Source organism: 'Prunus avium' virescence phytoplasma, from assembly GCF_050916135.1.
GTDB lineage: Bacteria > Bacillota_I > Bacilli_A > Acholeplasmatales > Acholeplasmataceae > Phytoplasma > Phytoplasma ziziphi.
Window position 1 is genome coordinate 403,701 of record NZ_CP069156.1, and the last position, 230,686, is coordinate 634,386.

Sequence of the window (230,686 nt, forward strand, 5' to 3'; positions counted from 1 at the left end):
CATAATTAAGATATAAAGTCTGATTATCTAGATTAAAATTAGTTTTTTGATGGAATAAATAAATCTTAAAATAATTATTTATAATCAAAAAATTAATGATTTCTTTTAAACCATATAAATATTTATTCATTTTTGAAATCTCCTTTTTCAGTTTGACTTATTTCGAAACAAAAAAAATAAGTCAAACTATTTTTTTAATAAATAGTTGACTTATTTTAACTTTCCAACTGGTTCCATTTTAGTGGAGCGGGACAAGAAGCCTTAGATAAAAACGAAGGAAAAATTAAAGAACTAAAAGAACAATTAAAAGATAATACAGGTAATATCGCTATCCTAAAAGGTAAACTTTTACAATTAGAACAAGACAAAGAAGCCAAAGAAAAAGAAATTAAACAAAAACAAGAAGAAGAAAAATTAGCATCCCCCGATGACAAAATAAGATTACAAGCTGAAATATCTAAATTACAAGACGAAGAAATTGAAATAATCAAACAAATTAGACAAGTTAAAATTGAAATCGGCAAATTAGAAGCCGCCCAAAAAAAGTATGAAAATATGCTATCTAACGCTATCAAACTAAAAGAGTCAATACAACGCGATTTTAATGAATTAACATCAGGCGAACAACAACTTTTCACTAAAATCAAAAACGAGGAGGATCGTAGAGCTGAAATTCAAAAAAACATTGATGAAATCGATGTCAAAACAGCAACTATCGAAATAGAAAGAAAACAATTAGAAATTTTACGACAAGGCGCAGACGCATCCAAAATCGCTCTTGATGACTGGGATAAAAAACACGAATTTAGTTTTGGTAACCTTCGAGACGCCCTTTTCCAAGGTGCCGAATTATATATGGATGCTTTTGGTGGGCGCGGTTTCTTAAAAGCAGTAGCAGGCGGAGTTACTAAAAAAGTCGCTGGAACTATTGCCAAAGCGGGTTTAGTGGTCCATGAAACTCATCGAGTAATTAATTTAGCCAAAGATATATTTGTGAATAAAGATGGAACACCTAAAATGATGTCAAAAGAAACTTATGACTCTATTTGTTCTCGTATTGACCGCGAAACAGACAAACTTGATGCCGATTACAAAGACTATAAAAAGAAAAAAGAAGAATATGAAACTCGTCAAGAAACTGTAAATTTAAAGAAAGAAATACAAACAGAGAAAAACCAATTAACTGAATTTAAACAACAAGACGAATCTGTAATCAAAGAATACGAAACCATAACCGAAGATTTAACAAACAAACTAAAAGAAGTTTCGAATCCAGAAGATTTATTTAAAAAACACGTTAATTTAAAACAACAACTAGAACAAAAAAACGAAGAAATCGAAACCGCAAAAGAAGAATTAAAACAAAAAAATCCTAGTTACGCTCGCGCTCAAAAACGCTACGAAGAAAAACAAAAAGAAAAACGATATGCTAAATTTTGTCAACCAATTACTAATTAATAATCATTAAATTTAACCTAATAACTTTTTTATTGGACATTTAATATATAAAATTGTATAATAGTGATATATTCATATTTCAATATTTGATAATAATCACTATTATCGGAAAGGAAATGAAATTTATGAATAATAATTTTTTTAAAAAATGTTTAGTAACTATCGCGATTATTTCACTTCTTGGATTGTTATTATTAATTTGTCTTTACCAAAGAACTAACGATATTAAAAAAGAACGAGAATTAGGAAAATCACCATCATTAAAACATGAATTTAATCAATCAACACCTTCAAGACCCCAACGCGAAACCGAACCTCCAAAACTTAAATTTAAAACAACTCAATCTCATTTCAACCAAGTTGAAGCTTATGTTCTTTCAGAAACTGATGACAAATCTTTATTACCAAATAATCTTTCCCAAGAAGAAAAAATAGAAATTGATAAAATTAGAAAATCTTGGGAACAAATTTTAGGATTTATAAAACAAGATCAAAAAAACATCGATGAATACCAACAAAAATGTGATAATTATAATCACGAAATTAAAGAAATTAAAGATAAATTTCCTTCATTAAAAACTCAACAAACTAATTTACAAAAAAAACACGATGACAAAGTACAAGAAATCAATCAAGTAAAATCACAATTACAAAATAAAAAATCACAACTACAAACTCAAGGAATATCAATTTATAATAATCCTGAAATTGATAAATTACAAGCTGAAATATCTAAATTACAAGACGAAGAAATTGAAATAATCAAACAAATTAGACAAGTTAAAATTGAAATCGGCAAATTAGAAGCCGCCCAAAAAAAGTATGAAAATATGCTATCTAACGCTATCAAACTAAAAGAGTCAATACAACGCGATTATGATAAATCTCAAAAAGATTATCAAAACCAAACAATCACCGACCTTCAAAAACTTTACGACATCACCTCAGACGAGGGATAAAAAAATTAAAGGAGTTATGAATTAATGTTGAAATTAAAAAAACAATTATACTTATTTAAAATAGTTTTATTCGTTTTTTTAGGATTATTTTTAATTGCTAACAATCATCAAGTCATGGCAATGGAAAACAACAAAGGAAAACAAATTTTAAATGATGAACCGAGCGATCAAGAAATTAATAATTTTTTTAAATTAGTAAAAAAAAGTCAAGAAAATATCAAACAACTAAAACAAAAATACCCTCATTTAAAAAATGCTTCCATAAAAGAAATAGAAAATTTCTTATCTTTTAACATAAACCAACAACAAACAAATAATAACAATAAAAAACGAAAATTAGATTTAAATACAATTCCAGAAGAAAACTAAAATTTTAATAGACTCTCATAAAGAGAGTCTTTTGTGTTATCTCAATTCAAACTAAAATATTCAATAAAACACAATTATGATAAATCTCAAAAAGATTATCAAAACCAAACAATCACCGACCTTCAAAAACTTTACGACATCGCCTCAGCTGAGAAATAAAAAAATTAAAGGAGTTATAAATTAATGTTTAAATTAAAAAAACAATTATACTTATTTAAAATAGTTTTATTCGTTTTTTTAGGATTTTTATTTGTTATAAATAACAATAATTATCAAATTATGGCGATGGATGATAATAGTTCTTCATCACAAAATAATAATTACATTTTAAATAATTCTTGTGATTTTTTTTTAGAAACGCAATCAGTTTTTATTAATGAACGAAATTGGCAACTCGCTGGAGAATGGAAAAAAGTAGTTTTAGAGATGCAAAATATGAATAAAAATATCAATCCAGAATTATATCAAAAGTTATTTGCCTTATCGATGAAATTGGGTTCATTAATTCAAATTACAGAACAACAAGGAAAATTAATTTATGAATTAAAAGAAATTAGAAAAAAATTATAACCTCAATAAACATGAGACAAAATCCACAAGATTTATTAAAACAAGAAGAAGAAAAACACGTTAAATTCCATGACTTAGATAAACAATTTTTTTCAATTAAATAAATATTATAAATAATAATTTTGCAAAAAAAAGCAATTAGAAGAATAAATAAATAAGGAGTTATAAGTTAAAATGATGCAAATAAAAAATAAATTACATCTTTTACCATTATTTTTAATGAGTTTTTTAGGATTATTCGCTTTCATCAATATTAATCCAGTTATGGCAACGGATCCAAAACTTCCAGAAACTAGTAGCAGGCAACCTGTTAATCAGAACTTTACTATTGAAGAAAACATAATTAATTTAAAACAGAAAATTTATGATAATGCAACCAAAATAACAAACATAGATAAAGAATTACAAGGAAGTATCACTGATAATCAAAAAGAAAATCTCTTAAAATTAAAAGAAAATTACAAACAATTAATTGATAATCAAAAAGAACAATTAAAAACTTATAAAAACCTTTTAAACAATTTAAATGATGAAAATAACTAAAAATATTATCAACATAAAAATTATCTTTTTTATAAAAAAACCCCTTTCCAAAAGGGGTTTTTTTATTTAACCATACTTACTCATCCAAATAACAAGACTTCTTTAAACAAGAGTCTTTTTTTTATCCCTTTTTACCATTTGTCAGGCAAAAAAAAATTAAAAAAGAATTAGGAGGTTATTAAATAATGTCTAAAGTAATTAAAATTCCCTGTATCTAAAAAATTAATAATTATGTTATTAATTATTAATTTCAATTTTGTCCTTTCCATCAATGCTCATTCTTCTTTTTTTCATAATCAAAACGAAACCAAAATTAAATTAGCGGATTACCAAACCCTCCAACAAGAATGGTTAACCTTCCAACCTAAAATGAAAAGGTATGATATCAGCGTTTTATCCAAAGAAAGTATCCCTGAAATCCTAAAATATTTCAACATTGAATTTGATGAACGTGATTTACCAGAACCTGCCTACAATGATTATGCCGAAGGTTACTTCTGGTGGTTCCTAAAAGATCCTCCTTCAGGACTATTGGGTGTCTATTTTAAACCCCGCTCTAATCCCTTTAATATTAAATATCCTGCTGCAGACAAAAAACACACCTTAGAAGACCTTTTAAAATACGAAATCGCTATCGAAGAAGCTTTCGTATTTTGGGATGCTCAACAAAAAACTCAGGAAGAAAAGTGCAATGTGCAATTAATCAACATCAATCTCTTTGTTGATCAAAGTAAAGAAGAAGCGATTAATAATTACTTAATCCAACAGAAAATCATCCAAAAACCCAAACTAATTAAATTAGGTTGTTATAACCCCACTCCTAACACTGGTTTGGTTGTTCCTTTCCCTTTAGGTGGATTTCTAAGTTTTGAATTTGAGGCTATTTATTTCGATGATGGAATTCGCCTCCTCCCCCAACTAACTTATACCATTGAAGATTTGCTGAAATTATCAAATGGTGCTAAAAATGTTTATCTTTTCACTTTTAGCACCCAAAAAAGAATTAAAAGCATCGAATTACCTGATGCTATTGATCCTTACCAAGCCATTCGAACATGGAAAAGAGATAATAATTTATTTGATTATGAAGGTGAATTTATACGCCAAACTGATAGCATGAAAGTGGTATTGTCAGCATCTCCAAATAGAAAAGAGACTATATCGTGTGAACTTCTCCAACTTAAAAATATTTTTGAAACCGAAAAGGAAAAATTTATTATTTCTTGTAAAGATGAAAAAGTAAAATTGCGTATTTTCAATAATTATAGTTCTGAATATATTAATTGGTTAAGGCAATGTTATATTAAACCTGGCATTTATTATACAGGCGACGAAGTCCGAGATAAATTTGGACGTTTTTGCAAAACCATTTATGATGAAAATGGTAACACCCATTATTATCAATATGTTTCGGGATTTTTCTTTGATAATTGGTATATTGACGGCAATGAATGCGCTCGCACATATTACCATTTTTTAGATACTACACCACCACCCAAAAAACCAGATATCCTCGATTCTTAATTAAAATATCATCCAAAGACCCTTCACAAGGATCTTTTTTATTACCCAATACTTAAAAAAGAAAGGAACCATTAAATATGTTCATTAAAAAAATATTACCATCTTTATCCATTAACATCATTATCTCTATTTTATTAACACCTTTAATTTTTATTAATTATTTAATCAAATTCTATCTTTTTACTTACCAATTAAGCATCCAAAGATTAAAGAAAGGTATCGTAGTTAGATTTTATCAATATCTAACCACTATTAAAACTAATAATCATGTGGAACCGCATTAATACTTGGTTAACAAAATTAAATAATTGGTTTGTTGCTATAAGTAATTGTTTTTTTAATAATCAAAACCAATGGCTTAATTTAGTTTTATTAACCATTATTTTATTATTTTTACCTCATCTCTTATGTTTAATTGATTTTCTTTTTAAATTTTTACATTATATAATTAAATTTATTTATTATTTAGGCCAATATATCATCTCATTATTTAAGAAAGAAAAATAACCATGCAAATCACATTATCCCAACGCACCAAAGAATGGTACCAACATCGAAAAAAATATATTAACGCTTCCGAAATCGGCAGTATCACAGGTAATGATAAATTCCGTTCTTTAGAACAATTAGTCCATGACAAACTCTTTGACACTACTTTCACAAGCAACAAATACACCGAACACGGAAATAAAACCGAACCAATCGCTCGCGCTTTCTTTGAAAAAACAACTCAATTAACTTATCCTGATACCATCTTTACGGATGACAAAGAAAAAATTTTTTCTGCCTCACTTGATGATTATAATGCTAAAACCAACACTCTCTTAGAAATTAAATGTCCTTATGTGGATGAAAACAATAACATCTCCTCCACTTGGAATGGCTTCTTTTTCCACCAAGAAGTCCCTATTAACTACTGGGCCCAAGTCCAATGTCAACTTTATTGTTCCCAAGCAACATTTGCCTACTTTTTAGTTTATTTTAATGATAATGATTATCATGTAGTCAGAATTTACTTAGACAATAATTTTATTACCAAAATGATTCAAGATAGTCAAAAATACTTAACTCTTTTAACCAAAGCCAAAAACGAATTAGAAAAAACCACTTATTTAAAACAATTAAGCAAAATCAAATAATTAATTCATACTTTTAGACCTTCAAATTGAAGGTCTTTTTTTTATACCCAAATTGAAAATTAAAGGAGAAATCAATCATGAAATTAATCGTTTTCGAAGGACTTGACGGGAGTGGAAAAACTTCTCTTATTCACGCCCTTCAACCCCAATTAAAAACCCCTCATCAACTGTATCAAGGTTTAGGGAGTAGTTCACTTGGGAAGGAAATTAGAGATTTATTTTTAAATTTTCAACAAGTAGATTATATCACTCGTTTTTATTTAAGTCTGGCTAATATGTCTCAAATCCAAGCGGAATTAATTGTTCCTCAATTAAAAAATAACCAATTAATTATCTTAGACCGTTGGTTACCATCTACTTATGCTTATCAATTATTTCCCTTTTCTAAGGAAAAGAAACAACTTTTACCTTTAAAAAAGATCTTTAAGATAAATCATGAAACTATCTTAAAAAAACCTGATTTATTAATTTATTTAGACATTGACCCTCTTATCGGAAGAACCAGAAAGAAAAATCAAAAAAACCATCAAAGAGATCTCATTGAAAGACAATCATTAACTTATTTTCAAAATGTTCGCCAAGGATATGATCATTATATCACTCATTATACTAGTGGAGTTAATAAATTAATTTTAAACGGAAGTGATTCTATCAAATCTAATGTCAAACAAATTATTAAACAAATAGGAGTACTATCAAATGGCGATCATAACTAAAAAGACCTGCCAAAATGGCAATACTTACATCTATTTTTCTAATGGAAAAATCAAAACCATTCATAAAGATGGCATCATTACCTGGAAAACAAAAAGAATTTTTAAAACTAAAAAAACCAACAAAAGACCTTAATTTAAAGGTTTTTTTTATTTAAAGAAAGGAATATCAAATGTTAAATAACCAAGATTTTTTTAATATTCAACAATTTAATACTAATATCCAAACTGTGGAAATCTTAAAATGTTTTTTTAAAAAAACTACCTTTAATCTTTCTGTTGACAAGTATATGAAAACCAATTACCAACAATTAAACCATTATTTTAACCAAAATAACATCAACTCTCAAAGTCAAAAAGTCATTTGTGGTAAAATCAATGAATATTTAATTTTATTATACTTAAACAATAAAGGAATCACTAATTTATACCCTCAAGTAAATTTATTTTTTATCCCTGACATTAAATTTGATTTAGTTTTATTTACTAAAAAGAAAAGAATCATCGCTTTTAATTTTAAAACATGTCTTCGTGAACGCTATAAACAAGCCATGATAGAGGCCCAACAACTCAAAAAATTAGATACTCGTTTTGAGTTTTATTTATTAATCAACAACGAACCAGAAACTCAAAGACTAAACAATAAAATCAACCAAGGAAAAATCCAAGGCATTAATCAAGTAATTAACTTATTTTCCAATTCAGCCAACAATTTCTTACAAAACTTAATTACCCGTCAATTCATCCCTTTTTCTAACATCAACATCATTAAAAAAATAAAAAAGGATTTAATATAAAATGTTAACCAACGAACAAAAAGCGTTAAAACAAATCATTTCCTATATGAACCAAAATAAAGCTGAACAATTAAGTTTTTATTTTCAGCTCATTGATCCACAATCTTTTTTAGATAAACAACATACAAAAATCTTTCAGGCCTTAAAATATTTAACTTTAGGAAAAATAACTAATCATCCCTTTGATAAAATAAAGTCTCAAAATGAGATAATCGAAGAATTACTCACCTATCTTCAAACCTATTTCCCCCAAGATAACTTTACTAAAGAATCATTATCTTTTTTAAGTGATGATTTTAGTAAGGAAAATAACCTTAATTTCTTAGATAACTTAAAACATACCTATACCCAAGAAAAACTGTTCCGACAACTCTTAAAATTTATTAGTCCTTCTTTTGAAAATCAAGATCCTTACACTAAAAACTTATATTACCAAGAAATCTTTGATAAATTAAGAAAATTTATGACTTTGATTCCTCACAAATCAGACCAAACCTTATTAACTTTAAATCAAATGTCCTCTTGTCATCCTGAGTTTTTTAAAACCGATCAACAATCCAAACAAAAAATCCAAGAAGAATATTACCGCTTATCAAAAACTTTCCGAGGCTTAAATCAAGCCACAAAAGGATTTAAAAAAAGTCAAATCATCACCATTGGGGGCTATACTGGATTAGGTAAAACCACTTTTGTCTACAATCTTCTTTTAGATATCGCCAAAACCAAACATCAAGAAACTAAACATTATCCCCATATGTTAGTTTTTTCTTATGAAATGACCTTAGAAGAAAATTTAAGTCGATTATTAGCCCACCAAACTCAAATTCCTCTAGATGTTATTTTAGATAAAAATTTGAAAGATTTAAACATCACACTACTCAAATACACGGAAAGGATGAAACAAGCCAAACAATTTTTTGTTAACATTAATTTATCGTTTAGTTATGACAAAAGTAAAAACATTGATTATATCATTGATTTAGTTTATCGCCTTCATTTAGAAAAAAAAGTTGAAATGATTGTCATCGATCATCTTCAAATTACAAAAGCCACAAATCATTTAGAAAATGACCGTCTAGCCATTGACGAAATTATGACTAAACTCAAACAATTAGCCATGGAATTAAACATCGTTATTATCATTCTCTCACAATTTTCGAGAGATACTTATAGCCATTACCAAGGAAAATCCCCTGAAATCACCGCTTTAAAAGGAAGTGGTGGTATCGAAACCAACTCCGACATCGTCTTAATGATGTCTGAATTCCAACCCAAACTATCCAAAGACCAAGAAAAACCTTTGAATATCTATAATCAAAATTGTAATCAATTATATTTAGCATCAAAAAACAATGAATCTCAAAAAATCATTGAATTATCTATTAAAAAGAATCGAAGTGGTACTAAAAAAAACTTAGTTTATCACTTTGAAATGACCACCCAAACCTTTCAAGAAATAGGTTATATCTTACCTTATCTATTAGAAAATTATTAAGGAATTTATCAATGAATTATCAAGAAAAAATAAAACACATCCAAATTCATTTCCCCATGTCAGTTTTATTAAAAAAATTAAATATCATACCACCAAACTTCAACCCCAAATATCGTTTCCCTTGTCCCATTCATCAAGGAAACAATCCTACTTGTTGTCATTTCACTTCTACTAACAAAATTCATTGTTGGAAATGTGGTCGAGATTACGATCTGATTGATGTTTATATGACTATCCGTCAAATTAAATCTTTTTCTAAAGCGATTCAAAGAATAGAAGGATTTATGAATTCTTTCGAATTTAAAACCTTAATCCAACAAGAAAAAGAAACAACGCAAACAACTACTAACCCTTTTCAACAACCATATCATCCAATTAAACCAAAACAACCAGTTGACGAACAGGAAATTAATATCAAAAAGAAACAATTATTTAAAAAAATCTCACCCTTATTCAACCAAATTAGAGATTATTATCATTATTTATTAACCATTAATCGCAACAACGAAAGCCAACCAGGAATAGAATATTTAACTCAAAAAAGAAAACTCACTGTAGAAACTATTAAAGAATTTAAACTAGGCTATGCCCCATTATCTGATAAACCTTTATCTTTTCGGTTAGTAAATTACTGTCAAAAGAAAAATATTAATATCGATAAATTATTAGAATATGGTTTTATCAAAGAAAAAACTAATCAACAAAGAAAAAAATATTATCATGATACTTTCCATGGTTCAATTATTATCCCCATTGAAAATGGTTATCATCAAACTTTTCATTTTTATCAAAACCATTTTCGCGAAGTTTCTTATTTCCAACCTAAATATAAATCCCTCAATAATTTTAGTCAAACACCTACTTTTCATTTCAGTTATCGTTTTTTTGAAGCATTACCTTTTATTAAACAAACGAAAACCATCATTATTCATGAAGGTTTTTTCGATGTCATTAGTTGTTGGCAAAACAATATTAAAAACGTTGTCGGTCTCATTTGTGTCACTCAACTACTTTCTAAATCACAAATAGAAATTCTAAAAAAAGAAAATATCAAAGTAATTATTGCCTTAGATAATGACGAAACAGGCCGAAAACGAAGCGAAGCCTTAGGAGAACAACTAACCTTACAAGAAATCCCTTATGAAATTAGAAGAATTCTACCCCCTTATGATCAAACTTGTAAAGATGTCGATGATTTAATCGGTCAATACGGAAAAGAAGCATATCAAAAATGTTTTTTAGCTCCATATATTACTTATGAAGAGGCCAAAAAGAAAATCATCGTCGATTTAGCGGTTCATTTCTTTGGCGAAGACAAAGTTGAAGTAATTAATTAAATTATTTTTTTACACCAAAATATATAACATCTACACATATAAATATATCAACATACCCCAAAATAAGCGCATATACCCTAAATTTTGCGATTTTATTTTTCGCAAATTCGGGGTTTTTTATTTTTATAACAAACCAAACAAAAGGAGAAAAGAAATGAAAAACGACACTAGTCAAGAAATTAGAATCGGGGGCTGGAACACAAAAACCACCCCTAATGATTTAACCCAAATTAAAAAATTTTTAAAAATATTAAAAGAAGATTTAATTAATCTCACTATTATTGCTCATTCCAAAAAGAAAAATACTTACCAAGAAGCTAATTACCGTCCCAAAAACCAAACTCTCTTCGTCGATCCTCAAATCTTAGAAGAAATGAAACAAACAAAAATCACCTTAATTAATGATAATTTTTCTTCTAGTAATAGCAAACTATTACTTTCTGATTTAACCCCGCTTAAAAGACAAAATAACTCCCTTAAATACCTATTTAATATCTTCCAAATCAATTATAAAAATGAATCTAAAAATATCATCAAAAAATTAATTGGCAAAATCAATCTTCATAAACTAGAAAACTTACAATTATACCAACTAGACCCTCAAAAACTGGATAAATATCATAAACCCATAAAAACAAACTATAAGAAAGGGTTAAACATCATCTATTATCGCCAAGAAGATTTAAAATACATTCAATCTTTTTTAACAAAAGATAAACAAGGTTATCGGGTTAAAAAGCTACATCCCAAATATAAATATATACCTAAACAACAAGAATGACACTTTTATGACACTTCATTGACGCTTTTATGACACTTTATTGACGCTTTTATGACACTTCACTGACACTTTTATGACAATTTGACTTTGAAAATAATCTATATAAAGATTAACTCATTGAAGGAGTGATATTTGATATTTTATATCGATAATGATAATGATACTCGATATTTGATATTATCGCATTATCATTTTTTATATCATTATTATTTATCGATATCATAAAAACCTCTTTTTAGTAATTTTATTTTTTTAATTTATTTCAATCATTAAATCAACTTTAATTTTTAAATTAATTGCCTTCCCAAGTATTGATTATTATCTATGAAACAAAAAGATGCACGCGCTGAAGCGCTTATTTAGAGTTATAATAGTTGATATATTTAAAATAATTTATAAAGATAATTGGTATTAAGATGCAAAAATTAAAACAAAAAATTAAATTATTACAAAAAATGATTGAAAAAATTAAAAAAATTGATAAAAAAATGGTTTTTCATTTAGTTAAGCAATTCAATCAAACCCTGAATTTAACCACCATTTTAAAAACAATTCAAATTAAAAGAAGTACTTATTATTATTGGTTGAAAATAAAAGCTAAACTAAAAGAAAAAGAAGAAAAATACCTGTTACAACAAAAACGGATTAAAGCTTTATGTTTCCATTATCAATATTTTTACGGTCATCGGAAAATCACTGATTTATACCAAAAAATCTTTAACGAATTCATCACCAAGAAAAAAGTTTATCTCATCATGAAAAAAAACGACATTAGTTGTCGTTTAAGAATCAAAAAAAATTTTACTTACCATAATTTAAAAAATAATCTCCAAATAATTCCTAATTTAATCAATCAAGATTTTATGGCCACCAAACCCCTCCAAAAACTCTTTACTGACATCACTTATTTCAAAACGAATCAAGGTTTTCTCTATTTTTCTTGTATTATCGACTCTTTTAACAACCAAATAATTGCTTCACATGTTTCAAACCAACAAAATAAAGATTTAGTTTTAAATACTATTAAAAAACTTCCAAAATTAAAAGAACCTTGTATCATTCACTCCGATCAAGGAAAAGTTTATCAATCGCTCAAAATTCAACAAACTTTAACAAAAAAAGGTTTTTTAATCAGCATGTCAAGAAAAGCTACCCCTCGTGATAACGCCATCATTGAAAACTTTTTCGGCCAAATGAAAACAATTTTACAACATCAAAATCCTTTTTTATTTCAAAAATCTCCTGATAAAATGAAAAAATTAATTAATCATTTTCCTAAATTTTAGAATAATAAGTGGATTTTAAGTAAATTAAACCATTCAACTCCATCTCAATATATTCAAAAACTAAGATAAATTTTTAGTTGAATGAACATAAAATAATATAACCTTGAAAAAGGTTACTTTAGTGCGCTTTTTTTACCTAAAAATAGTAAAATTTAAAAAAAATATCATTTTCTTTCATTTTGTTGACGAGTTTTTAACTTTTTTTACCTAACTATATAGTGAAGGGTTAAAATATTAAAAAAATATCTTTTGAAACTAAAGAATTATCAAAAAAAGTTTAGACACTTTTTAATTCAACAAAATATTTCCTTAGTTTGAAAAGATAGGAAATTATCTATTAATTTTTAGTCTTAAAGAGTCATTTTAAAAATTAAATTTGTTTAAAAAAAGGAAACAGCTCAAACACAACTAAAATACAAATAAACACAGCTAAAACATAACTAAAACACAGTTAAACAACTAAAATAGAACTAAAAAGATAAAAACGCCCATAAAACCAAGATTAAACATATTTTATGTGTTAAAAAAGATAAAACACGCGTAGGAAAATAAAAAATACGCGTTAAAAAAATAAATTAAATAAGAAAGAGGCAAAACATGCAAAATTACATATATAATGCATTAGAAAGTTTTTATTATAACAACCAAGACCGCGAAATAGCATATGGGAACAATTTCAAAGCGTTATTTAATCGGGGTTGTTAAATGTTCATGAACCATTCCAAACAAAAATTTTTATCATCTCTTGAAAATTAGTAATAATCAATAACAATTTTTAAACAAAAATAAAATTAAAAGAAAGACATGAATGAAATCTAAAAACCTAATTAAAAATAAATATATGTGTAGAAACGAGTTTTGAAAATAAAAAAAATAAAACTCAAATTTTATTTTTGAGTTTTATTTTTAGTATTTATTTTGATTATTTCATTTTTTTAAGCTTGATAAGGGATTCGAAAAACAACTCATATATGTTTTTATATATGTTTTTTAAATAATAATTTGATGATGATTCTTATATTTATTTAGTTTCTGCATTTTAAAAAAATTAGCAATAACAGGAAATAAAAACGATAACAAGTGTAGAATCACAAGTTCTTTTTTGAAAAATAAATAGATTTACTTTGTTTAATTTCTAAATATTTTTTTCTTCTAAAATATAAACATCATTTGAAACAACTTTTTTTATTTTTATTTAGCACAATATATAAAAAATATCCTTAATTTAAGTAAAAAAATAGAGTTTAAGTTTCAAAGTTAAACTCTTAAAAATTAAAATTGTTTAAATTACCTATGACATTACGCTACATAATCATCGACTAACAATACAAAAAAACAAGAACAAAATACATTGATAATAATATTTATAATCTTTATTTTTTTCATATTTATAAATTTTATAATGATTTGAATTTTTTCTTTGACATAAGATAAGATTAAAAAAAATTCAAAATTATTATTTAAAAAGCATATATAAATTGTTTTTTTTTTTTTTTTGTTTAAAATTTTTACATGAAATAATAAAATAAAATTTAAAATTATTATTTTAAAAGTTAAAATTTTTTTTAACTTAAATAGAAATTAAGAAAGGTATTAAAATAAAATTTAAAATTATTATTTTAAAAGTTAAAATTTTTTTTAACTTAAATAGAAATTAAGAAAGGTATTAAAACCAAAATATGAAACTTCAAACAAAAAAAATATGTTTTCGGACATTCCACGCGATTATCATTATATTTTTTACATTAGGATATTGTTTTTTTAATAATTTAATAAATATCCAGGCGGATCCAACGCAAGATTCAACGCAAGCGGATCCAACGCAAGATTCAACGCAAGCGGGTCCAACGCAAGATTCAACGCAAGCGGGTCCAACGCAAGATTATATAAACAATATAAAAACAACAGAAGAGGCACGCAAGACATCAGAAACAAGCCAATTAAAAATAAAAGCACCTTATTATGTACCACCTTCACCTACTCAACCAGAATTATCTACTGATTTAAAAAATACAAACTTAGGTGAAATTGTAGATAAAGAAAAATCAACTATTGAAGCTAAAGTTAAACAACAAAATGCTAATTTACAAAACAAAAATATTCAAGCTACATCAATAAAAGATACAAAAGCTAAAATTACATCTGATAGTTATAAAGGTGAAGTAGAAGTTCAATTTACTGTTCAACCAGAATTATCTACTGATTTAAAAAATACAAACTTAGGTGAAATTGTAGATAAAGAAAAATCAACTATTGAAGCTAAAGTTAAACAACAAAATGCTAATTTACAAAACAAAAATATTCAAGCTACATCAATAAAAGATACAAAAGCTAAAATTACATCTGATAGTTATAAAGGTGAAGTAGAAGTTCAATTTACTGTTCAACCAGAATTATCTACTGATTTAAAAAATACAAACTTAGGTGAAATTGTAGATAAAGAAAAATCAACTATTGAAGCTAAAGTTAAACAACAAAATGCTAATTTACAAAACAAAAATATTCAAGCTACATCAATAGAAGATACAAAAGCTAAAATTACATCTGATAGTTATAAAGGTGAAGTAGAAGTTCAATTTACTGTTCAACCAGAATTATCTACTGATTTAAAAAATACAAACTTAGGTGAAATTGTAGATAAAGAAAAATCAACTATTGAAGCTAAAGTTAAACAACAAAATGCTAATTTACAAAACAAAAATATTCAAGCTACATCAATAAAAGATACAAAAGCTAAAATTACATCTGATAGTTATAAAGGTGAAGTAGAAGTTCAATTTACTGTTCAACCAGAATTATCTACTGATTTAAAAAATACAAACTTAGGTGAAATTGTAGATAAAGAAAAATCAACTATTGAAGCTAAAGTTAAACAACAAAATGCTAATTTACAAAACAAAAATATTCAAGCTACATCAATAGAAGATACAAAAGCTAAAATTACATCTGATAGTTATAAAGGTGAAGTAGAAGTTCAATTTACTGTTCGACCAGAATTATCTACTGATTTAAAAAATACAAACTTAGGTGAAATTGTAGATAAAGAAAAATCAACTATTGAAGCTAAAGTTAAACAACAAAATGCTAATTTACAAAACAAAAATATTCAAGCTACATCAATAGAAGATACAAAAGCTAAAATTACATCTGATAGTTATAAAGGTGAAGTAGAAGTTCAATTTACTGTTCGACCAGAATTATCTACTGATTTAAAAAATACAAACTTAGGTGAAATTGTAGATAAAGAAAAATCAACTATTGAAGCTAAAGTTAAACAACAAAATGCTAATTTACAAAACAAAAATATTCAAGCTACATCAATAAAAGATACAAAAGCTAAAATTACATCTGATAGTTATAAAGGTGAAGTAGAAGTTCAATTTACTGTTCAACCAGAATTATCTACTGATTTAAAAAATACAAACTTAGGTGAAATTGTAGATAAAGAAAAATCAACTATTGAAGCTAAAGTTAAACAACAAAATGCTAATTTACAAAACAAAAATATTCAAGCTACATCAATAGAAGATACAAAAGCTAAAATTACATCTGATAGTTATAAAGGTGAAGTAGAAGTTCAATTTACTGTTCAACCAGAATTATCTACTGATTTAAAAAATACAAACTTAGGTGAAATTGTAGATAAAGAAAAATCAACTATTGAAGCTAAAGTTAAACAACAAAATGCTAATTTACAAAACAAAAATATTCAAGCTACATCAATAAAAGATACAAAAGCTAAAATTACATCTGATAGTTATAAAGGTGAAGTAGAAGTTCAATTTACTGTTCGACCAGAATTATCTACTGATTTAAAAAATACAAACTTAGGTGAAATTGTAGATAAAGAAAAATCAACTATTGAAGCTAAAGTTAAACAACAAAATGCTAATTTACAAAACAAAAATATTCAAGCTACATCAATAGAAGATACAAAAGCTAAAATTACATCTGATAGTTATAAAGGTGAAGTAGAAGTTCAATTTACTGTTCGACCAGAATTATCTACTGATTTAAAAAATACAAACTTAGGTGAAATTGTAGATAAAGAAAAATCAACTATTGAAGCTAAAGTTAAACAACAAAATGCTAATTTACAAAACAAAAATATTCAAGCTACATCAATAGAAGATACAAAAGCTAAAATTACATCTGATAGTTATAAAGGTGAAGTAGAAGTTCAATTTACTGTTCGACCAGAATTATCTACTGATTTAAAAAATACAAACTTAGGTGAAATTGTAGATAAAGAAAAATCAACTATTGAAGCTAAAGTTAAACAACAAAATGCTAATTTACAAAACAAAAATATTCAAGCTACATCAATAAAAGATACAAAAGCTAAAATTACATCTGATAGTTATAAAGGTGAAGTAGAAGTTCAATTTACTGTTCGACCAGAATTATCTACTGATTTAAAAAATACAAACTTAGGTGAAATTGTAGATAAAGAAAAATCAACTATTGAAGCTAAAGTTAAACAACAAAATGCTAATTTACAAAACAAAAATATTCAAGCTACATCAATAAAAGATACAAAAGCTAAAATTACATCTGATAGTTATAAAGGTGAAGTAGAAGTTCAATTTACTGTTCAACCAGAATTATCTACTGATTTAAAAAATACAAACTTAGGTGAAATTGTAGATAAAGAAAAATCAACTATTGAAGCTAAAGTTAAACAACAAAATGCTAATTTACAAAACAAAAATATTCAAGCTACATCAATAAAAGATACAAAAGCTAAAATTACATCTGATAGTTATAAAGGTGAAGTAGAAGTTCAATTTACTGTTCAACCAGAATTATCTACTGATTTAAAAAATACAAACTTAGGTGAAATTGTAGATAAAGAAAAATCAACTATTGAAGCTAAAGTTAAACAACAAAATGCTAATTTACAAAACAAAAATATTCAAGCTACATCAATAAAAGATACAAAAGCTAAAATTACATCTGATAGTTATAAAGGTGAAGTAGAAGTTCAATTTACTGTTCAACCAGAATTATCTACTGATTTAAAAAATACAAACTTAGGTGAAATTGTAGATAAAGAAAAATCAACTATTGAAGCTAAAGTTAAACAACAAAATGCTAATTTACAAAACAAAAATATTCAAGCTACATCAATAGAAGATACAAAAGCTAAAATTACATCTGATAGTTATAAAGGTGAAGTAGAAGTTCAATTTACTGTTCGACCAGAATTATCTACTGATTTAAAAAATACAAACTTAGGTGAAATTGTAGATAAAGAAAAATCAACTATTGAAGCTAAAGTTAAACAACAAAATGCTAATTTACAAAACAAAAATATTCAAGCTACATCAATAAAAGATACAAAAGCTAAAATTACATCTGATAGTTATAAAGGTGAAGTAGAAGTTCAATTTACTGTTCAACCAGAATTATCTACTGATTTAAAAAATACAAACTTAGGTGAAATTGTAGATAAAGAAAAATCAACTATTGAAGCTAAAGTTAAACAACAAAATGCTAATTTACAAAACAAAAATATTCAAGCTACATCAATAGAAGATACAAAAGCTAAAATTACATCTGATAGTTATAAAGGTGAAGTAGAAGTTCAATTTACTGTTCAACCAGAATTATCTACTGATTTAAAAAATACAAACTTAGGTGAAATTGTAGATAAAGAAAAATCAACTATTGAAGCTAAAGTTAAACAACAAAATGCTAATTTACAAAACAAAAATATTCAAGCTACATCAATAAAAGATACAAAAGCTAAAATTACATCTGATAGTTATAAAGGTGAAGTAGAAGTTCAATTTACTGTTCGACCAGAATTATCTACTGATTTAAAAAATACAAACTTAGGTGAAATTGTAGATAAAGAAAAATCAACTATTGAAGCTAAAGTTAAACAACAAAATGCTAATTTACAAAACAAAAATATTCAAGCTACATCAATAGAAGATACAAAAGCTAAAATTACATCTGATAGTTATAAAGGTGAAGTAGAAGTTCAATTTACTGTTCGACCAGAATTATCTACTGATTTAAAAAATACAAACTTAGGTGAAATTGTAGATAAAGAAAAATCAACTATTGAAGCTAAAGTTAAACAACAAAATGCTAATTTACAAAACAAAAATATTCAAGCTACATCAATAGAAGATACAAAAGCTAAAATTACATCTGATAGTTATAAAGGTGAAGTAGAAGTTCAATTTACTGTTCGACCAGAATTATCTACTGATTTAAAAAATACAAACTTAGGTGAAATTGTAGATAAAGAAAAATCAACTATTGAAGCTAAAGTTAAACAACAAAATGCTAATTTACAAAACAAAAATATTCAAGCTACATCAATAGAAGATACAAAAGCTAAAATTACATCTGATAGTTATAAAGGTGAAGTAGAAGTTCAATTTACTGTTCAACCAGAATTATCTACTGATTTAAAAAATACAAACTTAGGTGAAATTGTAGATAAAGAAAAATCAACTATTGAAGCTAAAGTTAAACAACAAAATGCTAATTTACAAAACAAAAATATTCAAGCTACATCAATAAAAGATACAAAAGCTAAAATTACATCTGATAGTTATAAAGGTGAAGTAGAAGTTCAATTTACTGTTCAACCAGAATTATCTACTGATTTAAAAAATACAAACTTAGGTGAAATTGTAGATAAAGAAAAATCAACTATTGAAGCTAAAGTTAAACAACAAAATGCTAATTTACAAAACAAAAATATTCAAGCTACATCAATAAAAGATACAAAAGCTAAAATTACATCTGATAGTTATAAAGGTGAAGTAGAAGTTCAATTTACTGTTCGACCAGAATTATCTACTGATTTAAAAAATACAAACTTAGGTGAAATTGTAGATAAAGAAAAATCAACTATTGAAGCTAAAGTTAAACAACAAAATGCTAATTTACAAAACAAAAATATTCAAGCTACATCAATAGAAGATACAAAAGCTAAAATTACATCTGATAGTTATAAAGGTGAAGTAGAAGTTCAATTTACTGTTCAACCAGAATTATCTACTGATTTAAAAAATACAAACTTAGGTGAAATTGTAGATAAAGAAAAATCAACTATTGAAGCTAAAGTTAAACAACAAAATGCTAATTTACAAAACAAAAATATTCAAGCTACATCAATAAAAGATACAAAAGCTAAAATTACATCTGATAGTTATAAAGGTGAAGTAGAAGTTCAATTTACTGTTCGACCAGAATTATCTACTGATTTAAAAAATACAAACTTAGGTGAAATTGTAGATAAAGAAAAATCAACTATTGAAGCTAAAGTTAAACAACAAAATGCTAATTTACAAAACAAAAATATTCAAGCTACATCAATAAAAGATACAAAAGCTAAAATTACATCTGATAGTTATAAAGGTGAAGTAGAAGTTCAATTTACTGTTCAACCAGAATTATCTACTGATTTAAAAAATACAAACTTAGGTGAAATTGTAGATAAAGAAAAATCAACTATTGAAGCTAAAGTTAAACAACAAAATGCTAATTTACAAAACAAAAATATTCAAGCTACATCAATAGAAGATACAAAAGCTAAAATTACATCTGATAGTTATAAAGGTGAAGTAGAAGTTCAATTTACTGTTCAACCAGAATTATCTACTGATTTAAAAAATACAAACTTAGGTGAAATTGTAGATAAAGAAAAATCAACTATTGAAGCTAAAGTTAAACAACAAAATGCTAATTTACAAAACAAAAATATTCAAGCTACATCAATAAAAGATACAAAAGCTAAAATTACATCTGATAGTTATAAAGGTGAAGTAGAAGTTCAATTTACTGTTCAACCAGAATTATCTACTGATTTAAAAAATACAAACTTAGGTGAAATTGTAGATAAAGAAAAATCAACTATTGAAGCTAAAGTTAAACAACAAAATGCTAATTTACAAAACAAAAATATTCAAGCTACATCAATAGAAGATACAAAAGCTAAAATTACATCTGATAGTTATAAAGGTGAAGTAGAAGTTCAATTTACTGTTCGACCAGAATTATCTACTGATTTAAAAAATACAAACTTAGGTGAAATTGTAGATAAAGAAAAATCAACTATTGAAGCTAAAGTTAAACAACAAAATGCTAATTTACAAAACAAAAATATTCAAGCTACATCAATAGAAGATACAAAAGCTAAAATTACATCTGATAGTTATAAAGGTGAAGTAGAAGTTCAATTTACTGTTCAACCAGAATTATCTACTGATTTAAAAAATACAAACTTAGGTGAAATTGTAGATAAAGAAAAATCAACTATTGAAGCTAAAGTTAAACAACAAAATGCTAATTTACAAAACAAAAATATTCAAGCTACATCAATAGAAGATACAAAAGCTAAAATTACATCTGATAGTTATAAAGGTGAAGTAGAAGTTCAATTTACTGTTCAACCAGAATTATCTACTGATTTAAAAAATACAAACTTAGGTGAAATTGTAGATAAAGAAAAATCAACTATTGAAGCTAAAGTTAAACAACAAAATGCTAATTTACAAAACAAAAATATTCAAGCTACATCAATAGAAGATACAAAAGCTAAAATTACATCTGATAGTTATAAAGGTGAAGTAGAAGTTCAATTTACTGTTCAACCACAACCACAAACAAAAGAAGATAAACCAGTTTATAAAGAACCATGGTTCTGGATAACATTAACAATTTCAATAATTGTGATTATATCAGTCATATTTGCCATTCGCAAAAAAAACCAAGCATCTAAATAAAAAAGACTTTTAAGTCTTTTTTATTTTTAAATTTTTAATTTTTAAAAAACATATTATAAATGATAAAATATATCATTAAAAAATAAAAAAACCAAAATTTAAAACCAAATCGTTTATAAAAAATAAACAATTTGGTTTTTTTATTTTATCTCAAAAATATAATCTAATTAAATAAAAAAAATTATCAAAAAAATAAATTTTAAATCTTAATTTTTAACAAAACAAAAATATTAAAAAATGATAAAATACTTATATGTTTGTATTTAAAATTCTTATTTTTAGTTTCTATTTACAATAGTTATAATAAAATAAATAATTTTATTTTAATTTGTAAAAAAAATAGAAAAGAAAGATAAATAAAATTAATTTTATTTAAATTAAAATTTAACTTCAATAATTTGCGTTCATCTTAAGATAATACATTTCCAAAATATCTTTTAAATATGAAAATAAATCTTTTGATTGAATTTAAATAATATGTTATTATAAAAAATATGTAGAATAATACTATATTTAAAATAAATATTTTTGAACTCTAAATATATAATAAAATAAAGAAAGAAGAGATATAAAAAATGAATATAAATTTTTCTTTTTCAAAAGAACCAATTTTAAATGGAGATGTAGCTATTTTATTAAAAACAACTCAAAATAAAAAACCTTTTGGTTTAAAAGAAGTAGACCCACAACAAACTATTTTAAAGGTGATGTCTTTAGAAGGTTTTAAAGGGGAAGAAAATCAAAAAATAGAACTCTTAGTACCTCATGGTTCCTCTTTCGATCGACTTAATATTTTGGGTTTAGGTGATGTATCTTCTCAAAAAAATGATTTTTGGGTTAATACAGGTGGTAAAGTTTTTGATTTAGTAAAAAAAGCTAAAAAAGTAGTTATTTTTTTAGATTTAGAAGAAAAATCTGTTGATCGTGATCAAGTAAAAGATTTTTTAATAGGTTTTATGTTAAAAAATTATACTTTTGATCGTTATTTAACGAAAAAAACAGAAGATAACGAAAAAGTTTTTATTCACATAGTAAATCAAGAAGCGGATAATTACCAAAAAGTTTTACAAGAAGCTAAAGCGGTTGCGGAAGGGGTTCATTTAAGTCGTGATTTAGTCAATGAACCAGCTAATGTTTTAGGAACAGAAGAATTTTTAGATCAAGCTCAAAAATTAAAAGATTTAGGAATTATAGTAGAAGTTTTAGATAAAAAAGCGATGACTGATTTAGGCATGAGATCGCTTTTAGCTGTTTCTCAAGGTTCTTCCAGACCTCCTTTTTTAGTAATCATGCGTTGGGAAGGCGGTCAGAAAGAAGAAACTCCTTTAGCTTTTATAGGAAAAGGAGTAGTTTTTGATACTGGTGGAATTTCTATCAAATCATCTTTAGGAATGGAAGATATGAAAGCTGATATGGGCGGAGCTGCTACAGTAGTTGGTTTAATGCGTCTTTTAGCTACTCGTCAAGCTAAAGTTAATGTTGTCGGAGTGATTGGGTTAGTTGAAAATACCCCTAGTTCTACCGCTCAAAGACCAGGAGACATTGTAGTTTCCATGTCAGGCCAAACTATTGAAGTTATTAACACAGATGCCGAAGGAAGAATGGTTTTAGCCGACGCTTTATGGTATTGCGAAACTATTTTAAAACCTAAATTAATGATTGATTTAGCTACTTTGACAGGAGCTATTTTAGTAGCTTTAGGTCAAGAGCATGCTGGTCTTTTCTCTAATGAAACTAAATTAACTCAACAATTATTAGACGCTGGTAAAAAAACAGGAGAAAAATTGTGGCCAATGCCTTTAAGTAAAGAATATGATTGTTTAATTAATAGTAAAAACGCTGATATGAAAAACTCCGCAGGTCGTTACGCTAGTTCCATTACGGCGGCTCAATTTTTAAAACGTTTTGTACATCATACTCCATGGGCTCATTTAGATATCGCAGGAACTGCTATGGGAACGAAACCTAATTCCATTAATAATTCATGGGGAACAGGTTTTGGAGTACGTTTATTAAATGAATTTATTAAAGCTAATTACGAAAAATAATAATTTTTTTCTAATTTAAATATAAAAAAACCAAACTTAAAAGATTAAGTTTGGTTTTTTTATTATTTTGCAAAATTCAAAAACTTTAAATACTTTTTTTATTTTTTAAAAAAATCTTTAAACTAATATCAAAAAATAATTTTTTTATTTTAACGACACTTTTTTATCTTTTTTTATATATATAATATTTTTGTTTTCACTGAAAAAAATAAATTCGCTTTTGGTTCGGTTTTTTTACCATGTTCCATCGCGGGATTAGAAATAAAGGAACTACCAAATAATTTTTTTTTAATTAAGTCTTCTTTGGTTTCGTAAGGATTGAGACCCATAATGGTTCCTATTTCAGAAGCGTTCACAAAATTTTTACGATGTTGAAACCAGGCCCAACTATTCTGTTTTAAATTAATTTTCATTTTAAAACTCCTTTTTGAGATTGATTTAAATTATTATGAGTCAAATCTAAATTATAAAATTGGCACATTTTTTTGAGTTTATTAATGATACGAAGGGCTTTTAGAATTTGATTATTATCATTAGTAATTTTTAAATGTTCTGACAATTGTGAAGGATTTAAATTACTACTAATAAAAGTAATTAATCCTTTTTCTTGACGAGCGTTTAAAAGAGGATATAAAATATCATCGCGAAAATAAATGCTTAAATTTTCCGCTCCCAAATCATCTAAGAATAAATAAGGAATATTTCTTAAATGATCCATTTTGTTATTTAATTCTTCATCAAACCATCCTGGCTTAAATTGTCTAGGTAAATCTGGAAGGAAAAGAAACAAAAAATCTTTTTTTTCTTTAAGAAAATATTGCATTATTAATTTAAAGAAAAATGTTTTACCAGTATTAAAATCGCCATAAAGATATAAACTAGGTTTTGTTTGTTCACTTTCGAAATAATTCCAATATTTTTTAATAATCTTGTTATTTGTAAAATTGGCTATATTCATCGTTTTTAATTTTTCTAAATTCAAACTTTGATTAAATAAAGAATGGATTTTTTGAAGCTTATTTTGAAAATGATAAAATATAATTTGATCTGTCTCTTTATAAAACATCTGCATATATGATTTCTTTTTTAAAATCAATTGATAACCAAAAGGTGTTTCTTTTTTAGCTTTTAAATATTTTCCGATAGTGATTAAATCTTCTTCATGATAATCTTTACCATAAACCCAACCTTTTAATTCAAGTGAAGTTTTGATTTTATTTTTAATTTCTTCTTGATAAGAAAGAATGATTTGATTATTTTGTGTTTTTGTCATCAGATATCATTATCTCTCCAAAAAGTTTTTTTCGGTTTCTTTCAATTAAATCATCCCAACCATCTTCTTGAGGTGCTTCTCCAAAAACTTGTTGATATAATTTTTCATTTAAAGCGACCATTGTATTTATTTCAGGTTCTTGTTTTAAATATAAAATTTTCTTTTGAAGATCAAAAGTATATTTCTTAGTCATTTGTAAATTCATTTGAATTTTAAAAGGTGGACTTTTTATTTTTTTCAAAATTACCAGTATTTCATAAAGGTCAGCATAATTAAGATATAAAGTTTGGTTATTCACGTTATAATTAGTTTTTTGATTAAATAAACGAATTTTAAAATAATTTTGTTGAATTAAAAAATTAATGATTTCTTTTAAACCATATAAATATTTATTCATTTTTGAAATCTCCTTTTTCAGTTTGACTTATTTCGAAACAAAAAAAATAAGTCAAACTATTTTTTTAATAAATAGTTGACTTATTTTAACTTTCCAACTGGTTCCATTTTAGTGAAGCGGGACAAAGTGACAAAAAAGAAAATCAAGATGAAACAGCAACAAAATCAGATGAAGATTTAAGCGCAAAAATAACAAAATTAATTAAAACAGTAGAAGGCCAAGGCACAACATTAACTAATTTAAATACAACAGTAAACAACCAAGCATCAACAATTAAATACATTAAATGCAACAGCAAACGAACAAGGTTCACAAATCAGTTCATTAACTACAAATATAAATAAACAAAACACAACATTTAATGGCGTTATAGAAAAAAATAAATGAAAATATAGAAACAGAAAATCAAAATATAAACAACCAAATCAAAAAATTAAATGAAATAGAATCAACAGTGCAAGGTCAAACAACAAAATTAACTGATTTAAATACAACAGTAAGCGGCCAAACAGAAAAAATAAAAAAAATAGATGAATTAAAAACAAAAGTAGAAGGCCAAGATACAAAAAGCGATTTATTAAAAGAAGATACAAAATTACAAATCTCAAAATTAGATTATATTATAACAGCCATAAATAACGGTATGGAAGCAGCAGAACAAAAAACAAACAACGCGTTGGAAGCTATAGACGAAGAACAAAAAAAACAAGACACAGCAATAGAAGAACACAACAAACATTTAGGTCAAATTGACATAAAAATTACCGGAATAAAAAGCGAACAAGAAGGCCAAGCTAAAGAAATAAAAGACAACAAAGAAACAGCAGCAACAGAAACAGCAAAACTAGGTGAAGTCGTAAAAGACAACAAAGAAACAGCAGACGCAAACACAGCACAACAAGCTAAACACAATAGAAGATAACAAAAAAGAAACAGACGCAACAGCAGCAAAACAAGCTAAAGACATAAAAGACAACAAAGACAAAGCAGACGCAGACACAGAAGCAGGGAAAAAAATCGCGAATGAAACAAACAACCGACTTGACAACACAATAGACGGAATAAATAAAATTACAGCACGTCAAGAAGACATTAATGTTGGTTTAAGAGACCAAAATAACAACAATAATACACCAGGTGCACCAAGACAATAATTAGTTGATAAAGCTAATAAAAAGAATTAGAATATAGATACATTCAATGTATCTATATTTTTAAAACAAATTAAAAGCTGTTATATAAAAAAAATCCTAATAGGATTTTTTAAGCAATACAAAAAAAATAACAAAATAAAAAAAGCTATATAACAAAAAAACGAGCCCGCACGCTCGTTTTTAAGAACCAAAAATTAAAGATGAATAAAATAATTGATTAATGCAAATACAAAAGTATTTGAAAGTATTATTATTTTATAAAAAGGGATTTAGAAAGATATAAAAAAAACCTTTTTATACTTACATTATATAACAAACAAAATAAAAAACAAAATTAAAAGAATACAATAACAAAATTAAATTTTAATTCAAAAAGACCTTTATTATTTTATATAAAAAAATAAATTATATATACAAATAAAGAAAAACGGAGGTAATATTATTAAAAATTATAATAAAAAAAAGGAGAATATACGTTTTGAATAAAAAAGAACGCAAAGAATTTATAGATAAATTAAAATTAATTATTAAAGAAAAAAACAACTCTTAGGAAATAGTGAAACTTTACAATTTTTCAAAAGATATATTAAACATAAAATAAAAACAATTTACGATTTACAGCCAATATATGATGAGAGTATAAAAATATTAAGGCATCATTGATAAATAAAATAAGGAGTTCCTACTTTAATAAAATAAAACTTTTTAAAATAACTAAATTTTGAAACCAAATTATTTATTAAAAAATACATATTTTGGCTTTTTTTCTTTTATATGTAGAAAGTTAAACAAGAAAAGAGGGTTAAAATATCAAAAGTGATTAAAACAGTATAAACATTAGAAAAAAACAACAGTGAATACCAAAATGAAAAATTTAAAATCGAAAATGATGACGACAAATCACAAGTGGGTATACAAGAAACTATGATATCAGTTAAATTAAATAATAATACAACAAAAATGTTGAAAAAGAACAATGTCTTGTTAACATACATGTCATCTGATTTTAACAACTGCAAATATATTTAAAAATTTGAACCAGTCTTTTAAAATAAGGCCTTTCCTATTTCCTGTTTATTAATTGATTTTTTTTTTTTTTCTCTTTTATTTTTTGAGTTTAGGAAATAAAAAAAATCAAACTCAAATTTTAATTTTTGAGTTTGATTTTTAATGTTAATTTTGTTTTTTTTTTTTTTTGAATTAAAAGTTTTTTTATAAAATAAATTAAAACAAATAAGCTATTATTTGTATAGTTAAATTAAATTTATGTTCAATTTAATTTAACTAAAATAAAAGTATACATAATTGACATTATTTTTATTTAATTATAAAATAATAAAAACATATAGAATAGGTTAAAAAATGAAATTAAATTCATATTTTTTTTTTTTTTATTATAATCATTTTATATTTTTTATTTCATACTAATGTTATAAAATCCAATTTATTTAATAATAAACCTATAGAAACTATATCTAATATCGTAAAATATGATAAATTAGAAGAATTTGAATTTGAATTTGGAAAAATTTACCTTAACAAAAAAATTTTAAAAAATTTAATAAAAAAATTTCCTTATTTATTAGGTGTAAGTTCGCATGAAATAGAACAACAATTGCATAAAAATTATTATATTATATATTCAAATGATCATATTCAATATGATGAAAAAAAACGAAAAATAATGGTCAAAAATATACAAAATTTACTAAATCATCGTATTTTTTTTGCTAAAAATTATATCAAAATTAATCCAGGTTTTTATAAATTTAGAGATATTTATTCAATTAGTTTACGTATTTATTTAAAATTTATAAAAAAAGAAAATAAATACATTATAAAAAAAATAATTAAAATAGTTAATTAAAATATTAAACAATGTATATACAAATATCACCATTACTTTTTGTTTCGTATTTTGGGTTTTTTCTCGGAGGAATTGTGGATATTTTTTCCAAAATATAATCATTTTTGATGGTGAGGAATCGTATCTCTCCGCTTTTTCTTTTAACTTTTCTAATGTCATAATTTCGTCTTTTGTTTCAGGTCTTATTGCCACTTTTACTGCTCGAAAATAAACAGCTATTGGTGCATATTCTTTCTCGTTCTTTTTATCTCTCTTAAATTTAGTTATACAATCCCTGTTACATTCTGAATTATACCCACATGACAAAACTTTTATATTTTCGTCATATCTCTTTTTTAAAATTTTTTCTACTCTTGCTGTTGTACCGTTTTTCTCAAAATATACATCTATTTTTTGCATTTAGAACACCTCTTAATTTTTTTTAAAAATATATTTTTATTTTTGGGTAGTTTTTTGATAATTTAGAACTTTTCAAAGATTAATAAATTTAAAAATTAAAATTATTAATTTTATGCTCTGATTCTAACACAAAAAAAATAAATATCCAATATAAAATAAAAAAAATTTTAAATTTTTAAAAACAAAAAAACAAAGAAAAAAGAACTAAAAAACAAGACTACAAAATTTTATATATAAATTATTGTAGTCTTGTTATATTTTATTTTTTTTATTAACAAATAAAAAAAGGGTTACTTTTGCCGTTGAATTATTTTTATTTATAAAAATCAATAATTTTTTTAAAAATTTTAATTTTTTTTATTTTTTGACATTTATTTTTAGTATTTATTATAGAATATTTAAAACAGTTTTATTTTATAAAAATCGAAAATTATAAAAAACAAATAACTTATATCAATCTAAAAAAATATTATAATTTAAAAATTAAAATAATGATAAAAGTTCTTTTTTGACTCTTTTATAAATAAAGGCAATAATAAAAGATAATATAAACAAAGAAACAAATTTAATAAGTAAATTCCAAAAGACGAATCTCTTGAAACCAAAAACATTTGCTTTCAAATTTAAAGAATAATTTTTATCTAAAAAAACAAATTTGATCCAAGCCATGCTAAGAAGTTGATAAAAAATAAAATGCATAATAAAAATAAAAGTTATAGAAAAATAAATTCTCAATAAAGAATCTTTTTTTTAGTTAAAATAAAACCAGGTAAAATACCCCAAATCAAACCATAAATTAAACTTAAAATAGGATTATATACCCAACGACTAGCACGTGCGCTATACCAAAATGCAATACCCTCTGATAAAAATGCTCCTATAAAAGCGAAATATTTTTTTGAATATAAAGGGATAATAAGCAAAGGAATGAAACATAAAAAATCTACAAAAACAATTGATCCTAATGTTTTTGTGAAAATCTTACCTTTAATGTATTTATTAGAAACAATTTTTATTAGAATAGATAAAGCAGATAATATAGATGCTAGAATGATTTGCCTCAAAATAGATTCATAATGATCGTATTTTTTGTGAATTTTATTTTTCGTAAAAAAATTCTTCATTTACTAATTCGAAGACATAATCACAAATTTTAACTTTATCTTTATCTTTCATACCTTTTTGTTTTAATTCTTTCTCTATCCCTATTTTTTTCAATGAATAAGAAAACTTTTTTAATGATTCGTAATTATTCAAATCTGTTCTATGAAATAATTTTTCTATTTTTGGTCCTTTAACTATAAAATAATTTTGTTCATCTTTATAAATATTAAATTTATCTTCATCTTCTAAGGTAAATAATTTATAACTTTGACGAAGATGTTTATCATCTTGATTTTGGTTATTTTGGTAATCAATCAATAAATCTTTTATTTTGTATATTAAAATTTCTAAATTAAAATGATTCCAAACAGAAGAAGGGATGATTTCTTTATCAATTAAATTATTTTTAAAAGAAGCTAATTTAGCTTCAGCATCTGGTAAATCTATTTTATTGAACAAAATAATTTGTGGTTTTTCTAAAATTTTAGGATTGTATTTTTTTAATTCTTCATTTAATTGACAATATTTTTCGTAAACATCATTATGATCGGCGCTACATATATGTATTAAAACTTTACACCTTTCAATATGTTTTAGAAAATCAATTCCCATACCACGACCTAAATGAGAATCTTTGATTAAACCAGGAATATCAGCTACTGTAAAACTAAAATCTTTTCCACTAACTACCCCTAAAAAAGGTTTTAAAGTTGTAAATGCATAAGAAGCTGCTTTAGATTTGACATTAGAAATAGCAGAAATCAAAGAAGATTTGCCTACATTAGGAAAACCAATTAAACCGACATCAGCTAAAACTTTTAATTCTGTCCTAATAGTTAAGTTTTCTCCTAAATCTCCTTTTTCTGCAAAAGAAGGGATTTTATTTTTAGAATTAGCTAAAGAATAATTTCCTCTTCCGCCCTTACCACCCTTGGCAATAACCAATTGGTATCCATCTTCTAAAATTTCACCAATAAATTCTTGATTTTCGTTATTATAAATTAACGTCCCTAAGGGGACTTTTATAAAAGAATCAAGGGCCTTAGATCCATTCTGGTTTTTGTTTTTACCGTTTTCGCCATTGGAAGCTGTAATTTTTCTTTGATATTGTAATTTAAATAAAGTATTAATTCCTGAATCACCTACAAAAATAACAGAACCGCCATGGCCTCCGTTACCACCTGAAGGTCCTCCGTAAGGAACATATTTTTCTTTTCTAAAAGAAACAATTCCGTTTCCGCCGTTACCAGCTTTCACGAAATTGATTGCTTCATCTATAAAATTCATTTATTATTTTTTTAATTAACTTTTTTTTCGACAAATTGCATAGAAACTTGTTTTTTATTTTTACCTTTAATTTGGTATTTAACTACACCACTAATTAAAGCGAATAAAGTATGATCTTTGCCCATACCTACATTATCACCAGGAAATATTTTAGTTCCTCTTTGGCGGAAAATAATAGCCCCTTTATGTGCATATTGCCCATCAGATAATTTAGCGCCTAACCTTTTAGAATGAGAATCGCGTCCATTACGAGTAGCACCTACACCTTTTTTTGAAGCAAATAATTGAATATTTAATTTTAACATTATATAAAATACCTCTTTAATAAATCAATCTTTAATTTCTTTTAAATATTTAGGATAATTTTTACTTAAATCTTTTAAGTTATATTCTAAATTTAATAATAATTTATTAATTATAGAATCAAATTTTAATAATTGAAGAGAAAAAGAACCTTTTTTTAAAGAATAATTAATATTTGATTGTAATTCGAAAATTTCAATAGCATTTATAGTTATTATGATAGCTGTCGAAACAGAAGCACAAACAATATCATGATTTTCAGGAGCATATAAAGCATGCCCTTTAATGCTTATTTTTTTTATTTTTTCATCTTCTTTAATAAAAAAATATTTGATCATATCGAACTTAAACAATAATTTTAGTAATTAACAATTTAGTATATAACTGTCTATGACCTTGTTTTAAACGATATTTCTTTTTTTTTTTATATTTGAAAACAATAATTTTTTTATTTTTACCCTGTTTAATTACTTTAGCTTCTATTTTAGCCCCATTTATAAATGGAGTTCCTAAAACGCTTTCATTTTTTTCATTATCTTCTATAGCTAAAACTTGATCAAAAACATGTTTTTGATCTACTTCAAGAGGTAATTTTTCAACAAAAATTTCTTGACCTTCACATATTTTTAATTGTTTATTTCCAGCTTTAATAATAGCGAACATAAATAAATACCTATAATTCTTTCTAATTAATAATTTTAGTAATTTTTGTAAATAATGTTTTATTCAGAAAAAATAAATAAAAAAAGACAATAAACAACAAATGATATTGAATTTTTTCTATATAATATATAAATTATTATATAATATAAAATACAAAAAATCCATAGTTATCTTAATAAATTAAATAATATTAATTAATATATTCGTTTAATATTATTGAAAATTAATCTGTTTTATTTAAATTTTCTTTATTTTTCGATAAATAACGATTATTTTTATTTAGACTGCATTCTAAAGAACAACTACCTAAATATTTAATTTCATTTTCTTCACTGCACAAAATTTGTTTATTACAACTAGGATTACCACAATTGATATATCTTTCGCAAGGTTTCTGATCGAAAAAATCTCTTCCTACTATAATATTTTCTTTTTTGTTAACTTTAGTGGCTATTCTTTGATCGAAAACATAAACTTGGCCATCAAATAATTGACCCTGAACTTCTGGTTCTTGGCTATATTTAATAATACCACCTTTTAATTGATAAACTTCATCTAATCCTTTAGAACGTAATAAAAGAGATGCTTTTTCACAACGAACTCCACCAGTACAATAAGTTAAAACTTTTTTATTTTTAAAAAAAGATAAATTTTTGTCAACCCATTCTGGAAAATCACGAAAATTAGAAATGTTAGGGTTAATAGAATTCCTAAAATGACCTAAATTATATTCATAATCGTTTCGAACATCTAAAACAACTACATCTTCTTCTTTTAACGCTTGAAAAAATTTTTTAGGTTCTAAATAACTATCAGAATTACTTTCAGGAAATAAATCTTTATCCAATTTTAAAGCTACTATTTCTTTTCTTACTTTGATAGATAACCTAGGAAATACATGTTTATGATGCGTATCTATTTTAAAATCAATATTTTCGAAACCTTTTATTTTTTTTAAATCTTCCATGTATGTTTCGATGTCTTCTTTTAATCCTGACAAAGTACCATTGATTCCTTCAGAAGAAACAATAATTCTTCCTAAAAGATTTAATTTTTGACAATAATTCCGATGTTCTTCTTTGAATTTTTCAGGGTCTTCGATATGAATATAATTATAATATAAAATAATGAAATAATTTTCTTTTTTATTAGACATTTTAAGATCGCAAATTCCTTATCTTAAAAAAATTTAGATATTATAAAATTTTTTTAAATTTAAAAACATAAATTTATTGTATAAACGCTATATTCATTATAATATAAAAAAGTAATTCTAAAAGAAAAATTTTTATTTAATAAAGGTAATAAATAAAAATATTTAAATTTGATAAAAAAGTAATTTAAAATTTTAAATTTATTTATCAAAAATATCTTTTAATCGATTTTTTAAATAAAAAACACAAAAACCTCCTATAAACAAATTAGTTATGAAAGGAGTTAAATTGAATAATAAAGCTGAAATCAAAATATTTTGTTCTGAAATATGTTTTTTTAATGATTCTCTATAAATAAAAATACTAGATAAAGAAGTAGATAACATTCTTAAAAAATTAATTAATAAAAAAAACAAAAAAAACTCTTTTTGATTATTTTTTTTATAAAAACAGAATCCCGAAAGACTAATAATTAAATTAGGTAATATGTAATCCAAAAAAATAGAAAAATAAATTTGAGTATTATTAAAATTTAAACTTTGGGCTAAAATTGTGAAAGAATAAAAACTTCTTATTAAATGCCAAAGAGTATAAAAAATACAAATAATCAAGCCATTTAAAAAACCTAAAAAATAACCTCCTAAAAAAAGAACAACTAAAGTTAATTTAAAAAATTTTATTTGAAAAATTGAAAAAAAAATATCAATTAGTATTGATATACTAATAAAAAAAGAAGTATCGATTATTTTATATAAAGAAGTTCTTTTCACGAATAAAAACCTCAAGAAGAATATTTTTTAATAATTCTTCTTTTTCTATTAGTTTATTTTTTTAATTTTTGAAAAATATTTTTCCAGAAAAAACAAATTCTAAAAAATAAACAATGGAAGGGATTCCGATCGAAATCCAAATGCCAATACAAGCGCCTACTAAAGTTCCTAAGCTAATTCCGTTAAATCCTTTTTTTAAAACAAATAGAACAACAAAAATAATAATCCCGATAAACATTCCTTTAAAATTAATAAAACTTTGTTCACTTATTTCTGAATTATCTATTTTTTTATCTTGATGTTGTTCAATTTTTTTTGTATTATCTTTAAAAATATCTGAAACATCTTTAAATCCATTATTATCTTTCCAAATTGATCTATTTTCAACATTAAAAGAGACTGTAAAATAAAAAAATATAAAACCTAAAATAATAATTAAAAAACGAAAATATTTATTTTTACGAGAACAATTAGGAACAATTTTATCTTTGAAAAATAAAGTTAATTTCTTACATAAATTCATTATAAATGATATTTTCCTATTTCTATAATTTTTGATATATTATATTTAAATAATATATTAATTCAGAACAACATTTAAATTAAAACCAAAAATTCTATAAATTTCTTTTTTTAAATATTCTTCTGGTAATTCATCTAATAGAATTTCTTTTTTGAAAGAAAGCAAATATTGTTCATGTTCTAAATAATCTAAATTAGATTCATTTAATAAAGTGTTTTTATTTAAACCAAAATCATCAAAAACACCTGCTAAAACTAAATCTTTTAATAAATCATTATTTAAAACCTTTTGGCATCTATTTTTAAAATCAAAAAAATTAACAAATTTTTTCTTAATTCTTTCATTTATGAAAAATGAAGCTATTTCGTTATTTACATTTCTAATCAAAGTCAAAGGTAATACAAGTTTTTCTTTTGATAATTCATAATCTACACCACTAATAAAAATATTAGGAGCAATAATTTTAATTTTATTTGTGTTTTTTATTTTTTTTAATAACATTTCTTTATCATAAGAAATATTTTGATTTTCATTTAAAATAACTGTTAAAAAAGGAACAAGAAAATGAGTTTTCAAATAAGCCATACGATAACTAATTAAAGAATAAGACACACTATGACTTTTATTAAAACTATAATTAGAAAATTTTAAAATATAATCATAAATTTGATTTGCTAATTGTTCAGAATGACCTTTTTGTTGACTGCGTTTGACAAATTCTGATTTAATTAAATTTTTGTCATTATCTGAAATAACTTTTTGAATGATATATTTCATGAAAATTTCTGCTTCGCCAAAATCATAACCAGCAAAGGAAACAGATATTTCCATTATTTGTTCTTGATATAAAATAATTCCATATGTATTTTTTAAAATATGTTCTATATAATTATAAACTGATTTTTCAATTAAAAAATTTTTTTCTGCCTGTTTATTGCGACAATAATCATTAATATAATTGATTTGACCTGGTCTATTCAAAGCTAAAACAGCATTCAAATCTTCAAAATTTTGAGGTTTAATTTTTCTTAAGACCTGTTTGGCCGCTGAAGATTCTAATTGAAAAATATATTCTGTATCTCCTTTTTGTAATAATTGATAAGTTTGGTAATCATTTAAAGGAAATTGTTGCCAAGATATTTTTTCTTCTCTTTGTTTGTTGATTTCTTTTAAAATTTTATCAATTAAAGATAAACTATTCAAACTTAATAAATCTATTTTGGATAAACCTATCTTTTCTAAATAATTAGCATCTAATTGAGTTTGATATTTGAAAGGAGAGTTAGCATGAGGATTTTTTTGAATTGGAATATTTTCTAATAAATTTTTATTACTGATAATAACACCTGCTGGATGTGTTCCTGTAAATTGAGGCATTCCTTTTAATTGAGAAAGAATTCTAATTTGTTTCGGATCAGATTTATTAACTTTTAGATTTTTTTTCAGATAATTAATATAATTAGCATTTCTAACAAAAGATTTAGTAGTTAAAGTGTTAAAAGTGATTATATTAGCCGTATAATTTTCTCCATATTTTTCATAAATATATTTTAAAATAATATTTATTTTATCATCTGGAAAATCTAAATCAATATCTGGTTTTTTATTTCTTTTAGGATTCAAAAACCTTTCGAAAAGCAGATTATAATATAAAGGATCTGCCTCTGTAATGCCTAAACAAAAACAAACTAAAGAACCAGGAGACGACCCTCTTCCAGAACCTAAAAGAATTTTTTTTTCTCTTGTATATCTTACTATATCAAAAACAATTAAAAAATAATCTTCATAATGCATATCTTTGATAATTTTTAATTCTTTTTGTAATCTCTTTAAATAAAGAGGAAATTGAGAAGAAGAAACAGAAATTTTTTGTTTCAAAAAAGAATTTGTTATTTCTTCTAAATATGCAAAAGAATTTTTTGTAGAAGAATCTTTCCATATAGGAAGTCCAATGTCAGAAGGAAAAAGTTTATTATATTGAATTTTATCCATGAAAGAATTTAAATCTAGAAAACATTCTCGATAATCACTATCATTATAATAATAATTATATTTATTTTGAATTTCTTTTAGATTCAAAAATTGAAAAGACATCTTTTCATCTGAAGAATTTTGTGAATATTTCCAAGGATTATTTAATTCCAATAATAATTTATGCCCTTCTTCTTGTTCAGGTTCCAAAAAATTAGTTTTATGAGCTGGAACTACAAAAATTTTTAATTTTTTTATTAAAGGTAAAAAAATATCAACAAACATTTCTAAATTTTGTGATTGTAAAGACAAGCCAACAAAGAAAAAATTTAAATTATTTTTTAATTGAGTTAAAATTGGTTCTATTAATATAGGATAATTTATATTAGAAAGTTCGAAATCTATATTAGATAAAACAAAAAAGAGACCTTCTTGAAATTGTTTTAAAATTTCTAAAGTGATATTTTCTTGTTTGATTTTGATTAAATTAGATATTTTAATTAAATTATTAATTCCTATATCATTTAGAGCATAAATTAAGAAATTAATTCTTTTATCTTGATCAATAATTTCTTTTAAAGATAAAAATATTTTCATTCCTAAGATGGGTTTAATCTTGTGTTTTTGACAAAGTTCAAAAAAATTAACCATTCCATGCAAATTTTCATGATCACTTAAAGCTAAAAATTGATATTGATTTTCTTTTGCTTTTTTAACTAGAGATTCTAATGAAGGAATACTTTCCATAATACTATAAAAACTTTGAAGATAAAAAACACCTATCATTTTGGAACCTCTAATGAAATAATTTTTTTGATAATTGCAAAATAAAAAGAATTTTAAATATCTTTTATTTTTTTGATTTTTGTATTATTAGCGAAATGTGGGAATAAAATCACATCTCTAATATTAGAAGTGTTAGTTAACAACATAACCAAACGATCTATTCCTAAACCTAAGCCTCCTGCGGGTGGCATTCCATATTCTAAAGCTTCGATAAAATCTTGATCTAACTCTTCGGCTTCACTATTTCCTAATTGTCTTTCTGCTAATTGTTCTTGAAAACGTTTTTCTTGTTCTATAGGATCGTTTAACTCACTAAAGGCATTAACTAATTCTTTCCCAGCTATAAATAATTCAAATCTATCCACTAATGCTTCATTTTCAATATTTTTTTGTGCTAAAGGACTTACTTCATAAGGATAATTATAAATAAAAGTTGGCTGAATTAAATTCTTTTCAACAAATTCTTCAAAAAAAGAAACTATAATATGACCTTTAGTATGAAAAGATTTTACTTCAATATTATTTTCTTGAGCTAATTTTTGGCATTGTTCTAAAGTCATTTCTTGACGAAAATCAATACCTGTTTTTGTTTTGATTATATCAATCATATCAAATTTATCAAATTTATTAAAATTAATCGAATGTTCTTGATAATCAAATTCTAAACGTCCTAAAACTTCCATACAAATCTCTTTTAAACAAGATTCGATTAATTCCATAAGATCTTTCATATTTGAATAAGCTAAATATGCTTCTATTGTTGTAAATTCTGGATTATGAGTAGCATCAATTCCTTCATTTCGAAAAACTCTACCTATTTCATAAACAGCATTTATCCCACCGACTATTAATTTTTTTAATGGTATTTCGGTAGCTATTCTTAAATAAAAATTAGATTCTAAAGCATTATGATAAGTGATAAAAGGTTTAGCGGCTGCTCCACCAAAAACAGAATGTAAGATAGGTGTTTCTACTTCTAAAAAACCTTTATTATCGAAAAAATTTCTAATCATTTTTATTATTTTTGTTCTTATAAGAAATTTTTTTCTAGTTTCAGAGTTTATAATAAGATCAATATATCTTTTCTTTCTAATATACTCTTTATCTTTTAAACCTTTATATTTATCTGGCAAAGGCATTAAACTTTTGCTTAAATGAACTAAATTAAAAGCTTTTACACTTAATACTCCCGTTTTAGTTTTGAATAAGCAACCTGTAACTCCTACAATATCACCTAAATCTATTTTTTGATAAATATTAAAAGCTGTTTCAGAAACTAATTTTTTATTTAAATAAATTTGAATAGAATCATCAAAATTTTGTAAAAGAAAAAAACCTGCTTTTCCTTGGCTTCTATTAGTAACGATTCTACCTGCGATATCAACTTTAATCTCCTTTACGGATAATTCATCATGACTACAAGATTCATATTTATTTAATATATCTAAAATATTGTTTTTAACAGCAAAATAATTACGAAAAGGGTCTACATTTAATTTTTTTAATTCTTCTATTTTGTTTCTTCTAATGACATATTGTTCTGTTTTCTTTTTTATAATCATAAACTTTATTAATAACCTTTTTTATTTTTTTAATAAAAATAATGAATTCGAATATATTATGTTATTTATATTTTTTTATTTAATTATTTATTAAATTAAAAAATTCGAAATAATGATAATTTTTATTTATTAAAAAAATAAAGATCATTTTTTTAATAAATAAAATTCAAATATCTATTCATATATAATTATAAATTATAATATATTAATTGTAATTATTTTATATTTAATTCTGAATAAACAAAAAAAGAATCTTTTAAAAAAAGATTCTATTTTAAAAAATAACACGAATAAGCCATGTTCTGTTCTTGTTTTTTTATCAAAAACAAGTGTGATCATTTATCTCTACTTTTATTTCTAAAAATAGTATAAAAACCAATTATAAAAATTTACATTAGGAAAAACTGATTTTTATATGCTCCTACCATAATTTTGGATTGTTAGCTTGAGGGGTTTACCGCGTTTCACTTAATTATTTCTAATTAACTCGTCTCTGTGGCACTTTATTTTTTATTTTCATAGACTTTATTATAAACAATATATAATATGTCTTTAGAATTTAAAAAGCCGTTGCTTGAAAAAAATCAAACACCTTAAGTTATTTTTTCCTTAAGCACAAACACTACATGCTTTCCTACGAACATGTGCTAACATGGACTTTCCTAAACTTAATTTTATCACTTGAATAAAATTAAACTTCGATCACCACTTTGTTATCTTTTAACAATAATATTGTAACAAAAATTTATATAAAAAAACTATTTAATTTTTAATTATTGTAATTTTAATTATATATAACAACGAATAAAGATTTTTTTCAAAAAATCTAAATAAAAAAATAATACAATCAATTAAAACTGAACTGCCATTCTATATTATATACGGTATTGTAAAAATAATAATTTTGTTTAATCAATATAAAATACGTACTATTTATCAACAACTATTTTTAATAAATAATACAAAAACGAACGTTAATATTTTTTTCACCTTATTCAATTTATTTTTTGAATATTTTTTGCTTTCTTTTTATAGTTAAACAATATTCGCGACCGTTTAGATTACATTAATATTCCGAATTTAATATTTATAATAAAAAAGTAAAATTAAATATTTTATTTTTATTTTTTTATTAAATTTACATATATAAAATATAATTTGATGTTATAAATTTTTTTATTTTAATCTTTTAAGAATATAATGAATATCCTTAAAAAAATCAAAAAACAGAAATACTTTTTTTTATATAGAAAAAACTTATACTTTTTAACTATTTTTTTAGTTTAAAAAATATTTTATTTGGTTTTTAGGAATAAATAAATTACAAAATTTTAATTTTGTTAGTTTTGTATGAAAAAACATTACTTTTTCATTAATTTTATTTTTTAATTATTGTTAAAATAGAAATTATGAAAAATAAAATAAACAATAAAAAAAATTGAATTATTACAAAAGTTTTCTAACTTATTAATTTTTCTAATAAAATATTATTTATTTTTTCTTTAACTTCATCAACTTGTTTTTTTAATTCATTGAATTTTTTTAGTTCTGGATTTAAATAATTATTATATTGGAATAGTTTTTCTTTAGAAAAAGGAATAACGGCGTTTAAAAAAATTTCTTCATGAACTCGTGTTTGAGCTGTGCCTTTGTCATTTTTACGAAAATATTCAATCAACAAAGGTGTATTTAAAAGGTGAGTTAGTAAATTTAAACTAACCATGAATAATTAGGATTTAATTTAAAACAAACAAAATCTCTAGAATAAACACCTCCGCGTATATCATTATTAATTTTTCCAAAAGCTCCATTACAAGCTCCTAATTTAGAATAACAAAAATTTTCATCCAAAATAATAAATCTGGATTTTTAACCTTTTTTTCCACCTATATCTTTGCCTTTTAAAAATTTATTATTGCCTCTTTTTTTAATTCCGTACCCATTACTTTGAATAGTGATTTGAAAATACTCTTTTTCTGATTCAAGTTTAATAGGAACTCGTGAAATAGTTAAAATATCTCGAAGAAATACGGAATCAAGAGTTTTAATTTCAAATAAAGGTTGAAAAGAAAAATCTTGTTGTGCTATTTTATCATAATTAAAATTTTGGCGATTTAAAGATGTTGGATCTTTAATATTTTATCTAAACTAAATCCAACATTATCAATATAAATAAATTCTAAATTACCTTTTATTCCTTGATATTCTAAATATAAAATACATGTCTTAGCATTAGTATAAGGTTCGAAAACACCTTGAGGTAAGGAAAAGATTTTTACATCATAACTACTGATAATAAATTTCCTTGTATCTTTTAGATTTTTATGAAAAATAAATTGTTCAGGAACAATAATACAAGCTCGAGAACTTAAATTTTTACTTAAAGCGTCTAAACAATGTTGAACACAAATAGAATTACCATTATTACTCGAAATATCGTATAAATTATTTGTATTATTGCCAAATTTCATATTAAAAGGGATATTGGTGATGACGATATCATATTGATTAGTTCTTTTGTGAATTAAAGAACCGCCTTTTTGTTGAACAACATTAGCATGACCATCTCCTACTAAAATCATATTCATTTTAGCTACATAAGCTATTGAATTAATATCAGCACCATAAATAGAATTTTCTTTTAAATTTTGTAAAGCTTTTTTGTCATTTTTGTCTATTTGTTTTTTTATATATTCAAAGACATTGATTAAAATTCCGCCTGAACCACAAAAAGGATCATATATTTTTTCTCCCGGTTTCAGTTCTACTAAATCACACATAAAACGAATAATATTACGAGGAGTAAAATATTGAGCTAAATCATCATTTAAACCACGATAACCTAAAAAAAATTCAAAAGCACTCCCTTTAACGTCAAGTGATGTGTTTATAAAATCAATTTCGCTTAATTTTTCGACAATATATTTTACTTCTTTAGCGTGATGTTTAACATCCAGTTTTAATTCTTCTCCGTATTTATTCATTTGATATTTTTTATTTAATTTTTTTAAATTTCCATTAATGATATGAATAATATCTTCTTGAGAAGCATTAACAATATTTGTCCAAATATTATTAATCTTGTCTTTTTCAGAAATTAAACGCAAAAATAATATTTTACAAAATTCAGTAAATCTTTCGTCTCCTTTTTTTAAACCTGTTGCCCAAAGAACATCTTCTAATTTTTTTAATTCTTGAATAAATTGATTTTCAGATTGAATTTTTTTACCAAAATTAAAATTAATTTTATAGTTATCGACAAATTTTTCTAAATCTTTTTTTTGCACAAAATCAACTAAAGGAGTGTCGCCAAATTGAAGTTCTTCATTAAAGAAAAGATGTTTAGAAAATAAACGATATCCATCATAGCTAAAAATTAATTTAATTCCTAATTTTTTAGCATATTCTTCTGCTTGTTTTTCTGCATTTAACAAATTAGAATTTGGCTTTTTAGTTTCAATAATAGCTAAGGGTTCGTTTTGTCGGGAATAAATAATAAAATCTGGTTTTCTGCCAGCTAATTTTTTTGATTCCTCTTTATATTTAGGTTTTTGTAAATAAACATCTTTATCAGGATTTTGTATATCAGTGATATATCCTAATGATTCTAATTTTTTAATAACTTTATTTTCTACATCACGTTCAGTATTATTTAAGTAAATTGACATATTATTTCATCATCTATCTAATTTTTAGTTTGTTTAATATTAGATGATTCAAGTTTTGTTTTAGGAGATTTAGTTTGTTCTGATATATTTTTTTCTTCGACTGTTTCTTCTGTAGTAGTATTTCTTAAAGTTTGTGGATATTCAAGAGTAGTTGGCTTATTGAAGTTCCGATATACTGATGAAAAAATCGCAATGATAGCTGTATGGGTTCTCCTAATTACATTTTTTTTTGTTTGATATTTCATATTTAGAGTTTTAATACCTTTTCTGAAGTTTATTTAAGTTAAAAAAAATTTTTTAACTTTTAAAAATAATAATTTTAATTTTTTTATTATTTTATATAAGAATTTTAGAAAAAAAAAAAAAAACAACTTATATATATTTTTTGAATAATAAGTTTGAAATATTTCTTAATCTTATCTTATACAAAAGAAAAAAGTCGAATCAGTTATTTTTAAATAAATGATTTGTCTTTTGGCGTTCCCTCTAGCCAAAAATAAACGTTTTTTTTTAAATTGATGAATAATTTTTTATTAAAAGATAATGAATTTTTATACTAATTGATTATAGATTTTTTTATTTTTAAAAAATTTTCGAATAACACTTTTCTTAATATTATCTTTTTTAATATTTTTATAAAATATATGAAAATTATTTTTTTAATAATTAGTTTTGAAGATTTTTAAAAAAAAATATTGAAATTTTTCGAATCCTAAATTTTTTAAAAATCGATGATTTGACTTTTTTTCTTTTACATAAGATAAGATTAAAAAAGATTTCGAAATTATTATTCAAAAAATATATATAAGTTGTTTTTTTTTTTTTTTGTCTAGAATCTTTATGTAAAATAAAAAAATCTTTTTTAATTTACATAAAATCAATAAAAGGTATTAAAACTCTAAATATGAAACCTCAAAAAAAAATATATCTTTGGGCAGTATCTGCGGTTATTGTCGTAATTTTTGCATTAGGATATTGGCACTTCACTAAAACAACGACTCCAAATAATCCTAATACAAAAAAAATAGTTGAAAAGCAAAATAAATTAGAATCACCAAACGCTGAAATACAAAACCCACAAGAACCACAAGAAACACAAAGTCCACAAGATTCAAAAGAAAAACAAAACCCACAAGAAATACAAGAAACACAAAGCCCACAAGATTCAAAAGAAAAACAAAACCCACAAGAACCACAAGAAACACAAAGTCCACAAGATTCAAAAGAAAAACAAAACCCACAAGAAATACAAGAAATACAAAGTCCACAAGATTCAAAAGAAAAACAAAACCCACAAGAAATACAAGAAATACAAAGTCCACAAGATTCAAAAGAAAAACAAAACCCACAAGAAACACAAGAAATACAAGAACCACAAGAAACACAAAGCCCACAAGATTCAAAAGAAAAACAAAACCCACAAGAAATACAAGAAACACAAAGCCCACAAGATTCAAAAGAAAAACAAAACCCACAAGAAATACAAGAAACACAAAGCCCACAAGATTCAAAAGAAAAACAAAACCCACAAGAAATACAAAGTCCACAAGATTCAAAAGAAAAACAAAACCCACAAGAAACACAAAATAAACAACCTAAACATATAAAATCGGGCAAGAGCGGATTCATACGTTCTTTAACAAACTTATTCAAGACACCCAAAAACAACAATACAAACAAGGAGCAGATAGAAACCAAGGAACAAAAGACGACCAACAATTACCAGACAGAAACCAAAAGAAACAAGACCCACAAGAAATAGATAGAAAAATAGTAATTCAATCAACACAAAATAAACAATCTGACTATATAACAAAGGCGACATCATACATTCTTTAAAAAACTAAAGCAAAAGTAAAAAAAATAACGTTGAAATAACAATTGAAAAATCAAACACAAAATATTTAAAGATAGCCCAAAATATTTAAAATTTTTCGACAAAACTAAACCAACAATAACTAAAAATATTTATTTAAAACAGTTAAGTAAATTTAAATAATTAAATATCTTTTAAAGATCTTCAAACGGAAGGTCTTTTTTTATACCTAAATTTATTATCAAAGTAACGTTAAAAAATTAAATTAATCGTTTTCAAAGAAATTAATAGTAGTAAGAAAAAGCACTTTTATTTTTTAATACAATTTTCTATTTTAAAATTGTTCTGAAATGCTTAAAATTAAGTTGGGTTGTGTTCCATCAAAATAGAACCAGTTGGAAAGTTCAAAAATTAAAAAAGTAAACTATTTATTAATTACTATTATCGTAACATAAAAAAAATAAAATGTCAAGTAAAAATTAAAAATTTTATAAATTTATTTTAAAAAATTTAACTAAACAAAGAAAAAAAGAAAAAGAAAGAACCAAAGAAAAAGAAAAAAAGAAAACATATGTTAAAAAAAAAAAAAATAATATATATATATTATTTTTAAAAATCTTGAATCTTGTTTTTTTATTATAACAAAAAATATATATTTTGTCAAATATTTTTTTTAAAAAAATTTAAAAAAAAGCAAGATTTAAAAAAAAAAAAAACAAGATTCAAGATTTTTAAAAATATTTAAAATTTTAAAAAAAACAAGATTCAAGATTTTTAAAAATATTTATTAATCAATTTTTTTTATATAAATTTGATTAAAAAAATTAAATAAATAACAAAATAATTAAAAATGGCGGAATGTTCGGTCTAATTTTAAGATATCATCAAAAATGACAGCTTTAAAGGTGTCTATTCTTTATTAAAAAGTATCTAGTAATAGTATTCTACTTAAAATTAAAAAAAATGTCTTATTTAAGTTATTTTGCCTCTCATAGAGAGAATTTATAGTTTATTTTAACCTCTATTTTATTGTTTCTAAATTTTTTATGAAAATTAAATTAAATTTTTTTGTTTTGGCTGAATATTTTTTTCAATGAGGTATTCAAAAAGAAAACCAACAAGTCAAGCCCTCATTATTATTTGAGAGCGTTTTGTTGGTTTTCTTTTTGATATTTAAAATGGTAAAACCACAAAAAGCCTCTATTCTCTTTTAAATCAAAAATCTTTTTTTATTATAAAGGAATTTTTGATTAAAAGTTGTTTTTTTTCATCTCTCTTTTTGTGGTAAATTGTTTTTATTTTTCTTTGGTATTCATTTTCTCTGTATATAAAGTAATATATTGTTTTTTTGGATTAAAGTGAAGGTAGTAAGTAGCGTTTCTACCTTTTTCCCATCTTTTATTTTGTTGTAAAGGACATCGAACTTCATTGACGTAAAAGTCTTTATCTTCTTCTAATAAATATTTAGGACCTTTGTATTTCATTTGGATAGTGTCGTCGATACTGATAAAAGAATTGTTAAATTTAGAATCTTCCTTACTTAAACTATCTATATCAAACTGTGAACATACAAAATAACTCATTTCACTACCTCCAAGACCTTTATAAGGAGGCATTTTATTTGTATAATACCAATTATTGAAAGGTTCTCTAATAAAAGGCGCTAAATCTTTAGGAATTTTATCTTTGTATTGACATTGATCGAAACCGTTGAAACGACTCAAAATATAAGTTTTTTGAATAGGTGTCTTATCTTTATTTGGTTCTAAATATTTTAAAGTTCCTTGTTTCCATTCTTTATATTGATCTTCGCATTCTTTACGATAAGCTAAGATTTCTCCTTTAGTTTTCTTAATTCCTAAAAGATTATCTAAGGCTTCATCTAAATCAGAAGATAACATGACTTCATGATTTTGATTTTCAAAGGCGAAACGGTCATAATTCGTAGCCGCTTCCGTTACTAATTTAACCCAATCACGATTGGATAAAGTTTTCTCTTTGATTTCTATATTTATTTTATGTTTTTGAGCTTCTTCTTGAGCTTCTTTTTGAGCTTCTTCTTGAGCTTCATTATTAATTTTTTCTAAATGCTTATAAGCTCTTGTCACTAAACTTTCTAAATGATTAACAGCGTGATAACTTAAACGATAATTATTTTTTAACATAAACCATTTTAAAAAACCAGGTGTTTCTTCTTTTTTAAAAGAATCTATTTTAATTTCTTTTTGAAAACGACTTCTTAAAGCGCCGTCAATTTGTTCTAAATGGTTAGTACCACCCATTAAAATAATTTTTTTATCAGTTCTTTTAAAACCATCTAATTTTAATAATAAATTATTAATAATGTTTTTAGAAGTTTGATTAGCGTTTTTATCTTCACGATTCGCTAACCCACTAATTTCATCAATGAAGATAATTGTTTTCTCATGGGATTCAGCTTCGGCCCAAATCTTTTCTAATTCTTCATTACCTTCTCCGACATAGGTTTTATCAAATTGAGAAGGATCGACAGAAATATAATGAGCGTCTACTTCACCGCTTAATGCTTCCATTAAATGACTTTTTCCTGTTCCAGGAGGTCCATATAATAAAATACCCATGGGTTTTAAATTCCGATAACCAATAATATGTTTTTTGGCATTAAAATAATGAATAATATTAGCGAATTGTTCTTTTTCTTCTTCCATACCATAAACATCTTGAAATGTTTTTTTCTTTTTCTTTTCTTCTAGAGGCGTATTTTCTTTGAAAGCTTTCATTTCTCTTTCAATTTTTTTAATTCTTTGATCAAAAGATAATAATTGTTGATCTAAAAATAATTGATATTTTTTTAATTTTTTAATTTCTTCATCATTATTTTCATTTTGAATTAATAAACTTTGAATTTGTTTTTTTTCCGCTTCATTATAATTCATGGCCTCAGTTAAAAGATTAATTTCTTCTTCAAAGTCTTTTAATTGAGTTACTTGAGTGAAAACTTTTTTTTGTTCCTTAATAGTTGTTTCATTTTCAGTTTTCTTTTGATGCAACGCTTTTCTTTCTTCGATTAAAGTCAAAGTTGCTTGATTTAATTGGTCTTTCTTAGTTTGAATGTCGGCATGTTGACTTTTTAAATCTTTCATTTTTTGTTCTAAAATTTTTTTCTCATCAACCGATAATAATTCTTTTTTAAGTTCTTCTTCTTGAGTTTGAATTGCTTTTTGTAAATAACCTAGTTGAACCATATAATCTCTTAATTGACCCATTTTTAAACGGATTTCTTCTGATAAAAGCTTATCTTGAGTATTAATTTGTTCTGCTTCATTTATTTTTTGTTGATTTTCCGCTTCTAAATCTTTTAATCTTTTTTCTAACAAAGATAAAGTTTCTTGATTTTCAACATTATTAAGAGGAGATGTATTCTTGTTAGTAACAACCTTGTTAGTATTTAACCCATAATAAAGACTCAATCCTATAATTAAAAAACTTAAAAAAATTAAAAAACTAAAATAAATTTTTTTCATAAGAGTCATATAAAGCCTCCTTTCTTTTTTGAATTATTCATCGACATCATAATATAAAGTTCGATGTTGTCCTGTTCTTTTCTCATATAAATCAATTTTTTTTAAAGATTTAATATGATTAGTATTCCATAAAACGCCTTCTTGTTCGTAATTATAAAAAGGAAATTTTAATTTAAAATCATAATTAAAGATGACGAAAGGTTCTTTAATTTTTTGATTAATCGGATAAACACCAAAAATCTTATCTTTTTGAATATCTTTAATAACGATTTTATCGATTGCCAAATAACTTGGTCCTCCAAAATTAGTTCCTTTATCATAAATAATTTCTAAATGGTAATTTTCAGGAATAAAAGGTATTGGTTGGGGAGAATAAGGTTTATTCATACTCCAAAAGAAATATAAATGAGAAGCTCCATTACCCATGTTCTTTAAATCTTCTAAAGTATACTTATCATTTTGACCCTCTCTACTTCCTCCTTCAAAATAAGCTAATAAAAATTTTTCAGGAGGAGGTTCTTTAATCCGAAAATTAAAAGATACTTGGTTATCAATATCAGAAGTATTATATAAAGCATAACTAAAATGAGTTTCAAATTTTTTATAAGGAAAAAAATATTTTAACCAACCCAAAACTTCTTTCATCCCTGTATTTTCACCTAAATAAACATCATAAACTTCTAAATGTTCTAAGTGTTCTTTTTTAATAGGTATAACGGATTGATAATAAAAACGATCAATTTCTGAAGAAGCTGGTTGAAAATTATTGTTTAAAAGTATTTCTTTTTCTTTTGAAATCTCAGAAAATACAGTTTTTGGAGATATTATTTTTTCTTGAGGAGATAAATAATAATAAGCAATTCCAATGCCTAAATAAAAACAGAAACATAAACTATAAAGAGACAACCAAAAAGAAAATTTGTTTTTCAATTAATTTAAAGTTTCTAATTGTTGTTGACAAATTTCTTTATGTTTGATAAAAAGTTGTTTTAAAGCTTCATCTTTTTCCATTTCTATGTCCTCTGTTAAAGCTTCAATTTTATTTTTTAATTGCATTTTAGTAATTAAATTATTAATTTCTTGATTGATTTCTATTATACGTTTTTCAATTTCTGTTTGTTTGGTTTCTAAAGGAGTTTTATCGGCAGGAGTTAAATTAGGTTTTTTTAATTTTTCTTTTAAATCTTTTAAAATATCATTTTGTAATTCATCTTTTTCAGTGAATAATTTTTGTTTTTCTTTTAAAGCTAAAAATTCTTTTTCTTTAGTTAATTTTTTTTCCGCCAGCTGATGTTTTTTAGCTAAAGAAGTTTCCTTTTTAACTTCATTTTCTTTTAATTCTTTTTCACATTCTTGAATATCAGTTTCTAAATGATTCATATAAGTTTGAAAAGTAATGAAATTTTTTAAATTTGTTTGTTTTTCTTGTTGTTTTTTCATAATTTGTTCTAAATTATTTTTAGTTTCAGGAGTTAAATTTTCTTTGTTTAATTCTTCTTGGAGAGTTTTCATTTTAATTTCTAAAGAAGTTAAATCCTTATTTTCTTGTTGACAAGGTATTATAAGATATTCGTTTCTATTTGAGGTTTGGTCGTCATGTAAAAATAACTTCCTAAAACGATAATTAAAAGACTACAAACACCTAAAAGGATGAATGAACCTTTTTTAGATATTCTTATTCTTTTTCTTTTCAGAGTATTATTGTTAATGTTTTGGATTGCCATATTTTTTTCTTTTTTTCCTTTACTTTTATTTATTTAATTATTTAATAACTTTTGTTTTCATGATTAATTACAGATAAATGATTATGGGCTTCTTTTTCCAGAATGATATCTTTTTTCAATTTCTCATTTTCTTTCTCTTTTTCATGTGGGTTAATATGAAGGTTTTTAATAGTTAATGATAAATCTTTTAATTGTTTATCTTTTTGATTAATTATTTTTTCAATGTCTTTTAAAAGATTTTTGTTTTTTATTTCAGGATGAGGACGATAGATTTTATTATCTAACCATTTAAGAATAAATAAATTAAAAACGCTGCCAAGAATAAACCCGAATGCAAAAGCTAAACCAATCATAAAAGACCAATTATTCATTCGCTTCTTCCTCCTCTCTTTCTTCCTGAAAAGGAGTTTTCTTGATCCTTATTTTCTTTTCTAATTTGATTATTTTGGCTGCTAATTTTTCTTTCTTTTGTTCTAATAATTGTTTTTTTAATTCCATTTTATCTTGTTTCTTTAATAATTTAGTAATGTTTTCTTGATAATAATGAACTGCTTTTTTTGGTTTGAAGAAACCTATCACAAACATTATTGGAAAAGATAAAATATTTTTTACTAAAAGAAAAAGAGGTTTAAAACCAATTAAAAAACTGGTAACTAAAATATTAGTGGCGATAAAATCTAATCTGCGATTTAAAATTTCCGCTACTGTAAACCCATGAAACCAATCTTTCATAAAAGTAAACATACCAAAAAAAGGAGTTAATAAAAGCCACATCATTAATTGTTTCCTTTGACTTATTTAATTTTTTTTAACAGTGATTGAATTTGTTCTACAATTAAATAATTTGTATTATTCACTTTTGGAGACAATATGTTTTTATTGTTTTTTGTTTTAGCTTTTTTTGGATTAGTTGTTTTTTTGTTTCGAATGTTCTTTGTTTTTGTTTTATGGTTTTTTTTAATAAAAGGCATTTTTTCCTTCTTTCTTTTTAACTTTTCCGCTTTATAAAAGAATATAAAGTCAAAAAGGAGATTTTTTTTAGTTTAAAAAAACCTTATATTCTTTTATAAAGCGGAAAAGTTAAATTATTTTGATTTATTTAAATTAAGTTAATTTAATTTTTTTAACCGCTTGTTTTAAAGTATTTGAAATTTTAAATTTGACAACTGTAGATTCAGGATAATAAATTTTTTTTCCTTTAACATTTGTTAATTTTCCAGCGGGCTGAGTTTTTAAGACAAATCTTCCTAAACCTACTGACAAAATTACTTTTGAATAGTTAGTAATCGCTTTGGTTAATTCTTGTTCGAAGATGTTATAAAAAGCTTCTGTTTCGGTAATGGTAACTCTACCTTCTTTAGCTATTTGTGTAATTAAATCAGCTTTCGTAAAACAAAATTTTTATTCTTTTTTTGGATAATGTTTTTTATTTTTTTTGTTTTTAATAGACATGGTTTAATTCCTTTTTTCTTTTCTTTTTCTTTTTTGTTTAAAATCTAGATTAAAAATTTGTATATAAGTTTGATAATCATATTCTTCGGTTTCCTGTAATATACGTTTATCATTATATTTATATTCGAATACTTTAGTTATTTTATTATTGTTGTATAAAAATTTTTTTAAAAGTAAGCTTTCAAAATAAAAATTCTCTTCTTTTTTAATAGTGTTTTGGTTATCTTCAAAAATAATTTCTAACATTGGCCCTATCATAATTTATTTTCAACTCCTTTTATTTTTATTATTTTCTTATTTATATTTTGTTTTGTGTTTGTCATCTTTAATCTTCTTTTCTGCTTTCATTAATGTTTGATATTGTTGTAAAATTTTTTGATATTCCTGAGCTTTAATTTTCATCTCTTCAATAAAAGAAGATTTTAAAAATACTTCTTGGAGATAATGTTCTTGAGGATTAAAGTACACTAAAAAAAAGGCACTTTTACTTTCGGAACAAAATAACCCACATTGGATTTGAGCCCAATAATAAGAAGGTATAATGTCTTTTTCAAAAAATCTTTCCATGAAGAACTATTTTTATCCAAAGGACATTTTATTTCTAACATCGTCTCACTTTCTGCATGATATCCATCTAACGAAGCGGAAAAAATATCTCTGGTAAATACTGCGGGTTTATAATTTCTTTTTGTTTTCACTGAAAAAAATAAATTCGCTTTTGGTTCGGTTTTTTTACCATGTTCCATCGCGGGATTAGAAATAAAGGAACTACCAAATAATTTTTTTTTAATTAAGTCTTCTTTGGTTTCGTAAGGATTGAGACCCATAATGGTTCCTATTTCAGAAGCGTTCACAAAATTTTTACGATGTTGAAACCAGGCCCAACTATTCTGTTTTAAATTAATTTTCATTTTAAAACTCCTTTTTGAGATTGATTTAAATTATTATGAGTCAAATCTAAATTATAAAATTGGCACATTTTTTTGAGTTTATTAATGATACGAAGGGCTTTTAGAATTTGATTATTATCATTAGTAATTTTTAAATGTTCTGACAATTGTGAAGGATTTAAATTACTACTAATAAAAGTAATTAATCCTTTTTCTTGACGAGCGTTTAAAAGAGGATATAAAATATCATCGCGAAAATAAATGCTTAAATTTTCCGCTCCCAAATCATCTAAGAATAAATAAGGAATATTTCTTAAATGATCCATTTTGTTATTTAATTCTTCATCAAACCATCCTGGCTTAAATTGTCTAGGTAAATCTGGAAGGAAAAGAAACAAAAAATCTTTTTTTTCTTTAAGAAAATATTGCATTATTAATTTAAAGAAAAATGTTTTACCAGTATTAAAATCGCCATAAAGATATAAACTAGGTTTTGTTTGTTCACTTTCGAAATAATTCCAATATTTTTTAATAATCTTGTTATTTGTAAAATTGGCTATATTCATCGTTTTTAATTTTTCTAAATTCAAACTTTGATTAAATAAAGAATGGATTTTTTGAAGCTTATTTTGAAAATGATAAAATATAATTTGATCTGTCTCTTTATAAAACATCTGCATATATGATTTCTTTTTTAAAATCAATTGATAACCAAAAGGTGTTTCTTTTTTAGCTTTTAAATATTTTCCGATAGTGATTAAATCTTCTTCATGATAATCTTTACCATAAACCCAACCTTTTAATTCAAGTGAAGTTTTGATTTTATTTTTAATTTCTTCTTGATAAGAAAGAATGATTTGATTATTTTGTGTTTTTGTCATCAGATATCATTATCTCTCCAAAAAGTTTTTTTCGGTTTCTTTCAATTAAATCATCCCAACCATCTTCTTGAGGTGCTTCTCCAAAAACTTGTTGATATAATTTTTCATTTAAAGCGACCATTGTATTTATTTCAGGTTCTTGTTTTAAATATAAAATTTTCTTTTGAAGATCAAAAGTATATTTCTTAGTCATTTGTAAATTCATTTGAATTTTAAAAGGTGGACTTTTTATTTTTTTCAAAATTACCAGTATTTCATAAAGGTCAGCATAATTAAGATATAAAGTTTGGTTATTCACGTTATAATTAGTTTTTTGATTAAATAAACGAATTTTAAAATAATTTTGTTGAATTAAAAAATTAATGATTTCTTTTAAACCATATAAATATTTATTCATTTTTGAAATCTCCTTTTTCAGTTTGACTTATTTCGAAACAAAAAAAATAAGTCAAACTATTTTTTTAATAAATAGTTGACTTATTTTAACTTTCCAACTGGTTCCATTTTAGTGAAGCGGGACATTGATAATTTCATATCTTTTCAAACTAAGAAAACATTTTTTAATTTAAAAAAATATTTAAACTTTTCGAAATAATTTCTTATTTTTAAAAAATATTTATAAATTTTTTTTACCTCGTAACTTTATATAGGAAATTAAACAGAAATAAACGTTTTTTTTTAAAATTAATGCGTAATTTTTTATTAAAAGATAATGAATTTCTACTAATTAATTATGTTTTTTTTTTTTTTTTAATTTTAAAAAAATTTTCGAATAACTCTTTTCTTAATATTATCTGTTTTAAAGATTTTTATAAAAAATATGAAAATTATTTTTTGAATAATTAGTTTTAAAGATTTTTAAAAAAATATTAAAAGTTTTCAAAACCTAAATTTTTTTTAAAAATAAATGATTTGAATTTTTTCTTTGACATAAGATAAGATTAAAAAAAATTCAAAATTATTATTTAAAAAGCATATATAAATTGTTTTTTTTTTTTTTTGTTTAAAATTTTTACATGAAATAATAAAATAAAATTTAAAATTATTATTTTAAAAGTTAAAATTTTTTTTAACTTAAATAGAAATTAAGAAAGGTATTAAAATAAAATTTAAAATTATTATTTTAAAAGTTAAAATTTTTTTTAACTTAAATAGAAATTAAGAAAGGTATTAAAACCAAAATATGAAACTTCAAACAAAAAAAATATGTTTTCGGACATTCCACGCGATTATCATTATATTTTTTACATTAGGATATTGTTTTTTTAATAATTTAATAAATATCCAGGCGGATCCAACGCAAGATTCAACGCAAGCGGATCCAACGCAAGATTCAACGCAAGCGGGTCCAACGCAAGATTCAACGCAAGCGGGTCCAACGCAAGATTATATAAACAATATAAAAACAACAGAAGAGGCACGCAAGACATCAGAAACAAGCCAATTAAAAATAAAAGCACCTTATTATGTACCACCTTCACCTACTCAACCAGAATTATCTACTGATTTAAAAAATACAAACTTAGGTGAAATTGTAGATAAAGAAAAATCAACTATTGAAGCTAAAGTTAAACAACAAAATGCTAATTTACAAAACAAAAATATTCAAGCTACATCAATAAAAGATACAAAAGCTAAAATTACATCTGATAGTTATAAAGGTGAAGTAGAAGTTCAATTTACTGTTCAACCAGAATTATCTACTGATTTAAAAAATACAAACTTAGGTGAAATTGTAGATAAAGAAAAATCAACTATTGAAGCTAAAGTTAAACAACAAAATGCTAATTTACAAAACAAAAATATTCAAGCTACATCAATAGAAGATACAAAAGCTAAAATTACATCTGATAGTTATAAAGGTGAAGTAGAAGTTCAATTTACTGTTCGACCAGAATTATCTACTGATTTAAAAAATACAAACTTAGGTGAAATTGTAGATAAAGAAAAATCAACTATTGAAGCTAAAGTTAAACAACAAAATGCTAATTTACAAAACAAAAATATTCAAGCTACATCAATAAAAGATACAAAAGCTAAAATTACATCTGATAGTTATAAAGGTGAAGTAGAAGTTCAATTTACTGTTCAACCAGAATTATCTACTGATTTAAAAAATACAAACTTAGGTGAAATTGTAGATAAAGAAAAATCAACTATTGAAGCTAAAGTTAAACAACAAAATGCTAATTTACAAAACAAAAATATTCAAGCTACATCAATAGAAGATACAAAAGCTAAAATTACATCTGATAGTTATAAAGGTGAAGTAGAAGTTCAATTTACTGTTCGACCAGAATTATCTACTGATTTAAAAAATACAAACTTAGGTGAAATTGTAGATAAAGAAAAATCAACTATTGAAGCTAAAGTTAAACAACAAAATGCTAATTTACAAAACAAAAATATTCAAGCTACATCAATAGAAGATACAAAAGCTAAAATTACATCTGATAGTTATAAAGGTGAAGTAGAAGTTCAATTTACTGTTCAACCAGAATTATCTACTGATTTAAAAAATACAAACTTAGGTGAAATTGTAGATAAAGAAAAATCAACTATTGAAGCTAAAGTTAAACAACAAAATGCTAATTTACAAAACAAAAATATTCAAGCTACATCAATAGAAGATACAAAAGCTAAAATTACATCTGATAGTTATAAAGGTGAAGTAGAAGTTCAATTTACTGTTCGACCAGAATTATCTACTGATTTAAAAAATACAAACTTAGGTGAAATTGTAGATAAAGAAAAATCAACTATTGAAGCTAAAGTTAAACAACAAAATGCTAATTTACAAAACAAAAATATTCAAGCTACATCAATAAAAGATACAAAAGCTAAAATTACATCTGATAGTTATAAAGGTGAAGTAGAAGTTCAATTTACTGTTCGACCAGAATTATCTACTGATTTAAAAAATACAAACTTAGGTGAAATTGTAGATAAAGAAAAATCAACTATTGAAGCTAAAGTTAAACAACAAAATGCTAATTTACAAAACAAAAATATTCAAGCTACATCAATAAAAGATACAAAAGCTAAAATTACATCTGATAGTTATAAAGGTGAAGTAGAAGTTCAATTTACTGTTCAACCAGAATTATCTACTGATTTAAAAAATACAAACTTAGGTGAAATTGTAGATAAAGAAAAATCAACTATTGAAGCTAAAGTTAAACAACAAAATGCTAATTTACAAAACAAAAATATTCAAGCTACATCAATAAAAGATACAAAAGCTAAAATTACATCTGATAGTTATAAAGGTGAAGTAGAAGTTCAATTTACTGTTCAACCAGAATTATCTACTGATTTAAAAAATACAAACTTAGGTGAAATTGTAGATAAAGAAAAATCAACTATTGAAGCTAAAGTTAAACAACAAAATGCTAATTTACAAAACAAAAATATTCAAGCTACATCAATAAAAGATACAAAAGCTAAAATTACATCTGATAGTTATAAAGGTGAAGTAGAAGTTCAATTTACTGTTCAACCAGAATTATCTACTGATTTAAAAAATACAAACTTAGGTGAAATTGTAGATAAAGAAAAATCAACTATTGAAGCTAAAGTTAAACAACAAAATGCTAATTTACAAAACAAAAATATTCAAGCTACATCAATAGAAGATACAAAAGCTAAAATTACATCTGATAGTTATAAAGGTGAAGTAGAAGTTCAATTTACTGTTCGACCAGAATTATCTACTGATTTAAAAAATACAAACTTAGGTGAAATTGTAGATAAAGAAAAATCAACTATTGAAGCTAAAGTTAAACAACAAAATGCTAATTTACAAAACAAAAATATTCAAGCTACATCAATAAAAGATACAAAAGCTAAAATTACATCTGATAGTTATAAAGGTGAAGTAGAAGTTCAATTTACTGTTCAACCAGAATTATCTACTGATTTAAAAAATACAAACTTAGGTGAAATTGTAGATAAAGAAAAATCAACTATTGAAGCTAAAGTTAAACAACAAAATGCTAATTTACAAAACAAAAATATTCAAGCTACATCAATAGAAGATACAAAAGCTAAAATTACATCTGATAGTTATAAAGGTGAAGTAGAAGTTCAATTTACTGTTCAACCAGAATTATCTACTGATTTAAAAAATACAAACTTAGGTGAAATTGTAGATAAAGAAAAATCAACTATTGAAGCTAAAGTTAAACAACAAAATGCTAATTTACAAAACAAAAATATTCAAGCTACATCAATAAAAGATACAAAAGCTAAAATTACATCTGATAGTTATAAAGGTGAAGTAGAAGTTCAATTTACTGTTCGACCAGAATTATCTACTGATTTAAAAAATACAAACTTAGGTGAAATTGTAGATAAAGAAAAATCAACTATTGAAGCTAAAGTTAAACAACAAAATGCTAATTTACAAAACAAAAATATTCAAGCTACATCAATAGAAGATACAAAAGCTAAAATTACATCTGATAGTTATAAAGGTGAAGTAGAAGTTCAATTTACTGTTCGACCAGAATTATCTACTGATTTAAAAAATACAAACTTAGGTGAAATTGTAGATAAAGAAAAATCAACTATTGAAGCTAAAGTTAAACAACAAAATGCTAATTTACAAAACAAAAATATTCAAGCTACATCAATAAAAGATACAAAAGCTAAAATTACATCTGATAGTTATAAAGGTGAAGTAGAAGTTCAATTTACTGTTCGACCAGAATTATCTACTGATTTAAAAAATACAAACTTAGGTGAAATTGTAGATAAAGAAAAATCAACTATTGAAGCTAAAGTTAAACAACAAAATGCTAATTTACAAAACAAAAATATTCAAGCTACATCAATAGAAGATACAAAAGCTAAAATTACATCTGATAGTTATAAAGGTGAAGTAGAAGTTCAATTTACTGTTCGACCAGAATTATCTACTGATTTAAAAAATACAAACTTAGGTGAAATTGTAGATAAAGAAAAATCAACTATTGAAGCTAAAGTTAAACAACAAAATGCTAATTTACAAAACAAAAATATTCAAGCTACATCAATAGAAGATACAAAAGCTAAAATTACATCTGATAGTTATAAAGGTGAAGTAGAAGTTCAATTTACTGTTCGACCAGAATTATCTACTGATTTAAAAAATACAAACTTAGGTGAAATTGTAGATAAAGAAAAATCAACTATTGAAGCTAAAGTTAAACAACAAAATGCTAATTTACAAAACAAAAATATTCAAGCTACATCAATAGAAGATACAAAAGCTAAAATTACATCTGATAGTTATAAAGGTGAAGTAGAAGTTCAATTTACTGTTCGACCAGAATTATCTACTGATTTAAAAAATACAAACTTAGGTGAAATTGTAGATAAAGAAAAATCAACTATTGAAGCTAAAGTTAAACAACAAAATGCTAATTTACAAAACAAAAATATTCAAGCTACATCAATAAAAGATACAAAAGCTAAAATTACATCTGATAGTTATAAAGGTGAAGTAGAAGTTCAATTTACTGTTCGACCAGAATTATCTACTGATTTAAAAAATACAAACTTAGGTGAAATTGTAGATAAAGAAAAATCAACTATTGAAGCTAAAGTTAAACAACAAAATGCTAATTTACAAAACAAAAATATTCAAGCTACATCAATAAAAGATACAAAAGCTAAAATTACATCTGATAGTTATAAAGGTGAAGTAGAAGTTCAATTTACTGTTCAACCAGAATTATCTACTGATTTAAAAAATACAAACTTAGGTGAAATTGTAGATAAAGAAAAATCAACTATTGAAGCTAAAGTTAAACAACAAAATGCTAATTTACAAAACAAAAATATTCAAGCTACATCAATAAAAGATACAAAAGCTAAAATTACATCTGATAGTTATAAAGGTGAAGTAGAAGTTCAATTTACTGTTCAACCAGAATTATCTACTGATTTAAAAAATACAAACTTAGGTGAAATTGTAGATAAAGAAAAATCAACTATTGAAGCTAAAGTTAAACAACAAAATGCTAATTTACAAAACAAAAATATTCAAGCTACATCAATAGAAGATACAAAAGCTAAAATTACATCTGATAGTTATAAAGGTGAAGTAGAAGTTCAATTTACTGTTCGACCAGAATTATCTACTGATTTAAAAAATACAAACTTAGGTGAAATTGTAGATAAAGAAAAATCAACTATTGAAGCTAAAGTTAAACAACAAAATGCTAATTTACAAAACAAAAATATTCAAGCTACATCAATAGAAGATACAAAAGCTAAAATTACATCTGATAGTTATAAAGGTGAAGTAGAAGTTCAATTTACTGTTCGACCAGAATTATCTACTGATTTAAAAAATACAAACTTAGGTGAAATTGTAGATAAAGAAAAATCAACTATTGAAGCTAAAGTTAAACAACAAAATGCTAATTTACAAAACAAAAATATTCAAGCTACATCAATAGAAGATACAAAAGCTAAAATTACATCTGATAGTTATAAAGGTGAAGTAGAAGTTCAATTTACTGTTCGACCAGAATTATCTACTGATTTAAAAAATACAAACTTAGGTGAAATTGTAGATAAAGAAAAATCAACTATTGAAGCTAAAGTTAAACAACAAAATGCTAATTTACAAAACAAAAATATTCAAGCTACATCAATAGAAGATACAAAAGCTAAAATTACATCTGATAGTTATAAAGGTGAAGTAGAAGTTCAATTTACTGTTCAACCAGAATTATCTACTGATTTAAAAAATACAAACTTAGGTGAAATTGTAGATAAAGAAAAATCAACTATTGAAGCTAAAGTTAAACAACAAAATGCTAATTTACAAAACAAAAATATTCAAGCTACATCAATAAAAGATACAAAAGCTAAAATTACATCTGATAGTTATAAAGGTGAAGTAGAAGTTCAATTTACTGTTCAACCAGAATTATCTACTGATTTAAAAAATACAAACTTAGGTGAAATTGTAGATAAAGAAAAATCAACTATTGAAGCTAAAGTTAAACAACAAAATGCTAATTTACAAAACAAAAATATTCAAGCTACATCAATAAAAGATACAAAAGCTAAAATTACATCTGATAGTTATAAAGGTGAAGTAGAAGTTCAATTTACTGTTCGACCAGAATTATCTACTGATTTAAAAAATACAAACTTAGGTGAAATTGTAGATAAAGAAAAATCAACTATTGAAGCTAAAGTTAAACAACAAAATGCTAATTTACAAAACAAAAATATTCAAGCTACATCAATAGAAGATACAAAAGCTAAAATTACATCTGATAGTTATAAAGGTGAAGTAGAAGTTCAATTTACTGTTCAACCAGAATTATCTACTGATTTAAAAAATACAAACTTAGGTGAAATTGTAGATAAAGAAAAATCAACTATTGAAGCTAAAGTTAAACAACAAAATGCTAATTTACAAAACAAAAATATTCAAGCTACATCAATAAAAGATACAAAAGCTAAAATTACATCTGATAGTTATAAAGGTGAAGTAGAAGTTCAATTTACTGTTCGACCAGAATTATCTACTGATTTAAAAAATACAAACTTAGGTGAAATTGTAGATAAAGAAAAATCAACTATTGAAGCTAAAGTTAAACAACAAATGCTAATTTACAAAACAAAAATATTCAAGCTACATCAATAGAAGATACAAAAGCTAAAATTACATCTGATAGTTATAAAGGTGAAGTAGAAGTTCAATTTACTGTTCGACCAGAATTATCTACTGATTTAAAAAATACAAACTTAGGTGAAATTGTAGATAAAGAAAAATCAACTATTGAAGCTAAAGTTAAACAACAAAATGCTAATTTACAAAACAAAAATATTCAAGCTACATCAATAGAAGATACAAAAGCTAAAATTACATCTGATAGTTATAAAGGTGAAGTAGAAGTTCAATTTACTGTTCAACCAGAATTATCTACTGATTTAAAAAATACAAACTTAGGTGAAATTGTAGATAAAGAAAAATCAACTATTGAAGCTAAAGTTAAACAACAAAATGCTAATTTACAAAACAAAAATATTCAAGCTACATCAATAAAAGATACAAAAGCTAAAATTACATCTGATAGTTATAAAGGTGAAGTAGAAGTTCAATTTACTGTTCAACCAGAATTATCTACTGATTTAAAAAATACAAACTTAGGTGAAATTGTAGATAAAGAAAAATCAACTATTGAAGCTAAAGTTAAACAACAAAATGCTAATTTACAAAACAAAAATATTCAAGCTACATCAATAAAAGATACAAAAGCTAAAATTACATCTGATAGTTATAAAGGTGAAGTAGAAGTTCAATTTACTGTTCAACCAGAATTATCTACTGATTTAAAAAATACAAACTTAGGTGAAATTGTAGATAAAGAAAAATCAACTATTGAAGCTAAAGTTAAACAACAAAATGCTAATTTACAAAACAAAAATATTCAAGCTACATCAATAAAAGATACAAAAGCTAAAATTACATCTGATAGTTATAAAGGTGAAGTAGAAGTTCAATTTACTGTTCAACCAGAATTATCTACTGATTTAAAAAATACAAACTTAGGTGAAATTGTAGATAAAGAAAAATCAACTATTGAAGCTAAAGTTAAACAACAAAATGCTAATTTACAAAACAAAAATATTCAAGCTACATCAATAGAAGATACAAAAGCTAAAATTACATCTGATAGTTATAAAGGTGAAGTAGAAGTTCAATTTACTGTTCAACCAGAATTATCTACTGATTTAAAAAATACAAACTTAGGTGAAATTGTAGATAAAGAAAAATCAACTATTGAAGCTAAAGTTAAACAACAAAATGCTAATTTACAAAACAAAAATATTCAAGCTACATCAATAGAAGATACAAAAGCTAAAATTACATCTGATAGTTATAAAGGTGAAGTAGAAGTTCAATTTACTGTTCAACCACAACCACAAACAAAAGAAGATAAACCAGTTTATAAAGAACCATGGTTCTGGATAACATTAACAATTTCAATAATTGTGATTATATCAGTCATATTTGCCATTCGCAAAAAAAACCAAGCATCTAAATAAAAAAGACTTTTAAGTCTTTTTTATTTTTAAATTTTTAATTTTTAAAAAACATATTATAAATGATAAAATATATCATTAAAAAAAAAAAAAACCAAAATTTAAAACCAAATCGTTTATAAAAAATAAACAATTTGGTTTTTTTATTTTATCTCAAAAATATAATCTAATTAAATAAAAAAAATTATCAAAAAAATAAATTTTAAATCTTAATTTTTAACAAAACAAAAATATTAAAAAATGATAAAATATTAATATTTTTGTATTTAAAGTGTCTTATTTTTAGCTTCTATTTATAATAGTTATAATAAAATTCCTAGTTTTATTTTAATTTGTCAAAAAAAATTAAAAAAGAAAAGTAATTTTTTTAAATTCAAATTTAACTCCCATAATTTTAATTTATCTTAAAACAATACATTTCAAAAATATCTTTTCAATATGAAAATAAATCTTCGGATTGAATTTAAATATTTAAAAAAAATTCAATTCATAATTTTTCATTTACATATATTTACATTAAAATTATATTTTTTGCTTTAAAATAATAATATAAAGCAAAAATTTTTAATTAATATATTAATATTCGACAATTATATATAGTGAGATTTGTATTAAAATGAAAAAACAAGAAAAAGAAAATAAAATTAGAAGATTCCTCAAAAAAACTAATATTAAAGATTTAAAAATTATTATTTTAAAAAATTGTAGTAAAAAAACACACCTTAAAAGAAATAATAATATTCTTTTTGTAAATGATAAAGTAAATCATTTAGTTCAAAAAGAATTACAAAAATTTAAATTAGAAAAAAAATAAAATTTTATTTATATATCCCAAAAATAAGTTTAATAAGTGTAATTATTAAACTTATTTATTGCATCGACGTTTTATATTATATAATGATAGATAGATGCTGTTTTTTAATTATTTTATGTTCGAAATCGTTTTTTAAGTAACTAATTTTAAATATTTACAATAATTAATGTAAAAATTTATTGATTCTAGGTTTTTTTATTTTATAATATAAAAGATGACCATAATAAATATTTTTTTTAAATATTAAAATTTAATTTCAAATAATATATTATTACTTATTAAAATGAAGTATTTTTCGTTAATTTTTGTTTTTTTGATATAATATATTATCACTCATAAATAATTTATATAAATTTTAAGTAAGGGGTTTTATTTAAAAATGTCTCGTTATACAAATCCAAGTTGGAAAGTTTCACGTCGTCTTGAATATTCTTTATCTGAAACAGGAAAAGAATTAGTAACGAAAAATAATAGTTTAATCAAAAATAGAAAAAAAAAGATAAAGGTAATTTTAGTATTCAATTAAAAGAAAAACAAAAAGTTCGTTTTGTCTATGGTATTTCAGAAAAACAATTCAAAAGATTTTTTTATAATTCTGCTAAATTAAAAGGCGCTCATGGCGAAAATTTTTTAATTTCGTTAGAATCACGTTTAGATAATATTGTTTATCGTTTAAATTTGGCCAACACAAGAGCACAATCAAAACAATTAATTTCACATGGTCATATTTTGGTAGATTCTAAAAAAGTAGATATTTGTTCTTATTGTGTCAAACCTGGACAACAAATTTCTGTGAAAGAAAAATCTAAAAATTTAAAAATTATTAATTTTGCTTTAGAAAACAAATCTAATAAAAAATTCGAATATATTTGTTTAGATGAAAAAAATTTAACTGGTAAATATGTTAGATACCCAAGAAGAAGTGAATTTTTAACAGATATTAATGAACAATTAATTGTCGAATATTATACTAAATAAAAATATTAAATATTTTTTGTATAACTTAAAAAAATTAATAATTTTAATACTTATTTAAAATTATTAATTTTTTAAAAATTTCTATTTTTAATAATCCCTTAATTATTATTAAAAATAGAAATAAATTAATAAAATATATTAAATAATTTATTAAAAAAATAAAATAAACAGAATATTTTGATTTTTTTAATATAATGATTTTTTTATTTCATTCGAAAAATATTTTATTTTAATTTTTAAAGTAATTTTCATTTATTATAATCGCAAATAAATTTTTTTATTATAATGATTTTTTTACATCTATTTATCATTATATATTTATTTAAAAATATCAAAATACGAAACAATTCGGAAAAAGGCATTTAGAAATATGAATTGGATTAAATTTATTATTTTATTCTTTTTATGTTTATTTGTGATTTATATTTCTTTTAGAATTTTTTTTATTGATAAAAATGAATTTTTTAAAATTATTTATTTTTTTATTTTTGGATTTATTTTATTTAGTTTTTTGATCCAATCTAAATTATATAAATTATTGGTAGAATACATAGATTGCGATATCAAAATTCCTTTAATAAATTTTATTTTATTATCTCCTATTATTATCAGAGCTCCTAATTTAAGAATTTTTTTTAATAATTTGCATAAATTACGCAATAAAAATAAAAAATTCATCCTAGTGAATCGTAATACACAAGAACAAATTTTAGAAGCAATTTTAGAAATGTCTCAAAAAAAAATAGGCGCTTTAATTACTATTGAAAAACACAATTCTTTAGAACAATTTGCTAAAAAATCAATTTTAATTGACGCTCATATTTCGAAAGAATTATTAATGAATATTTTTATCCCTAATACTCCGTTACATGACGGAGCAGTTATAATTAGAGGAAATAGGATTTTATCCGCTGGCGCTTATTTTATGTTATCTGAGGGTCAATGTTTTCAAAAAACAACAGGTTCTAGACATCGTGCTGCTTTAGGTATTAGCGAAAACACTGATAGTATGACTATTGTAGTTTCAGAAGAAACTGGTAATATTTCGATCGCTTTAGAAAGTATCATGTTGCAAATGAAAGACGCTAATCAAATAAAAGAATATTTAATTACTTTCATATTTTAATTTTTTTATATTTTTTTGTTATAGCAATGAAGGAGTTTTATACAATATGAGTATAAAAAAAAAGAAAAAAATAGGTTTTGTAATAGATTCTACTATAGGAGATAATATAAATTTACCTTTTTCATCTGATATTTGCATCGTCCCTTTATCTATTATTTTAGATGGCAAAGAATACTCAGGAAAATCAGATAATAGATTTTTTTTAGATTGTTTGAAACAAAAAAGACAAATTACTACAAGTCAACCAAGTCCACAATTATTTGTGCAAGCTTTCGAAAAACAATTAAATGCAGGTTATGAACATGTAGTATGTTTAACAATATCCCAAAAATTAAGCGGGACTTTTAATAGCGCTTATAAAGCTAAAAAAATCGTAAATAATGAAAATATTACAGTTATTGATACAGGTAGTTTAGGGCCAGGATTTGTTTTCACTCTAAATAAAATTTATGAATATGTCTATAATACTAACTTAAGTTACAAAGAAATTTTTGATAAAGTTATCGAAGAACAAAAGTTAGGTAGTTTTTATTTTTCTTTAGATAATCTAAAACAATTAGTTATTAGCAAAAGAATTAGTAAATTTAAATTTCTTTTGGGCAGTTTATTCAAAATAAAACCTATTTTAAGATTTCAACAAGGAATCATCACTATTGAAAAAAATGTTCGAATTTGGAAAAATTGTTTTCTTTATTTAATAAAATGCATCTTGAATTTTAAAAATTTAGTCAATAAACTTGTTGAAGTAAAAATGTTATATGTCGAAGACGATGTTTATATGCAAGAATTAAAAAAAGAAATCGAAAAATTAAATGATCCTAATATAAAAATCTCTATTTATGGGCCTATTTCTCCAATAATTGCTATTCATTTAGGATCTAAAGGTTTCGGATTGTATCTAAATGTTTCAATATAAATAAATATTTAATGTTTTTTAATTTAAGTGAAAAAAAATAAAAAAATTATTTTTGTTCACTTATTTTTTTTTGAATTTCTTTTAAAATTTGTATTTTTTCTTTCTCTAATTCTAATAATTCTGTTGTCGCATATATTTCTTTTTTTTGTAAATTCGATTGTGTACTCGAATCATTTGTTTTTACAATTTTTTGATAAATATAAATTAATATTGTATATATTACAAGAGAAACTAAAAAAAATTCAAATAAATTTTGAAGAAAATTACCATAATTAATTGAAATATTATTATTTAAATTTATTTTCCAATCTCTAATAGAATGTCGGTTTAATAATAAATTTATAGGTGGCATTATGATATCTGTCGACAAAGAACTAATAACTTTAGTAAATAATTGCCCCATAATAAAAGCAACAATTAATTTAATAATATCTCCTTTAATTATAAATTCTTTAAAACCATTTCTAAATTTTTTTATATTTTCAAAATTCATTTTATTCATCCATACTTTTTTTAATTTTTTTTAAAAAATAAATTTTTTTTATTTCAATAAATTTCAACAAATTTATCATAATTTATTTATATGTTATAATTATAATGTATATTATATTTTTTTATAAAATATCATTTTTTATTATCAATAATAAAATTTCAAAAAATAATTGAAAAATATAAACTATTTTTATATTAAATAAATTTCGATTATTTAATATATATAAAAAAGGAGAAGTGTTGATATTGTTTGAAATATTTTCAGAAAAAATTGTGCCTTTTATAACATCACATTGGCTGTTATTTACTATAACATTTGTTCTATTAATTGGTCCTATTTTAATTTTAATAATAAAATTATGCCAAATATTATTTTTTATTATCAAATGTAATTGTAATTTTTTAATAAAAAATTTAAATCCAAAAAAGAATACACAAACTAAAGATAATGATTTTTCTGAACCATCTAACATTTCAATAAGTAATAATCATCCTTCACAAAATGAAAATTTAAGTTTAATTGAATTAAAAATTTTAGAAATGAAACAAAAAGAAAATAATAATCGACATCAAGAAAATAGTTTATTACGTTTGGAAATGAATCAGCAAATATATCAAAATAAATTGGAAGATAAGTTAGAAATACATAAATTAGAGCAAAAAATCTTTTTTTTAGAAAAAGAAATGCAAAGAATACAAAATAACGAAATTATAGACAAAAATAGAAAAGAAAATTTTTCTAAAAATTACGATAATAATTTTTCAGAAAAAGATAATTCTACAGAAGAAAATGATTTTGTTAAAAATCAAATTCCAGAAAGTTTAAATAAAATATTTGAAAAAATTTCAGATTTTGAAAATGTTCAATTATTAATGTTAAATAAAATGATGAATGATAAGTCTTATTATGATTCTGACAAAAATGTTTTATATATAAACCCTCAAGATATAAATTTTGTTAAAAATTTTTTAATAGGTAAACAAAAAAAAGAAAATATAAAATTAACTAATTAATTTTATTTTATTTTTGATCCAAAAAAAAATCAAATATTATAATAATATTTGATTTTTTATTTTTTTAAATTATTTCAATTCTAAATATTCTTTAGGTTTTGTTTCTTCTCTTTTTTTATTAATTTTTAAAATTAATAAACCATTTTCTAAATGACCTTGAATATCTTTAATGTTAAAATTTTCTCCTAAATTAAAACTACGTCTAATTATACCTGTTATTCTTTCTTTTTTAAGGTAATTAAACTCTTTTTTTGTTTCCTCTTTTTTTGAAGGAAAAGCTTCTAAAATTAAATAACCATTTTCTAAAGAAATTTTAATTTCTTCTTTTTTAAAACCCGGAATTTCAGTTATTAAAACATAGTGATCATTATATTCTTTGATATCAGATTTCATCAAAAAATTAGAAGTATTAAAAAAAGAATCATTTTTAAAATCTTCAAATAAATTTTCTAATAAATCTTGATTTCTATTAATTAATTCAACGACAGACATTTTGCTTATCTCCTCTCGATAAATATATTAATTTTTCTTTTTGTATAAATCTTATTCATTAAAAAACTTATTATCGAACGAAATCACTCAAAAAAATTCATTCTCAAATAAGTGCATTTTTATTATAGCATTTTTTTTAAAAATTTCAATAATTATTTTATTATATAAAAGAATTTTTAATTTTAATAATAGCCCAAAATAATGTATAATAATAAATGTTGTATTTTGTTAAAAAAAATGCTATAATTAATTTATAAAATTAAAATATAGTTATATATAATATATAATGTATAGTATATAATTCTATATTTTTAATAGATATAATGGCGGTTGTGGCGAAGTGGTTAACGCCGTGGCTTGTGGCGCCGCTATGCGTGGGTTCGATTCCCATCAACCGCCCCAATTATTTAATTATTAATTTTATATAAATATATTTTATCAATATAAAGGCTCATAGCCAAGTGGTAAGGCAACGGACTTTGACTCCGTCATTCGTTGGTTCGAATCCAGCTGGGCCTGCCAAATTTTATTTTTTTTTTTTTTATAAAGAGCGGGTGTGGCGGAATGGCAGACGCACTAGACTTAGGATCTAGCGCTTTTAGCGTGCAGGTTCAAGTCCTGTCACCCGTACCAATATTATTTTTGAAAAAGGGATATGATGTCAACGGTAGCATAACGGTCTCCAAAACCGCTTGTTCGGGTTCGAATCCTGATATCCCTGCCATTCATTAAATATTTATTAAAATAAGTAAAAAAATAATAAGCAAAAAGAGTTATTATCTAAATAACTCTTTTTTATTTTATAATTAAATATTTAAAATTAATATAATATTTGTATTTAAAAAATAAAAATATTATATGTAAATTGAAAATCTTAAAACAAAACTTAAAAAAATCTAATAATAATTAAATATATTTAAAATTCGTATCAAAATTTCTATTAAGAATAATTCGTCTAAACATATTCTTGATTTTGTTAAATTTAGCTGTTATATAATGATTTTAGTTCTATAAAATTCAACACACAACAATAAAAGATTATTCATATTCTATAGTCTTTTTTTATTATTTTTTTTAAATTAAAATATCCAAAAAAATTTATGAATTTATCTAAAATAATTTAAAAATTAGAAAAATAAAAAAATAAATTTTATTTTAAATTGATTTATTATAATAAAAAATGGTTTTTATCATTTTTTTATTTTTTTAAACTTTATCTTTGTACAATGTTAAATTTGTAGTCACTAAATTAATTTTTGGGTTATCTGTATCAAGAAAATCATTTAATAATAATAATTCTGCATTAGATAATAATTGTACTTGAATATATGTTTTCTCACCCCAAAGACTTCGTTTTTTATTAATTTTTAATTTTAAATTTGGTTTATCTTTAAAATCATATAAATTTTGTTCTGTTCCTGATCCTTCTGATAATGATGTTTCTTTAAATAAATTAATATGAGAATTCGGTTGCAATTCTGTATTTTTTAAAGCGAAAGAAATCGGCTTATCTTTAAGTAAATTTAAAATATCTTTTGTATTCATTTTAAAATCTTCTTCTAATTTGGCATTTAAATTTAAGATTTTATAAAAACATTTTTGCGTTTCGGCATCTAAAATAATTTTTCGAAAAAAATCCGCTTCATTAGTCGCTTTATCGTAAGATTCTTGGATGTTTTGTTGTTTATCGTTTATCTGAGATTTATTATTGTCTGTTTCTGAAGAAATTGAAGTTGTCCCTTTTTCTTCTTTTGTTGACGTTTCTTCTTTGCTTAACATTTGCCAAATAAAAAAACTTAAAAAAAATAATATAATTATTAAACCTATTATTAATAAAACTCTTGATTTTTTTTGAGATGTCGCGTCATTTGCCATAATATATTAAATTACCTACCTATTTTATTTATATTAAAATAAAATTAAATTTAATAAAAAATGAACAAAAAAAACATAACAATTAATTAATAATAAATAGTAATAATTAAAATTACTATTAATAATAATTATATACAAAAAAAAGATAAAAAATGATGTTTTTTTATCTTTTTTTGATGAATTAATAATATAAAATATTAAAAAATTATTTAAAAAAGCTTAAACATTTTTTGAATTAAAATGTTTCCTTAGTTTAAAAAAATATGAAATTATCAACTTAATTTTTAGTCTTAAAGAATAATTTAACAATTAAAAATTGTGTTAAAACGAAAAAATCATAATATCGTAATTATTAATATCGGTGTTCAAATAATAAAAAATTATTTAAAAATTTTTATTATTTGAACACCGATAAAACCTCAAATAAATAAGTTTACACAAAACTTGTTTTTTATTTTTACAAACAAAAATAAAAATAAAGATATTTTTTATTTAATAAAAAGAAGAAAAATTTCGAAAAGTTTGTATTATTATTTAAAATAATACAATAGAAATATTGAAACAAAAAGAATATCGACTTATTAACATTAATTTAAACTATTTTAAAAATATTGAAATTTGAATTATTTTAATTAATCATTTTTGTATTTTTAATAACTTATAATTGAAAATAAAAATTTTAAGACCTTATTTTAGGGAAATTTTTATTAATAAAAAATAAAAAAATACTTAAAACAATTATTCAAAAATTTTTACAATCTTTATTTTTATTAAATTAATTAAAGTATAATATTAATATATTATAAGTATTTCAGTAATTGTAATTAAGTAAAAAAATAATATTTTATTATATGAAGGTATAAAAATGTGTTATCAGAAAAACTAAAAATGTTACCATCAGAACCAGGATGTTATCTCTTTCAAGATCAAAATAAAAGTATAATTTATGTAGGAAAAGCTAAAAATTTAAAAAATAGAATTAAAAGTTATTTTACATGTTCTCACAATAAAAAAACTAATCTTTTAGTATCTGAAACTACAGATATAGATTATATTTTAACAAATAATGAATTAGAAGCGCTCATTTTAGAATCAAATTTAATTAAAAAACACACTCCTAAATATAATTTTAAATTAACAAATGATACCAATTATCCTTATATCGAAATAACCAACGAAAAACATCCTAGACTAATCTTAGCTAGATATAAAATAGTCCCTAAAAATAAAAAAATATTCGGTCCTTATCCTAACAACGAAACTGTTAAAGAAACAATAAGCATATTATATCAAATATACCCCTTAAGAAAATGTCATCCTATAAATAAAAAGGCTTGTATTTATTATCATATTAAACAATGTATCGGACCTTGTAATAACCCTAATGTTGATTATCAAGAAAATATCGAAGCTATAACTAAATTTCTAAAAGGTGATAATAAAGAAATTATCAAAAAAATAAAAAATTACATGCAAGAAGCCAGTGAAAAATTAGAATTTGAACAAGCATTGGAATATAAAAAAATTTTATTTCATTTAAAAAAAATAACAGAAAAACAATTTGTTAGCAATATAATCAAAACTAAAAGTTCTGATATTATCGCTCATTATCATGACCAAAACGAAATTTCTATATATATACTAAGGTTAAATCAAGGTAATATTTTCGATCATCATCAGATAGTTTTTTCTTATGTAGGACTTATCGAAAGCAATATTATTACTTATTTAAATTTATATTACCAAGAACAAATGGTTCCCGAAGAAATTATTTTAGGAGAAGAATTAAAAAAAGAAATAAAAAATATTGAAAAATTACTAAAAACAAAAATTTCTATACCTTTTAAAAAAAACAAAATTTCATTTATATCAATTATCTTTAAAAAATGCTAAAGAAAATCTTATTAAATATAATTTAATCCATAAATCTAAATTTCAACAAATGCAAGAATATATCGAACTCTTATCCGAATTTTTCCAAAAAAAAATCAATCATATTGAAGTTTTTGATAATTCACATTTATTTCAAAAATCTTTTGTATCAGCTATGATTGTTTTTAAAAATTTTCAATTTGATAAAAAATGTTATCGTAAATTTCATATAGACAAAGAATTTCAAGATGAATATCGTTCTTTTGAATATGTTTTACAAAAACGTTATAAAAAACTTGTAGAGATGAAAGCGCCTTTACCTGATTTAATTCTAATTGACGGCGGAAAAGGACAATTTAATACTTGTTACAAAACTTTAAAAAAAATGAATTTAGATATTGTATTAGGGGCGTTAAAAAAAAATAATAAACATCAATTAGAAGCTTTAATTACGAAAAAAGGAATTTTTTATTTCGAAAATAAAGATAAATTATTTCGTTTTTTATTACAATTAAGTACCGAAGTACATCGTTTTACCTTATTATTTCATCAAAAAACACAACAAAAAGAAACAAAAAAAATTTTATCTTATATCCCAAATTAGATTTAATAAAAATATCAAAAACTATTGAAAATTTGAAAAACAAAAAATTTTAAAAATTAAATATAATTTATGATATTTTTGTTAAATTCTTTATTAAACTAATAAAAAAATAAAATTTAAAATATAAGAAAGTACTATATTCAAATGAATAATAATCAAATAATAAAAATTAGAGGTGCTAAAGTTAATAACTTAAAAAATATTAATTTAGATATCCCTAAATTCAAATTTATTGTAGTAACTGGTATTTCAGGTTCTGGAAAATCTTCTTTAGTTTTTGACACTTTATACCAAGAAGGTAAAAGAAAATATATAGAATCTCTTAATTCTTATTCTAGACAATTTTTAGGAAATTTTGAAAAACCAGATGTCGATCAAATTGAAGGTTTATGTCCTGCGATTAATATTAAAAAAAGAATAATATCTTATAATCCGCGTTCTACTGTTGGAACTATGACCGAAATTTATGATTACTTAAGATTGCTTTATACTAATATTTCTGTTCCTCACCATCCCAAAACTAAACAGCCAATTAAAAATCAAAACTTAGAAGAAATTATGGAACAAATTTTAAAATTAAACCTGAATTCTAAAATTTTTATTTTAGCTCCAATTGTAGAAAAAGAAAAAGGAACACATCAAAAACTTTTCAAACAATTTTTAAAAAAAGGTTTCGATCGTTGTATTATTGATCAAAAAAAAATCTCATTAGAAAACGATTTGCCTTCACTAGAAAAAGATCAATATCATGATATTTATATCGTCATAGATCGTATGGAGATAAATAACAATAAAGAAAGATTATATGATTCTTTAAATTTGGCTTTTTCTTTAGTTCCTGATAAGGTTTTTATTTTACAAGATGGAAAAATTCACAAATTTTACCATAATTATTATTTTTCTGAAAAAGAATTTGTTATTCCTAAAAGAGAAATGCGTCTATTTTCTTTTAATAATACTCATGGAATTTGTACAAATTGTCAAGGACTAGGTGTAAAAAATAAATTAGATCCAAATTTGATTATTTGTTTAGATAAATCTATTAATGAAGGAGGTATCGTTCCTTATTTTTACTATCAAAATGTATATTCTCAAATTCATGATTTAAAAACTTTTTGTCAACATAATAATATCGATATGAATACACCTTTAAAAAAATTAAACCCTAAATTATTAAACATTCTTCTTTACAGAAAACAAGAAAACCTCAAAAATAATAATTTCGATTCACTTAATACAGGAGTTATCAATGTTTTAGAACATTTTTATCATCAAAAAAATGATCTTAATAATATCAATTGGTTTATTAATTTTTTTGTTTCAGAACAAAAATGTGACTCATGTTTAGGAGCTCGTTTGAATGAAAAAGCTTTACTTTTTAAAATTCAAAATCATAATATTTATGAATTAAGTAAATTATCTATAAAAGAATTATTAGATTTTTTTCTTAATTTAAAATTGACAGATGAAGAAAAACAAAAATCTGATTTAATTTTACAAGGAATAATAGATAGACTTAATTTTTTAAAAGATATTGGTTTAAATTATTTAACTTTAGAACGTTGTAGTGCAACTTTATCTGGTGGGGAAATACAAAGAATTAGATTAGCTAATCAAATCGGAGCTAAATTATCGGGTATTTTATATACATTAGACGAACCTTCTATTGGATTACATCCTAAAGATAATGAAAAACTAATTAAAGCTTTAAAAACAATTAGAAATTTAGGAAATACTTTATTAGTGATAGAAAATGATCCAAACACAATTTTATCCGCTGATTATTTAATAGAACTCGGACCTCAAGCAGGAGAACAAGGAGGTCAAATAATAGCCTATGGCACTCCTGAAGAAATTATTAAAAATAAAAAAAGTTTAACGGGACAATATTTATCTGGTAAAAAAATAATTAATGTTCCTGAAAAAAGAAATCCTATCAATCCTCAAAAAATAATCCAAATCAGAAATGTTTCCGAAAATAATCTTAAAAATATCGACATTGATTTTCCTTTAGAAATTTTAACAGTCATCACAGGAGTTTCAGGTTCTGGAAAATCAACTTTATTAAATCAAATTTTAAAATCCAATACTCTAGAAAAAATTTCTTATCACAAAAACGAAAATATTTCTAATACATTTTTGAATAAACATAATAGTATCAAAAAAATTATCAAAATTATTCCTTCTCCTATCGGAAAAAAAACTAAAAGTAATCTAATTACTTATACAAAAATTTTTGACTATATTAGAAATTTATTCGCCTCAACAAAAGAAGCTAAATTAAAAGGTTATACCAAAAGTCATTTTTCTTTTAATAACAAAAAAGGACGTTGCGAACATTGTTCTGGAGAAGGAATAACAAAAATTACTATGCATTTTCTTCCTGATGTCTCTATTAAATGTGTAAAATGTAAAGGTCAAAAATTCAATAAAGAAATATTAAAAATCAAATATAAAAATAAAAACATAGCCGAAATTTTAGATATGACCGTAAGCGAAGCTTTAATCTTTTTTAATAATTTTACTTTTATCAAAAATCATTTTCAAATTTTAAAAGAAATAGGTTTAGATTATATACGTTTGGGGCAAAATTTTAAAACTCTTTCGGATGGAGAATTACAAAAAATAAAATTAGCTAATGAATTTGTTAAAACAAATGTTCAAAATACCCTCTATATATTAGACGAACCTACTATAGGATTACACAGCGAAGATGTTCAAAAATTAATCAAAATAATTCATCATATAATTAAACAAAAAGCAACCGTAATTATGGTCGAACATAACTTAGATATAATTAAAAATGCTGATTATATTATCGATTTAGGACCAGAAGGCGGAAATAATGGTGGATATATTATCGCTAAAGGAACCCCTGAAGAAATTATGCAAAAACCGAAAAGTTACACAGGACAATATTTAAAAAAAATTTTAAATCTAAAATAAATAATAAGGTTGAAATTATATGACATTCAAAATTAAAACTGTATATAAACCAAGCGGCGATCAACCTAAAGCTATTGAACAAATATTAACTAATTTTAAAAAAAATATCAAAGAACAAATTATTTTAGGAGCTACAGGAACAGGTAAAACTTTCGCCATAGCTAATGTAATTCAAAAATTAAATCAAAACACTTTAATTATTGCTCATAACAAAACCTTAGCGGGTCAATTATATAATGAATTAAAAGAAATGTTTCCTGATAATAAAATAGAATATTTTATTTCTTATTATGATTATTATCGACCAGAAGCTTATGTCGTTTCTAATGATACTTATATTGAAAAAACTTCTAAAATTAACTCTGAAATAGATCAATTACGCCATAGAACAATTAATTCTTTAATTTACGGTAAAAATATCATCGTTGTTTCGTCTGTTTCTTGTATTTACGGTATCGGAGATATTAACGATTATAAACTTTCTGTTCTTTATTTAGAAAAAAACAAAATATATTCTTTTAAACAAATTTTAAAACAATTAGTTGAAATGCAATATAAAAGAAATGATATAACATTTGATAGAGGTACTTTTAGAGTTAGAGGTGGAACTTTGGACATTATTTTATCTGCTGAAACTCAACAAGGAATTAGAATCGTATTTGATAATGAAGAAATTGAAAAAATACAAATTTTTGATATTCTTGAAGGAAATATTATTGAAAATTTAAAAAATGTAAGTATCTTTCCTGCTTCTCTTTATGTTACTAATAAAAACAAATTAAAAGAAACTATTAAAAGAATTGAAGAAGAATTAGAAGAACGTATTGAATATTTTCAAAAAACAAATCAATTAATTGAAGCACAAAATATCGTAAAAAGAGTAACAAACGATATCGAAATGTTAAAACAAATCGGTTATTGTAATGGGATTGAAAATTATTCCCGTCATTTATCTCTTAAAAAAGAAGGAGAGCCACCCACAACTTTAATTGATTATTTTGGAAAAAATTTTTTGACTATCATTGATGAATCTCATGTTACTGTACCTCAAATAAAAGGAATGCATGCTGGTAATTATTCAAGAAAAAAAAATTTAATAGAGCATGGCTTTCGTTTGCCTAGTACTTTAGATAATAGACCTCTTACGTTTCCTGAATTTGAAAAAAAAATGGATAAAGTTATTTATTTATCAGCTACTCCAGGAAATTATGAAATAGACAAAAAAATTCCTATCATAGAACAAATTATTAGGCCTACTTTTATTTTAGATCCGATAATAGAATTAAGACCTACTAAAAATCAAATTGAAGATTTGTATTCAGAAATAAAAAAAAGAGCAGAAAAAAAAGAAAGAACTTTAGTTACGACAATAACTATAAATATGAGTGAAGAATTAACTAATTATCTTAAAAAAATAGGAATTAAAGTAGCTTATCTCCATAGTGAAATTAAATCTTTAGAAAGAATGATTATTTTAAAAAAACTTAGAACTGGTATTTATGATTGTTTAGTTGGAGTAAATTTATTAAGAGAAGGTCTAGATTTACCTGAAGTATCTTTAGTAGCTATTTTAGACGCCGATAAACCTGGTTTTTTAAGAAGTGAAAAAAGTTTAATCCAAACTATCGGAAGAGCCGCGAGAAATATCTACGGAAAAGTAATTATGTACAGTGATGAAATAACAAATGCAATGGAAACAGCTATTCAAGAAACTTTACGTCGTCGTCAAATCCAAGAAAATTATAATTTAAAAAATAATCTGAAACCAACTATTATTCATAAAAATATCAAACAAACAACAGATATTAACAAAGATAAAAATGAAAATATTGAATCGTTTTTATTTTCTGGAAAACAATCTCCCGAAAATTATAGTTTAAAAAAACTCCGATCTTTAATGAACAAAGCTTCTAAAAAGTTAGATTTCGAAAAGGCGATGTTTTATAGAAATTTAATTATCAAATTAGAAAAAGACAAAAAACAAACACAATAGAATTTTTACAAAAGTATATTCAAAAAATAAAATCATTTATTCATTTTTAGATATTATTGTCATTATTTATTAATATTAAACATATTAACAAAATTTTTTTGTTATAATAACTTGGTATAATAATCATAAAAATGAATATCAAAAAATTTTGATATAAAATTTTAAAATTTAAAGATTTAAAGGTTTCATAAATGAATAAAATAAATAAAAATAATCAAAATATCAAAATAGCTTCGACATCAACTAGTTGCTTAGATTATTCTCCATATAAAAATCATAATATTGATTTAATTAGAATTAAAATTTTTATCAATAATAAAGAATATATCGACGGCGAAACTATAACAGCTAAAGAATTTTATGATATATTAAATGAAAACACTAATGTAGATGTAAAAACTTCTCAACCTTCTATCGGAGAATTAATATGTTATTTCAGAAATTTAGTTAAAAAAGGTTATAAAAAAACTTTTGTCTTAACTATTTCTCAAAAATTAAGTGGGAGTTATAATGTTGTTTGTCAAGCTCAAAGCAATTAAAAGACGAAATTGAAATTATCCCTTATAATACTAATACTGTTTGTTTTTCAGAAGGATATTTCGCTTTAGAAGCAGAACGTCTTTTTTCAGAAGGCGCCTCTGTTGAACAAGTTATAAAACATTTAGATTTTTTAAAAGAAAACAATACTATCTTTTTTATCGTTAATTCTTTAACACAATTAATTAAAAATGGACGTTTAAGCAAAACAAAAGGTTTTTTAGGTAGATTTTTTAGAATTAAGCCTATTTTACAAGTTAACAAAAATGGAGAAATTGTTTTAATTGAAAAAAAAATTTCTATGAAAAAAGCTTTTTTATCTATTAGCGATAAAATCAAAAAATACACACAAAATAAAAAATTTTTAATACATATTTTAAGTACTGGAAATAATCATATCAAAGACGAATTTAAAGTTTTTTTAGAAAAAGAATTACAATTAGAAAAAATTATAGAAGTTCCTTCTACCCCAGCCGTAGGTGCTCATGTAGGTAATGATGTTTTCGGAGTAGGAGTCATAATTTTAAATTCTTGATAAAAAAATATTAAAAAAAGGTGTTTTGATGCAATTTTGTAGCAAAAAAATAATAAAATTGAAAAAGCACAAAAAATAATAAAAGAAATTAAAAAAAAAGGTTTCGAAGCTTTTATTGTTGGCGGAACTGTAAGAGATATAATTTTAAATATACCTATAAATGATGTTGATATAACTACTAATGGTCGTTACGAAGAAATTTCTAAATTCTTAATTTGCCATAAAAAAAATATCAAATATGGTTCTTTTCAAATTATCTTTGAAAAAGAAAAATTTGAAACTACTACTTATAGAAAAGAAGGACCTTATTTAGACCATAGAAATCCTTCTTTTGTCGAATTCATTTCAGATATTAAAGAAGATTTAAAAAGACGTGATTTCACTATTAATGGTTTTTTAATGAATGAAAATGGAGAAATCATTGATTATATTAATGGTTATAATGATTTAATCAAAAAACAAATAAAAACTATTGGAGAACCATACCAAAATTAACAGAAGATGCTTTAAGAATGATGCGTATTTTCACTCTTCAAGCGAAATCTAATTTTGAAATCGAAATCGAAACTAAAAACATTTTAAGAAAAAATATTTTTTTATTAAACAAAATAACACCTCAAGAAATAATTAAAGAATTAAAAAAAATAACAAAACGAAAATTCTTTCTAAAAGCTCTTATATCTTTAAAAGAAACTAATGCTATTTCTTTTTTGACAGAATTTAAAGAAAGTATTCTCTTTATAATTAAAGAAAATTTAACAAAAATGAATCCAGAATTATTTTTAGATTTATCTTTTATTTTAAATCCTAATATAATCAATTCTTTTTCGTTCAGTAAAAAAGAAAAAAAAAGATTTAAAAAATTAATTTCATTATATCAATTCCCAAGGAAATATCCACTGTTAATAAATTAAAAATTTTATATTATTAAAAAGGTAACAAATTATGAATCAAAACTTATTTTTAAAAAATAAAAAAATAGGTGATAAAATTGAATTTATCGGCAAAATAACTAGTATTAATAAAGGAGAGCATTTTTTTAACATTAATCTTTTATTAATAGAAGATTTCGGCGTTAATATCAAAATAGATCCAACATTTCCGACACTCGAAAAAGAAAAAATTTATTTTTTTAAAACAAAATACAAAGAAAAAAATGAAAAAAATATTTTATTATGCGAAGAATATGATATCATTGAAAATATTTTAAATCTAGAACAAGTTTTTAATTATTATAAACACTTTTTTAAATGTTCTCCTCTTTCTTTCGATATAATCGATCAAAAAATAAATAATTTTTTATCTAAGATTGAAAATCCTGTTTTACAAAAAATAACTCATAATTTATACTCTAAACATAAGATAAAATTTTTAATTTCTCCAGCGGCTTGTAAAATGCATCATGATTATTATGGAGGTTTAAGTTATCATACTCTTAATATGTTAAACATGTCTCAACATTATGTCGAAATATACCCTTTTTTAAATCAAGATTTATTAAATTGCGGGATTATTCTTCATGATATGGCGAAAATAATAGAATTTGATTTTTTATCCAAAACTTATACAACAAAAGGAAAATTATTAGGGCATTTAATCTTAGGAGTTAATTATATTCATGAAGAAGCTCTTTTGTTAGGGTTGCAAGATAAAGAAGAAACTTTACTTTTAAAACATTTATTAATTTCACATCATGGTTTATTACAATATGGCGCCGCTAGAGAACCACAAATCGGAGAAGCTCTTTTATTATGGTATTTAGACGATATAGATGCCAAATTAAATACTTTAAATGAAAAAATAAAAGAAACCGAAAAAGGAGAATTTACTGAAAATTTATCTGTCATAAAAGGAAGATCATTTTATAAACCTAATTTATAATATATTTGTATACATTTTTTTATTAAAAAATATGTTTATTGTTTTATTTTCTATATTTTAAAAATTTTATAAAAAAAGAAGGGTTATAAAAATTAAAATGTCCCAAAATCAACCAAATATAGATTTAAAGTCTGTAATCAACCAAAATAAAATAGTTCTTGTCGACTTTTTTGCTCCTTGGTGCGGACCTTGTCAAAAATTAATGCCTGTTTTGAATAATTTTGAACAACAAAACCCTAATATAAAGGTAATCAAAATTAATGGTGATTTTAATAAAATTTTCTTTATGAATATAATGTAAGAAGTTTTCCTACTTTAGTATTATTCAAAAACGGAGAAGAAATCAAAAGACAAACTGGTTATTGCACTCACGAGGATTTAATATCTTTTTGTCAAATAAGCTAAATAAAAATAATTTTTTTTAACTAAAAAAAGAAAGAAAATATAAATATTCTCATGAATGGTTTCTTTTTAATTAACAAAGAAAAAAATATGTCATCTCATGATGCTATTTATTTAATAAAAAAAAAATTAAATCTTAATAAAATAGGACATACAGGGATTTTAGATCCTATGGCAGAAGGTCTTTTAATTGTTTTGATAAATAAAGCTACAAAGTTAGCTTTTTTATTTGAAAATTTAGATAAAACATATCAAGGGAGTATTATTTTTAATAAAAATTTTGATACTTTAGACGTAACAGGGAAAATAATTGACACAAAAACAAATATTTTATCAATAGAAGAAATTGAAAAAAGTTTCCTTTTCTTTAGTAAAAAAAAATATTTACAAGTTCCTCCTATGTATTCGGCTATCAAAATTAAAGGAAAAAAAATGTATAATTTAGCAAGAAAAAATATACAAATTGACATTCCTCCTAGAAAAGTTAATATTAAAAATTTAAAAATAACATCTTCTTTCGAAAATGATTCAATCGATTTCGAAACCAAAGTATCAAAAGGAACGTATATAAGAAGCTTAGCTAGAGATATTGCGTCTCAAATGAATACCTACGGCGCATTAAAAAAATTAACAAGAACTAAAATAGGTTTATATAATTTAAAAAAAGCTCAAAATATTAATTCAGTCGATTTCAAAAATTTAATCGATGTTAAAATATTATTTAAAAAAACACAAAAAATTATTTTAAATGATTATTTAATTAAATTAGTTAAAAATGGCGTTTTATTAGATGAAAGACAAATTTCGACAACAAAATCATTTCTTGTCTTAGATAAAAATCAAAATTGGATTGCTTATTATGAACCAATACAAAAAAATAAATATTATCCCAAATATTTTTTTTGAAAAAATATATAAAAAATATTAAAATTTTATTACAAAAAACATGAATAAACATAAAAATTATTTAATTTATCGCACTGTTATAGAAAATTTAAATAATTTTATTTTTTTTAAGAATTTGACTTTTAAAGTTAAACTCTTTTTTTGCCTAAATTAAGAAGTTGTTGATATATGGATCTAAATATAAATATAACAAAGTTGTTTAAAATGATGTTTATATTTTAGAAGAAAAAAATTTATAAATTAAATAAAAACCTATTTATTTTGGAAAAAGAACTTATGATTATGTACTTGTTATTTTTTAGTTCCTTTTATTACTAATTTTATTTCCGAATGAAGAAACTAAATAAACATAAAAATCATCATCAAATTATTATTTTAAAAGTTGAAAAAAACTTTTTGAACTTAAATAAAATTAAGAAAGATACAAATTTCAAATATAAAACATCAAACCAAAAATATGTCTTTTAGTGGTCTTTGTTAGACATCGTGATTCAATAAATTTAAAAATAATATTAATTATTATTTTTATTTATATAATATAAATTATTAAAGATTATTTTTTAAATTTATTTAAATTTATTTAAATTTATTTAAATTTATTTAAATTTATTTAAATTTTAAAAGTAACTTTTATAAAACAAAACTTTTTAAAAAAGATATGAAAGTGAAAGAGCTATTTAATAATAATTAAATAAAAACCAAATTAAAAGGATTATAAAATGAAAAATAATTTAACAAAAATATTTTATTATGAAGATAATAAAAGAATATACTCTATCTACGAATACAATCCATTTAATGGAAAACCAATCAAAAAAACTTTTTTTCAAATTGACGGAAAAACAATAAATAGTATCAATGAATATGATCCATCTACTGGAAATAAAATCAAAGAAACTGATTTTCAAAACGACGGAAAAATAATAGAATGCATCTCTGAATACAATCTATCTACTGGAAACTTAATCAAAGAAACTTGGTTCCAAGAAGACGGTGCAACAATAATTAACATCAATAAACATGATTCATCTACTGGAAACTTAAAAAGAACTTATTTCCAAGACGACGGCAAAACAATAAGCTATATCATGGAAGATGATCCATGTATTGTATTATTCGAACGCATCAAAACAACTTATTTTCGATCAGACGGGAAAACAATAAACTATATTACCGAATACGTTCCATATGATATTTTTCCATTTAGAGAAAATTATTACAAATCTGATGGTTCAACAATAGATTTTATTGAAGAATTTGATCCAGCTGATTTTTCGCCTATTAAAACAACTTATTACAATCCTGATGGTCTATTTTAAAGGAAACAAATTTTGCAAATAATGAATATAACTATATCAAAGAATTTGATTTATATAACGAAAAATTAATTAAAAAAACTTATTACCTAGATGACGAAAAAACCATAAATAGTATCGGTAAATATGATCCGTCTACTAGAAAAATAATTGAAAAAACTTTTTACAATAACGACGGAAAAACAATAAAAGCTATTTGTAAATATGATCCATCTACTGAAAAAAAATTAAATACACTAGTTTCCGAACTAAAAGTAAAAAAATAAATTACATCAACGAATACAATCCATATACTGGAAAATTAATTAAAAAAACTTATTACCAAAGTGACGGAAAAACAATAGAAAACATCATTGATTACGATCTATGTAGTAGAAAAAAAATTAAAGAAACTCATTTCATATCTGATGGAAAAACAATAAACTATATCGAAGAATTCTTTCCATCTACTGGACATAAAATTAAAGAAACTTATTTCCGAAACGACGGTAAAACAATAAAATATATCAGTGAATATGATACATTTATTGAAAACTTCTTTATTGAAAACTTATTCGAAATCTTAATTAAAAAAACTTGGTTCCAAGATGACGGCCGAAAAATATGTTATATTGAAGAATTTAATCCATTGAAGGGGAATAAAATTAAATTAACTCAATTTCAATTCGATGGAAAAACAATAAGCTACATAACTGAATATGATCCATCTAATGACAACTGAATTTAATCAACTCATCGCAAATCAACAAAAAACTTTATCAATGAACACAATTAATCCAATAACAAATTTATTCGAAAAACTTATTTAAATCCTGCTGATTCCGTCTGAAAAGAAATAAAAAAGGCGAATCCGAAATATAGTATTTTAAATAACAAAATAGTCTAAATAAGAGACTATTTTTAATGTGAGGTAATAATTTTTATTAGAGTGTGGGTAAAATTCATATTAATAATTAGTTTTTTATGCTAAATAAAAACTCATATACGTTTATTTTGATAAATAAAATTTAATTAATTTAACGTTTTTATATTTTTATAATAACGGTTTTATTAAAAACTTTAATCAATACAAACAAAATGCATTTTTTTAATTTTTGTTAATATAATTTAATAATTTTGGTTATAAATCATATATGAAGAATTAAAATATTTTTTTATTTATACTCAATAAATTTAAAAAGTAACTTTTATAAAACAAAACTATTTAAAAAAGCTATAAAAGCGCAAAGATATAAAAATTAGTTTAAAATTTTTTTGTTTATTAATTCGCGCTGTATCCTGAAAATTAAAATAAAAATAAATCATTCAAACAAATAAGATCAACTTAAAGTCGGGATTGTTTGATTTTTTTGTTCAATTTATAAAAATGATAAGGTTTTGTCTTTTTGCGCACTTGCAAAACAAAATTTTATAAAATATTCTTCTTAGGTTTTGATTTTAGAGTGTATCTTTTAATCATTTAATAAAAAATTATTACAAAAAAAGATTAATAATATTATTATTTTTTTTCTTTTTTGTTATTTTTTTGATTTTTTGAATAATATTCATTAAATAAATTAGTAATATTATTAAATTCTTTTTGTAAATCAATAATATATTCTATTAATAATTTATTATTATATTTTTTACTTAAATTATTAAGAGATCCGATAAAGTTTTTGCTATTTTTTTCGATCTCTTTGTATAAATCATCAATATCTTTATCTTTTTTTGCATGATTTACATTATATTCAAGATCATAACAAGCAATATTGATCAACATATCAAAATCTGTTTTAGGGTTTTTTATTTTAATAACAAAAAAATTTTCGTTACATTTAAAATTTTTTATTTTTATTTTTTCTCCTTTATGAACTAATACCCAATTATTAATTTCTTTCAAAATTTTTTTAAATGTGTTAGGTTGTTTACCGTTAACTAATAAAACAATAGAGCCGCAGGAATAACGATAATAAACTCTACTTAATAATTGTTTATAGACAAAGTCTAAATCATGTAAACCGCAAAAATTTTTACATTCGATAATATAATCTTCGTTTTTATTTAAAGAAATTAAAACATCAACTTTGCCATGTCTTTTTAGAGTTTCATTAGTAGCTTTAAATTTATCTAAATTATTAAAAATACTAGCGATATGAGCGCTAATATAATTTTCATCAAAATTAGTAGAAGAATATTTTTTTAAAAATAACAAATTTTGTTCAAAATTTGTCATACATTTATCCAAAATTTTGATAATATACAAATAATTTTCATCATCTAAAATAGAAGATATAGAAGATATTTTTGTTTCTATCAAAAAATTATTCTCACTTTCATTAAATAAAAATTTTTAATTATTTTCTTTTAGAAAAATAATTATACAAAATTTTAGGAGTAATAACGCATTCAGACCAAGATTTATTAGGATCATAAACTGTTTTCCAAGGATCTTCTTCATGAGTTTTTTTACTTAATTCTTTACTATTTAGACCATAAAATTCATCATAAATTTGTTCTAATATTTCTTTTTGTTCTTTAGTTAAATTTTTATTTGTGGCTGATTTATCAAAATTTAAATTAGTATTTGGTTTCATTGTTTCTTGAAATAAAATTTCTGCATAAATAACAGGGATAACAGGTCCATAAATCCAAGCTTCAATTGTTTCATTAAACAAAACTGTATTATATTTGGCTAAAAAATATCCTTGTGAATAATAAAGTAATTTTTGTAATTTAGTTTTATTTATAGAAGAATCTTTATTTAAAAAATATTTTGCTATATCAAAAACATTAATTTCATCATTATTATTTTTTTGTTCCATTTTTGTAATCTCCCTTATTTTTATTCAAAATATTTAAATTATATCTAAATATATTAATTTGATTATTGTTTTTGATATTTTGAGAATATAAACAAAATAAATTCATTATATATTTTCGAAATTTTATTTCTATCCTGGAACAAATAACTTAAATTTAGAATTTAAATTTTTATAAAATTGTTAATTATCTTAATCAAAAATAAATATAAAATCTTCTAAAATTTTTTTATTTTAATTAATTAAAAAATTATGTGGCCGATTGGCAAAAATATAAAAATATTTGTAATTAAGAATAATTTATTTTTTTATTTTCCTGTTATTAAAGAATATAAGTATTTTTTCGATCCAAAATATTAATTATTTTTTTAATTTTTTAATATTTTTATTTAAATAAGAGATTATATATTTTTATATTTAATAAAGTGAATGTTTTTAAAATTTAAGCGATATTTTTAGAAATTAATACAGACAATAATATTTTGATATCATAATTTAAGTAATTTAGGTATTAGCGTGATTATCATATTTTAGTTATAGTCACAAAAATAAAAACAATTTCCGATTTTTATAATTACAAGTAACTATTAAAATAGAAACCAAACAAAATATCTTGTTAAATTTAATTAATTAAAAATAAAAAATAATAATATTAAAATAAGATAATTAATGAATAATTAATAAAAAACAATTTTATTTTTATTATTATTTTTTTTTAAAATGATTATTTTGATATTATGATTTACATTTTTTAACATAAATTTGATGTTACGTTATTTATCTTGTTTTTCATTGTTTAACTCCTTAGATTAAATAATTTATATAAAAAATATTATAATAAAATATTTAATAATTATAAAAATATTAATTTAAATTTTACTTGTTTACATTTTATATAGTACAATAATTATTTCGTTTTTTTAATTATTTTGTCAAAAAATTATATATTTTTCTGAATAATAAAAAAAGAAACTTCAAAAAAAGTTTCTTTTTTTATTATTGATTGAATATTTTAAAAACTTGTTAATTTTTCTATCTCTTCTTTATTAATAGTTTCTTTTTCTAATAATAAATTAACTATTTTATCTAATAAAGATTTATTTTCTTTAATCACTTTTTGACATTCTTGATAACATTGATCTATTATTTTTTTAATTTCTGTATCAATCGCTTTTTTATCAGAAAAATCAGAATCTTGAGAAACACCTAAATCACTCATTCCATATTTAGTCACCATTAAACTAGCTATTTTAGTAGCTTGTTTAAAATCCTCACAAGCTCCATTAGAAACATCGTCAAAAACTAATTCTTCAGCTACTCTACCGCCTAAATAAGAAATAATATTCGCTAACATTCTTTTTTTAGAAGAAAAGAAAGTTTCTTTTTCAGGTAACATTAAATTATAACCACCAGCTGAACCTCTTGGGATAATAGTAATCTTTTGAACTTTTTGAGCGTGTTCTAATTTTAAACCAATAACGGCGTGTCCAGCTTCATGGTAAGCCACCATTTTTCTTTCTTCTTCTGTATATTTAATTGATTTTTTGGCTGGACCCATTAAAACGCGATCAATCGCTTCTTCTAAATCTTCCATAGTAATCATTTCTTTTTGATTTCTTACTGTTAAAATAGAAGCTTCATTTAAAACTGCTTCTAATTGAGCGCCACTCATACCTGGAGTTTGTTTCGCTAATTGATTAAAATTAATATCAGGAGAAATATTTTTATTACGAACATGAACTTTTAAAATAGCTTCTCTAGCTTTAACATCAGGTAGACCAACTATAAATTTGCGATCGAATCTTCCTGGTCTTAATAAAGCTGAATCTAACATATCCGCTCTATTAGTAGCTCCGATGATAATGATTCCTTGTGTTGAAGTAAAACCATCCATTTCAGTTAAAAGTTGATTAAGAGTTTGATCTGTTTCTTGAGATCCTCCTGAAAAACCACCTCTTTTACTACCTAAAACATCTATTTCATCAATAAAAAGAATGCAAGGAGAATGATCTTTAGCTTCTTTAAATAATTCTCTGACACGAGAAGCACCGACACCGACATATTTTTCAACAAATTCAGAACCAGCTACAGCGTAAAAAGGAACTCCAGCTTCACCAGCTAAAGCTTTCGCTAATAAGGTTTTACCTGTTCCTGGCGGCCCTTCTAATAAAACACCTTTAGGTATTTTAGCTCCTACGGAAGCATACTTTTGAGGTCTTTTTAAAAAATCAATTAATTCCTTCATTTCTTCTTTTTCTTCTTCATTGCCAGCAACATCTTCGAAAGTAAAATAAGATTTTTGTTTGGATGAAACTAAAGATTTAGAATTAATTTTTGAATTTCTAGATAAAAAAGCCTCGCCCCAATAACCTAATAATAATAAAGTTTGTACAGGCGTCAAAAATTGATTTATTCTAGTTCTAATTTCTACTTTGATGAATATCATCATTTTATGAAATTTATAAAAACGATATATATTTTGATTGTATTGCGGATTTAATATATTTTCATTCAAAATTGTAAGTATAAAATCAACAACATAAAACATAAATAAAAAGAAAATGCAATTTCTTAAAGTTATTTTAGAAAAAATTTTTTTTAAATTCTTCATAATTAATTTGTACTTTCTATATTATGAACGCAAACAGGAATATTTAACATTTGTTCATGTAAAAGACATAATATTTTTTCGAATATTTCTTCAAAAGTTTTTTGTTTTAATTCTTTTATCTCTGACGATTCTTCTTGTTGAGATTGAGGTCCTAAACCCAATGAAGGGAATAATGTGCGAATGTTATTATCATACGTATCCCACAAATCAGTTATTTCACTTTCAAAAATACCTTGTGAGTTAATAACTAAATTTTCATTTTGTAAATACTTGATGGATAAATTATTAATTTGTTCGATATTTGTTGCATGAATAGAAGAATTTGAATCATTCACATTCCTTATCCCAAATAAATTATTTTCTATTGTTTGACCTTTATTTCTTTTATTTTCTAAATATTGTTTTATATGTGATAAATTTATAGAAATTTTAGAATCATCTTTAAAATGAAATATACTTCGTATAAAATGGAAATAATATTCTTCTTGATTATATTCATCTATTTCAGATGCAACACTTAATCTTATATCAAATGTACCTTTTTCAGTAATTTCTATTTTTAATTTATTTGAATCTAAATCTTTATTTGTTAAAAACTTTAGGAATAAATTATTAATTTGTGTGATAATTTTTTCTTGAATAGAAAAATTTATATCTGTTACGTCTTTATCTATTACGAATCTCAAAACATAATCTTTGTTTTTTTCTTCAGAATTTAAATTATTCCAAGCTTCTTCTAAACATTGTAAAGCTTTTGTTTCATTAAAACCATAATTTTTTAAATCTAAATCTTTATAAATGTTCATGCTGTCTTCATTATGTGGTAAAAAGGGTTTAGGAAAATATTTTGTATTATCTTGAAAAAAAGCTTTAGTAAATAAAAGCGAAAGAGGTTTTAAATTAGTCTCATTTTGAGTTATTTCTTGTCTATTTAAAACATAATACAAACTTTTTCGAAACTTGTATTGTTTCATCAAAGGCAAAATATCTTTATTTTTATTTTCGTCTGTAAACAATTCTATAAAAATCATATCTCCTTTATCAGGAATATTTTGTTTTAATTCTTCTGATAATTTATTTGTATAATTTTGTTCTTCTTTGTTTTTTTCTGAATTTTTTTGTTTTGTATTATTATAATCATAAACGAAATATATCGTAATTATTAATATAAATATTAAAAATATCGGTACTAAATATATAGATTTAAATTTTTTCATATTAACACTCTTTCATTTTGTTATTTATAAAACAATAAATAATAAAATTAAATTTAATAAAATTAAATTTAATTTTCTAATTATTAAAACCATTATATATTGAAAAAAAATTTAATACAAGTTTTATGTAAACTTGTTTTATAAGACATTAAACAAAATAATTAAAATGATATTTTATTTAATTCGAAAATTAATCAAATTTTAGTCAATTTATCTATTTGATAAAAGTTAAATTTTAACCAATTAGGAGAAAATTTTTATTTATTTTTTAAAATTTTGATACCATTTTCTTAGACATAAATAGGTTTTTCTATTTATGTAAGAAACAAATTAATTTAAATATAATATTTTATATAAAAAATGAATAATATAGAAAAATAATCACTTTTATAATTAATAATCTTTATTTTTTTAATAAATAATTAATATAAATCTTTTTATGATACAATTTAATATGTAAGATCGTATTTAATAATCAATTAAATTTAATTATTTTTAATTATTTTATTATTGTAATTTTAAATAAAATAATATATTCATAAAGGAAAAAAGCAAATAATAATATTATTTGGCAAAATAATTAATTAAAAAATAAATTTTATTATTAATTTTAGAAATTTAGATAAACGTTAAAAAATATTTTTTTAAAATTTGTTTTAATATAAAATATTTCAATATTATTATTTTCAATAATTATAAAAAGAATTTTTTTAATTTAGTTTATTTTACAGATATTAATTAATATTAAATAATTTTTTTAAATCGAAAAATATTAAAATCTTGAATATAATAAAGTTTCTTTTATATTAGGAAAAATAAAAATTTTAGATTTTATGACTAAATAAATTTTTCGTATATAAAAATTATTTTTTATTATTTAAAATGAGTAAAATGCGATTTATTTCGAAAATATGTTCCCAATAAACATTTAATATTTTTTCTAATTTACATTTTTGAAATAACGAATAATAAATTTTAAATAACGAATAATAAATTCGAATATTTTTTAAATAATCATTTTATTTAAAAAATTAATTTTCAAAAAAATTTATATCTAAACTTTTAATTTGGTTTTTGATTCGAAAATATAACCTAAAGAATCGTAAACAAATATTTTTTAAAAATTTAAAAAATAAAATCATATTTTTAGAACATCATTATATAAATTAGTCTTTTTTTATTATTAAATGCCAATTTATCATAAATAATTTTTTTATAAAATATGTAAAAATGAACATTTCTAAATATTTTTTTAATAAATAATATTAATATTTAATATTAATTAACTAATTTTGGTATATTTTTATTTTTTATACATAAATTGATGATTAAATTCATAGCAATATCTGTTGGAATAATTTAAGCAAGTTATTAATTCGAACAAACTTTTTGCATATTATTTATTATTAGTTTGTTTTTTTATTTCGATTGTAAAAATATTATTTTAATTATATCTTTCAAAATAATTTGAACAATAATTAATTTATAAAATCAAAAGCAAAAATTTTTAATTATTAAATAGAAATATTTAATAAAATTTAAATTATTCATATAATAATCTTTATTATTAGGATTATTTAAATAAAGTTTATTGTTGATTATTTTAAAATAACAAACTATATAACCTAACTAAGATTTTAAATATATTAAATTTATTCATATAAAAAAGTTATATTATTTAACTTTATTCTTTTTTTAAAAAATTTATGAAATAAAGATAAATTTTCTTTACTTAAGAAACTCCCAACATCTAGTATGAAAAAATATCCGATTTAAACTTATAATATATCAATTATACTTTGATAAGGTTCATCAATGCGATATTTTTTAATGGCAAAACAAAGTTTTTAATTTAATAATAATATTTTTTATGATCTTATTTCACTGCTTTCGAAAACATTTAATAAATGAAAATTATTATCATTTATTTTTTTTAATATATTAATTAGAAATTGATATGATATATGTTCATAAATAAAATTAAACAAAATTTTAATTCAATAATTATTTTTGTCTTATTAACAATATTTATATTTATTTTTTATATTTTTATATTATATTTTTCATTAGATATCAAACAAATAACAAATAAAACAATAGATAAAAATATTATTTTTAATAAATCTCAACAATTAATAGTTCCTCCAGAACAATATAATCCAAATGAAGATATTGATGTAACGAATGTAAATAATCCAGAATTATTGGCTGGGCAACTTTTAACAGCTTTAAAAAAAAAACATAAGAAATTATATTTGAAAAGTATACATGCTAACACATTAATTGATTATTTAAAAGATAGAGATCGACAAATACTAAAAATGAAAAATGATTTAAAAACAAAAAACGAAGAATTAACAACAGCTAAAAATGATTTCAGAACAAAAGAAGCAGAATTAACAAAAACCTTAACTAAAAAAAACGAAGAATTAACAACGGCTCAAAATGATTTAAGAACAAAAGAAGCAGAATTAACAAAAACCTTAACTAAAAAAAACGAAGAATTAACAACGGCTCAAAATGATTTAAGAACAAAAAACAAAGAATTAACAACGGCTCAAAATAATTTCAGAACAAAAGAAGCAGAATTAACAAAAACCTTAACTAAAAAAAACGAAGAATTAACAACGGCTCAAAATAATTTCAGAACAAAAGAAGCAGAATTAACAAAAACCTTAACTAAAAAAAACGAAGAATTAACAACGGCTCAAAATAATTTCAGAACAAAAGAAGCAGAATTAACAACGGCTCAAAATGATTTAAGAACAAAAAACGAAGAATTAACAACAGCTAAAAATGATTTCAGAACAAAAGAAGCAGAATTAACAAAAACCTTAACTAAAAAAAACGAAGAATTAACAACGGCTCAAAATAATTTCAGAAAAAAAGAAGCAGAATTAACAACGGCTCAAAATAATTTCAGAACAAAAGAAGCAGAATTAACAAAAACCTTAACTAAAAAAAACGAAGAATTAACAACAGCTAAAAATGATTTCAGAACAAAAGAAGCAGAATTAACAAAAACCTTAACTAAAAAAAACGAAGAATTAACAACGGCTCAAAATAATTTCAGAACAAAAGAAGCAGAATTAACAACGGCTCAAAATGATTTAAGAACAAAAAACGAAGAATTAACAACAGCTAAAAATGATTTCAGAACAAAAGAAGCAGAATTAACAAAAACCTTAACTAAAAAAAACGAAGAATTAACAACGGCTCAAAATAATTTCAGAAAAAAAGAAGCAGAATTAACAACGGCTCAAAATAATTTCAGAACAAAAGAAGCAGAATTAACAAAAACCTTAACTAAAAAAAACGAAGAATTAACAACAGCTAAAAATGATTTCAGAACAAAAGAAGCAGAATTAACAAAAACCTTAACTAAAAAAAACGAAGAATTAACAACGGCTCAAAATAATTTCAGAACAAAAGAAGCAGAATTAACAACGGCTCAAAATGATTTAAGAACAAAAAACGAAGAATTAACAACAGCTAAAAATGATTTCAGAACAAAAGAAGCAGAATTAACAAAAACCTTAACTAAAAAAAACGAAGAATTAACAACGGCTCAAAATGATTTAAGAACAAAAAACAAAGAATTAACAACGGCTCAAAATAATTTCAGAACAAAAGAAGCAGAATTAACAAAAACCTTAACTAAAAAAAACGAAGAATTAACAACAGCTAAAAATGATTTCAGAACAAAAGAAGCAGAATTAACAAAAACCTTAACTAAAAAAAACGAAGAATTAACAACGGCTCAAAATAATTTCAGAACAAAAGAAGCAGAATTAACAACGGCTCAAAATGATTTAAGAACAAAAAACGAAGAATTAACAACAGCTAAAAATGATTTCAGAACAAAAGAAGCAGAATTAACAAAAACCTTAACTAAAAAAAACGAAGAATTAACAACGGCTCAAAATGATTTAAGAACAAAAAACAAAGAATTAACAACGGCTCAAAATAATTTCAGAACAAAAGAAGCAGAATTAACAACGGCTCAAAATAATTTCAGAACAAAAGAAGCAGAATTAACAAAAACCTTAACTAAAAAAAACGAAGAATTAACAACGGCTCAAAATGATTTAAGAACAAAAAACAAAGAATTAACAACGGCTCAAAATAATTTCAGAACAAAAGAAGCAGAATTAACAACGGCTCAAAATAATTTCAGAACAAAAGAAGCAGAATTAACAAAAACCTTAACTAAAAAAAACGAAGAATTAACAACGGCTCAAAATGATTTAAGAACAAAAGAAGCAGAATTAACAACGGCTCAAAATGATTTCAGAACAAAAGAAGCAGAATTAACAAAAACCTTAACTAAAAAAAACGAAGAATTAACAACGGCTCAAAATGATTTAAGAACAAAAAACGAAGAATTAACAACAGCTAAAAATGATTTCAGAACAAAAGAAGCAGAATTAACAAAAACCTTAACTAAAAAAAACGAAGAATTAACAACGGCTCAAAATGATTTAAGAACAAAAGAAGCAGAATTAACAAAAACCTTAACTAAAAAAAACGAAGAATTAACAACGGCTCAAAATGATTTAAGAACAAAAGAAGCAGAATTAACAACAGCTAAAAATGATTTCAGAACAAAAGAAGCAGAATTAACAAAAACCTTAACTAAAAAAAACGAAGAATTAACAACGGCTCAAAATGATTTAAGAACAAAAAACGAAGAATTAACAACGGCTCAAAATGATTTAAGAACAAAAAACGAAGAATTAACAACGGCTCAAAATGATTTAAGAACAAAAAACGAAGAATTAACAACAGCTAAAAATGATTTCAGAACAAAAAAAGAAGAATGTAAAAAAATTCAAAGTGCTTTGACTCAACAAGTAAAAGATTCGATCAGTAATAAAAATATTTATCTTTTTATTATTATTCTATGTGTTTTTATAATAATCACTGTTTTTTTATTATTTTATTATTGAATAGTATAGTTTTAAAATAATTTTATATTATATTTATATATTTATTTAATTATAATTTTTCGTTTTAAATTATAATTAAAAGTTAAATGTTATTAAGAATGTCAAAAAGTTATTAAAGAAAATAAACCTTTATTATATAAATAGAATATTTTATTTATTTTATAAAAAGAAACTATTTGAAAAAAGAGGTAAATTTATTAACGAAATAAAATTATTAATAAATTTGACAAAAATAAAATTTTAAGATATTTTAAAAAAATAAAACTCAGTTATTACTAACTGAGTTTTATTTTTTTAAAGAACATTAAATATTCAAATTATTATCTAAAATTTTTAAAAAATAAATTTCAAAACTTTATATTTTTTATATATATTTTTGAAAAGATTTCAACTAAAAAATTGAATTGCATATAATGAAATTTAATCAATTAAATTTGATAAAACAAAGGAAACAAAATACTAGATAATATAACTATAATATCTCCTCCAATACGAGTAGATATTTGAGCATAAGGCATTAAGGCCATAGAATCTGACGCTTCTAAAATAGCCATATTTCCGGCTCCACCAATACTATTAGAACAAAGTCCCGCAGAAATAGCAGATTGAACAGGATAATAACCAAATTTATTTCCAAGAATAGCAGCTGTTAATGATGTAACAATAACACATAACATACAAGTTAATAAAAATTGTAAATTAGAAATAGAATCTGTTATTTTATTAATATTTGTTCCTATCCCGACTAAACATAAAATAGCGGACGTAAAATTATTTGTTATAAATTGAGAAGCTTGTTCGATACATTTTTCATAATAAAAAGAAATTAAATTTAAAAATTTTACTATTATAACTAATATAACCAAAAAAATTATAACAGGAGGCAAATAATTTTCAATATTTTTTAAAAAAGAAAACATTGAAAATACTTTTGATATCATTATCCTTAATACACTACTTAAAATATAAAAAGAAAAAATAGATATTAAACCAGTAGCTATATTTGAATAATTAATATTTAAATCTGTCTTTTTTATACCTTTATTTATATTTTTATCATCTTCTAAAATTTTAATATTTTTTTCTATTATTTTATTAGGACTACTATATTTACTTTTGCCGAAAAATTTCTTAATTAAACCAGATAAAATAACACTAAAAATACCGGCAATTAATAAAGAAGGTAAAATATGATCTTTGAAAGCATCTTCATACATTGCATTCCCTTGAGAAAAAATTTTAGTTAAAGGAATTATTCCGCAAGTAAAACCTCCACATGCTATCGGAGCAAAAATATAAAAAATAGAATCTAAAAAACCATTACGAGTGCTATTTTTAATATGACTTAATCCTTTTATAGGTTCTAAAATTAATCCTATTATTCCTACAAATAAAGCCGATATTATCAAAGTAATAATTACTAAAGGCAAAAATCTTTTTAACATTCTACCTAAAAATTCTTTTTTAATTCCTACAAGACTACCTACTACTAAAGATGTCACAAAGAAATCTAAAAAACCAATACCTCCTGCGTTTTTAGAAAAAAAAGAAGTTTGTTGAATAAATGTTTTTTGAAATTTTGTAAACATCGGAAATCCGAAATTATAATTAAAAATAAAAGCAGGAACTAAAATACATAAAATAGGCCCTCCGCCTATATTTTTTATAATAGGAATTTTAGAACCTATAAATTTTAAAATTCCAGATAAAACCATTACAAATAACAACATAGACATAAAATTATGCCAATTTTGAGAAATTATTTTGTCATTTTCTAAATCATAACTTAAAAATATATGAATTATAATCAAAAATAAAATCGTTATAATCGAAAATGCAGAAAAACCTAAAATATTTATTTTATTTTTTTCATTCTTTTTAAAAGAAATAATATCTAAATTATTCTTTTGTTTCATTAAAAAAATATCTTTCTAAAAAATGTATTTTATACATTAACTTTTTTTAAATTTATATAAATTATTTTATATTTTTTGTATTAAAAAAATTTTATTTAAATATTTTTTAAATAAAAATAGAAAGAAAACATCATTTATTTATAAAAAATTATTTTTTTATTTTATTTAATAAATGTTTTACAAAATCTAAAACTGTTTCAGAAGAACGTGATGTAACAAAAATATCACTAGTGACAGCTTTTTCATTAGGGCAATGATTACCTTTTATATATTTTTCATATCCTGGATAACAAGTAAAATTATGATTTTCTAATAAATTTAATTTACCTAAAAAAGAAGGCGCAGCGCAAATAGCCCCAATAATTTTTTTATTTTCAACAAAATGTTTTATAATTTGAAAAATTTTATTTAAAATTTCGCCATTTTCTTCTAACATTTTTTTTTACATATGGACCGCCTGGAATGATTAAAAAATCATATTCAGATAATTGAACTTCATCAATATGTAAATCTGATTTTACTATTAATTTTTGCGAAGAAACAACTTCCAAATCAGTATTTGAAGTAAAAGTAATAATATCTAAATAATTTTTTTTTAAGAATGCCCTTGTAGCCAAAGCTTCGCAATCTTCGAAACCATTAGATAAAAATAATAAACCTTTTTTCATATAAAAAACTCTTTTCATTTAAGTTAATAAAAATTAAATTAATTAAATATTTAATTAATTTAATTTTTAATTGTATTAATATGATAATCAATCACCAAATTTATTTTATCATTATTTACTTTAATTTAAATATAACAATTTTGATAAATTATTAAATATGTTATAATTAATTGGATATTATTATTATTTTTCATAATAAATAATATCTGTTAGATAAAATAAATAATAAATAAAATAAATAATAAATAAAATAAATAATAAATAAAATAAATAATAAATAAAATAAATAATAAATAAAATAAATAATAAATAAAATAAATAATAAATAAAATAAATAATAAATAAAATAAATAATAAATAAAATAAATTGAATTAGAAAAGAGAATGAATAAAAATTCAATTATCAAACAAATATAATTTAACTAATAAAAAATTTTATTACTTGTTATATTATTTTATGTTCTTTATCACAATTAACCTTCTAAATTATCAAATTAAAGCAATAGAAATTAATAAAGAAGAAAAAAATAATAAAATTCATGAAGAAATTTTATTAAAAAAAAGAAATGCCGAAATAGAATTAAATATCGCTAAACAATTAAAAAATAAAGTCGACGAATCTTTTGAAAAAAATCTTTTATTAACAAAAGAAATAGAAATGATAGAAAATGAAAATGACGAAAATACAGCCATAAGTCAATTAAAAGCAGCAGAAAAACAATTTAAAGAAGAAAAAAATGAAAATATTTTAGAAAATATTTATGTTTTGTTAAATTCTTCTCTTCAAAATTATAAAAAAAGCATAACTAATATAAAAAAATATAAAGCTTTGGTTAATAAAGAAATACTAAAAAAAGAAATTATCAAAATCCAACAAATGATAGAAAAAACAGATGATTTTTTTTATGATAAAGAAAATGCTATTAATTTAAAAAAAGAAATACAAACAGAAATGGAAAATATACAAAAAGAAGGGACAGCTATTAATTTATCAAATAAAGCAAAATTAATATTAGAAGAAGCTGAAAATATTTATTTAACAAGTAGCAATAATGATGAAATTATAAATAATAAATATGATCGTGCGACTTTTTACTTTCAAGAATCTTTTGACAAATATCAAAATATAAAAATTAAATTAAAAAAATTTTTTATAGAAATATTTAAAGAAGAAAAAACAGAAGAAAAAAATCAAAATGAAGTCAAAAACGAAATAACAATTTCATCTCATGAGCAAAATAAATTAAAACAATGGCAAATTATTTTATTAATTTCAGGAATAAGCATTTTTTTATTAATTTTGATTTTATTAAAAATAAAAAATAAATATTCGAAAAATTTTTTCAAAAAAATTAAAAATAATGAATTTATGTTTTAATTTATAAAAAAGAGTTTATAAAAACTCTTTTTTTGTTTCGAATGAAAATTTATAATAAAATGACAAAAGCTAAGGCGTAGTTTTCAGTATGAGTAATAGAAATTATAATTTTTGAAGATGAATCAGAATGGATAACATAAGGAGCACCTGAATTCAAATCATTTAAAATAGACCAATCACGATAATTATTTTTTAAATTTCCTTTTTGATAAGCTTTAAAAATAGCTTCTTTAGCGGCCCATCTGCCTCCTAAAAAACTAAGTTTTCTTGATAAATGATTAATATCTTGATATATTAATTGCTCTGCATTAGATAAAATCCTATCAGCTATTTTTTCTATTCCTATTTTTTTAATTTTTTTTATTTCGACTAAATCAACTCCAATATTTTTCATTTATTTTTGTATTCCTTTTGAATATATCCGAATATTAAAAAAATAAATAACATATTCTTATAAATTGCGCATTATTTAATCGAATTTAAAATATTATTTAATTCGTTTTCATCCATTATTTTAATTTTTAATAAACGAGCTTTTTGTAATTTAGAACCGCTATTATCACCTTGAATTAAAAAATCCGTTTTAGAAGAAACATTTTTGATAATAGAAGCTCCATATTTTTCTAAAATATTAGTTAATTCATTTCTTGAATAATCATTAAAAGTACCAGTTAAAACTATTTTTTGATCTTTGAATATATTATTAATTGGAACATTTTTATATAAATAATCAAAATTAAGACCTTTAGATTTTAATAAATTAATTTCTTGAATATTTTCTTCTTTCCGAAAATACTCAATAACGCTATTAGATATTCTTGGACCTATTTCAGGAATTTCAGATAATTCCTCTAAATTAACTTTTTTTAGATTATTAATGTTTTTAAATTTCTTATTTAATAATTTAGCTATTTTAATTCCTACATGTTCAATTCCTAAACCGTATAAAATTCTATCAAAAGATTGGTTTTTACTTTGTTCTAAGGCATCTAAAATATTCATTATTTTTTTATCTTGAAAACCAGGTAATTTTTTTAATTGTTCGTATTTATCTTTTAAAGAATATAAATCAGAAATTTTTTTGATCAATCCTTCTTGAAAAAAAGTAAATAAAGTTTTTTTCCCTAAAACATTAATATCCATCGCTTCTCTCGAAACAAAATGAATAATTTTTTTTATTTTTTTTCTTCACAATCATCATTTAAACAAAAATGATCGACTTCACCTTCTTTTTTAGTTAAAACACCATTGCAAAAAGGGCAATTTGAAATCATTTTAAAAGGAACTTGACTAGTTCTTTTATTTTTTAAAACTTCTAAAACTTCAGGAATAATAGAACCTGATTTATGTACTAATACAAAATCATTAATACGAATATCTTTTTTTTGAATATAATCATAATTATGAAGCGTTATTTTAGACAACAAACTGCCATCTACCATAACAGGCAAAATAGAAGCTACAGGAGTTAAAGAACCAGTTCTTCCTATTTGAAATTCAATATTTTGAATTATAGTTTCACCTTTTAAAGAATTTAATTTATAAGCGGTAGCCCACTTAGGACATTTAGAAGTATATCCAATGGAATTATGTAAAATTAATTCATTTACTTTGATTACAATTCCATCTATATCATAAGGCAATTTATCTTTCAATTCTTTATAATAATTAATTTTTTCTTTTAATTGTTCAAAGGAAAAAACAACATCATAATAAGGATTAACAGAAAAACCATTTTTTTTTAAAAAATCTAAAGCTTCCTTTTGCGTCTTAATAAAAAAAGGAGGGTCGATAATAGAATAAATAAAAGAAGATAAATTTCTTTGAGCAACTATCGAAGAGTTTAATTGTCTTAAGGTTCCAGAAGCTGCATTACGAGGGTTAGAAAATAAAATTTTATTTTTTTCTTTTTGTTCTTTATTCAATTTTTCAAATGAATCATGATCAAATAAAATTTCTCCTCTTACTTCTAAATCTATTTCTTCTTTAATTTTTAAAGGAATATTTTTAATAGTTCTAATATTTTCAGTTATTAATTCTCCAACATAACCATTTCCTCTTGTTGCAGCTTGGACTAAAATACCTTTTTCATATTTTAAACTAATTGCTACTCCATCTATCTTAGGTTCGATAATAAAACAAAAAGGAATATTTATTTTTAATAAACGATTACAAAATAATTTTAATTCATCAAAATTAAAAACATTACTCAAGGACAACATTGGAACAATATGTTCTACTTTTTTAAACTTCGAACTTAAAAAACCACCTACTTTCAAAGTAGGACTGTAAGATAATTTATATTCAGGATATTTTTTTTCTAACACGGACAATTCTTTTAATAAAGCGTCATATTGATAATCTGACAAATCTGTTTTACTCAAATTATAATAGTTATAATTAGCTTGATGAAGCGTATCTGTCAAACTTTTAATTTTTTTTTTAATTTCTAATGTCATTATTTATAACCTTATTCATTATAATTAATAATATTTTTTAAATTTATTATGATTTGACTGTAATTTTTAATAAAGTTTTTTCAAATTTCAAAATTTTTAATTATGATAAATTTTTATTAAATGTAAAATTATGTATGTTATAATTTTAACTGTTATTTATATATTTTATTCTTTAGAAATCAAAGATATCTTAAAATTATAAATTTTAAATTAAAATCAAATATTTAAATTTAACAAGACAAATCTGAAAAATTATAAAAAGGTATTTTTTTATGAAAAATTCAGTTAACAAAAAAATTTTTATAACAAATTTATTAATTTTAAACATTAGGGTTAATTAAAGGGATTTATAACAATCATTCTTTTTTATCTTTATATTTGTTTACGAGGCAAACTGTTTTATTAATTAATATCTATTTTATAATTTTATTTTTCTTTACAAATTTAAAAATAAATAAATATTTAAGTTTTATTTGTTTGTTTAATTGTTTATTGCTTTGCATTTATAATTTCAAGATCGAAAATAAAGAACTTTATAATCAAAGAAAATTATGGGAAATTTGGATTGCTCATTTAGAACATATAATTGTGCCTTTAATATTTTATTATTATTATTTTTTATAGATAAAACTACATTAAAATTAAAAAATTTTTATATCGTTTTAATTCATCCTTTTATATATTTAATAACATGTTTTTTTCTAAAAAACACTCCATATAAATCTTTAAATTTGAAAAGGAATTTGAATAATTTGTTTTTTTATAGTATTTTTGTGTTATTGATTTCAGGAATGTCTTTGATATTAATTTTATTAAAAAGAAAAATATTAAAAAAATATTATAATTTAAATTTAAAAGAACTTAAAATTAATTAAGTTCTTTTTTTATTTTTAAAATTATAAATCAAAGTTTTTTAAAAAATGAAAAAATTTAAATCATCATAAAGAAATTAATTATAAAATAAATAATTTCTATTAAATAAAAAAATTATATATCCAAATTAAATAATTTTTTTGCATTTTTTGTGGTTTGTTCAGAAACATCTATTATATTAATTTTTCTTAAATCAGCTATTCTTTGAGCTATAATTTTAAGAAATTCGGGTTCATTTCTTTTACTTTTTCCCATAGGAAAAGGAGTTAAAAAAGGAGAATCTGTTTCTAACAGAATTTTGTCTAATGGGACTTTTTGGACTATTCGATGAGCTTCAAGAGCTTTTTCATAAGTAACAATTCCTCCTAAACCTACATAAAATCCTAATTCTAAAGCTTTTTCTAATTCGTCTAAATTACTAGTTAAGCAATGAAAAACTCCTTTGATTTTATCTTTGTAAGGAAGTAACATTTGATATATTTCTAAAAAAGATTCTCTTGCGTGTAAAATAATAGGCAAATTATATTTAATAGCTAATTTAATCTGAATTTGTAAATTCTTTTTTTGTATTTCTAAAGAACTTTTATCATGATATAAATCTAAGCCGATCTCGCCTACCGCTACTACTTGAGGGCATCTTAAATATTTTTCGATGCTAAAAGGATCTTCGTTTTCCCAATAACAAGGATGAATCCCTACAGTAGCTTTTATAAAAGGGTTTTGAATAGCTAATTCTATGGCTTTTTCATTTGTTTCTTTATTTACACCGGGGACAATAAAATATTTAACATCATTATTGTGCGCTCTTTCTATAACTTGTGTTAAATCTTTATTAAAATTTAAAAAATTTAAATGCGCATGTGTATCAATTAACATATTTTTATTTCTCTTTTGAAAAATTAATTTATAGAAAATTTGAATATTAATAATATAAAAAAACCTAAAAAATTAAGGTTTTTATTAATTTAAAATTTTTAAAAAAATATTTAAGTTGTTTAATGAAAAAAATTATATATGAATAGGTTTGTCAATTGCTCCTAAAAAAGTTTCTAAAGTTATTTCGGATAAAGTAGGATGAGGATGAATTGTTTTAACTATATCATAAGCCGTTCCGTTCATTCCCATAACAACTCCTATTTCGCTAATTAATTCTGTCGCATGACAAGATAATATGTGCATTCCTAAAATTTTTAAACTATTTTTATCGACAATTAATTTTGCGAACCCATCAGTTTCGCCCTCGGCCCAAGCTTTTCCTATAGAACTAACAGGGACATTAGAAACTTTATAATTTATATTATTTGCTTTCGCTTGTTCTTCAGTTAAACCTATAGAAGCTATTTCAGGAAAACCATAAATACAAAAAGGAACAGAATTATAATCCATAGGCAAAAGATGTTCTTTTGAATTTAAAGCGTGAGAGACAGCTATTATACCTTCGTGAGTAGCTACATGAGCTAACATATATTTTCCGTTTACATCACCAATAGCATAAACTCCTTCAATAGAAGTTTTTAAAAAATTATCAGTAATTATTCCACTTCTATCTGTTTTCAAATTCAATTTTGTAATCCCATCTAAATTAGGTTTAGTACCTACAGCCATTAAAATTATATCTGCTTCAACTTGATGCTCTTGTGTATTTGTTTTATAATAAACTTTATTATTTTCAATTTTGATTACTTCTGAATTTGTATAAATTTTAATATCATCTTTTTTTAATATTTTGGTATACGCACTTATAATATCATGATCCATATTAACTAAAATATTTTTTTGTTTTTCTATAATTATAATTTCGGAATTAAATTTTTTAAAAATAGTTGCAAATTCTACTCCGATAACTCCTCCACCAATAATAATTACTTTTTTAGGAAATTTTTCTAATTGAACTAATTCTTTGCTAGTGCAAAGGTGTTTATTTTCATAAGATTCTTTGGCTCCAGGAATAGGCGGAATAATAGCACTAGAACCTGTTGCTATAATAAGTTTGTCGGTTTCTAATTTTATTTCTCCTACTTGAAGTAAATTAGGAGTTAAAACTTCTGCTGAAGAATTATAAAAATCAATTTTATTTTTTTTTAATAAAAAAAGAATACCATTGTATAGCTGTTTAACTATTTTATTTTTACGATTTAAAACAGATAACCAATCAAAAGAAATATTATCAATTTTATTAATACCGAATTGATCGATATTTTTAGCGATATCAAAAACTTTAGCACTTTTTAAAAAAGCTTTAGTAGGGATACAACCATAATTAAGGCAAATACCGCCAACTTTATGTTTCTCTATTAAAGCTACTTTTGCTCCTAACTGAGCCGCTTTAATAGCAGAAACGTATCCGCCAGGTCCACCACCAATAATTAAAATATCATATTTTTTCATATTTATATTTTATTTTTCTTTTTTTAATTCTATTTTTGTTAAAATTTTTATTTTAAAAAATAAATTTTTTTAGTTCTGTAATATCGCTTAATAATAAAGTAATTCTATTTAAAAATCTTGAAGCGTCAGCGCCATCTATAATACGGTGATCGAAACTTAAAGAAAGATGTAAAATATCAGCAATACAAATATTATTTTCTTTAACTATTGGCTTTTTAATGATTTTTCCAATTCCTAAAATAGCTAGTTCAGGAAGATTAATAATAGGAGTGCATTGTAAACCACCAATAGTACCAAAATTACTTAAAGTAAAAGTTCCATTTTGAATTTGTTCTAATGTTAATTTTCCTTCTTTTGCGCTTTGAGATAATTTATTAATTTCTTTTGCTAAATCGATAATATTGAATTTATCTGCATTTTTAATATTAGGAACTATTAAACCACGAGGAGTATCAACTGCAATCCCTAAATTAATAATTTTTTTGATAATTATTTCACTATTTTCAGGATCGAAACTAGAATTAAATAATGGAAATTCTTGTAAAGCAATAATAATCGCTTTAGCTATAAAAGCCATATAAGTTATTTTTATACCCTGTGGTTCTAATTCGTTTTTTAATTCTTTTCTTAATAAAACCAAATCGGTAATATCTACTTCTTCTGTTAAAGTGACATCAGGAATTTCTGTTTTTGCAATAACCATTCTTTTAGCAATTATTTCTCTTATTTTCGAAATTTTAACAATTTCTACTTCTTGATTTTCATTTTCATTATTTAAATTTTGATCGTTTTTATCTTTATCATTTTCCATTTTAATATATTCCTTTTTTGTTTGAAAATTATTCAATTGTTAATAAAATATTTCCAACTTGTACTGAGTCGCCTTCTTGAAAAAATATTTTTTTAATCTTTCCTTTAGTAGGAGAAGTTATAGGTACAGATACTTTATCTGTTTCAATTTCCACTAATTCTGCCCCTTCTTCAACTTCATCGCCTTCTTGAAAAAAAAATTTAATAATTTTACCTTCGTTTATTCCTTCGCCTATGTCAGCAAAACGTAATTCAAACATAATATTTATCACACTTTCTATTTTTTCTATTTTTTTTCTATTTTTTCTATTTTTTTATTAAAAATTTTTCTAATCTGGTAAATAATTTTATCAGGATTTAAATTTTGATGATATTCTCCTCTAGCTAGAGGCATAATAATATCAAATCCTGTAATTCTCTGTGGAGCATCTTTTAAATAAGAAAAGATATTTTCATTTACTAAAGTTATTAATTCCCCAGCTGGGCCATAAGTTCTTGTAGCTTCATGAACAATTACTAATCTTCTTGTTTTTTTTACAGAAGATAAAATTGTTTCTTTATCGATCGGATTAATAGTTCTTAAATCTATTAATTCGACAAAAATACCTTCTTTAGCTAATACATCAATAGCTAATTTAGAAATTTTAACAGCAGAACTCCAAGCTACTAAAGTTATATCTTTTCCTTCTTGAACTACTTTAGCTTTTCCTATTTCAATTTCATATTCTTCTAAAGGAACTTCTTCTTTTTTACCACGATATAAAAGTTTCGGCTCCATATAAATTACAGGATCCGGACTATTAATAGCCGCGATTAAAAGACCTTTAGCATCATAAGGATTTGAAGGGACAACTACTTTTAAACCAGGAGTTGATCCTAAAATCACTTCTAAAGATTCCGAATGATGTTCTAAAGCTTTTACTCCACCACCTATTGGAAATTTTAATACCATAGGACATGAAAAAGTATCTCTAGAACGATTTCTCATCCTAGCAGCATGAGAAATTAAATCTTGTAAACCTACATAAATAAATCCATCGAATTGAATTTCGGCAATCGGAATTAAACCATTTATAGACATTCCTATAGCGCTTCCAACGATACCTGATTCTGTGATCGGAGTATCAAAAACACGTTCTTTTCCGTATTTTTGTTGTAAACCAGCTGTAACTCTAAAAACACCGCCTAATTTACCGATATCTTGTCCAAATAAAACTATTTTTGGATTTTTTTCTAACTGCGTATCTAAAGTATGATTAATAGCTTGTAATAAATTCATCGAAACTTTGTTTGAATCCATTTTTTTATCAACTTTCCTTTTAGTATTTCATTTCATAGATTGACATTTTAATATATAATTCTATAATTTTTTTTAAATAATTTATATATCAATATCAAAATTAAATATTTTAATTATCAAGTAATTACAATTTAATTCATTATAATAATTTACTATTTTAAAATAATTTTAAATTTTTAAATTATTATTTACGAAAATATATTTTATTAGTTAAATCATCTCTTTAAATTATTAATCTTTTTTAATTTTTAAAAAAGATTCGTATTCTGAATATTGTTCTTTTAATTGTGGAGTCATTTCATCATAAATATGTTCGAAAATTTCAATCGGTTCTACTTTACTTCCGTAAGACATAATTTTTTCATGAACTTCGCTAACATACTTTTCTGTTTCTTTTTCTATCTCTTCTATCATGTCTTGTGTTAAAATTTTTTTATTTAAAAGATATTTTTGAAAACGCATAATTGGATCTTTTAATTTCCATTCCGCTTCTTCTTCCTTTGAACGATATAAAGTTGTATTATCATTAGTTGTATGAGCGCCCATACGATAAGTTACAATTTCTAGCAAACCAGGACCTTTTTTTTGGCGAGCTCTTTCGACAAATTGCTTAACAGCAACATGAACTGCTAAAACATCGTTCCCATCCACTTGAATACCTGGAATACCAAAAGCATAAGCTTTTTGAGCTAAAGTTTCGGAATTAGAAGCGATTTTTCTAGGAGTCGAAATAGCATATTGATTATTTTGGATGACAACTACTAAAGGAGCTTGATATACGGAAGCAAAATTTAAACCTGCATAAAATTCTTCATGTGCAGTTCCGCCATCTCCAATTGTAGCTATAGTTACTTCGTTTTTGTTTTGAATTTTACTAGATAAAGCTAAACCTGTTCCTATATTAATACTCGAACCTATTATAATATTAACAGGTAAAATACGTTTTTTAGGATCCATTTTAGAACCTTTTTCATTACCAAACCAATAAAGATATATATTTTCTAACGGAATACCACGATATAAATATAAACCTATATCTCTAAAATAAGGAGATATCCAATCTTGTTCTTGTAATGCAGAAGCAGTTCCGACTTGTCCAGCTTCATGTCCTTGATTAATAACATAAGAAAGCATTCGTCCTTGACGTTGATATTGAACAGCTTTGATATCAGAAATTCTACATAAAATCATTGTTTTGTACATCTTGACTAATTCATCTTTAGATATATTCGGTTCTAATTCTGGATTAATTACTTTACCGTCTGTATCCAAGATCTGTAATTTTTTCTTTTGTAAAGGATTATATAAATCAAATATTTCCATAATAAATGTCCTTTTATATATTTTTATTAATTCAATTATATATATAATATATTTTATAACATATATTATTTAATTACATTTTTAAAAAACGAATTAAATAAATAAAAAAATCATTAAATTATAAAATTCTAAAAATGAATATCAAATATCATCAAAATTATAAACATTTAATAAAATAATTATTCATATATTTAATATTTATTAGTTTATAACTCACTTAATAATTATAACTTATTTTTAAATAATTATTATTTATAATAAAGAAAATAACCAATTATTGGCTCTCAGAATATAAAAATATTTTATTTTTTTTAATTTTTATGATTATTTTTTTGATTATTTAATTTTTTTCTAAATGATACATTTTATTTATTTAATTCTTCGTGTCTTCTAAAGATAAATTTGTATCTTTCGCCAAATAGTTAATTTTTAAATTTTTTTTATTTAAATTATTCATTAACATTACAAATTATTTGTAATTTTTGTGATTTACCTTATTTGTATTATTATTTTACATTACTATTGTATAATGTTCATTAATTATTAAAAATATAAAAATTAAAGCGATAAATATATAAAAATTAATTTTTAAAACTGATTTTTAAATAAAATAATTTTATTTTTAATTTAAAAAAAAAAAAAAATTATAAAACAGAATTAATTATTTTAGTTACTTCTCGATTTATTTCTTGGGTATTTTTATTTTTAAAATTTTCATAATTTATAGGTTCATGAATAACAACATCTACTTTTTTTCTTTTAAACCAACATTTCCCTCTCATAGCACAAGAGCCTTTTAAAGTGATAGGAAGAATATTAGACTGACTTCTTACAGCGATTTTAAAAGAACCATCAGAAGAACTAACAATTTTATCACTAGTTTTATGTATTATTCCGCCTTCATGAAAAACAACCATCGCCATATTTTTTTTAATATTATCGATTCCTTTTAAAACATTTTTAATTGTCTCTTTATTGTTTCCTCTTGTAATTTTAATACAATTAGCAGCGTTAAAATAATAACTTAAAAGCCAACCCATTTTACCACGATATAATTCATCTTTAGGCGTAAAGGAAATAGTTCTAGGAAAAATAGAAGCGATGATAAAAGGATCAAAATTAGTTTTATGATTAGAATAAATAATTAATTTATCTTGAAGCGGGATTAAATGTTTATTATGAACAATAATTTTAATTCTAAAAAATCTTATAATTAATTTTGACATACTAGAGATAATTTTTTGTCTAAAAGGATGATCCACCTTAAATCTCTTAGAAAACCACATCGCTATAAATAAAAAGAATAAAATACAAATCCATGCTAAAATTATACTAATAAAAAAACCTAAAACTCCCCAACAAATCATATATATGTTATCTGTTAATAATAAGGGAGTAATCCAAAAAAACAAACAAAATATTATAAAAAGAAAACTAAACATACCAAAACAATCCTTAATCTAATTTTTTCACATAAGTAACAAAAATTAATTCAGATGTTATTTTTTTATCTTGAATGAAATATTTTTTATAATCGAAACGAGGAAAAAAAGAATCGCCTTTATATCTTCTTAATACATGAGTAATATACATAACTTGAGCATATTCAAAAGATTGTTTAAAAATTTGGCCACCGCCTATAATCATAATATTTTCTTTTGAATCTTTATATTTTTCTAAAAAAAGTTTTAAATCTGGAACCAAATTAATATTAGGAAAAGAGATAGATGAAGAGCTAGCAACATAGACTTGTCCAAAAGGAAAAGGCTTTTCTTTATAATAACTTTTCAAAGATTTATAAGTATTTAACCCCATCAAGACATTTTGATTTATAGATTTTTTTTTAAAAATAAAAGATCTTCTCGATAATGCCATGGTAATTTATTTCCGTCTCCAATTAACAAATTAGAATCTAAAGCGGCAATTAAACTAATCATACTGCTATTTCTGCTTTCAAAGAGTCATGGGAAATATAATTTTTTAATTTAATATCTGAAAATTTAAAATCTTCTATTTTTTTAATATTAGAATTTAAAATAATTTTAGATAAAGAAAGAGGATTTCGTTTGATTTGAATTTTAACTTGATCTAAATGATTTTCATAAATATGAGCATCACCTAAAGTATGAATAAATTGATGTGGTTCTAAATTAGTTACTTGAGCTACCATACTTAATAATAATGCGTAAGAAGCGATATTAAAAGGGATTCCTAAAAAAACATCTCCGCTCCTTTGGAATAGTTGTAAAGAAAGTTTATTGTTTTCGACATAAAATTGCATTAGAACATGGCAAGGAGGCAAAACCATTTCATCTATGAAAGGAGGGTTCCAAGAATTAATAATTAAACGTCTAGAATAAGGATTGACTTTAATTTCTTGGATAATTTTTTGTAATTGATCTACTCCTGCGAAATCACGCCATTGTTTACCATAAACAGGTCCTAATTGACCATATTTTTCAGCGAATACTTCATCTTCTTTAATTTTTTGAACAAATTCTTCTAAATTTTCTCCTTTAAAATAAGGAGATTGAATATATTTTTTATAAGGCCATTCATTCCAAATATTAACATTATTTTGAACTAAATAACGAATATTAGTGTTGCCACTAATAAACCATAATAATTCATGAACAATACCTTTAAAATACATTTTTTTAGTAGTCAATAAAGGAAATCCTTTACTTAAATCAAAAAACATTTGGTGTCCGAAAATACCTTTAGTTTTAATTGATGTTCTATTTGTTCTTATAATACCTTTTTTTAATATTAAAAAACATAAATCTAAATATTGATCCATAATATTTGTCTCTCTTTTTATTTGTTGACAAGTTTTTTGTTTTTTAAAAAAAAATATTATATTTTAAATATTCAAAACAAATAACTTAGAAATAATTAAAAATAATTTAAATATGGCGGAAGAAAAGGGATTCGAACCCTTGCATCTAATTAGATCTACCCGCTTTCCAAGCGAGCCTCTTAAGCCACTTGAGTATTCTTCCTTCTCTAGTATATAAAAAAATACTTTTAGAGAAAATAAAATAAATAAAAATAATTAAAATAATTTTAAAAAAATTATAAAAATAAATTTTTAATTTTTATTTTTACTTAAAGTAAACACTTCACGAGCAATTGTTATTTCTTCATTAGTCGGAATAATCATTACTTTTACAGAAGATTTTTCGTTAGAAATAATTTTTTCTCCTTTTGTTTTATTCAATTCAAGATCTAAATGAATATCCAAAACTTCTAATTTTTTTACTATTTCTTGGCGAAAAAAATGAGAATTTTCTCCTATTCCAGCCGTAAAAATCAAAACATCTATGCCTTTTAATAAAACATAATAACTTGCGATATAATCTACTATTCTTTTGGTTTGAATATTCCAAGCTAAAATAGCATTTTTATCATTTTGAGATATTTTTTCTTCTAAAATTCGACAGTCATTAGAAACTTGTGAAACTCCTAACATACCAGATTTTTTATTTAAAATATCTAAAACTTCTTTATAATTTTTATTTTCTTTTTCGGCAATAAAAGAAATAACAGTCGGATCGATATTTCCGCTTCTAGTTCCCATCGGAACTCCTTCTAAAGGCGTTAACCCCATAGATGTATCGATAGATTTCCCGTTTTTAATAGCTGCTAAAGAAACTCCGTTTCCCGCATGACAAATAATCATTTTCAAATCAGATTTGTTTAAAATATGTTCGGCTCTTTGGGAAACATATTTATAAGAAATTCCGTGAAAACCATATTTTCTTAATTTATATTTTTGATACCATTCATAAGGAGTAGCATATAAAAAATTTTCTTCTGGCATATTTTGATGAAAAGTGGTGTCGAAAACTCCTACTTGCAACACACCAGGCAAAACTTTTTTAAATAATTTAATTCCTAAAACATTAGCAAAATTATGCAAAGGAGCTAAATCGTTTAAACTTTCTATTTTAAGAATATTTTCATCTGTTAAAATAACTGAATTTTTAAAAATTTCTCCGCCTTGAACAATTCTATGGCCTACGCCTTCTATATTTTTTAAAGAATCGATGATTTTATTTTCTATTAAAGAATCTAAAATTAATTGTATAGCCTGATGATGATCTCTAACTAATAAATTTTTTTGTATTTTTTCATCTAGGAATTCAATAGTAAAAATAGCGTCATCATAACCAATTCTTTCAATTGAACCGACACAACAAATTTTTTCTTTTGGCATGTTCAACAATTTAAATTTTAAAGAAGAACTGCCTGAATTAATTGACATAATTTTCATAATAATAAAAAATCCGTTTCTGCTCTTTTATTTATTAATAATTTTTAAATATTAAAAACACATAATAAATTATTTTAAAATAAGTATTATATATACATACTTATTTTAAAATAATTTATTTATTTTTAATCAAAAGAAAATATTTTTTTTAATTAGCGTTAAAACATAAAATAAATAATTTGAATTGTTATTATCAAAAAACCGCCAATAATTAAATTTTAAATTTTTTAAACCTTTGAAAGTGTTTTTTTTAATATTAATATTGTTTTCGAAAGGTATATTCAATTAATTTTAGATATTAAATAAATATATTTATTTTAACAAACTTTATATCAAAATATAATTTTTTAATAAAAACTATTTAATAATTGTTTTTTATAAAATATATAAATATATTTTATAAAAAACAAAAATAAAATTTAACTTTTAAAGCTAAACTCTTGAAAAATATTTATTTAAAAATATATAAATCCGGTCGCTAAAAAAAATTATTAAACTTTTTTTAATAGGTTTATTTCGTTTTTTTAAAAACTGATAGAAAGTATTTGTTTTTTTAATTTTTTTTAAAAAACAAATTAAAATTAAAGACACAAAAGATAAACAATACATAACAATGTCGACAATATGTAAAATCAATTTATGAAATTGATCAATTATAAATTCATTAAAGTTCGCCAAAGCCCATAGCAAACGTAATAATCAAAATAACCCCAAAAGAATAATTATAAAATATAAAAATATTTTAAAAAATAACTAAAACCGTAATGATTTATGATATTTAATTTGATCATTATTATTCATTTATTTCAACAACCTCTAATCTATCATTCATGACTTACCAAAATAATTTTATCATTTGAATCTATAATTTATAATTAGGTTTTTGTTTCAATGAAACCGTTAATTTACTATTTACGTCTAAATTAATTACGATAGGTTACCTCGGAAAAAAACTTTCTTTTAATTTTTGTTTTATGTTTACCTATTCCAACATTCTTTTAATTATAACAAAAATACATTTTAAAATCTATTTTTTTATATTTATTTACGAAATAAAGAGTTTAATATTAAAATTTATTATTTATAAAGAAATAAATAACTTTTTCATAAATAAATTTAAAATTTAAATTCAAATCTTTTTCATTTGATAAATTATGTAAAATAGAAACTTCTAAAACAAAAAAATAAAAATAATTTTTTTAAATAATTACTTTTTGGATTTATTAAAAAGAACTTATATTTTTTATTCTTGTCTTAGATGTAAAAATTAAGATTAATTTAATTTCGAAATCTAAAAACAAAAAATAATTTTGTTTGTTAATATTGATTAAACAGCACTTTTTTAACAAAAACACTCTCAAAACATAATTTTTCTATAAATTCTTAATTCATTTATATAATTTCTTATATTTTACATATAAATTATTACTTTTTTATATAAATTTTTATATTTTTATCTTTATATCTCGTGTAGCGTTTGTAATATGATATTTAAAATTTTAAAAACAAATGACAATTTTCATATCTTTTATATTTTACATATTAATATTTTTTTAATTTCATTTAAATTAACTGTAAATTTTCCTTACACGTTTTTATTTTTTTTATCTCCTATTTAATAAAAAAAGTTTATATGATTTCTCACACAAACTTTTTAAATGAGTTATTAATCGATCGAGTTATTACTATATTTTTTTTAAAACATAAAATAAAAAAAATTTTAATTTTCGTCATCAAAAATAAAATCTTCATCTCGAAGACTTTCAGATATCATTTTTTGATAACCATTTCCTTTCATTGAAAAATTATCCATCGTCTTTGTTTCAGTATTTAAACCATTAAGAATAACAGGATTTATTTCTTCAGATGCAAATTTTTGATCAAATCCTAAATTTAAAAGAGCTTTATTAGCGTTATAACGAACAAAAGTATTAACATCGTCTACTAATTGAACTTGATGATAAAGTTCAGAAGTTAAATTTAATTGTTCTTGATATAATTTATCCATCAAATCATCCATCCATTCTTTTAAGTTTGTTTTTTGTTCATTAGTAAAATCATAATATAAATCTTTTGCTAAACGACCTATATAAGCTCCATGAATACTTTCATCTCTAATGATTAAATTAATTATTTCTCCTGCTTGCATCAACATTCCTTGACCATAGAAAAATAAGGGATAATAAAAACCACAATAAAATAACCAAGTTTCTAAGAAAACAGAAGCAACCATCGCTTTCCATTTAATTATTTTGGTTGTTTCTTGATTTAAATTTGTAGAATCTATTTTATGTTGTAAAATATTTTGTTCTAATTCTTCATAAATACCAACAATATTTTTTAAAATATTTTGCAAATTGGTTTGTTGTTCGCCCCATTTAAATAAGTCATCTATTTCTTTTTTCTTTAAAAAAGTCATAAAGATATTAGAATAACTTTTAGCATGAACAGCGTTTTCCATAGCTCCCATAAAATTAAGAGTCGCTTTTTTTTGATGTTCAAAATCTAAACATGAACGTAAGATAGAAGGGATTCCGATATCGCCTTGATAAGTATCTAAAAAAGTCAAAACTAACAAATTTCGTGAATAAGTTTCTTTTTCTTGTGATGATAATTTTTGCCAAACATTAAGATCACTTTGTAAACTTATATCTTCAGGACGCCAAAATTGACTTAAATTTTGTTCATAAAAATGTTGTGTATATTCGTCTTCAACTTTATTCCAATTAGCTGCATGAAATTGACGAAAATTATTATTTTTTTTCATTAGATCTTTTCCTTTTATTTTTTTAAACTAAATTATAATGTTTTTTAATTTTTTGTTCTAAATCTTCCGCAATTTTTTTATTTTGAATTAAGAATTCTTTAGCTTTTTCTTTTCCTTGGGCGATATTTTTCTTTTGATAAGCGAACCAAGAACCACTTTTTTCAATTAAATCTAATTCAACTGCTAAATCTAATATTTCTCCTATTTTAGAAATTCCTCTTCCATAAATTATATCGAAACTAGCTACTTTAAAAGGAGATGATATTTTGGATTTAACAATTTTAGCATTAGTTCTAATACCTAAAACGTTATTGTTTTCTTTTATAAATTCAGTTCTTCTGATATCTATCCTAATGGAAGCGAAATATTTTAAAGCTTTTCCTCCCGGAGTAACTTCAGGACTTCCATAAATAACACCTACTTTTTCTCTTAATTGATTAATATAAATGACTGTAGTGTTAGTTTTAGATATGATCGCAGATTGTTTTCTCATGGCTTGACCCATCATTCTAGCTTGAAGTCCCATAAAAGCATTTCCTGATTCTCCTTTTAGCTCAGCTTCCGGAGCCAAAGCTGCTACTGAATCAACAATTATCAAACTCATTGTTTCGCTTTTTATTAAAGTTTCGACAATATCTAATGCTTTTTCGCCTGAATCCGGTTGAGAAATAATAAAATTATCTATATCTATTCCGATTCTCTTAGCATAATTAGCATCTAAAGCGTTTTCGACATCTATAAAAGCGACTATCCCACCTTTTTTTTGAGCTTCAGCGGCGGCATGTAACGCTAAAGTTGTTTTTCCTGAGCTTTCTGGACCATAAATTTCGATAATTCTTCTTTTTGGAAAACCGCCTATTTCAAGAGCTATATCTAAATTTAAAGAACCTGTAGAAATAGATTGAATTTTACTAATTTGATTAGAATTTAATTTCATTACGCTTCCTTTTCCGAAACGTTTTTCGATATCTCTTAATGTTTGTTCTAAAATCTGTTTCTTTTTTTCATTTTCGTTATTCATATTTTAACTTCCTTATATCTGTGTTTTTATTTTGTTATTATTTATTTTTGATTAAAAATTATTTTTAATAAATTTGAAATTCTTTATTATATAATCGATTCCGGACCAAATAATTAAAAACATATTAATAATTAAAAAAATTTGATTAAAAAGAATCATTGAAATTTCAGAGGATCTAGTTTCGATTTTTTTCGATATTAACATTAAAAAAATAGAAATAAAAGTAAAGATAGTTTTTAATTTACCTAAAAAAGAAGCAGTTATAATAGTTTTTTGTTCAAAAGCTATTAATCTTACTCCCATTACCAAAAAATCTCTTATAATATTTATAAGTAAAACACTTAATAACAAACGTTCAATGTGTTTATTATGTCCTTTTGTTAGTAATGTGTCATTTGTAGATAATATATAAATATAGAAAAACGAAACAATAACTAATAATTTATCAGCTATAGGATCGAAAAATTTTCCAAAAATAGTTTGTTGTTTAAATTTTTTAGCTATATATCCGTCTAAAAAATCTGTAATAGATGCTAAAACGAAAATTGAAATAAATATGTTTCTAAATTGATCTTCGATAATCAAATCTTTTTTTATAATGAATAAAAAAGGCAACATAACAAAAACTAAAAAAATTCTAAAAAGAGTAATTAAATTAGCGGATGTTTTTATTAATTTTTTCATTTTTTTATCAAAATAAATCTCTTTCAAAATTTAAAATTATTTTTTATAAATTTAAAATCGAAATGCAATAAATTATCAACAAAATATTATAGAAATTATAAAAATAACAATTTCGATATTCTATATTTAATTTTCATTTTATATTAAATTTAATAAATTCAAAAATAAAATACTATTTTATTAAAATAATTTTTTTTAATGTATACAATATATTATATAATTTTAAAGTCAATTTTTTAATTTTTAAATTATTTAATTTACAATTAAAAGTTTTTTTGTTATTGTTTTGTATTATTTATATATTTTTGTTTTATTTATGAAATTATATAAATGAATCTTTTTATTATTCTTTTTTATATTTTATTATTATTAAATAATTTTCATTCTTATTCATTAAAATATTAAAAAAAGATTCTGTAAAAAAATTGAAAGTACTTTTACTTTCGAAAAATATTGTCAAAAACTATACTCATAAAATAATAACTAATTTAATGCATAAAATCAATAATTTTAATGAAAAAAATAAAAATAACAATATTTTAGAAAATTGAAAAAATTTTTTTTATTATCGATAAATGTTGTCGTGCTTAATAAGAAGATATATAAATAATTTAAAACAAATTTTTAACAAGCTATTTTTTTTGAATTTACAAAAAAACCTTTATTTTCGAATCAAATTTCTCAAAAGCGCTACCAAGAAAAATTAATTAAATAAATTAGTTTCAAAGACGACGATAAAAAAATTTATTATATTTTAAAATATGACCCATATAATAAACAAACTTATTGTGACCCTAACTCAGATCAATAAAATTTCAAACCTAATCAAAAAAAAAAAAAAATACATATAAAGACAATAAATAAAATTAAAAATATAAAAAAACCTAATAAAAAAGACTATCAAATTTTGATAATCTTTTAAATATTTTTAATGATTTTTAAATTATTTTTGTCTTTAAAAAAACTTTTAATAACGTCTTCTATTGCTGTTTCAGAAAAACATCTATTACATCAATAAAAAATCATCATAAAATCTTCAAATCGACAAAATCATCTTTATTTAAACGTTCAAAAAGTTTTGTTCCTACTTTTAATTTTTTGTTTTTAGTAACTCCGAAATAAGATAAACTTTCAAAAGTATTTTCTTCTGCTTGAATTTGTTTTAAAATATTTTGGGATGTTTCTGGTAAAAAAGGTTGTAATAAAATGCCTATAAAACGAATTGTTTCTACTAAATTATATAAAACAAAATCTAATTTATCTAAATTATCTTTACTTTTGATCAAATTCCAAGGTTCCGTTAAATCAATATATTTATTACATAAACGAGATAATTTTAATATACATTCTACAGAATCACTCATTTTATAATCTTCCATAAAATGACGTAAGGATGATATAGTTATTAAAGATTCTTTAGCTAAATCAATCGATTCAAATTCTTTAACCTTATTTAAATTTTTTCTTAATTCCCCATCATTATATTTAACTATCATTCCTAAAGTACGACTTAATAAATTACCTACAGTATTCACAAGATCAGTATTATATCTTTCAAATAAAAGATCATAAGTTAAAATACCATCAGAATTATAAGGAATTTCATGTAAAACAAAATAACGAATAGCATCTACAGAAAAAATTTTTAATAAATCATCTACATATAGAGTATTATTTAAAGATTTAGACATTTTTTTATTATTAAATAAAATCCAAGAATGAATCAAAAATTTTTTTGGAAGAGGTAAATCTAAAGCCATTAATAAAATAGGAAAATGAATTAAATGAAATCTAGTAATATCTTTTCCTATTATATGCAAATCACAAGGCCAAAAATGTTTTAATTTATTTTTTTTATCATCTTCTCCAAAAGGATAATGAAGTCCTGTAATATAATTACTTAAAGCGTCTATCCAAACATAAACTACATGCTTAGGATCAAAATCTAAACCAATACCCCATTCAAATGAAGTTCTAGAGATGGATAAATCAGGAAGCGGTTCTTTTAATAAATTTAAAATTTCTTTCTTAATATAAGGAGGTAAAATTAAATGAAGTTCATCGTTTAAATATTTTAACAATCGATCTTGATATTTGTTTAATTTAAAAAAATAAACTTCTTCTTTAGTCCAAACAGGAGTCTCGCCATTAGCTGTTTTACCATTAATTAAATCTTTTTCTGAAATATAACTTTCTTCATAAACAGAATACCAACCTTCATATAAACCTAAATAAATATCGTCATTTTTAAAAAGTTGTTCCATAATAACTTGAACTTGTTTTTTGTGAAAAGATTCACTTGTTCTTATAAAAAAATCATATTTAATATTCATTTTATTATAAATTTCTTTAATTTTATCAGAAATTTGATCAACGTATTTTTGGGTATCTAATCCTTGTTGTAATGCTTTTTTTTGTATTTTCTGCCCATGTTCATCAGAACCAGTTTGGAAATAAACATTATAACCTTCTAATTTTTTAAATCTTGCTATAGCATCAGCTAAAATCATTTCATAAACATTTCCGATATGTGGTATAGATGAAGCATAAACAATAGAAGTGGCGATATAAAATTTTTTATTTACAGGGGATATACTCATTTAATTTTCGAAAACCTTTTTTTAATTTTTTTGAACTTTAAATTTATTATAAATTATTTTTTTAGAAATTTTTCGAGCTTTCGATACTTTAATAAAAGCTTCTTTTTCATTATAACCTTGTTCTAAAAAAAACTCAATATGTTCTTCTAAACTTATATCTTGATATAAATTATTATTTTGATTAGCTTCGATAACTACAACATATTCACCTTTTAAACATAATTCGTCTTTTAAAATATCTTCTAAAGAACCATTAATAACAGTTTCGAATTTTTTAGTCAATTCTCTGGCTAAACAAATATTTCTTTCTTTTCCATAACAATCGCTAATTAATATTAATGTATCTTTAATTCTGTTTGCTGATTCATACAAAATCAAAGAACCTTCAAAAAAACGATATTTTAACAAAACTTTCTTTTTCATCTCTTTTTTTTTGGGCAAAAAACCTAAAAAAAGAAAAGGACAATCAAAAGAAGAAAGAACAAAAGCAGATAAAAAAGCTGATGGGCCCGGAACAATAGTGACATTAAAGCCAGCCATTTTCACTTCTTTTACCAAAAAAAGACCAGGATCACTAATTAAAGGAGTTCCTGCATCACTAATCAAAGCTAAATTATTACCTTCTTTTAATAAAAACAAGACTTTTTGAAGACGTTCTTTTTCATTATATTTATGCAAAGAAATTAATTTATTTGTGAAATTATAAAAACGTAAAATTTTAAAAGCTATTCTTGTATCTTCGGTTAAAATATAATCAACTTCTTTTAAAGTCTCTAAAGCTCGAAAACTCAAATCAGACATATTTCCGATAGGTGTAGCGACTAAATACAACAAATTTTTATTTTCCGCAAAAGTTTTTTGAATAATTACCATATTTTAAATATCCTAAAATTTTATTTTTTTATTAAACTCTATTAATAAAGCTAAAAAACAAAAATGTTCTTCTAAAATATTTTTTTTATTTTCCATTTTGACTAAGTAATTTAAAATATCACTAATTAATTTTAAAGATAATTTATTATAAAAAGAATTTTCTAATAAATCATTAGAAAAGTTAAAAATAAGATTATTTTTTTTATAATATAAATCTAAAAAAAAACTCATTAAAAGAAATAAAAAATCATCCATAAAATGTTTTTGTTTCATTATGAATAGAGCATCAAAAAATAATTTATAAACTATTTTATTTTCTGGAGAATTATTTATAAAAAATAAAAAAAATTTTTTTAAATCATAATAATAATTATCTAATTCTACTTTTCTCATTTTATTTAATAACAAAATCAAACTTTTATCTAATTCATCTATATTATTGTTTTTATCGTTAAAAAGATAATTATGATCATATTCATTTTCTAAAGAAAAAATTTGCGCTCGAGATAAAATAGTAGAAAGAAGCAAATTACGATCTTTAGTTAACAAAAGCCCTAAAGTATTTTTATTAATAGGATTTTCTAGAAAATAAAGCAAACTATTAGAAACTCTATAAGATATATTTTCGATTCCGTCAATAACATAAACCTTCTTTTTTTGTAACAAAGAAGTTTGATTAAAATAAGATTGCATTTCTAAAATTTGTTCTTTTGTTATTTTGGTATTATTAGCATCTAAATAATAAAAATTAGGATAAGAAAATGTTTGTATATGATGCTTTAACATCGAAGAAGGTTTGTCTTTTTTTAAAAAATCATATACTAGCTCAAACATAAATAATTTTTTTGCTTCTTGATTACGCCCTTCTATTAAATAAAGATGCATTAATTTTTTATTTTTAATAATAAATTTAAATTTTTCTAATAAAGATTTCGTATTAATCATATTTTATTTTTTAATAACTGATCGATTTTAGTTTCAATTATCAATTTTATTTCTCTTAAAGAAAGAGAGGCATCTATTTTATAGATTCTTTCAGGATATTGATCACAAAGTTTTAAATATCCTTTTCTAACTTCATTATGAAAACTATTTTTTTGTAAATCAAAATATTCCATTTTATCTTTTCTTTGTACCTTTAATCTTTGAATTCCGATTTCAGGTTCTAAATCTAAATAAAAAGTTATTTTCGGTAAATTTTCCATAGCTAAAAAATTAATTTTTTTTATAAAATCTGGGTCTAATTTTCTCGCGTATCCTTGATAAGCTATCGAAGAATCAATATAGCGATCGCAAATCACAATTTTATTATCTTTTAAAGCAGGAATAATAACTTTTTTTAAATGCTCTGTTCTATCAGCGGCATAAATCAAAGCTTCTGTATAAAAATCTATTTTATCACAATATCGAAATAAAATTTTTCTCATTTCCATATTGAAAGGGCATCCGCCAGGTTCTTTAGTTAAAATAACAGAATATTTTTGCATCATTTTTTCAAATAAAAAATGAGATAAAGTAGTTTTACCTGTTCCTTCGCAACCTTCAAAAGAAATAAATATCATAATCTTCCTTTTTTTAATAAAAAATTTTCTTTAAACAAAGTCCATTAGATGGAGCTAAAAAATAAAATTTTTTATTATCAACATTAAACATATTTTCTAAATCTGTTAAAGTCTTTCTTTTTTGACCTATAAAAATTAAAAAACCTACTAAAAATAAAATCATTTGTTTCAAAAAACCTTTTCCATGAAAAAATAAAACAAATTGATTTGCATTTTCTTCTGAATAAACTTTATAAATTACTTTAATTGTATTTTTTTTAGGATCTTTATTATTAGTAAATAAAACAAAATCTTTTTCACCTTCTAATAAATAAAGAGCTTCTTTGATAAGCGAAAAATTAATATTTTCGAAGTATACTTGGAAACGACAATCAAAAGGATTTAATTTTTTTTTTGAAAAAACATACTTATAAATTTTAGATTTAGTATGATAACGAGCATGAAATAAAGAATCTTTGTTTTCTATATCTAATACTTGAATATCACAAGGCATTATTTTATTTAAAGCTCTTTTTAAACAATCTGGTTCAATCCAAAAAAAAGTTTTAAAATGAACAACCTGTTCTTCTGCATGAACACCTTTATCAGTGCGACTAGCCGCTATAGTTAAAATTTTTTGTTTAGTTATTTTAAATAAAGAACGTTCTAACACTGATTGGATTGTTATCACATTAGTCTGTTTTTGATAACCATGATAATTAGTACCATCATAACTTAATATTAATTTATAAGTAAATTTTGACAAATCAAAACCTCTTTAATATATTAAATTTTTTTACAAATAAAATAATATTATTTTTAAATAAAAAAACTCCAAACAAAAAAAATAAAAATAAAATAAAATATAAAATAATCTTTTTTAGTCATTTGGTAAACATTTAATTTTGTTCTTGGTTTTCCTAAAACATATCCTCTTGTTTCCATAGCATTCGCTAAAACAAAAGATTTTTTAAAAGCTAAAATTAAAATAGGAATTAATAATGAAATTAAATAATAAACTTTTTTAAAAATATTTTTAGTATAAAAATTAAGTCCTCTAGATATTTGAGCTTTTAAAATTTTTTGACTTTCTTCTAATAAAAAAGGTATAGACATAAAAATCAAAGACATCATAAGAGAAAAAATTTCAACAGGAAATTTAATTATTTTAAGAGGTTGCAAAAGAATTTCTAAACCATCTTTAATTTCGATAAAAGAAGTTGTTCGGTTAATTAACAAATTTATCATAAAAAACAAACAAATACGTAAAAAAATAAAAAAAATTTTTAATAAATCTGTTTTCCCGAAATATAATTTTTGACTATATTCTGATTTAAATGGTACAAAAGTAGGTAATATAATAAAAAAGAAAAAAATAATTAAAAAATAAATATTTTTATATGCGTTTTTTATTAAAAAAAATGATACAAAATATAAAAACAAAATAATACTAAAAAATAATGTTGTATCTTTAGGAAAAATAGAAAAATAAAATTCCTTTGTTGTTGATGACACATGAAGAAAAAAACAAAAAAGAAAAAAAAACTTTAAACTTAAAATTTGTCTTATAAATTTTATGAAAAAATTATCAATAAGTTTCAGTAATAACACAAACAAAAAAATAAAAAAAATAAAAAAAATAAAATAACAAAAATAAAATAATTTTTTTTGTAATGTTAATCCAACATTTAAATCCAAATTTAAACTCAAAATAATTTTGAAAATTAAAATAAATAAAATAATTTTTAAAGAAGGATGAATACTTTTTAAAAAAGATTTATTTTTTATATTAATTATCTCCATGTGATTATGCACCTTTATAAAAATTCTTGAGATAATTTAACAATTCCTCATAAGAAAATTTAGGCTCAAAAGAGACTCCGAATTTTTTATTTAAAATTTTTAAAATTTTAAAAATTTTAGGTTCAGATAGTCCAAATTTTGATAATTTATACTTTGTAAAGAAAATTTCTTTTGAACCAAAAAATAAAATTTCACCTTGATCTAAAAAAATAATTTTATTAGCGTATTCAAATACTAAATCCATATCATGAGTAATAAAAATAATAGTATTCTTATCTTTTTGATTTTTATTTTTTAAAATATTCATGATATCTTTACGGTTATTAACATCTAAACCTCTAGTAGGTTCATCTAAAATTAAAATAGACGGCTCAATAGCAAAAATACCAGCAATAGCAACTTTTCTTTGTTGCCCTTCGGATAATTTAAAAGGAGAATTTTCGAATAAATCTTCATCAATTCCGACTTGTTTTAAAGCTTTGACAGCTTTTTTTTTCGCTTCTAAATTATTCTTATTAAAATTTTTAGGACCAAACATAACATCTTTTAAAATAGTGTTTTCAAAAAGTTGATATTCTGGAAATTGAAAAACCAAACCTATTTTTTTTTTCAAAGAAGTTAAAATGTTTGGCGATGTCTTTTTATTTATTCTCTTCCCGAAAATATCTATATAACCTTCTGAAGGGACTAATAAACTATTCATTAATTGAACTAAAGTTGATTTTCCTGAACCTATTTTGCCAATTACAGCTATAAAATCGTTCTCAGGATTTATAGATAAATTGATATTACGTAAAGCTGCTTTTTTATTTTTATTATAATAAAAAGTTACATCTTTAAATTGTATTGCCACAAAAAATCCTTTAATTGTTCGATTTTTTTTTGATTTATCTCTGATAAATCTTTTTCTTTTTGTAAATCATAATAGAGTTTTAACTCTAAAGGAAAATGATTAGAATAATTTTGTAAAAATAAAGAATCTGTAATTAAATTAGAAGGTTTATCGTATTTAATTAAATCACCTTTATCTAAAACCATAATTTTATCACTTTTCAAAGCAAAAGATAAATCGTGAGTTATAGTGATCAAAATTTTATTTTTTTGTTTATGAATATCTTTGATAATATCATAAATTTCTTCTGATCCTTGTGGATCTAAAAAAGATGTAGACTCATCAAAAATAATAATATCTGGTTCCATAGATAAAACAGAAGCTATAGCCACTTTTTGTTTTTGGCCACCTGATAATTCTTGAGGTTTAGATTCTAATAAATGTTGAATATTCAACATATTAGAATATTTCAATATTTTAGATTCGATTGTGTCACGAGATAATAATTGATTTTCTAAACCGAAAGCAATATCACTCTTAACATCGAAACCTACAAATTGATAATCAGGATTTTGGAAAATGATACCAATTAAAGAACGTAATTCTGTTAAATTATTTTCATTTAATTCAATATTATTAATAAAAATTTGGCCTTTATTTTTTTTTAATAAACCAACTAATATTTTAGCTAAAGTAGTTTTTCCTGAACCATTATCTCCGATAATAGAAATCCATTCACCCGAAGAAATTTCAAAACTTAAATCATTAAAAATTTGTTTATCTTTATAATTAAAACTTAAATTTTTAACAATTATCATCTTTTATTCCTATTTTCTTTTAATTTAGAATATTTTTTGATTTTTTAAAAATATTAAACAAATAAAATAAGGGCCGTAGCAGCAGAATCGCCTCTTCGACATTCGCTTTTAATAATTCTTGTATAACCGCTTGTTCTATCTTTATATTTAACAGATATTTCTTTAAATAATTTCTGTAAAACAGTTTTATCTGAATCAATTCTTTTATTAAATAAAAAAGTTGAAGCTAATCTGTGAGCATCTAAAGTGTTTTTTTTGCTTAAAGTAATCACTTTATCAACTACTTTTCTAATTTCTTTAGCTCTAGATTCAGTAGTAAAAAGACGTTCGTTCATAATAAAACTAGCAACTAAATTTTTTAATAAAGATTTTCTATGAGATGTATCACATCTTAATTTACTATAAGCCATATTATTGCACCTTTTTAATTATTAAAAATATTTTTATATAACTCTTTATTTATAAAAAAATTATAAATTACTTTTTTTATAAATAAAAAATTCAAAAATATAAAACTTACTTAAATAAAAATAAAAAACTTTTTTGTATTTTATATTATTTGTATTATTTTCAAAATCAATTATTATCTTTAAAATGAAGATCTAATTCTTTCATTTTTTCTTTCAATTCTTCGAAAGATTTTTTTCCTAAACTATTTAATTTTAAAATATCTTTTTCATTTTGGTTCACTAATTCTTGAACCGTATTAATTCCTGATTTTTTTAAACTATTAAATAATCTAACTGATATTTCTAATTGATCTAACCTTAAATTCAAAGCATGATTATAACTTTCTAATGTAGGTTCATAAACAAAATCTTGATTTTGAACTTTATCACATAAATTAACTAAAACATTTAAATGATCAATTAAAATTTTAGACGCTATTGATAAAACTTCTTTAGATGAAACAGATTTATTTGTTTCTATTTCTATAACTAATTCTTCTTTACTATTGATTTTTTGTTCTATATTATAATTTACTTTTACAACTGGGGTGTATAAAGAATCAATTGCGATAACTCCAAATTGATTTTTACTATAAATTTTATTATCATCAGCAGATGAATAACCAATGCCTCTTTTGATAGTTACTTCCATTTTAAAAGAAACATCAGGAGATAAATGAGCTATTATTTGATCTTTATTACAAACATCAATTCCTTCAACAGTTTCGAAATCGGCAGCTGTTACTGCTTTTTCGCCAACAACATCTATTTTTAATTTTTCTTCAAAATCTTCTTCTTGTGAAGTAGTACTAATAACAACTTTTTTTAAATTTAAAATAATAGACATAACATCTTCGTAAACACCTGGTATTACGCTGAACTCATGATCTACGCCTTCGATTTTAACATTTACAATAGCAACTCCTGGTAAAGAAGATAATAAAACTCTTCTTAAAGAATTACCTATTGTAATCCCTAAACCTTTTTCTAAAGGTTGAATAATAAATTTACCAAAAGATAAATCTGAACCTTCTTGTTTGATATTCATGTTAGGTTTTATAAATTTCAATTTTTTCATTATAACATTAACCTCTTCAATAAGTTTGTTTTTTTATCCACGAGGACGTTTAGGGGGTCTGCAGCCATTATGCGGCACAGGAGTGACATCTCTTATAGCAGTAATTTCTAAATCAGATTCTTGTAAAGAACGAATAGAAATCTCTCTACCAACACCAGGTCCTTTAACAAAAACTTCAATTTGTTTCATTCCTTTATCTTTTGCCAAAGAAGAAACTTTTTTAGCTACTTGTTGAGCGATATATGAAGTAGATTTTTTACTATTTTTATAACCTAATAATCCTCCGCTGCACCAAGCGATAGTATTTCCTTCTAAATCTGTAATAGTTATAATAGTGTTATTAAAAGTAGCTTGAATATGAGCTATCCCTACAGGAACATTCTTTTTACTTTTTTTTACTTTAACTCTTTTTTTTGATTTAACTTTTTGAGACATAATTAAAACACTCTTCCTTTAAATTATTTAAATTTTTTATCTCCTGCGGAAGTTCTCTTACGACTTTTTTTAGCTGTTTTAGCGTTATTTCTAGTTTTTTGACCTCTCACCGGTAATCCTATACGATGACGGATTCCTCTCTCGCATCCTATTTCTTTTAATCTTTTGATATTTAAAGCAATTTTTCTTCTTAAATTACCTTCTATATCATATTTATTGCATTCACTTTTGATAAGAGTTATTTGTTTTTCGCTTATTTCATCTTGTTCGTTGATATTTAATTTTTGTAATATCTTTCTAACAGTTGCTGGACCGATACCGTATATACTTCTACTTAAATCGAAAACAATATTTCTCTTTTTTTTATCTTTTGATATCTTTGTCATTTACCAAACTCCTTTGTTTAACCTTGTCTTTGATTATGACGACGTTTTTTCTTATTTATAACGTAAACTCTTTTTTTACGACGTACAAGGATATCATCGTCACTACGTTTTTTAACAGAAGCTTTAACTTTCATTTTACATTATCCTTTTGTAAAAAACGATAAATAATACGACCACTATGATCAACTTTCACTTTATCACCTAATTGTATATGAATTCTACGAGTACGTATTTTACCAGAGATAAATCCTTCAATGATTCTTTGATCAAGAAGTCGTAATTTAAATCTTGCATTAGGTAACTTACCAACAACTACAGCTATAGCATCAGTAGAAAAGTTATTATCAATCGTTTTAGAACTCTTATTATCTACCATTATTTAAGTATTTTCCTTTTTTATTCATTTTTATAATTAAAATTATTAATATTTATTTCGTTTTATATCTTTATGTTAAAATTTCATATCCTGTATCAGTAACTAAAACCGTATGTTCAAAATGAGCGCTTAAACTCAAATCAGAAGTAACAGCAGACCAACCATCTTTTAATATTTTAATCTCTTTAGTTCCTAAAGTGAACATAGGTTCGATACAAAAAGTCATACCTGGTTCCAAAACATAATCTTCCGGAGTAAAATCGAAATTAAAAATATAAGGTTCTTCATGTAATTTCTTTCCGATACCATGACCTGAAAAAACTTCTATGATGCCGTAATTATGTTTAGTGCCGATTTTACCAATAGCACGAGAAATATCTGAAATCTTATTACCAGGTTTCACTTGTTCTATTCCTAAAAATAAAGATTTTTTAGTATTTTCCATCAATTGCTGAACTTTATTTGAAACTGGACCCAAAGAATAAGTCCAAGCTGAATCTACACAATAACCTTTATGTTTGATACCTATATCTAAAGTGACAATATCACCTAATTTAAGAATTTTTGTTTTAGAAGGTATTCCATGAACTACAACTTCATTCACTGAAATACAAATATAACCCCTGAATCCTTGATAACCTTTAAAAGCAGAAATAACTCCGTTTTTTTTCATCAAATCAAAAGCAATCATATCTAAATCAAAGGTAGAAATATCTACTTTTAAAAATTTTAATAATTCTTTTCTTATGAAAGATAAAATCTTTCCTGCCTCTTTCATTATAACGATTTCATCTGATGATTTAATTGATAACATACAAAAAAATAAACAACCTCTAATTATTCTGATTAATTTTTTTTAAAATAAAAAAATTTATTTAAAAAAATTTATTATAAGTTCTTTTGACATTATTTTTCGCTTTCATATCTTGTATCGATTCTAAAGCGACACCGACAATAATTAAAAGACTAGTCCCGCCAAACGGAATATTTTGAGATATTGTACTTCCTGCTAAATAATTAATTATATCAGGTGTAGAAGCTAATAAAGTCAAAAAACAGCTTCCAAGGAAAGTAATTTTAAACATTTCGCGAACTATTTTTTTAACAGTAGGTAATCCAGGTTGAACATCTTTTAAATAAGCATTTTGTTTTGATAAATGTTCCGCGACATCTTTCGGATTGATAGTCATAAAAGATGAAAAAAACGAAAATAACATAATTAATAAAATATAAACAAAAAAATATATTCCTAATTCTGATCGTGATTCTACAAAAATCCCAATATATTCATTAACTTTTCCATTTTTCGAAAACAACATTGATATTTGTTGTATTACATTTAATAAAGTATCCGCAAGAATAATTGGTAAAATGCCAGATGTATTTAATTTAATAGGAATATATTTATCAATTTTATCATTATTTCTATTTATAGCGTAATTAATAGGTATTTTTAAATAAGCTGAAGATAGGATAATTGTTAATATTAATAAAACAAAATAAGAAATTAAAATTAATATACGCTGTGTTTCGAAACCATTTGAATTAGATAACAAATATTTAAAAGTTTTAAATAATTTATCTACCATCCCTACAGCTATTAATATAGAAATTCCATTTCCTAAACCCTTAGAAGTTATTAAATCAGCTAGCCAAATAGATATAAAAACCCCGACTGTTAAAAAAAAGAGTGTTGAAAACAGAAGAGAAGGTCCTAAAACGAATTTTTCAGTTTGACACAAAGCCCATCCATGACCTAAAGATAAAAAAATAGTTAAAACTCTAGTAACTATATTAATTTTACGTTTTCCTTTTTCTCCTTGTTCTTGCCATTCTTTCATAAAAGTGAATACCTTTTGACTCAATTGAATAACAATAGAAGCGGTAACATAAGGAATAACTCCCAAAGATAAAATACATAAAGAATTATTATTAGATAATAATGATTTATTGAATGATGATCCTAATTGTCGCAAAACAGAAATTGCTTGATATTCAGATTTACTTAAAAAAGGAATATAAATACTAGTACCAATAACATAAATAAAAATAATAAATAAAGTGAAAAAAATTTTGTTAATTATCTTTTTTTTATCTACTAAAAAATTAATTAATTTTGTCATATAAAGCTACCTTATTATTTCTATATTACCACCATTTTGTTCGATAATATCTTTTGCTTTTTTAGAAAATTTACAGGCTTGAACAGTTAATTTTTTAGTTAAATCACCTTTAGCTAAAACTTTAACCAATGACTTATTATTTTTAATTATTTTCTTTTTAAATAATAAATCTTTTGTTATTAAAGAACCATCTTCGAACAGTTCTAATTCTTTTAAATTAACTATACAATATTTAATTTTATTAAAATTATTAAATCCTCTTTTAGGAATTCTTTGAAAAAAAGGTGTTTGACCACCCTCGAAACCTAATCGAGTACCGCCACCAGTACGAGCTAACTGACCTTTATGACCTTTACCAGAGGTTTTACCGTTTCCGCTTCCAGGACCACGTCCTAAACGTTTAATTGTTTTTCTAGCGCCTTTAACAGGTTTTAATAAATGTAACATCTTAATTGCTCTCTTTATCAATAATTTCTTCAACTACAACTAAATGATGAATTTTTTTAATAATGCCTCTGATAACTTCAACATTATCTTTTATAACTTTTTGATTAATCTTTCTCAAACCTAAAACATTAGCGTTTTTAATTTGATTTGGCGTTCTTCCGATTAAACTTTTTTTTAATGTAATTGATAACTTTTTCATTTTTGTTTACCTTTAAATCTTGCTATCAAATTAATGCCTCTAGTTTTTTCTACATCCTTGATAGTTCTTAATTTTTGTAATCCAATCATTAAAGCTCTTAAAGTATTTATAGGTGTTCTTGAACCTAAAGATTTTGCTGAAATATCACGAATACCTACTAGTTCGAAAACAGTTCTAGCTGCTCCTCCAGCGATAATACCTGTACCTTTTGCTACAGGTTTTAATAAAGTTTTAGAGGCGCCGTACTCACCGACAACTTCATGAGGAATAGTAGTTCCTGCAAGCGGAATTTTAACCAAATTATTTTTTGCTTTTTCCAATGCTTTTTTTATAGCATCTAAAATTTCTTGAGCTTTAGCGCTTGCAAAACCTACTCTACCTTTTTTATCTCCAACAACAACTAAAGCAGAAAAACGTAAACGGCGTCCACCTTTTACAACTTTAGTAATTCTATTAATTAAAATTACTTTTTCTTGAAAAATACTATTTACTTTTTTAAAATTAGTTTTGTCTCTTGAATTGCTTGTATTAATCAAAATATTAATCCCTCTTCTCTTGCAACATTCGCTAAAGTTTTTATTCGTCCGTGATACAAACGTCCATCACGATCAAAAACAACTTTACTAATACCTTTTTGTAAAGCTTTACGAGCGATAATTCTTCCGATATCTGAAGCTACTTTATTATTAATTATACTAGCTTTAATCTCTTTACTATGAGCACTACATAAAGTAACTTTGTTTTTGTCATCGATTATCTGAACATAAAAATATTTTTTCGAATAAAAAACATTAAAACGAGGTCTTTCTGAAGTACCTATTATTTTTTTTCTTAAACGTAAATGACGTTTTTTACGTAAAGATGTTGATGATTCTTTATTTATCATTATGTAAATAAATATCCTTTCTTATTTTTTAGCACTTTTTCCTGCTTTACGATGAACATAAGCGCCAGCTAAACTAATTCCTTTACCTGTATAAGGTTCTGGTTTACGTAATTTTAATATTTTAGCGGCAACTTGTCCTACAAATTGTTTGTCTATACCTCGAATAATAATTTGTTTATTCTTTATAATCTCTATTTCGACATCAGAAGGAATAGGTAAAACAACAACATGAGAAAAACCTAAATTAAAAATTAAATTAGAATCTTCTTTTTTAACAACATAATCTAAACCAACAATTTCAATTTTTTTTACAAACAAATTAGTTAAACCTGAAATCATATTAAACAATAAAGCACGTGTAGTGCCATGAATTTTTTTCATAAAAACTTCATCAGTTGGCCTCGAAATTTTAATTAAATTATCTTTAATATCGATATTTAATGAAGGATTTATTTGATATTTTAATTTATGCGAAGAAGATGCGATATAAATTAAATTTTGTTCTCCAATTTCGACTTTGATTCCCTCAGGAATTAAAATGGATCTTTTTCCTATTCTTGACATTATAGTCCCCTTATATAAATTACCAAATATAAGCTAAAACTTCTCCACCTATATTATTAGCTAAAGCTTCATAATCTGTCAAAATACCCTTTGAAGTAGAAATTAAAGCTATTCCTAAACCATTTAAAACTCTAGGTATTTTTTTAACAGAAACATGTTTTGATACTCTTTTTAAACCTAAAATAGTTCTTTGTTTATTACCATGATATTTTAAAGAAATTGTAATATTTCTTCTTGATCCGTCTACAATAAAACCTTTAATAAAACCTTCTTTTCGTATAACTTCTAACATTTTTACTTTTAATTTAGAAAAAGGAACCGAAACTTTTTCATAACACATTGTATTAGCATTACGTATTCTTGTTAATAAATCAGCAATAGGATTCGTCATCATAATTTTTCTTATTCTCTCTTTTACCAACTAACTTTCTTAACGCCAGGTAATTCACCTTTGTTAGCTAATTCACGAAATTTAATTCTAGATAAACCAAATTTTCTAATATATCCTCTTGATCTACCATCAATTTGATCTATATTTTTAAGACGAACTGGCGAAGATTGGACTGGAAGTTTAGATAATCCTTTGTAATCTTTTTTTCGTCTTAATTCAAGACGTTTTTCTATATATTTCGCAAATATTTCTTTTTGTTTTTGATTTTTAACAATTTTAGATTTCTTTGCCATTCTATAACCCCTTATTTAATTTTTTTATATTTATTAAAAATTTTATTTTCTAAAAGGCATTCCATAAAATTCTAATAATTTTTTAGCATCTTTATCGTTTTTAGCTGTAGTAACAATACAAATATCCATACCACAAACTTTTTTAACTTTGTCTAAATCAATTTCAGGAAAAACAATTTGTTCTTTTAACCCTAATGAGTAATTTCCTCTACCATCGAAAGATTTAGAACTAATACCTCTAAAATCTCGAGTTCTTGGTAAAACTATTTTAATTAACTTATTTAAAAAAAATTCTTTTTTATGACCTCTTAAAGTAACTTTTAAACTAATAGGCATTCCTTCTCTTAATTTAAAATTAGAAATGGATTTTTTAGCTTTAATAATTACAGGTATCTGTCCGCTAATTAAAGTTAACTGTTCATACAATTCGTCTAAAATTTTAACATTAGAAATAGCTTCGCCTGCGCACATATTAATAACTATTTTTTCTATCTTAGGAACTTGCATTACTGATTTAAAATTAAAAATTTCTTTTAAAGCCAAAAATGAATTTTTTGCGGTCAAATCAATATTTTGTTTTTTCATTTATTATCTACCTTTTTTTATATTAGGATACATCCAACAAAACACCAGTTTTTTTTGAATAACGAACTTTTTTACCTGATTCATTACGAAATCCGACACGAGTTGGAATGTTTTTTTCAGGATCAATTAAAGCTACATTAGAAATATGAATAGGCATTTCTTCTTTAACTATATTTCCTTTTTTTTCATCTTTAGAAGGATTTTTATGTTTTGTAGCTATATTTACACCTTCCACTAAAACTTTTTGTTCTTTAAAAAAAATTTTTATTACTTTTCCAGTTTTAACAGTTTTATTACCTCTTTCATCAATAAAAAAACGATCTTTTCCAGAAATAATAGCTACTGTGTCTCCTACTTTAATATACATCATATTTCCTCATATTACAAAAACTTTTTCAGCTAAAGAAAGAAATTTAGAAAATTTACTATCTTTTAGTTTTTGATTTTTAACTACAGGTCCAAAAATCCTTGTCCCTTTTAAAGTCATATCATCTTTAATAATAACTACTGCGTTATCATCAAATTTAATATAAGAACCATTTTTCCCTGCTAAACCTTTTTTAGTACGTAAAATTAAAGCTTTAGATTTTTCTCCTGCTTTTACCATACCAGATGGGATACTTTTTTTAATAGCGACCACAACAACATCGCCTATCTGAGCATAACGTCTTTTACTTGAACCAGGAATATTAATAACTAAAACTTCTTTGGCACCACTATTATCAGCTACTTTTAAACGGCTATTTATTTGAATCATATTATTCTTTTACCTTATTTTTGCTCAAAATAACATTTAATAAACGAAATTTTTTAGTTTTAGATACAGGTCTTCTTTCTACAAAAGAAACAAGGTCACCTAGTTTAGCAATTTCATGTTCGTCATGAATATAAAATTTGCTAGTTTTTTTAATTCTTTTTTTGTATAACGGATCTTTGTTATAATAATTAACAGCTACAACAACTGTTTTTTGCATTTTATCAGAAACAACAACACCTGAAAAAACTTTTCTATTATTATCGCGCATAATTTCCTCTCTTTTTTTTAAAAATGTTTCAAAAATCAAAAATATATTAATTTATTTTTTTATTTATCAAGTATGTAAATAAAATTAAAATTCAAAAAATATTTTAATTTTATTTAACAAATTATTCATTTGAATAACAAATTATTCATTTGAATCGCTTGATACTGAATTTGTATTTAGATCGCTTGATGATGAACTTTCATTTAAATCGCTTGATACTGAATTTTTATTTAGATCACTTGATGCTGAACTTTCATTTGAATCGCTTGATACTAAACTTTTATTTAGATCACGTGATGATAAACTTTCATTTTTATTATTAATTTTAGAAATTTCTTTTTCACGAATAATTGTTTTAATTTGTCTAATATTTTTTTTTATCTTACGAATACGAGATGTATCTTTTAATTTAACTAAATTCAAATTTAATTTAGCATCAAATAATTCTTCTTTTAAATTAAGAATTTTTTTATCCATTTCGTCATCAGACATTTTACGAATTTCTTTGATCGTCATTATTCTTGACCTCTTTTAACTATTTTTGTAGTAATAGGTAATTTATGTGAAGCTAATCTTAAAGCTTCTATTTCCATTTTATCTAAATTATTAGCATCACTAACTTCGAATAGAACTTTTCCTTTTTTAACAACTGCAACCCATAATTCAGGATTACCTTTACCAGAACCCATTCGAACTTCTAAAGGTTTTCTTGTTAAAGATAAAAAAGGGAAAATATTAATCCAAACTTTTCCTTCTCTTTTCATATGACGTGTCATCGCTATACGAGCAGATTCTATTTGTTGACTAGTAATCCATGCTCCTTTTTTTGCAATCAAACCATAATTACCATTAATAATTCTATTTTGTCCTTTTGATTTGCCTTCGTAACTTATACGATGAGGACGACGATATTTAGTCTTTTTTGGCATTAACATAATATATTATGTACCTCTTTTGATTATATTAAGACGTGCTTTTTTTAAAATTTTTCTTATCAGCAAAATGTCTTTTATTATTATTTTTTTTATTTTCATATTGAGAAGAAAATATTTGTCTAGTATCTGCTATGGTTTTATTAGGTAAAACCTCACCATGATTAATAATTACTTTAACGCCTAAAACACCATAAGTAGTATGGGCTTCTTCAAAAGCGTAATCAATATCAGCTCTCAAAGTATTCAAAGGAACGACTCCCATCGAAATAGAATCTCTTCTGGCTTTTTCAGCTCCGCCTAAACGGCCTGTAATAATAATCTTAATGCCTTTAACGCCGCTTTTTAAAGCTTTTTGAATAGCTGATTTTAAAACAGCTTTATAAAAAGCTCTTTGTTGTAATTGCATAGCGATATTTTGAGCAACTAAAACAGCAATTTTATTAATTGCTTTTACTTCGAAAATATTAATTTGAACTTTTTTATTAATTAATTTTTCTATTTTATTAATTAAACTATTTTTATTCTTATTTTCTGGACCTTGAATGATACCTATTTTTGAAGTATATAAATCGATTTCAATAAATTCATCATTTGATTTTTTTAAACGTTTAATTTCTATTTGAGAAATAGTTGATTTAGGATAATGATTTTTAATCAAAGTTCTAATTTTAAAATCTTCACCGACTAAAAAAGGAACTTTTTTATCAACATCATACCATTTAGATTCCCAAGTCCTAATTATTCCTAATCTCAAACCATTAGGATTACTCTTTTGACCCATTTACTTACATCCCCTGAATTTCTTTTTTAAATGAAGAAAGAAATATTTTTACACGACTCATTCTTTTTTTTCTTTTATCTGTTTTACCTTTAGCTCTCGGAAACAAACGAGGTAAGCGTAAACCTTCATCAACAAATATTTCTTCGACAAATAAATCATCTTTATTAAAATTAAAATTATGAACAGCATTTGCAACAGCACTTTTTAATAACTTAAAAATAACAGGAGCGGCTGATTTAGAAGTAAACATTAAAATAGCTTCTGCTTCTTTAACATGCTTACCACGTATTAAATCAACAACTAAACGTGTTTTTCTGGGCGCAATAGGTATTTGACTTGCGACAGCTTTAACTTTCATATAAATACCTTCTTTAAATTATTTTTTTGAAACTTTTTTATCGCCTTTCGCATGACCGCGAAAAGTACGAGTACGCGAAAATTCTCCTAATTTATGATTAACCATATCTTCAGTAATAGAACAACTAATATACTCTTTACCGTTGTAAACATCAATTTTATGACCAACAAAAATAGGCAAAATCACGCTTCTACGAGAACGAGTTTTAATAGGTTTTTCAGTTTTATTTTTATTTTGTTTCATTACTTTAAGTAAAAGAGATTCATCACAAAAAGGTCCTTTTTTAATTGAACGAGTCATATTTTATACACCTATAAATCTATTTTTTAGAATTTTTTAAAATTAACTTATTAGAATTTTTATTTTTCTTACGTGTTTTAACACCGAGAGCTTTTTTACCCCAAGGAGTCATAGGCGCTTTGCGTCCTATAGGAGCGCGACCTTCACCACCACCATGCGGATGATCATTAGGATTCATCGCTGAACCTCTAACAGTAGGTCTTATAGATAAATAACGAGTTCTTCCAGCTTTACCATTACGAATTAATTTATGAAATTCATTTCCTAATGTTCCTATTGTAGCTCTACATTCAGATAAAAATTTTCTTGTTTGACCAGAAGATAAACTTAAAACAACATATTTACCCTCTTTTTTAATAATTTGAGCTGAAGTACCAGCGCTACGAGCTAATTGTCCGCCTTTACCAGGTTTTAATTCGATATTATGAACTAAAAAACCTTCAGGAATATTTTTTAAAGGTAAACTGTTTCCGACTCTAATATCAGATTTTTCTCCTGAAAAAATTTTATCTCCTACTTTAACATCTTTTGGAGTTAAAATATATCTTTTTTCTCCGTCAACATAATTAATTAAAGAAATATTACAATTACGATTAGGATCATATTCTATAGTAGATAAATTTCCAGGTATATTATCTTTATTACGTTTAAAATCAATAAGACGATATTTTTGTTTAACTCCGCCACCGCGATGTCGTACTGTTATTTTACCTTGGTTATTTCTTCCGCCTGTACTCTTTTGAGGAACTAATAAACTTTTTTCAGGAGTAGAAGTTGTAAGTTCTCTGAAATCTTGTAAACTCATGTTACGATGTCCATTAGAAGTAGGCTTATATTTTTTAATAGCCATAATAAGTTTCCTTTCTTTAAATTTAAAAATTATACTAAATTATTTTTGTTTTTCTTCATTAAAAACATTTATTCTTTGGCCTGGAACCAATTTAACAATTGCTTTTTTACAACCAGAAGTATAACCTTGAAATTTACCTTTTTTTTAAATTTAGGTAATACATTAATAACATTAACAGAAAAAACTTTTACTTTAAAAATATGTTCTATAGCTTTTCTGATTTCTATTTTATTAGATTCTTTTTTAACCTTAAAAGTATATTCATTATTAATTTCCATTTTTTTACTAGTAGATTCAGTAATAATTGGATCATGAATCACATCATAATATTTAATCATTATCTAGCGGTCTCCTCTAAATAATCAATAGCTTTTTTATCTATAATAAGATGTTTAGCATTTAAAATTTGATAAACACTAACATGCATAACAGTTTCTAAAGTTACATTAGATAAATTATTAGTAGAACGAACTAAATTATCATTTAATTCATTAACTATTATTAAAACTTTGTTTTTACCAATTTTAATTTGTTCTAAACATTTTGAAAATATTTTGTTTTATGACTTTCTATATTAAAAAAATCAATTACCATTAAATTATTTTGTTCTTTTTGTAAAGATAAAGCTGAGTTCATAGCTATTTTTCTAATCTTAGCATTAACTTTGAAAGAATATTTTCTTGGTTTCGGACCAAAAGCAACTCCTCCGCCTCTCCATAAAGGAGAACGAATAGAACCATGACGTGCATTACCTGTTCCTTTTTGAGCCCAAGGTTTTCTTCCTCCTCCTGAAACAACTGCTCTATTTTTGGTACAATGTGTACCTTGGCGCATCGCTCCTCTTTGTTGATTCACGACATCATACAAAACTTGTTGATTAATTTTGGCGCCGAAAACATTTTCAGATAAAGTGATCTCTGATACAATTTCACCTTGTTGATTAAATAAATTACATTTAGGCATCATGATACTTCCTTATTTTTTTTAACAGCAGATTTGATAATTACAAAACTTTTATTAGGGCCTGGAATGCTTCCTTTAATCAAAAATATTCCTTTATCTGAATCAACACTATAAAGAGTTAAATTTTGTAAAGTAACTTGTTCATGCCCTAATTGACCAGGTAATTTTTTACCTGTAATATTACCTTTAATAGGACCCATAGAACCCGGTCTTCTATGATATCTAGAACCATGACTTTCAGGACCGCGACTTTGATTATGTCTTTTAATAGAACCTGAAAAACCTTTTCCTTTGTTGATGCCTGTAACATCTATAATTTCTTTAGAAGAAAATAAGTTTTTTTCTAAAATAGTGCCTTCTGGTAAATCTGATAATTCATTAACTATATTAGAACCAAAAGAAATTTCTCTAACAAAATATTTAGGTTCGATTTGATTCTTTTTAAAATGTCCTAAAAGAGGTTTTGTCATTAATTTTTCTTTTTTAGAATCAAATCCTAATTGTGTTGCTTGATAACCATCTTTTTCCAAATTTTTTTGTTGTAAAACAACATTATTAGACACATCAACTACAGTAACAGGAATTAAAAATCCTTCTTCAGTGAAAACCTGAGTCATTCCTATTTTTTTTCCTAAAATTCCCTTAGCCATTTCATCCTCTTTCTTAAATTTAAAAAAACAAAAATTATTTTAAAAAATATTTTTAAATATTTTTCTTTAAAAAAATATTGACAGTAGAAGGTAATTTGATATGCGTTAAAGCATTTATTATTTCAGGACTAGGATTAACAATTTGAATTAAACGTTTATGAGTGAAACGTCCAAATTGTTCTCTACTATCTTTATTCACAAATGGAGAACGAATAACAGTAAAAATTTCTCTTTTTGTTGGTAATGGTATTGAACTTATTCTTTCAGCGCCTATTTTCGTAATACTATCAGTAATTTTTTGGGCCGCTTGATAAGTTACATTACTATCATAAGATTTTAAAATAATCTTTATAACTTCTTTATTTTGTACCTTTTCTTTAACCATTTTTCAATAACACCTTTCGTGGCAACTATGATTAAAATATAAAAAAATATGTAAACATTTTTTTAATTAAAAAAATAATTTATAATAAAAGTTTTCTTTAATAAATAATAAATAATTTTATATTTTTTAATATTTAATAAATTACAAAAAATTAAATATTACAAAATATAAAATAATATTTAACTCAAAAAAAATAAACTTATTAAAAAAAGACAATCATTTAGATTATATATTAAATAACATATCATTACAATATAAAAATTATTATTTATCATTATTAAAAGCTGTAAAAAAACATATCGTGTCTTAATATAACAAAATATAACAAAAAAATCTATTTAATGAAAAAATATTTTTAAAATTAACAAATTCATATTTAAAAATTTTTAACAGCAACTCTTAATTTGGCAGAACAACTTCTAGGATTAGATTTTATTTCTTCTTCGCTAGGATAAATAATTTTTTTATTAACAAGACTTAAAGGAGTGAGAGGGATATTTTTTTCTAAAAAAGGTAATTTAGGATGTATTTTAGATTGACTATTGTTTTTAAAAAATTTTTTAACTAAACGATCCTCTAAAGAATGAAAACTAATAACAACAATTCTACCATTTGGTTTTAATAAATCAAGACTTTGTTGTAAAGCTTCTTCTAAAAATTTTAATTCTTGATTGACTTCTATCCTTAATGATTGAAAAATTCTTTTGGCACTATGACCTCTCTTTTTTTTCATATATAAAGGGTAAAATTTATCTGTTATTTCTACTAATTCTAAAGTTTTAGTTAAAGGTCTTCTTTTGATAATTTCTCGAGCTATTAATCCAGCTTTATACTCTTCTCCATAAAATAAAAAAATTTTTTTTAATTCTGCAAAACTGTAATTATTAACAATATAAGAAGCATCTATTTTTTGTTTAATATCCATTCTCATATCTAACAAAGAGTTTTGTAAATAACTAAATCCTCTTGTGTTATCTTCTATTTGAAAAGAAGACAAACCTAAATCAAAAACAATACCATCAATTGAAGAAATATTTCTTTTTGATAATTCTTCTTTTAAAAAAGAAAAATTATTATGAATCAAAAATATTTGTTTTTTATTTTCAAATTTCTTTTGACATTTTTGAATTGCATAAAGATCGCGATCAAAAGAATACAAAAAACCTTCCTTAAGTTTATTTAAAATAGATTCACTATGACCGCCACCGCCCAAAGTAGCATCTACATAAATTCCTTTAGGATTTATATTTAAATATTCTATAATTTCTTTATTTAAAACTGGAATATGTTTTAATAATGACATTTTATACGACCTCTAAAAAATAATAATTTATTTTCGTTGAATTAAAATATATTTTTTTAATTAAAGGTAATATTAAAGTTTCCATTCACAATTTCTGATAAAGCTTTACTTAATATTTTATTACCTTCGATATCATCAACATTTAATTTATGTTCTTCTATAACATGGGCGATTTTACTAGACAAATAAGCTAATTTATATTTAGAATCAATTCTTTTTAATAATTCATCAATGGAAGGATAATTTAGACCTTCTTTTTTATTTTCAAACATAAAAATGTCAATTTCCTTTTTTTAAAATTTCTTTTGAATAAAAATTAATAATATTTTTTATTTTATGACGTTCGGCAGTAATAATAGACATAATGTTATTTACAGAGTTTTGAATTTCATCATTAAAAACAATATAATCACATTTGTAAGCTAATTTCATTTCTTCTGAAGCTCTCAATATTCTTTTTTCGAGTTCCTCTTCTGTTTCGGTATCTCTTTTTCTCAAACGTTCTTTCAAAACTTCTTTATCGAGGGGTGAAATGAAAATGAAAACACTATCTTTATTAATTTTATGTTTTTGAATTTTCAAAGCGCCTTCAATATCGATTTCTAAAAGAACTTCTTTACCTTCTTCTAATTTTTTTAAAGTTTCTTTATAAGGAGTACCATAATAATTATTTACAAATTCACTATGTTCTAAAAAAAAATTTTCTTTAATTTTTTTTTCAAAATCTACTTTATTTGTGAAAAAATAATCTTTTCCTTCTTGTTCTCCTTTTCTAGGTTTTCTTGTAGTATAAGAAACAGAATAACAAAAATTATTATTAACTTGATTTAATAAAGCTGTTTTAATCGATCCTTTCCCGACGCCAGATGGTCCTGAAATTACTATCATCAAACCTTTACTATGTAATTTCATATATAAACCTATTGTAATTTTCCTAATTTTTCAAATTAAATAACTAAATTTAATAATTTATTTTTAATATAAATAACTTTCAAAATTTTACGATCTTGAAGTAAAAAATTAATTTTAGAATTTTGTAAAGCGTTTTTTAAAATAACATCTTGTATTTCGTTTTTTAAAACAAAAATTTTTGATTTAAATTGTCCATTTATTTGAATAACAATCTCAACTTTTTCATTTTCTATCTCTATTTCTTGATAAGAAGGCCATTGAGAATAAACTAATTCTTCCGCAGAAGATAAAAATTTTTCATTTAACTCTTCTGTTAAATGTGGCGCAATAGGGTTCAATAATTTTAAAAAAATTAGAATTTGATTAGAATTTATTTTTTTATCTTTATAAACTTTATTAATAAAAATCATTAATTGACTAATAACTTTATTAAATTTTAATTTCTCATAATTCTCAGTTACTATTTTAATAGTTTGATTTAATATTGGTTCTAAAATAGAACAATCATCATCTATCAAAAACAATGAAAAAATATTATAAATCCTATTTAAAAAACGCTGAATTCCTTTGAAACCGCTTTCTGACCAAACCTTATTATCTTCTAAAGGTCCCAAAAACATAATATAAAGTCTTGTGACATCAGCGCCATATTTCTCTAAAACTAAAGAAGCATTAACACTGTTGTCTTTGGACTTGCTCATTTTGAGATTATCTTCGCCTAAAATCATTCCTTGATTAACTATTTTATGAAAAGGTTCTAAAGATGAAACTAATCCTAAATCATATAAAAATTTATGCCAAAAACGAGAATACAATAAATGTCCTACAGCATGTTCTTTTCCACCTATATAAAGATCTACAGGCAAAAAATAATCTAAAGCTTTTTTAGCCTCATCAGTATTAATATCTTGTATACCTAAAGTATTTCTTAAGATATATCCTATATAATACCAAGAACTACCAGCCGTTTGTGGCATAGTGTTAGAATCTCTTTTATATTTTTTACCATCTTTTTCAAAATATAACCATGAAATTACTTTGGATAAAGGAGATTGTTCATCGTTCGAATTTTCAATTTTATCTAATGAAGGAAGTTCTAAAGGAAAAGTTTTATCTTCTTCTAGGTAAATATTATTATTTGCGTCATAATAAACTGGGAAAGGTTCGCCCCAATATCTTTGACGAGAAAAAACCCAATCACGCATTTGATAAGCATAATGAACATGACCTAAATTATCTTTTTCAGATATTTCAATAATTTTATTATTAGCTTCTTCAACACTAAGACCGTTTAAAAAAGAACTATTTATAAATGTATCTTTTTCTGACATCGAACGATAATGATCAAAATTATTAACATTAGATTCTGATTCATCAAATTTTAAAATAGGAATTATTTCTAAATTATATTTTTTAGCAAAATAAAAATCTCTTTCATCGCAAAAAGGAACTGACATAATAGCTCCTGTAGCATAAGAAGGGAGGACGTAATCAGATATCCAAATAGGAATTTTTTTCTTATTAAAAGGATGAACAACGTAACTGCCAATAAAAACACCTGTTTTTTCCTTATTAATATTTCTGTTTAAATCTGTTTTTTTCTTTGTCTCTTCTAAATATAATTTAACAGAATCCATAAATTCTTTTTTAGTTAAAATATCAACTAAAGGATTTTCTGGCGCCAAAACTAAAGCGCTTACTCCAAAAATAGTACTTGGTTTAGTTGTGAAAACTTTTAAAAAATGATTATTTTCTGATAAAACAGGAAAGGAAAAAATAAAACCTTTTTTTTTACCTATCCAATTTTTTTGAATATCTTTTAATTGAACAGGCCAATCTAATAAATCTAAATCTTTTAGCAACCTATCGAGATAATTAGTAATTTTTAAAACCCATTGTTTTTTTTTCTTTTTGACGACTGGATAATTACCTCTTTCAGAAAAAATACCTTTTTCTGTAAAAATGATTTCATCATTAGCCAAAACTGTTCCTAATTTTTCACAAAAGTTAACTTCTACATCTTGTAAAACAGCTAATTTATGTTCATAAAATTTTTTAAAAAACCATTGAGTCCAACCATAAAAATAAGGATCTGAAGTAGATAATTCTTTATCCCAATTAACTCCTTTACCTAACATCTTTATTTGTTTTTTAAAATTTTCTATATTCTCATAAGTAAAATATTTAGGATTTTTTCCTGTTTTTAAAGCATACTGTTCAGCAGGTAATCCAAAAGAATCCCAACCAAAAGGATGAAAAACATTATATCCTTGCATTCTTTTAAATCTATTAATAATATCGCTGGCAGTATAACCTTCGATATGCCCAATATGTAATCCAGAAGAAGAAGGATAAGGAAACATATCTAAACAATAAAATTTTTTCTTACTAAAATCATAACTTGTTTTAAAAGTTTGTTTTTTTTCCCAATTCAACTGCCATTTTAATTCTATTTTACGAAAATCATAAATTAACATAATAAAACCTTTATTTTGATATTTATTTAAATAAATAAAATAATTAAATTATGATAAATTACTTTCGACATAACTAACGATATCTTTTACAATTTTAAATTGTTGCATAACTTCGTCACTAATTTTAAGATCAAAAATTTTTTCTAATTCAATTACTAATTCGACAGCATCGAAAGAATCTAAAGCTAAATCTTCTTTCAATCTAGTTTCTAAAAAAATTGTATCTTCTTTTATAGATTTTTTTTCACAAATAAGCTTCTTAATCTTATCAAAAATCATTTAAACTCCTATATAATATAAATAAATTATTACTTATTTAAATAAATTAAACAAAATAAAAAATTAAACATAAAACTATATAAAAAATTAATTATATATAATTATATAATATTTTTTATATATTTTTATATGTTTAATTGATATAATTAACATTTTTTAATTTATTTAACAAAAAATATATCTCATGATAAAAACAAAAATTTTTAATTATATAAATAATTAAAAAAAAAAAAAATCAAAGTTTCTTTTTATTATTTTTTAATTGATTCAAAATTTGTTGTGCTTCTTTAAAAAGTTTATAAAAAATAAGACATTCTTCGTACATTTTTTCAATAAATATCGGATCTCTTTTGATCTCTTGCACTTTGGCATTTTGATAACTTTGGAATACCAAAAAAAAAGCTTTTTCAGAAGAAGAACAATACATCTGTGCTTGTACTTGTGCATAATAATACATAGGAATTTGATCTTTAAGAAAAAAATTTTGCCAAGTTTTAGAATTAAAAGATATGGGACATTTAATTTCTAATAAACTTTTTGTTTCGCTATTCCAACCATCTAAAGATGCTGAAAAAAATTCTTTAACACAAACTAAAGGTTTAAATTCTGTTTTATTCACGTCATTAAAAAAATTTCTAGCTTGCGGTTCTAAAGCTCTGCCATGACGCATAAAATCATTATCTTCTATTTTCTCATCAAAAAGTTTTCTTTTAAAAAGATTTTGTTTGTTTTCGAAAGGATTTAAACCCATAATTGTTGCTACTTCTGAAGCGTTAATATATTTTTTTCTATGTTCAAACCAATCGCTAGAATTTTGTTCTAAATCAAAACTATTCATAAAAAACCTTTCTTTTGCGTAATTTCAAAATTTATTAAAATAATAAAAATAATTCTAATTATAATATAAAATAAAAAAATATTTTAGACAAATTTATTTTTATTAAAAAATAATTAATATGTCTTTTAAAATTATTTTTTAATAATAAAAAATATAAAAAAAGAAAAAAATAAATAAAATATTTTTTAAAAATAAAAAAATTAACTAAATTTTCTACATTTTTTCTAAAATAGGCACTCCTAAAATTTTTAATCCTTCTTTTAAAATAATTAAAAGACTTTTAATCAATAAAATATTAGCATATTGTAATTTTAAATCATTATTATTTAAAATTTTTTCTTTTTCATAAAATTTATTAGCATTTTTAGCTAATTGAAAAAGATATCTAGCTAAAATACTTGGCATATTAGACTCTTGAACTTTTTCTAATACAGAATCAAATTGATCCATTAATCTAATCAAAACATAATAATGAAATTTTTCATAATAAGGATTTAAATCATTTTTTGTTAATTCATTAATATTAAAATCTTGTTTTTGAATAATAGAATTTAGTCTAACTACCGTATATTGTAAATAAGGACCTGTATTACCTTCAAATTTTAACATTTTTTCTAAATCGAATTCTATATCTAAATGACGATCGTTTTTTAAATCATTAAAAATAATAGCTCCAATAGATATTTGACGAGATATTTCGTTTATCTTTTCTGGAAAAAAATTTCTATCTTTTATTATATTTTTAACTTCTATTTCTGCTTTATAAATTATATCTTTTAATCTAAAATTATTATTTTCTCTTGTAGATATTTTCATATTTTGAAATAAAATTAAACCAAAATTAACATGTTCTAATTGTAAATTTTCGTAACCAATCTTATTAATTACTAATTTTAATTGTTGATAATGTAATTTTTGTTCATTACCTACTACATATAAACATTTAGAAAAATTAAATTTTTGATAACGATATAAAACACATGCTATATCTCTTGTTAAATAAAGAGTACTTCCGTTTTTTTCTGTATTAAAGCTGGTGATAAATCATTTTCTAAAGGAATAACATAAGCTTCATCATCTAATACAAGTATTTTTTTATTCTTTAGTTCTTCTAATAATTGAATCGCTTTATCATGAAAAAAAGATTCACCAATATAATAATCAAACGAAACACCTAATAAATCATAAATTTGATGAAATTCGTTTAAAGAAATTTCTTTAAAATATTTCCATAATTCATTTATTTCTTTATCTTTATTTTCCAAAAGATAAAAAATTTGTCTTGCTTGTTCATCTAATTGTGGATTTTTAATCTCTTCTTGATGAAATAAAATATAAACCCTTTGTAATTCATTAATAGGGTCTTTTAACATATTTTCTTTTTTGGCCCATTTTTGATAAGCTACAATTAATTTTCCAAATTGAGTGCCCCAATCGCCTAAATGGTTAATGCTAACAGTTTTAAAACCTAACTTTTGATAAACTTTTTTTAAAGCATTACCGATAACTGTAGAACGTAAATGTCCAATAGAGAAGTTTTTAGCTATATTCGGAGAAGAATAATCTAAAACTACTATTTGATTATTAAATTCTTTTTGACAATAACTCTCATCGCTATTTAAAATATTCAATAAAATGTTTTGAGTGATTTTTTTTCTATTTAATTTAATATTTAAAAAACCATTTTGAAAAAAAACATTTTCTATTTGTTCCAACTCTATTAAATCTTTTTTAAAAACTTCAAAAATTTCTAATAAATTTTTTTTTAAAATTTTAACATAACTAAACAAGGGTATAAAAAAATCAAATTTATCTTCATTCAAATTATTTTGTAAAAATATAGAGCAAACATATTTATCATTTAAAATTTTTTCTATTTTTGTTTTAATTTTTTTTAAATACATAAAAACTACCCTTGATTATTTATTATTTTATAATTTATTTAATTTGATTCTATTTTATTCAAAAATTCTTGAAACTGTAAAGGTAAAGAGGTTTCGAATTTTAATTTTTCACCAGTGAAAGGATGAGTAAATTCTAATTTTTTGGCATGTAATAACTGTTGTTGTAACGTTTGTTTTTTTGGACCATATAAACAATCACCGACAATAGGATGTTTTAGATAAGATAAATGAACTCTAATTTGATGCATCCTACCTGTTTCTAATTTTAATTCTAATAAAGAAAATTTTTCAAACTTCTTTAAAATTCGAAAATGAGTAATAGAAGGTTTTCCTTGTAAAGAAACTTCCATTTTTAAACGATTATGAATACTTCTTCTTATAGGAATATCACAGGTACCACAATCATAACCTAAAAAACCATAAATCAAAGCCCAATAAATTCTTTTTATTTCTCTCTTTTTAATTAATTTTTGCATTCTAATCACAGCTTCTTCTGTTTTTCCTACAACTATTAAACCTGTAGTATCTTTATCAAGACGATGAATAATTCCAGGTCTGTTTCCTTCTGAAAATTGAAAATCTTTAATTTGATAATATAATCCATTAATTAAAGTAACTCCAGAATAACTAAGAGAAGGGTGGACTATTAAATTTTGAGGTTTATCAATAACAACTAAATACTGATCCTCATAGATTATTTTTAATTTTAAATTAATAGGTTCAAAAATATTAGAAGAAAAATTTTTTTCAATATTAGGAACTTTTATTGTATCATTTGTTTTTAATAAATAACTTTTTTTAGATATTTTATCATTAACAATAATCTGACCAGAATCAATTAAAGAACCACAATATTTTCTGCTAATATTTAATTTTTGTGTCAAAAAAAGATCTAAACGTATATTTTTTTCTTTATCTTGAACGATTAATAATCTCATAATTCACCACAAAATTCCAAAAGAAATTCAATTTTACTAAAATAAAGAAAAAATGTACCATGTCAAAAAACATAAATACATTTTTTATTATAAAACTATCTCAATATCTAATTTAAAAGAAATATATTTTATATTTTTTTAAATTTATTAAATTATTTATTTATTTTTTTAATTCAATAATTTTCAATTTAATGAATTAATATCGTCTTTTGTATCTGAAAATTTTTTTGGATCAGAATCATTAATTTCATAAACTTTTTCTTCTTGTTTCTCTTCTTCTGATTGTCTTTCGATGTCTTTTTGTTTTTGTTCTTCTGCTTGTCTGTCTTGTTCTTTTTGTTTATCAAACCAGCTCAATTTATTCGTTTCTGCTATTTCTTGAATATCTTTTTTATTAAGAGTTTCGATCGCTAATAAATATTCTGTAATCTTAATAAATAATTCTTTATTTTCGGAAATTATTTTTTTAGCTTTCTCATAACAATTAAATATAATTTTTTGTATAGTTTGATCGATTTCTAAAGCTTTAGGATCTGAAAAGTTTTTATGAAAATTATTACCTTCTTCAAATTGAACTAAACCTAAATCACTCATTCCGAATATAGTAACCATTTTTTTAGCAATATTAGTTGCCATTTTAAAATCTTGATAAGCTCCATTAGAAACATCATCTAAAAATAATTCCTCTGCTGCGCGCCCACCTAAAAAAGAAGTAATTTCTGCTAATAATTGTTGTTTAGATGAAAAAAAGCTATCCTCTTCGCTAGAAAATAAATTATAACCACCCGAATTACCACGCGGAATAATAGTTACTTTTTCTACTTTTCGGGAATCTTTTAATTTTAAACCAATAATAGCATGTCCTGCTTCATGATAAGAAATCATTTTCTTTTCTTTTTCAGAATATTTAACGCTTTTTTTAGCTGGGCCCATTAAAATACGATCTATAGCTTCACTGATAGTTTTTTTATCGATAACATCAGCATTATTTCTAGTAGTTAATAAAGCTGCTTCGTTTAAAATACCTTCTAATTGGGCTCCACTAAAACCAGAGGTAACTCTAGCTACTTCTTCTAAATTAACATCAGGAGAAATTTTTTTATTTAAAGAATGTAATTTTAAAATAGCTTCTCTATCTTTAACGCTTGGTAAATTAACAATAAAACGACGTTCTAACCTTCCTGGTCTCAATAAAGCAGGATCTAAAAAATCAGGTTGATTTGTAGCAGCTACAACAATAACTCCTTGATTTTGATTATATCCATCTAATTCAATTAATAATTGATTTAAAGTTTGTTCTTGTTCACTATTACCGCCATAAGAATTCATTCCTCTTTTGCGAGCAAGTGTTTCGATTTCATCTATAAAAATAATACAAGGAGCATGTTCTTGAGCTGATTTAAATAAACTTCTAATACGTGCAGCTCCTAATCCTACAAACATTTCGACAAATTCTGAACCCGAAACAGCAAAAAAAGGTACTTTAGCTTCTCCGGCAAGAGCTTTCGCTAATAATGTTTTACCAGTTCCAGGAGGTCCAGATAATAAAACTCCTTTAGGAATTCTAGCGCCCATCAAATAATATTTTTTAGGATTTTTTAAAAAATCTACTAATTCGGCTAATTCTTCTTTTTCTTCTTCGGCGCCTGCGACATCTTTAAAAGTTAATGTAGGTTGTTTAAATGAACTTTTATTTTTTTGTGTTTTAATTTTATCTCTATCGGAAAAATGTTCAACTAATTGGCCTGTAGCACCAGTTAAATATTTTAATAAAAAATACACAATATAAACAGCAAAACATATACGCAATGCGCTTAACAAAGGTCCGAATCCTCGAAACTCTTGATATTCAATAGGTCCTTTGAATTTGTATTGGAATTTGTCTTGTAATTTTTCCTTTGCATCTGTTATAAATTTTTCATATTGGTCATTTGACACAAATTCGTAAATGTCTGTTGATTTCGAACTATTTTTATATTTAATATGTATATTGTAAATAGGATTAAAAGGACTAATTAAATAAGGTTGTATTTCTTTTATATCATCGAAATTCGAATATTGAAAAGAACTTATATCTTTATTTTGGTTTTTCCAAGTAACATTGTATAAAGAACATACAACACCTATTATTAAAATAATTCCAATTAAGCCCCAAACAGCTTTTGATAAATATTTTTTCATATTCATACTTTTTTTGTCCTTATAAATACAAGTTAATAATTATAAAATAAATTGATAAATTGATTTTTATTTAATCAAATCTATACCTATATAACTACGTAAAACTTCAGGTATAACAATATTTCCGTTTTCATTTTGATAATTTTCCATAATCGCCATCATTGTTCTACCTATAGCTAAAGCAGAACCGTTCAAAGTATGTAAATATTGTCTTTTTGTTTTTTTATCTCGAATAAATTTAATATTTGCTCTTCTAGATTGAAAATCTTCCGCATTGCTTATAGAAGCTATTTCACAATATTTTTGCTGTCCAGGTAACCATACTTCAATATCATAAGTTTTGCTCATACTAAAACCTAAATCACCAGTAGATAAAACAACCACTCTATATGGCAAATTCAATTGTTGTAAAATATATTCAGAATCTTTCAACATTTGTTCTAAAACTGCATAAGAATTATCAGGTTCTACCAATTGGACTAATTCTACTTTATTAAATTGTTTTTGTCTTAAAATGCCTCTTGTGTTTTTTCCAGCTGCTCCAGCTTCTTGCCTAAAACAAGTAGTATAACAAACATATTTTAAAGGTAATTGATTTACATCTAAAACATCATCTCGATGTAAATTAATCATAGGAACTTCACCTGTAGGATTTAAATACCAATTTTGTTTATCTAATTTTAATTGAAAAATTTCTTGTTTAAATTTTGGAAGTTGTCCTGAAGAAAACATAGATTTTTCGTTCACAATAAAAGGAGGAAAAATTTCTTTATATCCTTTTGATACATGAGTATCAATCATAAAGTTAATTAATGCTCTTTCTAATTTAGCGCCAATTCCTTTTAAAACAACAAATTTACTTCCTGTAATTTTAACAGCTTTTTCAAAGTCTAAAATATCTAGTTTCTTTCCTAACTCTAAATGATCTTTTATAGAAAAAGACATTTCTTTAGGTTCAGAAAAACGTAATATCTCAATATTATCTTCTGACGTAGTTCCAAAAGGGACAGAATCATGAGGCAAATTAGGAATATTTGATAAAATATCTAAAATTTGCTTTTCTACTTCTTGAAATTTTTGTTCAAATTCTTTTAAATTTTTTTTAAAAATTTGTTCTTTTTGAAAAAAATGTTCATCCAAATTATCTTTTAATTTCGATTCTGAAATTTCTTTTGATAAATTGTTTTTTTGAAATCTTATTTTTTCTATTTCATTAATTAATTTTTTTCTATCTTTATCTAAATGAATAAGTTGCTTTAAAAAAAATGAATCTGTTTGTCTTTTTTTCATTTTATCTAAAACTAAATCCATATTACTAAGAACAAATTTCAAATCTAACATAAAAAATCCTTTTTATTATGATAATTATTTTCTTTTTTTAATTAAAATTATTAAAAAAAGAAAAAAATTATCTTTATTTTAAAATACTATTTAATAATTTAGATATTTTAGATTTATTTCTAGATACAAAATTTTTATGATAAATTCCTTTAGATACACCTTTGTCTAAAGCTCCATTCATCTTATTAAAAAAAATAATAGCTTGTTCTTTATCCGCAGAAGCAATGAATTTATTAAAATTATTATCTAAAGTTCTCATTTTTGATTTATAAGATTTTCTTTTTAATCTGCGTTTCGCATCAGTTTTAACACGTTTTTTTTGTTGTTTAATATTTGCCATATTTTTATATCCTTTTTTTATAAAATTTAAATTATTAATACACACATTAATATTTTATAATATTAATATTAATTTATGATAATTAAATATTATATAACTATTATATTAAAAAGAATTATATAACTATTATATTAAAAAGAATTATATAACTATTATATTAAAAAGAATTATATAAAGAACTTTATATAACTATTTTTAATAACCTTTTTAGAAATAAAATAAATATTGTTTTAATCAATAAAAAATTAATAATAAATCTTTTTTTTAACAAACCAAAAAATAATTTTAATTTTTCAAAAAATCAAAATTATTTTGGAGAATTTATTTTCTTTTTCAAACGAAGAATACAATAAGATAAAAAATAAAAAACAATAGCTAATAAAAAAATATTTAAAAAGAGATAAGAATAACCTTGTTCTTTTCTATGCGATCCTAAAATATCTCCTAAAATTCCTTTTCGCTTAGGATTAATCATACCATAAGGATAATATTCTGACTTCCATAAAAAATTCGCAAACAAAAAAAAGAAAAAATAACATAAAGGATGAATTAAACCCAAATAAGTTTTTTTCAGACTTAAACCATGATTAATTTTAAAAAAATAAAAAAGAATATACAAAAAAGGAATAAAAGTATGTTGAAAATGTTTAATCTGGAAAGGTTTACTTATTAAATCATCTTTTTCTTCTGGTCGGTCAATAAAATGAGTAACAGTGCAAGTCAATAAAATATCAATTACAGCAACGAACATTAAAATAGAAAAAATTTTTTTACAACGAATTGAGGTGAAAAACAACAACATCACTATCAAAATCAAAATATTACTTTGAGAAGTAAAATGATGTATCAAACGGAAACAAAATGAAAATCTGTCTTTTTCATCATTTTGATAACATTTATAAAAACGAACAATAAAAGTAATTAAACAAATTAATGCTAAAACAAAAGCATAACACATAATTAAAAAATTATCATTTGTTTTAAATCTTTTAGTTATATCGTTTTTTTTAAATCTTTTTGTTTTCATATTATTTCTTATATACCTATTTAAATTTAGATTAAGCATTTAAAAATAAAAATATATTTATTTATAAAATAAATTATTTATACAATTACAATTTATTTTAACATAAAAAAATATATTTATCTTTAATTTGCGCTTTCATAAGTAAATTAAAAAAATTTTATTTTAATTTTAATAATACAATCAAAAAAAATATTTTATTAAATTATTTATTTTTACAAATACCTTAGCCCTAAAAACAACGAAATAATCCAAATTAATCCTAACAACCAAACTTAAATTTGGTTATATCGTTTTTTAAGCTAGAGATTATTAAAAAACATTATTTTAAAAAACCATAAAATAAGGTTATAAAATTTAAAAAATACCCAAAATAAATTAGGTATTTTTTAAATTAATTATATATTTGAATATTATTGTGTATTCTTGCTTTTCGTTTCCTTTACTAGATAATTGTTCTTATTTGATCATTAATATAAAATGAGAGATATGAAAATAAATAAAAAAACCAAAAAACAAAATTAAAGGGTCTATAATAAACATTGTTACACTTAATAACTTATCTTTTTGAAAAATTTTTTTGAATTTATTGTATTTCGAGATTATGAGATATTTCTTCTTTTGATATTTTGACTAGATTTTTAACTAATTCATCTTCTGTATCTGAGAATTTTTTGTTTACGTAAACATTATATAATTTAACTTGTAAAAAGTAATATAACAATAAAAAGAAAAAAAATAGGATTAATTCTGTTCGTTTGTTATTATTTATTTATTGATTTGTAATTAAAATTAATTCAATAATAAAAATTAAAATAAACATTAAAATAAGATTTATAATCAATAATCTTTATAACATTGTTTTTTTGATTAATAATTTTTTGTTGTTTGTTACGAATTTAAAAAGTTATTTCTATTTTTCTTTTTAAAGATTATTTTTGATTTTTTTAAATAAATATATTTTTTGTTAAATTAAGATAATTAATTTTAAACAAAATGATTAAATATTTTCGAAAAAATTATTTAATAAAAAAGTTCTTTAAATTTTAAATTTATATTTTAATATTTTATCTTTATATTCTTGATATTTTTCGTCTGATTCCAAAAATATTAATAAACACTTATTAAATAAATCAAATATTTCTTTTATATTTATCAATGTTTCTTCGATGGGCGTCATAAAATCATTAAATATATTTAAAAACTTTTCTATTTTGTCATATTCTTCCGAAATTTGTTTTATATTTTTAATTATGGTTTGTTGAGTTGCTGTATTATCATCTGTTTCACCTTTAGATAACAAAATTTTTGTTTGTGTTTTTGAAAAATTATCAAATAATTTAGTTACATGAGAATTTATTTGTTTTATCATTGCTCCTACGTAATTTGTAAGAGTTTCTTTAATTATTTTATTTATGTTTTTTTTTATTTTTTTATTTATCATAAAAAGATTTAAAAATTTGTTATTGTTTGGTTTTTGTCTTATTTCGTTAATTGTTTCGTTAATTTTTGTTTCCATGATACATTTGTCCGAAATTCCTTTGATTCTATTAATCAATAATTCTCGCAAGTTTATCATTTCCTTTTTATATATGTTTTCTATTTTTTTATCAATTTCATCTAATAAATTTAATTTATTGATTTGATCATCCGAATAATCTTTTATTATTTCTATTCTTTTATTTTTGGAATCTATTGTTTCTAGTATTATTTTATCTTTATAATGTTTTTTGTATATTTCATTATATGTTGTTTTTATGTTTTCTAAAAAATCTAATATTTCTTTTAATTGCGATGATGTTTCTTTATCTTTTTTTTCTATTATTTTGTCGTTCTCAATTTCGTATTTAACATCTGGTTTTAATTCCTCTATTAATTCCTCTATTTTTTTTCAATTGTTTCCTTTTGTTCATTTTCATCTTTTGTTTCATCTATATCGTTAAATATATCTATACAACATAAATATAACCTTCTTAGAAGGTATGAATTTGTATTTTCTTTTTTATTAGATTCTTTTTTATTCGAACATTCGAAAAAAATTTCTATAATTTTTTCTGCTATATGTTTTTTAACTGCTTCATTAGAAATTTTTTTATTAGAATACGATAATTCTTTTATATCTTTATTTTTATAAATTTGTTGAATTTTAAAATTAATTTCTGGATATTTATTATATAAATATTTCCATAATTCTTTATGTGGTTTTTCAATATCTTTTTGAATTTCTTCAATATCTTTTTGAATTTTTACATCTTGTTTTTGTAATTCTTTTATTTTTTCTGAATTTTTGCAATTCGAATAATTTATTTCTTCGGACCCAGATATAAAATCTATTCCATCATCATTAAATAATTTTTCAATTTTATTTTTTACATCTTGTTTGTTTAATTCTTTTATTTGTTCTAAATTTTTGTAATCAAAATATTTTTTTTCTTTAAACAAATATATGAAATTTATTTCATCATTATCATAATTTTCAGATATGTTTTTATATAATTTGTAAATATTTCTATAATTAACATTATTTTTTCATTATATACAAAATCTAAAATATCTTCATTGCTGGTATCTAAAACAATTTCTAAAATTTTTTTAATTATAGAAAAATCGTATTTTTTTATTTTTTCTTTTAAATTTGTTCTAGTTAAATTTATGCATTGTTTTAAAACAAATTTTTTTGAAACATCATTTGGCGAACATTCTTTGATTTGCTCTTTTAAATCTCTTTTGTATTCCGAATTGTTTTTAAATTCTATGTATTCTTTTAAAAAATCATTTAATGAATATTTTTTTAATTCATTTTTGGTATCATATTGCTTCATTTTTTCTATATAAAAAGTTTTATTATTATTATTTATATATTCATCATTAATTATTTTATAATTAGAAAGTTCGTTATTTATATGAACGACATCGCATCTTAATTGATAAAAATCTTTTGCTTTGGCAGACCAAAAAGCTTTTGATTCATTATTTGCAACAATGTTTTTAAAAACAACTTCATATTGGACACCATGATTTTTTTATTTTGAATGAAAATATCCGGAATAATAACTATATTTAATAAAATATTAAAATAATTATTTGAAGATGTTTTGACTTTGAACATATTTTTGATATTTTTAATCATAAATATTAATATATTTCTTTGTTCGTTGAATAAATCTAATTTTTGAAATATATTATCTTCAACTGCGTCTTCCATTAAATATGCACAATCAGGATATTGATATTGATGTTTGTTTGATATCCATCGAATACATAATTTTTTATTTTCATTAATATCAAATTTAATACCAATGATTTTATAATTTATTTTTTCCCATTCTTCTTCATCCTTTTGCCGTTCTTCTTCGTCCTTTGCTCGTTCTTCTTCATTCTTTTTCCGTTTTTTTTTCGTGCTTTTCATAAATTGTTTTTAATTTATTAGGTAAGTTGTTGTTTTCGAGATTAATTTCAGACTTAAAATACCAATAACTATATTCTTTATTTTTTTCCAAATATTCTATAATATTTTTTTCCAAATGTTCTATAATTTCATCTATCTTATTTAAAGGTTTATTATCGTCATTAGAAAATAAATTTGCTTTTTGAAAGTGTTCTATAATATTTTTTTTAAAATGTTTTATAATTTCATATATATTATCTAAAGGTTTATTATCTAAAGATTTATTATCATTATTAGAAAATAAATTTGATTTTTGAAAGTGTTCTATAATATTTTTTTTAAAATGTTTTATAATTTCATATATATTATCTAAAGGTTTATTATCTAAAGATTTATTATCATTATTAGAAAATAAATTTGCTTTTTGAAAGTGTTCTATAATATTTTTTTTAAAATGTTTTATAATTTCATATATATTATCTAAAGGTTTATTATCTAAAGATTTATTATCATTATTAGAAAATAAATTTGCTTTTTGAAATTGTTCTGTAATTTCATCTATCTTATTTAAAAGTTTATCATTATCATTAGAAAATAAATTTGCTTTTTGAAATTGTTCTGACATATTTTTTACTCCATTTATTTTTTTAAAAATAAAAATAATATTCCATAATAATCAAAAAATAATATAATATAAAATTTATTATTTTTTAAATTTTATATTAAAAAAACAAAAAACAATTTTTATGTGCTGTTAATAAAAAACCAAACTTAATTTTAATAATTAAGTTTGGTTGTTATGTATAAACACGAATTAAGTTAAATTAAAAATCTTTAATTTTTCCGTCTTTTTTTACTTTGCTGATTGCAAAAAAGATCATACAAAGGATCAATAAATAGATTCAGCAACTGTTAAATTTTTTTGAATTAATAATTAAAATCATTTTCATTTATTTAGTGTTATTTTAATGATGAATAAAAAAATATTATAAACGCATAATTTTATAAAATATAATAAAATATAGTATATGTAATAAATTTCTATGAAAAAACTTTTTTCTTTAAAATTTATATAAAAAGGTAAAACAAATGCAATATAATGATTTTATAAAAATTGTTTCAAATTGTTTTATTTATTATTTAATAGGATCTATTCCGATGGGTTTAATAATAAGTAAAATTTTTAAAAATAAAGATTTACGTTTATTAGGTTCTAAAAATATAGGTTCTTCTAATGCAACTAGAATTTTAGGATTGAAATATGGTTTTGTTGTTTTTTTATTAGATTTTTTAAAAGGTTTTTTGGTTATTATAATTAAGCCAGATTATCGATTATTATGCGCGATAGCAACCATTTTAGGACATATGTTTTCTGTTTTTAACAAATTTAAAGGAGGCAAAGCGATAGCAACTTCTGTAGGCGTTGTTACAGTTATAGACCCTCTTATTGGAATCTTAGGAATCGTATTTTTTATTTTATTTATAAGAATTTCGGGTTATGCTTCTTTAGCTTCTTTATTATCGACTTCATTAGTTAATGTTTTTTTATGGATTTCGTATTTAATAAATAGAAACAAGATTAACATTGATTTTTGGACACTTTTAGGATTTCTCATTATAACTATTTTAATTTTTGTAAAACATTCTAGTAATATACAAAATTTAATCAAAGGAACAGAAAACAGATTTAATTTTGGTTCCAAAAATATTCTTAAAAAAATTAATAATAAAAATATTAGTTAATTTTTTTTAATATTTATCATTTTATTAATTTCATATTTAAAAATATTTCCATTTAAAAAAGCATTTTTGAAAAATCAAAATATATTCGATTTTTCAAAAATGCTTTTTATTTTATTATATAAATTATTTATAAATTAAAGATTAATTTTGGAGGCCCTGGGCGGATTTGAACCGTCGATCAAGCTTTTGCAGAGCCATGCCTTACCACTTGGCTACAGGGCCCCAATGTATCAAAATAAAAAATTTAAAATTTAATAAAAATATTTATTCTTGAATCATTAAAAGTTCGATATCTTCTGTTTTTCTAGGAATATTTTTAGTTAAATTAATATTACCATCTTTTTTGATTAAAATGTTATCTTCAATTCTAATACCTAAATTCAATTCTTCAAAATATAAACCGGGTTCTACAGTAATAACACTGTTTTCTTTGATAGGTTCGTAAACATTTCCCACATCATGAACATCTAAACCTAAATAATGACCTAATCCATGATAACAATATTTTTCTATATTCTCGTCTACTTTCATAAAGCCGTTTTTTTGCAATCTTGTTTTTAAAATATCTTTTCCAAATTGATTCATTTCTTGAAAAGTATATCCTGGTCTAATCCATTCAATAATTTTTCTATTAACTTCTAAAACTATATCATAAATAATTTTTTGTTGAGATGTAAATTTTCCACTAGCAGGGAAACAAAAAGAAATATCAGAAGCATAATTATTATATTTTACACCTAAATCTAGCAATACTAAATCATTTTGTTTAATTAGATCTTTTTGTTTATTATAATGCAAAATAATAGCATTCTTTCCAGAAGCTATAATAGTATTAAAAGAAGGATGTAAATCATGATTAGCTAAAAAATAATGATAAAATGCTGATATTTGATATTCATACATACCAGGTTTTAAAACTTTAGCAATTGCTCTTAAAGCTTTATCATTAAAAGCAATTGCTTTTTTTATCAAATCAATCTCTGTTTCGTTTTTAATAACTCTCATATTTATTAAAAAATTACAAGAATCATAAATATTTATATAAGGATAATTTTTTTGAATCCATTCGGCTCTCAATAAAGACAAATTAAATTTGTTATTTAAATCAGTATTTGATAAATCTAAATAAAAATTTTCAATAAGGCCATATTTAGAATTTTGAGCAGTATTCAATAAACGAGTTAAAAAAGAATTTAAAACATCAATATTTAAAATATTCATTAATGGAATACAACTTGCATTTGATGCTTTTTCAAAACTCAAACTTTCTCCATCCCATTTTTGTTTTAATACATCATGATATTTTAAAAATAAAAAAGATTCTTCATTACCATAACAATCCTTAATAATTAATAAAACAGAATTATCTTCTTCTATACCTGTCAAATAATGAAAATTTTTGTTTAAGGCAAAATTTAAATCAAGAGAAAAATCATTTAAATTCGAAAAGAATAAAGAGATACTACCTTTTTTCATTTTAGATAACAATAAAGAACGATTTTTTTGATAAAAAGACATTTTGTTAAAACTCCATTAAAATTTATTTTTTTTCTCTGTGGACAGTATGTTTGCGTAAAAAAGGACAATATTTTTTAAATTCTAAACGTCCAGGAGTTTTTTTCTTATTTTTATAAGTATGATAATTTTCTCTACCACATTCTGTACAAATTAATTTTACTAAATCACTCATTTTTTAAACCTTTTATTTTTGTTATTATTATATTTGTTTTCTAGGCGCAATTAGAAATTATTTTTTTTAAAATAAAAACTATAAAAAATCATTTACTCTAAAAATTTTCAAATATTTATTTTAAATTTCTTCCGAAGTTAAATCTTTAAATGTTTTGCTTATTTTAAATACTGGAACAAATCTAGCTGGAAGAGTTACAACTTTATCGCTTTTTGGAACTTTACATACTTTTTCTTTTCTATGTCTTAAATGTACTGCTCCTAAATTACCAATAACTACTTTAATTACTTTTGAATCAGGACTTTCTTGTCTCTCTTCTTTTAAGCTTTCTACCACAACATCACTTAAACAAGACAAAAATTCTCCTACTTGTTCTGCTTTAACATTTAACTTTTTAGACATCTTGCTAATTAATTGTAACTTATTCATTTTAATTCCTCTAATTTTCATTAATTTTTAAAAATTTTGTAAAATCTATTAGAATTTTAACATAAAAAAAAATATTATCAACATAAATATTACAATAAAAAAATATTTTTGTTATTTTAACATTTTTCAAAAATATTTAATAGAATAAAATCAACGGGTTTATGTTCAAAAATAACCTTATAAGCGCTTTCTATAATTGGTAAACAAATTTTATTTTTAATTGCTAAATTATAAAAAACTTTTAAATTATAAATTCCTTCGATTACTTGAGTAGCTTGATTCAAAATTTGATCTAAATTTTTGCCCATTTGAATTTTTTTGCCGGCTTGATAATTACGAGAATTTTCATTAAAAACAGTAACCGTCAAATCTCCTAATCCTGTCAAACTCAAAACAGTTTCGATAGAATTCGATTTAGAAAACAAAAATAAAATCTTTTTCATTTCAGCAATTCCGAAAGTAATAAACGCTGAACGAGCATTAGAAGCGAAATTAACGCCATCTAGCATGCCACTGACAAAAGCCAAAGCATTCTTAAAAGAAGCGCATATCTCAGAACCTATTACATCATTAGAGACAGAAACTTTTAAATAATTTTTATTAAAAAATATTTTAGCAATTTTTAAAGCAAATTCTTGATTTAAAGAAGAAGCTGTTAAAAAAGTAATTTTTCTCAAAATAACTTCTTCAGCGTGAGAAGGGCCAGCAAGAAAAACATAATTTTTAATTTTATCAGCAGATATTTCTTCTGTAATAATCTGAGAAATAATTTTATTACTTTGAAATTCGATACCTTTAGAAACATTGATAAAATTTTTACTTGAAATTAAAATATTATTAATTTTTTTGAATAAATTTCTCATATTTTGAGCAGGAACAGATAAAAAAATATAATCAGAATGGAAAAGCGCTTTTTCTAAATCATTAGTTGCTTTAATTTGATCAGATAAACGAACATCAAAAAAAGGATGTTTTTGTTCGTTTATTTTTTAATATATTCAATGTTATTGTCATAAATTAATACTTTATTCGAATTATCATCTAAAACTTGAGCTAAAGTCGCTCCCCAAGCTCCGCCACCAATAATAGTAATTTTTTCCATTACAAAAAAACTTCTTTCTTTTTAAAAATTATTTTCAAAGGAATTCCGCTCAATTCTAAATTTAATCTTAATTGATTTTTTAAATATCTTTCGTAAGAAAAATGAATAAATTTAGGATCATTAACTAAACAAACAAATTCTGGACATTTCGTAGCTGTTTGTTTTAAATAATAAAATTTGGCTTTACCTTGATTAAAAAAAGATGGAGGATTAATTTGAGTAGCTTCGTGTAAAATATCATTTAATAAATGAGAAGAAAAAGTTTGTTTATAATTATTAAAAACTTTGTCTAAAGCTTGAAACAAAGTATGAATTCTTTTTATATTTTTCGCAGATAAAAACACTATTGGAACATGATTAAAAAATTTAAATTCTGTTTTAACCATTAATTCGAATTTTTTTATGTCTTTGTCAGAAGGTTCTAATAAATCCCATTTATTCAAAACAATAATACAAGGTTTTGAATAATTAAAAATAATAGCAGCGATATTTCTATCTTGCTCGGTAATATTATAACTTATATCTAACAAAAAACAAACAATATCGCTTCTTTGAATAGCATCCAAAGCTCTTAAAAAACTATACTTTTCATGTTTTTCATAAAATTTTTTTTTTCTTCGCATACCAGCGGTATCTATTATATGATATCTTTGATTATTTTTTTCAAATATAGTGTCAACGGCATCAGTTGTAGTCCCTGGTAATTCAGATACAATCATTCTTTCCTGCGACAACAAGGCATTAGTTAAAGTAGATTTTCCAACATTAGTACGACCTACTAAACAAAATCTTAAATCTTCTGTTTCATCATTTTCTATTTTTTTATTACGTGGCAAATAAGACACAACTTTATCTAATAATTTACCGATACCAATTCCATGTTGTGTACTAATTCCTATGATATCACTAAATCCCAAAGAATAAAATTCATAAACATTTTCATATAAATTTAAATTATCTATTTTATTAACAGCTATAATAACTTTTTTATGACTACTATATAACATTTTGGTTATTTCTAATTCTTCTTTAGTTAATGTAGTAGTTTGACCATCAGTAACCCAAATAATTAAATTAGATTCAGAAATAGCTAATTCGGCTTGATGTTTAATTTGTTGAATTAAAGGAACATTATCAAAAACAATTCCTCCAGTATCAATAATAAAAAATTTTTGATTTAACCATGTAGCTTCAGCATAAATACGATCTTTAGTCGTCCCGGCCTCTTCATAAACAATCGCTAATCTTTTATTTAAAATACGATTAAATAAGCTTGATTTGCCTACATTAGGTCTTCCTATAATAGCTACTTTAAAATTCATATTTTACTCTTATTAATGATTATTGTCAAAATATATTAAAATAAAAAATATCAAAATATTTTTATTTTTTATATCAAAAAAAATTATAAATAAATAAACTCAAAAATTTTTAAAAATTAAAAATTTTATTTAAATCAAACAACATATTAATTATATCTTTTTTTATATAATTCAAAAAAATTATAATATTCATCAAATCAAATTAAAAAACTTTGAAAAAATAAAAAAAATTATTTTAAATTATTTTTATTAATAAAAAATAATGACATAAAATTTTAATAAGCTCTAGCGAATAAAATAGTTTGATTAGCTTTCTTTTTAGTTACAGGGCATATTTTAGTAATTAATTTTTGTGAAACAATAACTCTAGCTGTCGCTCCTGTTTCTTCTTTGATAATTTTTTCTGCTTCATTCTCATAAACACTCATTTTAATATAGCCTTTATTTTTAAGATTTTTTTTAAAATCTTCATAAGTTTCAACTTCTAATATGTTTTCATTTAAAAAATTCAAAGCTTTTTGAAACATTTCTTGATGAATAGTTTTTAATAAAATACAAATTTCTTTCAATAAAGACTCTTCTTTGATTATTTTTTTTTGAAAATTATGTCTTGTAAAGATTGTAATGTTATTTTCTTTTAAATCTCTTAATCCTAATTCTATTCTCAATGGAATACCTTTTAATTCATAATGACTAAATTTCCAACCAATATTTTTATTTTGATTATCTAAAACAACTCTATATTTTTTAGATAATTGTTTATATAATTGATTAGTTTTTTCTAAAACTTCTTCGTTTTGAGATTGAACAGGAATAATAACTATTTGGATAGGGGCGATATAAGGAGGTAAAACTAAACCTTCATCATCTCCATGAATCATAATCATAGCTCCTATTAATCTTGTAGAAATCCCCCAAGAAGTTTGTTCAGCAAATTGAGTTTCTAAATTAGAATCTTGAAATTTAATTTGAAAATTTTTAGAAAATTTATTTCCTAAATAATGTGAAGTTCCGGCCTGAAGAGCTTGTTTATCGTGCATTAAAGCTTCAATAGAATAAGTCCATTCAGCACCTTTAAATTTTTCTAATTGTGTTTTTTTTCCTGAAACAAAAGGAATAGCTAATAATTCTTTTCCTAATTTTTATATAAATTCAATATTGTAATAGTTTCTTTAATAGCTTCTTTTTTAGTGGCATGAACTGTATGTCCTTCTTGCCATAAAAATTCTTTACTTCTTAAAAATGGTTTAGTAGTTTTTTCCCAACGTACAACATTACACCATTGATTAAATAATTTTGGTAAATCACGATAAGAAAATATTTTTTTTGCATAATATTGAGAAAATAATACTTCTGAAGTAGGTCTTATAATTAATTTATCTAATAATTTTTCTTTATTAACTTCTTCAATTGTAATAACTTCTGGAGAAAAACCATCAATATGTTCTTTTTCTTTTTTAAATAAATTTTCAGTAAATAATAAAGGGAAATAAACATTTTGATGATTAAGTTTTTTTAATCTTTTATCTACGAATTCTCTAATAAATTCCCATATAGCATATCCATAAGGTAGATAAATAAAAAAACCTTTAATATCTGAATAGTCAAGCAATTCTGCTTTTAAACAAATTTCTTGATACCATTTGCCGAAATCAAGAGAACGTGGAGTTATCTCTTTAACAAATTTAGAATTTTTCATATAAAATAATTTCCTTTTTATTATCAAAAATCAAATTAATTAAAAAATCAGAACAATATTTGCTGACTAAAGATATTAATCAAAAAAATTTCTAAATAATATAAATAATTTTTAAAAATAATTAATTAATTTTGTTCTTTCAATAATTTAGAAAAAAGAGGAACTTGATCTATTTTTTCCCAAGAAAATAAATTATCATTATGTCCAAAATGACCTTCACGAGAAGTTATTTGGAATAAAGGTTTTTTCAAATTTAATATTTTAATTATTCCTTGCGGAGTTAAATCAAAATTTTGTTCAATCGTTTCAAGAATTAAATTTTCCGGAACTTTGTTCGTGCCAAAAGTATTTATAAATAAACTAACAGGTTTATCAAAAGATATGATGTAAGATAGTTGTATTTCACACTTATCACATAAACCAGCAGCAACAATATTTTTAGCTAAATATCTAGCCATATAAGCACCACTTCTGTCAACTTTAGAAGCGTCTTTGCCGCTAAAACAACCGCCTCCATGACGCACTTCTCCACCATAAGCATCTTGAATTATTTTTCTTCCTGTTAAACCTGTATCAGCAGCGGGGCCTCCAATAACAAAACTTTTAGAAGGATTAATAAAAAAATTAGTTTTTTCATTAATTAAAACGGGATTAATTATCGGTTCGATAACATATTTTAAAATATTCTTTTTTAAAAATTCTTGTTCAATATTTTCTTCGTGTTGAGTAGACACAACAATAGAGTCTATATAAAGTGGATTATTATTTTCATCATAAACTAAAGTAATTTGAGTTTTACCATCTGGTCTTAAAAAAGGTAAGATTTGTTTTTCTCTAACTTCAGTTAATCTTAAAGATAAATTTCTAGCTAACAAAAAATTTAAAGGTAAAAAAAGATCAGTTTCTTTTGTTGCATAACCAAACATTAAACCTTGATCTCCTGCTCCTTTATTTTTGACAATTTTTGTTAATTCTCTTGATTGTTCATGAATAAAATTTAAAATAGATATTTTTTGATAACAAAAATTTTCGCTTTCTTTATTATATCCAATTTCTTTAACAACATTTTTGATAACATTTTCAATATATTCTGAATCAAACTTAAATAAAGTTTTTATTTCTCCTAAAACAATAACTATTTGTTTTGTTACTACGGTTTCGATCGCTACTTTAGATTCAGGATCTTCTTTTAAAAAAGAATCTAACAAAGCATCTGAAATTTGATCCGCTATTTTATCCGGATGACCTTTTGTAACTGATTCGCTACTAAATTTTTTCATAAAATATTCCTAATTATTTTAATTCTTTTTTTAATTAAAAAAAATTTTAATAAATTCTTTTTAATTAAAAAAAGATTCATTGAATCTTTTTTTAATTAAATATTAATTTTAATACAAAAATTAAACTACAACTATTAAACAAGCTTGTTCTTTACCATTTACTAATTTGATAAAAAATTCTACTTTATCATTTTCTTTTAATTTTTTATATTTGCTATTTTGATAATGTCCTGGAAGTGGTTCTGTATTACCTTGTACAATGTTATTAGAGTGACAAAATAAATCATCTTCTTCTCTTGCTCTTTTGTCAACTAACTGTTCTATTTCTGAATTGTCAATCCCAAATTGTTCAGCGATTTCGCTAAATGGTAATTCACCGATAGGTGTTACTGATTTAATAAAACCAAAACTTTTTTCGAAATTGTACCATTTTACGCAACCTTGCCATTGAACTTTTGTTTTATTTTTCATTAATTAATTTTAAAACTCCTTTTTTTATAATTAGATGAAACACCTTTTTTATTATATAATAAATACTAATAAAATAAACATTTTATTATATTTTAAATTCATTTAATATGATAAAATTAATTATAATTAATATTATAAACAAAAGCCTTTATAGTTTAATGGAAAAACATGTCAATGGTAATGACAAAATACAAGTTCGATTCTTGTTAAAGGCACCAGTATAATTTGATATTATAAAATATTTTTTTATGTTATAATTTAAAAGTAACCATTTTTATAAATTAAAAAATCGCGAATGTCGTATAGTGGCTATTACTTATGCTTGCCAAGCATAAGACGGGGGTTCGATTCCCCTCATTCGCTCCAAGAAATAAAAATAATAAAAAATAAAAATCATAATTATAAATAAAAAAGCTATCTTAAAATTTTAAGATAGCTTTTTTATTTATAATTTACTTTTAGATTTTAAATATTTAAGAAAAATAGTTCTTTTTTTATTTTTAGTTAACAAACCACGTTTAGAATGAAAATCAAATGGATGTTGTTTTAAATGTTTATTTAATTCTTCTATTTCATTAGATAATAAATCAATTTGTGCTTGTATGGAGCCAGTATTAATCTCAGAATTAGTAGCCTTTAAAATAATCTCTTTTTTTTGTTCTTTATTTAAAGCCATATATCATTTTTTCCTTTCAAAACTCTTCTATGCAATGAATTAAATTTATATTTTTAAAAATTGTTCTATATCTAAAATAAAAACAGTAACTCCTCCAATAGTAACTTCGGAAGATAAAGGAGCGAAAACACTCATTTCATTTAAAATATTATTAGGAATTAATTGTGTTTTAGTTTTAGAAAATTTTCTAAAAATATCTAAAACTTTTTCAACCTTTTCCTTTTTTATACCGATAACAAAAGTAGTATTAGTTTCTTTTAAAAAACCGCCTTTAGTAGTTAATCTAGTATTAAAAATATTTTCTTGATTTAAAGATGTTTGTACTTTATTAGCGTTTTCATTAGAAATTATAGCTATAATTAATTTCATTTCATTATCCATATTAATATTATATATTATTTTTTAAAATAAAACAATTCATTAAATTAGTTCAGTAACAAATGAATAGAATAAACATGACATAAATTACCTAAAATTACAAATAAATGCCAAATAAAATGATAATATTTTTTATATAATTCGTTATAAAATAAAATTCCGGCACTATAAAAAACACCTCCTAAAAATAAAAATAATAATATATTATTATCTTTCTTTACAATGTCCCATGAGTCGAATATAACCCATATACCACTCCAACCTAATAATAAAAATAAAATCAAATGAATTTTATCGCCTTTGTTAAATTGAAATATTTTCAAAAATATTCCGATCAATATTACAAAAGATTGCGAAATACAAAAAATTAAATTAAATAAATTTGTATTTTTTGAAGAAAATAAAAAAGGTAAAAAACTACCCCATATTAATAAATAAATACAAATATGATCGAATCTTTGAAAATGTCTTTTAGCTTTTGTAAAAGATAAAGAATGATATAAACAACTCATTAAATAAAGCATAAACATAGTAAATGTTAACAAAAATAAAGGAAATTGAAAACCTTTGTTATTACAAAAAACACAAAAAATAACAATACTAAAAGGAACCATTACACCATGAGAAACAGCATTAAAAATTTCTTCAAGTATAGTTTGTTTTTCGGTTTTTCTTTTTGGCCATTTCATAATTTTTTAAACCTTTTCAAAATTTTTTTATAATTTTTATTTAAAATTATAAATTTATTTTTCTAAATTCATACAGAATGTTTGTTACAATCGTTTGATAATCATTTTCTTTCATTTTATTAATATTATCAGGTAAAATAATTTTAATTTCATCACTAGAAAAACGAGGTAATAAATGAACGTGGTAATGGAATACTCTTTGCCCTGATATAAAACCATTATTATTTAACAAATTAATGCCCTGACAATTAAAAGTTTTAATTAAAATTTTACTTATTTTTTGGACCACGCCAAATAAATGTCGAAAAACATTTTCAGGAACTTCTTCAATAGTTACGTATTCCTCTTTAGTAACAACTAAAGTATGACCTTTAGTAGCTTGCATAATATCTAAAAAAGCAATAACTAATTCATCTTCATAAATAATGTAACCTTTAATTTCTTTTTTAATAATTTTAGTAAAAATAGTAGACATATTTATACCTCTAATTTTATATAAAAACTTTATTTTAATAAATAATAAAAATTATTTTTTTTATTATTTATTAAAATAATGTAAATTCATAATTACTTTTAAAATTTTGATATTTCAATTTCAATAAATAAAAATATTTTTTTATTTAAAATATCTTTTGATATTTTTAAAATTACATTTGGCTATTTTTTGAAAAAAAATAAATTCTTTATTTTTTTGATAAATTTCATTTATTTGTTGATCTACTGTATAACCTGCTCCTAAACGTAATTTTATACCTATTTTATTACTTAATTTATCCATTTCCTCTAAAAAAATATTTCTAGCTATAATAGAAGCTAAAGCTACACTTAAATATTTAGATTCGGCTTTAATTTCGAATATAATTTTTTTATATACTTTTTTTTCATTTTTTAAATAATTAAAATAATTTTGAGGACTAGCAAACTGATCTAATACAACCATTGCATCTTTATTTATTTTTTTTAAAAGATCTAAAATAGCTTTATTATGTAATAAAGCTTTGATATTATTTAAATTATATTTTTGATTTAAAATATTATATTCAGAAGGAGATAATATTTGAACTGAATAAGAAATTTTATCTTTTACCATCAACATTATTTGTTGAATTTTACAATTTGAAATTTTTTTAGAATCTCTTACCCCTATTTGTTGTAAAAAAGGAATCTGTTCTTTTGTTACCAAAGCGGAACAAACAATAATAGGACCAAAAACATCTCCTATTCCTACTTCATCTGAACCAATAATGTTTTTATCGTTTATATCATCTATTTCTTCATTAAAATGCATAATATCTTTATTATTTGGAATTTTAAAATTAGTCAAATTATTTAATGATTTATCAAAATTTAAATACAAAAGTTTTCTTATATATTCGATTTCATCACTAACATCATTTCCTTGAATTAAACAAGTGCCGTTATTATAACATGTTATTCTAATTTTTGATTTTTTTATTATTAAATAAATATCCTTTTGAGACCCAGACAAAATAAATTTTTCATAACTTTTTTTTAATGTTTCGAACTGTTCTAATTTTAAATTTTTAAAAACATGTACTCTTCTCATACAAAAACCACCTTTAAACAAATTAAGATAAATAATAAAGTTTTATTTTATTTATTCAAATCCCAATCAATAGGTAAGATTTTATTTTTGATTAAATAAGAATTAGTTTTAGAAAAAGGTTTAGAACCGAAAAAACCTTTATAAGCTGAAAGGGGTGAAGGATGCGGACTTTTTAAAATATAATTATTCTCTATATCAATATATTTAATATATTCTTGGGCTAATTTTCCCCACAAAATATAAACTATTTTTTCTTTTTTATTTAAAAATTTAAAAATATTTTTAGTAAACTCTTGCCATCCAATATTTTGATGACTTAAAGGTTTACCTGCTTCAACTGTTAAAATACTATTTAATAAAAAAACACCTCTTTTAGCCCATAAAGTTAAATTATTAGTTTTAGAGATTAAATTCACATCATCTCGTAATTCTTTAAAAATATTTTTCAAACTAGAAGGAGTTTTTTCATTTTTAACACTAAAAGATAAACCATGAGCTTGATTTATATTAAAATAAGGATCTTGCCCTAATATAACTACTTTAACATCTTTAAGAGGAGTCATAACAAAAGCTTCGAAAATGTTTTTCAAAGGAGGATAAATTTGTTTTTTTATTTCCGATTCAACTTCTAAAAAATTAATTATATTTCGAAAATATTTTTTTTGTCTTTCTTGATAAATGAATTCTTTCCACGTCATTTTATCACTATTATTTATAAAGATTATTTTTTTTCTTCGAACTTAAAAATAAATTTTTCAATAAAAAAGGCATATTAGAGAATATAAACAAAATCAAAAAGAAAAAACATAAAAATGTTTTAAAATAAGAAATAGTAAAAATATGTTTCGCTAAAATACCATCGTATTTCGTAGAGGAACTATCTTTCTTTTGATTATTATCTCCTTTTGTTTCAATTGTTTTTAATTTAGTATTATTGGATACAACCCTATGAATAATAGGTATACCATCAGTCATATTTTTATTTTGAAAAATGACAATATCGCCTATGACAATATTTTCTTTTTCTTTATCTGGAATTTTCTTAACTACAACAATATCCTCTTTTTTTATTAAAGGTTCCATACTTCCGCTTGCAACTTTATAATAATCAATTCTAAAAATGTCCAAAATTTTCTCAGGACCCCAATAGATTCTGCAAATAGATACCACAAATAAAAAAAGACAAAAAATATTTAAAATTAAATTAATAACAAACACGACGCTTCTTAAAAAATAATAAATATATTTTTTATAATCATTTGTATTTTGAAACATATATTTTTATTTCTACTTTCATAATCTAATTATATTAAATAAAAGATGTTAATATAAATAATTTAATAATATTTTTTCATAAATAATAAAAAAATTATTATTAAAAATAATATATCGAAAGTTAAAAAAGAAAAAATATCAAAAATAAATTCTAAAATTTATAATCTGAAATTCAATTTAACTACTTAAGCTAATCTATATTAAACTTTATAAAATAAAAAATAATTTAAATAATAAAAAATTAATATAAAAAAATAAATTTTTTTGTCTCAAAATTTAAATTATACAAATAAAATCATAATAACAAAAATAATTATATAAACATTTATAAAACAATATTAGAAATCTAAAAGTGAATATATTTTAAATTTCTTTTATAAAGTTTTCTACAATAGCATAATTTTTATCTTTAACAACAATTAAATTAGTTTTGACGTGAGGTAAAATATTGAAAATTCTTTGAGGAGGAATTGCAATAAAAATTGTATTTTTAAACTATTGAAAAAAGACATCATAGCATCTATTCTATTTTCGTCCATATTATTAAAAGCTTCATCAAAAAATACTAAACATCCTTTGGATTCACCATTTTCTGCTAATAATTGTTCAAAACAAATAGCGATAATAATATAAAAAGGTACTTGAGTTTCTCCTCCTGATTTTTCTCTAAAAATTTTAGAAAAAAAAGAAAAATTACCATCTTTATCATAAATTTTAATATCATAATTTAAATAATTACGATAATCTAAAAATTGATAAGATATATTCTCATATTCTTGTTCAAAAGACATAATCTTTTGAAATAATTCATTCAAAACAATATCTTTATAAGATAAATTATTTTCATCCAATAAATCATTTTGTTCTAATTGATGTTCTTGTATATCTAATTTATTTTCTTGTATAAACAAAGAATAATATTTGTGATATTCAGGTTCCTCAGAAGGTTTAGTAATAATCTGATAATAATCTTCTCCGAAGGGTCTATTTTTTAAAATCTGATTTAAATTTTGAATTTGTTGTTGTGATTCTATAATACTTTTTTTTAATTTATTAATAAATTCTTCTTTAAAAATAATTTCTGTTTTTATAGTTAATTCTTTGGCTTCTTGTTCATATTTAACTAAATTTTTTGAACTAATTAAATTGTATTCTTTCGCGAAAAAATCAAAACTTTCTGGCTTAGCTTCGATATTTAACAAATTATAATTATCAATATATGTTTTCATAGCAAATATAAGATCAGTATTTAAAATATTTTTTTGTTTTTCGATGCTTTTTAAATTTTCTTGAATACTTTTAGAAATCATTTCATAATTATTCGGATATTCATTTAAATAATTATGAATTTGCACAGAAGCAGCTTCAATATTCAAAATTTCTTTTTTTTCTTCTTCAAATAATTGTTCTTTATAAAAAATTAACTCTTCTTCTAAATTATTAATTTGAACAATATTTATTTTTTCTTTATTTTGATATTCCGCAATTTGCAATAAAATTTGTTCTAATTTTTGAGTTTTTATTTTTTTTTCTTCTTGAGTTTCAAAGATATTATCTTCTAATTTAGTTAAATCAGGATTTAACTGTAATTGTGTTATTTTTTCTTCAATATTAACTATATTTTCCTCTTTTTCTTTTTGTTGTTGAAAAAAGACGAAAAATCCCAATTAACAATAGAAGACATTTTACTTTTTTTTATAAAAGAAATAATATTTTCATTCTCTCTAAAATAATTTTGTTTATTTAAGAATTCTTCAGTTTGTAAATTTAACTCATTTAAAATAATATCCTTACGTATTTTAAAAGAATTAAAACCTATATAAGGAATTTTATAAATTTTAGGATTTAATTTTTTAGCAGTATAATTACTATAAATCATTCCAGAAGGAGTAATAGCTGTTTTATGATTTTTTAAATTCTCAATATTTAATTCACATTTTATATGTGATAATAATATCTTAACATACTTTAAAACATCTTTATTATCACTAGAAATATGTGAAGCCAAACTATCCAAATTATTAGGTATATCAGGTATTTTTTCGATATTAACTAAACCTACATCATAAATTTTCAAATCATCTTGTAATTTTTCATAAATTTTTAAAGCTGAATCGAAATAACGATGATCTATAATTAAATTGAATTTTCTAACACCTAAAAAACCTTCTATAGCGTTTCTCCATAACTCATCTTTGATTTCGATCAACTCGCACAAAGGATAAACAAAAATATTTTTATTATATTTATTTTTAATTTTTCTTTTAATAAATTATTGATTTTAAAAAAATGATCATTTTTAGAAACATAATTTTGATTAATCATTTCTAATTCATAATTATTTTTATTAATTTTCTCTTTTAAAAGAATCATTTCTTTATTTAAAATATTTTGATTAATATTAATATTAATTATTTTTTGAGATAAATAATTAGATATTTCAGCAAAATCTTCTTTTAATATAAAATTTTTTTGTTGTCTAGAATTTTGCAAAAAAGAATTTATTTTTTGAATACTCTCTTTTAAAAAATTTTCTGGATTTAAAGCAAACAAATTTTCTAAAATGACAATTTCTTCTGCTAATTGTTTTTTTAAAATATCTATTTGTTCTTGACTTTCTTTAACAAATCTTTGATCCTTAGTTAAATCTTTTTGCAAAGAATATAAAACAGAGCCTAAATTATTTTGAATCTTATTAGTTTGTAATTTTAAAATATAATCATTTAAATATTCTATAGATTCATTATATTTTTTTTTATTCAATAATAATTCAGATAATTCTTTATTAATTAATTCTTTTGTTTTAATTGTATTTTCTAATTTTTTTTCATTTTTTTTAACTAAAACCATTTTTTCTGTTAAAAAATAAATTTTCACTTGAACATCTATTTTTTTCAAATTTTTATGAATTTCTATAATTTTAGCTAATTCTTTTAATTTTATTTTTTCTATTTCTATTTGAGATTCGATTTTTTTTAATTGTCTAACGTTATTTTTTAAACCACTAATATTAATAGGATTTTCTTCTAATAAAAAATCAAAAATAAATTTTTGTAAATTCAAAGCTTTAAAAGCTAAAGCTTTCGGTAATATTTTTAAGTATTTAGAAATATTAATTTGTAAATATTTACCAACTGCATTTTGATATTGTTTTTTAGTATCAAAGAAATTAAAATCTTTATTAAAAGTCCTTAAATAATCACGCATATCTTTAATATTTCTTATTTGATCATCAAATGAAAAAATATCTTTTTTTAAATTTATATTAGAGACAAGATAAAATTTTTCTTTTAATAAACCTCTATAAGGTAATTCCAAAACACAACCTAAAATAGTATATTCTTTTTGAGTTTCATCGTAAAATTCTAAAGCAATATGAGTAATAACATCATTATTTCTTACAAATTCTTTATTTTCAAGACCGATTTTGCCTTTAATATAACTTTCTAAAGAACGCTTTGCATTTTCGTTAGCAGCTATATTAAATTTAACACCATTTCTTTCGCCTATCAAAACATATTGTAAAGCGTCTAATAAAGTAGATTTACCTGACCCATTTTCCCCTGAAATTAAAATATTATCTTTAATTTCTATATCTTGATAAGAAAATAAATGCCAATTGATTAATTTTATTCTAGTTAATTTTTCATTTTCAGCTTCATCAAAATCCGAATTTAATAATTTTTTATATTGTTCGACCATATCCAAATCAATGACATAAATAATAGAATTATAAATTGTTATGATCGAGTCATCAGATAAATCATTATCTATATAATTGATAATATTATATCTTCTAAATAACATTAAAATATTTCTTATTTTTTCTTTAGTTAATTTTTTAACTTCTTTATAAACAATACTGTTTAATTTATGATAAATATCTTGTAAATATATTGTAATAACATTACCATAATTAGATTTAATTTCTCTTTTTGTTGAAATAAAATACGTAAAATTAATAAAATAAGGCTTTCTTCTTTTCTTAATTTTAATTTATTAAAATGATTTAAATTTTTAATCAAAATAACTTCATCGTATTTTTTAATTTCTAATTGAAAATCAGAAAGTTTAAAAAAAGAAGAAAATAATTCTTTATATAATAAAATAAAACGATAATCATTGGCGTCTTCTATTTTTTGAATAGTTAAATAATTAACTTGAAATAATTTATTCACAATTTTAGAAAAAATATTTTTCTCTTGTTCTTTTAAAATTTTAAATTTTTCTACAAAAATATAAAATTCTTTTGTCTTTTGATCCATTGAAAAAATCCTTCGCTAATTAATGAATAAGAAAAAAATTATAAAATAAAAATTTATTTCATAATTTTTTAAAATAATAAATTATTAAACTAAATCATGTTTTTTAAAAAAATCATACATTTTATCATCGATAATATAATCGGATATTAAATTCGCTTGTTGTCTAACTTCTTCATATTCGCAATTACCCATCGCGATACCTATATCAGCGCGTTCCAACATTTCTTTATCATTACAACCGTCTCCTACACAAATTACTTCGTAACCAGGATATTTTTCTTTAATTTTTTGAATTCCATGAAATTTATTAATATTTTTCATTGTCAAATCAACATGACTATCCCAATAATAAGTTTTGAACAAATCTAACTCATCTAAAAAAGATTTCATTTTTATTTTTTCTTCTCCGAACAAATTCAACATAAAAACTTTTTCTTTTAAATAAAATTCATTATCAACAGAAATATCGAATTTTGTTTGCCAATATTTAATAATTTCCGTTTGATGTAATTGATCTTGATAAAAACACGATGATTTATCCATGCTTATAGCCGCGCCTACAAGTTTATATTGAGAATGCAATTTAACTCCTTCTAAAAATTTTTTAATATAATCAACAGGAATCGGATTCTCATCAATAATTTGTTTATCTTCTAAAACTAAAGCGCCATTAATCAAAACTAAATATTTAAAACAAGGTAATAAATCACTAATAACATCTAAATTAGCATGATTTCTTCCAGTAGCGATACCTAAAACTATATTAGGATTTTTAGACAACTCCTCGATTAACTTCTTAGTTTGTGGTAAAACTCTTTTTTTTTCATTACAATACAAAGTATCATCTATATCAAAAAAAAATAATCTTTTTTTAATAATAATAAGGCCTCTTTCTTTTTATTAATTTTTTTATAATAATTTAAAATTATAACAAAAAATAACTTTTTTTGAATAAAAAAACAAAATTACTTTTAATAACTTATACTTCAACACGAACATATCTTGTTAAATTAATTTCAAATTTATTTCAGAATTAAAATTATTAAAAATAATTTTGTTTTATTTATTAATAAAATTTAAAATGTGGTGTGGATAATGAGACTCGAACTCATAAGAATAAAATTCACATATCCCTCAAACATGCGCGTATACCATTCCGCCATATCCACAAAAAAATAATAAAACAAAATCTTATTATTTTTTTAAAATCTTAAAAATTTATATTTTATTAGCGAAAAAATAAATTCTAAGTATTCAAAATAAATCAAAAATTAATATTATTCTAACACAAAAACATAAGGATAAATATTATTATTATTTTTAATTTTCTCTATTTCTAAATTAGGAAATTCTTTTTCCAAAAATAATTCTATTTTTTCTAAATTTTTCTCAAATACATTTTCTTTATGATAAAAAATAGTCAAAAAATTATTTTTCGAACTAATCATTTTTTTTAATAAATTTTTAACTAATAAAATTAAATCTTTATCGCTTTCTATAGTTTTATTTTCGAAAATTGATGAAAAAATATCTAAATTAATTTGTTCTTTTTTAAAATTCAAAATCTTACCTAATTTAACCTTTTTCATATTTTTTTGAATATTATCCAAATTTTCTTTTAAAGAAATAGTTTTATTAAAAACTAAAAGAGCGCTATAAATTTCATGAATACTTTCGGTCGGTATAATTTGTATTTTAAGTTGAGGATATAATTTACAAACTTCCTCGATAATAGAGATTACTTTAGGTTCATTTGGAAATAATACTATATTTTCGGCATCAACTTTATTAATTATTTTGTTCAAATTTTCTATTGAAAAATCTTTTGTCTTTAAATTAATAACAAAATCAGATTGTAATTCTTTCAAAGTATCAAAAACTTCTTTCTCTTCGTATTCAGAAACAAAAGTAATAATAGAATATTTAACTAAATCTTCTTTATTTTCGTTTTTATTATTAGCAATAAATTCAGAATGTTGTTTTTTCATATCATCAACTTTTGATTTTATCAATTGACCATGCAATAATAAATTCTGTAAAACATCATCTGGATTATTAGTATGAATATGAATTTTTAATAAATCATTATTTTTAAATAAAATTAAAGAATCTCCATAATAACTCATTTGTTTTTTGTAATTATTAATATCGAATTTATCTAAATTATTTAATTTAATAATAAATTCTGTACAATACTGATTTTTGAAATCACTTATTTCATGAATATCATGATTCGATTTTAAATCAAAATCTTGAACATCATCATTTTCTAATTCAACATTATCTAAATATAATAACATTCCTTCTAAAATGAAAATAAAACCAGCCCCACCGCTATCAACTACTTTTGATTTTTTTAAAACAGGTAATAAATTAGGAGTTTTTTGTAAAGAAATTTTAGCATTTTCAATAGTTATTTGGATAACTTGCTTAATAGTTTTAATTTCTTCTTTTTGTTTTACAGTTTCTTCGATAGATTCTCTTAAAACAGTCAAAATAGTTCCTTCTACTGGTTCAATTACTGCTTCATAAGCTTTTTGGTAACCATTAACCAAAGAAGAAATAAATTCTTCAACATTAATTTTATTCTTTTGTAAACGATCAATGTAATCATGAATTCCAGAAAAAAATTGTGATAAAATAACTCCTGAATTTCCTTTCGAACCCATTAATAAAGCATCAGCTAAAACTTTAGTTACTGTAATAATAGAAGAATCATTTATTAATTGAAGTTTTTTAACTCCTTCCATCATAGTCATTTGCATATTAGTACCAGTATCGCCATCAGGAACAGGAAAAACGTTTAAATCATTGATTTGTTGGTGATTTTTTTTCAAATTAAAAGCGCCGTTTATAATCATTTTTTTAAATAAATCGCCATCTATAATTCTGTATTCTGTCATTTTATATTATAAAATCCTTTATTGTTTTGATAATTTATATTACTAATTATTTCGATAAATTAAAAATAATTATTTATATTATTTTAATTTTTTTAAATAAATAAAAACTAATTATATTATAACATAGTTGAAATATTTCAAAATATTGTTTTAAGATTGAATAAAACCTTATATATCTTAATTTATAAAAACTAAATATGTTTTTTTAATAAAAATATATTATAATAAGAGATATATTACAATTAAGATTAGAACAAGGATAAAAGTAAAAATATTATGAGTAAATGTTATATTACACAAAAAACAACATTATTCGGGAATAGACGTAGTCATGCAATGAACGCTACTAGAAGAACACAAAAAGCTAATTTGCAAAAAGTAAAAATTATAAATGAAAAGGGTGTAAAGATAAAAGTTTACATATCAGCCCGCGCATTAAAAAAATTAAAAGTACAAAGAGTTTAATTTTTTAAAAAAAATTCAAAATAAAAAATAAATAATATTTTTTTATTTTGAATTTTTTTATTTTTTAACTTATTATTTTAAAGAAATATTATTATATATATAAGGATAACTTAATAAACCTATAACACAAAAAGATAAAAATAATAAAGAATCAAAACGATCTAATAAACCGCCATGTCCTGGTATTATACTTCCGAAATCTTTAATTGAAAAATCTCTTTTCAATTTAGAAGAGATAAGATCTCCAAATTGAGACATAATGCAGCTAAAAAAAGTAAAAAACCAAAATGGTATCGTTTTAAATCCGAAACAACATAAAATAATAATAAACGAAACTATAACACCACAAAAAAAACCTTCCCAAGTTTTTTTAGGACTAACACTCGGATATAAAAGATTTTTACCAAATAAAATTCCGCCTAAAAAAGCGAAACTATCACTAGAAATAGTAATAATAAAAAGATAAAGAAACCATTTATAATCTAAACAAACTAAAGTAAAAAAACAAGCACTAGAAAAAACAATATATAATAAAATTAATAAAAAAAAATTTAAATTTTCTGTTCTAAACTTATGAATAAATAAAAAACATATCCATAAACAAATCAAAAAAAACAAAAAACAAAATAAAAAATATTCTTGCGCAAATATTTTTTGTAATAATTTTATAATCGGTTGTTCTTCAGACGAAAAAACCGATCCATCGTTCTTGTTATGAAAAAAATTCAACAAAAAAGATAAAAAATAACAAAAAAATAAAAAAACAAAAATAAACAAAATAATTTGTAAAAATTTACTTTTTGTTAATTTCGTCGCATTTAATACTTCTTTGACAGAACCTATCATAATTACAAAAATACCAAATAAACAAAAATTAGTAAAAAAATTTAGATCAGAAATACAATAAAAACATAAAGTTATTAAAAATAAAACTAATCCAATATAAATTTTGTTAAAAGATATTTGTTTTTTCATTTTTAAATTTTCAACAATTCATTTTTTTTCTTAATTGTATCTGTATCAACTAATTTAATAAATTTATTATTTAAATTTTGTATATCTTTAGAAAAATGATCTTCTAATGTATCTGTTTCATTTAATTTTGTTTTTTTACCTTGACGAATAATATTTCTTATTGAAATTTTAGCTTGTTCTGCTATTTTATCAACTTCTTTAATTAAAATTTTTCTTTTATCTTCTGTTGGCCGCGGAAAAACTAATTTTACAACTTGACCATCATCTTGTGGCGTTATTCCTAAATCAGAATTTAAAATAGCTTTAGAAATTTCTCCAATAATACTATTGTCAAATGGTTTAATATTAATTTGGTTTCCTTCTGAAACGCTAATAGTACTAATATTTTTTAAAGACATTTTTTCATTATAATAATCAATAGCTATTTTATCTAAAATTTTAGGATTAGCTATCCCTGTTCGAATATTAGTAAATTTAGATAACATTACTTCTTGAGCTTGTAACATTTTCTTTTCTAAATTTTCAAAAATTAACTTCGCTAAATCTTTCATTTTTATCCCTCTTAGAAGTGATCAAAGTACCTATTTTTTCTTTTAAAATAATTTTTTTAATATTTCCTTTTATATTCATATCAAAAACTAAAATATCAACCTTATTTTCCCAACACAAAGACACGGCAGTCATATCCATAATATTTAATCTTTGAGCTAAAATTTCTTTATAATCAATTTGTTTTAATAAAAAAGCATCTTTATGTTTTTTAGGATCTTTATTATAAACGCCTTCGACACCATTTTTTGCCATCAAAATAACATCTACATCCAATTCTACTGCTCTAAGAGCTGCAGCAGTATCTGTTGAAAAAAAAGGTAAACCTAGCCCAGTTCCTAAAATCAGAACTCTTCCTTTGTTTAAATGTCTTAAAGCTTTTTCTTTGATATATGGTTCTGCAACCGCAATAACAGGAAAAGATGTCATCACTCTTGTTTGAATTTTTAAATTATTTAAAGCATCTTGTAAAGCTAAAGAATTAATAAGAGTTCCTAGCATTCCCATATAATCAGAACGACTACGTTCCATTCCTAACTCTTGACCTACCAAACCACGCCAAATATTACCAGCACCAACAATAATTACAATTTCGATACCTAAGTTTTTAATTTCTTTTATTTCTTCAGCAATTGCCTTAACTATTTGAGGATTAATGTTAAAATCTTCTCCTTTTAATGCCTCTCCACTTAATTTTAAAAGAATCCTTTTGAACATTAATTTACTCCTTTTAAGATAAAAATTCTTTTCTTAATATTTATCTTATTTTTTTATAATAATAAACAAAAATTAATTAATTTTTAAAAATCATTTTTTTCCCACTTCGAAACAATAATAAGCAATAATATCAGTTTTGTTATGTGCTAAATATTCTCTTATGTTTTGATTACTTTCCATATAAAAAGGTTGTTCTAATAAACAATTTTTTTCGATTAAAGCGTTTAAATTATTTTCTATTATTTTTTCTAATAATTGATCCGTCAATGGTTTACGACTATTCTTTTGTTTAATTTGTTCTAATAAATTTTCTTTTTCTTTATTTATAAAATCGTTATCTACTGACTCTTTATTTAAAAATTTAGGTTTCATACCAACTATATGAACAGGCAAATGTTCTTCAGCGTCAGCAGAAGATTTAGTTAAATGAACTAAAGAAGAAATTTTTCCTCCTTGATGTTTATAAAAACCAAACCCTTCTTCGTCTTTTTTATAAATTATTTGAATGCGTGATAAAACAATTTGTTCTTTAATAATAAAAGTTTTTTCTGAAATTAATTCTTCAATGCTTTTTCCGTTCCATTGATATCTTAAAAAATCATCTAAATTTTTAATAGAAGAATCAGCTTCTAATAAAATTTTTTCTAATTGATTATATAAATCAATAAAATGTTCATTTTTAGCTACAAAATCTGTTTCAGTATTCAACTCATATAAAATAGCTTTATTGCCTTTAACAACGACATTCGTTAAACCTTCTAAAGTTTCTTTCTTTTTATCCGGATTATAAGAAAAAATACCTTTTTTTTTCAATAATTCAATTGCAGCTTCAATATCTCCTTGAGTCTCTTCTAAAGCTGTTTTACAATGAGTTATTCCTGCTTGTGTTTTTTGTCTTAATTCTTTGATCATTTTAAGTGTTATTTTCATAATTTTTTTATTTCCTTTTTTATTTTTTAAAAACTAAAAATTATTTTATTTTAAAATCGTAATTAAAAAATATTTTACTTAATTTTAGATCAAATTATAAAAAATTTACATAAAAAAAGATGTTATTAGACATCTTTTTTTATGTAATACATTTTAATTAAAATATAATTAAAAAACTTTAATGTAACATATAATAAAAAATATTATTTTATACTTGGTTGTTTTGATTCTAATTTTTCTTTTTCTTTTGTATTTTGTAAATTAATTTTAGCATTATTCATGCTTGTCTCAGCTTCAACTACAGCATTCGCGATAATAGAAGTTACTAACTTAACTCCTTTGATAGCGTCATTATTAGCAGGAATAATATAATCAACTAAATCAGGGTCACAATCACTATCAATAATACCAAAAACTTTAATATTTAATTTACGTGCTTCAGTAATAGCTATTACATCTTTTTTAACATCTGCAACAAAAATAGCTTGCGGTAATTGATTCATATCTTTAATTCCGCCTAAAAATTTTTCTAATTTTTCTCTTTTTCTTGTTAAAGTCATAATTTCTTTTTTAGATAAACCAGACCATAAACCATCTTTTTCTTGTTTATATAAATCTTTTAAAAAATTAATTCTTTTAAAAATAGTTTGAAAATTAGTGAAAGTTCCGCCTAACCATCTATATGAAACATAATATTGTTTTGCTCTTTCAGCTTCTTGTTGAATAATTTCACGAATTTGTTTTTTTGTTCCTAAAAATAAAATTTTGCCATTATTTTTAATTAATTCTACTATTTTAACATAAACAGATTCAATGGCTTCAATTGATTTCCTAAGGTCTATAATATGGATTCTATTTCTTACAATAGGTACTCCGTTTTCGTTTGAAAAAAGAAAAGGTTTCATTTTATAGTGACATTTTCTTACTGCGCTACCAAAATGAATTCCTGATCCTAATAATTGTTTAATAGAAACGACAGATGACATAAAAGCGAAAATTAACTCCTATTTAGATTTTTATAAAAATTTAGAATATTTAAATTATCAATGATAAATAAATTTTTAAAAAAATTAAACTCATTATTAATCTAAAATCTTAAATAAAATTCAATTTATATTATTAATTTTATATTTTTTTAAAAAATATTTGTTTAATCCTAATCTAATTTATTTTAACATATTTTTATTTTTTTATAATTTAAATTTGAATTTATATTAAAATTTTCAATTAGTACTTCCGAATCCATTTTCACGAATCTTATTACTTTCGACTGAATCATCATTAGTCAAATAAAAATCTTGTAAAATTCCTTGCGCTATTCTTTCATTTTTTTCAATACTTACTTCTTCATTAGATAAATTATATAAAGGAATAAAAATATGTCCTTCATTTTTTAAATTATTATAATAATCACTATCTATAATGCCTACACTATTAGGCATAATTAACCTTTTTTTTAAATATAAAGAAGATCTAGGATAAATACACAAAACTTTATTCGAATCGAAGCAAGCTTTTATCCCTGTCGGAATCAAAACTAATTCTTTAGGTTTGATAATAATAGAAATAGCAGATTCGAAATCATATCCTGCGCTAAAAATAGTTTGTCTTCGAGGTAAATTAATACCTTTATCTTTAAAAGAAGTTACAATTTTGAAAAAAAATTTGACTTTATTATTCACATTAATTTACCTTTTTGTTTTTTTATTTATTTTTTTGTCAAAATTCCTAGGATGATTTTCTAAAAATTTATTTTTTAAAAAAATATCAGAAATATAAGTATAAATTTGAGTTGTTTTCAAATTAGCGTGCCCTAACAATTCTTGAACGACTCTTAAATCTGCTCCGTTATTTACTAAAATAGTAGCGAACGCATGTCTTAAAGCGTGAGGATATAACGCAACTTTTTCTCCGGTTTGAAGACTTAATTTATTTAAAATAAATCTAACTCCTTTACTGCTTAAAGGTGTACCTTTATAATTTATTAATAAAAAATCATTTTTTTGTTTATTCGATTTATTTTTTTCATCTACAAATTTATTTCTAACATTTGACAAATAATATTTTATCATTTTAACTAAATTTTTATGAAGAGGCAAAAATCTTTCTTTTTTTCCTTTACCATAAATTAAAATTTGACTATTATTCAAATAAACATTTTTTATTTTTAAATTAATTAATTCACTTATCCTCAAACCACAACTATAAAGTAAATCTAAAATAATATAATTTCTATAACCTAAAAGTTTTGTTATATCAATAGAATCAAATAATTTTTGGATAAAAGATTCAGATAAAATTGATGGTAATTTTCTAGGATTTTTTTTTAATTTAATTAATTTAAAAATATTATGTTTTATATTATATCTTTCAATTAAAAAATTATAAAAAGTTCTTAAGGAAGAAATTTTTCTCATAATGCTAATGTTAGAAAAATTTTCATTACTCAAATAAGAAACAAAATAACGAGCTTCATTTTCTTGAGATAATGTTGATAAATTAAATTCTATTTTTTTTTGAAACAAAAAATTTTGAAATTCTTTTACATCATGAATATAACTCTTAATAGTTAAAAACGAATAGTTGCATTCGATTCTTAAAAATAATTCAAATTCGTTAATAAAATCCAACTTTTTACATCCTATTACTATTTATTATAGTAAAATAATTAATCTAAATTAATTATAAAAATTATAATCTTGAATAATCATCTTTTGGATATTTAAATATAAATCAAATATTTTTGAAAATTATTCATAAAAAATAATAAATTTTACTTCTAATCGCTATTTATAAGAACATAAAAGTTTTAAATATTGAGATTTGAAAAATTTTAAAACATTAGAACCTTTAAATATTAAAAAAATAATAATCAAAAAAGGAGAAATCAATGATAAAACTTTCCACTTCCTCTTATCTATAATTTTTGATAATGGTATCTTTTTGACAACCTTATATAAAACATCTTCATAACTGATTTTTTTTTCGAAATCTAATATTTCTTTATTAGCAATGCCTTTAGTTGTAATAAATTTATCTGTTTTATTATTTTCTTGTATCTCATGCAATACGAAAGGATTTTGCTTCAATATATAATTTGTTCTAAATTGTTTATCGACATAAAAAACTACATGATCACGTGGTTTTAAATTTTCACACTCTTCAACGGTTAATTTTATAACAACGACTAAATCATTTTTTTTAATGTCTGGCGACATACTTCCGCTAGATACATAACAAATATTAAAAAACATAAATTTATGAGTGTACTTAGGAAAAAAATAATTACAAATATTCATAAAAATAAAATAAAAAACAATAAATAAAAAAAAATAATACAAAAAAGAAAACAACAAACTCAAAAATTTTATTAATTTAAAAAAAATCATCCTAAATACTCTTTTTTATCAAAAATTTCAAAAATAAATTACAAAGTTATAAAATTCTATTACAATTGTTCAACTTTATTCTTATATTAAATTATTTTTTACTATTTTTTACTATTTATTAAAATATTTTTAACTTTTCAATTATTACTCAATGAAATCAATTAGAATTAAAATAATTTTTAATTCTAGACATATAGTCATCATTTTGTTCTGTATTAAGATTATTTTGGATTATATATTGACGTAAATTTTTAGGCATAAAAATTCTAATATCTTCTTTATTATAACCTATAACAATAGATTTTTCATCATAAATAATAGGTTTTTTACAAATAGAAGGATTTTTTATAATAAATTTTTTGATTTCTTTAATAGTCATTGAAAATAAATCATTTTTTTGTTTTTTAAAAAGTTTAGAGCGAGTAGATATTATACTTGTAAAGTCTATATTATCATAATGTAAAATTACATCAATATCTTCTTCAGTTAATTGACAACTACTTAAATTCTTTTCTTGATAATGAACATGATGTAAATCTAGCCATTTCTTAGCTTTTTTACATGAAGAACAGCGATTACTAGTTAAAATACAAATCATAAATCATAAAAATTCTTTCTTGTTAAAACATTTCTTTGACAATTGTTTTAAAATTTTTTTAAAAACAATAAATATTAAATTTAAATATAATTTAAAATAAAAAAATAATTTTATAAAATAAAAAAATAATTATTTTAAAAAAAACTTCCCCTTACAATAAATATATTTTGCAAATGTCAACAACTAAAATATTCTTAATTATAGCAAATTTTATTAAATCAAGCAACAAAAATGATTTTTAACAAATTGTCCAACATAAAATAAAGATCTATTTTTTTATATTAGGAATAAATTTAAATTAAATAAAGGAAAAGTATAAATTTCTTTTAAAAAAATTATTATCTACCATTATAAAATCAAAAAGATAAAGACGATATAATTTTCGAAATATTCAAAAAAAATATCAAAGAAGTTAAAATCCAATTTAATAAAAATTTAAGAAATACAACAATTACTTTTCCCAACCTATAAAGAAACCAACCATAAACACTAAAATTAAAAATAATGAAACTAAAAAAGCACCTGTAGAATCAACTAACAATGTAAACAAAAAAACAAAATATATTAATAATAATATTTATAATCTTTATTTTTTTATATTTATAAATTTTATAAAATCAAAAGCAAAAGCCTTCATTAATTTGTCAAAATAAAACTTTTTCAAATTAATAATTTAAAAATTAAATCATTGATTTCAAAATAAATGATTTAATTTTTTTCTTTTATATGCAGATAAGATTAAAAATAAGATTTAAAAATTATCTTTTAAAAGGTACATATAAGTTTTTTTTTTTTTTTGAATACAATTCTTTTATACAACATGATACAACATGATATTTACTGCTTACATGATACAACAAAATTAAGATTATTATTTTAAAAATTAAATAAAATTTAAAAAAAATTAACATAAGTATTTGTTTAAACTATTTTAAACAAATACTTATGGGAGGATTACATCTAAAATGACATATCTAGAAAACCATAATCAAAATAATATTAAACATCGCTTCAAAAGGCCAAATGCCAAAATCACTAGCTGGTTATGGTTCTTCCGCTGATAACCAAGACGCTGACAAATTATTAAGGCGAAATTCATCAAATATTTCAAAAGATCGTGAACTATTAAAAAAAGAATGTCAACGATTAATCAAATTAAATGAAATTCCTTTAATCAAAATCGCTGAAAAGTTATTTTATCAAAAAAAACTTTCTCGAGCAGACGTTATTGAAATTATTAAGAATTATCCATTAAAAAAATAATTCGAACTAGGACAAAATTTGAGACTCGAACAAATACTAAAATAAAATTAAAAATATAGTTTTTTTAGTTTAATTCGTTCTTTCTTTTTCATTAAAAAGCTAAAATAAGTCTTATCGAAAACTTAAAAAATTAGATGGGGTGTATATATACAGTCTTCCCAAAAAAGATAAAAAAGACAAAGTGTATTTTTATACTATTTTATCAGATAAAAAGGTATTATTTATAAAAATAAATTGTAATTAATCTGTTAATTATTGATTTCCTGTTATTTGAAAAAGTTCGATAAAAAACAAAAAAATTTACAATTAAAAACATTATGAAAAAAATAGCAAAAAAAGTATTTGGTAAATCTATTAAGAATTTAAACGTTGATAATTTTGTAATTACTGGTGTTTCAGGGGTCGCTAGTGAAAATTTAACCAATCTTGTAGGTGATATTTTAGAACAAAATCCTGACGCTTTAGAAGTAGATAGTAAAATTATTAGTATTATTGAAGATTTTATGATGGGATGTATAGATTTTGTTGATGATATTCCAATAGTGAATAATTTAGCCAAAGCAGGATTAGAAGGTTTCAAAACTTTCGGAAAAGAAACTATTTATCCAGTAAATATTTTGAATGAAGTAGACAAAAATGTTTTTAATAAAGATAAATTATAAAGAAATTGAAAATCCTTTGGATATAGCAAAAAATATCAGTAAAGGAACAGCTATGGCAGCAGAAAGCGTTTTTAAAGCATCTGTTCATACGGTTAAAGATGTTAGTTATAGAATTATAGATACTTTTTCCAAATTAAAATTTTGGTAATGGGATAAAAAAAGTAAAAATTATGAAAAAAATAAAATTATTTAAATTAATATGTTTTTTTACGGTTATACTTTTGAATATTATCTTTATTATTTTATCAGTGCTACCCGAATATAATATATTCGCAGAAAATATATCTAAAACGAAATTACCTAATAAATATTTTATTTTTTTTATAAGATGGATTGTTTGTATAAATTTTTTCCTTGTTTTTATAGGAATACAAATATATATTGTTTTTAAAATTTGTAAAGGTAGTGAGCTTGTTTACAAAGATCCTAATAAAGGGGGGAACTCGAAAATATTAATGTTTCCGAATCTATATCCAATTTAAGAATTGGCCGAACTAAAGGCGAACCAACATCATTTTTTTTGATAATCATTTTTGCAATATATTGTTTTTATTAACTATTATATTTTTAATTATATCAATGATTCTTAAGTGTGTTTGGTTAGGAACTATTTTTATGTTTATTTTCGTTACATTAATGTTGTATGCCGCATTACGCAATAGTTTATCTAATCTTTGGGTTCTTTATGTTAAATTTTTCAAATGGTTAGGATTTTCTTAGTTTGAAAAAGATTTTAATAAAACAATAGCCAAAAATAATTATTTTCCTATAAGTGTATTTTATTATGAAAAACAAAAAGAAAAAGAAAAGATGAATAAAAAAATAAAAAAATTATATGTGTAAAATATTTTCGATAATTAAACCATTAAACCAGATTATAATATTCAAAAATAATCTGGTTTTTTTATTATTAAAAATAAAAAAATCTAAAATACTAAATAGCGAAGTTATTACCTTAATAATTTATTTTATAAAATTTAACTTAAAAGTTCTAACTTTAGAGAATATATCAAAATATTTTTCCAAAAATTTTCTAAATATTATTCAATAAAAAAACGTTTATTATTTTATTTATTATAAAAAAAATAATTTTTTTCATTTCCATCTTGGAAAAACATATTATAAATAATAAAATTTATCATTAAAAAATAAAAATTGAAACCATTATTTTTGATAGTTTGAACTCGTAATTTTATTATAATCTATATTATAAATGGCTTCAAATTTAGATGCATAACGATTCAATTTTGATTATTATGTTTGTATTGAGTTTTGGCGAATTATAATAATATGATTAAAAATTTTTTTATATTTAATAGTAAAAAAATTCTATATAAAAATTAAAATGTTTTTTTATATAGAATTTTTTGTTGTTAATATTTATTTTTTTGAGTTAAAAATATATCAGATTTCAAAAATTATTTTGTTATATCCATTCAAAAAAAATTCTAAAAATAATTTTAATTATTGTTTTATTTATGTTAAAATACAAACGTAAATTAAAAATTATTTTTTAAATTTATTTAAATTTTAAAAGTCAATTTTATAAAAACTGTTTAAAAAAATATAACAGCGCGCTATAACATCATATAAACGACACAACCCGAACGTCAAACTTTAATTTCTAATATTTATATCACATCGTTTTGCTTATGCTTATGATATAAACAATTTGTTTTAACATATCGCGAAACATTCAGTAATATGATATTTAAATATTGTAAAAATATTAACATATCAATATTTTTAACATTGTTTATATCATTTGAATTGTTGCTGTTAGTTATTTTTGTTTTCGTTTTTAATTTCTCCTTAAGAGTAATTAATACCAATATTAATAAAAAAATATAAATAATAAAAAAATATTTTAAAAAAATTTTATAAAGTTATCTTTTATATTAACAAACCGAATTTAAGGTCAATTACTAAGTTTCCTTGAAATAAATGATTTTACTTTTTTCTTTGACATAAGATAAAATTAAAAAAGATTCCCAAATTATTTATTGAAAAAGAATATATAAGTTATTTTTTTTACTACAATTCTTATATAAAATAATAAAAAAAATTCAAAATTTAATTTTAAAAATAAAAAACTTTTTTTTAAATAAAATTCAGTAAAGGAGAATACCTCAAATATGAAATCTCAAATCCAAAAAATATGTCTTTTAGCGGTAGTACCTACGATTATCATTGTAATTTTTATGATATTAAAATATTGGTTGGTTAATAAATTAAGGTTGGTTAATAAATTAACAACTCCAAACGCTCCTATTGCGGCAGGAGTAGTTGAAAAACAAAATAAAAAAGAAACGCCAAACAATGGCGCATCAGGAATACTAACTAATGATGAAGTTGAAAAATCTGGATTAATATTAATTGAAGAAAAAAACACAAAAGCACCTGAAACATCTAACATTGGAAAATATGGACAAACACCTAATGATGAAGTTGCAACATCTGGATTAATATTAATTGAAGAAACAAACACAAAAGTACCTGAAACATCTAACATTGGGAAATATGGGAAAACACCTAATAATGAAGTTGAAAAATCTGGAGCAATATTAATTGAAGAGACAAACGCAAAAGCGCCTGAAACATCTCACATTGGAACATCTGGAGCAATAGCGATTAAGGGAATAAACAAATCTAGAGCATCTAAAATTGACACATCTGGAACTAACAAAAACAATTCAAAAGGTAAAAAATATTTAAAATTTTACACCAAATTAAAACAAAAAGTAATGCAAAAAAACATTTATTTAAAAAAGTTCATCAAATTTAAATAATTAAATATCTTTTAAAGATCTTCGAATCGAAAGGTCTTTTTTTATATCTAAATATTATTAAAGGAGTATTCAAAACGAAATTAATCATTTTCAAATGAATTAATTGCTCTTTTTTAATGCAATTTGTAATTTTACAATTGAAATATCTTTTGAAAATAAGGGAACATTTTTAAATTTAAAAAAACATTTAAGTTTTTTAAATAATTTCTTATTTTCAAAAGATATTTATAAATATTATTTTCGCTCATCCGCTATATAATTAAGTCCAAAAAGGAACAAAAAAATTAATAAAATAAAAAAATATTATTTTTTTATATACAAATTTTATTTTTATAAAAAAGCATCCAATAAAAAAATCTTTTTGCCAAAGGTTTAAAATATTTTCATAAAATAAAAAAATTATTTGTTTCAAGTTTGAGAAGAATTAGACGACAATGAATAATTTAATTTAATTACAATATATTTATTATTACAAAAGAACAAATAATAATTAATTACTTTTGTATTTTTCAGTTTTTTTAATTTTAGTAATTATTTTTTGTAATAATTTAACTTTTTAATTAAGTTATTTTATTTTATGAATTAAATTCAGTAAGTTATTACTTTTATTCAACCTCAAATAACTTCTTGATAACCTTTAATTTAGTGTTATTATATATTCCGTCACAAATTCATTTAAACATTTTTTTAATTAATGTTATAATTAATTTTAATTATATATTTCGATTAGCATATAAAATATATATAATTAAATCGAGTTAGTACAAAATATTAGAGTTAGACAATTGCTAAAATAAAACAGAACTTGGAATTAATAAGTTATTTTGAGATAAAATTTTATTTTTTATTGCTTCTTCGGTCTATGATTTCAATTTTTATTAAAGTGTTTTTTAATTGTTCATCGGTTAAATTAAATAGTTTGAACAAGTTTTGATTTATTAGAATTATTTCTTTTTCGTTTTTTCTAACGCGTTTAAGAAATTTAAAATAAATTATAACATCCATAAACAAACTTATAGCAATAAATATTTCAATTATTAATTTTAATGTTTCTATTTCCATAATTATATCATCCCTTTCTTAGTTTTTAAAATAAAAAAACATTTTGTGATTAATTTTGAAATAATTTAATACTTTTATATTATAATAATTTACATAAAATTTATTATTTTAAACTTTTTTGTTTTTTTGTTAAATTTGTTTAATGATTTATATTGACAACATCGTTTTCATAAACAGCGTCCGCCTTCGCAATCATTAGAAATAATATATTTTTAACTTCTTCCCGCTGCTTTTTACCGCTTTGGAAAAATAAAACTTTTTTACAGTTATTAAGTTTTAAAAAACAAACTATTTATTTTTCAATAAATAGTTTGTTTTTTTTCTTTTATATGGAGGAAATTAAAAAAAGAAAAAAAGAGTATTAAAATTTTAAAAGCAATTCAAACAGTAGAAAAATTAACAAACAACAAAAGAATATCAAAATAACAAATTTAACATAAAAAATGACGACGACAAATCACAATTTAAAATTTTTTTAATATTTTGAAAAGAACCATTTTTGGCCTAGTTAGATTTTGTTTTATAAAATAACTTATAAAATTTGAATTAATATTAGTTAATCCAAATTATGACTTAATCCAAATTTTTGATTTTTTTGATATAAATATTTTCTTCCGTAATCAGTAATAATTAATTCTGTATTTTTATTTATTATATATCCTAATTTGATCGCTTTCTTTAAACATGTTTTGTAACGTTCTGAAGACCATTTTAAATCTTTTTTTACATCATTTATATAATTTTTTTTATTTTGTTGAAAATGATTTTCTAAATGCATTAATAAAATAATTATCAGAAAAGATTTTTTATACAAATAATGTTTAATAATTTTAGCTATAATGCCGTTTTTAGGTTCAAAATATAAAACAATCAAAAAAATAAATAAAATAACTACTGAAATTAATCCCGAAACAGGCAGATCAAAATAAATTCCTAAATAATAACCCAAACTAGTACTTACAAAAGATATCCATAAAGATAACCCCCAAGCTATTGATAATCTTTTAGTTAACAATATAGCTGTAGCGGCAGGACCAATCATACAAACAATAGCCATTATGGTACCAACTACATCAAAAGAAATAACAGCTGTCAAAGATGTTAAAGTCATCAAAGCATAATTAATAAAAAGAGAAGAAAATCCTAAAATATTAGCCAAAGAAGGATCAAAAATAAAAATTTTTAATTCTTTATAAAAAATAACAACAAAACATAAACTTAATATTAAAATAGGAATTATTTTATATAATTGTGAAATATGAGCTAATTCGATATGCCCTAAAAGAGCAGCGTCAGTATCTATATGAATATCTCTAATATATATACTAATAATAATAATTGCTAAAGAAAAGAAAAAAGTAAAAATAATTCCGATAGCTGAATCTTTTGAAATTTTACTATTTTTACTTATTAATTCTATTAAATAAAAAGTTAAAATTCCTATTAAAGTCGCTCCAATAATTAAAAAAGGAGAGTTCAAATCTTTTACTATCAAATAAGCAATTACGATTCCTAATAAAACACTATGACTAATAGCGTCTATAACCATAGAAACTTTCTTTAAAATCAAAAAAACACCTAAATTAGCTAAAGATAAAGAACAAAAAATTAAAATTAAAAAAATATCTATTTCGAAAGAATTTACAATCGTATCAATAAAATGCATAATCAAATGTCACCGTTTATTAAATTTTCCACTAAATTAATTCCTTTGGGAGTAATTTTAATTTTTCCAGATTCTTGTTGTAAATATTTCTCATCAAATAAAAACAAATCTATTTTTTGAAATTCATCGTATTCTTCGTTATGATAAAAATGTATTAATTGCCTAAATTTTGTAATTTTGTTTTGATATTTTTTTTGTTGCCAAATTTTTTTAAAAATTCCGTATTTAGGAGCAAATAAACAAGTTAAAAAAATAAAAAGAGTATTCACAACTATAATAATAGGTCCTGTTGGCATATTATGTATATTCAAGCTAATAATTATTCCGATAAAACTAGATAAAAAAGAAATTATAGAAACAATTATTATATTTGTTAATAATCTATCACTTATATAACGGGCTATTACTCCTGGCATAATTAAAAAAGCACTAGTTAAAATAATTCCTGTTATTTTTAAACTGATTATAATTAAACCTATTAACAAAGTATTTAAAATTAATTTTAAAATAATATTATTAAAACCTATACTTTGAGAAAAAGACTCATCAAAAGTAAAAACTTTTAATTCTTTCCATAAAAAGATGATAGTTAAAATAGTTAAACAAGTTATAACGCCGACCATTATAACATGTTCTTGCGAAATTAAAGCAATTTGGCCTAAAATAAATTTTTCCAAAACAGCAATAGAACAATCATCAGTTCCTTTTTGGGCATAAGCCATCAAAACATTTCCTAAACCAAAAAAAGAAGCTAGAATCAAAGATAAAACAGTATCTGATTTAATTTTAGAATATCTTTTGATCACTTCCATCAAAAATAAAGATACTAAAGAGGCTCCAAAAGCGCCTATCCAAATAACCCATTCACTAGTATCTCGAAAATAGATATAAGAAAGAGCGATCCCTGGAAGAACAGTATGTGAAAGAGCATCCCCTATTAAAGATTTTTTTTTCAAATTAATAAAAATACCCAATATACCAGATGTTATTCCTAATAAAAAAGAACCTATAAAAATTTTAAAAGCAGTATAAGTATTTAATAAAGAAAAAAACGATTTCACATCACCAATATTCATTTAATGTTTACTCCTTTTAAAAATATTATTTTTTTGCATTTGTTTTATTTATTTTTTTATTTAGTTGATAATTTTTATAAGTTTTTTTTATATTTTCTGAATTAAATACTTTATCAGTTTCGCCACTAGCTATTTTTTGAATATTTAATAAAATAACATGATCAAAATATTGTTTCACAGTTTCTAAATCATGATGAACTACAACAATAGTTTTTTGTTGCTTTTGTAATTCTTTCAAAACAGTTATAATTTTTTTTTCTGTTTGAATATCGACTCCTTGAAAAGGTTCATCCATTAAATAAATATCACCTTCTTGAGCTAAAGCTCTAGCTAAAAAAATTCTTTGTTGTTGCCCGCCCGAAAGTTCTGAAATTTGACGATCTTTAAGTTCTGTTATTCCCACTTTTTCTAAAGAATCTAAAACTATTTTTTTATCATAAAGAGTAGGTCTCTTAAACCATCCTAAATGTCCATATCTTCCCATCAAAACAACATCAAAAACAGTAGTAGGAAAATCCCAATCTACAGAATTTCTTTGCGGTACATAAGTTATTTTTTTTCTTATATTTTTATATTTTTCGTTATTAAATAAAACTTCTCCTGAGATTTTAGGAATCAATTCTATCAAAGTCTTAATTAAAGTAGATTTCCCTGCTCCATTAGGACCTAAAATAGCTGTCAAAGAACTTTTATAAATATCGATATCTATATCCCATAAAACAGGTTTCAAATGATAAGCAACAGTTAAATCTCTAATTTTAATTGATATTTTTTTTTTCATAATAAATATTTCTTTATAATTTTCATATTATTTAAAAACGCACCTACATAAGTAGAGTGTTTATAAGTGCAGCCGTTTAATGTTTCTTGTCCGTCTTTTCCTAAAGAATCAGAATATAATTCTGCATTTTTAGGAATCAAAATAGGGCCTAACCCTCTTTTGTTTCTAGATTTATCGACTTCTTCTTTTAAACTTTGTAAGGAATCTTTTGGCATTGAACTTTCTGTAAAAATAGCTTTGACATTGTTATTAGTTAATTTTTCTGCCAATTCTATTATGTCTTTCATATTCGCTTCTGTTTGCGTTGAAATCCCTTGTATAGAATGCAATTCAAATTCACATCCATGTCTTTTAGAAAATTTTTTCCAATAAGAAAAAGCATCATGAGCTGTCACTAAAATTAATTCATTATTATTTTGTTTTTTTGAATCTTTTAAATATTTTGTTTCTTTAATAATATATTGTTTTAAATTTTCTAATGATTTTGTAAATAATTTATAATTGTCGTCTAATTGTTTTTTATCGTCTGAGTTAGGTATTATTTCGTATAATTTATCTTTCAATTCATCAACTACTTTCAACCATAAATCGATATCAAACCAAATATGAGGATCACAATCTTCAGAATTTCCTTCTTGTAATATATCTTTTTGTTCTATATCTTTTTGTTTTAAAATATCGCCAATTGGGAATAATGTATCATCTTTGGATAAAAGTTTGAAAGCTTCGACCATTTTAGCTTCTAAATGTAAACCGTTAACAACTACCAAATCCGCTTTTTTAATTTTGCTGCGATCCGATAATTTAGTTTTATAATTATGCGGATCTATTCCTACTCCCATTAAAGGATCATTGCAAATAATACTTTCTATTTTTTTGTATCCAGAATCTTCATCTTTATCTACTTCGCCTATCAAATGCCTTATCGCGTCATCTAAAATAGTAGTTGTCGCTATAACAACAATTTCTTTTGTGTCCTTTTTAGGAGTTATTTTTAATAAAAAAGCTGAAACAGGAATTATTAAAATAAAACAAGTAATAAGAATAATAAAAAAAAATCTAAAATTTTTTTTAAATATTTTCAACATTATAATAATTTCCTTAATCTATAATTTTTTTAAATATTTTAACATTATAATAATTAACTTAATCTATTCACAATAAAAGAAAATTAAAATGATTATATTGAGTTTCGTTCGTTCTAAAAAATAATTAAAATTAACTATAAAAAAATTATTAATTCTAATGAAAAGAAAATTAAAATAATTATATTGGATTTCGTTCATTCTAAAAAAGAGTTAAAATTAACTATAAAACATTTATTAATTTTAATTAAGAGAAAATTAAAGCGATTATATTTGATTTCATTCGTTCTAAATTTGATAAAAATTTCATTTATAAATAGCTTAAAAAATAAATCAATTCAAAAATTATATATTAAAAAAAAAGATAGAATCAAAAACTAATGAAAATGGATTTCCCAAACATTAAATATTTGAAAAAAATAAATTTATAAAATAGTTTAATATATTTAGAAAAATTTAAAAATTAAAATTGTAAAATCTCGATTTTATAACTACACTTTAATTATAATATATTTTTAAATATATTGTCAAATTATATTTACAAAAATTTACCATTCCTGCTTTTTACTGCTCTTCACTGTTCTTTATTGCTTTAATGATTTAATACTTTTTTTAAAATTACTAAATTTGAAATATTCAAATTATTTACTTTATGTTTCAAAAATAAAATATCAAAAATAAAATAAAAATAATTTTCTAAAATTTTAAATACTAAATTTAGTATAAATAGTTAATAATATATATATATATATATATATATATATATATAGTTATAAATAAAAAAACATCTATAAAATATATTTGTTCTATTTTTGAACATAATTTTCGAAATAAATCGAAAATAACGAAAGAGGTTTTAATATTGAAAATAAAAAATATTTTTTTATTTTTAATTATTCCCAGTATTATTCTTATTTTGATTATTTTTTTTATTTTTGCGATACAAAAAGAAAAACAAAACAAAAAAGAAACCATTATTTATGAACAAAAAAATTTTTTTAAAACTCCGAAAAAATTATTATCCAAATTTGACAATAATTATTCAAAAGCTTTAGCTTATTTAGGATTAAACCGATTTATTATAGGTTTACAAAATAATATATACGAATATAAAACGTTATGGATAGGCGATAAAGAAATATTTATAGAAAAAATTTTAAATGGTAATTTAGGGACAGCATCCTCTCCTTTAATATTTGGAACTATTAATTTTTTAGGAGAAAAATTGAATAAAAAAATAAACTTATTTATTAATGATTATCTAGCTTATAATTCTATAAATAAATCTAATTCTGAAACACAAACTTTCATATTAGAACTTAAAAATGATAAAAATCATTTTTTTATAAATGATTTCGAAGATACATTAGGAGATGGATATTGTTTTTTTAATGCTATTGTATTTTTATTAGATCAAGAAATAAATAATTGGAAAAATATAATTTTTTCAGATATCCCATATACACAAATTTTAACAGATAAAGAAATTTTACAAATTTCTGTAAATTTATAAATTTTTTTAATTATTTATTTATTTCCGAAATTTTTTAATAATACAATTATTCTTTTATATATTATTTCTTATATAATAAAAATGTTACAATTAAAAATTAGATTTAATTATTTTTTATTAAAATAAATTAAATTTATATTACGAAAGGAAATGTTCTTAAACTAATGAAAGACAATTTATTTGAATTGCCACAATTAAAATATGCATATGATTCTTTGGAACCTTTTATAGATGCAAAAACAATGGGAATTCATCACACTAAACATCACCAAACTTATATTAATAATCTTAATGCAGCTTTACAAAAACACCAAATAAATAATAAAGATTTAGAATTTTTATTAAAAAATTTATCTTCTTTACCAGTAGATATCCAACAAACTGTTCTAAATAACGGAGGAGGACATTTTAATCATTCTTTTTTTTGGACTATTTTAAAATTAAATGAGATATGTAATCCTTCTTTTAAAATAAATCATTTAATTCAAAAATATTTTGGCGATTTGGAAACTTTCAAAGATCGTTTTGCAGAAAGCGCAAAAAGTCTTTTTGGAAGTGGTTGGACATGGTTAATTTATGATTTTCAAAATAATTTAAAAATCGTCAATACTCCTAATCAAAATACAGTTTTAGATATAGGACATCCTCTCTTAGGTTTAGATCTATGGGAACATTCTTATTATTTAAATTATCAAAACCGCCGTCCAGATTATATAGAAGCTTTTTATAATGTTATCAATTGGAGTCAAGTCGAAAAATATTTGAAAAAAGCTATTGAAAATAATTCATCTTCGAAAAAATAATTTTTTCATTTCAAGATGAATTAATAGATGTAAAAAAACGAGCTCTTTTTAAAAGCTCGTTTTAATTATTTTTTTTATATAATTATTATATATTTCAATGTTTTTTGATATATTTCCATATTTCGATTACAAATATAATTATAGATGGCAAGGCTAAAATTAAAATTAAACAGAAAAAGAAAATCCTTGATTTCCAAGACATATTTTGTTGTTTTATAAACGGATGTTTAATTTGTTCTTTGTTTGATTTTTTATCTTTTTTAGAATTTATTTTTTTTTTCACTACTAAACCTCTTTTTAAAAAAAATTTTTATATTAATTCTTTAGTAAAGAATCAAAAAAATATTGAATTATATATTAATTATATATAAAAAATATTTAAAAAATAATATTTTCAATTATTTCATTTTATAATAAGGACATGAGAATGGAAAATTATATTAAACAAAAATTAAAACAATTAAATTTTGAAAAAGTAACACCTATTCAAAAAGAAGTATTCGAAAATTTTTCGAAACCTTTTCATTTAGTAGGAAGTGCTCCTACAGGGACAGGAAAAACTCATGCTTATTTATTGCCGATTCTAAGTCAAATTGATTGGAATAAAAATATTATTCAAGCGGTTATTATTGTACCGACTAATGAATTAATTTTTCAAGTATTTAAAATGATCAAAGAAATAGAACAAAGAACTTCTCAAGTAAAAATTTTTTACGGAGGTATGGATAAACAAAAAATTTTAACAAGTTTAGAAAAAAAACAACCTCCTTTGATTATAACTACTTTAAATAAATTAATGGAATATACTACTGTTTTTAAAAAACTTAATATTTTTAAATCTTCTTTTTTAGTTATAGACGAAGCAGATACTTTATTTGAACAAAATTCATTATCTTTATTAGATGTTTTATTAGCGAAATGGAAACCTAAAATTTTATTATTTTCTGCTTCCATCACGAATAATATGAATCCTTTTATACAAAAATATTTCGGAAAATCATTATTTTTAGATGTTCATTCTCAACAAAAATTAAATTTAACATATTATCTTTTACAAAGTTCTCCTGATAAACGTTTGAACGATTTAATTCATTTCATGAAAAATTTAAATCCTTATTCAGCTTTAATTTTTGTTTCTAAAAAAGAAGAACAATCCAAAATATATGAATATTTAAAGAGTTCTAATTTTAATATTTTAAATTTCTCCTCTGATTTAAATGTTAAAAAAAGAAAATATTTAATGACAGAAATTAAAAAAAACAAATACCAATATATTTTGACTAGTGATTTATGCGCTAGAGGCCTAGACTTAGATATTGAATGGGTTATTCACTATAATTTGCCTTCAAAAAATTTAGAATTTTTTCAACATCGTAGCGGAAGAACAGGAAGAATGGGAAAAGAAGGTAAAGTAGTTCTTTTTTACGATGATAAAGAACAAGCTTCTTTAACAACAATTCAAAAAAAATTATAATATTGTTTTTAAAAAAATAGCTTTAACTGCTAATGGTTTTAGTGAAATAAAAACAACAAATTCACAAAATATTAATAATAAGAAAAATAATATTAATAAGAAAACTTTTTCTTTTTCGAAAAAGAAAAAGTTTATTTCGAAAACAAAAACAAATTCTACAATTAATAAAAAGAAAGTTATTTTTTCAAGAAAAAAATGATTAAAATAGGTAGCCATGTATCATTTAAAAAACCTTTTTTTTACTTAGATTCTTTTAAACAAGCTTTATCGTTTGGTTCTAATACTTTTATGATTTACACTGGAGCACCTCAAAATACTCAAAGAACAAATATATCTCAAACTTACATACAAGAAGCATTAAAAGAAATGAAAATAAAAAATTTTGAATTAAATGATTTAGTAGGACACGCTCCTTATATTATTAATTTAGCTAATCCTTCTTTAGAAAAAAGAAATTTTGCTATCTCTTTTTTAACAGAAGAATTAAAAAGATTTTCTCAATTACAAATTCCACAAATGGTTTTGCATCCAGGAAATCATCTTGAACAAACTAAAAAAGAAGCAATTAAATTAATCGCTATAGGAATTAATCAAATTTTAAGAAATACAAATTCTTTACAAATTAAAATCATTTTAGAAACTATGGCTGGGAAAGGAACAGAAATAGGTTCTTGTTTTCGGGAATTAAAAGAAATTATTGATTTAATCGATAACAAAGATAGAATAGGTGTTTGCTTTGATACTTGTCATGTTTTTGACGCAGGTTATGACATTAAAAATAATTTTCAAAAAGTAATAGAAGAATTTGATAACATTATCGGATTAAAATATTTAACTGTTCTTCATATTAATGATTCTAAAAATAATTTAGGCAGTAGAAAAGATAGACATGAAAATATAGGTTACGGAAAAATAGGTTTTGGCGCTCTTATCAAAATTATTTATTATTATCCTTTTGCGCATTTACCTAAAATATTAGAAACTCCTTTTATCAATAATATGCCTCCTTATCAAAAAGAAATTGAAATGATAAAACAAAATAAATTTAACTCTTATTTAAAGGAAATGTAATATTTTTATTTTATAACACAAAAATATTTATAAACAACAAAATTCTATCTAATATATTACTATAAAATTAAAAAATAATTTTTTTATTAAAATATTAAATAATTATTAACGAAATATTAATAAATTATAAGAAATATACTTAAAATAAATAATTTGTTATAATATTTGCTAATATTCAATTAGGATTAAATTTAAATTTAATTTAGTAAAAAAATCAGAGTTGTATTTAATTAATCTCGATTTATATTTAATAATAAATAATTCTTTGTTTTATTATTAAAATATTATTTATATATTATAAAGATATGAGATAATTTTATTATGAAAAAAAATATAAAAAATATTCAATTAACAAAAATACTTTTAGCTTCTCTTGTAATTTCGGTTTCATTAGTATTATTTCAAATCAATTCCGTTTATTTAGATAAAAAATTTAAGATGCCTATTATTTATTCTAATTATTGGAATTTTTGGCATCTTCCTTTAATTTTTCTATGTTTATTTTTTTCATTAAAAGATACTTTGTTTTTTCTTTTTGTATATATGATATTAGACATTAGTTTATATTCGTGGCCTAAATATGCAATGAGTATACCATATATGTTAGATAAAAGCGGAGGAGCTACAAAGACAACTGCTTTTTTAGTTTTTTATGGTAACTTTATTCCTGTTTTAGCTTATATTTTTATTGCTATTTTTATGGATCTTCGCAAAAATAATTTTAAAAAAATAATAATGTGTTTTATTTTGATTGTTTTAGTACAAAGTATATCAAGAGGATTAAGTGGATACTTATATTGGTACAACGACATTATAAAAACATTACAAAAAAACAATTACACAAAATTATTAAATTGGCTTCAAGATACTCCTAAAATGCAATTTATGACTATTTGGGTATTAAATTTAATTCCTGTTTTGACATCCAATATTACTAATTTTATTGTATTTTTTATTATAAAAAAAAGAGTTATTAAAACTTACGATCTTTATTCTGAAAATTATTCTTTTAAGCAAAATATTTCTAAAAGTTAATATTTAATTTTAACTGTAGGACGCACACGTACTGTTTACTGTTATAAAATTTTATAAATAAATTCATTTTTAATACTGAAAAGACTAGTTAAACAAACTAGTCTTTTTTTTGTTTTTAGTAAAAAGAGGTTTTAAAAATGAAGAATTTTAGACAACATGTAGCGGAAATTGAATCATGTTATTTTAATTTATTTTTTAATCTTCGCTGTATCTCGCTCCATCAACAACAATTAAATTTAAATTATACACTAAGTTATTTTTTATTACTTAAATTTAACTCCATTTTTCAATTAGTTATTGTTTATCAAAAAGTAAATAAAGAAAGAAATTTTAAAAAAAGAGATGAAATTTAAGACTTAAAAACGAATTAATCGATAAGATGGCGTTAATTATATTACTCTTATCAATAAGAGCGATAAAGACTCAATTTTAAAAAAAATAAAGAATTATTTTTTAATTAACAATAACATAATAATTAAAAAAACATTTAAAAAAAGAGTTACTAAACATTTAGTTTAGGTTTCGATGCGACAATGATTATATAACAAATTATCAAATCGGAAATATAACAAGAGAAAGAATTAATTATTTATCAATTAAATTTTAATTAATTAAGAAATGAAAATACAAAATAAAAACAAAATCAAAAACAAGAATTAGTTATTAAAAATGAATTAAAAAAACATTTACATTTTTTTAAAACATTCTATTGTTTTATAAATTATATTATTTGTTTCAAAAACTTGACATTTTATTGAATTAATAATATAATAATAAACAATAATCATATATATTAGCAAAATATTTATTTAATGAAAAAAATATATATTTAGATTAAAAAACCTGTTTTTATATAGGTATTTATTTATCATAAAAAATTTTTTATTAATTTTAAAATATGGAGGTTTTTATGTCTTTAAATGTTATTCCAAATTTAAAAGTTAAATTATTATTTTGTTTATTTCCTTTTATCTTATTTATGATATCTAATCAAGTGTTGGCTTATGAAGACAATGAAATTTACGAAAGAACGATTAGGGGAACTGAGATTGTTCATGTTCTTTTAGATAAAAAAGCTAATAATGATAATGTTTCGAATTATATTAAAAATCATTTTAATTCTTCTTTTGATAATAATGTTTCTAACACTCCTTCTTATAATAAAGAAAGAAATGGCAGTATTCATTGGTATATTAAAGATAATGATAATGATTTATTAGCTGTTTATTTTGATGGTGGTTCTCGTAATGGCAGAAATGAGAATTATGATTTTATCGATCTGAGATGGTTAGGTAACGGTTCTCCTCATATGTATTGTTTTTGGAAAACACCAGAAGTTGATCTTTTACAACATAATGATATTTTGAAAGCAGAACACGCTAAAAATAATGAAAATTTAGGAATTTATTTAATATGGAAAATACCAGGATTAAAAAAAATTACTACCAAAAACATTATGAAAAAAATAGCAAAAAAAGTATCTAGTAAAGCTATTAAGGATTTGAGCGTTGGTAATTTTATAATTACTGGTTTTTCAGAATTAACTAGTGAAAAATTAACGGATCGTGTAGGTGACATTTTAGAACAAAATCCTGACGCTTTAGAAGTAGCTAGTACGATTATTAGTAAATTAGAAAATTTTATAATGGGTTGTACTGACGTAGTTGATGATATTCCGGGAGTGAATAATTTAGCCAAAGGAGGTTTAGAGGGTTGGAAAACCGTAGGAAAAGCTAAAAGTTATCCAGCAAATTTTTTGGAAGGTATTATAAAAGGTGACAAAAATCAAGATTATAAAGAAGTAGAAAATCCCTTAGATTTAGCAGAAAATCTAGCCAAGGGAGCGACTGGAGCTGTAGAAGGGGTTGCCAAAGGCGACTGTAAATACAATTAAAGATATAGGTTATGGCATCGGTGATACTTTATGTAAATTAAAATGGTGGTAAGAAAGTTTTTTTGAAATAAAAGATGAGAAAAATAAATAAAAAAAAATTAATCAAAGATATTATTGTTTTTTTGATTTTGACTTTTATTTTCATTATTGGTGCCTTTGATCATAAAATAGAAAATAAATTCACTTTTATAAGTGTGATAGTCAATATTTCAAAGTTTTTATCAGGATTAATGGCAATCGGATTATTGTCTTATATTTGTTTTAAAATTATGAAAGGAAAAACAATTATTTATAAAGATCCTAACAAAGCTAAAACATTAGACAATATTGCTTTTGGAGAGACTTTTCCCGGTGGTGGACGAAAACCCTTATACTCAAAATATGATATATATGACAAAGAATTTCCTTTAAACAAAAATTATTTTTTACGTAAATTCATGATTTGTATTTCATCTTTGTTATCACTTGTCATTATTTTATTTATGATTAATATTTTTTATAAAATTAATTATTATAAAATTTCTGATAAATTATTAATTTTACTTGTTGTTCTTGTTTTATTATTAGCAATATATGTTATGTTAGAGTTTTTTAGCGATTTATGGTGTTTTTATGTTAAATTTTTTAAATGGCTAAGAATTTTATCATTTTTAGAAAAAGATTTTAATAAAACTATAAACTCACATAATTATTTCATTATCAGTGTTTTTTATTACGAAAAACAAACAAAACAAACAAAATTAAATTATATAATACGTTGTTTTATACTTATATTTATTACAATTCTATTTTTATGGTTTATTGTATAAGTTAAAGCGAAATATTAAAAAAAATAAAAATAATAAATGTTAAAAATTTTAGTTTTTTATATTATAAGTCGTACTGTTATAAATTTTTATAAATAAATTCATTTTTAATACCAAACAGACTAGTTAAAAAACTAGTCTTTTTTTGTTTTTAGTAAAAAAAGAAAATACTCAACTATACCATTTCGTTAAACTATTAAATTAATAACAATTTTATTGTTCTTAATTTATTTAAATAAAAAAAGAAAGTAGAAAATTTTTGAAATTAATATATAAAATAAAAACAAGAATTAGTTATTAAAAATGAATCAAAAAAACATTTACAATTTTTTAAAACATTCTATTTTTTTATAAATTATATTATTTGTTTCAAAAAAATCAACATTTTAAAAATAATAGGTGATAATAGGGCAAAATTACTTTTTTATTATTTAATATTAAAAAAATTATTTTATTAAATTTTTGAAAGAATATAAAAAATGGCAAGAAAAAAATAGAGGCTTTGGAAATTTTTTGACATATTGAGTGCTTCCTGTTACCGCTATTGCTATATCTTTTATGTGGTATTTAGCTAAACAAGATTATTTAAATTTTTTATTTTCGCCTAAAACAACAAAACCAAACATAACAATACTAAGCGCTAAACTAATAATTTTCTATATTATTATATTAATTCATTTTTATAAAAAACTCAAAATCAAAAAAGATCTTTTTTTATTATCGGATCAAATTAATTCATTTATAAAAAAATATAATTTATATCATTCTATTTTTTATTAATTACAAAAAATAAATCAAACTATTTTTTGGATAAATAGTTTGATTTAAATATAACTTTTTAACTAATTCTATTTTAATGAAGTAGGACATTTTAAAATTATTATAAAACTTAGTTTATGATCAACTATGTTTTTTTATTTCGTAAATGAAATAAAAAAATAAATGAATTTAAAATCAATATTTATCCATATATTTTAAATTATTATTCGAATTTTAAAATTGGATTCAACAATTAATATTATATATTTTGGTTTTGTTAAAAAATAATGTATAATATTATGAAAGATATTTAATTAACTTAGAAATATAGAAATTGTAAATTTATTATTTTTTGTTGCCTGAAATTAATATTTTTGGATTATAGCGATGTAGAGTTTGTTATTGGTTGATATAGAATAAATTTATTTTAAATTAAAATAAAATATATTATTTTTCCTAAAAAAATTTATTTATATTATTTTCAGAAATGCAATTTTAGATAATAAAATTTAATATTAATAAAATTTTATTTTATTTTTTTATTCTTTTCAGTAATAAAAAGAATAAAAAATTTCAAAATAATTTTTTTATTACAAATGAATTACTAAATATTTTTAATGAAAATAAATATTTTTATTTTTAATAATTAGCAAGGGAAAAATGAAATGAGTATTTTATTCAAAGATTTAAATTTATTAAAACAAATCCAAGACGCTTTAGAAGAGTTAAATTTTGCGACTCCTACACCAATTCAAGCTTTAGTTATTCCAGAAATTATAGAAGGGCACGATATAATAGCTCAATCACAAACAGGAACAGGTAAAACCTTTTCTTTTGCTATTCCTATTATTGAAAAGATTGACCCTAAAGTAAAAAAAGTTCAATCTTTAATATTATGTCCTACAAGAGAATTAGCATTACAAGTATTTTTAGAAATTCAAAAATTATTAAAATTTTATTCTGAAATGAAAACGATTGTTGTTTATGGTGGAGAAAGTTATATAAAACAATTTCAAGAGTTAGACAAAAAACCACAAATTATTATTGCTACTCCTGGAAGAATAATAGATCTATTAGAAAGAAAAAAAGTAGAATTATCATCAGTAAAAATCTTAACTTTAGATGAAGCTGATGAAATGTTAAAAATGGGTTTTCAACAAGCTGTCGAAACTATTTTATCTAAGATTCCAGCAGAAAAACAAACTATTTTATTTTCGGCTACAATGCCTGATGCTATTCGTGAAATAGCTTTTAAATATCAAAAAAATCCTAAAATTTTAAAAGCTAAACAAGATCAAATTGTTGTCAAATCAATTGAACAATTTTATTTTGTTATAAAAGAATTTGATAAAAATAAACTTTTAGTAAGGCTTTTAGATCAAAAAAATCCTGATTCAGTAATTATTTTCGCTAATACTAAAAGAGATGTAGATACGATTTTAAATTATTTACAAGATAAAGATTTTTTAGTAGATGCTATTCATGGTGATTTAAAACAAAACCAAAGACAATATGTCATGAATAACTTTAGAAAAAAAAATATTAAAATTTTAGTTGCTACCGATGTTGCTGCTAGAGGTATAGATATTTCTGATATTAAAATGGTTATTAATTATGATTTGCCTCACGAAGAAGAAGTTTATGTTCACAGAATCGGTAGAACAGGAAGAGCTGGAAAAACAGGTTCAGCTTATACTTTTGTCGGTTTAAGAAAAGTTTTTCAATTCAAGAAACTAATGAATTATTTAAAAGAAACAATAACTTATTTAAATGTTCCGACGGTAGAAGCGATTCAACAAGAACAAAATAAATTTTTCGAAGAACAAATTTTACATTTAATACAAGAAAATCAAAAAACAGAAACAAAAGAAAATCCTTTTATTGATACTTTATTAAAAGACAAAGAACCTAAAGAAATTATTTCTGCTCTTTTACAACATTTAGCTCCAAAAAATAAAAATTACGAACATATATCAGAACCAAAAATTTGGAAAGGAAATGATTTTAAAAATTCTTATTCTAAATCAAATAATTTTTCAAATGACTTTAATAAAACAAATAATAATTACAACAACAGTTACAATAAATTTAATAAAAAACCAATGACAGAGTTAATTATTAATTTAGGAAAAAATGACGGTATCAATCCTTCATTGCTTTTAAAATTATTAAAAGATAAATTTAATATTTATAGCAAAAATATTGGAAATATAAAACATTTTCATAATAAGACTGTTTTCGAAATTCCTATGAATTTAGCTAAACAAGTTCAATCTCAAAATAATGTTTCTTATAATAATAAAATTTTGCAAATTCAAATGAAATAAAAAATACCAATTTATTTAAAATAATTAAATTAATTTTTAAGATTAAATAAAATAAAAATATTATTTATTTATAAAAAAATAAATAAAATTATAAAAATTAAAGGAAATTATTTTTATGTTATCAAAAAATGAAATTCAAGAGATTTTACAAATAGGATTGAATAAAGGTTTTGATTTTATTGAATTATTTTTTGAAGATAATATCTCGAATTCCTTAATAATTATAGATAAAGAAGTGGTGAGTTACCGTACAAACTATATTTTTGGATTAGGTATACGTTTATTAAACAAAATGGATGAAATTTATATTTATACTAATAAAATAGAATATAAATATATAGTTTCTTTAATAGAAGAACAAAAAAATGTTAATAATGGCGAAGTAATTACAAAAATAATTCCGCTTGGAGAATCTAAAAACATAAACAATAATATAAAAATTAATTTTAATAATTGGACTATTTCTGATAAAATTAATAAAATGATGAAATTATCCAGAATTATGAAAGAATATGATTCTAAAATTATTCAAAGTATAGTTAATTTTGAAGAAAAAGAACAAAATATTTTAGTTACTAATTCTAAAGGTGTTTATCAAAAAGATTTTCGACCTTATATTATGTGTTCTATGACAGCTGTTGCTAAAGATGAAAAAAATATGGAAGAATTTAATGAACATCATGGACGTTCTATGGGTTTAGAAATTTTCGATCTTATAGATTTTGAAAATACAGCTACAAAAACAGCTAAAAAGGCAATTATGTTATTAACGGCCGAAACAATTAAACCTCAAACTATGACTTTAGTTATTAAAGGTGGTTCAGGAGGAGTTATTTTTCATGAAGCTTGCGGTCACTCTTTAGAAGCGACTGCTATCGCTAGAGGATTATCCCCTTTCTGTGATAAAATAAATAAAAAAATAGCTTCAGATGTTGTAACTGCTTATGATGATGGTACTATTCAAAATTCTTGGGGAAAATTAAATTTTGACGATGAAGGCCACCCAACACAAAAAAATATTTTAATTGAAAACGGAATATTAAGAAATTATTTAATAGATTATCGTAATAGCTTAAAAATGAAAATGAAAGCTACTGGTTCATCCAGAAGACAATCTTATAAATATTCACCTACTTCTCGAATGAATTCTACTTACATTGCTGCTGGCAAAGATACACCAGAACAAATTATTAAAGATACTAAAAAAGGTTTATATGCTGAAAGTTTTGGTGGCGGAACAGTTATGACTACTACAGGAGAATTTAATTTCATGGTTAAATCTGGATATTTAATCGAAGACGGAAAATTAACTAAGTTTGTTAAAGGAATGATATTAATAGGAAAAGGACAAGATGTTTTATTAAAAATTGACCGTGTCGCTAATGATTTAGATTTGGATCAAGGATATTGTGGTTCTGTTTCTGGATATGTACCTGTAGATTTAGGTCAACCGACTATTAGAGTTCAAGATATGATTGTCGGAGGAAGTCAAAAAAAATGATTAACAATAATAATATAAATTATAAAAAATGGTTTAATACAGCTTTATCTCAAAATTTTGAAGCTTTAGAAATTTTAACTGATAGAAAAAAAAGCATAACTGTAAATTTAGAAGATGGTAAAATTCACGAACATGTTCAAAATGATGTTTTAGGAACAACTATTAAAGGTTTATTCCAAAACAAAAAGTCTTCTATGTATTTAGAAAAAATAGATGAAACTAAAATGGAAGATATTTTAGAAAATCTTAGAAATCAAATTTCAGTTTTAAATATTAAAGAAAAAGATATTATTTTTGAAGGTTCTCCTTCTTATCCTATGGTTAATAATTCTAATTTTGATTTTTCACAAATTAATATTCAAAAAAAATATGATTTATTATTTCAATTAGAAAAAGAATTATTAAAAAGTGTTTTATTAAAAAAAATCGATACTATTTCTTATGACGAAACTTACTTAGAAAATAAAATAGTTAATTCTAAAGGGTTAAATTTAGAAGAAAAATTAAGTTTTTTAACTATTTCTGTTTCTTGTGTTTTTCAAAAAAATGAAGATATAGAAGAAATTTATGAATATTTTGTAGTTAAAGAATTTGACAAATTTGATATTCAAAAATACGCTGAAAAAATAATATCTTTAGGAGAATCGAAATTAACATCTCAATCTTTAAAATCTAAAACTTATCCAGTTGTTTTTTCAAATAAAATTTTTGCTAATTTTTTAAAAAATTTTAGTTCTATTTTTAACGGTATGAACGCTTATCGTAATTTAACTAAATTAAAAGATAAACAAGGCACTACAATAGCTTCTCCAAAAGTTACTTTGATTGACGATCCTTTATGTAAAGAAGCGCTTTGTCAATATAAATTTGATGATGAAGGAGTGGCTTGTTATACCAAAAAAATTATTGATAAAGGTGTTTTTCAACAATTTATTCATAATTTAAAAACATCACTTATTTTTGATGTTAAACCTACTGGTAACGGTTTTGATAATTCTATTTCAATGACTAATATGTATTTAGAAAAAGGAACCAAAACTTTCGAAGAAATGATTTCTTCTATCGACGAAGGTGTTTATATCGATTATATCATTGGTTTTCATGCAGGAATTAATGATATAAGCGGAGATTTTAGTCTCCAAGCGGCTGGTTTTAAAATAGAAAAAGGTAAAATCACTAAACCTGTTAAAATGATTATTGTTTCTGGTAATTTTTTTGATATTTTATTAAATTTAAAAGAAATAGCTAACGATTTAGTATTTCAAGTTTCAGGTTTCGGAAGTCCTAGTGTTTATGCTGGAGATTTAACTATTGCTGGTGAAAATTAATTAATTAAGTGTTTTTATAAATTTTAATTTTTTTTAATTATTAATATATAATTATGTCATAATTTAATATATAGCGTTTTAAATAAAACATTTTATAAATTAAAATTAAAAATGTTCAAAATATTTTTTAAAATTATTATAAAAGGATTTTTTTTAGCAAAAAAAGATATGAATTATCAAGCCTTATATCGAAAACATAGACCTAAAAATTTGAAAAATATAGTCGGACAAAATATAATTATACAAGTTTTAAAAAATGCTATTAAATATCAAAAAATTCATCATTGTTATTTATTTAGTGGCGATAAGGGGATCGGAAAAACTACTTTAGCTAAAGTTTTTTCTAAAGCTATTAATTGTTCTTGTTTCCTTGCAAAAGAAGATTGTTGCGCAAATAATAATAAAGATGTTTGTAAATCATGCGCCGCCATTGATCAACAAGCTACTTTAGATGTTGTCGAAATTGACGGCGCTTCTTATAGCGGTGTAGATGATATTAGAGAATTAAAAAAACAACTACATTATAAATCTAATTTATTAAAATATAAAATTTATATTATTGATGAAATTCATGTATTATCTTCTAACGCTTTTAACGCTTTATTGCAAATATTAGAAGAACCATCTTCTAATGTAGTAGTTTTTATTTTAATTACTAGTGAATTTAATAAAATTCCTAAAAATATTTTATCTCGCGCTCAACATTTTCGTTTAAATAATATTTCTTACGAAGATATACAAAATAGATTAAAATTAATAGTTTCTATAGAAAATATAAATATATCGGAAGAAGCTTTACAAAAAATCTCTTTTTATTCTAATGGTAGTTTAAGAGATTCTATTAATTTATTAGATCAAGTTCGTTCTTATAAAAATGATATTATCGAAGAAAAAGATATTGTAGAAATATTAAGCATAATTTCTGAAAAAAAAATCGCAAAATTATTTCATCTTTTATTCCAAAATGATGTAAAAATTCTTATTTCTTTTTTACAAGAAATTTTAGAATCTAACATAAATTATGTTCTTTTTTTAAATGATTTTATTAATTTTGCTTTCAAAAAAATAATTAATTGTTATGAAAATCCTGAAGAAAATTTTCATTTTTTAAAAAAATTGAATTTTCAAACCAAAGAAAAATTTTTCCAAAAATTATCAGAATCACAAAATAATTTAAAATCATCCGAACATAAAAAATATTTATTAATTATTTGTTTCATTCAAATTCATGATTTATTAACAACACAAATAAATGTTCCTAAAATAGAAAATTTGAACAAAATTAATAATAATTCGTTAATAAAAACAAAAGATACAAATTTTAAAAAAGAATTATTTCCGAAAAATAATTATAATTATAATAATATAGAAAAAAAAGAAAAAACATTTAAACAAGCTTTTTTAAATGATATTATTAATATTTTGATTTCGCCTAATAATGAAGAAATAAATTTAATTTGTAAAGGATGGAAAAAATTAGAAAATTATCCTATTCCTAAATTAGCTGGTATTGCTAGATTATTATACCAATCGAAAGCATTATTAATAAATTTTAATAAAGAGTTTCTTTTATCATGTGAAAACGAAGAAGATTATAAAATATTATTAAAAAACGATAGTAGAATACAAATTGAACAAATTTTAAATGCTAAAAGAAAATTAATCAATAAATATTTTGTTATTTTAAATAAAGATTGGGAAAAAATAATAAAACCTGTTTATTTAAAATTTTTAGAAACTAAAAATAAGGAAGATTTAAACTTAAATTCTTTTGAAACCGATTTTTATGAAAAAAATTCAACATTAAAATTAAACGAAGGAATTTTTATAGAAAAAGCTAAAGAATTATTTACTAGTGAAAAAGTAAAAATTATTCATGAATAGGATTTTATATATGAAAATGTTTGATAAATTAAAAAAAATTCAAGAAAACATAGATAAAGAACAAAAAAAATTAGAATTAAGAGAATTTACTTCAAAAGTAGGCGATATCGTTATCATTATGCAAGGAACAAAACAAGTAATTGATGTTTCTATCAATAATTCAGATTTAATTAATAATTTAGATTTAATTCAAGAAAGTATTTTATTATCTTTCAATGATGTTTTAAAGCAAGTAGAAAAAGCTTCTCAAGATTTACTTATAAAAGCTGCGAAAGATTATGATTTTTAATTTTTATAAAATAAATAAAAAAATAATTTTTAAAAGAGGTTATTAATTTTGGCAAAAAATAATAAAAAAATTGATTCATCAAGTCCTATGATTGATATTTCTTATCAAATTTTATCTCAAAACAAAGAACCCATGCATATCCAACAAATAATAGAAGAAGTTTTCAAAATTAAAAAACTAGATATAAATAATAAAGACATTTGCGTTCAATTATATTTAGACATTGTTTCTAGTGGTTGTTTTGTTTTTTGTGGAGATGATCTATGGAATATTAAAGCGAATAATTTGCATTTTTGGGATAAAGATGTTTTTGTCAACCCAAATGAACAAAAAATAGAAATTCCAAAAAATTTAGAAAAAGAAATTTTAGATTTTAATGAATTTGATTTAAAACCAAAATCAAATGAAGAAAATAACGAAAACGAAGAAGAAAAATTAAACGATATACCTTTAGATAGTTTAGATATAAATGACGAAAAAGAAGAAGTAGAAATTGATGATATCGAAAAAAATAAAAACAACGAAGAAGAAGATGAATATATAAATGATTATGAAGAATATTTTTATAAATAATAATTTAAAATTATTAAATTTTTTATTTACTTAATTAAACAAATTATATTTAAATTAAAAAATTTAATAATGGAGAATTTATTATGTTTTTAGGTTTTTATAATTACGCTGTTTATTTAACTTATTTAAACGCATCATTTAGTTTATTAGGAATGTTTTGCCTTGTTTATCAAAAATTTGATCCTGAATCTATAAAATTAGCTTCTATTTGTATATTATTATCTGGTATTTGTGATATGTTCGATGGAAAAATAAGTAATTTACAAAAAAAACGTTCTATACGAGAAAAAAAATATGGCATTCAAATAGATTCTTTAGCAGATGTTATTAGTTTTGGTATTTTACCTATTTTTATAGGATATGGATTATTCTATAATATAAAAAAAATAAATCATAATTTCTTATACTTATTTATCTTTATAAGTATTTGTTATATTTTAACTGTTTTAACTAGATTAGCTTATTTCAATGTTCTTGCTGAAGAAAATTCTGACGATAAAAAACCAAAAACAAATTTAAATTTTTTTGTAGGTGTCCCAGTCACTTTATCTTCTGTTATTTTTCCTTGTTTAATTTTATTTCAAAATATAATATTGACAAAAACAAATTATGACACAAATAAAATTTCGAAAATATTTTTCGCAACATATTTATTTATTATGTGCCTATTGTCTTTTTTATTTATTTTTGCAAAAATTAAATTTCCGAAAATTAAAAATATTATTTTTTTAATATTTACATGTTTATTATTTTTTGTAATAATATTAAATTTAATCATATTTAAAAAAACATAAGAAAGAGGGATTAGTTTCTTTATAAAAAACATAATTATGAAACCACATTTTTTATATTATAATTTGCATAAAAGTTTTTGGAAAAGAATATTTTTAAGAATTTGTGTTTCTAAAATGATTACTTATTTAACAGGTTTTTATGTAAAATCTTTTGTTTCAAAAATACATATTAAAAAAGCAGTTACAAGAAATAACATAGATTTAAATTTATTTCGAAAAACAACATTTTCTTCTTATAATGATTTTTTTACACGTCAATATAAAAATATAACTTTTTGTAAAGAAACTTCTTTTTTTATAAGCCCTGGCGAAGGAAAAATAACTATTCTTCCAATTAATAAAGATAGTATTTATTCTATTAAACAAGTTAATTATCATTTAAGCGATCTTTTAAAAAATAACACTTTGCCTTCTTTATTTATGGATGGTCATTTCATAATTTTAAGATTAAGACCTATCGATTATCATCGTTATATTTTCATTGATGAAGGTATTCAAAAAAAAGAAAATTTTAAAAAAATTAAAGGTAAATTTCATACTGTACATCCTATTGCTTTTAAATATTTTAATGTTTTTTGCGAAAATACCAGAGAATATAATATTTTAGAAACGAAAAATTTTGGCACAATAATTCAAATTGAAATCGGAGCTTTATTAGTGGGGAGAATTCATAATCATCCTATTACTAATTTTAATAAGGGGCAAGAAAAGGGTTTTTTTTCTTTTGGTGGTTCCACTATTGTTTTATTAGTCCAAAAAAACAAAGTAATTTTCGATCCAATTATTATGGAAAATAGTCGTAACAAAATAGAAACAAAAATAAATTTAGGAGAAAAAATAGGTTTTAAAATAAATATTTAATTAATACTTTTTTAAATTTTTATTTTAAAATTTTTCAAGAAAGAAATTAAAAATGGATAACAAAAAAAAAGAACAAAAATTTATTTTTATTACTGGAGGAGTAGTTTCTGGCTTAGGAAAAGGTATTATTGGTGCTGCTGTAGGTCAAATTTTAAAAAAACGCGGATTAAAAATTTTTATGAAAAAAATCGATCCTTATATCAATATTGATTCTGGTACTATGAATCCTATTCAACACGGAGAAGTTTTTGTAACTAATGATGGGGCTGAAACAGATTTAGATTTGGGCCATTATGAAAGATTTTTAGATGAAGATTTATCAAGAGAATCTAATGTGACTACAGGACAAGTTTATCAACATGTAATCAATAAAGAAAGACAAGGAGAATATTTAGGACAAACTATCCAAGTTATTCCTCATATTACTAATGAAATCAAAAAAAGAATTTTAGAAATAAAAAACACTACTAATGATTATGATATTATTATTGTCGAAATCGGCGGTACAGTAGGTGATATCGAATCCTTGCCTTTTTTAGAGTCTATTAGACAAATTCGTTATGACATAGGGTTTCATAATACTCTTTATATTCATAACACTTTAATTCCTTATTTAAAAACCTCTAAAGAAACAAAAACTAAACCTACTCAACACAGTATTAAAGAATTAAGATCTTTAGGCATTCAACCTCAAATTTTAATTTTGAGAAGTGAACAAACTATTTCCGAAGAAATAAAGAAAAAAATTTCTATTTTATGTGATGTAAGAGAAAATGCTATTTTCGAGAATATTGACGTAGATATTTTATATAAAATTATTATTAATTTAAATAAACAAAAAATAGATGATTTTATTTTAGATCATTTTCAAATAACAAACTTAAAACAATCAGATATATCTTCATGGACAAATTTAATTCATAAAATTGAAAATTTAAAAAATAAAATTACTATCGGTTTAGTAGGTAAGTATATTTCAGTACATGACTCTTATTTATCTATAATAGAGGCTTTAAAACACGCCTCTTACTATAATAATACTCAGATCGAAATTAAATGGATTGATGCAGAAAATGTCAATGATAAAAATATAGTTTCTTTATTAAGTGATTGCCATGGTATTTTAATTCCAGGAGGTTTTGGATCAAGAGCTTGCCAAGGGAAAATACAAGCTATTCAGTACGCTCGTATAAATAATATTCCTATTTTTGGTATTTGTTTAGGAATGCAATTAATGGTTATTGAATATGCTAGAAATGTTTTCAAATTAGAAAAAGCTAATTCTACAGAAATCGATATTAACACTTCGCTTCCTGTGATAACTCAAAAAATAAAAGGCCCTTTATTAGGAGGAACTTTAAGATTAGGTTCATACCCTTGTTGTTTAAAGAAAAATACTAAAAGTTATGAAATTTTTCAAAAAGAAATCATTCATGAAAGACATAGACATCGTTATGAGATGAATATGAAGTATATTTCGCTTTTTGAGAAAGATGATAATTTTATTATTTCAGGAATGAATAATGAAGAAAAATTACCTGAAATTATAGAATTAAAAAAACATATTTGGTTTATAGGAGTTCAATTTCATTCTGAATTTTTATCAAGACCTTTTAAACCGCATCCTTTATTTAAAGATTTTATAAGAGCATCTTTACAATTTTATTCAAATATAAAATAAAAAAAACATTCAAAATATTTAATTTTGAATGTTTTTTTTATTTTTAAATAACATTAATTAATATTATTTGTTAATAACTGCAATTGCTGCTTTTAAGTAAGTATCTAAGGCTGTAACTGCTGTTTGTAATTTAGTTGTGTCCTCTGGTGTAATAGCTGTTGTTTTTGCTTTTAACGCTGCAAGTTGATTTTTAACTTCATTTATTTGGTCAAAACCAATTTTTTTAGTACCTTCATTTGCATCGTCTAGTTTTTTATTAACTTTGTTTACTTTATCTGTTATAAATTTTTCTAATACGTCATGTTTTTCAGCCGCTGTTTTAGTGCCATTTAAGTCGTTTGTTAAATCTTTTACATTTGTCTCAGTAATTTTTGGACCGAATGGCCAAACTTCTTTATACCAACAAAGTAATAAAATAGATAATAATAAAACAATTGAACCAGTAACTGAACCAACAACTATTTTGCCTTTTTTAGTTTTTAAAAAACTTTCTTTTTGTTGCATTTTCTTCTTTCCTCTCATTAAAATTATGATTTATACAGTATCCAAAATGTAGATACACTTTTATTAAATCTGTTCTTAGATTCAATACAAATATTATAACATATTTTATTATATTTATTATAATTTAAATTATTTAATTTTATTAAAAATTTTATAAAGAATTTGATCTGCTTTATCGTTATTTTCTATTTTTAAATTATTTTCATTACTTAAAATTCTCTCTATATAATAAATTGATTTTTTTTGATTTGCGCAAGCTATATTTATAGATCTTTTTATATCTTTGTCAGAATATTTTTTTTCTAAATACCAATTTTTAATAATTTCTAGCTCATATGCAGCTAAATTTTCGCCTTTTAATTTTTCTATTTGTTCTATAGTTTCGGTTATATATTTATTTTGTTTTTTAATTTGAACATTTTTATCTTTTTCTAAATAAAGTTGTTCTAATTTAGAAAAAGTATTATCTAAATTAAAAACTTCTATTAATTTATCATTTTTTGTCTCTTGTGATAAGCAAAAAAAATCTTTTTGAATTAATTCTTCTAAAATATTTTCTACTTCATTTTTAGACAAATTAATTTTTTTGGCTAAAAATACAGAAGAAAAATGTTTATGTTCATAACAATCAAATAAACAAATTAAAACCATCGTTTCTTGAAATGTTAAATTCATTTTATGATATTCACGAATTAAAATTTTTTCAATATTTAAATAACCTTCTTCATAAAGCATTTTAAACATTCGGTATATTCCTTTCTTTTTCTATTTTCAGTAAAGCTTCTTGGGCCGCTTTTTGTTCAGAAGCTTTTTTAGTTTTTCCTAAACCTCGTCCTAAAAATTTATTTTCCAAATATACTTCCGTTATAAATTCTTTTTCATGGGCTAAACCTTTTTCAGAAATAATTTTATAATGAATATTTTGTTTATTAGTTTGAATTAATTCTTGTAATTTAGTTTTAAAATCTATAATATTGATAATTTTTTTTAAATAAGGTAAGATAATATATTGAAAAGTTTTTTCTGCTTGATCGTATCCTAAATCTAAATAAATAGCTCCAAATAAAGCTTCGAAAGCGTCTGCTATAATAGAATAATTATTATCATATCTTTTCTTTTCGCCTTTACCTAACAAAATATAATTCTTTAATTCTATTTCTTTAGCGTAAATTAATAAAGAATCGATACAAACAGCTTGCGCTCTTTTTTTGGTCATAATACCTTCATTATCTTTATTTTTTTTATATAAATAACTGGCCATTAAAAAATTAATAACAGCGTCTCCTAAAAATTCTAATCTTTCGTTATTATTTTTTCTAAAATGATGTTCATTAGCGTAAGAACTATGTGTTAAAGCGTTTATATATATCTTAATATTTTTAGGTTTAATATTTAATCTTCTAAATAATTTTTTTAAATGCATAATTACTCTTTTTTATATTAATTTTTTTGTAATTTTAGTTAAAAAATTTTTTTCAATTAAAATTTTAGCTTGCAAAATTGCTTTGCAAAAAGCATAATCATTAGAATCGCCATGCGCTTTAATTACAATTTTATTTAAACCTAACAAGATCGCTCCACCTATTTCTTTAGAATCTATTTTTTGTTTTATGTTTTTTAATTTTTTAGAAAATAACATTTTACTCATAATTTTTTTGAACCAATTTTCAGTCATAACTTCTTTAATAGATTGAAATAAATTTTTAAAAGCTCCTTCATAACTTTTTAAAATCATATTAGATGTAAAAGCATCGCTTAATAAAACATCTGCTTCAGTATTAAAAACATTTTTAGATTCTTCATTTCCTTTAAAAATTATTTGATCATCTTTTTCTAATAAATCATAAAGCTTTCTTTCGAAATCTCTTCCTTTATTTTTTTCAATCCCTATATTTAATAATTTTACTATAGGTTGATCAATTTCTAAAAATTCTTTAGCTACTAATGAAGCATAAACAGCAAATTTTGCTAAATTTTCTGGTTCAATTTCGATATTCGCTCCTGCATCTATTAAAATTTTTGTTTTATTATCGAAAGTTTTAAAAAAAGGGGCTAAAGCTATTCTGGAAACTGCCTTCATAGTTCTGATTATTAAAAAACTTGATAAAACTAAAGCCTGAGTAGGCCCTGCTGAAACAACTCCATCTACTTCGTTTTCTTTAGCTGCTTTTAAAGCTAAAAACATAGAATGGTTAGGACAATCTCTAAATTCTTCTCTTATATTTTTTATATCCATTTGAAGAAAAAAAGGAGTATGAATAACATTTATCCGATCTTTTACCGTTTTATAAACTGAAGAGGGAATTTTATTTTCTATTATGCAATTTATTTTTTCTTGATCGCCATACAAACAAATATATAAATTTGTTTCTTGAGATAAAGCCATTACAATTCCTTGAACCACTGTCTCAGGAGCTAAATCTCCGCCCATAGCATCTATTGCTAATTTAATCATGTTTATTAATATACCTTTTATTATTTAATTTGATAAATATTCAAAATCTTTTTTAATTTGATTTAAAATCATATAATCTTTTGTTATATTTAAAAATTGAAATTTAAAAAAACCGCTTTGTTCTTTTCCTAAAAAATCTCCTGGGCCTCTCGTACAAAGATCAAAATCACTTAATTTAGCGACATTATTTTCTTTTTCTAATATTTTTAAACGTTCGTTATCTTTGGTAGAAACTAAAAAACAATAATTTTGTTTATTATTTCTCCCAACTCTTCCTCTTAATTGATGTAACTGACTTAGACCAAAATATTCCGCTCCTAAAATGATAATAGTTGTAACGTTTTCGATATCAATTCCTACTTCAATAATAGAAGTAGATAACAAAATACCTTGTTTATTTTTAATAAAATTTTGAATATTTTCTTCTTGTTGTTCTGTTGTTTGTTTGCTATGCAAAATATAAAGATGCTCTATTTTTTGTTTCTCTAAAAAAACAGTCATATTTTCAATATTAAAATTTTTTTTATTATCTTTTATAGCGGGAACTGTAATATAACTTTGCTCATTACGCAACTGATTTTGTTTTAACAAAGGTATAATCATTTCAAAAGAACATTTTTTAGTAATAATATTATGTTTATTATGAGGTTTTTCAATTAATAAAGAAATATTTAATAAACCAGAATAAATAAGGGCTAAAGTCTTAGGAATAGGCGTTGCTGTAAGATATAAAATATCTGATGTTAAACCTTGAGCAATAGTTTTATTTTTGAGATCTGTTCCAAATTTATGAGTTTCATCGATCACAATCAAACCTAATTGAAAAAAATCTATATTAGCTAATAAATGGGTCCCAAAAATCATTTTATATTTATTTTGTTTAATTTGTTCTTGGTCAAATTTCTTAGTTTTACTTTTAGAAGTTATAATAATAGATTCTATTTCAGGAAACAGTTTTTTAAAATTTAAATAATGTTGTTTGGCTAAAATTTCTGTAGGAGCCATCATTAACACTTGTTTATTTAAATTAATTATTCCTAAAGCGGCTATAAAAACTGTAATTGTTTTTCCAGAACCAACATCCCCTTGAATTAATCTTTGAGTAGGATAATCTTTTTTAAAATCAGAATAAATTTCATTAACTATTTTTTTTTGATTCAAAGTTAATTGAAAAGGAATTGTCTTAATCATTTGCTTTACATAACTTATATTACACTTAATAGGAGTTTTATAAGGTAATTGTTCTTTTTTTCGAAACCATTTTTTAATTATAATAAAAGCTTCTTCGTATTTAAATCTTTGAATCGCTTTATACAACATTTGTTTATTGTCAGGAAGATGAAGATTTCGGAAAGCCTCTTTCCTATTGATTAAATTATATTTTGTTACAATTCTTATATCTAAATTTTCTTTAATTTGCAATTTAGAAGATTGAAAAATTTTTTGTATTAATTTTTGCAAAGACTCATCAGAAATATCTTTTAAATTATAAATAGGTTTCACTTTGTTTTCTATATTAGCTTCTAAAGTAGCAAAAGAAGCTATAATTGTATTATATCTATTATAATAAGTACCTTTAATAAATATTTTTTTATTATATTCTAAAATTTTAAAAAAAAAATTATTAAAAATAATTACTTTGAATTCTGTATTTTGACTTGTTAATATATGAAACATTTTAGCATTTTTTTTAAAAAAATTTCTTACAAAGACAGGTCCTTTTATTATAATTCCGTATAAATTAACTTTTGTTTTATCTGTTATTTTATTTAATTCAGTTAAAGCAAAATCTTGATATTTTTTAGGCTTTTTGAAAATAAGTTCTTTTACATTTTTGATATTATTCTTTAATAATTGAGAATATAAATCAGAATTTTCAAAAATTTGTTCTAAATCAGATGTCATTTATTCACCTCGGTTCATTAATTATATTTTTGAATTTTAAAATAAATTATGGCATTTAATTATAGAAATTATATTATTAAAAAAGTAATATTAATTTTATTAAAAAATTTGACAAATGTTACAAAAATTAATATTACTTTTTTAAATAAAAAAATTATTTCTTTTTTGAAATATTATGTTTCTTAATAAATTATAACATATTTACGATTTTTCTTTTTCTCCTTTTTATGAAATTGTTATTATTTTTTTACAGAAATCCTTACAAAAAATAAAAAAAACTTATAAAACCTAGTTTTAAAAGACAGGTTTTATAAGTGCGAATTAATTTAAATTTCTTTTTGCGACAATATTAAGTTTTAAATTACCAAAATCTCTTTTATAAAATTAAATTTTTTTTCGAAAAAACATTTTACAACCAAAAACGATTAAAACAAATTTTAACCAATAAAAATTTTCTGAAATCATCGCAAAGAAATCTTTTGAATCTGTCTTCTCACTTATTTTATAATTCAAAACAAAAGATTTTATTTTATCGTGTATTTGTTTTTCTTTAATATTTTCTTTTTTTAATTCATCCTTAGCGATAACAAAAGCTGCTTCTTTAATTAAGTCTATTTCTTGATTAGATATTTTTTGATTCAATACATTATCTATTAATATATATCTATTTATATTATCAGATATTTTTTTCTTTAAATTATTTTCTAAATGTTTAATATTCTTTTCAATTTCTTCGTTAAGAAACTTAATTATTTTTTCTAATTCTAAATCATTATAAAATAATTCTTTTTTGGTTTTTTCTTCTAATAAATTTATTATTTTATCTTTTTCTAAATTACAATTAATATTTAATTGTTTTAATATAGTTTGCCAATATCGATCAAAAAGTTCTTTATTAACTTGATTTTCTGTCTTATAAATTTGATTTTGGATATCTTTTAAGGAATATTTGTTTTGTATTACAAAATAATTATAAACATCTTGATTTATTTGTTTTTTAATTTGATCTATTTCTAAATAGTTAAATACTTTTGTATTAAAAGTTATCGCATTTATTAAATTTAAAATTTTATCGCGTAAATTATTTTCTTTATTTTGTATTAATTTACCTTTAATATTAGACAAAACTTCATTTTTGATTCCTTTTAAAAATAAAAAATTATTTTGTTGAAATACTTTGTTTATTTGTTTTGTAATATCTCTTTTTAATTCAAAAGAATCTTCTAAAATAATTAGTTCATTTTGTTGAGTAATTTCATCATAAATATTATCAGTTAATTTTTCTTTAATTTCTTCAATATACTGTAATATTATTTTTTCAAATTCTATTTCATTATTTTCCGTTACTTGAGACATTTCTAATAATTTAGTTTTTAAATTGTCATCTGATGTTAAAAAATGGAATTCGTTTGTATATTTTCGCATTAAACCTTCTATTTGCATTTTATTATGTTTAATTTTGTCAATATTCCAAATAAAATAAATTTGCTTCGCTTTTGCTTCAATTGCTACATTTAAAATTGATTCTAAATTAGAAGTTTTTTTCATTTCTTGTATTTCTTTGCTTTCGGTTCCTTCTTTGAAATAAAACCCTAATAATTCGTCAGGAAAAGGATTATCCGAAGAATAAAAATTTTTTATTCTTTTTAAATTATCGGAATCGACTTCAAATTCTACTGTTTTTCCTTGAGAATTTTTATTATAAACTAATTTTTGATGTAACATATAATCTGTTTGAATTAATTGAAAATATTTTTTTTCTTCATCATTAAAAGAACTATCAATAAAAAGATGTTTTATCGGGGTATTTTTATATTCTTGAATTGTATATAATTGTTCTAAGGAAGGTTTTATATGATCATGTTCTTCCCAATTAATAACATTTTGTTTATTTGTGAACCTATCCATTACCAATTGCAAATCTATTGGTAAAATATTCAAATGTTTATGTTCATAAAACGCAACATTTATTGATTGTTCAAACAATTCTATCATCTTCCTAGGTGTTCTTAATTCGTCTAACCCTGAATTAATTATTTGTTTTGATATTTTATCTAAATATTGATAAGCTCTTATATCTAAATTATATTTTTTAGAAATTTGTTTTAAAAAAATATTTATATTTTTTTCATTCCAAAAATCAATTTCTATTAATTTATTAAATCTACTTAAAATAGAATTATCAATATCATCTTTAAAATTAGTTGTTGCTATAACAAAAACTGGTTTGTTTTTATCTGTATAAGTACCATCTATTTGAGATAAAAAAGAAATAACAACGTTTCCATGATCAGAATTTAAACCGTCACTGTGACGTTTTTTAAATACCGCTTCGCATTCATCTATTAAAATAATACTCGGTGAGTGTTTTCTAGCTTCATCAAAAATATTTTTAACCAATCTTGGAGATTCGCCGACATATGTTTTAGAAAAATCAGAAGATGTTATAGAAAAAAAAGGTAATCTTGATTCTTTAGCAAAAGCTTTAGCTAAATAAGTTTTCCCCGTACCAGGAGGGCCATATAATAAAATACCTTTAGGGGGCTCGTTATTACCCTTCGTTTTATATTCTGACGTCTCGCCAGTTAATTGAGTTAAACTTTCTTTTAATTGTTTTTTAGCTTCTTCATTGCCTATAACTTCTTTAAAAGTCGGAAAGTTATCTGTTTTTTTCAAAAACATTTTGACATTTTCTGATTCATCTTTTTTTTTAATTTCTTGTTCCTGTCTCATTTTTTGAAAAAAATCCAAAGTTTCTCTATTCATTGTATTCATATGAGACATAGCTTCTATAAGTAAATAATTAAACATATTATTATTTTGTAAAGATACTTCTATTTTTTGTTTATATTTATCTAATTGTGATTTTAAATTTTCTAAAGAATTTATATGATGTCTGATATCTTGTTTTAATTGATTTTTTTCCTTTTGATTTAAAATTTGATTTTGTTTAATTTGTTCTTCTTGCATTTCTAAATTTGCTTGCAAATAATTAATTTTTTTATTAGATCTCTCGATAAATTCTTCTTTTTGAGACATTTGTTCTTGTAAATTTTTTATTTGTTTTTTAATTTGATTAATTTTTTCGCTTAAAAATCTCTGTTCTTCTTGAGATAAAAATTTATTTTTTATTAATTCTTGAACTTTTAAATTTACATCTTGTTCTAAATTTGCTATTTTTTGAGACAAATTTTCTATACTAGATTCTTTTTGTTTAATATTTTTTTCTAAAATGGAAATTTGTTTTTGCTTATTATCAATAATATCTGTTTGCTCTTCAACTGTTTTTTTTAATTTATCAATATTTTCATAAGCAATATCTAAATCATTTTCCAGTTTATCTAAAGATTTTGTTTGTGTTTTTATATAATTTTTTAATTCGTTTTTTTCTTCCTCGTTTAAATTTTTAATAAAAATAATCTCATCTTTTTGTTCTTGCAATTGATTTCGCAAAATATTAATTTCTTCTTGTGTTTGAATTAAAAAATTTTCTTTAGAATATAATTGGTTTTTCAAATCTAAAATTAATTTTTCTTTTTCATCAATTTGATTTTGTAATTTTTGTTTTTCTTGAGTCGTTAAAAATTTATTTTCTTCAAGTTGTTCTTTTTTATTTTTAATTTCTTGTTCAACTTTTATAATTCGATCGTTCAAAGAATTGATAATATTTTCTTTTATTTTCATATTTTGTTCTAAATTTGCAATTTTATTTTGTTTTTTTTCAATAATATTTTTTTGTTCCTCGATGGTTTGCCTTAATTCAGTTATTGTGTTTTGAGCAATATCTAAATTCTTTTTTATTTCTATTAATTGTTGTTTGTTCTCTTCTATATCATCTTTTAATTCTTGTTTTTCCAATGCATTTAAATTTTTCATTTCAATGATTTCGTTATTTTTTTCTTCTAATTGTTGAAGAAGATTTGTAATTTGTTCTTTATTGCTTTCTAAAATGAACTTATGAGAAATTAATTTTTCTCTTAATGCATTAATATCTTTTGTAAGTGATGAAATTTCTGTATTCAATATTTTTTGTTGGCTTTCAGATAATAAATTATTTGTTTTTATTTTATCTTGTAAATTTTTAGTTATTTTGTTAATTTCTTCATTTAAATACAAAATTTGTTTCTTATTATCTGCAACGCTTATCTCCAGCATTTTAATCTTTTCATTTTTATTTTGAATTATTTTTTGTTGTTCTTCTTTGGTTTCAGCTAATCTATCAATACTTCTTTGAGATGATTCCAATTTATCTTTCAAAACGTTTAATTTTTCGATTTGATTTTTTAAATCTTTTTGAAATTCTAATTTTTCTGCCTCTTGTAATATTTTATCGTCGGCAATTTTTTGATTATTTTTTTTTAATTCAAAAATTAAAAATTGAATCTCTTGTTCTTTAGATTTAATTAATTCTTCTTGTTTTTGAGATTCTTTTTTTATTTGTTCAATTTTAATTTGTGCCCCCATAGATTCTGTTTTTTCTTTTAACCATTTTTTATTATTTATTTCTATTAAGGATTTTTGTTGATTTAGTTCATTTTCCAAAGTCAAAACTTTACTATTTTGCTCTTCGATATTTTGTGTTAAAATATCTATTTTTTTATTTTTATTTAATATATCTATTTCTTGTTTTTTGAATAAATCAATATATGTATTTATTTTCGTTTGCAAAAAAGAAATTTGCGCCTCTATTTGTTGAATATTTTTTTGTTTATTCAAATTTGCTTTTTTTTCAGCTTCTAAAATCATAATTTCTTCAAAAGTATCTACTAAAAATTGAATGTCTTTTTTAGATAAAAATTCAATATTTTTAGGAGACCACATGCTCCACGAATAACCTTTATTTCCCTGAAAATTTTGTTTTTTATAATCTAGATATATTCTATAATTATCGAAATCTATTTTATTACCTAGAAACACAAAGACATATTCATTTTTATCGAAAACAGTTTGTGCAATTGTATTTTCAAATTTATCTATTATATTATATTTTTCTAATAAACTAATTCGTTCTTCAATAGTCGTTTTCGTTTCACCCATATAATAAGGTTTATCAAATTCTTCTAATATTTTAGTTAAAACTTTTTTTAATAAATTATTATTTTTTAATTTAGGATAAATTTGTTGTAATTTTAAAATAACTTTATAATTTTGATATCCTTCTATTTGAATATCATTTAAATTAGAATTAAGCGCTTTTATAACAGGTTTTATATTTAAAAAAATTAACATTATCAATATTAATAAATTAATATTTAATAATATTTTACATTTTGTCTTCATTTTAGAAAACTTTCTAATCCAAATTACTTTATTAAAATAATTTATTTGATAAATATTAAACACTTTGATAAGAAAAAATTTTATTTAAGCATTTTAACTTATTTTATTTTATTAAATTGAAATTTTATTTTAATTTTTCAATTATTAATTCTCTTTTGTATAAAAAAATTTTTTCTATTTATTTTTATTCAATAAATAGAAAAAATTTTTTTATTTTATATCCGATATTTCTTTTAATATAATTTCAGTAATATCTTTAATTGATTTAGGACTTTCATCTACTTTAATTTCTGTTAATTTATTATTTTTTTGGTAATATTCAATTAAAGGAAAAGTTTCTTTTTTATAAACTAATAAACGTTTTTTAAAAGTATTTAAATTATCGTCTTTTCTTTGAATTAAATAAGTATTGTCATTATCGCAAAAACCATATTTTTCAGGAGATTTATTTTCTTTATGATAAATTTCTCCGCATTGAGGGCAAACAATTCTTCCCATAATTCTTTTTTCTAATAACTTCTCACTAACATTAAAATAAAAAACTTTATTTAAAAAAATTTGTTTATTAGCTAATTCTTCAGTTAAAAAACTAGCTTGTTCCAAATTACGAGGATAACCATCTAAAATAAATCCTTTATTAATATTTTCGTTAGTTAAATATTTACTTATCATAGAATTAGTTATTTTATCAGGGACCAATAAACCTTTATTAATATAAGATTTAACTATCTTACCTAAATCCGTTTTGTTTCTTAAATTTTCTCTAAAAATATCTCCTATCGAAATATGAGGGATATTTAAATGTTTCGATAAAATTAAAGATTGAGTACCTTTGCCAGACGCCGGAGGGCCTATTAAAATTATATTCATGTATTCACCCTTATTATATAATTAAATAATAGAATTATGAAAATTAAAAAATAATTTTTTTACAATTTATTCCGATTTAATTATTAGTAAAAATAAAATTCTTAAAACTGAAAAAATTTTTAAAAAATTATATTTCGATAATATAATTATATTTTATAAATATTTTATTTAATAAAATATTCGAAAATAAAAAAAATAATACTTAATACTTTAACATATAAAACGTTATAATTTTCAATAAAAATTTTAAATATTTATTAAATTTCATAAATATTATGGATTGAAAATTGTTTTATTATTTCGTTAAACATAAATTATTATTATATATCTTTTTAATTTGATGTATCATTTACAACCCACTATTAACCGAATATAAAAAATATGAGTGTTTTAATCCAATAATGATTTTATCCTGTATTTTTATAAATATATACAATAATTTTATCAAATTTTTGATTATTTAAAATGAAAATATAACAAAAAACTATTTGCGATCCAAAATAATACTCAAAGGATAAGGATTTTTCCTAAATAATTTATTTATGTGATATTTTATCGTTAACATATTTATAAATAATGGATATAAATAAGATAATAAAAAATAAAATATTAAATTGATTACGAAATGTATTTTCAACTTTTCTAATAAAAAAGTATCAGCATCATTATTAAAATAAGCAAAATAACAAATGACCAAAGTTAAATGCACTCCTAAACTTTGAAAAAATGACAATTTAAAAGAAAATATCCTAAATATTTTTTTGATATCTTTTTTAAAAGCACCTAAGGATTGTAAAATACCAATTTCTTTTTTCTTAAATTCCATTCTGTTTTTTATAATATAATTCAATTGAAACAAAGAATTTAAAAACAAAATTAAATAAAAAACAAAAAATAAAAAATAATGGGCCATCGTAAGCTCATCACGCAAATCACGAAAATTTTTATCAATAAAAAGATTAAAAAATAATATCGTCGATATAATTAATAAACATCCAGGAAAACCTATAGACATAATGGCTCTAAAATATAATTTTTTACTATTTTTGAAAGTATTTTTTGTAAAAGAAATTGCTGATGAAAATGTAAGATAAGATTCGGAAGAAACATTATCAAGTGAATTAGAAAAATCTTTTACATCAGAAGAGAATATTTTTATTGGTGTTTTTTCAAAATTAGCTTTTTCTTCTAAAATATCTTTATTTTTTAATAATTCTAACATTTCTTCTTTAGTATAATATTTTTTATCATTATCAACAATAGGTTCTACATTTAATTTTTTTGAAATATCTTTAATAATAGAACCATTTTTTAATTCTATCAAACGATCTCCGTATTTAAGAGCATTTTCTTTGTCATGAGTATTTACGATAACTAACTTGTCTTTAGATATTTCTTTGAATAAATCAAAAACTTGCTGTCCCGTTTGTTCATCTAAATTAGAAGTAGGTTCGTCAACCAAAATCATTTTAGAATTTTTCAGTAAAGCGCGTACGATACCTACTCTTTGTTTCTGACCTCCAGAAAGTTGATTAATTTTCCTGAATTTCAAATTATTTATTTCTAATTTTTGTAATATTTGTTCTATTTTGTCAGTATCAATATTTTTATTTTGTAGCTCACATGTTATTTTAATATTATCATAAACAGTTAATTCTTCTAAAAGATTAAATTCTTGAAAAATAAAACTGACAAAATTATTCCTATAAGAATTTAATTTTTCATTATTAAATTTTTGAGTAATGTTCAAATCATGAACATAAATATCTCCTCGACTAGAACTATCTAATCCGCCTAATAAATATAATAAAGTAGATTTTCCAGAACCAGATGCCCCTGTTATAAAAACCAATCCTTTATCAGGGACATTAAAAGAAATATTTTTTAATATTTGTTCATCTTTAAAAATTTTACATAAATTTTGTATTTTTAACATATTCTCTATTTATTAAACCTTTTGTGATATCTATTTTAAACAATATTTAATTTATTATAAATCTTATTTATATCCTAAAAATTTGTAATTAAAACAAAAAAAATGTTTAATTTTATTGAAAATTTTATTGAAAAAATTAATATAAATCGAAAAATAAAAATTTGTTCAAACATGAATTAAACTTATTTTTTATAATCAAATTGAAATACTTAATTATATTAATTATAACATAAAAAAATTATAAAAAAATATGTAATAAAATATGAAAATATAATAAAAAACTCTTTTTTTAAAAAAATAATAAAAAACATTATTTTATTATTATAAAACAACTAAAAATAAATCTAAAAATTTTGTAATTTTAAACTAAATTAATGCATTTAAAAGTATCAATTTAATTCCAAAGCGCACAAAAATAAATTACAACATATAAAAATCAACTTTTTATAAATTTAATGTATAATATATTTGTTAATTATTGTTTATTAATAGAATTATATAGACTAAAAAACTATCAATTGATATATTTTTTTATTTCGCTTTTAATAATGATAGAAAGGAAATATTTATGTTAATTAAACCTTTAAAAGATTATGTCGTTATAAAAAATAAAGAAGAAAAAAAGAACACAAATTCAATTATTTTAAAATTACAAAATCAAAAACAAGAAAATAATTGTACAGGCATTGTGGTAAGTTGTGGTCCTGAAGCATCCAAAGAAATTCAGCCGAATTATGAAGTGGTTTACGAAAATTATGCTGGAACCAAAATTACAATTGAAAAAGAAGAATATTTAATTCTAAAAACTGATAAAATAATAGCTTTATTAGTTTAAATTAAATAAAAACTAATAATTTTAAAAAATGAAATAAAAATTTAATAGGGGGATTTAATTTAATATATGACAGCTAAATCAATTCTTTTTGGCAAAGAGGCTAGAAAAGAAATTTTAAATGGAGTGGACATTTTAGCAAATACTGTCAAACTTACTTTAGGCCCTAAAGGAAACAATGTTGCTTTAGAAAAAAGCCACGGATTACCTGTTATTGTTAATGATGGCGTTACAATCGCTAAAGAAATAAAATTAACAGAACCTTTTCAAAATATGGGCGCACAATTACTACGTGAGGCTGCTACAAAAACTAACGATAATGCAGGAGACGGAACGACAACAGCAATTGTTTTAGCTCAAAGTATGATTCATAAAGGTTTTCAATTTGTTAATTCTGGCGCTAAATCTGTTCTAGTTAAAAAAGGTATTCTTGTGGCTTCAAAAAAAGTAATAGAACAAATTTTAAAAAAATCTAAACCAATTTCTACACAAGAAGAAATAGCTAATATCGCTACACTTTCTTCAGGCAGCAAAGAAATAGGTGAAATTATAGTTTCTGCAATGAACAAAGTTACTCAAAAGGGAATAATTAGTATAGGCGAATCTAAAGGTTTAGAAACTGAATTAGAAGTTGTCGAAGGAATGCAATATGATAAAGGTTATTTATCAAGTATTTTCGTTAATAAATTGTCCAATATGTCAGTCGAATTAGAAAGAGCATTAATTTTAGTAACTGATCATAAAATTAATAACATTAACGAAATTAATCATTTATTAGAAGAAGTTAAAGCGAAATCTCAACCTTTGTTAATTATAGCTAATTCCTTTGATAACGATGTAATTAATATTTTAGC

218 protein-coding genes, 9 tRNA genes, 1 other RNA gene and 9 pseudogenes (2 of these 237 only partly in view) are annotated in these 230,686 nt (G+C 22.5%); 74 read left to right on the forward strand and 163 right to left on the reverse strand.

Features of this window, described 5'->3' with window-relative positions; translation table 11 throughout:
* Both JNO41_RS01840 and JNO41_RS01845 read right to left on the reverse strand, forming a co-directional pair.
* Positions 1-130, reverse strand: the start of a protein-coding gene (locus JNO41_RS01840; RefSeq protein WP_121464191.1) for a hypothetical protein. 266 nt of this gene lie to the left of the window's left edge; 130 of the gene's 396 nt are visible here — the first part of the coding sequence; the start codon lies at positions 128-130; its stop codon lies off the left edge, out of view.
* Positions 131-215: 85 nt separating this feature from the next.
* On the reverse strand, positions 216-434 hold the full coding sequence (locus JNO41_RS01845) for a hypothetical protein (RefSeq protein ID WP_432729301.1): 219 nt from the start codon (positions 432-434) through the stop codon (positions 216-218).
* Positions 435-555: 121 nt separating this feature from the next.
* On the opposite strand from JNO41_RS01845, the gene JNO41_RS01850 reads away from it, so the two are divergent.
* The 18 genes and pseudogenes from JNO41_RS01850 (at position 556) to JNO41_RS01935 (ending at position 23,769) form a co-directional block, all read left to right on the forward strand.
* Positions 556-1,458 (forward strand): hypothetical protein, encoded by a 903-nt coding sequence (locus JNO41_RS01850; RefSeq protein WP_432729303.1) that lies wholly within the window; start codon positions 556-558, stop codon positions 1,456-1,458.
* A gap of 125 nt (positions 1,459-1,583) precedes the next feature.
* On the forward strand, positions 1,584-2,417 hold the full coding sequence (locus JNO41_RS01855) for a hypothetical protein (RefSeq protein WP_121464169.1): 834 nt from the start codon (positions 1,584-1,586) through the stop codon (positions 2,415-2,417).
* A gap of 24 nt (positions 2,418-2,441) precedes the next feature.
* A complete protein-coding gene (locus tag JNO41_RS01860) occupies positions 2,442-2,786 on the forward strand; it encodes an SVM family protein (RefSeq protein ID WP_121464170.1) in 345 nt (114 codons plus the stop codon).
* A 33-nt stretch (positions 2,787-2,819) separates the two neighbouring features.
* Positions 2,820-2,945, forward strand: coding sequence for a hypothetical protein (locus JNO41_RS01865; protein WP_264081092.1), 126 nt, complete (start codon positions 2,820-2,822; stop codon positions 2,943-2,945).
* A 24-nt stretch (positions 2,946-2,969) separates the two neighbouring features.
* The gene (locus tag JNO41_RS01870; RefSeq protein WP_121463808.1) at positions 2,970-3,356 is read left to right on the forward strand and encodes an SVM family protein; all 387 of its coding nucleotides are present in this window, start codon (positions 2,970-2,972) and stop codon (positions 3,354-3,356) included.
* 174 nt (positions 3,357-3,530) lie between these two features.
* Complete coding sequence (locus JNO41_RS01875) at positions 3,531-3,899, forward strand: SVM family protein (protein WP_121463809.1); 369 nt, start codon at positions 3,531-3,533, stop codon at positions 3,897-3,899.
* A gap of 231 nt (positions 3,900-4,130) precedes the next feature.
* Positions 4,131-5,423, forward strand: coding sequence for a hypothetical protein (locus tag JNO41_RS01880; RefSeq protein WP_121463810.1), 1,293 nt, complete (start codon positions 4,131-4,133; stop codon positions 5,421-5,423).
* A 77-nt stretch (positions 5,424-5,500) separates the two neighbouring features.
* Entirely contained in the window at positions 5,501-5,707 is a 207-nt protein-coding gene (locus JNO41_RS01885) for a hypothetical protein (protein WP_121463811.1), read from the forward strand.
* A 225-nt stretch (positions 5,708-5,932) separates the two neighbouring features.
* A complete protein-coding gene (locus JNO41_RS01890; protein ID WP_121464171.1) occupies positions 5,933-6,562 on the forward strand; it encodes a YqaJ viral recombinase family protein in 630 nt (209 codons plus the stop codon).
* A 77-nt stretch (positions 6,563-6,639) separates the two neighbouring features.
* On the forward strand, positions 6,640-7,278 hold the full coding sequence (gene tmk / locus JNO41_RS01895; protein WP_121463829.1) for a dTMP kinase: 639 nt from the start codon (positions 6,640-6,642) through the stop codon (positions 7,276-7,278).
* Positions 7,262-7,411, forward strand: coding sequence for a hypothetical protein (locus tag JNO41_RS01900; RefSeq protein WP_201736602.1), 150 nt, complete (start codon positions 7,262-7,264; stop codon positions 7,409-7,411). The genes tmk (JNO41_RS01895) and JNO41_RS01900 overlap by 17 nt, the downstream gene beginning before the upstream one ends.
* A 37-nt stretch (positions 7,412-7,448) precedes the next feature.
* Positions 7,449-8,072 (forward strand): hypothetical protein, encoded by a 624-nt coding sequence (locus JNO41_RS01905; protein WP_121463830.1) that lies wholly within the window; start codon positions 7,449-7,451, stop codon positions 8,070-8,072.
* Between the two features lies 1 nt (position 8,073).
* Complete coding sequence (locus JNO41_RS01910) at positions 8,074-9,567, forward strand: replicative DNA helicase (RefSeq protein WP_121463831.1); 1,494 nt, start codon at positions 8,074-8,076, stop codon at positions 9,565-9,567.
* An 11-nt stretch (positions 9,568-9,578) separates the two neighbouring features.
* Positions 9,579-10,904: a toprim domain-containing protein gene (locus tag JNO41_RS01915; protein WP_121463832.1), complete on the forward strand. Its 1,326-nt coding sequence runs from the start codon at positions 9,579-9,581 to the stop codon at positions 10,902-10,904.
* A gap of 154 nt (positions 10,905-11,058) precedes the next feature.
* A complete protein-coding gene (locus tag JNO41_RS01920; RefSeq protein ID WP_121463833.1) occupies positions 11,059-11,685 on the forward strand; it encodes a phase variable surface lipoprotein in 627 nt (208 codons plus the stop codon).
* 416 nt (positions 11,686-12,101) lie between these two features.
* Positions 12,102-13,040, forward strand: a pseudogene (locus JNO41_RS01925) (IS3 family transposase).
* Positions 13,041-14,650: 1,610 nt separating this feature from the next.
* Positions 14,651-21,721 carry a hypothetical protein gene (locus tag JNO41_RS01930; protein WP_432729309.1) on the forward strand — a complete coding sequence of 2,357 codons (7,071 nt, stop codon included), beginning with the start codon at positions 14,651-14,653 and terminating at the stop codon, positions 21,719-21,721.
* Positions 21,722-22,296: 575 nt separating this feature from the next.
* Positions 22,297-23,769: a leucyl aminopeptidase gene (locus tag JNO41_RS01935; RefSeq protein WP_121464173.1), complete on the forward strand. Its 1,473-nt coding sequence runs from the start codon at positions 22,297-22,299 to the stop codon at positions 23,767-23,769.
* Positions 23,770-23,942: 173 nt separating this feature from the next.
* Here the strand turns inward: JNO41_RS01935 and JNO41_RS01940 are convergent, their stop codons facing one another.
* The 4 genes from JNO41_RS01940 to JNO41_RS01955 all read right to left on the reverse strand — a co-directional run bounded on the left by JNO41_RS01940 (position 23,943) and on the right by JNO41_RS01955 (position 25,722).
* Positions 23,943-24,182 carry a lambda-exonuclease family protein gene (locus JNO41_RS01940; protein WP_236628360.1) on the reverse strand — a complete coding sequence of 80 codons (240 nt, stop codon included), beginning with the start codon at positions 24,180-24,182 and terminating at the stop codon, positions 23,943-23,945.
* Positions 24,179-25,042 carry an ATP-binding protein gene (locus tag JNO41_RS01945; RefSeq protein ID WP_121463890.1) on the reverse strand — a complete coding sequence of 288 codons (864 nt, stop codon included), beginning with the start codon at positions 25,040-25,042 and terminating at the stop codon, positions 24,179-24,181. Before JNO41_RS01945 ends, JNO41_RS01940 begins: the two co-directional genes overlap by 4 nt.
* A complete protein-coding gene (locus JNO41_RS01950) occupies positions 25,023-25,439 on the reverse strand; it encodes a hypothetical protein (protein WP_121463891.1) in 417 nt (138 codons plus the stop codon). Before JNO41_RS01950 ends, JNO41_RS01945 begins: the two co-directional genes overlap by 20 nt.
* A 142-nt stretch (positions 25,440-25,581) precedes the next feature.
* Positions 25,582-25,722 (reverse strand): hypothetical protein, encoded by a 141-nt coding sequence (locus tag JNO41_RS01955; RefSeq protein WP_161554991.1) that lies wholly within the window; start codon positions 25,720-25,722, stop codon positions 25,582-25,584.
* 171 nt (positions 25,723-25,893) lie between these two features.
* Between JNO41_RS01955 and JNO41_RS01960 the strand changes: the two genes are divergently transcribed.
* Complete coding sequence (locus JNO41_RS01960) at positions 25,894-26,361, forward strand: hypothetical protein (protein ID WP_121464174.1); 468 nt, start codon at positions 25,894-25,896, stop codon at positions 26,359-26,361.
* A gap of 2,036 nt (positions 26,362-28,397) precedes the next feature.
* Here JNO41_RS01960 and JNO41_RS01965 read toward each other — a convergent pair.
* From JNO41_RS01965 to JNO41_RS02040, 16 genes are all read right to left on the reverse strand, one after another.
* Complete coding sequence (locus JNO41_RS01965) at positions 28,398-28,859, reverse strand: hypothetical protein (RefSeq protein WP_432729313.1); 462 nt, start codon at positions 28,857-28,859, stop codon at positions 28,398-28,400.
* A 731-nt stretch (positions 28,860-29,590) separates the two neighbouring features.
* Positions 29,591-29,983 (reverse strand): hypothetical protein, encoded by a 393-nt coding sequence (locus JNO41_RS01970; protein ID WP_432729314.1) that lies wholly within the window; start codon positions 29,981-29,983, stop codon positions 29,591-29,593.
* Positions 29,958-31,250, reverse strand: a complete 1,293-nt coding sequence (gene obgE / locus JNO41_RS01975) for a GTPase ObgE (protein ID WP_121464178.1) — start codon at positions 31,248-31,250, stop codon at positions 29,958-29,960. Before obgE ends, JNO41_RS01970 begins: the two co-directional genes overlap by 26 nt.
* Before the next feature lie 11 nt (positions 31,251-31,261).
* Entirely contained in the window at positions 31,262-31,555 is a 294-nt protein-coding gene (gene rpmA, locus JNO41_RS01980; RefSeq protein ID WP_121464179.1) for a 50S ribosomal protein L27, read from the reverse strand.
* A gap of 24 nt (positions 31,556-31,579) precedes the next feature.
* Positions 31,580-31,891, reverse strand: coding sequence for a ribosomal-processing cysteine protease Prp (locus JNO41_RS01985; protein ID WP_121464180.1), 312 nt, complete (start codon positions 31,889-31,891; stop codon positions 31,580-31,582).
* A 7-nt stretch (positions 31,892-31,898) separates the two neighbouring features.
* On the reverse strand, positions 31,899-32,216 hold the full coding sequence (gene rplU, locus JNO41_RS01990) for a 50S ribosomal protein L21 (RefSeq protein WP_121464181.1): 318 nt from the start codon (positions 32,214-32,216) through the stop codon (positions 31,899-31,901).
* 223 nt (positions 32,217-32,439) lie between these two features.
* On the reverse strand, positions 32,440-33,372 hold the full coding sequence (locus JNO41_RS01995) for a rhodanese-related sulfurtransferase (protein ID WP_121464182.1): 933 nt from the start codon (positions 33,370-33,372) through the stop codon (positions 32,440-32,442).
* A gap of 198 nt (positions 33,373-33,570) precedes the next feature.
* Entirely contained in the window at positions 33,571-34,140 is a 570-nt protein-coding gene (locus JNO41_RS02000; protein ID WP_121464183.1) for a hypothetical protein, read from the reverse strand.
* Between the two features lie 61 nt (positions 34,141-34,201).
* On the reverse strand, positions 34,202-34,663 hold the full coding sequence (locus JNO41_RS02005) for a hypothetical protein (RefSeq protein WP_121464184.1): 462 nt from the start codon (positions 34,661-34,663) through the stop codon (positions 34,202-34,204).
* A 57-nt stretch (positions 34,664-34,720) separates the two neighbouring features.
* On the reverse strand, positions 34,721-37,420 hold the full coding sequence (locus JNO41_RS02010) for a PHP domain-containing protein (protein ID WP_121464185.1): 2,700 nt from the start codon (positions 37,418-37,420) through the stop codon (positions 34,721-34,723).
* Positions 37,421-37,473: 53 nt separating this feature from the next.
* Positions 37,474-38,982, reverse strand: coding sequence for a lysine--tRNA ligase (gene lysS, locus JNO41_RS02015; RefSeq protein ID WP_121464186.1), 1,509 nt, complete (start codon positions 38,980-38,982; stop codon positions 37,474-37,476).
* Positions 38,983-39,268: 286 nt separating this feature from the next.
* Positions 39,269-39,696, reverse strand: an RNA gene (rnpB, locus tag JNO41_RS02020) — RNase P RNA component class B.
* A 745-nt stretch (positions 39,697-40,441) separates the two neighbouring features.
* Positions 40,442-40,660: a hypothetical protein gene (locus JNO41_RS02025; protein ID WP_152031110.1), complete on the reverse strand. Its 219-nt coding sequence runs from the start codon at positions 40,658-40,660 to the stop codon at positions 40,442-40,444.
* Between the two features lie 32 nt (positions 40,661-40,692).
* Positions 40,693-40,833 (reverse strand): hypothetical protein, encoded by a 141-nt coding sequence (locus JNO41_RS02030; protein WP_161554993.1) that lies wholly within the window; start codon positions 40,831-40,833, stop codon positions 40,693-40,695.
* A 263-nt stretch (positions 40,834-41,096) separates the two neighbouring features.
* Positions 41,097-42,650 carry an N-6 DNA methylase gene (locus tag JNO41_RS02035; RefSeq protein WP_121464188.1) on the reverse strand — a complete coding sequence of 518 codons (1,554 nt, stop codon included), beginning with the start codon at positions 42,648-42,650 and terminating at the stop codon, positions 41,097-41,099.
* A gap of 17 nt (positions 42,651-42,667) precedes the next feature.
* Entirely contained in the window at positions 42,668-42,895 is a 228-nt protein-coding gene (locus JNO41_RS02040; protein ID WP_121464189.1) for a hypothetical protein, read from the reverse strand.
* Positions 42,896-43,554: 659 nt separating this feature from the next.
* On the opposite strand from JNO41_RS02040, the gene JNO41_RS02045 reads away from it, so the two are divergent.
* Complete coding sequence (locus JNO41_RS02045; protein WP_236628361.1) at positions 43,555-44,412, forward strand: hypothetical protein; 858 nt, start codon at positions 43,555-43,557, stop codon at positions 44,410-44,412.
* Between the two features lie 1,349 nt (positions 44,413-45,761).
* Here the strand turns inward: JNO41_RS02045 and JNO41_RS02050 are convergent.
* The 13 genes and pseudogenes from JNO41_RS02050 to JNO41_RS02110 all read right to left on the reverse strand — a co-directional run bounded on the left by JNO41_RS02050 (position 45,762) and on the right by JNO41_RS02110 (position 53,313).
* Entirely contained in the window at positions 45,762-47,978 is a 2,217-nt protein-coding gene (locus JNO41_RS02050; RefSeq protein WP_432729320.1) for an AAA family ATPase, read from the reverse strand.
* 24 nt (positions 47,979-48,002) lie between these two features.
* Positions 48,003-48,899 (reverse strand): hypothetical protein, encoded by an 897-nt coding sequence (locus tag JNO41_RS02055; protein ID WP_121463883.1) that lies wholly within the window; start codon positions 48,897-48,899, stop codon positions 48,003-48,005.
* The gene (locus JNO41_RS02060) at positions 48,900-49,481 is read right to left on the reverse strand and encodes a hypothetical protein (RefSeq protein WP_121463884.1); all 582 of its coding nucleotides are present in this window, start codon (positions 49,479-49,481) and stop codon (positions 48,900-48,902) included.
* A 47-nt stretch (positions 49,482-49,528) separates the two neighbouring features.
* Entirely contained in the window at positions 49,529-49,693 is a 165-nt protein-coding gene (locus tag JNO41_RS02065) for a hypothetical protein (protein WP_161554973.1), read from the reverse strand.
* Between the two features lie 41 nt (positions 49,694-49,734).
* A complete protein-coding gene (locus tag JNO41_RS02070) occupies positions 49,735-50,064 on the reverse strand; it encodes a hypothetical protein (RefSeq protein ID WP_121463885.1) in 330 nt (109 codons plus the stop codon).
* The gene (locus tag JNO41_RS02075) at positions 50,057-50,470 is read right to left on the reverse strand and encodes a hypothetical protein (protein WP_152031102.1); all 414 of its coding nucleotides are present in this window, start codon (positions 50,468-50,470) and stop codon (positions 50,057-50,059) included. The genes JNO41_RS02070 and JNO41_RS02075 overlap by 8 nt, the downstream gene beginning before the upstream one ends.
* Positions 50,471-50,487: 17 nt before the next feature.
* On the reverse strand, positions 50,488-50,664 hold the full coding sequence (locus JNO41_RS02080) for a hypothetical protein (RefSeq protein WP_161554974.1): 177 nt from the start codon (positions 50,662-50,664) through the stop codon (positions 50,488-50,490).
* Positions 50,665-50,797: 133 nt separating this feature from the next.
* A pseudogene (locus JNO41_RS02085) lies at positions 50,798-51,070 on the reverse strand (HU family DNA-binding protein); the annotation flags it as partial.
* A gap of 78 nt (positions 51,071-51,148) precedes the next feature.
* Positions 51,149-51,403: a hypothetical protein gene (locus JNO41_RS02090; RefSeq protein WP_121463888.1), complete on the reverse strand. Its 255-nt coding sequence runs from the start codon at positions 51,401-51,403 to the stop codon at positions 51,149-51,151.
* Positions 51,404-51,439: 36 nt separating this feature from the next.
* Positions 51,440-51,613 (reverse strand): hypothetical protein, encoded by a 174-nt coding sequence (locus JNO41_RS02095; protein WP_432729323.1) that lies wholly within the window; start codon positions 51,611-51,613, stop codon positions 51,440-51,442.
* The gene (locus tag JNO41_RS02100) at positions 51,613-52,056 is read right to left on the reverse strand and encodes a lambda-exonuclease family protein (protein WP_432729325.1); all 444 of its coding nucleotides are present in this window, start codon (positions 52,054-52,056) and stop codon (positions 51,613-51,615) included. Before JNO41_RS02100 ends, JNO41_RS02095 begins: the two co-directional genes overlap by 1 nt.
* Positions 52,053-52,916 carry an ATP-binding protein gene (locus tag JNO41_RS02105; RefSeq protein ID WP_121463890.1) on the reverse strand — a complete coding sequence of 288 codons (864 nt, stop codon included), beginning with the start codon at positions 52,914-52,916 and terminating at the stop codon, positions 52,053-52,055. Before JNO41_RS02105 ends, JNO41_RS02100 begins: the two co-directional genes overlap by 4 nt.
* Positions 52,897-53,313 carry a hypothetical protein gene (locus JNO41_RS02110; protein WP_121463891.1) on the reverse strand — a complete coding sequence of 139 codons (417 nt, stop codon included), beginning with the start codon at positions 53,311-53,313 and terminating at the stop codon, positions 52,897-52,899. The genes JNO41_RS02105 and JNO41_RS02110 overlap by 20 nt, the downstream gene beginning before the upstream one ends.
* A 786-nt stretch (positions 53,314-54,099) precedes the next feature.
* Between JNO41_RS02110 and JNO41_RS02115 the strand changes: the two genes are divergently transcribed.
* The 5 genes and pseudogenes from JNO41_RS02115 (at position 54,100) to JNO41_RS02135 (ending at position 65,804) form a co-directional block, all read left to right on the forward strand.
* A complete protein-coding gene (locus JNO41_RS02115; RefSeq protein WP_432729327.1) occupies positions 54,100-60,567 on the forward strand; it encodes a hypothetical protein in 6,468 nt (2,155 codons plus the stop codon).
* A 2,019-nt stretch (positions 60,568-62,586) separates the two neighbouring features.
* Entirely contained in the window at positions 62,587-62,784 is a 198-nt protein-coding gene (locus JNO41_RS02120) for a hypothetical protein (protein ID WP_121464206.1), read from the forward strand.
* A gap of 379 nt (positions 62,785-63,163) precedes the next feature.
* Positions 63,164-63,762, forward strand: a pseudogene (gene rpsD / locus JNO41_RS02125) (30S ribosomal protein S4).
* Positions 63,763-64,132: 370 nt separating this feature from the next.
* Complete coding sequence (locus JNO41_RS02130) at positions 64,133-64,888, forward strand: diadenylate cyclase (protein WP_121464208.1); 756 nt, start codon at positions 64,133-64,135, stop codon at positions 64,886-64,888.
* Positions 64,889-64,934: 46 nt separating this feature from the next.
* Entirely contained in the window at positions 64,935-65,804 is an 870-nt protein-coding gene (locus JNO41_RS02135; RefSeq protein WP_121464209.1) for a DegV family protein, read from the forward strand.
* Positions 65,805-65,850: 46 nt separating this feature from the next.
* Here JNO41_RS02135 and mscL read toward each other — a convergent pair whose 3' ends face one another.
* A complete protein-coding gene (gene mscL, locus JNO41_RS02140; protein WP_161554995.1) occupies positions 65,851-66,297 on the reverse strand; it encodes a large conductance mechanosensitive channel protein MscL in 447 nt (148 codons plus the stop codon).
* A gap of 245 nt (positions 66,298-66,542) precedes the next feature.
* On the opposite strand from mscL, the gene JNO41_RS02145 reads away from it, so the two are divergent.
* On the forward strand, positions 66,543-67,310 hold the full coding sequence (locus JNO41_RS02145) for a hypothetical protein (protein ID WP_121464211.1): 768 nt from the start codon (positions 66,543-66,545) through the stop codon (positions 67,308-67,310).
* Between the two features lie 69 nt (positions 67,311-67,379).
* On the opposite strand, the gene JNO41_RS02150 is transcribed toward JNO41_RS02145, so the two are convergent.
* Entirely contained in the window at positions 67,380-67,802 is a 423-nt protein-coding gene (locus tag JNO41_RS02150) for an Hsp20/alpha crystallin family protein (protein WP_121464212.1), read from the reverse strand.
* Positions 67,803-68,128: 326 nt separating this feature from the next.
* On the opposite strand from JNO41_RS02150, the gene JNO41_RS02155 reads away from it, so the two are divergent.
* The 4 genes from JNO41_RS02155 (at position 68,129) to JNO41_RS02170 (ending at position 68,526) form a co-directional block, all read left to right on the forward strand.
* Positions 68,129-68,204, forward strand: a tRNA-His gene (locus JNO41_RS02155).
* 45 nt (positions 68,205-68,249) lie between these two features.
* Positions 68,250-68,324: transfer RNA gene (locus JNO41_RS02160), tRNA-Gln, on the forward strand.
* 28 nt (positions 68,325-68,352) lie between these two features.
* Positions 68,353-68,435, forward strand: a tRNA-Leu gene (locus JNO41_RS02165).
* Between the two features lie 16 nt (positions 68,436-68,451).
* Positions 68,452-68,526, forward strand: a tRNA-Trp gene (locus JNO41_RS02170).
* A 482-nt stretch (positions 68,527-69,008) separates the two neighbouring features.
* On the opposite strand, the gene JNO41_RS02175 is transcribed toward JNO41_RS02170, so the two are convergent.
* Positions 69,009-69,677, reverse strand: a complete 669-nt coding sequence (locus tag JNO41_RS02175; protein ID WP_121464213.1) for a hypothetical protein — start codon at positions 69,675-69,677, stop codon at positions 69,009-69,011.
* An 867-nt stretch (positions 69,678-70,544) separates the two neighbouring features.
* Between JNO41_RS02175 and uvrC the strand changes: the two genes are divergently transcribed.
* From uvrC to JNO41_RS02250, 15 genes and pseudogenes are all read left to right on the forward strand, one after another.
* Positions 70,545-71,570: an excinuclease ABC subunit UvrC gene (gene uvrC / locus JNO41_RS02180; RefSeq protein WP_432729331.1), complete on the forward strand. Its 1,026-nt coding sequence runs from the start codon at positions 70,545-70,547 to the stop codon at positions 71,568-71,570.
* 49 nt (positions 71,571-71,619) lie between these two features.
* The gene (locus JNO41_RS02185) at positions 71,620-72,153 is read left to right on the forward strand and encodes a hypothetical protein (RefSeq protein ID WP_432729333.1); all 534 of its coding nucleotides are present in this window, start codon (positions 71,620-71,622) and stop codon (positions 72,151-72,153) included.
* A gap of 144 nt (positions 72,154-72,297) precedes the next feature.
* A complete protein-coding gene (uvrA, locus tag JNO41_RS02190; RefSeq protein WP_121464214.1) occupies positions 72,298-75,099 on the forward strand; it encodes an excinuclease ABC subunit UvrA in 2,802 nt (933 codons plus the stop codon).
* Positions 75,100-75,118: 19 nt separating this feature from the next.
* Positions 75,119-77,092 carry an excinuclease ABC subunit UvrB gene (gene uvrB, locus JNO41_RS02195; RefSeq protein ID WP_121464215.1) on the forward strand — a complete coding sequence of 658 codons (1,974 nt, stop codon included), beginning with the start codon at positions 75,119-75,121 and terminating at the stop codon, positions 77,090-77,092.
* Between the two features lie 191 nt (positions 77,093-77,283).
* On the forward strand, positions 77,284-77,631 hold the full coding sequence (locus tag JNO41_RS02200; RefSeq protein WP_432729335.1) for a DegV family protein: 348 nt from the start codon (positions 77,284-77,286) through the stop codon (positions 77,629-77,631).
* Complete coding sequence (locus JNO41_RS02205) at positions 77,610-78,164, forward strand: DegV family protein (protein WP_432729337.1); 555 nt, start codon at positions 77,610-77,612, stop codon at positions 78,162-78,164. The genes JNO41_RS02200 and JNO41_RS02205 overlap by 22 nt, the downstream gene beginning before the upstream one ends.
* 114 nt (positions 78,165-78,278) lie before the next feature.
* On the forward strand, positions 78,279-78,659 hold the full coding sequence (locus JNO41_RS02210) for a hypothetical protein (RefSeq protein ID WP_432729671.1): 381 nt from the start codon (positions 78,279-78,281) through the stop codon (positions 78,657-78,659).
* 17 nt (positions 78,660-78,676) lie between these two features.
* Positions 78,677-79,078 carry a hypothetical protein gene (locus tag JNO41_RS02215; RefSeq protein WP_432729339.1) on the forward strand — a complete coding sequence of 134 codons (402 nt, stop codon included), beginning with the start codon at positions 78,677-78,679 and terminating at the stop codon, positions 79,076-79,078.
* Between the two features lie 31 nt (positions 79,079-79,109).
* Positions 79,110-80,045 carry an HD domain-containing protein gene (locus JNO41_RS02220; protein WP_121464218.1) on the forward strand — a complete coding sequence of 312 codons (936 nt, stop codon included), beginning with the start codon at positions 79,110-79,112 and terminating at the stop codon, positions 80,043-80,045.
* A 97-nt stretch (positions 80,046-80,142) separates the two neighbouring features.
* Positions 80,143-80,346, forward strand: a complete 204-nt coding sequence (locus tag JNO41_RS02225) for a thioredoxin family protein (protein WP_432729342.1) — start codon at positions 80,143-80,145, stop codon at positions 80,344-80,346.
* 35 nt (positions 80,347-80,381) lie between these two features.
* A pseudogene (locus tag JNO41_RS02230) lies at positions 80,382-80,450 on the forward strand (hypothetical protein); the annotation flags it as partial.
* A gap of 51 nt (positions 80,451-80,501) precedes the next feature.
* Positions 80,502-81,353, forward strand: coding sequence for a tRNA pseudouridine(55) synthase TruB (gene truB / locus JNO41_RS02235; RefSeq protein ID WP_121464220.1), 852 nt, complete (start codon positions 80,502-80,504; stop codon positions 81,351-81,353).
* Between the two features lie 719 nt (positions 81,354-82,072).
* On the forward strand, positions 82,073-82,672 hold the full coding sequence (locus tag JNO41_RS02240; protein WP_432729345.1) for a DUF2963 domain-containing protein: 600 nt from the start codon (positions 82,073-82,075) through the stop codon (positions 82,670-82,672).
* Between the two features lie 35 nt (positions 82,673-82,707).
* On the forward strand, positions 82,708-82,935 hold the full coding sequence (locus JNO41_RS02245) for a DUF2963 domain-containing protein (protein ID WP_432729674.1): 228 nt from the start codon (positions 82,708-82,710) through the stop codon (positions 82,933-82,935).
* Positions 82,896-83,390 carry a DUF2963 domain-containing protein gene (locus JNO41_RS02250; RefSeq protein ID WP_420885683.1) on the forward strand — a complete coding sequence of 165 codons (495 nt, stop codon included), beginning with the start codon at positions 82,896-82,898 and terminating at the stop codon, positions 83,388-83,390. The genes JNO41_RS02245 and JNO41_RS02250 overlap by 40 nt, the downstream gene beginning before the upstream one ends.
* 777 nt (positions 83,391-84,167) lie before the next feature.
* Here JNO41_RS02250 and JNO41_RS02255 read toward each other — a convergent pair.
* The 4 genes from JNO41_RS02255 to JNO41_RS02270 all read right to left on the reverse strand — a co-directional run bounded on the left by JNO41_RS02255 (position 84,168) and on the right by JNO41_RS02270 (position 89,298).
* Positions 84,168-84,968, reverse strand: a complete 801-nt coding sequence (locus tag JNO41_RS02255; RefSeq protein WP_121464223.1) for a hypothetical protein — start codon at positions 84,966-84,968, stop codon at positions 84,168-84,170.
* A 37-nt stretch (positions 84,969-85,005) separates the two neighbouring features.
* On the reverse strand, positions 85,006-85,473 hold the full coding sequence (locus JNO41_RS02260; RefSeq protein ID WP_121464224.1) for a Panacea domain-containing protein: 468 nt from the start codon (positions 85,471-85,473) through the stop codon (positions 85,006-85,008).
* Positions 85,474-86,482: 1,009 nt separating this feature from the next.
* Positions 86,483-88,081 carry an ATP-dependent zinc metalloprotease FtsH gene (gene ftsH, locus JNO41_RS02265; RefSeq protein WP_121464225.1) on the reverse strand — a complete coding sequence of 533 codons (1,599 nt, stop codon included), beginning with the start codon at positions 88,079-88,081 and terminating at the stop codon, positions 86,483-86,485.
* A 2-nt stretch (positions 88,082-88,083) separates the two neighbouring features.
* Positions 88,084-89,298 (reverse strand): hypothetical protein, encoded by a 1,215-nt coding sequence (locus JNO41_RS02270; protein ID WP_121464226.1) that lies wholly within the window; start codon positions 89,296-89,298, stop codon positions 88,084-88,086.
* A gap of 1,964 nt (positions 89,299-91,262) precedes the next feature.
* Between JNO41_RS02270 and JNO41_RS02275 the strand changes: the two genes are divergently transcribed.
* The gene (locus tag JNO41_RS02275; protein WP_121464227.1) at positions 91,263-94,247 is read left to right on the forward strand and encodes a hypothetical protein; all 2,985 of its coding nucleotides are present in this window, start codon (positions 91,263-91,265) and stop codon (positions 94,245-94,247) included.
* Between the two features lie 428 nt (positions 94,248-94,675).
* Here the strand turns inward: JNO41_RS02275 and JNO41_RS02280 are convergent, their stop codons facing one another.
* The 3 genes from JNO41_RS02280 to JNO41_RS02290 form a co-directional block, all read right to left on the reverse strand.
* A complete protein-coding gene (locus JNO41_RS02280; protein WP_121464228.1) occupies positions 94,676-96,163 on the reverse strand; it encodes a 2-hydroxycarboxylate transporter family protein in 1,488 nt (495 codons plus the stop codon).
* Positions 96,164-96,311: 148 nt separating this feature from the next.
* Positions 96,312-96,599 carry a DJ-1/PfpI family protein gene (locus JNO41_RS02285; RefSeq protein ID WP_432729348.1) on the reverse strand — a complete coding sequence of 96 codons (288 nt, stop codon included), beginning with the start codon at positions 96,597-96,599 and terminating at the stop codon, positions 96,312-96,314.
* Positions 96,568-96,831 (reverse strand): DJ-1/PfpI family protein, encoded by a 264-nt coding sequence (locus JNO41_RS02290; protein WP_432729350.1) that lies wholly within the window; start codon positions 96,829-96,831, stop codon positions 96,568-96,570. The genes JNO41_RS02285 and JNO41_RS02290 overlap by 32 nt, the downstream gene beginning before the upstream one ends.
* A 457-nt stretch (positions 96,832-97,288) precedes the next feature.
* Between JNO41_RS02290 and JNO41_RS02295 the strand changes: the two genes are divergently transcribed.
* Positions 97,289-98,209: a hypothetical protein gene (locus tag JNO41_RS02295; protein WP_152031111.1), complete on the forward strand. Its 921-nt coding sequence runs from the start codon at positions 97,289-97,291 to the stop codon at positions 98,207-98,209.
* 49 nt (positions 98,210-98,258) lie between these two features.
* Here the strand turns inward: JNO41_RS02295 and JNO41_RS02300 are convergent, their stop codons facing one another.
* The 72 genes and pseudogenes from JNO41_RS02300 to JNO41_RS02655 all read right to left on the reverse strand — a co-directional run bounded on the left by JNO41_RS02300 (position 98,259) and on the right by JNO41_RS02655 (position 156,586).
* Entirely contained in the window at positions 98,259-98,603 is a 345-nt protein-coding gene (locus JNO41_RS02300; protein ID WP_121464232.1) for a holo-ACP synthase, read from the reverse strand.
* Positions 98,604-98,674: 71 nt separating this feature from the next.
* Positions 98,675-99,352 (reverse strand): helix-hairpin-helix domain-containing protein, encoded by a 678-nt coding sequence (locus JNO41_RS02305; RefSeq protein ID WP_432729352.1) that lies wholly within the window; start codon positions 99,350-99,352, stop codon positions 98,675-98,677.
* Positions 99,353-99,384: 32 nt separating this feature from the next.
* Positions 99,385-100,668 carry an NAD-dependent DNA ligase LigA gene (gene ligA / locus JNO41_RS02310; RefSeq protein WP_432729355.1) on the reverse strand — a complete coding sequence of 428 codons (1,284 nt, stop codon included), beginning with the start codon at positions 100,666-100,668 and terminating at the stop codon, positions 99,385-99,387.
* Positions 100,669-101,655: 987 nt separating this feature from the next.
* On the reverse strand, positions 101,656-102,417 hold the full coding sequence (locus JNO41_RS02315; protein WP_121464234.1) for a TatD family hydrolase: 762 nt from the start codon (positions 102,415-102,417) through the stop codon (positions 101,656-101,658).
* Positions 102,418-102,549: 132 nt separating this feature from the next.
* Positions 102,550-103,929 (reverse strand): dihydrolipoyl dehydrogenase, encoded by a 1,380-nt coding sequence (gene lpdA / locus JNO41_RS02320; RefSeq protein WP_238055070.1) that lies wholly within the window; start codon positions 103,927-103,929, stop codon positions 102,550-102,552.
* Between the two features lie 52 nt (positions 103,930-103,981).
* Positions 103,982-104,740, reverse strand: a complete 759-nt coding sequence (locus JNO41_RS02325) for a dihydrolipoamide acetyltransferase family protein (RefSeq protein ID WP_238055069.1) — start codon at positions 104,738-104,740, stop codon at positions 103,982-103,984.
* A gap of 28 nt (positions 104,741-104,768) precedes the next feature.
* A complete protein-coding gene (locus tag JNO41_RS02330) occupies positions 104,769-104,999 on the reverse strand; it encodes a biotin/lipoyl-containing protein (RefSeq protein ID WP_238055165.1) in 231 nt (76 codons plus the stop codon).
* A 26-nt stretch (positions 105,000-105,025) separates the two neighbouring features.
* Positions 105,026-106,039 carry an alpha-ketoacid dehydrogenase subunit beta gene (locus tag JNO41_RS02335; RefSeq protein WP_432729358.1) on the reverse strand — a complete coding sequence of 338 codons (1,014 nt, stop codon included), beginning with the start codon at positions 106,037-106,039 and terminating at the stop codon, positions 105,026-105,028.
* Positions 106,040-106,270: 231 nt separating this feature from the next.
* Positions 106,271-107,362 (reverse strand): pyruvate dehydrogenase (acetyl-transferring) E1 component subunit alpha, encoded by a 1,092-nt coding sequence (pdhA, locus tag JNO41_RS02340; protein WP_238055068.1) that lies wholly within the window; start codon positions 107,360-107,362, stop codon positions 106,271-106,273.
* Between the two features lie 644 nt (positions 107,363-108,006).
* A complete protein-coding gene (locus JNO41_RS02345) occupies positions 108,007-108,729 on the reverse strand; it encodes a lysophospholipid acyltransferase family protein (RefSeq protein WP_238055067.1) in 723 nt (240 codons plus the stop codon).
* A gap of 88 nt (positions 108,730-108,817) precedes the next feature.
* A pseudogene (locus JNO41_RS02350) lies at positions 108,818-109,299 on the reverse strand (dihydrofolate reductase).
* Entirely contained in the window at positions 109,296-110,162 is an 867-nt protein-coding gene (locus JNO41_RS02355; protein ID WP_432729362.1) for a thymidylate synthase, read from the reverse strand. The pseudogene JNO41_RS02350 and the gene JNO41_RS02355 overlap by 4 nt, the downstream one beginning before the upstream one ends.
* Positions 110,163-110,275: 113 nt before the next feature.
* Positions 110,276-110,364 (reverse strand) — tRNA-Ser (locus JNO41_RS02360).
* 89 nt (positions 110,365-110,453) lie between these two features.
* A complete protein-coding gene (locus JNO41_RS02365) occupies positions 110,454-111,638 on the reverse strand; it encodes an acetate kinase (protein ID WP_269091894.1) in 1,185 nt (394 codons plus the stop codon).
* Between the two features lie 1,720 nt (positions 111,639-113,358).
* Positions 113,359-114,405 (reverse strand): class 1b ribonucleoside-diphosphate reductase subunit beta, encoded by a 1,047-nt coding sequence (gene nrdF / locus JNO41_RS02370; protein WP_238055064.1) that lies wholly within the window; start codon positions 114,403-114,405, stop codon positions 113,359-113,361.
* Between the two features lie 22 nt (positions 114,406-114,427).
* Complete coding sequence (gene recA, locus JNO41_RS02375) at positions 114,428-115,426, reverse strand: recombinase RecA (protein WP_238055063.1); 999 nt, start codon at positions 115,424-115,426, stop codon at positions 114,428-114,430.
* 51 nt (positions 115,427-115,477) lie between these two features.
* Positions 115,478-116,110: a CDP-diacylglycerol--glycerol-3-phosphate 3-phosphatidyltransferase gene (gene pgsA, locus JNO41_RS02380; protein ID WP_238055062.1), complete on the reverse strand. Its 633-nt coding sequence runs from the start codon at positions 116,108-116,110 to the stop codon at positions 115,478-115,480.
* Between the two features lie 1,025 nt (positions 116,111-117,135).
* The gene (gene metG / locus JNO41_RS02385) at positions 117,136-118,710 is read right to left on the reverse strand and encodes a methionine--tRNA ligase (protein WP_238055061.1); all 1,575 of its coding nucleotides are present in this window, start codon (positions 118,708-118,710) and stop codon (positions 117,136-117,138) included.
* 21 nt (positions 118,711-118,731) lie between these two features.
* The gene (gene rsmI, locus JNO41_RS02390; RefSeq protein ID WP_238055060.1) at positions 118,732-119,583 is read right to left on the reverse strand and encodes a 16S rRNA (cytidine(1402)-2'-O)-methyltransferase; all 852 of its coding nucleotides are present in this window, start codon (positions 119,581-119,583) and stop codon (positions 118,732-118,734) included.
* A 12-nt stretch (positions 119,584-119,595) separates the two neighbouring features.
* On the reverse strand, positions 119,596-120,528 hold the full coding sequence (locus JNO41_RS02395) for a hypothetical protein (RefSeq protein WP_238055059.1): 933 nt from the start codon (positions 120,526-120,528) through the stop codon (positions 119,596-119,598).
* Positions 120,525-121,145 (reverse strand): dTMP kinase, encoded by a 621-nt coding sequence (gene tmk / locus JNO41_RS02400; RefSeq protein WP_238055058.1) that lies wholly within the window; start codon positions 121,143-121,145, stop codon positions 120,525-120,527. The genes JNO41_RS02395 and tmk (JNO41_RS02400) overlap by 4 nt, the downstream gene beginning before the upstream one ends.
* Positions 121,146-121,158: 13 nt before the next feature.
* Entirely contained in the window at positions 121,159-121,890 is a 732-nt protein-coding gene (truA, locus tag JNO41_RS02405) for a tRNA pseudouridine(38-40) synthase TruA (protein ID WP_238055057.1), read from the reverse strand.
* A 53-nt stretch (positions 121,891-121,943) separates the two neighbouring features.
* The gene (locus tag JNO41_RS02410; RefSeq protein WP_432729367.1) at positions 121,944-122,927 is read right to left on the reverse strand and encodes an energy-coupling factor transporter transmembrane component T; all 984 of its coding nucleotides are present in this window, start codon (positions 122,925-122,927) and stop codon (positions 121,944-121,946) included.
* A 4-nt stretch (positions 122,928-122,931) separates the two neighbouring features.
* Positions 122,932-123,780, reverse strand: a complete 849-nt coding sequence (locus tag JNO41_RS02415; RefSeq protein ID WP_238055055.1) for an ATP-binding cassette domain-containing protein — start codon at positions 123,778-123,780, stop codon at positions 122,932-122,934.
* Positions 123,756-124,577, reverse strand: coding sequence for an energy-coupling factor ABC transporter ATP-binding protein (locus JNO41_RS02420; RefSeq protein WP_121463666.1), 822 nt, complete (start codon positions 124,575-124,577; stop codon positions 123,756-123,758). Before JNO41_RS02420 ends, JNO41_RS02415 begins: the two co-directional genes overlap by 25 nt.
* A gap of 53 nt (positions 124,578-124,630) precedes the next feature.
* Positions 124,631-124,987 (reverse strand): 50S ribosomal protein L17, encoded by a 357-nt coding sequence (gene rplQ / locus JNO41_RS02425; protein WP_121463667.1) that lies wholly within the window; start codon positions 124,985-124,987, stop codon positions 124,631-124,633.
* A gap of 166 nt (positions 124,988-125,153) precedes the next feature.
* Positions 125,154-126,104, reverse strand: a complete 951-nt coding sequence (locus JNO41_RS02430) for a DNA-directed RNA polymerase subunit alpha (RefSeq protein ID WP_121463668.1) — start codon at positions 126,102-126,104, stop codon at positions 125,154-125,156.
* A 33-nt stretch (positions 126,105-126,137) separates the two neighbouring features.
* Positions 126,138-126,539, reverse strand: coding sequence for a 30S ribosomal protein S11 (gene rpsK, locus JNO41_RS02435; protein WP_121463669.1), 402 nt, complete (start codon positions 126,537-126,539; stop codon positions 126,138-126,140).
* 23 nt (positions 126,540-126,562) lie between these two features.
* Positions 126,563-126,925 (reverse strand): 30S ribosomal protein S13, encoded by a 363-nt coding sequence (rpsM, locus tag JNO41_RS02440; protein ID WP_121463670.1) that lies wholly within the window; start codon positions 126,923-126,925, stop codon positions 126,563-126,565.
* A gap of 17 nt (positions 126,926-126,942) precedes the next feature.
* Entirely contained in the window at positions 126,943-127,059 is a 117-nt protein-coding gene (rpmJ, locus tag JNO41_RS02445; RefSeq protein ID WP_432729371.1) for a 50S ribosomal protein L36, read from the reverse strand.
* Positions 127,056-127,301, reverse strand: a complete 246-nt coding sequence (locus JNO41_RS02450; protein WP_121463672.1) for a translation initiation factor IF-1 — start codon at positions 127,299-127,301, stop codon at positions 127,056-127,058. Before JNO41_RS02450 ends, rpmJ begins: the two co-directional genes overlap by 4 nt.
* Positions 127,302-127,371: 70 nt before the next feature.
* The gene (gene map / locus JNO41_RS02455; protein ID WP_121463673.1) at positions 127,372-128,115 is read right to left on the reverse strand and encodes a type I methionyl aminopeptidase; all 744 of its coding nucleotides are present in this window, start codon (positions 128,113-128,115) and stop codon (positions 127,372-127,374) included.
* 61 nt (positions 128,116-128,176) lie between these two features.
* Entirely contained in the window at positions 128,177-129,424 is a 1,248-nt protein-coding gene (gene secY / locus JNO41_RS02460; protein ID WP_121463674.1) for a preprotein translocase subunit SecY, read from the reverse strand.
* Positions 129,425-129,430: 6 nt separating this feature from the next.
* Positions 129,431-129,871 carry a 50S ribosomal protein L15 gene (rplO, locus tag JNO41_RS02465; protein ID WP_121463675.1) on the reverse strand — a complete coding sequence of 147 codons (441 nt, stop codon included), beginning with the start codon at positions 129,869-129,871 and terminating at the stop codon, positions 129,431-129,433.
* Position 129,872: 1 nt separating this feature from the next.
* Complete coding sequence (gene rpmD, locus JNO41_RS02470) at positions 129,873-130,070, reverse strand: 50S ribosomal protein L30 (protein WP_121463676.1); 198 nt, start codon at positions 130,068-130,070, stop codon at positions 129,873-129,875.
* A complete protein-coding gene (rpsE, locus tag JNO41_RS02475; RefSeq protein WP_121464236.1) occupies positions 130,067-130,603 on the reverse strand; it encodes a 30S ribosomal protein S5 in 537 nt (178 codons plus the stop codon). The genes rpmD and rpsE overlap by 4 nt, the downstream gene beginning before the upstream one ends.
* Complete coding sequence (rplR, locus tag JNO41_RS02480) at positions 130,603-130,956, reverse strand: 50S ribosomal protein L18 (protein ID WP_121463677.1); 354 nt, start codon at positions 130,954-130,956, stop codon at positions 130,603-130,605. The genes rpsE and rplR overlap by 1 nt, the downstream gene beginning before the upstream one ends.
* A gap of 21 nt (positions 130,957-130,977) precedes the next feature.
* Entirely contained in the window at positions 130,978-131,520 is a 543-nt protein-coding gene (gene rplF, locus JNO41_RS02485; RefSeq protein WP_121463678.1) for a 50S ribosomal protein L6, read from the reverse strand.
* A gap of 19 nt (positions 131,521-131,539) precedes the next feature.
* Positions 131,540-131,917 (reverse strand): 30S ribosomal protein S8, encoded by a 378-nt coding sequence (rpsH, locus tag JNO41_RS02490; protein ID WP_121464237.1) that lies wholly within the window; start codon positions 131,915-131,917, stop codon positions 131,540-131,542.
* A gap of 17 nt (positions 131,918-131,934) precedes the next feature.
* Entirely contained in the window at positions 131,935-132,204 is a 270-nt protein-coding gene (rpsN, locus tag JNO41_RS02495; RefSeq protein ID WP_121463679.1) for a 30S ribosomal protein S14, read from the reverse strand.
* Positions 132,205-132,246: 42 nt separating this feature from the next.
* Positions 132,247-132,789 carry a 50S ribosomal protein L5 gene (gene rplE / locus JNO41_RS02500; RefSeq protein ID WP_121463680.1) on the reverse strand — a complete coding sequence of 181 codons (543 nt, stop codon included), beginning with the start codon at positions 132,787-132,789 and terminating at the stop codon, positions 132,247-132,249.
* Positions 132,790-132,811: 22 nt separating this feature from the next.
* A complete protein-coding gene (rplX, locus tag JNO41_RS02505; protein ID WP_121463681.1) occupies positions 132,812-133,156 on the reverse strand; it encodes a 50S ribosomal protein L24 in 345 nt (114 codons plus the stop codon).
* A 9-nt stretch (positions 133,157-133,165) separates the two neighbouring features.
* Complete coding sequence (rplN, locus tag JNO41_RS02510) at positions 133,166-133,546, reverse strand: 50S ribosomal protein L14 (RefSeq protein WP_121463682.1); 381 nt, start codon at positions 133,544-133,546, stop codon at positions 133,166-133,168.
* Between the two features lies 1 nt (position 133,547).
* The gene (rpsQ, locus tag JNO41_RS02515; protein WP_121463683.1) at positions 133,548-133,814 is read right to left on the reverse strand and encodes a 30S ribosomal protein S17; all 267 of its coding nucleotides are present in this window, start codon (positions 133,812-133,814) and stop codon (positions 133,548-133,550) included.
* Positions 133,815-133,955: 141 nt separating this feature from the next.
* Positions 133,956-134,330 (reverse strand): 50S ribosomal protein L29, encoded by a 375-nt coding sequence (gene rpmC, locus JNO41_RS02520; protein ID WP_121463684.1) that lies wholly within the window; start codon positions 134,328-134,330, stop codon positions 133,956-133,958.
* Entirely contained in the window at positions 134,330-134,749 is a 420-nt protein-coding gene (gene rplP, locus JNO41_RS02525) for a 50S ribosomal protein L16 (RefSeq protein ID WP_121463685.1), read from the reverse strand. The genes rpmC and rplP overlap by 1 nt, the downstream gene beginning before the upstream one ends.
* Positions 134,750-134,777: 28 nt before the next feature.
* The gene (rpsC, locus tag JNO41_RS02530) at positions 134,778-135,530 is read right to left on the reverse strand and encodes a 30S ribosomal protein S3 (protein ID WP_121463686.1); all 753 of its coding nucleotides are present in this window, start codon (positions 135,528-135,530) and stop codon (positions 134,778-134,780) included.
* A gap of 4 nt (positions 135,531-135,534) precedes the next feature.
* The gene (gene rplV, locus JNO41_RS02535; RefSeq protein WP_121463687.1) at positions 135,535-135,888 is read right to left on the reverse strand and encodes a 50S ribosomal protein L22; all 354 of its coding nucleotides are present in this window, start codon (positions 135,886-135,888) and stop codon (positions 135,535-135,537) included.
* Between the two features lie 18 nt (positions 135,889-135,906).
* Positions 135,907-136,188 carry a 30S ribosomal protein S19 gene (rpsS, locus tag JNO41_RS02540; RefSeq protein WP_121463688.1) on the reverse strand — a complete coding sequence of 94 codons (282 nt, stop codon included), beginning with the start codon at positions 136,186-136,188 and terminating at the stop codon, positions 135,907-135,909.
* A 19-nt stretch (positions 136,189-136,207) separates the two neighbouring features.
* Positions 136,208-137,038 carry a 50S ribosomal protein L2 gene (gene rplB, locus JNO41_RS02545; RefSeq protein ID WP_121463689.1) on the reverse strand — a complete coding sequence of 277 codons (831 nt, stop codon included), beginning with the start codon at positions 137,036-137,038 and terminating at the stop codon, positions 136,208-136,210.
* A 39-nt stretch (positions 137,039-137,077) separates the two neighbouring features.
* Positions 137,078-137,376 (reverse strand): annotated as a pseudogene (gene rplW, locus JNO41_RS02550) (50S ribosomal protein L23).
* A pseudogene (gene rplD / locus JNO41_RS02555) lies at positions 137,376-138,001 on the reverse strand (50S ribosomal protein L4). The pseudogenes rplW and rplD overlap by 1 nt, the downstream one beginning before the upstream one ends.
* Positions 138,001-138,651, reverse strand: coding sequence for a 50S ribosomal protein L3 (gene rplC / locus JNO41_RS02560; RefSeq protein WP_121463692.1), 651 nt, complete (start codon positions 138,649-138,651; stop codon positions 138,001-138,003). Before rplC ends, rplD begins: the two are co-directional and overlap by 1 nt.
* A 52-nt stretch (positions 138,652-138,703) precedes the next feature.
* Positions 138,704-139,036, reverse strand: coding sequence for a 30S ribosomal protein S10 (gene rpsJ, locus JNO41_RS02565; protein WP_121463693.1), 333 nt, complete (start codon positions 139,034-139,036; stop codon positions 138,704-138,706).
* A gap of 376 nt (positions 139,037-139,412) precedes the next feature.
* A complete protein-coding gene (rsmH, locus tag JNO41_RS02570; RefSeq protein WP_121463694.1) occupies positions 139,413-140,339 on the reverse strand; it encodes a 16S rRNA (cytosine(1402)-N(4))-methyltransferase RsmH in 927 nt (308 codons plus the stop codon).
* A gap of 56 nt (positions 140,340-140,395) precedes the next feature.
* Complete coding sequence (gene rpoZ / locus JNO41_RS02575) at positions 140,396-140,611, reverse strand: DNA-directed RNA polymerase subunit omega (protein WP_121463695.1); 216 nt, start codon at positions 140,609-140,611, stop codon at positions 140,396-140,398.
* 7 nt (positions 140,612-140,618) lie between these two features.
* Positions 140,619-141,251 carry a guanylate kinase gene (gmk, locus tag JNO41_RS02580; RefSeq protein ID WP_121463696.1) on the reverse strand — a complete coding sequence of 211 codons (633 nt, stop codon included), beginning with the start codon at positions 141,249-141,251 and terminating at the stop codon, positions 140,619-140,621.
* Between the two features lie 35 nt (positions 141,252-141,286).
* The gene (leuS, locus tag JNO41_RS02585) at positions 141,287-143,728 is read right to left on the reverse strand and encodes a leucine--tRNA ligase (RefSeq protein WP_121463697.1); all 2,442 of its coding nucleotides are present in this window, start codon (positions 143,726-143,728) and stop codon (positions 141,287-141,289) included.
* A gap of 48 nt (positions 143,729-143,776) precedes the next feature.
* Positions 143,777-144,007 carry an acyl carrier protein gene (locus JNO41_RS02590; RefSeq protein ID WP_201736598.1) on the reverse strand — a complete coding sequence of 77 codons (231 nt, stop codon included), beginning with the start codon at positions 144,005-144,007 and terminating at the stop codon, positions 143,777-143,779.
* 235 nt (positions 144,008-144,242) lie between these two features.
* Entirely contained in the window at positions 144,243-144,845 is a 603-nt protein-coding gene (locus JNO41_RS02595) for a lambda-exonuclease family protein (protein ID WP_121463698.1), read from the reverse strand.
* A gap of 213 nt (positions 144,846-145,058) precedes the next feature.
* On the reverse strand, positions 145,059-145,454 hold the full coding sequence (locus JNO41_RS02600; RefSeq protein WP_432729678.1) for a DALR anticodon-binding domain-containing protein: 396 nt from the start codon (positions 145,452-145,454) through the stop codon (positions 145,059-145,061).
* Positions 145,455-145,523: 69 nt separating this feature from the next.
* Positions 145,524-146,749, reverse strand: a pseudogene (gene argS / locus JNO41_RS02605) (arginine--tRNA ligase); the annotation flags it as partial.
* Between the two features lie 38 nt (positions 146,750-146,787).
* Positions 146,788-147,687, reverse strand: a complete 900-nt coding sequence (locus JNO41_RS02610) for an RluA family pseudouridine synthase (protein ID WP_121463700.1) — start codon at positions 147,685-147,687, stop codon at positions 146,788-146,790.
* 183 nt (positions 147,688-147,870) lie between these two features.
* Positions 147,871-149,868, reverse strand: coding sequence for an ATP-dependent zinc metalloprotease FtsH (gene ftsH / locus JNO41_RS02615; RefSeq protein WP_121464239.1), 1,998 nt, complete (start codon positions 149,866-149,868; stop codon positions 147,871-147,873).
* Positions 149,869-149,934: 66 nt separating this feature from the next.
* Entirely contained in the window at positions 149,935-151,209 is a 1,275-nt protein-coding gene (gene serS, locus JNO41_RS02620) for a serine--tRNA ligase (RefSeq protein WP_121463701.1), read from the reverse strand.
* A gap of 73 nt (positions 151,210-151,282) precedes the next feature.
* On the reverse strand, positions 151,283-151,549 hold the full coding sequence (gene rpsT / locus JNO41_RS02625; RefSeq protein WP_121463702.1) for a 30S ribosomal protein S20: 267 nt from the start codon (positions 151,547-151,549) through the stop codon (positions 151,283-151,285).
* Positions 151,550-151,856: 307 nt separating this feature from the next.
* Entirely contained in the window at positions 151,857-152,576 is a 720-nt protein-coding gene (locus JNO41_RS02630) for a hypothetical protein (protein WP_121463703.1), read from the reverse strand.
* Positions 152,577-153,612: 1,036 nt separating this feature from the next.
* Positions 153,613-154,143, reverse strand: coding sequence for a hypothetical protein (locus JNO41_RS02635; RefSeq protein ID WP_121463704.1), 531 nt, complete (start codon positions 154,141-154,143; stop codon positions 153,613-153,615).
* A gap of 311 nt (positions 154,144-154,454) precedes the next feature.
* A complete protein-coding gene (locus JNO41_RS02640; protein WP_121463705.1) occupies positions 154,455-155,015 on the reverse strand; it encodes a hypothetical protein in 561 nt (186 codons plus the stop codon).
* Positions 155,016-155,026: 11 nt separating this feature from the next.
* Positions 155,027-155,395: a hypothetical protein gene (locus JNO41_RS02645; protein ID WP_432729384.1), complete on the reverse strand. Its 369-nt coding sequence runs from the start codon at positions 155,393-155,395 to the stop codon at positions 155,027-155,029.
* A gap of 98 nt (positions 155,396-155,493) precedes the next feature.
* Positions 155,494-155,982, reverse strand: coding sequence for a hypothetical protein (locus JNO41_RS02650; protein ID WP_432729386.1), 489 nt, complete (start codon positions 155,980-155,982; stop codon positions 155,494-155,496).
* Positions 155,948-156,586 (reverse strand): hypothetical protein, encoded by a 639-nt coding sequence (locus JNO41_RS02655; RefSeq protein WP_121463707.1) that lies wholly within the window; start codon positions 156,584-156,586, stop codon positions 155,948-155,950. Before JNO41_RS02655 ends, JNO41_RS02650 begins: the two co-directional genes overlap by 35 nt.
* Positions 156,587-157,050: 464 nt before the next feature.
* Between JNO41_RS02655 and plsY the strand changes: the two genes are divergently transcribed.
* Positions 157,051-157,704 (forward strand): glycerol-3-phosphate 1-O-acyltransferase PlsY, encoded by a 654-nt coding sequence (gene plsY, locus JNO41_RS02660; protein ID WP_121463708.1) that lies wholly within the window; start codon positions 157,051-157,053, stop codon positions 157,702-157,704.
* Between the two features lie 148 nt (positions 157,705-157,852).
* Here the strand turns inward: plsY and JNO41_RS02665 are convergent.
* The 10 genes and pseudogenes from JNO41_RS02665 to JNO41_RS02710 all read right to left on the reverse strand — a co-directional run bounded on the left by JNO41_RS02665 (position 157,853) and on the right by JNO41_RS02710 (position 165,697).
* Positions 157,853-157,926 (reverse strand) — tRNA-Cys (locus JNO41_RS02665).
* Positions 157,927-157,968: 42 nt separating this feature from the next.
* On the reverse strand, positions 157,969-159,222 hold the full coding sequence (locus JNO41_RS02670; protein WP_121463709.1) for an aminopeptidase P N-terminal domain-containing protein: 1,254 nt from the start codon (positions 159,220-159,222) through the stop codon (positions 157,969-157,971).
* 22 nt (positions 159,223-159,244) lie between these two features.
* On the reverse strand, positions 159,245-159,394 hold the full coding sequence (rpmG, locus tag JNO41_RS02675) for a 50S ribosomal protein L33 (RefSeq protein ID WP_121463710.1): 150 nt from the start codon (positions 159,392-159,394) through the stop codon (positions 159,245-159,247).
* 120 nt (positions 159,395-159,514) lie between these two features.
* Positions 159,515-159,823 carry an HU family DNA-binding protein gene (locus JNO41_RS02680; RefSeq protein ID WP_161554961.1) on the reverse strand — a complete coding sequence of 103 codons (309 nt, stop codon included), beginning with the start codon at positions 159,821-159,823 and terminating at the stop codon, positions 159,515-159,517.
* A 116-nt stretch (positions 159,824-159,939) separates the two neighbouring features.
* The gene (locus JNO41_RS02685) at positions 159,940-160,809 is read right to left on the reverse strand and encodes an NAD(P)H-dependent glycerol-3-phosphate dehydrogenase (protein ID WP_432729680.1); all 870 of its coding nucleotides are present in this window, start codon (positions 160,807-160,809) and stop codon (positions 159,940-159,942) included.
* Positions 160,806-160,925, reverse strand: a complete 120-nt coding sequence (locus JNO41_RS02690) for a hypothetical protein (RefSeq protein WP_432729390.1) — start codon at positions 160,923-160,925, stop codon at positions 160,806-160,808. Before JNO41_RS02690 ends, JNO41_RS02685 begins: the two co-directional genes overlap by 4 nt.
* Positions 160,925-162,247: a ribosome biogenesis GTPase Der gene (gene der, locus JNO41_RS02695; protein WP_121463713.1), complete on the reverse strand. Its 1,323-nt coding sequence runs from the start codon at positions 162,245-162,247 to the stop codon at positions 160,925-160,927. The genes JNO41_RS02690 and der overlap by 1 nt, the downstream gene beginning before the upstream one ends.
* 275 nt (positions 162,248-162,522) lie before the next feature.
* Positions 162,523-163,946, reverse strand: a pseudogene (proS, locus tag JNO41_RS02700) (proline--tRNA ligase).
* A 125-nt stretch (positions 163,947-164,071) separates the two neighbouring features.
* Positions 164,072-165,226 carry a methionine adenosyltransferase gene (gene metK, locus JNO41_RS02705; RefSeq protein WP_121463715.1) on the reverse strand — a complete coding sequence of 385 codons (1,155 nt, stop codon included), beginning with the start codon at positions 165,224-165,226 and terminating at the stop codon, positions 164,072-164,074.
* A gap of 120 nt (positions 165,227-165,346) precedes the next feature.
* A complete protein-coding gene (locus tag JNO41_RS02710; protein WP_121463716.1) occupies positions 165,347-165,697 on the reverse strand; it encodes a cold shock domain-containing protein in 351 nt (116 codons plus the stop codon).
* A 144-nt stretch (positions 165,698-165,841) separates the two neighbouring features.
* Between JNO41_RS02710 and JNO41_RS02715 the strand changes: the two genes are divergently transcribed.
* Both JNO41_RS02715 and JNO41_RS02720 read left to right on the forward strand, forming a co-directional pair.
* A tRNA-Thr gene (locus tag JNO41_RS02715) sits at positions 165,842-165,915 on the forward strand.
* A 73-nt stretch (positions 165,916-165,988) separates the two neighbouring features.
* Positions 165,989-166,063 (forward strand) — tRNA-Gly (locus tag JNO41_RS02720).
* Between the two features lie 79 nt (positions 166,064-166,142).
* Here JNO41_RS02720 and rpsO read toward each other — a convergent pair.
* From rpsO to JNO41_RS02790, 14 genes are all read right to left on the reverse strand, one after another.
* Positions 166,143-166,373, reverse strand: a complete 231-nt coding sequence (gene rpsO / locus JNO41_RS02725) for a 30S ribosomal protein S15 (protein ID WP_121463717.1) — start codon at positions 166,371-166,373, stop codon at positions 166,143-166,145.
* A 45-nt stretch (positions 166,374-166,418) separates the two neighbouring features.
* A complete protein-coding gene (locus JNO41_RS02730; RefSeq protein ID WP_121464240.1) occupies positions 166,419-166,742 on the reverse strand; it encodes a cyclic-di-AMP receptor in 324 nt (107 codons plus the stop codon).
* Between the two features lie 56 nt (positions 166,743-166,798).
* Positions 166,799-167,440 (reverse strand): PAQR family membrane homeostasis protein TrhA, encoded by a 642-nt coding sequence (gene trhA, locus JNO41_RS02735; RefSeq protein WP_121463718.1) that lies wholly within the window; start codon positions 167,438-167,440, stop codon positions 166,799-166,801.
* A 46-nt stretch (positions 167,441-167,486) separates the two neighbouring features.
* Positions 167,487-167,915, reverse strand: coding sequence for an HIT family protein (locus JNO41_RS02740; RefSeq protein WP_121463719.1), 429 nt, complete (start codon positions 167,913-167,915; stop codon positions 167,487-167,489).
* 141 nt (positions 167,916-168,056) lie between these two features.
* Positions 168,057-169,007, reverse strand: coding sequence for a ribonuclease HIII (gene rnhC / locus JNO41_RS02745; RefSeq protein ID WP_121463720.1), 951 nt, complete (start codon positions 169,005-169,007; stop codon positions 168,057-168,059).
* 47 nt (positions 169,008-169,054) lie between these two features.
* Positions 169,055-169,705 (reverse strand): uracil-DNA glycosylase, encoded by a 651-nt coding sequence (locus tag JNO41_RS02750; protein WP_121463721.1) that lies wholly within the window; start codon positions 169,703-169,705, stop codon positions 169,055-169,057.
* 10 nt (positions 169,706-169,715) lie between these two features.
* Positions 169,716-170,282, reverse strand: coding sequence for a signal peptidase I (locus tag JNO41_RS02755; protein ID WP_121463722.1), 567 nt, complete (start codon positions 170,280-170,282; stop codon positions 169,716-169,718).
* Positions 170,283-170,701: 419 nt separating this feature from the next.
* Entirely contained in the window at positions 170,702-171,949 is a 1,248-nt protein-coding gene (locus JNO41_RS02760) for an SbcC/MukB-like Walker B domain-containing protein (protein WP_432729395.1), read from the reverse strand.
* Positions 171,898-172,491: a hypothetical protein gene (locus tag JNO41_RS02765; protein WP_432729397.1), complete on the reverse strand. Its 594-nt coding sequence runs from the start codon at positions 172,489-172,491 to the stop codon at positions 171,898-171,900. Before JNO41_RS02765 ends, JNO41_RS02760 begins: the two co-directional genes overlap by 52 nt.
* A complete protein-coding gene (locus JNO41_RS02770; RefSeq protein WP_432729399.1) occupies positions 172,488-174,089 on the reverse strand; it encodes an ATP-binding protein in 1,602 nt (533 codons plus the stop codon). Before JNO41_RS02770 ends, JNO41_RS02765 begins: the two co-directional genes overlap by 4 nt.
* Before the next feature lie 59 nt (positions 174,090-174,148).
* Complete coding sequence (locus JNO41_RS02775) at positions 174,149-174,547, reverse strand: DUF4194 domain-containing protein (RefSeq protein ID WP_432729401.1); 399 nt, start codon at positions 174,545-174,547, stop codon at positions 174,149-174,151.
* A gap of 84 nt (positions 174,548-174,631) precedes the next feature.
* A complete protein-coding gene (locus JNO41_RS02780) occupies positions 174,632-175,429 on the reverse strand; it encodes an HAD family hydrolase (protein ID WP_121463725.1) in 798 nt (265 codons plus the stop codon).
* Between the two features lie 202 nt (positions 175,430-175,631).
* Positions 175,632-175,716, reverse strand: a tRNA-Leu gene (locus JNO41_RS02785).
* Positions 175,717-175,824: 108 nt separating this feature from the next.
* Positions 175,825-177,450 carry a DAK2 domain-containing protein gene (locus tag JNO41_RS02790; protein WP_121463726.1) on the reverse strand — a complete coding sequence of 542 codons (1,626 nt, stop codon included), beginning with the start codon at positions 177,448-177,450 and terminating at the stop codon, positions 175,825-175,827.
* A 276-nt stretch (positions 177,451-177,726) separates the two neighbouring features.
* Here JNO41_RS02790 and rpmB point away from each other — a divergent pair, with 276 nt between their 5' ends.
* A complete protein-coding gene (gene rpmB / locus JNO41_RS02795; RefSeq protein ID WP_121463727.1) occupies positions 177,727-177,915 on the forward strand; it encodes a 50S ribosomal protein L28 in 189 nt (62 codons plus the stop codon).
* A gap of 72 nt (positions 177,916-177,987) precedes the next feature.
* On the opposite strand, the gene JNO41_RS02800 is transcribed toward rpmB, so the two are convergent.
* The 9 genes from JNO41_RS02800 to JNO41_RS02840 all read right to left on the reverse strand — a co-directional run bounded on the left by JNO41_RS02800 (position 177,988) and on the right by JNO41_RS02840 (position 185,073).
* The gene (locus tag JNO41_RS02800) at positions 177,988-178,890 is read right to left on the reverse strand and encodes a phosphatidate cytidylyltransferase (protein WP_121463728.1); all 903 of its coding nucleotides are present in this window, start codon (positions 178,888-178,890) and stop codon (positions 177,988-177,990) included.
* A 2-nt stretch (positions 178,891-178,892) separates the two neighbouring features.
* Positions 178,893-179,441 carry a ribosome-recycling factor gene (locus JNO41_RS02805; protein WP_121463729.1) on the reverse strand — a complete coding sequence of 183 codons (549 nt, stop codon included), beginning with the start codon at positions 179,439-179,441 and terminating at the stop codon, positions 178,893-178,895.
* Complete coding sequence (pyrH, locus tag JNO41_RS02810; protein ID WP_121463730.1) at positions 179,413-180,156, reverse strand: UMP kinase; 744 nt, start codon at positions 180,154-180,156, stop codon at positions 179,413-179,415. Before pyrH ends, JNO41_RS02805 begins: the two co-directional genes overlap by 29 nt.
* A 90-nt stretch (positions 180,157-180,246) precedes the next feature.
* Entirely contained in the window at positions 180,247-181,086 is an 840-nt protein-coding gene (gene tsf, locus JNO41_RS02815; protein WP_121463731.1) for a translation elongation factor Ts, read from the reverse strand.
* Positions 181,087-181,289: 203 nt separating this feature from the next.
* Positions 181,290-182,072 carry a 30S ribosomal protein S2 gene (gene rpsB, locus JNO41_RS02820; protein ID WP_121463732.1) on the reverse strand — a complete coding sequence of 261 codons (783 nt, stop codon included), beginning with the start codon at positions 182,070-182,072 and terminating at the stop codon, positions 181,290-181,292.
* A 237-nt stretch (positions 182,073-182,309) separates the two neighbouring features.
* Positions 182,310-182,768 carry a dUTP diphosphatase gene (locus JNO41_RS02825; protein ID WP_121463733.1) on the reverse strand — a complete coding sequence of 153 codons (459 nt, stop codon included), beginning with the start codon at positions 182,766-182,768 and terminating at the stop codon, positions 182,310-182,312.
* A gap of 6 nt (positions 182,769-182,774) precedes the next feature.
* Entirely contained in the window at positions 182,775-183,716 is a 942-nt protein-coding gene (locus tag JNO41_RS02830) for a tyrosine-type recombinase/integrase (RefSeq protein WP_121463734.1), read from the reverse strand.
* Positions 183,717-183,872: 156 nt separating this feature from the next.
* Positions 183,873-184,340, reverse strand: a complete 468-nt coding sequence (locus JNO41_RS02835) for a hypothetical protein (protein WP_161554963.1) — start codon at positions 184,338-184,340, stop codon at positions 183,873-183,875.
* 292 nt (positions 184,341-184,632) lie between these two features.
* Complete coding sequence (locus JNO41_RS02840) at positions 184,633-185,073, reverse strand: Spx/MgsR family RNA polymerase-binding regulatory protein (RefSeq protein ID WP_121463736.1); 441 nt, start codon at positions 185,071-185,073, stop codon at positions 184,633-184,635.
* A 1,023-nt stretch (positions 185,074-186,096) separates the two neighbouring features.
* On the opposite strand from JNO41_RS02840, the gene JNO41_RS02845 reads away from it, so the two are divergent.
* The 4 genes from JNO41_RS02845 (at position 186,097) to JNO41_RS02860 (ending at position 189,787) form a co-directional block, all read left to right on the forward strand.
* Positions 186,097-186,336, forward strand: a complete 240-nt coding sequence (locus tag JNO41_RS02845) for a hypothetical protein (RefSeq protein WP_121463737.1) — start codon at positions 186,097-186,099, stop codon at positions 186,334-186,336.
* 317 nt (positions 186,337-186,653) lie between these two features.
* Positions 186,654-186,998, forward strand: a complete 345-nt coding sequence (locus tag JNO41_RS02850; RefSeq protein WP_121463738.1) for a hypothetical protein — start codon at positions 186,654-186,656, stop codon at positions 186,996-186,998.
* Positions 186,973-187,146, forward strand: coding sequence for a hypothetical protein (locus JNO41_RS02855; protein ID WP_161554964.1), 174 nt, complete (start codon positions 186,973-186,975; stop codon positions 187,144-187,146). Before JNO41_RS02850 ends, JNO41_RS02855 begins: the two co-directional genes overlap by 26 nt.
* A gap of 1,987 nt (positions 187,147-189,133) precedes the next feature.
* Positions 189,134-189,787: a hypothetical protein gene (locus JNO41_RS02860; RefSeq protein ID WP_121463741.1), complete on the forward strand. Its 654-nt coding sequence runs from the start codon at positions 189,134-189,136 to the stop codon at positions 189,785-189,787.
* 837 nt (positions 189,788-190,624) lie between these two features.
* Here the strand turns inward: JNO41_RS02860 and JNO41_RS02865 are convergent.
* From JNO41_RS02865 to JNO41_RS02885, 5 genes are all read right to left on the reverse strand, one after another.
* Positions 190,625-190,849, reverse strand: a complete 225-nt coding sequence (locus JNO41_RS02865) for a hypothetical protein (protein WP_121463742.1) — start codon at positions 190,847-190,849, stop codon at positions 190,625-190,627.
* 556 nt (positions 190,850-191,405) lie between these two features.
* Entirely contained in the window at positions 191,406-192,515 is a 1,110-nt protein-coding gene (locus JNO41_RS02870; RefSeq protein ID WP_121463743.1) for a metal ABC transporter permease, read from the reverse strand.
* Between the two features lie 2 nt (positions 192,516-192,517).
* Positions 192,518-193,591 (reverse strand): metal ABC transporter permease, encoded by a 1,074-nt coding sequence (locus JNO41_RS02875; RefSeq protein ID WP_121463744.1) that lies wholly within the window; start codon positions 193,589-193,591, stop codon positions 192,518-192,520.
* Between the two features lie 25 nt (positions 193,592-193,616).
* The gene (locus tag JNO41_RS02880) at positions 193,617-194,372 is read right to left on the reverse strand and encodes a metal ABC transporter ATP-binding protein (RefSeq protein ID WP_121463745.1); all 756 of its coding nucleotides are present in this window, start codon (positions 194,370-194,372) and stop codon (positions 193,617-193,619) included.
* A complete protein-coding gene (locus JNO41_RS02885) occupies positions 194,369-195,460 on the reverse strand; it encodes a metal ABC transporter solute-binding protein, Zn/Mn family (RefSeq protein WP_121463746.1) in 1,092 nt (363 codons plus the stop codon). The genes JNO41_RS02880 and JNO41_RS02885 overlap by 4 nt, the downstream gene beginning before the upstream one ends.
* Positions 195,461-196,319: 859 nt before the next feature.
* On the opposite strand from JNO41_RS02885, the gene JNO41_RS02890 reads away from it, so the two are divergent.
* The 17 genes from JNO41_RS02890 (at position 196,320) to JNO41_RS02970 (ending at position 216,050) form a co-directional block, all read left to right on the forward strand.
* A complete protein-coding gene (locus tag JNO41_RS02890; protein ID WP_121463748.1) occupies positions 196,320-196,970 on the forward strand; it encodes a hypothetical protein in 651 nt (216 codons plus the stop codon).
* 164 nt (positions 196,971-197,134) lie between these two features.
* Positions 197,135-197,773, forward strand: coding sequence for a superoxide dismutase (locus JNO41_RS02895; RefSeq protein ID WP_121463749.1), 639 nt, complete (start codon positions 197,135-197,137; stop codon positions 197,771-197,773).
* Between the two features lie 427 nt (positions 197,774-198,200).
* Positions 198,201-199,247, forward strand: coding sequence for a DEAD/DEAH box helicase (locus JNO41_RS02900; protein ID WP_432729410.1), 1,047 nt, complete (start codon positions 198,201-198,203; stop codon positions 199,245-199,247).
* Between the two features lie 195 nt (positions 199,248-199,442).
* Entirely contained in the window at positions 199,443-200,318 is an 876-nt protein-coding gene (locus JNO41_RS02905; protein WP_121463752.1) for a deoxyribonuclease IV, read from the forward strand.
* A gap of 321 nt (positions 200,319-200,639) precedes the next feature.
* A complete protein-coding gene (locus tag JNO41_RS02910) occupies positions 200,640-201,353 on the forward strand; it encodes a hypothetical protein (RefSeq protein WP_121463753.1) in 714 nt (237 codons plus the stop codon).
* 137 nt (positions 201,354-201,490) lie between these two features.
* Positions 201,491-201,706 (forward strand): hypothetical protein, encoded by a 216-nt coding sequence (locus JNO41_RS02915; protein WP_121463754.1) that lies wholly within the window; start codon positions 201,491-201,493, stop codon positions 201,704-201,706.
* A gap of 557 nt (positions 201,707-202,263) precedes the next feature.
* The gene (locus JNO41_RS02920) at positions 202,264-203,247 is read left to right on the forward strand and encodes a hypothetical protein (protein ID WP_201736621.1); all 984 of its coding nucleotides are present in this window, start codon (positions 202,264-202,266) and stop codon (positions 203,245-203,247) included.
* Between the two features lie 74 nt (positions 203,248-203,321).
* Complete coding sequence (locus tag JNO41_RS02925) at positions 203,322-204,056, forward strand: hypothetical protein (protein WP_201736599.1); 735 nt, start codon at positions 203,322-203,324, stop codon at positions 204,054-204,056.
* Between the two features lie 1,421 nt (positions 204,057-205,477).
* A complete protein-coding gene (locus tag JNO41_RS02930; RefSeq protein ID WP_121463756.1) occupies positions 205,478-207,139 on the forward strand; it encodes a DEAD/DEAH box helicase in 1,662 nt (553 codons plus the stop codon).
* Between the two features lie 115 nt (positions 207,140-207,254).
* Positions 207,255-208,640, forward strand: a complete 1,386-nt coding sequence (locus JNO41_RS02935; RefSeq protein ID WP_121463757.1) for a TldD/PmbA family protein — start codon at positions 207,255-207,257, stop codon at positions 208,638-208,640.
* Positions 208,637-209,968 carry a TldD/PmbA family protein gene (locus JNO41_RS02940; protein WP_121463758.1) on the forward strand — a complete coding sequence of 444 codons (1,332 nt, stop codon included), beginning with the start codon at positions 208,637-208,639 and terminating at the stop codon, positions 209,966-209,968. The genes JNO41_RS02935 and JNO41_RS02940 overlap by 4 nt, the downstream gene beginning before the upstream one ends.
* A 168-nt stretch (positions 209,969-210,136) precedes the next feature.
* Entirely contained in the window at positions 210,137-211,852 is a 1,716-nt protein-coding gene (dnaX, locus tag JNO41_RS02945) for a DNA polymerase III subunit gamma/tau (protein WP_161554965.1), read from the forward strand.
* A gap of 10 nt (positions 211,853-211,862) precedes the next feature.
* Complete coding sequence (locus JNO41_RS02950) at positions 211,863-212,141, forward strand: YbaB/EbfC family nucleoid-associated protein (protein WP_238055045.1); 279 nt, start codon at positions 211,863-211,865, stop codon at positions 212,139-212,141.
* 48 nt (positions 212,142-212,189) lie between these two features.
* Positions 212,190-212,714, forward strand: a complete 525-nt coding sequence (rpoE, locus tag JNO41_RS02955) for a DNA-directed RNA polymerase subunit delta (protein WP_121463761.1) — start codon at positions 212,190-212,192, stop codon at positions 212,712-212,714.
* Between the two features lie 83 nt (positions 212,715-212,797).
* Positions 212,798-213,508, forward strand: a complete 711-nt coding sequence (locus JNO41_RS02960; RefSeq protein ID WP_121463762.1) for a CDP-alcohol phosphatidyltransferase family protein — start codon at positions 212,798-212,800, stop codon at positions 213,506-213,508.
* Positions 213,509-213,544: 36 nt separating this feature from the next.
* Complete coding sequence (locus JNO41_RS02965) at positions 213,545-214,369, forward strand: phosphatidylserine decarboxylase (protein ID WP_121463763.1); 825 nt, start codon at positions 213,545-213,547, stop codon at positions 214,367-214,369.
* 52 nt (positions 214,370-214,421) lie between these two features.
* Positions 214,422-216,050, forward strand: coding sequence for a CTP synthase (locus tag JNO41_RS02970; protein WP_121463764.1), 1,629 nt, complete (start codon positions 214,422-214,424; stop codon positions 216,048-216,050).
* Between the two features lie 63 nt (positions 216,051-216,113).
* On the opposite strand, the gene JNO41_RS02975 is transcribed toward JNO41_RS02970, so the two are convergent.
* The 8 genes from JNO41_RS02975 to JNO41_RS03010 form a co-directional block, all read right to left on the reverse strand.
* A complete protein-coding gene (locus tag JNO41_RS02975; RefSeq protein WP_121463765.1) occupies positions 216,114-216,554 on the reverse strand; it encodes a hypothetical protein in 441 nt (146 codons plus the stop codon).
* Positions 216,555-216,683: 129 nt separating this feature from the next.
* The gene (locus JNO41_RS02980; RefSeq protein WP_121463766.1) at positions 216,684-217,298 is read right to left on the reverse strand and encodes a DnaD domain protein; all 615 of its coding nucleotides are present in this window, start codon (positions 217,296-217,298) and stop codon (positions 216,684-216,686) included.
* Positions 217,291-217,977, reverse strand: coding sequence for a ribonuclease III (rnc, locus tag JNO41_RS02985; RefSeq protein WP_121463767.1), 687 nt, complete (start codon positions 217,975-217,977; stop codon positions 217,291-217,293). The genes JNO41_RS02980 and rnc overlap by 8 nt, the downstream gene beginning before the upstream one ends.
* Positions 217,978-217,989: 12 nt before the next feature.
* Positions 217,990-219,009, reverse strand: a complete 1,020-nt coding sequence (plsX, locus tag JNO41_RS02990) for a phosphate acyltransferase PlsX (protein ID WP_121463768.1) — start codon at positions 219,007-219,009, stop codon at positions 217,990-217,992.
* 24 nt (positions 219,010-219,033) lie between these two features.
* Positions 219,034-220,914, reverse strand: a complete 1,881-nt coding sequence (locus JNO41_RS02995; protein ID WP_121463769.1) for a DEAD/DEAH box helicase — start codon at positions 220,912-220,914, stop codon at positions 219,034-219,036.
* A gap of 384 nt (positions 220,915-221,298) precedes the next feature.
* A complete protein-coding gene (locus JNO41_RS03000; protein WP_432729418.1) occupies positions 221,299-226,194 on the reverse strand; it encodes an AAA family ATPase in 4,896 nt (1,631 codons plus the stop codon).
* A 210-nt stretch (positions 226,195-226,404) separates the two neighbouring features.
* Complete coding sequence (locus JNO41_RS03005; protein WP_121463771.1) at positions 226,405-227,064, reverse strand: adenylate kinase; 660 nt, start codon at positions 227,062-227,064, stop codon at positions 226,405-226,407.
* 484 nt (positions 227,065-227,548) lie between these two features.
* Positions 227,549-229,000 (reverse strand): ABC transporter ATP-binding protein/permease, encoded by a 1,452-nt coding sequence (locus JNO41_RS03010; protein WP_121463772.1) that lies wholly within the window; start codon positions 228,998-229,000, stop codon positions 227,549-227,551.
* A 568-nt stretch (positions 229,001-229,568) separates the two neighbouring features.
* On the opposite strand from JNO41_RS03010, the gene JNO41_RS03015 reads away from it, so the two are divergent.
* Both JNO41_RS03015 and groL read left to right on the forward strand, forming a co-directional pair.
* Complete coding sequence (locus JNO41_RS03015) at positions 229,569-229,835, forward strand: co-chaperone GroES (protein ID WP_121463773.1); 267 nt, start codon at positions 229,569-229,571, stop codon at positions 229,833-229,835.
* A 66-nt stretch (positions 229,836-229,901) separates the two neighbouring features.
* Positions 229,902-230,686 carry the 5' portion of a chaperonin GroEL gene (groL, locus tag JNO41_RS03020; protein ID WP_121463774.1) on the forward strand. 832 nt of this gene lie beyond the right edge of the window, so 785 of the gene's 1,617 nt are visible here — the first part of the coding sequence; its start codon is at positions 229,902-229,904; its stop codon lies off the right edge, out of view.

Coding starts and splice junctions, on each gene's coding strand:
- JNO41_RS01850 (WP_432729303.1), top strand. CDS start 556: ATGCTATCTAACGCTATCAAACTAAAAGAGTCAATACAACGCGATTTT.
- JNO41_RS01855 (WP_121464169.1), top strand. CDS start 1,584: ATGAATAATAATTTTTTTAAAAAATGTTTAGTAACTATCGCGATTATT.
- JNO41_RS01860 (WP_121464170.1), top strand. CDS start 2,442: ATGTTGAAATTAAAAAAACAATTATACTTATTTAAAATAGTTTTATTC.
- JNO41_RS01870 (WP_121463808.1), top strand. CDS start 2,970: ATGTTTAAATTAAAAAAACAATTATACTTATTTAAAATAGTTTTATTC.
- JNO41_RS01875 (WP_121463809.1), top strand. CDS start 3,531: ATGATGCAAATAAAAAATAAATTACATCTTTTACCATTATTTTTAATG.
- JNO41_RS01880 (WP_121463810.1), top strand. CDS start 4,131: ATGTTATTAATTATTAATTTCAATTTTGTCCTTTCCATCAATGCTCAT.
- JNO41_RS01885 (WP_121463811.1), top strand. CDS start 5,501: ATGTTCATTAAAAAAATATTACCATCTTTATCCATTAACATCATTATC.
- JNO41_RS01890 (WP_121464171.1), top strand. CDS start 5,933: ATGCAAATCACATTATCCCAACGCACCAAAGAATGGTACCAACATCGA.
- tmk (WP_121463829.1), top strand. CDS start 6,640: ATGAAATTAATCGTTTTCGAAGGACTTGACGGGAGTGGAAAAACTTCT.
- JNO41_RS01900 (WP_201736602.1), top strand. CDS start 7,262: ATGGCGATCATAACTAAAAAGACCTGCCAAAATGGCAATACTTACATC.
- JNO41_RS01905 (WP_121463830.1), top strand. CDS start 7,449: ATGTTAAATAACCAAGATTTTTTTAATATTCAACAATTTAATACTAAT.
- JNO41_RS01910 (WP_121463831.1), top strand. CDS start 8,074: ATGTTAACCAACGAACAAAAAGCGTTAAAACAAATCATTTCCTATATG.
- JNO41_RS01915 (WP_121463832.1), top strand. CDS start 9,579: ATGAATTATCAAGAAAAAATAAAACACATCCAAATTCATTTCCCCATG.
- JNO41_RS01920 (WP_121463833.1), top strand. CDS start 11,059: ATGAAAAACGACACTAGTCAAGAAATTAGAATCGGGGGCTGGAACACA.
- JNO41_RS01930 (WP_432729309.1), top strand. CDS start 14,651: ATGAAACTTCAAACAAAAAAAATATGTTTTCGGACATTCCACGCGATT.
- JNO41_RS01935 (WP_121464173.1), top strand. CDS start 22,297: ATGAATATAAATTTTTCTTTTTCAAAAGAACCAATTTTAAATGGAGAT.
- JNO41_RS01940 (WP_236628360.1), bottom strand. CDS start 24,182: ATGAAAATTAATTTAAAACAGAATAGTTGGGCCTGGTTTCAACATCGT.
- JNO41_RS01945 (WP_121463890.1), bottom strand. CDS start 25,042: ATGACAAAAACACAAAATAATCAAATCATTCTTTCTTATCAAGAAGAA.
- JNO41_RS01950 (WP_121463891.1), bottom strand. CDS start 25,439: ATGAATAAATATTTATATGGTTTAAAAGAAATCATTAATTTTTTAATT.
- JNO41_RS01955 (WP_161554991.1), bottom strand. CDS start 25,722: ATGTATTTAATTGTTGATGCTTGGTTGTTTACTGTTGTATTTAAATTA.
- JNO41_RS01965 (WP_432729313.1), bottom strand. CDS start 28,859: ATGCAAAAAATAGATGTATATTTTGAGAAAAACGGTACAACAGCAAGA.
- JNO41_RS01970 (WP_432729314.1), bottom strand. CDS start 29,983: ATGAAGAATTTTTTTACGAAAAATAAAATTCACAAAAAATACGATCAT.
- obgE (WP_121464178.1), bottom strand. CDS start 31,250: ATGAATTTTATAGATGAAGCAATCAATTTCGTGAAAGCTGGTAACGGC.
- rpmA (WP_121464179.1), bottom strand. CDS start 31,555: ATGTTAAAATTAAATATTCAATTATTTGCTTCAAAAAAAGGTGTAGGT.
- JNO41_RS01985 (WP_121464180.1), bottom strand. CDS start 31,891: ATGATCAAATATTTTTTTATTAAAGAAGATGAAAAAATAAAAAAAATA.
- rplU (WP_121464181.1), bottom strand. CDS start 32,216: ATGTTCGCTATTATTAAAGCTGGAAATAAACAATTAAAAATATGTGAA.
- JNO41_RS01995 (WP_121464182.1), bottom strand. CDS start 33,372: ATGTCTAATAAAAAAGAAAATTATTTCATTATTTTATATTATAATTAT.
- JNO41_RS02005 (WP_121464184.1), bottom strand. CDS start 34,663: ATGAATTTATGTAAGAAATTAACTTTATTTTTCAAAGATAAAATTGTT.
- JNO41_RS02010 (WP_121464185.1), bottom strand. CDS start 37,420: ATGATAGGTGTTTTTTATCTTCAAAGTTTTTATAGTATTATGGAAAGT.
- lysS (WP_121464186.1), bottom strand. CDS start 38,982: ATGATTATAAAAAAGAAAACAGAACAATATGTCATTAGAAGAAACAAA.
- JNO41_RS02035 (WP_121464188.1), bottom strand. CDS start 42,650: ATGTCAATTTACTTAAATAATACTGAACGTGATGTAGAAAATAAAGTT.
- JNO41_RS02040 (WP_121464189.1), bottom strand. CDS start 42,895: ATGAAATATCAAACAAAAAAAAATGTAATTAGGAGAACCCATACAGCT.
- JNO41_RS02045 (WP_236628361.1), top strand. CDS start 43,555: ATGAAACCTCAAAAAAAAATATATCTTTGGGCAGTATCTGCGGTTATT.
- JNO41_RS02050 (WP_432729320.1), bottom strand. CDS start 47,978: ATGACTCTTATGAAAAAAATTTATTTTAGTTTTTTAATTTTTTTAAGT.
- JNO41_RS02060 (WP_121463884.1), bottom strand. CDS start 49,481: ATGAAAACTCTCCAAGAAGAATTAAACAAAGAAAATTTAACTCCTGAA.
- JNO41_RS02065 (WP_161554973.1), bottom strand. CDS start 49,693: ATGGCAATCCAAAACATTAACAATAATACTCTGAAAAGAAAAAGAATA.
- JNO41_RS02070 (WP_121463885.1), bottom strand. CDS start 50,064: ATGAATAATTGGTCTTTTATGATTGGTTTAGCTTTTGCATTCGGGTTT.
- JNO41_RS02075 (WP_152031102.1), bottom strand. CDS start 50,470: ATGATGTGGCTTTTATTAACTCCTTTTTTTGGTATGTTTACTTTTATG.
- JNO41_RS02080 (WP_161554974.1), bottom strand. CDS start 50,664: ATGCCTTTTATTAAAAAAAACCATAAAACAAAAACAAAGAACATTCGA.
- JNO41_RS02090 (WP_121463888.1), bottom strand. CDS start 51,403: ATGATAGGGCCAATGTTAGAAATTATTTTTGAAGATAACCAAAACACT.
- JNO41_RS02100 (WP_432729325.1), bottom strand. CDS start 52,056: ATGAAAATTAATTTAAAACAGAATAGTTGGGCCTGGTTTCAACATCGT.
- JNO41_RS02105 (WP_121463890.1), bottom strand. CDS start 52,916: ATGACAAAAACACAAAATAATCAAATCATTCTTTCTTATCAAGAAGAA.
- JNO41_RS02110 (WP_121463891.1), bottom strand. CDS start 53,313: ATGAATAAATATTTATATGGTTTAAAAGAAATCATTAATTTTTTAATT.
- JNO41_RS02115 (WP_432729327.1), top strand. CDS start 54,100: ATGAAACTTCAAACAAAAAAAATATGTTTTCGGACATTCCACGCGATT.
- JNO41_RS02120 (WP_121464206.1), top strand. CDS start 62,587: ATGAAAAAACAAGAAAAAGAAAATAAAATTAGAAGATTCCTCAAAAAA.
- JNO41_RS02130 (WP_121464208.1), top strand. CDS start 64,133: ATGAATTGGATTAAATTTATTATTTTATTCTTTTTATGTTTATTTGTG.
- JNO41_RS02135 (WP_121464209.1), top strand. CDS start 64,935: ATGAGTATAAAAAAAAAGAAAAAAATAGGTTTTGTAATAGATTCTACT.
- mscL (WP_161554995.1), bottom strand. CDS start 66,297: ATGAATTTTGAAAATATAAAAAAATTTAGAAATGGTTTTAAAGAATTT.
- JNO41_RS02150 (WP_121464212.1), bottom strand. CDS start 67,802: ATGTCTGTCGTTGAATTAATTAATAGAAATCAAGATTTATTAGAAAAT.
- JNO41_RS02175 (WP_121464213.1), bottom strand. CDS start 69,677: ATGGCAAATGACGCGACATCTCAAAAAAAATCAAGAGTTTTATTAATA.
- JNO41_RS02185 (WP_432729333.1), top strand. CDS start 71,620: ATGCAAGAATATATCGAACTCTTATCCGAATTTTTCCAAAAAAAAATC.
- uvrA (WP_121464214.1), top strand. CDS start 72,298: ATGAATAATAATCAAATAATAAAAATTAGAGGTGCTAAAGTTAATAAC.
- uvrB (WP_121464215.1), top strand. CDS start 75,119: ATGACATTCAAAATTAAAACTGTATATAAACCAAGCGGCGATCAACCT.
- JNO41_RS02200 (WP_432729335.1), top strand. CDS start 77,284: ATGAATAAAATAAATAAAAATAATCAAAATATCAAAATAGCTTCGACA.
- JNO41_RS02215 (WP_432729339.1), top strand. CDS start 78,677: ATGATGCGTATTTTCACTCTTCAAGCGAAATCTAATTTTGAAATCGAA.
- JNO41_RS02220 (WP_121464218.1), top strand. CDS start 79,110: ATGAATCAAAACTTATTTTTAAAAAATAAAAAAATAGGTGATAAAATT.
- JNO41_RS02225 (WP_432729342.1), top strand. CDS start 80,143: ATGTCCCAAAATCAACCAAATATAGATTTAAAGTCTGTAATCAACCAA.
- truB (WP_121464220.1), top strand. CDS start 80,502: ATGAATGGTTTCTTTTTAATTAACAAAGAAAAAAATATGTCATCTCAT.
- JNO41_RS02240 (WP_432729345.1), top strand. CDS start 82,073: ATGAAAAATAATTTAACAAAAATATTTTATTATGAAGATAATAAAAGA.
- JNO41_RS02260 (WP_121464224.1), bottom strand. CDS start 85,473: ATGGAACAAAAAAATAATAATGATGAAATTAATGTTTTTGATATAGCA.
- ftsH (WP_121464225.1), bottom strand. CDS start 88,081: ATGAAGAATTTAAAAAAAATTTTTTCTAAAATAACTTTAAGAAATTGC.
- JNO41_RS02270 (WP_121464226.1), bottom strand. CDS start 89,298: ATGAAAAAATTTAAATCTATATATTTAGTACCGATATTTTTAATATTT.
- JNO41_RS02275 (WP_121464227.1), top strand. CDS start 91,263: ATGTTCATAAATAAAATTAAACAAAATTTTAATTCAATAATTATTTTT.
- JNO41_RS02280 (WP_121464228.1), bottom strand. CDS start 96,163: ATGAAACAAAAGAATAATTTAGATATTATTTCTTTTAAAAAGAATGAA.
- JNO41_RS02285 (WP_432729348.1), bottom strand. CDS start 96,599: ATGTTAGAAGAAAATGGCGAAATTTTAAATAAAATTTTTCAAATTATA.
- JNO41_RS02290 (WP_432729350.1), bottom strand. CDS start 96,831: ATGAAAAAAGGTTTATTATTTTTATCTAATGGTTTCGAAGATTGCGAA.
- JNO41_RS02295 (WP_152031111.1), top strand. CDS start 97,289: ATGTTCTTTATCACAATTAACCTTCTAAATTATCAAATTAAAGCAATA.
- JNO41_RS02300 (WP_121464232.1), bottom strand. CDS start 98,603: ATGAAAAATATTGGAGTTGATTTAGTCGAAATAAAAAAAATTAAAAAA.
- JNO41_RS02305 (WP_432729352.1), bottom strand. CDS start 99,352: ATGGATATTAATGTTTTAGGGAAAAAAACTTTATTTACTTTTTTTCAA.
- ligA (WP_432729355.1), bottom strand. CDS start 100,668: ATGACATTAGAAATTAAAAAAAAAATTAAAAGTTTGACAGATACGCTT.
- JNO41_RS02315 (WP_121464234.1), bottom strand. CDS start 102,417: ATGTTAATTGATACACATGCGCATTTAAATTTTTTAAATTTTAATAAA.
- lpdA (WP_238055070.1), bottom strand. CDS start 103,929: ATGAAAAAATATGATATTTTAATTATTGGTGGTGGACCTGGCGGATAC.
- JNO41_RS02325 (WP_238055069.1), bottom strand. CDS start 104,740: ATGGAAAATGATAAAGATAAAAACGATCAAAATTTAAATAATGAAAAT.
- JNO41_RS02330 (WP_238055165.1), bottom strand. CDS start 104,999: ATGTTTGAATTACGTTTTGCTGACATAGGCGAAGGAATAAACGAAGGT.
- JNO41_RS02335 (WP_432729358.1), bottom strand. CDS start 106,039: ATGGATTCAAACAAAGTTTCGATGAATTTATTACAAGCTATTAATCAT.
- pdhA (WP_238055068.1), bottom strand. CDS start 107,362: ATGGAAATATTTGATTTATATAATCCTTTACAAAAGAAAAAATTACAG.
- JNO41_RS02345 (WP_238055067.1), bottom strand. CDS start 108,729: ATGATTTGTTGGGGAGTTTTAGGTTTTTTTATTAGTATAATTTTAGCA.
- JNO41_RS02355 (WP_432729362.1), bottom strand. CDS start 110,162: ATGGATCAATATTTAGATTTATGTTTTTTAATATTAAAAAAAGGTATT.
- JNO41_RS02365 (WP_269091894.1), bottom strand. CDS start 111,638: ATGAAAATTATGTCAATTAATTCAGGCAGTTCTTCTTTAAAATTTAAA.
- nrdF (WP_238055064.1), bottom strand. CDS start 114,405: ATGAAAAAAAATAATAATTTTCGTCAATTTCATGCAGCTAATTGGAAT.
- recA (WP_238055063.1), bottom strand. CDS start 115,426: ATGAATAACGAAAATGAAAAAAAGAAACAGATTTTAGAACAAACATTA.
- pgsA (WP_238055062.1), bottom strand. CDS start 116,110: ATGAAAAAATTAATAAAAACATCCGCTAATTTAATTACTCTTTTTAGA.
- metG (WP_238055061.1), bottom strand. CDS start 118,710: ATGAGTATATCCCCTGTAAATAAAAAATTTTATATCGCCACTTCTATT.
- rsmI (WP_238055060.1), bottom strand. CDS start 119,583: ATGGTAATTATTCAAAAAACTTTTGCGGAAAATAAAAATTTGTTGTAT.
- JNO41_RS02395 (WP_238055059.1), bottom strand. CDS start 120,528: ATGATTAATACGAAATCTTTATTAGAAAAATTTAAATTTATTATTAAA.
- tmk (WP_238055058.1), bottom strand. CDS start 121,145: ATGATATTTATTTCTTTTGAAGGTTGCGAAGGAACAGGTAAAACTACT.
- JNO41_RS02410 (WP_432729367.1), bottom strand. CDS start 122,927: ATGGAGATAATTAATATAAAAAATAAATCTTTTTTAAAAAGTATTCAT.
- JNO41_RS02420 (WP_121463666.1), bottom strand. CDS start 124,577: ATGATAATTGTTAAAAATTTAAGTTTTAATTATAAAGATAAACAAATT.
- rplQ (WP_121463667.1), bottom strand. CDS start 124,987: ATGGCTTATAGTAAATTAAGATGTGATACATCTCATAGAAAATCTTTA.
- JNO41_RS02430 (WP_121463668.1), bottom strand. CDS start 126,104: ATGAAAAAATTGAAATTTATAAAACCTAACATGAATATCAAACAAGAA.
- rpsK (WP_121463669.1), bottom strand. CDS start 126,539: ATGTCTCAAAAAGTTAAATCAAAAAAAAGAGTTAAAGTAAAAAAAAGT.
- rpsM (WP_121463670.1), bottom strand. CDS start 126,925: ATGACAAAGATATCAAAAGATAAAAAAAAGAGAAATATTGTTTTCGAT.
- rpmJ (WP_432729371.1), bottom strand. CDS start 127,059: ATGAAAGTTAAAGCTTCTGTTAAAAAACGTAGTGACGATGATATCCTT.
- JNO41_RS02450 (WP_121463672.1), bottom strand. CDS start 127,301: ATGGTAGATAATAAGAGTTCTAAAACGATTGATAATAACTTTTCTACT.
- map (WP_121463673.1), bottom strand. CDS start 128,115: ATGTTATCAATTAAATCATCAGATGAAATCGTTATAATGAAAGAGGCA.
- secY (WP_121463674.1), bottom strand. CDS start 129,424: ATGACAAAATTAATTAATTTTTTAGTAGATAAAAAAAAGATAATTAAC.
- rplO (WP_121463675.1), bottom strand. CDS start 129,871: ATGTTACATTTATTAAAACCTGTTAAAGGCGCTAGAAAAACAATTAAA.
- rpmD (WP_121463676.1), bottom strand. CDS start 130,070: ATGAAAAAGTTATCAATTACATTAAAAAAAAGTTTAATCGGAAGAACG.
- rplR (WP_121463677.1), bottom strand. CDS start 130,956: ATGATAAATAAAGAATCATCAACATCTTTACGTAAAAAACGTCATTTA.
- rplF (WP_121463678.1), bottom strand. CDS start 131,520: ATGTCAAGAATAGGAAAAAGATCCATTTTAATTCCTGAGGGAATCAAA.
- rpsN (WP_121463679.1), bottom strand. CDS start 132,204: ATGGCAAAGAAATCTAAAATTGTTAAAAATCAAAAACAAAAAGAAATA.
- rplE (WP_121463680.1), bottom strand. CDS start 132,789: ATGAAAAAACAAAATATTGATTTGACCGCAAAAAATTCATTTTTGGCT.
- rplX (WP_121463681.1), bottom strand. CDS start 133,156: ATGTATATTAAAGTAGGAGACACAGTAGCTATTATTTCTGGAAAAGAT.
- rplN (WP_121463682.1), bottom strand. CDS start 133,546: ATGATTCAAATAAATAGCCGTTTAAAAGTAGCTGATAATAGTGGTGCC.
- rpsQ (WP_121463683.1), bottom strand. CDS start 133,814: ATGCGCGATAATAATAGAAAAGTTTTTTCAGGTGTTGTTGTTTCTGAT.
- rpmC (WP_121463684.1), bottom strand. CDS start 134,330: ATGACGATCAAAGAAATTCGTAAAATGTCTGATGACGAAATGGATAAA.
- rplP (WP_121463685.1), bottom strand. CDS start 134,749: ATGTTAATGCCAAAAAAGACTAAATATCGTCGTCCTCATCGTATAAGT.
- rpsC (WP_121463686.1), bottom strand. CDS start 135,530: ATGGGTCAAAAGAGTAATCCTAATGGTTTGAGATTAGGAATAATTAGG.
- rplV (WP_121463687.1), bottom strand. CDS start 135,888: ATGAAAGTTAAAGCTGTCGCAAGTCAAATACCTATTGCGCCCAGAAAA.
- rpsS (WP_121463688.1), bottom strand. CDS start 136,188: ATGACTCGTTCAATTAAAAAAGGACCTTTTTGTGATGAATCTCTTTTA.
- rplB (WP_121463689.1), bottom strand. CDS start 137,038: ATGGCTATTAAAAAATATAAGCCTACTTCTAATGGACATCGTAACATG.
- rplC (WP_121463692.1), bottom strand. CDS start 138,651: ATGGCTAAGGGAATTTTAGGAAAAAAAATAGGAATGACTCAGGTTTTC.
- rpsJ (WP_121463693.1), bottom strand. CDS start 139,036: ATGGTTAAAGAAAAGGTACAAAATAAAGAAGTTATAAAGATTATTTTA.
- rsmH (WP_121463694.1), bottom strand. CDS start 140,339: ATGTCATTATTAAAACATATTCCAGTTTTAAATAAAGAAATTATAGAA.
- rpoZ (WP_121463695.1), bottom strand. CDS start 140,611: ATGTTTGAAAATAAAAAAGAAGGTCTAAATTATCCTTCCATTGATGAA.
- gmk (WP_121463696.1), bottom strand. CDS start 141,251: ATGAAATTACATAGTAAAGGTTTGATGATAGTAATTTCAGGACCATCT.
- leuS (WP_121463697.1), bottom strand. CDS start 143,728: ATGTTAATTTATGATTTTCGTAAAATAGAATTAAAATGGCAGTTGAAT.
- JNO41_RS02590 (WP_201736598.1), bottom strand. CDS start 144,007: ATGATTTTTGATAAGATTAAGAAGCTTATTTGTGAAAAAAAATCTATA.
- JNO41_RS02595 (WP_121463698.1), bottom strand. CDS start 144,845: ATGAATAGTTTTGATTTAGAACAAAATTCTAGCGATTGGTTTGAACAT.
- JNO41_RS02600 (WP_432729678.1), bottom strand. CDS start 145,454: ATGTTAAAATTTGAAGGTAATACAGGTCCTTATTTACAATATACGGTA.
- JNO41_RS02610 (WP_121463700.1), bottom strand. CDS start 147,687: ATGAGATTATTAATCGTTCAAGATAAAGAAAAAAATATACGTTTAGAT.
- ftsH (WP_121464239.1), bottom strand. CDS start 149,868: ATGAAAAAATATTTATCAAAAGCTGTTTGGGGCTTAATTGGAATTATT.
- serS (WP_121463701.1), bottom strand. CDS start 151,209: ATGTTAGATTTGAAATTTGTTCTTAGTAATATGGATTTAGTTTTAGAT.
- rpsT (WP_121463702.1), bottom strand. CDS start 151,549: ATGGCAAATATTAAACAACAAAAAAAACGTGTTAAAACTGATGCGAAA.
- JNO41_RS02630 (WP_121463703.1), bottom strand. CDS start 152,576: ATGAAAACAAAAAGATTTAAAAAAAACGATATAACTAAAAGATTTAAA.
- JNO41_RS02645 (WP_432729384.1), bottom strand. CDS start 155,395: ATGAAGCAATATGATACCAAAAATGAATTAAAAAAATATTCATTAAAT.
- JNO41_RS02650 (WP_432729386.1), bottom strand. CDS start 155,982: ATGAAAAGCACGAAAAAAAAACGGAAAAAGAATGAAGAAGAACGAGCA.
- JNO41_RS02655 (WP_121463707.1), bottom strand. CDS start 156,586: ATGTCAGAACAATTTCAAAAAGCAAATTTATTTTCTAATGATAATGAT.
- plsY (WP_121463708.1), top strand. CDS start 157,051: ATGCAATATAATGATTTTATAAAAATTGTTTCAAATTGTTTTATTTAT.
- JNO41_RS02670 (WP_121463709.1), bottom strand. CDS start 159,222: ATGTCTTTTTATCAAAAAAATCGTTCTTTATTGTTATCTAAAATGAAA.
- rpmG (WP_121463710.1), bottom strand. CDS start 159,394: ATGAGTGATTTAGTAAAATTAATTTGTACAGAATGTGGTAGAGAAAAT.
- JNO41_RS02680 (WP_161554961.1), bottom strand. CDS start 159,823: ATGAATAAGTTACAATTAATTAGCAAGATGTCTAAAAAGTTAAATGTT.
- JNO41_RS02690 (WP_432729390.1), bottom strand. CDS start 160,925: ATGGAAAAAATTACTATTATTGGTGGCGGAGCTTGGGGAGCGACTTTA.
- der (WP_121463713.1), bottom strand. CDS start 162,247: ATGAATTTTAAAGTAGCTATTATAGGAAGACCTAATGTAGGCAAATCA.
- metK (WP_121463715.1), bottom strand. CDS start 165,226: ATGAAAAAATTTAGTAGCGAATCAGTTACAAAAGGTCATCCGGATAAA.
- JNO41_RS02710 (WP_121463716.1), bottom strand. CDS start 165,697: ATGAAAAATAAAACAAAAGTTCAATGGCAAGGTTGCGTAAAATGGTAC.
- rpsO (WP_121463717.1), bottom strand. CDS start 166,373: ATGGCTTTAAATAAAGAACAAAAAAAAGAGATTATTTTAAAGGCTACT.
- JNO41_RS02730 (WP_121464240.1), bottom strand. CDS start 166,742: ATGAAATTAATTATAGCTATAATTTCTAATGAAAACGCTAATAAAGTA.
- trhA (WP_121463718.1), bottom strand. CDS start 167,440: ATGAAATGGCCAAAAAGAAAAACCGAAAAACAAACTATACTTGAAGAA.
- JNO41_RS02740 (WP_121463719.1), bottom strand. CDS start 167,915: ATGTCTACTATTTTTACTAAAATTATTAAAAAAGAAATTAAAGGTTAC.
- rnhC (WP_121463720.1), bottom strand. CDS start 169,007: ATGAGAAGAGTACATGTTTTTAAAAATTTAAAATTAGAACAGTTCGAA.
- JNO41_RS02750 (WP_121463721.1), bottom strand. CDS start 169,705: ATGACGTGGAAAGAATTCATTTATCAAGAAAGACAAAAAAAATATTTT.
- JNO41_RS02755 (WP_121463722.1), bottom strand. CDS start 170,282: ATGTTTCAAAATACAAATGATTATAAAAAATATATTTATTATTTTTTA.
- JNO41_RS02770 (WP_432729399.1), bottom strand. CDS start 174,089: ATGTTATTTAGAAGATATAATATTATCAATTATATAGATAATGATTTA.
- JNO41_RS02775 (WP_432729401.1), bottom strand. CDS start 174,547: ATGGATCAAAAGACAAAAGAATTTTATATTTTTGTAGAAAAATTTAAA.
- JNO41_RS02790 (WP_121463726.1), bottom strand. CDS start 177,450: ATGACAGAATACAGAATTATAGATGGCGATTTATTTAAAAAAATGATT.
- rpmB (WP_121463727.1), top strand. CDS start 177,727: ATGAGTAAATGTTATATTACACAAAAAACAACATTATTCGGGAATAGA.
- JNO41_RS02800 (WP_121463728.1), bottom strand. CDS start 178,890: ATGAAAAAACAAATATCTTTTAACAAAATTTATATTGGATTAGTTTTA.
- JNO41_RS02805 (WP_121463729.1), bottom strand. CDS start 179,441: ATGAAAGATTTAGCGAAGTTAATTTTTGAAAATTTAGAAAAGAAAATG.
- pyrH (WP_121463730.1), bottom strand. CDS start 180,156: ATGTTCAAAAGGATTCTTTTAAAATTAAGTGGAGAGGCATTAAAAGGA.
- tsf (WP_121463731.1), bottom strand. CDS start 181,086: ATGAAAATAACACTTAAAATGATCAAAGAATTAAGACAAAAAACACAA.
- rpsB (WP_121463732.1), bottom strand. CDS start 182,072: ATGTCATCTGTCGTTTCTATTAAACAATTATTAGGATCAGGAATTCAT.
- JNO41_RS02835 (WP_161554963.1), bottom strand. CDS start 184,340: ATGTTTTTTAATATTTGTTATGTATCTAGCGGAAGTATGTCGCCAGAC.
- JNO41_RS02840 (WP_121463736.1), bottom strand. CDS start 185,073: ATGATTTGTATTTTAACTAGTAATCGCTGTTCTTCATGTAAAAAAGCT.
- JNO41_RS02845 (WP_121463737.1), top strand. CDS start 186,097: ATGCCAAAATCACTAGCTGGTTATGGTTCTTCCGCTGATAACCAAGAC.
- JNO41_RS02850 (WP_121463738.1), top strand. CDS start 186,654: ATGAAAAAAATAGCAAAAAAAGTATTTGGTAAATCTATTAAGAATTTA.
- JNO41_RS02855 (WP_161554964.1), top strand. CDS start 186,973: ATGTTTTTAATAAAGATAAATTATAAAGAAATTGAAAATCCTTTGGAT.
- JNO41_RS02860 (WP_121463741.1), top strand. CDS start 189,134: ATGAAATCTCAAATCCAAAAAATATGTCTTTTAGCGGTAGTACCTACG.
- JNO41_RS02865 (WP_121463742.1), bottom strand. CDS start 190,849: ATGGAAATAGAAACATTAAAATTAATAATTGAAATATTTATTGCTATA.
- JNO41_RS02870 (WP_121463743.1), bottom strand. CDS start 192,515: ATGCATTTTATTGATACGATTGTAAATTCTTTCGAAATAGATATTTTT.
- JNO41_RS02875 (WP_121463744.1), bottom strand. CDS start 193,591: ATGAATATTGGTGATGTGAAATCGTTTTTTTCTTTATTAAATACTTAT.
- JNO41_RS02880 (WP_121463745.1), bottom strand. CDS start 194,372: ATGAAAAAAAAAATATCAATTAAAATTAGAGATTTAACTGTTGCTTAT.
- JNO41_RS02885 (WP_121463746.1), bottom strand. CDS start 195,460: ATGTTGAAAATATTTAAAAAAAATTTTAGATTTTTTTTTATTATTCTT.
- JNO41_RS02895 (WP_121463749.1), top strand. CDS start 197,135: ATGAAAGACAATTTATTTGAATTGCCACAATTAAAATATGCATATGAT.
- JNO41_RS02900 (WP_432729410.1), top strand. CDS start 198,201: ATGGAAAATTATATTAAACAAAAATTAAAACAATTAAATTTTGAAAAA.
- JNO41_RS02905 (WP_121463752.1), top strand. CDS start 199,443: ATGATTAAAATAGGTAGCCATGTATCATTTAAAAAACCTTTTTTTTAC.
- JNO41_RS02910 (WP_121463753.1), top strand. CDS start 200,640: ATGAAAAAAAATATAAAAAATATTCAATTAACAAAAATACTTTTAGCT.
- JNO41_RS02915 (WP_121463754.1), top strand. CDS start 201,491: ATGAAGAATTTTAGACAACATGTAGCGGAAATTGAATCATGTTATTTT.
- JNO41_RS02920 (WP_201736621.1), top strand. CDS start 202,264: ATGTCTTTAAATGTTATTCCAAATTTAAAAGTTAAATTATTATTTTGT.
- JNO41_RS02925 (WP_201736599.1), top strand. CDS start 203,322: ATGAGAAAAATAAATAAAAAAAAATTAATCAAAGATATTATTGTTTTT.
- JNO41_RS02930 (WP_121463756.1), top strand. CDS start 205,478: ATGAGTATTTTATTCAAAGATTTAAATTTATTAAAACAAATCCAAGAC.
- JNO41_RS02935 (WP_121463757.1), top strand. CDS start 207,255: ATGTTATCAAAAAATGAAATTCAAGAGATTTTACAAATAGGATTGAAT.
- JNO41_RS02940 (WP_121463758.1), top strand. CDS start 208,637: ATGATTAACAATAATAATATAAATTATAAAAAATGGTTTAATACAGCT.
- dnaX (WP_161554965.1), top strand. CDS start 210,137: ATGAATTATCAAGCCTTATATCGAAAACATAGACCTAAAAATTTGAAA.
- JNO41_RS02950 (WP_238055045.1), top strand. CDS start 211,863: ATGAAAATGTTTGATAAATTAAAAAAAATTCAAGAAAACATAGATAAA.
- JNO41_RS02960 (WP_121463762.1), top strand. CDS start 212,798: ATGTTTTTAGGTTTTTATAATTACGCTGTTTATTTAACTTATTTAAAC.
- JNO41_RS02965 (WP_121463763.1), top strand. CDS start 213,545: ATGAAACCACATTTTTTATATTATAATTTGCATAAAAGTTTTTGGAAA.
- JNO41_RS02970 (WP_121463764.1), top strand. CDS start 214,422: ATGGATAACAAAAAAAAAGAACAAAAATTTATTTTTATTACTGGAGGA.
- JNO41_RS02975 (WP_121463765.1), bottom strand. CDS start 216,554: ATGCAACAAAAAGAAAGTTTTTTAAAAACTAAAAAAGGCAAAATAGTT.
- JNO41_RS02980 (WP_121463766.1), bottom strand. CDS start 217,298: ATGTTTAAAATGCTTTATGAAGAAGGTTATTTAAATATTGAAAAAATT.
- rnc (WP_121463767.1), bottom strand. CDS start 217,977: ATGCATTTAAAAAAATTATTTAGAAGATTAAATATTAAACCTAAAAAT.
- plsX (WP_121463768.1), bottom strand. CDS start 219,009: ATGATTAAATTAGCAATAGATGCTATGGGCGGAGATTTAGCTCCTGAG.
- JNO41_RS02995 (WP_121463769.1), bottom strand. CDS start 220,914: ATGACATCTGATTTAGAACAAATTTTTGAAAATTCTGATTTATATTCT.
- JNO41_RS03000 (WP_432729418.1), bottom strand. CDS start 226,194: ATGAAGACAAAATGTAAAATATTATTAAATATTAATTTATTAATATTG.
- JNO41_RS03005 (WP_121463771.1), bottom strand. CDS start 227,064: ATGAATATAATTTTAATAGGCCCTCCGGCGTCTGGCAAAGGTACTCAA.
- JNO41_RS03010 (WP_121463772.1), bottom strand. CDS start 229,000: ATGTTAAAAATACAAAATTTATGTAAAATTTTTAAAGATGAACAAATA.
- JNO41_RS03015 (WP_121463773.1), top strand. CDS start 229,569: ATGTTAATTAAACCTTTAAAAGATTATGTCGTTATAAAAAATAAAGAA.